This window comes from Kurthia senegalensis (genome assembly GCF_000285595.1).
Taxonomy (GTDB): domain Bacteria; phylum Bacillota; class Bacilli; order Bacillales_A; family Planococcaceae; genus Kurthia; species Kurthia senegalensis.
In genome coordinates, this window is the sequence record NZ_HE611064.1 from 847,601 (window position 1) to 1,016,226 (window position 168,626).

159 protein-coding genes, 2 tRNA genes, 1 other RNA gene, 6 pseudogenes and 4 riboswitches are annotated in these 168,626 nt (G+C 38.6%); of the genes and pseudogenes, 47 read left to right on the top strand and 121 right to left on the bottom strand.

Annotation, left to right across the window (positions count from 1 at the left end):
- Window positions 1–32 precede the first annotated feature (32 nt).
- From KSHG_RS04445 to KSHG_RS04695, 51 genes and pseudogenes are all read right to left on the bottom strand, one after another.
- Window positions 33–440, bottom strand: a complete 408-nt coding sequence (locus KSHG_RS04445) for a F0F1 ATP synthase subunit epsilon (RefSeq protein ID WP_010302417.1) — start codon at window positions 438–440, stop codon at window positions 33–35.
- 25 nt (window positions 441–465) lie between these two features.
- Window positions 466–1,890 carry a F0F1 ATP synthase subunit beta gene (gene atpD, locus KSHG_RS04450; protein WP_010302420.1) on the bottom strand — a complete coding sequence of 475 codons (1,425 nt, stop codon included), beginning with the start codon at window positions 1,888–1,890 and terminating at the stop codon, window positions 466–468.
- A gap of 54 nt (window positions 1,891–1,944) precedes the next feature.
- Window positions 1,945–2,799 carry an ATP synthase F1 subunit gamma gene (gene atpG / locus KSHG_RS04455; protein ID WP_010302422.1) on the bottom strand — a complete coding sequence of 285 codons (855 nt, stop codon included), beginning with the start codon at window positions 2,797–2,799 and terminating at the stop codon, window positions 1,945–1,947.
- A gap of 44 nt (window positions 2,800–2,843) precedes the next feature.
- Entirely contained in the window at window positions 2,844–4,367 is a 1,524-nt protein-coding gene (gene atpA, locus KSHG_RS04460; RefSeq protein WP_010302425.1) for a F0F1 ATP synthase subunit alpha, read from the bottom strand.
- 31 nt (window positions 4,368–4,398) lie between these two features.
- The gene (locus tag KSHG_RS04465; RefSeq protein ID WP_010302428.1) at window positions 4,399–4,935 is read right to left on the bottom strand and encodes a F0F1 ATP synthase subunit delta; all 537 of its coding nucleotides are present in this window, start codon (window positions 4,933–4,935) and stop codon (window positions 4,399–4,401) included.
- On the bottom strand, window positions 4,932–5,456 hold the full coding sequence (gene atpF / locus KSHG_RS04470; RefSeq protein ID WP_010302431.1) for a F0F1 ATP synthase subunit B: 525 nt from the start codon (window positions 5,454–5,456) through the stop codon (window positions 4,932–4,934). Before atpF ends, KSHG_RS04465 begins: the two co-directional genes overlap by 4 nt.
- 138 nt (window positions 5,457–5,594) lie before the next feature.
- Window positions 5,595–5,816 (bottom strand): F0F1 ATP synthase subunit C, encoded by a 222-nt coding sequence (atpE, locus tag KSHG_RS04475; protein ID WP_010302434.1) that lies wholly within the window; start codon window positions 5,814–5,816, stop codon window positions 5,595–5,597.
- Window positions 5,817–5,891: 75 nt separating this feature from the next.
- Window positions 5,892–6,605: a F0F1 ATP synthase subunit A gene (atpB, locus tag KSHG_RS04480; RefSeq protein ID WP_010302437.1), complete on the bottom strand. Its 714-nt coding sequence runs from the start codon at window positions 6,603–6,605 to the stop codon at window positions 5,892–5,894.
- Between the two features lie 36 nt (window positions 6,606–6,641).
- Entirely contained in the window at window positions 6,642–7,013 is a 372-nt protein-coding gene (locus KSHG_RS04485) for an ATP synthase subunit I (RefSeq protein WP_010302440.1), read from the bottom strand.
- 496 nt (window positions 7,014–7,509) lie between these two features.
- Window positions 7,510–8,615 (bottom strand): annotated as a pseudogene (wecB, locus tag KSHG_RS16140) (non-hydrolyzing UDP-N-acetylglucosamine 2-epimerase).
- A gap of 23 nt (window positions 8,616–8,638) precedes the next feature.
- Window positions 8,639–9,268 carry a uracil phosphoribosyltransferase gene (upp, locus tag KSHG_RS04495; protein WP_010302448.1) on the bottom strand — a complete coding sequence of 210 codons (630 nt, stop codon included), beginning with the start codon at window positions 9,266–9,268 and terminating at the stop codon, window positions 8,639–8,641.
- Window positions 9,269–9,639: 371 nt separating this feature from the next.
- Window positions 9,640–10,893 carry a serine hydroxymethyltransferase gene (gene glyA / locus KSHG_RS04500; RefSeq protein ID WP_010302450.1) on the bottom strand — a complete coding sequence of 418 codons (1,254 nt, stop codon included), beginning with the start codon at window positions 10,891–10,893 and terminating at the stop codon, window positions 9,640–9,642.
- A gap of 45 nt (window positions 10,894–10,938) precedes the next feature.
- On the bottom strand, window positions 10,939–11,496 hold the full coding sequence (locus tag KSHG_RS04505) for a TIGR01440 family protein (RefSeq protein WP_010302453.1): 558 nt from the start codon (window positions 11,494–11,496) through the stop codon (window positions 10,939–10,941).
- Window positions 11,497–11,508: 12 nt separating this feature from the next.
- Window positions 11,509–11,952: a ribose 5-phosphate isomerase B gene (gene rpiB / locus KSHG_RS04510; RefSeq protein WP_010302455.1), complete on the bottom strand. Its 444-nt coding sequence runs from the start codon at window positions 11,950–11,952 to the stop codon at window positions 11,509–11,511.
- Between the two features lie 308 nt (window positions 11,953–12,260).
- Complete coding sequence (locus KSHG_RS16145; RefSeq protein ID WP_010302456.1) at window positions 12,261–13,394, bottom strand: methyl-accepting chemotaxis protein; 1,134 nt, start codon at window positions 13,392–13,394, stop codon at window positions 12,261–12,263.
- On the bottom strand, window positions 13,391–13,540 hold the full coding sequence (locus KSHG_RS19080) for a hypothetical protein (protein ID WP_010302458.1): 150 nt from the start codon (window positions 13,538–13,540) through the stop codon (window positions 13,391–13,393). The genes KSHG_RS16145 and KSHG_RS19080 overlap by 4 nt, the downstream gene beginning before the upstream one ends.
- Window positions 13,541–13,550: 10 nt before the next feature.
- Window positions 13,551–13,982 carry a low molecular weight protein arginine phosphatase gene (locus tag KSHG_RS04520; RefSeq protein ID WP_010302461.1) on the bottom strand — a complete coding sequence of 144 codons (432 nt, stop codon included), beginning with the start codon at window positions 13,980–13,982 and terminating at the stop codon, window positions 13,551–13,553.
- 169 nt (window positions 13,983–14,151) lie between these two features.
- The gene (locus tag KSHG_RS19085) at window positions 14,152–14,265 is read right to left on the bottom strand and encodes a winged helix-turn-helix transcriptional regulator (protein ID WP_315970506.1); all 114 of its coding nucleotides are present in this window, start codon (window positions 14,263–14,265) and stop codon (window positions 14,152–14,154) included.
- A gap of 1,017 nt (window positions 14,266–15,282) precedes the next feature.
- Window positions 15,283–16,305 (bottom strand): L-threonylcarbamoyladenylate synthase, encoded by a 1,023-nt coding sequence (locus tag KSHG_RS04530; protein ID WP_010302463.1) that lies wholly within the window; start codon window positions 16,303–16,305, stop codon window positions 15,283–15,285.
- 57 nt (window positions 16,306–16,362) lie between these two features.
- Window positions 16,363–17,226 carry a peptide chain release factor N(5)-glutamine methyltransferase gene (prmC, locus tag KSHG_RS04535; protein ID WP_010302469.1) on the bottom strand — a complete coding sequence of 288 codons (864 nt, stop codon included), beginning with the start codon at window positions 17,224–17,226 and terminating at the stop codon, window positions 16,363–16,365.
- A complete protein-coding gene (gene prfA / locus KSHG_RS04540) occupies window positions 17,210–18,289 on the bottom strand; it encodes a peptide chain release factor 1 (RefSeq protein WP_010302470.1) in 1,080 nt (359 codons plus the stop codon). The genes prmC and prfA overlap by 17 nt, the downstream gene beginning before the upstream one ends.
- A gap of 174 nt (window positions 18,290–18,463) precedes the next feature.
- Complete coding sequence (locus tag KSHG_RS04545) at window positions 18,464–19,066, bottom strand: thymidine kinase (protein WP_010302473.1); 603 nt, start codon at window positions 19,064–19,066, stop codon at window positions 18,464–18,466.
- Window positions 19,067–19,266: 200 nt separating this feature from the next.
- A complete protein-coding gene (gene rpmE, locus KSHG_RS04550) occupies window positions 19,267–19,467 on the bottom strand; it encodes a 50S ribosomal protein L31 (protein WP_010302476.1) in 201 nt (66 codons plus the stop codon).
- 176 nt (window positions 19,468–19,643) lie between these two features.
- Window positions 19,644–20,933: a transcription termination factor Rho gene (rho, locus tag KSHG_RS04555; RefSeq protein WP_010302479.1), complete on the bottom strand. Its 1,290-nt coding sequence runs from the start codon at window positions 20,931–20,933 to the stop codon at window positions 19,644–19,646.
- A gap of 218 nt (window positions 20,934–21,151) precedes the next feature.
- Window positions 21,152–22,120 carry a class II fructose-bisphosphatase gene (glpX, locus tag KSHG_RS04560; protein ID WP_010302482.1) on the bottom strand — a complete coding sequence of 323 codons (969 nt, stop codon included), beginning with the start codon at window positions 22,118–22,120 and terminating at the stop codon, window positions 21,152–21,154.
- Between the two features lie 135 nt (window positions 22,121–22,255).
- Window positions 22,256–23,515 (bottom strand): UDP-N-acetylglucosamine 1-carboxyvinyltransferase, encoded by a 1,260-nt coding sequence (locus KSHG_RS04565; RefSeq protein ID WP_010302485.1) that lies wholly within the window; start codon window positions 23,513–23,515, stop codon window positions 22,256–22,258.
- A 94-nt stretch (window positions 23,516–23,609) separates the two neighbouring features.
- Entirely contained in the window at window positions 23,610–24,257 is a 648-nt protein-coding gene (fsa, locus tag KSHG_RS04570; protein ID WP_010302488.1) for a fructose-6-phosphate aldolase, read from the bottom strand.
- Between the two features lie 87 nt (window positions 24,258–24,344).
- Window positions 24,345–25,199, bottom strand: coding sequence for a class II fructose-1,6-bisphosphate aldolase (fba, locus tag KSHG_RS04575; RefSeq protein WP_010302492.1), 855 nt, complete (start codon window positions 25,197–25,199; stop codon window positions 24,345–24,347).
- A 103-nt stretch (window positions 25,200–25,302) separates the two neighbouring features.
- Entirely contained in the window at window positions 25,303–25,662 is a 360-nt protein-coding gene (locus KSHG_RS04580) for a response regulator (protein WP_235728344.1), read from the bottom strand.
- 98 nt (window positions 25,663–25,760) lie between these two features.
- On the bottom strand, window positions 25,761–26,336 hold the full coding sequence (locus KSHG_RS04585; RefSeq protein ID WP_010302499.1) for an ATP-binding cassette domain-containing protein: 576 nt from the start codon (window positions 26,334–26,336) through the stop codon (window positions 25,761–25,763).
- Window positions 26,337–26,421: 85 nt separating this feature from the next.
- The gene (locus tag KSHG_RS04595; protein WP_010302502.1) at window positions 26,422–27,348 is read right to left on the bottom strand and encodes a hypothetical protein; all 927 of its coding nucleotides are present in this window, start codon (window positions 27,346–27,348) and stop codon (window positions 26,422–26,424) included.
- Window positions 27,345–28,499: an ABC transporter permease gene (locus KSHG_RS04600; RefSeq protein ID WP_010302504.1), complete on the bottom strand. Its 1,155-nt coding sequence runs from the start codon at window positions 28,497–28,499 to the stop codon at window positions 27,345–27,347. Before KSHG_RS04600 ends, KSHG_RS04595 begins: the two co-directional genes overlap by 4 nt.
- Window positions 28,500–28,518: 19 nt before the next feature.
- On the bottom strand, window positions 28,519–30,003 hold the full coding sequence (locus KSHG_RS04605) for a DUF6583 family protein (protein ID WP_010302507.1): 1,485 nt from the start codon (window positions 30,001–30,003) through the stop codon (window positions 28,519–28,521).
- 136 nt (window positions 30,004–30,139) lie between these two features.
- Entirely contained in the window at window positions 30,140–31,729 is a 1,590-nt protein-coding gene (locus KSHG_RS04610) for a CTP synthase (RefSeq protein WP_010302509.1), read from the bottom strand.
- Window positions 31,730–31,943: 214 nt separating this feature from the next.
- On the bottom strand, window positions 31,944–32,456 hold the full coding sequence (gene rpoE / locus KSHG_RS04615; RefSeq protein WP_010302513.1) for a DNA-directed RNA polymerase subunit delta: 513 nt from the start codon (window positions 32,454–32,456) through the stop codon (window positions 31,944–31,946).
- Window positions 32,457–32,770: 314 nt separating this feature from the next.
- A complete protein-coding gene (gene icmF / locus KSHG_RS04620; RefSeq protein ID WP_010302519.1) occupies window positions 32,771–35,998 on the bottom strand; it encodes a fused isobutyryl-CoA mutase/GTPase IcmF in 3,228 nt (1,075 codons plus the stop codon).
- 76 nt (window positions 35,999–36,074) lie between these two features.
- Window positions 36,075–37,235 carry an acyl-CoA dehydrogenase gene (locus KSHG_RS04625; protein WP_010302522.1) on the bottom strand — a complete coding sequence of 387 codons (1,161 nt, stop codon included), beginning with the start codon at window positions 37,233–37,235 and terminating at the stop codon, window positions 36,075–36,077.
- A gap of 84 nt (window positions 37,236–37,319) precedes the next feature.
- Window positions 37,320–38,501: an acetyl-CoA C-acetyltransferase gene (locus tag KSHG_RS04630; RefSeq protein ID WP_010302526.1), complete on the bottom strand. Its 1,182-nt coding sequence runs from the start codon at window positions 38,499–38,501 to the stop codon at window positions 37,320–37,322.
- Window positions 38,502–38,530: 29 nt separating this feature from the next.
- On the bottom strand, window positions 38,531–40,705 hold the full coding sequence (locus tag KSHG_RS04635) for a heterodisulfide reductase-related iron-sulfur binding cluster (RefSeq protein WP_010302528.1): 2,175 nt from the start codon (window positions 40,703–40,705) through the stop codon (window positions 38,531–38,533).
- A gap of 278 nt (window positions 40,706–40,983) precedes the next feature.
- Complete coding sequence (locus tag KSHG_RS04640; protein ID WP_010302530.1) at window positions 40,984–41,568, bottom strand: cob(I)yrinic acid a,c-diamide adenosyltransferase; 585 nt, start codon at window positions 41,566–41,568, stop codon at window positions 40,984–40,986.
- The gene (locus KSHG_RS04645; protein ID WP_010302532.1) at window positions 41,565–41,966 is read right to left on the bottom strand and encodes a bifunctional adenosylcobinamide kinase/adenosylcobinamide-phosphate guanylyltransferase; all 402 of its coding nucleotides are present in this window, start codon (window positions 41,964–41,966) and stop codon (window positions 41,565–41,567) included. Before KSHG_RS04645 ends, KSHG_RS04640 begins: the two co-directional genes overlap by 4 nt.
- Window positions 41,918–42,511, bottom strand: coding sequence for a histidine phosphatase family protein (locus KSHG_RS04650; RefSeq protein WP_010302537.1), 594 nt, complete (start codon window positions 42,509–42,511; stop codon window positions 41,918–41,920). The genes KSHG_RS04645 and KSHG_RS04650 overlap by 49 nt, the downstream gene beginning before the upstream one ends.
- Window positions 42,484–43,254 (bottom strand): adenosylcobinamide-GDP ribazoletransferase, encoded by a 771-nt coding sequence (gene cobS, locus KSHG_RS04655; RefSeq protein ID WP_010302541.1) that lies wholly within the window; start codon window positions 43,252–43,254, stop codon window positions 42,484–42,486. The genes KSHG_RS04650 and cobS overlap by 28 nt, the downstream gene beginning before the upstream one ends.
- Window positions 43,190–43,831 (bottom strand): bifunctional adenosylcobinamide kinase/adenosylcobinamide-phosphate guanylyltransferase, encoded by a 642-nt coding sequence (locus KSHG_RS16150; RefSeq protein ID WP_010302544.1) that lies wholly within the window; start codon window positions 43,829–43,831, stop codon window positions 43,190–43,192. The genes cobS and KSHG_RS16150 overlap by 65 nt, the downstream gene beginning before the upstream one ends.
- A complete protein-coding gene (locus tag KSHG_RS04665; RefSeq protein WP_010302547.1) occupies window positions 43,804–44,883 on the bottom strand; it encodes a pyridoxal phosphate-dependent aminotransferase in 1,080 nt (359 codons plus the stop codon). Before KSHG_RS04665 ends, KSHG_RS16150 begins: the two co-directional genes overlap by 28 nt.
- A complete protein-coding gene (cbiB, locus tag KSHG_RS04670; protein ID WP_026022506.1) occupies window positions 44,873–45,826 on the bottom strand; it encodes an adenosylcobinamide-phosphate synthase CbiB in 954 nt (317 codons plus the stop codon). Before cbiB ends, KSHG_RS04665 begins: the two co-directional genes overlap by 11 nt.
- Window positions 45,823–47,292 carry an adenosylcobinamide amidohydrolase gene (locus KSHG_RS04675; RefSeq protein ID WP_010302556.1) on the bottom strand — a complete coding sequence of 490 codons (1,470 nt, stop codon included), beginning with the start codon at window positions 47,290–47,292 and terminating at the stop codon, window positions 45,823–45,825. Before KSHG_RS04675 ends, cbiB begins: the two co-directional genes overlap by 4 nt.
- Window positions 47,293–47,294: 2 nt before the next feature.
- On the bottom strand, window positions 47,295–48,275 hold the full coding sequence (locus KSHG_RS04680; RefSeq protein WP_042231348.1) for a FecCD family ABC transporter permease: 981 nt from the start codon (window positions 48,273–48,275) through the stop codon (window positions 47,295–47,297).
- Window positions 48,276–48,290: 15 nt separating this feature from the next.
- Entirely contained in the window at window positions 48,291–49,247 is a 957-nt protein-coding gene (locus KSHG_RS04685; RefSeq protein WP_010302566.1) for an ABC transporter substrate-binding protein, read from the bottom strand.
- Window positions 49,248–49,336: 89 nt separating this feature from the next.
- A riboswitch (adenosylcobalamin (AdoCbl) riboswitch) is annotated at window positions 49,337–49,465 on the bottom strand.
- Window positions 49,466–50,128: 663 nt separating this feature from the next.
- Window positions 50,129–51,796: an arginine--tRNA ligase gene (gene argS / locus KSHG_RS04690; protein WP_010302569.1), complete on the bottom strand. Its 1,668-nt coding sequence runs from the start codon at window positions 51,794–51,796 to the stop codon at window positions 50,129–50,131.
- Window positions 51,796–52,239, bottom strand: coding sequence for a DUF1934 domain-containing protein (locus KSHG_RS04695; RefSeq protein ID WP_010302572.1), 444 nt, complete (start codon window positions 52,237–52,239; stop codon window positions 51,796–51,798). The genes argS and KSHG_RS04695 overlap by 1 nt, the downstream gene beginning before the upstream one ends.
- Before the next feature lie 193 nt (window positions 52,240–52,432).
- Here KSHG_RS04695 and KSHG_RS04700 point away from each other — a divergent pair, with 193 nt between their 5' ends.
- Window positions 52,433–53,368, top strand: a complete 936-nt coding sequence (locus tag KSHG_RS04700) for a GGDEF domain-containing protein (RefSeq protein ID WP_010302575.1) — start codon at window positions 52,433–52,435, stop codon at window positions 53,366–53,368.
- Window positions 53,365–53,526, top strand: a complete 162-nt coding sequence (locus KSHG_RS18255) for a hypothetical protein (RefSeq protein WP_010302577.1) — start codon at window positions 53,365–53,367, stop codon at window positions 53,524–53,526. Before KSHG_RS04700 ends, KSHG_RS18255 begins: the two co-directional genes overlap by 4 nt.
- Window positions 53,527–53,766: 240 nt before the next feature.
- Here KSHG_RS18255 and KSHG_RS04710 read toward each other — a convergent pair whose 3' ends face one another.
- Entirely contained in the window at window positions 53,767–54,267 is a 501-nt protein-coding gene (locus KSHG_RS04710) for a YwhD family protein (protein ID WP_010302580.1), read from the bottom strand.
- 70 nt (window positions 54,268–54,337) lie between these two features.
- Between KSHG_RS04710 and KSHG_RS04715 the strand changes: the two genes are divergently transcribed.
- The gene (locus tag KSHG_RS04715) at window positions 54,338–54,523 is read left to right on the top strand and encodes a 2-hydroxymuconate tautomerase (RefSeq protein ID WP_010302583.1); all 186 of its coding nucleotides are present in this window, start codon (window positions 54,338–54,340) and stop codon (window positions 54,521–54,523) included.
- A gap of 178 nt (window positions 54,524–54,701) precedes the next feature.
- Here KSHG_RS04715 and KSHG_RS04720 read toward each other — a convergent pair whose 3' ends face one another.
- From KSHG_RS04720 to KSHG_RS04735, 4 genes and pseudogenes are all read right to left on the bottom strand, one after another.
- On the bottom strand, window positions 54,702–55,208 hold the full coding sequence (locus KSHG_RS04720) for a YwgA family protein (RefSeq protein WP_010302588.1): 507 nt from the start codon (window positions 55,206–55,208) through the stop codon (window positions 54,702–54,704).
- A gap of 17 nt (window positions 55,209–55,225) precedes the next feature.
- Window positions 55,226–56,524, bottom strand: coding sequence for an HD domain-containing protein (locus tag KSHG_RS04725; protein ID WP_010302593.1), 1,299 nt, complete (start codon window positions 56,522–56,524; stop codon window positions 55,226–55,228).
- A 172-nt stretch (window positions 56,525–56,696) separates the two neighbouring features.
- Window positions 56,697–56,915: pseudogene (locus KSHG_RS16155) on the bottom strand (DUF1450 domain-containing protein); the annotation flags it as partial.
- Between the two features lie 86 nt (window positions 56,916–57,001).
- Complete coding sequence (locus tag KSHG_RS04735) at window positions 57,002–57,832, bottom strand: lipoate--protein ligase family protein (protein WP_010302600.1); 831 nt, start codon at window positions 57,830–57,832, stop codon at window positions 57,002–57,004.
- 163 nt (window positions 57,833–57,995) lie between these two features.
- Here KSHG_RS04735 and hemQ point away from each other — a divergent pair, with 163 nt between their 5' ends.
- Both hemQ and KSHG_RS04745 read left to right on the top strand, forming a co-directional pair.
- Window positions 57,996–58,760: a hydrogen peroxide-dependent heme synthase gene (hemQ, locus tag KSHG_RS04740; protein ID WP_010302604.1), complete on the top strand. Its 765-nt coding sequence runs from the start codon at window positions 57,996–57,998 to the stop codon at window positions 58,758–58,760.
- Between the two features lie 113 nt (window positions 58,761–58,873).
- Complete coding sequence (locus KSHG_RS04745; RefSeq protein ID WP_010302605.1) at window positions 58,874–59,179, top strand: DUF3243 domain-containing protein; 306 nt, start codon at window positions 58,874–58,876, stop codon at window positions 59,177–59,179.
- A 45-nt stretch (window positions 59,180–59,224) separates the two neighbouring features.
- On the opposite strand, the gene KSHG_RS04750 is transcribed toward KSHG_RS04745, so the two are convergent.
- From KSHG_RS04750 to KSHG_RS18715, 9 genes and pseudogenes are all read right to left on the bottom strand, one after another.
- The gene (locus tag KSHG_RS04750) at window positions 59,225–59,932 is read right to left on the bottom strand and encodes an HAD hydrolase family protein (protein WP_010302609.1); all 708 of its coding nucleotides are present in this window, start codon (window positions 59,930–59,932) and stop codon (window positions 59,225–59,227) included.
- Window positions 59,933–60,247: 315 nt separating this feature from the next.
- Window positions 60,248–60,634, bottom strand: a complete 387-nt coding sequence (locus KSHG_RS04755; RefSeq protein ID WP_010302612.1) for a DUF423 domain-containing protein — start codon at window positions 60,632–60,634, stop codon at window positions 60,248–60,250.
- 17 nt (window positions 60,635–60,651) lie between these two features.
- On the bottom strand, window positions 60,652–60,936 hold the full coding sequence (locus KSHG_RS04760) for a YwdI family protein (RefSeq protein WP_010302614.1): 285 nt from the start codon (window positions 60,934–60,936) through the stop codon (window positions 60,652–60,654).
- A gap of 4 nt (window positions 60,937–60,940) precedes the next feature.
- Window positions 60,941–61,108, bottom strand: a complete 168-nt coding sequence (locus KSHG_RS04765) for a hypothetical protein (RefSeq protein ID WP_010302616.1) — start codon at window positions 61,106–61,108, stop codon at window positions 60,941–60,943.
- Entirely contained in the window at window positions 61,105–61,800 is a 696-nt protein-coding gene (locus KSHG_RS04770) for a uracil-DNA glycosylase (protein ID WP_010302618.1), read from the bottom strand. The genes KSHG_RS04765 and KSHG_RS04770 overlap by 4 nt, the downstream gene beginning before the upstream one ends.
- A gap of 30 nt (window positions 61,801–61,830) precedes the next feature.
- Entirely contained in the window at window positions 61,831–62,061 is a 231-nt protein-coding gene (locus KSHG_RS18930; protein ID WP_010302620.1) for a DUF4230 domain-containing protein, read from the bottom strand.
- Window positions 62,062–62,069: 8 nt separating this feature from the next.
- Entirely contained in the window at window positions 62,070–62,414 is a 345-nt protein-coding gene (locus KSHG_RS18935; protein ID WP_010302622.1) for a DUF4230 domain-containing protein, read from the bottom strand.
- Between the two features lie 149 nt (window positions 62,415–62,563).
- A pseudogene (locus tag KSHG_RS16165) lies at window positions 62,564–63,730 on the bottom strand (RNA-guided endonuclease InsQ/TnpB family protein).
- Between the two features lie 64 nt (window positions 63,731–63,794).
- Window positions 63,795–64,117: pseudogene (locus KSHG_RS18715) on the bottom strand (MerR family DNA-binding transcriptional regulator); the annotation flags it as partial.
- A 246-nt stretch (window positions 64,118–64,363) separates the two neighbouring features.
- Between KSHG_RS18715 and thiD the strand changes: the two are divergent.
- A complete protein-coding gene (gene thiD, locus KSHG_RS04790; RefSeq protein WP_010302627.1) occupies window positions 64,364–65,197 on the top strand; it encodes a bifunctional hydroxymethylpyrimidine kinase/phosphomethylpyrimidine kinase in 834 nt (277 codons plus the stop codon).
- A 147-nt stretch (window positions 65,198–65,344) separates the two neighbouring features.
- On the opposite strand, the gene KSHG_RS04795 is transcribed toward thiD, so the two are convergent.
- On the bottom strand, window positions 65,345–66,157 hold the full coding sequence (locus tag KSHG_RS04795; protein WP_052309319.1) for a hypothetical protein: 813 nt from the start codon (window positions 66,155–66,157) through the stop codon (window positions 65,345–65,347).
- A 321-nt stretch (window positions 66,158–66,478) separates the two neighbouring features.
- Window positions 66,479–66,787: a hypothetical protein gene (locus KSHG_RS04800; RefSeq protein WP_026022508.1), complete on the bottom strand. Its 309-nt coding sequence runs from the start codon at window positions 66,785–66,787 to the stop codon at window positions 66,479–66,481.
- Window positions 66,788–66,884: 97 nt separating this feature from the next.
- On the opposite strand from KSHG_RS04800, the gene KSHG_RS04805 reads away from it, so the two are divergent.
- Together KSHG_RS04805 and bshB2 are read left to right on the top strand one after the other, a co-directional pair.
- Window positions 66,885–67,238 (top strand): YojF family protein, encoded by a 354-nt coding sequence (locus tag KSHG_RS04805; RefSeq protein ID WP_010302630.1) that lies wholly within the window; start codon window positions 66,885–66,887, stop codon window positions 67,236–67,238.
- Window positions 67,239–67,250: 12 nt separating this feature from the next.
- Window positions 67,251–67,946, top strand: coding sequence for a bacillithiol biosynthesis deacetylase BshB2 (gene bshB2 / locus KSHG_RS04810; RefSeq protein ID WP_010302634.1), 696 nt, complete (start codon window positions 67,251–67,253; stop codon window positions 67,944–67,946).
- Window positions 67,947–68,292: 346 nt separating this feature from the next.
- On the opposite strand, the gene KSHG_RS04815 is transcribed toward bshB2, so the two are convergent.
- Genes KSHG_RS04815 through KSHG_RS04830 form a run of 4 tightly spaced genes read right to left on the bottom strand, consistent with a single transcriptional unit; the run spans window position 68,293 to window position 72,192 of the window.
- Window positions 68,293–69,087, bottom strand: coding sequence for an ABC transporter ATP-binding protein (locus tag KSHG_RS04815; protein ID WP_010302636.1), 795 nt, complete (start codon window positions 69,085–69,087; stop codon window positions 68,293–68,295).
- The gene (locus KSHG_RS04820; protein WP_010302638.1) at window positions 69,087–70,118 is read right to left on the bottom strand and encodes a FecCD family ABC transporter permease; all 1,032 of its coding nucleotides are present in this window, start codon (window positions 70,116–70,118) and stop codon (window positions 69,087–69,089) included. Before KSHG_RS04820 ends, KSHG_RS04815 begins: the two co-directional genes overlap by 1 nt.
- The gene (locus KSHG_RS04825; protein WP_026022509.1) at window positions 70,115–71,149 is read right to left on the bottom strand and encodes a FecCD family ABC transporter permease; all 1,035 of its coding nucleotides are present in this window, start codon (window positions 71,147–71,149) and stop codon (window positions 70,115–70,117) included. The genes KSHG_RS04820 and KSHG_RS04825 overlap by 4 nt, the downstream gene beginning before the upstream one ends.
- Entirely contained in the window at window positions 71,149–72,192 is a 1,044-nt protein-coding gene (locus tag KSHG_RS04830) for an iron-siderophore ABC transporter substrate-binding protein (RefSeq protein ID WP_010302641.1), read from the bottom strand. The genes KSHG_RS04825 and KSHG_RS04830 overlap by 1 nt, the downstream gene beginning before the upstream one ends.
- Before the next feature lie 220 nt (window positions 72,193–72,412).
- On the opposite strand from KSHG_RS04830, the gene KSHG_RS04835 reads away from it, so the two are divergent.
- Window positions 72,413–73,444, top strand: coding sequence for an NAD(P)/FAD-dependent oxidoreductase (locus KSHG_RS04835; RefSeq protein WP_010302642.1), 1,032 nt, complete (start codon window positions 72,413–72,415; stop codon window positions 73,442–73,444).
- Between the two features lie 66 nt (window positions 73,445–73,510).
- Here KSHG_RS04835 and KSHG_RS04840 read toward each other — a convergent pair whose 3' ends face one another.
- Window positions 73,511–73,813: a hypothetical protein gene (locus tag KSHG_RS04840; protein ID WP_010302644.1), complete on the bottom strand. Its 303-nt coding sequence runs from the start codon at window positions 73,811–73,813 to the stop codon at window positions 73,511–73,513.
- A 9-nt stretch (window positions 73,814–73,822) separates the two neighbouring features.
- Window positions 73,823–76,027, bottom strand: coding sequence for an ATP-dependent helicase (locus KSHG_RS04845; RefSeq protein WP_010302646.1), 2,205 nt, complete (start codon window positions 76,025–76,027; stop codon window positions 73,823–73,825).
- Between the two features lie 177 nt (window positions 76,028–76,204).
- Here KSHG_RS04845 and ilvA point away from each other — a divergent pair.
- Window positions 76,205–77,466, top strand: a pseudogene (gene ilvA / locus KSHG_RS16175) (threonine ammonia-lyase IlvA).
- 648 nt (window positions 77,467–78,114) lie between these two features.
- Here the strand turns inward: ilvA and KSHG_RS04860 are convergent.
- From KSHG_RS04860 to KSHG_RS04870, 3 genes are read right to left on the bottom strand one after another with little or no spacing between them, the layout of a single operon-like run.
- Window positions 78,115–78,915, bottom strand: coding sequence for an ABC transporter ATP-binding protein (locus tag KSHG_RS04860; RefSeq protein WP_010302653.1), 801 nt, complete (start codon window positions 78,913–78,915; stop codon window positions 78,115–78,117).
- Window positions 78,908–79,939, bottom strand: coding sequence for an ABC transporter permease (locus KSHG_RS04865; RefSeq protein ID WP_010302655.1), 1,032 nt, complete (start codon window positions 79,937–79,939; stop codon window positions 78,908–78,910). The genes KSHG_RS04860 and KSHG_RS04865 overlap by 8 nt, the downstream gene beginning before the upstream one ends.
- 13 nt (window positions 79,940–79,952) lie before the next feature.
- Window positions 79,953–80,939: an ABC transporter substrate-binding protein gene (locus KSHG_RS04870; protein ID WP_010302658.1), complete on the bottom strand. Its 987-nt coding sequence runs from the start codon at window positions 80,937–80,939 to the stop codon at window positions 79,953–79,955.
- Between the two features lie 213 nt (window positions 80,940–81,152).
- Window positions 81,153–81,197: riboswitch (PreQ1 riboswitch) on the top strand.
- 6 nt (window positions 81,198–81,203) lie between these two features.
- Here KSHG_RS04870 and KSHG_RS04875 point away from each other — a divergent pair.
- Window positions 81,204–81,713 (top strand): QueT transporter family protein, encoded by a 510-nt coding sequence (locus KSHG_RS04875; protein ID WP_010302660.1) that lies wholly within the window; start codon window positions 81,204–81,206, stop codon window positions 81,711–81,713.
- 359 nt (window positions 81,714–82,072) lie between these two features.
- Here the strand turns inward: KSHG_RS04875 and KSHG_RS04880 are convergent, their stop codons facing one another.
- Complete coding sequence (locus KSHG_RS04880) at window positions 82,073–83,689, bottom strand: long-chain fatty acid--CoA ligase (protein ID WP_010302663.1); 1,617 nt, start codon at window positions 83,687–83,689, stop codon at window positions 82,073–82,075.
- Between the two features lie 202 nt (window positions 83,690–83,891).
- Between KSHG_RS04880 and KSHG_RS04885 the strand changes: the two genes are divergently transcribed.
- Complete coding sequence (locus tag KSHG_RS04885; protein WP_010302665.1) at window positions 83,892–84,140, top strand: general stress protein; 249 nt, start codon at window positions 83,892–83,894, stop codon at window positions 84,138–84,140.
- 124 nt (window positions 84,141–84,264) lie between these two features.
- Here KSHG_RS04885 and KSHG_RS04890 read toward each other — a convergent pair whose 3' ends face one another.
- From KSHG_RS04890 to KSHG_RS04910, 5 genes are all read right to left on the bottom strand, one after another.
- On the bottom strand, window positions 84,265–85,215 hold the full coding sequence (locus tag KSHG_RS04890) for an L-threonine 3-dehydrogenase (protein ID WP_010302667.1): 951 nt from the start codon (window positions 85,213–85,215) through the stop codon (window positions 84,265–84,267).
- Between the two features lie 332 nt (window positions 85,216–85,547).
- A complete protein-coding gene (locus tag KSHG_RS04895) occupies window positions 85,548–86,381 on the bottom strand; it encodes a MetQ/NlpA family ABC transporter substrate-binding protein (RefSeq protein ID WP_010302669.1) in 834 nt (277 codons plus the stop codon).
- Window positions 86,382–86,395: 14 nt separating this feature from the next.
- Complete coding sequence (locus tag KSHG_RS04900) at window positions 86,396–87,085, bottom strand: methionine ABC transporter permease (protein ID WP_010302671.1); 690 nt, start codon at window positions 87,083–87,085, stop codon at window positions 86,396–86,398.
- 1 nt (window position 87,086) lies between these two features.
- Window positions 87,087–88,088, bottom strand: a complete 1,002-nt coding sequence (locus KSHG_RS04905) for a methionine ABC transporter ATP-binding protein (RefSeq protein ID WP_010302675.1) — start codon at window positions 88,086–88,088, stop codon at window positions 87,087–87,089.
- Window positions 88,089–88,173: 85 nt separating this feature from the next.
- Window positions 88,174–88,273, bottom strand: a riboswitch (SAM riboswitch).
- Between the two features lie 97 nt (window positions 88,274–88,370).
- On the bottom strand, window positions 88,371–89,165 hold the full coding sequence (locus KSHG_RS04910; protein ID WP_010302677.1) for a carbon-nitrogen family hydrolase: 795 nt from the start codon (window positions 89,163–89,165) through the stop codon (window positions 88,371–88,373).
- Window positions 89,166–89,272: 107 nt separating this feature from the next.
- Between KSHG_RS04910 and KSHG_RS04915 the strand changes: the two genes are divergently transcribed.
- A complete protein-coding gene (locus tag KSHG_RS04915; protein WP_010302680.1) occupies window positions 89,273–90,439 on the top strand; it encodes a pyridoxal phosphate-dependent aminotransferase in 1,167 nt (388 codons plus the stop codon).
- A gap of 11 nt (window positions 90,440–90,450) precedes the next feature.
- Window positions 90,451–90,777 carry a hypothetical protein gene (locus KSHG_RS04920; RefSeq protein ID WP_010302682.1) on the top strand — a complete coding sequence of 109 codons (327 nt, stop codon included), beginning with the start codon at window positions 90,451–90,453 and terminating at the stop codon, window positions 90,775–90,777.
- Between the two features lie 116 nt (window positions 90,778–90,893).
- Here KSHG_RS04920 and KSHG_RS04925 read toward each other — a convergent pair whose 3' ends face one another.
- The 5 genes from KSHG_RS04925 to KSHG_RS04945 all read right to left on the bottom strand — a co-directional run bounded on the left by KSHG_RS04925 (window position 90,894) and on the right by KSHG_RS04945 (window position 96,344).
- Entirely contained in the window at window positions 90,894–92,084 is a 1,191-nt protein-coding gene (locus KSHG_RS04925; protein WP_010302684.1) for a glycine C-acetyltransferase, read from the bottom strand.
- Window positions 92,085–92,275: 191 nt separating this feature from the next.
- Entirely contained in the window at window positions 92,276–94,393 is a 2,118-nt protein-coding gene (locus KSHG_RS04930; RefSeq protein WP_010302687.1) for a M6 family metallopeptidase, read from the bottom strand.
- Between the two features lie 214 nt (window positions 94,394–94,607).
- Window positions 94,608–95,237 (bottom strand): YczE/YyaS/YitT family protein, encoded by a 630-nt coding sequence (locus tag KSHG_RS04935; RefSeq protein ID WP_010302688.1) that lies wholly within the window; start codon window positions 95,235–95,237, stop codon window positions 94,608–94,610.
- 122 nt (window positions 95,238–95,359) lie between these two features.
- Window positions 95,360–95,851 (bottom strand): Cys-tRNA(Pro) deacylase, encoded by a 492-nt coding sequence (gene ybaK, locus KSHG_RS04940; protein WP_010302690.1) that lies wholly within the window; start codon window positions 95,849–95,851, stop codon window positions 95,360–95,362.
- Window positions 95,852–95,864: 13 nt separating this feature from the next.
- Window positions 95,865–96,344, bottom strand: coding sequence for a hypothetical protein (locus KSHG_RS04945; protein ID WP_010302692.1), 480 nt, complete (start codon window positions 96,342–96,344; stop codon window positions 95,865–95,867).
- Between the two features lie 438 nt (window positions 96,345–96,782).
- On the opposite strand from KSHG_RS04945, the gene KSHG_RS04950 reads away from it, so the two are divergent.
- Window positions 96,783–98,969, top strand: coding sequence for a DNA topoisomerase III (locus tag KSHG_RS04950; protein WP_010302694.1), 2,187 nt, complete (start codon window positions 96,783–96,785; stop codon window positions 98,967–98,969).
- Between the two features lie 46 nt (window positions 98,970–99,015).
- Here KSHG_RS04950 and abc-f read toward each other — a convergent pair whose 3' ends face one another.
- The 5 genes from abc-f to KSHG_RS04975 all read right to left on the bottom strand — a co-directional run bounded on the left by abc-f (window position 99,016) and on the right by KSHG_RS04975 (window position 102,821).
- Complete coding sequence (gene abc-f, locus KSHG_RS04955) at window positions 99,016–100,719, bottom strand: ribosomal protection-like ABC-F family protein (protein ID WP_010302695.1); 1,704 nt, start codon at window positions 100,717–100,719, stop codon at window positions 99,016–99,018.
- Window positions 100,720–100,813: 94 nt separating this feature from the next.
- Window positions 100,814–100,951 (bottom strand): RAxF-45 family protein, encoded by a 138-nt coding sequence (locus tag KSHG_RS18535; protein WP_162829251.1) that lies wholly within the window; start codon window positions 100,949–100,951, stop codon window positions 100,814–100,816.
- A gap of 66 nt (window positions 100,952–101,017) precedes the next feature.
- Window positions 101,018–101,272: a hypothetical protein gene (locus tag KSHG_RS04965; protein WP_010302697.1), complete on the bottom strand. Its 255-nt coding sequence runs from the start codon at window positions 101,270–101,272 to the stop codon at window positions 101,018–101,020.
- 69 nt (window positions 101,273–101,341) lie between these two features.
- On the bottom strand, window positions 101,342–101,905 hold the full coding sequence (locus KSHG_RS04970) for an NADPH-dependent FMN reductase (RefSeq protein ID WP_010302700.1): 564 nt from the start codon (window positions 101,903–101,905) through the stop codon (window positions 101,342–101,344).
- Between the two features lie 97 nt (window positions 101,906–102,002).
- Window positions 102,003–102,821 (bottom strand): purine-nucleoside phosphorylase, encoded by an 819-nt coding sequence (locus tag KSHG_RS04975; RefSeq protein ID WP_010302703.1) that lies wholly within the window; start codon window positions 102,819–102,821, stop codon window positions 102,003–102,005.
- A gap of 316 nt (window positions 102,822–103,137) precedes the next feature.
- Here KSHG_RS04975 and KSHG_RS04980 point away from each other — a divergent pair, with 316 nt between their 5' ends.
- The 5 genes from KSHG_RS04980 to KSHG_RS05005 all read left to right on the top strand — a co-directional run bounded on the left by KSHG_RS04980 (window position 103,138) and on the right by KSHG_RS05005 (window position 107,387).
- Window positions 103,138–103,326 (top strand): SE1832 family protein, encoded by a 189-nt coding sequence (locus KSHG_RS04980; protein ID WP_010302706.1) that lies wholly within the window; start codon window positions 103,138–103,140, stop codon window positions 103,324–103,326.
- A gap of 121 nt (window positions 103,327–103,447) precedes the next feature.
- Window positions 103,448–105,004 (top strand): ABC-F family ATP-binding cassette domain-containing protein, encoded by a 1,557-nt coding sequence (locus KSHG_RS04985; RefSeq protein ID WP_010302709.1) that lies wholly within the window; start codon window positions 103,448–103,450, stop codon window positions 105,002–105,004.
- A 300-nt stretch (window positions 105,005–105,304) separates the two neighbouring features.
- Window positions 105,305–106,198, top strand: a complete 894-nt coding sequence (locus KSHG_RS04995; protein ID WP_052309320.1) for a YitT family protein — start codon at window positions 105,305–105,307, stop codon at window positions 106,196–106,198.
- Between the two features lie 331 nt (window positions 106,199–106,529).
- Entirely contained in the window at window positions 106,530–106,934 is a 405-nt protein-coding gene (gene spx / locus KSHG_RS05000) for a transcriptional regulator Spx (protein ID WP_010302716.1), read from the top strand.
- Window positions 106,935–106,964: 30 nt separating this feature from the next.
- Window positions 106,965–107,387: a MarR family winged helix-turn-helix transcriptional regulator gene (locus KSHG_RS05005; RefSeq protein ID WP_026022510.1), complete on the top strand. Its 423-nt coding sequence runs from the start codon at window positions 106,965–106,967 to the stop codon at window positions 107,385–107,387.
- A 235-nt stretch (window positions 107,388–107,622) separates the two neighbouring features.
- Here KSHG_RS05005 and KSHG_RS05010 read toward each other — a convergent pair whose 3' ends face one another.
- Both KSHG_RS05010 and KSHG_RS05020 read right to left on the bottom strand, forming a co-directional pair.
- On the bottom strand, window positions 107,623–108,183 hold the full coding sequence (locus KSHG_RS05010) for an RNA polymerase sigma factor (RefSeq protein ID WP_010302723.1): 561 nt from the start codon (window positions 108,181–108,183) through the stop codon (window positions 107,623–107,625).
- Between the two features lie 254 nt (window positions 108,184–108,437).
- Window positions 108,438–109,682, bottom strand: a complete 1,245-nt coding sequence (locus tag KSHG_RS05020; RefSeq protein ID WP_010302730.1) for a hemolysin family protein — start codon at window positions 109,680–109,682, stop codon at window positions 108,438–108,440.
- Between the two features lie 132 nt (window positions 109,683–109,814).
- Between KSHG_RS05020 and KSHG_RS05025 the strand changes: the two genes are divergently transcribed.
- Window positions 109,815–111,200, top strand: coding sequence for a dipeptidase (locus KSHG_RS05025; RefSeq protein ID WP_010302733.1), 1,386 nt, complete (start codon window positions 109,815–109,817; stop codon window positions 111,198–111,200).
- A gap of 48 nt (window positions 111,201–111,248) precedes the next feature.
- Here KSHG_RS05025 and KSHG_RS18515 read toward each other — a convergent pair whose 3' ends face one another.
- From KSHG_RS18515 to KSHG_RS05040, 3 genes are all read right to left on the bottom strand, one after another.
- Window positions 111,249–113,747, bottom strand: coding sequence for a hypothetical protein (locus tag KSHG_RS18515; RefSeq protein WP_010302736.1), 2,499 nt, complete (start codon window positions 113,745–113,747; stop codon window positions 111,249–111,251).
- Window positions 113,748–114,136: 389 nt separating this feature from the next.
- A complete protein-coding gene (locus KSHG_RS05035; protein ID WP_010302739.1) occupies window positions 114,137–114,709 on the bottom strand; it encodes a nitroreductase family protein in 573 nt (190 codons plus the stop codon).
- A 63-nt stretch (window positions 114,710–114,772) separates the two neighbouring features.
- Window positions 114,773–116,983, bottom strand: a complete 2,211-nt coding sequence (locus KSHG_RS05040) for an MMPL family transporter (protein WP_010302743.1) — start codon at window positions 116,981–116,983, stop codon at window positions 114,773–114,775.
- A 144-nt stretch (window positions 116,984–117,127) separates the two neighbouring features.
- Here KSHG_RS05040 and KSHG_RS05045 point away from each other — a divergent pair, with 144 nt between their 5' ends.
- From KSHG_RS05045 to helD, 3 genes are all read left to right on the top strand, one after another.
- Entirely contained in the window at window positions 117,128–117,754 is a 627-nt protein-coding gene (locus KSHG_RS05045) for a TetR/AcrR family transcriptional regulator (RefSeq protein ID WP_010302747.1), read from the top strand.
- A gap of 91 nt (window positions 117,755–117,845) precedes the next feature.
- On the top strand, window positions 117,846–118,874 hold the full coding sequence (locus KSHG_RS05050) for a DUF2804 domain-containing protein (RefSeq protein ID WP_010302751.1): 1,029 nt from the start codon (window positions 117,846–117,848) through the stop codon (window positions 118,872–118,874).
- Window positions 118,875–118,982: 108 nt separating this feature from the next.
- Window positions 118,983–121,193, top strand: coding sequence for an RNA polymerase recycling motor HelD (gene helD, locus KSHG_RS05055; RefSeq protein WP_010302755.1), 2,211 nt, complete (start codon window positions 118,983–118,985; stop codon window positions 121,191–121,193).
- A gap of 52 nt (window positions 121,194–121,245) precedes the next feature.
- On the opposite strand, the gene KSHG_RS05060 is transcribed toward helD, so the two are convergent.
- The 4 genes from KSHG_RS05060 to KSHG_RS05075 form a co-directional block, all read right to left on the bottom strand.
- Window positions 121,246–122,115, bottom strand: coding sequence for a GNAT family N-acetyltransferase (locus KSHG_RS05060; RefSeq protein ID WP_010302758.1), 870 nt, complete (start codon window positions 122,113–122,115; stop codon window positions 121,246–121,248).
- Between the two features lie 177 nt (window positions 122,116–122,292).
- The gene (locus tag KSHG_RS05065) at window positions 122,293–122,922 is read right to left on the bottom strand and encodes a FusB/FusC family EF-G-binding protein (protein WP_010302760.1); all 630 of its coding nucleotides are present in this window, start codon (window positions 122,920–122,922) and stop codon (window positions 122,293–122,295) included.
- A gap of 14 nt (window positions 122,923–122,936) precedes the next feature.
- Complete coding sequence (locus tag KSHG_RS05070; RefSeq protein ID WP_010302763.1) at window positions 122,937–124,751, bottom strand: ABC transporter ATP-binding protein; 1,815 nt, start codon at window positions 124,749–124,751, stop codon at window positions 122,937–122,939.
- Window positions 124,744–126,462, bottom strand: coding sequence for an ABC transporter ATP-binding protein (locus KSHG_RS05075; protein WP_010302765.1), 1,719 nt, complete (start codon window positions 126,460–126,462; stop codon window positions 124,744–124,746). Before KSHG_RS05075 ends, KSHG_RS05070 begins: the two co-directional genes overlap by 8 nt.
- A 499-nt stretch (window positions 126,463–126,961) precedes the next feature.
- Between KSHG_RS05075 and KSHG_RS18720 the strand changes: the two genes are divergently transcribed.
- From KSHG_RS18720 to KSHG_RS18730, 5 genes and pseudogenes are all read left to right on the top strand, one after another.
- Entirely contained in the window at window positions 126,962–127,747 is a 786-nt protein-coding gene (locus KSHG_RS18720; protein WP_010302768.1) for a PAS domain-containing protein, read from the top strand.
- Window positions 127,747–128,964, top strand: a complete 1,218-nt coding sequence (locus KSHG_RS18725) for a putative bifunctional diguanylate cyclase/phosphodiesterase (protein WP_010302772.1) — start codon at window positions 127,747–127,749, stop codon at window positions 128,962–128,964. Before KSHG_RS18720 ends, KSHG_RS18725 begins: the two co-directional genes overlap by 1 nt.
- 111 nt (window positions 128,965–129,075) lie before the next feature.
- Window positions 129,076–129,702 (top strand): hypothetical protein, encoded by a 627-nt coding sequence (locus KSHG_RS05085; RefSeq protein ID WP_010302775.1) that lies wholly within the window; start codon window positions 129,076–129,078, stop codon window positions 129,700–129,702.
- Between the two features lie 145 nt (window positions 129,703–129,847).
- Window positions 129,848–130,426: a polysaccharide deacetylase family protein gene (locus tag KSHG_RS16185; protein ID WP_235728345.1), complete on the top strand. Its 579-nt coding sequence runs from the start codon at window positions 129,848–129,850 to the stop codon at window positions 130,424–130,426.
- A 433-nt stretch (window positions 130,427–130,859) separates the two neighbouring features.
- A pseudogene (locus KSHG_RS18730) lies at window positions 130,860–131,150 on the top strand (transposase); the annotation flags it as partial.
- On the opposite strand, the gene KSHG_RS05095 reads toward KSHG_RS18730, so the two are convergent.
- Window positions 131,113–132,588, bottom strand: a complete 1,476-nt coding sequence (locus KSHG_RS05095; protein WP_010302779.1) for an aldehyde dehydrogenase family protein — start codon at window positions 132,586–132,588, stop codon at window positions 131,113–131,115. The pseudogene KSHG_RS18730 and the gene KSHG_RS05095 sit on opposite strands and share 38 nt — an antisense overlap.
- 147 nt (window positions 132,589–132,735) lie before the next feature.
- Here KSHG_RS05095 and KSHG_RS05100 point away from each other — a divergent pair, with 147 nt between their 5' ends.
- A complete protein-coding gene (locus KSHG_RS05100; protein ID WP_010302782.1) occupies window positions 132,736–133,539 on the top strand; it encodes a TIGR00266 family protein in 804 nt (267 codons plus the stop codon).
- A 64-nt stretch (window positions 133,540–133,603) separates the two neighbouring features.
- Here the strand turns inward: KSHG_RS05100 and KSHG_RS05105 are convergent, their stop codons facing one another.
- The 5 genes from KSHG_RS05105 to KSHG_RS05125 all read right to left on the bottom strand — a co-directional run bounded on the left by KSHG_RS05105 (window position 133,604) and on the right by KSHG_RS05125 (window position 140,250).
- Entirely contained in the window at window positions 133,604–134,047 is a 444-nt protein-coding gene (locus KSHG_RS05105) for a hypothetical protein (RefSeq protein WP_010302785.1), read from the bottom strand.
- A gap of 13 nt (window positions 134,048–134,060) precedes the next feature.
- On the bottom strand, window positions 134,061–135,023 hold the full coding sequence (locus KSHG_RS05110; protein WP_010302787.1) for a 2-hydroxyacid dehydrogenase: 963 nt from the start codon (window positions 135,021–135,023) through the stop codon (window positions 134,061–134,063).
- A 131-nt stretch (window positions 135,024–135,154) separates the two neighbouring features.
- Window positions 135,155–136,195, bottom strand: a complete 1,041-nt coding sequence (locus KSHG_RS05115) for a ribonucleotide-diphosphate reductase subunit beta (protein ID WP_010302791.1) — start codon at window positions 136,193–136,195, stop codon at window positions 135,155–135,157.
- A gap of 189 nt (window positions 136,196–136,384) precedes the next feature.
- Window positions 136,385–138,616, bottom strand: a complete 2,232-nt coding sequence (locus tag KSHG_RS05120) for a ribonucleoside-diphosphate reductase subunit alpha (protein WP_010302794.1) — start codon at window positions 138,614–138,616, stop codon at window positions 136,385–136,387.
- Between the two features lie 806 nt (window positions 138,617–139,422).
- Entirely contained in the window at window positions 139,423–140,250 is an 828-nt protein-coding gene (locus KSHG_RS05125; protein WP_010302796.1) for an undecaprenyl-diphosphate phosphatase, read from the bottom strand.
- A gap of 186 nt (window positions 140,251–140,436) precedes the next feature.
- On the opposite strand from KSHG_RS05125, the gene KSHG_RS05130 reads away from it, so the two are divergent.
- The 7 genes from KSHG_RS05130 (at window position 140,437) to KSHG_RS05165 (ending at window position 145,934) form a co-directional block, all read left to right on the top strand.
- Window positions 140,437–140,787 (top strand): lmo0954 family membrane protein, encoded by a 351-nt coding sequence (locus tag KSHG_RS05130; RefSeq protein ID WP_010302798.1) that lies wholly within the window; start codon window positions 140,437–140,439, stop codon window positions 140,785–140,787.
- Between the two features lie 16 nt (window positions 140,788–140,803).
- Window positions 140,804–141,424, top strand: coding sequence for a PspA/IM30 family protein (locus KSHG_RS05135; protein WP_010302801.1), 621 nt, complete (start codon window positions 140,804–140,806; stop codon window positions 141,422–141,424).
- 96 nt (window positions 141,425–141,520) lie between these two features.
- The gene (gene liaF / locus KSHG_RS05140; protein WP_010302805.1) at window positions 141,521–142,195 is read left to right on the top strand and encodes a cell wall-active antibiotics response protein LiaF; all 675 of its coding nucleotides are present in this window, start codon (window positions 141,521–141,523) and stop codon (window positions 142,193–142,195) included.
- Window positions 142,192–143,211 carry a sensor histidine kinase gene (locus tag KSHG_RS05145; protein ID WP_010302807.1) on the top strand — a complete coding sequence of 340 codons (1,020 nt, stop codon included), beginning with the start codon at window positions 142,192–142,194 and terminating at the stop codon, window positions 143,209–143,211. The genes liaF and KSHG_RS05145 overlap by 4 nt, the downstream gene beginning before the upstream one ends.
- Window positions 143,208–143,843 (top strand): response regulator, encoded by a 636-nt coding sequence (locus KSHG_RS05150; RefSeq protein WP_010302809.1) that lies wholly within the window; start codon window positions 143,208–143,210, stop codon window positions 143,841–143,843. Before KSHG_RS05145 ends, KSHG_RS05150 begins: the two co-directional genes overlap by 4 nt.
- Before the next feature lie 197 nt (window positions 143,844–144,040).
- Window positions 144,041–145,330 (top strand): helix-turn-helix domain-containing protein, encoded by a 1,290-nt coding sequence (locus tag KSHG_RS05155; protein WP_010302813.1) that lies wholly within the window; start codon window positions 144,041–144,043, stop codon window positions 145,328–145,330.
- Between the two features lie 373 nt (window positions 145,331–145,703).
- Window positions 145,704–145,934, top strand: a complete 231-nt coding sequence (locus KSHG_RS05165; protein WP_010302817.1) for a MerR family transcriptional regulator — start codon at window positions 145,704–145,706, stop codon at window positions 145,932–145,934.
- A gap of 53 nt (window positions 145,935–145,987) precedes the next feature.
- On the opposite strand, the gene KSHG_RS05170 is transcribed toward KSHG_RS05165, so the two are convergent.
- The gene (locus KSHG_RS05170; protein WP_010302819.1) at window positions 145,988–146,977 is read right to left on the bottom strand and encodes a homoserine dehydrogenase; all 990 of its coding nucleotides are present in this window, start codon (window positions 146,975–146,977) and stop codon (window positions 145,988–145,990) included.
- Window positions 146,978–147,169: 192 nt separating this feature from the next.
- On the opposite strand from KSHG_RS05170, the gene KSHG_RS05175 reads away from it, so the two are divergent.
- Complete coding sequence (locus tag KSHG_RS05175) at window positions 147,170–147,460, top strand: hypothetical protein (protein ID WP_010302822.1); 291 nt, start codon at window positions 147,170–147,172, stop codon at window positions 147,458–147,460.
- Here KSHG_RS05175 and KSHG_RS05180 read toward each other — a convergent pair.
- The 3 genes from KSHG_RS05180 to KSHG_RS05190 form a co-directional block, all read right to left on the bottom strand.
- Complete coding sequence (locus KSHG_RS05180; protein ID WP_010302825.1) at window positions 147,444–148,733, bottom strand: O-acetylhomoserine aminocarboxypropyltransferase/cysteine synthase family protein; 1,290 nt, start codon at window positions 148,731–148,733, stop codon at window positions 147,444–147,446. The two genes, KSHG_RS05175 and KSHG_RS05180, sit on opposite strands and share 17 nt — an antisense overlap.
- A gap of 107 nt (window positions 148,734–148,840) precedes the next feature.
- Window positions 148,841–148,947: riboswitch (SAM riboswitch) on the bottom strand.
- 177 nt (window positions 148,948–149,124) lie between these two features.
- Window positions 149,125–149,862: an oxygen-insensitive NADPH nitroreductase gene (gene nfsA, locus KSHG_RS05185; protein WP_010302827.1), complete on the bottom strand. Its 738-nt coding sequence runs from the start codon at window positions 149,860–149,862 to the stop codon at window positions 149,125–149,127.
- 147 nt (window positions 149,863–150,009) lie between these two features.
- Window positions 150,010–151,698 carry a tripartite tricarboxylate transporter TctB family protein gene (locus KSHG_RS05190; protein WP_010302841.1) on the bottom strand — a complete coding sequence of 563 codons (1,689 nt, stop codon included), beginning with the start codon at window positions 151,696–151,698 and terminating at the stop codon, window positions 150,010–150,012.
- Between the two features lie 119 nt (window positions 151,699–151,817).
- Here KSHG_RS05190 and KSHG_RS05195 point away from each other — a divergent pair, with 119 nt between their 5' ends.
- The 5 genes from KSHG_RS05195 (at window position 151,818) to KSHG_RS05215 (ending at window position 156,694) form a co-directional block, all read left to right on the top strand.
- The gene (locus KSHG_RS05195; RefSeq protein ID WP_010302850.1) at window positions 151,818–152,465 is read left to right on the top strand and encodes a lysoplasmalogenase family protein; all 648 of its coding nucleotides are present in this window, start codon (window positions 151,818–151,820) and stop codon (window positions 152,463–152,465) included.
- A gap of 74 nt (window positions 152,466–152,539) precedes the next feature.
- Window positions 152,540–153,766, top strand: coding sequence for a peptidase T (pepT, locus tag KSHG_RS05200; protein ID WP_010302852.1), 1,227 nt, complete (start codon window positions 152,540–152,542; stop codon window positions 153,764–153,766).
- A gap of 121 nt (window positions 153,767–153,887) precedes the next feature.
- Window positions 153,888–154,277, top strand: a complete 390-nt coding sequence (locus KSHG_RS05205; protein WP_010302857.1) for a multidrug resistance efflux transporter family protein — start codon at window positions 153,888–153,890, stop codon at window positions 154,275–154,277.
- Window positions 154,278–154,597: 320 nt separating this feature from the next.
- Complete coding sequence (gene fhuF / locus KSHG_RS05210; RefSeq protein WP_010302859.1) at window positions 154,598–155,305, top strand: siderophore-iron reductase FhuF; 708 nt, start codon at window positions 154,598–154,600, stop codon at window positions 155,303–155,305.
- A gap of 102 nt (window positions 155,306–155,407) precedes the next feature.
- On the top strand, window positions 155,408–156,694 hold the full coding sequence (locus KSHG_RS05215; RefSeq protein WP_010302862.1) for an Nramp family divalent metal transporter: 1,287 nt from the start codon (window positions 155,408–155,410) through the stop codon (window positions 156,692–156,694).
- 42 nt (window positions 156,695–156,736) lie between these two features.
- Here KSHG_RS05215 and KSHG_RS05220 read toward each other — a convergent pair whose 3' ends face one another.
- The 5 genes from KSHG_RS05220 to KSHG_RS05240 all read right to left on the bottom strand — a co-directional run bounded on the left by KSHG_RS05220 (window position 156,737) and on the right by KSHG_RS05240 (window position 161,601).
- Window positions 156,737–157,639 (bottom strand): DMT family transporter, encoded by a 903-nt coding sequence (locus tag KSHG_RS05220; RefSeq protein ID WP_010302866.1) that lies wholly within the window; start codon window positions 157,637–157,639, stop codon window positions 156,737–156,739.
- Window positions 157,640–157,762: 123 nt separating this feature from the next.
- Window positions 157,763–158,674, bottom strand: coding sequence for a ribokinase (gene rbsK / locus KSHG_RS05225; protein ID WP_010302868.1), 912 nt, complete (start codon window positions 158,672–158,674; stop codon window positions 157,763–157,765).
- Window positions 158,675–158,693: 19 nt separating this feature from the next.
- Window positions 158,694–159,659, bottom strand: coding sequence for a nucleoside hydrolase (locus KSHG_RS05230; RefSeq protein WP_261797754.1), 966 nt, complete (start codon window positions 159,657–159,659; stop codon window positions 158,694–158,696).
- A gap of 144 nt (window positions 159,660–159,803) precedes the next feature.
- Window positions 159,804–160,481: a benzoate transporter gene (locus KSHG_RS05235; RefSeq protein ID WP_010302874.1), complete on the bottom strand. Its 678-nt coding sequence runs from the start codon at window positions 160,479–160,481 to the stop codon at window positions 159,804–159,806.
- Window positions 160,482–160,488: 7 nt separating this feature from the next.
- Window positions 160,489–161,601 carry a mandelate racemase/muconate lactonizing enzyme family protein gene (locus tag KSHG_RS05240; protein ID WP_010302877.1) on the bottom strand — a complete coding sequence of 371 codons (1,113 nt, stop codon included), beginning with the start codon at window positions 161,599–161,601 and terminating at the stop codon, window positions 160,489–160,491.
- An 89-nt stretch (window positions 161,602–161,690) separates the two neighbouring features.
- Here KSHG_RS05240 and KSHG_RS05245 point away from each other — a divergent pair, with 89 nt between their 5' ends.
- Window positions 161,691–162,932, top strand: coding sequence for a helix-turn-helix domain-containing protein (locus KSHG_RS05245; protein WP_010302880.1), 1,242 nt, complete (start codon window positions 161,691–161,693; stop codon window positions 162,930–162,932).
- A 53-nt stretch (window positions 162,933–162,985) separates the two neighbouring features.
- Here the strand turns inward: KSHG_RS05245 and KSHG_RS05250 are convergent, their stop codons facing one another.
- Both KSHG_RS05250 and KSHG_RS05255 read right to left on the bottom strand, forming a co-directional pair.
- Window positions 162,986–164,092, bottom strand: a complete 1,107-nt coding sequence (locus KSHG_RS05250) for an amidohydrolase (RefSeq protein WP_010302891.1) — start codon at window positions 164,090–164,092, stop codon at window positions 162,986–162,988.
- Window positions 164,093–164,194: 102 nt separating this feature from the next.
- The gene (locus KSHG_RS05255; protein ID WP_010302894.1) at window positions 164,195–164,581 is read right to left on the bottom strand and encodes a helix-turn-helix domain-containing protein; all 387 of its coding nucleotides are present in this window, start codon (window positions 164,579–164,581) and stop codon (window positions 164,195–164,197) included.
- A 214-nt stretch (window positions 164,582–164,795) separates the two neighbouring features.
- Between KSHG_RS05255 and pbp4 the strand changes: the two genes are divergently transcribed.
- Window positions 164,796–166,799 carry a penicillin-binding protein PBP4(5) gene (gene pbp4, locus KSHG_RS05260; RefSeq protein WP_010302898.1) on the top strand — a complete coding sequence of 668 codons (2,004 nt, stop codon included), beginning with the start codon at window positions 164,796–164,798 and terminating at the stop codon, window positions 166,797–166,799.
- Window positions 166,800–166,940: 141 nt separating this feature from the next.
- Here pbp4 and KSHG_RS05265 read toward each other — a convergent pair whose 3' ends face one another.
- Entirely contained in the window at window positions 166,941–167,375 is a 435-nt protein-coding gene (locus KSHG_RS05265) for a hypothetical protein (RefSeq protein WP_010302901.1), read from the bottom strand.
- A gap of 77 nt (window positions 167,376–167,452) precedes the next feature.
- Between KSHG_RS05265 and KSHG_RS05270 the strand changes: the two genes are divergently transcribed.
- The gene (locus tag KSHG_RS05270; protein WP_010302909.1) at window positions 167,453–168,097 is read left to right on the top strand and encodes a YfbR-like 5'-deoxynucleotidase; all 645 of its coding nucleotides are present in this window, start codon (window positions 167,453–167,455) and stop codon (window positions 168,095–168,097) included.
- Window positions 168,098–168,154: 57 nt separating this feature from the next.
- Window positions 168,155–168,346, top strand: a non-coding RNA gene (gene ssrS / locus KSHG_RS17720) — 6S RNA.
- A 113-nt stretch (window positions 168,347–168,459) separates the two neighbouring features.
- Here ssrS and KSHG_RS05275 read toward each other — a convergent pair.
- Together KSHG_RS05275 and KSHG_RS05280 are read right to left on the bottom strand one after the other, a co-directional pair.
- Window positions 168,460–168,532 (bottom strand) — tRNA-Lys (locus KSHG_RS05275).
- A gap of 7 nt (window positions 168,533–168,539) precedes the next feature.
- Window positions 168,540–168,615, bottom strand: a tRNA-Thr gene (locus tag KSHG_RS05280).
- Between the last annotated feature and the right edge of the window lie 11 nt (window positions 168,616–168,626).

Genomic DNA, 168,626 nt, shown 5'->3' on the forward strand with positions numbered 1-168,626 from the left:
CTACTCGCTTTTTTATGATCAATAAGCAAAGCTTAAAGATTACCCTCTTTAACGTTGATACGATTGATTGCGCGGTTAAGTGATAACTCAGCACGTTTCACATCGATGCCTTCTTGTTTCGCTTGAACGCGTTGTTCAGCACGTTTAAGTGCTTCTTTTGCACGAGCAAGGTCAATAGAATCGGCAACTTCTGCAGAAGGAGTTAAAATAGTAACTTGTTCAGCACGGATCTCTACGAAACCGCCGCTAACTGCTACTAATTCAGTTTTGTTGTCCGGTGTTTTCACACGTACAACACCAATAGCAAGTGGTGCAACTGTTGGAATGTGACCTGGTAAGATCCCCATTTCACCAGAAGTAGCACGAACACTTACCATTGAAGCTTCTGAATCGTATACTGGACCGTCAGGAGTGACAATGTTGACTACAGTGGTCTTCATATTTTCTTCCTCCTAGTCCCTATTATTAAAGTGTTACGCCTAAGCTTTTAGCTTTTTCGATAACATCATCCATATTACCAACTAAGTGGAATGCTTCTTCAGGGAATTTATCGTATTTACCTTCAAGGATTTCTTTGAAACCTTGTACAGTATCTTTCACGGCAACAAGAGAACCTTTTTGACCAGTGAATTGTTCTGCTACGTGGAAGTTTTGAGATAAGAAGAATTGTACACGACGAGCGCGGTGTACAGTTAATTTATCTTCATCAGATAATTCATCCATACCTAAGATAGCGATGATATCTTGTAATTCATGGTAGCGTTGTAATGTTGATTGAACTTTACGAGCTACGTCGTAGTGTTCTTGACCAACGATTTCAGGTGCTAATGCACGAGAAGTTGAAGCTAATGGGTCAACCGCAGGGTAGATACCCATTTCAGATAATTTACGTTCAAGGTTAGTTGTTGAGTCTAAGTGAGCGAAAGTCGTAGCTGGAGCCGGGTCAGTGTAGTCATCGGCTGGTACGTATACCGCTTGAATAGAAGTAACAGAACCTTTGTTAGTAGATGTAATACGTTCTTGTAATTTACCCATTTCAGTAGCAAGAGTTGGTTGGTAACCTACAGCAGAAGGCATACGACCTAATAATGCAGAAACCTCAGAACCTGCTTGAGTGAAACGGAAAATGTTATCTATGAATAATAGAACGTCTTGTCCCATTTCATCACGGAAGTATTCAGCCATTGTAAGACCAGAAAGTGCTACACGCATACGAGCACCTGGTGGCTCATTCATTTGACCGAATACCATGGCAGTTTTAGTAATTACACCTGCGTCAGTCATTTCGTAGTAAAGGTCATTACCTTCACGAGTACGTTCACCAACACCGGCGAATACAGAGATACCACCGTGGCCTTTAGCGATGTTGTTGATTAATTCTTGGATTAATACAGTTTTACCAACACCGGCACCACCGAATAGTCCGACTTTACCACCTTTGATGTAAGGAGCTAATAAATCGACTACTTTGATACCTGTTTCAAGAATTTCTACTGAAGTAGATAATTCATCGAATTTTGGAGCTTCACGGTGAATTGGATCGCGACGTTCAGAAGCAGCGATTGGTTCTTTACCTGCTTCTAAATCGATTGGATCGCCTAGTACGTTAAATACACGACCTAGAGTAATTTCACCTACTGGTACTGAGATTGCAGCACCTGTATCTGTTACAACTGCACCACGACGTAAGCCATCAGTTGATGACATTGCAATTGTGCGGACAGCGTTATCACCTAAATGAAGAGCTACTTCTAAAGTTAGAATAGTTGGTTCTTCGTTAGGTTTGTTAATTTCTACAGTTAGCGCGTTATAAATTTCTGGTAATTGGCCTTCGCCGAATTGTACATCGACTACAGCACCCATAATTTGAAGAACGTGTCCTGTGTTCATTATGCGTTTCCCTCCTATCAAAATATACAGATCCGCTTATAATGCAGGGCGTGCCTATTCTAAGGCTGCAGCGCCGGCTACGATTTCTGTAATTTCTTGTGTAATCGCCGCTTGACGCGCACGGTTATACAATACTGTTAAATCATTAATTAATTCTTTAGCGTTGTCTGTTGCGTTTTTCATTGCTGTCATACGCGCAGCATGTTCACTAGCTTTAGCATCTAATAATGCACCGTATACTAGGCTTTCCGCATATTGTGGAAGTAATACTTCTAAGATTTCTTCACCTGATGGTTCGAATTCGTAAGAAGCATTTGTAGTAGCTGGTGCGATATCAGTGATTGGTAATAATTTGCGTTCCATGAACACTTGTGAAACGGCATTTTCGAAATGCGCGTAACACATTACTACTTCATCAACTTGACCATCTGTGAACATACCAACAGCAGTACGAGCAATACGTTTAATGTCAGAGAAAGCAGGTTGGTCTGGTAAACCGATTTCAGAATCAGCTACTGTATAACCTTGTTTCATAAAGAAGTCTGATGCTATACGACCTGCAGCGAAAATTACAACTTGATCTTTCGATTGGTTGCGGTTTTCCATTGCAGTAGTCGCTTTACGAATTGCATTCGTATTGTAAGCACCAGCAAGACCACGGTCAGAAGTGATTATGATGTAAGCAGTCTTCTTAACTGGACGTTCTACTAACATTGGGTGAGATGCAGCTGTACCGTTAGCGATTGCAGCTACAACATCTTGAATTTTATTCATGTATGGAACGTATTTTTTCGCGTTACGCTCTGCACGTGACATCTTAGAAGATGACACTAAGTGCATTGCTGACGTGATCTTCGAAGTAGACTTCGTAGAGTTAATACGTTGTTTGACCTCACGTAATGTTGCCATTGATATATTTCACCACCTTATAATTTTAGTTAAAATCCCACGAATTATTCAGCTGTACGAGCGAAGACTTTTTTGAATGCTTCGATAGTAGCTTTCATATCATCATCGTTTTTAGGAAGAGCTTTCGTGTCTTTAATTTGACCTAAAATGTTTTTGTGGCCTGCATCATTAGCGTCTAACCATAGGTAGAATTCGTTTTCGAAACGAACGATATCTTGTACTGGAATATCATCTAAATAACCTTTAGTTAAAGCGTAAATGATTGCAACTTGTTTTTGAACTGGAATTGGTTTGTTTAAGTCTTGTTTTAAAACTTCAACCGTACGTTTACCACGTTCTAAACTACGAGTTGTAGCTTCATCTAAATCTGAACCGAATTGTGCGAATGACTCTAATTCACGGAAACGTGCTAAGTCAAGACGTAATGTACCGGCAACTTTTTTCATAGCTTTGATTTGCGCAGAACCACCAACACGAGATACAGAAAGACCTGGGTTGATTGCTGGACGTACACCAGAGTTGAATAAGTTAGATTGTAAGAAGATTTGTCCATCAGTGATAGAGATTACGTTAGTTGGGATGTATGCACCGATATCACCAGCTTGAGTTTCAACGAATGGTAAAGCAGTGATTGAACCACCACCGTAGTTTTCGTTAAGACGAGCTGCACGTTCTAATAAACGAGAGTGTAAGTAGAATACATCACCAGGGTAAGCTTCACGACCTGGAGGACGACGTAATAGTAATGACAGTTCACGATAAGCTGCTGCTTGTTTTGAAAGATCATCATATACGATTAATACGTCTTTACCTTGTAGCATTAATTCTTCCGCCATTGATACACCAGCGTAAGGAGCTAAGTATAACATTGGAGATGGAGAAGATGCTGACGCAGTAAGAACGATAGTGTAATCTAGAGCACCGTGTGCACGTAGAGTTTCTACTAAGTTACGAACTGTAGATTCTTTTTGGCCAATAGCCACGTAGATACATACAACGTCTTGGTCAGCTTGGTTGATGATTGCATCAACAGCTACAGATGTTTTACCTACTTGACGGTCACCGATGATTAATTCACGTTGACCACGACCGATTGGAACTAAAGCATCGATTGCTTTAATACCTGTTTGTAAAGGTTGGTCTACTGATTTACGAGCCATTACACCGAAAGCTGGGCTTTCGATTGGACGAGTTTTAGTAGTGTTGATTGGACCTAATCCATCAACTGGTAAACCTAAAGTATTTACTACACGACCAATTAGTTCTTCACCAACTGGAACTTCCATAATACGGCCAGTACGTTTTACTTCGTCGCCTTCTTTAATACCTGCACTAGAGCCAAGAATAACAATACCTACATTGTTTTCTTCTAAGTTTTGTGCCATACCAAGAACGCCAGTAGAGAATTCTAATAATTCTCCAGACATAACGTTATCTAGACCGTGAACACGAGCGATACCGTCACCAATAGTGATGATTGTACCTACTTCGCTTACTTGCATTTCAGATTGGTAATTTTCCATCTGCTGTTTAATAAGTACACTGATTTCTTCAGCTTTGATGCCCACGTTTGTCACCTCTCAAAATTGTTTTCGGTTATTAGCCGATTAATGTACGTTTTAAGCTTTCTAATTTAGTAGCAACAGTGCTGTCATAAATTAAATTGCCGACTTGTACTTTAATTCCACCAAGTAATGATGGATCGATTTTATTTGTAATATGAAGTTTCTCTTTACCTACTTTTTTAGCAAAAGTAGAAGAGATACGAGTTAATTCGTCTTCAGTTAAAGTAGTTGTTGAATAAACAACTGCTTCAGCAGCGCCAGAAGCATCATATGATAATGTCATAAATGCATCAACGATTGCTGGTAATTCATGAATACGACCTTTGTCTAAAATGACTTTAAGTGCATTTAAGACGATTGTTTGAGCGCCAGCGAAAAGTGTATCAAACATTTGACGTTTTTGCTCAGCTGTAATTTTAGGAGAATCTAAAAGAACCATAAGTTCTTTGTTCTCTTCTAAAACTTTTTTAATTTCTGCCATGTCTGTAGAAACAGCATCAACAGCATTATTTTTTTGTGCTAGTTGAAAAAGGGCCTCAGCATAACGTTTAGCCGCCGGTGATTGACTCATCGAGCTTCCCCTGCCTTCGCAATCGTTTCTTCAATTAGAGAACGATTATCTTCTTCAGATACTTCTTTCGCAAGAACTTTAGAAGCAGCAAGTACAGAAAGTGATACGACTTCTCCGCGTACTGCAGCGATAGCTTTTTCTTTTTCAGCTTCAATGTCACGTTTAGCAGATTCTTGTAAACGAGCAGCCTCATTTTTAGCTGCTGAAACAATTTCTTCTTTTTGCATTTCAGCTTGTTTTTTAGCATTTTCAACGATGCCTTGAGCTTCGCCTTGTGCTTTAGATAAAAGACTACGTTGTTGTTCTAATAGTTGTTGAGATTCTTGACGATTTTTTGCAGCCTCGTCTAAATCGTTCGCAACTTGTTCTTCACGTTTTTGCATGATTCCCATTAAAGGACCCCATGCTACTTTTTTCAGGATTGCCATTAACACGATAAACACTACTAACATGTAGATGATATCTCCCCAGTTTACGCCAGGGTGTTCTGCAGCTCCTAATACTAGATGATCTAGAAACACGATTGTTTCACTCCCTTCAAGAGCTTATAAAATTGGTTCTAAAAACGTAAATGTTATTCGAAAGTTAAATAATTTAACTTGTGATTAAAACATAAATGAATGGCGAAGAATTTCTTCGCCATTAAAAATCGTAAGAAATTATTTATTCATTACGATGAATGCGATTACTACTGCGATGATTGGTAATGCTTCGACTAAAGCGACACCGATGAACATAGTAGTTTGTAAAAGACCTTTTAATTCTGGTTGACGAGCGATACCTTCTACTGTACGACCTACGATAAGACCGTTACCAATACCTGCACCAAGTGCACCTAAACCAACTGCTAATGCTGCTGCGATTAAACCTAAACCTGTCATTGTAATTGTTTCCTCCTTGGAAATAATAAAATTTTTTTGTGTGTCAGCTGCCTAGTTTCCTAGGCAATTTTTATACTAATGGTCTTTGCTCACTTTGTGAGACATATAAACCATTGTTAACATAACGAAAATGTACGATTGGATTGTACCAATGAAAATAGAGAAAGCTTGCCAAGCTAATGTTGGAATGATTGCTGCTAAAATACCAGCACCATGCCACATACCTGCAAGACCAGCAAGTAAACCTAAAAGTACTTCACCTGCGAAGATGTTACCATAAAGTCGAAGACCTAATGTTAACGTGTTAGCGAATTCTTCAATCAATTTGATTGGGAATAACCACCACATAGGTGTAAAGAACGTTTTAGTATAGCCTTTCAACCCTTGTTCTTTCACACCATAGTAGTTAGTAAGAACAATAATCATTACAGCTAGAGTTAATGTAATTGCTGGATCAGCTGTTGGTGATTTCCACCATAAGTAACCGTCGACTTGGATTGAGAAAGGTAAACCTAACATATTTGCTACGAAAATAAACATGATAAGCGTAATACCTAACACGTGGAATTTACCACCTGTTTTCCAGTCCATATTGCTGCCGATAATACCTTTTACGAAGTCCATAAGCCACTCCATAAAGTTTTGCATTCCAGTTGGTTTCATTTGCAACTTACGTGTTGCCGCGATAGCAATGATTAAAACGATTACTGCTGTGATCGTAATCATCATTAAGTTTGCTGGGTTGAAACCTAAATTAAGAAACTCAAAATACGGATTTAAGTGATTCATTTCTGTGTATTCACCTCTCTTTCGAATGCGCTGAGCTTATTGGTTTTTTAAATGAAATACGATCCTGTCCACTAATAGCAGAACGTACGGAATCATTAATCCAATGATCGTGCTACCAACACTAATATACTGTGGATAAGTGAGCGCAAGCGCAACACTTAAAACAGCAGAAGCGAAGCGAATTAGAGTTCCTAGAGAACGAACCTTTTGTCCCTTCTCTACTCTACGACCAAAGTTTTCCATCTTTCGGACGAGACTCCAAAAGTTAAATAGACCGCAAAGCGCACCTATTGCGAGGCCTGCGAATACAGTTTGGTATGACGTAAAACTCCAGCCTAACGCGCATACGAGAAGGAACACAAGTATATACTTTTGAAGCCTTCTATAAATACGATGCATTTCTACCATTGGTCTTTAATCTCCTGAATCTTATTTTCGAATGATGGAAGTACTAGCTGACCACCGGCCATAAACCGGATAAGTAGCGTTAAACTACAAATGCGGGTGGGAAATACGAAATTATTCCCTATATGTGAGAGATAAGTTATATATAATAAGGAACTAACTACATCTTTGAAACGTCTAAAAAAGCCACTAACATATGAGAACAGTCTATTTGAAACAAAAGTTGAAACAAAAGCGTTCTTCTACTGGCCTATTCGGAAACGAAAGATATAGTAGAGCCATCATAGCCTTATCATTTTACCCTTTGTTAGCATACAATAGTGAATATTTCATGTCAATTGCTTATGCCCAAAAACTTGAGAAGTGTATAACATTTGTCGATTTGTTGACAAATATGTGTATTTTTTAAAAACGTTGTTATATCAACGTTTTTAAAATACGTCACCTAGTTTTTTTATGACATGAAGCAAGAAAAACTGTCTTTTCATTCACTTAATTATTATTTTAGAAAACTAATTAGCGCTTTCACGATTTTTTCAGATGCGTGTCCGTCGCCATAAGGGTTCGATGCGTGAGCCATTTGTAAATACGCTTCTTCATTATTTAATAATTCTGAAGCCATTTCATAAATCGTCTCTTCATCTGTACCCGTTAGTTTCAATGTACCAGCTTCAATCCCTTCTGGACGTTCTGTCGTATCTCGTAAAACGAGAACTGGCTTTCCGAGAGAAGGTGCCTCTTCTTGTACACCACCAGAATCCGTCATAATCATATATGACTTCGCCGCAAAGTTATGGAAATCGAATACATCTAATGGTTCAATCAAATGTACACGACTCTCCTCCCCTAGCACGTCTTTTGCGATTTCTCGTACGGCTGGGTTTAGATGAATCGGATAAACGACTTCCAAATCTTCATGTTCATGAAGCAAACGTCGAATCGCCTTAAAGATATGGCGCATCGGTTCACCGAGGTTTTCACGTCGATGTGCCGTTAATAAAATGACGCGCTGTCCTTCAAGCTTTTCAAGTACTGGATTAGAATAAGAAGGTGTGATTGTTGTTTTTAACGCATCAATCGCGGTATTCCCCGTAACGAAAATCGTTTCTTCTTTCTTATTTTCCTTCAGTAAGTTTGCCTTTGCTTGCATCGTAGGCGCAAAATGAATATCCGCTAACACACCTGTTAGTTGACGATTCATTTCTTCTGGGAATGGAGAATACTTATTCCCTGTACGAAGACCCGCTTCTACGTGCCCTACTGGAATTTTGTTATAAAAAGCGGCGAGGCTTGCGACAAATGTCGTTGACGTATCACCATGAACTAAAACAATATCCGGTTGTGCCTCTTTCATGATTGAATCTAAACCTTCTAATCCACGCGTCGTTACATCAATTAATGTTTGACGGTTTTTCATAATGTTTAAATCGTAATCCGGCACGATTTGAAACGTTTCCAATACTTGGTCAAGCATTTGGCGATGTTGTGCCGTAACGGTCACAATCGTTTCAATGTTAGAATTTTTTTTAGTTCAAGTACGAGCGGAGCCATTTTAATCGCTTCTGGTCTCGTACCAAAAACGGTCATCACTTTCCATTTCGACATTTCCTTCACCACCCCGAAAAAAATTATTTAGTACCGAATAGACGGTCCCCTGCATCACCTAAACCTGGCACGATGTAACCGTGGTCGTTTAGTTTTTCATCTTTAGCTGCGATATAAATATCAACGTCTGGGTGTGCTGCAAGTAATGCATCAACGCCTTCTGGAGCAGCGATTAAGCACATGAATTTAATGCTTGTTGCGCCACGTTTTTTAAGTGAGTTGATTGCTTCGATTGCAGAACCACCTGTTGCTAACATTGGATCGACAACGTAAAAGTCACGTTCTTCGATGTCAGCTGGGAATTTTGCGTAGTATTCCACTGGTTTTAAAGTTTCTGGATCACGGTATAACCCAATGTGAGCGACTTTAGCAGCTGGAATTAATTTTAAGATACCGTCAACCATACCTAAGCCTGCACGTAAAATTGGAACAACGGCCATTTTTTTACCAGCTAAAACTTTTGTTTTTGCTTTAACGACTGGTGTTTCAGTTTCTACTTCTTCTAAAGGCATATCACGAGTAATTTCGAATGCCATAAGTGTAGCGACTTCATCTACAAGTTCGCGGAATTCTTTCGTACCTGTATTTTTGTCACGAATAAAAGTTAATTTGTGTTGAATTAATGGATGGTCAAAGACGTATACTTTACCCAAAGTTAAACACTCCCTATAAATAATTATCTTACCTATTATAGCAGAAAAAACGCTTTCATACGTGTAATTATTTATGTTCTTCTATTTTATGAATATTATCCTATTTTTTTACTAGTTGTTGTCTTCCCATCATCTCGATTAATCATTTTTATCTGAAGAAGAAAAAACACATAAAGACGTAAATATTCATTTTATAGAGTAATCTATTACTTTTTCTTCATCATACATTTCATTATTTAATAGTAAAAATTTACGAATGGTTCACTCATTTTCATACAGTCCCATCCGACCGATCTCTTTCAATTTATACGAAGAAAATGCCGACATCGTCAATCGACGTCGGCATTTTTCATATACATAACTACTGAAGATTATGCGTAAATTGGGTATTTGTCAGTTAGTGCTTTTACGCGTGCTTTCGCATCTTCTTTAACCGCTTCGTCTTCTGGATTTTTAAGAACCGCTGCAATTAATGCACCGACTTCTTTCATATCTTCTTCTACGAAACCGCGAGATGTGATAGCAGGTGTACCGATACGAACGCCTGAAGTAACGAATGGTTTTTCTGGATCGTATGGGATACCATTTTTGTTTGCTGTAATGTTCACTTCATCTAAAAGCGCTTCTGCTACTTTACCTGTTAAACCTAAAGAACGAACGTCTAATAATAGTAAGTGATTATCTGTACCGCCTGAAACTAAATCAATACCTTCTGAAACAAGTGTTTCGCCTAATGCTTTTGCATTGTTGATAACTTGTTGTGCATATTGTTTGAATTCAGGTTGTAATGCTTCACCGAAAGCAACTGCTTTACCTGCTATTACGTGCATTAATGGGCCACCTTGAATACCAGGGAAGATTGATTTATCAATTTTCTTCGCCCATTCTTCAGAAGTTAAAATCATACCACCACGAGGACCGCGTAATGTTTTATGTGTTGTTGTCGTTACGAAATCAGCATATGGTACTGGATTTGGATGTAAACCAGCCGCTACTAAACCTGCAATATGTGCCATGTCGACCATAAATAATGCGCCAACTTCATCGGCGATTTCACGGAATTTCGCAAAGTCGATTTCACGAGGGTACGCACTTGCACCTGCCACGATTAATTTCGGTTTGTGTTCGATTGCTTTTGCACGAACATCATCGTAGTCGATTACGTTTGTATCTTTCGTTACACCGTATTCAACAAAATTGTATTGAACGCCAGAGAAGTTTACTGGGCTACCGTGTGTTAAGTGTCCACCGTGAGCTAAGTTCATACCTAAAACGGTATCGCCTTGTTGTAACACTGTGAAATATACAGCCATATTCGCTTGTGCGCCTGAGTGAGGTTGAACATTGACATGTTCTGCACCGAATAATTGTTTTGCACGATCGCGCGCAATATCTTCAACGACGTCTACGAATTCACAGCCACCGTAGTAACGTTTCCCCGGATAACCTTCTGCGTATTTATTCGTAAGAACAGAACCTTGTGCTTCGATAACGGCCGCTGAAACGATGTTTTCGGATGCGATTAATTCGATGTTTGCTTGTTGACGTGCAAATTCTTTTTCCATCGCTTCAAATACTGCTGAATCTTGTGCTTTTAAATTTTCTTGTGCTGCAAGTTTTGCCATTACTCTTTTCCCCCTAAAATCTAATGATCTATTTATTTGAACATCTTAATTAGATGTTTCTAACGTATAAACGGCACGTTCGCCACCGATTAATTTCGGGCGTGTTTTTGCTGCCGTCACGACCGCATCCCCTATTTGTTTTACGGACGTTCGGATTGGTACAGCAACACGTTTCAAATGCATACCGATTAACGTTTGACCGATATCGATTCCCGCATGCGCTTGAATTTCTTCTACGACAACAGCGTCCTTCAAATGACGATAAGCATAAGTAGACATAGAGCCCCCCGCTTTTCGTACAGGTACGACTGCCACTTCTTCGTAGCCGAATTTTTCTGCTGCTTCTCTTTCGAGTGTAAGGGCACGGTTTAAATGTTCGCATCCTTGGAACGCTAAATAAATACCATGTTTGTCAGCAAATGCTTGAAGTGGTTTGAAAAGTGCTTCCGCAATTTCCATACCGCCTGCAGTGCCGATTTTTTCGCCTTTTACTTCTGAAGTAGAACACCCGATGACGAACAGTTGGCCTTTTTTAAGAGGTGCTTGTTCTACAAATTCATCGAGCAAAGTCGTTAGTTGTGTTTCGATTTGTTGTAGAGTCATATTTTTCACCTCTTAGTTTTTCGCTTCGATTTCAGCGATTTTGCTGACGCGACGTTCGTGACGACCGCCTTCAAAATCTGTAGATAACCATGTTTCAACGATTTCTAATGCTAAACCAGCACCAATAACGCGTTCACCCATTGCGATGACATTTGAATCATTGTGACAACGTGTTGCTTTTGCAGAGAATGTATCGTGTACTAATGCACAACGAATACCTTTTACTTTATTCGCTGCGATCGACATACCAATGCCTGTACCACAAATTAAAATCCCTTTATCAAATTCGCCACTCGCTACACCTTCAGCAACAGGAGTTGCGTAGTCAGGATAGTCTACAGAGTTGTCGTCTTTTGGTCCGAAATCTGTGTATTCATAGCCTTTTTGTTCAAGTAAACCTTTAATTTCTTTACGTAAGTTGTTACCACCGTGATCAGATGCGATTGCAATTTTCACAGTTATCCCTCATTTCTTTAATCTAGTCAAAATCAGTGTACCACTTATTTTAAAAGAATGACATGAATTTAAATAGAAAGATAAGTTGGAAGTTATCTTTAAAAACGAACATTTAAAGTATTTTACTTTAAAATGTATGTATTTAAAATAAAATAACACTTATAAATGATTTGAAAATCATTATAATTCGTATTTTAACAAATTTACGATTCGCTGTATAGGTGGAAAATGTACGAATACGGTAATTAAAACATTAAAAAACTCGAAGCTACTATGATGCTGTAGCTTCGAGTCTGTTCATACGTTATTTAATTAAATTTTTTAATGACGTCGTACAACTCATTCGCTTGTTGTTTCAAATGCGTCGTTAGTTGATTCATCTCTTCAATTACATTGACCTGCTCTTCTGTCGCCGCTCGAACTTCTTCGGCACCTGCAGATGTTTCTTCTGCAATCGCTGCGACTTCTTGAGACTGATTCACCGTTTGTTCAATCGTCGTCATTTGTTGTTCAACTAGACTTGAAATTTCAGAAACAGACTTCGCCATTTCATGAATCATCACCGTCATTCCGTCTACAGCTTCCGTCGTCGTCGATACGCGAGCAACTTCTTCTTCTGTCGCTGTTACTTGTTCATGCATCGTTTCAACGACCGCTTTTACACCGCTTTGCATTTGTTGAATTAAGTCTGTAACGTTTTTCGCCGCTTCTGAACTTTCATCTGCTAACTTACGGACTTCTTCGGCAACGACGGCAAAACCTTTCCCATGCTCACCGGCACGTGCTGCTTCAATCGATGCATTCAATGCTAATAGATTCGTTTGATCTGCAATGGCACTTACCAATTGAATAATGTTTTCAATTTCAGATGCATTTTTTTCTAATTGCAAAATGCCACCAAGCGATTGTCGGTTGCTATCAACCATCCGTTGCACGCCGCTTACTAATAAATTAATTTGTTCTGTCGCACTCGATAATTCGTTCACCATTTGTTTCGAAGTCGTGTTTGATAATTCAACGTGCCCGTTAACAGAACTTGCCATATCTTTCACATCATCTAAAGAAATCGCTGTTCGTTGGACGGCATCAGAAGAATGTTCTGCCCCATCAGAAATTTGTGCAATCGTATACGAAATGGCCGACGTTTGGCGTGAAGCATCTTCCGCTTCTTTTGATAATAACTCTACAGAGCGATTCGTCATTTCAAAATTTTCTTCAATATGCGTTACCATTTGACGTAAGTTCCCGAGCATCATTTGAAATGCAACCGCAAGGGAATGCATCTCATCTCTCGTTTTCGGCAATTCTACTTCTTGTGAAATATTCCCCTTCGCCGCTTCATTCGCTACTTTTTCAAGTTGCTGTAACGGTTTAACTAAAATGATACCGAAAATAGCCGCTAGTATGCCCGACCAAATGATCCCAAGTGTATACGTAATCATTTCAAAAACTTGTCGGCTCGTATTCGCAAAAAAGCCGGTTGAATATACTCAATAAAAATAAAACTTGCACTGTACGTTGCAATTGCTAACGCTACTACAAAAACGATTAATTTCTTTCGCAAACCAAATTTCACACGCTTCTCCATCTGGATCCCCCTATCGAATCTTTCTCTCTAATTGATCAATTAATTGTTTCATTACTCGAAACGTTTCACGATAATCCTCAATCGAGCCACCGTACGGATCTGGAATATCTCCTACTTCGTTTCGAACGTATTCTCTTAGCGTGAATGTCTTATCTGCCGCAAATGGATAGACGTCCATAAATGCACGTTTATGCGAAGTCGTCATCGTTAAAATCAAATCCGCCCAACGAACGTTTTCTTCTGTGACAGATGAGCTTTCGTGAGGCATCGACATTTGTTCCTCTTCCAAAACCGTCGATGAACCGATGGACATTTGATTGCCATTCGTTGCGTAAATCCCGGCTGATTTCACATCAACACCTACTAACTTCTTCGCTCTCAAAATTGCTTCCGCCATCGGGCTTCTGCACGTATTTCCCGTACAAACGAAATAAATGTTCATTTTATTCACCTCATTCACATTCTCACTCTTTGTGATTATTATAAGTCATATTAGGTCAAAAAACATAGAAAAGCGTGAATTTCTTTCCAAATTCTATGACAAAATATGCACATATTGTGTAAAGTTAATCATTTTTCCAATTGGAATGGCATTGGCTTTGCCGCTTGCATCAAATGTTGAACATGCTTCGTATCCACTGTTGCATTTGAATTAATACCGGGCCCATCTTCTTATCATAAGTCGTAATCGAGTACTCTACTTTCGGGGGAACTTGCAGGTACATTATCCGATACACGATGTCATGATCTGCTAATTTTCTCAGTTGGCTCGTTACTATTTTTTGTAATGAATGGAGTCACTCGCCACAATTTACTAAATCGTAGTTGTTCACTCAAAATTAAATGAAATAAAATAATCAGCTTCCGTTTTCCTACAATGGTGTCTAGCGCTGCTTTTATTCCACTATTGCACTTTTTCGAGTGTCATTCATTTGGCTTTGTCGTCATGCCATTCACTCATTTCAACAAAGTAAGTATCTTTTAGAATACTACGGCACATTTACGTACCTACTTCCTCAATTGACACTACTATTTTAAAATAAAGTGAATTCAAAAAGCAAAAGAGTTTATTTCATATGTCTATCTTTTTATGAGTTTTACAAATCATTTTAGTACTACTATTCGCTTTGTCAGGACTAAATAAAATAGCAAAAGGAAGTGATGGAATCAGTCGTCATGATTGGAACTGACCTACGAAAGTGAGACAGTGAAAAAGATGCTTCTTTTAAGCCAAATTTGACGGACGCTTTCCTGGGGCATGACATGGAACGTTTCAATTAATTTTTCTTCAAACGTTCCTTTTCCATACGATCTTGTTTACCGATTAGTTGTTATAAACAATGCAACTCCCTGTTTTCATACCACTTCACCATTGATAAAGTTGACTATCATTTTTAATTCCACATACGTTCATCATTTCATCTTCATCACTTTCCTTTTTATTTCGTATGAATATTTTTTCCATCAAAAAACACTTCCAAAGATTTGATCCCTTTGAAAGTGTCTTTTTCTTTTTATGTTGTCTCAGATTTTTAGGTCCGTTCCATTGGAATAAAATCGTGAATGTCTTTTTTCGTCTGCTAGACAGCCGTTATTCTCCATTTCGGACGACGCTTTTCGCGAGAGTGCAAAAGTATCACGTATAAAAATAGAGGGGGTGACGCCGAACTTGGCATCCCCTCCTCTACTAAAAACTGAATTATTTACTTATGTCTCAGTTTAATATTTTTAAACGAGCTTTATTATTTTTGATACCAATGTCCACCCGCAGATTTTTCAAGTCGGTTCATAATGGCAGAACCAACACCTGAGCGATCTGTCACTGTTGCAAGTACGATGTCTGCATTCGTACTATTACAAGAGCGAAGGGCATCATAAAGGTGAGCGGCCATTTGCTCATGGCTTCCGTCTCCAAATGTAAAGAACCAATCGGCTCCTAGTTGTTGAAACGCATCGGGTGCAAGAAGAGCAATTTTATTTCCTTTTGCACGCAGGTCTGTGATGGCTTCTTGTACTAGTTGTTCATCACATTGGATTTGATAGACCGGCGCATTCGGTGCATAGTGTGTATATTTCATACCGGGTGCTTTTGGCGCTCCGGCTTTTTGTTCGATATGTGTTGGTTCATTTACGGGACCGATTAATTGTTCGAACATTTCTTTCGTAATACCACCTGGACGAAGAATGGTCGGTGTCTCAAGTGTTAAATCGATGACTGTTGATTCAACACCGATGCCTGTAGCACCACCATCTAAAATAAGAGGAATTCGACTTTTCAAATCTTCTTCAACATGGATGCCTTCTGTCGGACTCGGTTTACCGCTCGTATTCGCACTCGGCGCAGCAACAGGTTCGTCTAGTTGGCGAAGTAATCGAAGTGCAACAGGATGGTTCGGCATACGAATACCGACCGTATCAAGCCCAGCGGTTACTTTCGTCGAAAGCGTTCCTGGTTTTACTTTGCAAATGACCGTTAGTGGACCCGGCCAAAAAGCTTTCATACAAGCTTTTGCTTTTTCTGAAAGATCCTCGACATAGCGGTCCAATTGTTCAAAAGAGCCGATATGCACGATAAGTGGATTATCAGATGGGCGACCTTTTGCGCCATAAATTTTTGATACAGCATCGTCATCCGTAGCAATGCCACCTAAGCCGTATACGGTTTCCGTTGGGAAAGCAACGACTTCTCCTGCTTTTAATAAAGCGACCGCTTCATCGAATGCAAGGTTTTCTGTTCCATCTACGATTACTCGTTTTGTTTCCATTTTGATCATTTCCTCCTTCCAAAAAAGGTTTGTCCTCCTTTTTTGGACAATTGCTAGTTAATTGTTTAATTCACAAAATACGATACGGTCTTGCCCGAACATATCTTTGACGATGTCGACGGTTGCTTTCGGGAAGTGCTGACGGAAAAATGTTGCCACGGCTTCTCCTTGTAAATAACCGATTTCGACGCCAATTAATGCACGTTCATTCATCATCGCCGGTAGTTGTTCCGCTAATTTGCGATAAAGTTGTAAACCTTGTTCTTCTGCAAATAAGGCTGTATGCGGTTCATGTTTAATGACCGTTTCATCCATCACATCCACTTCATCGAAAGCGATGTATGGTGGATTCGATAAAATTACGTCCCATTTTTTATGTTGTAATGGTGCTGTCAAATCCCCTTGTAAAAACTGAATTTGTGCATCTAATGCTATAGCATTTCGTTTTGCTACTTCTAATGCAGCTTCTGAAAGATCCGTCGCTGTCACATTTGTTACAGGACGTTCGCATTTCATTGAAATCGCTATAGCGCCACTGCCGGTGCCGATATCTGCCAATTCAATTGGCTGTTCCCCGAATAATCGATCGATCCGTTGTAGCGTATAGTGTACAAGTTCTTCCGTTTCGGGTCTTGGAATTAGCACCGCTTCATCTACGTAAAAATCACGTCCATAAAACTGTTCTGTTTTTGTAATATATTGTACAGGCATACCATCAATATGCATTTGAATAACATGTTCGAATTCTGCCAACACATCTTGTGACAGTTCATCACGCATACTCATAACTAAATTCGTATAGTCGATATGCAGTACGTATTGCATTAAAATTTTGGCGGCATTTGCTTCACGATCATGAGCTTCTAAAATAGAAGAAGCCCAATCAAGGGCTTCAAAAACTCGCTTAGAATCGTTGTTCATTTAAGGCATCCAATTTTTGAGCTTGTTCTTCCATAATTAACGCATCGATGACGTCTTCTAATTTACCGTCAATGATTTGGTCTAATTTTTGGATTGTTAAACCGATACGGTGATCTGTTACGCGGTTTTGAGGATAGTTGTACGTACGAATACGTTCAGAGCGGTCACCTGTCCCAACAGCTGATTTACGTTCTGCATCGTATTTAGATTGTTCTTCTTGTTGTAACTTATCGTAAACACGTGCACGAAGGATTTTCATCGCTTTTTCACGGTTTTTAAGTTGAGAACGTTCATCTTGCATCGCAACGACAACGCCTGTTGGAATATGCGTCATACGAACAGCTGATGCTGTTTTATTGACGTGCTGACCACCGGCACCTGATGCGTGATAAATATCGACACGGATATCTTTATCTTGTAAATCAAGTTCTACTTCTGCTGCTTCAGGCATAACGACTACTGTCGCTGTAGATGTATGAACACGGCCTTGTGATTCCGTTTCAGGAACACGTTGTACACGGTGTGCACCGTTTTCATATTTCAATTTAGAATAAACATCGCTACCAGAAATCATAATAACGATCTCTTTATAGCCACCTAATTCTGTTGGGTTTGCAGAAACGATTTCTGTTTTCCAACCTTGTGTTTCTGCATATTTACTATACATACGGAATAGTGAGTTTGCGAATAATGCTGCTTCGTCGCCACCAGCTGCACCACGAATTTCCATGATAATATTTTTACCATCGTTCGGGTCTTTTGGAATTAATAATACTTTCATTTTTTCTTCTAACGCAGGGATTTGAGCATCAAGTTCTTTTAACTCTTCTTGCTCCATTTCCTTCATTTCAGCATCTTCTTCAATCTCGATTAATTCTTTTGTTTCTTCGATTTGCTCTTTGATTGATTTGTATTCACGGTAAACAGTAACTGTTTCTTGAATATCAGATTGCTCTTTTGAAAACTGCGCTAATTTTTTTGAATCAGATACGATATCTGGGTCACTTAGAAGTTCGTTCAAACGTTCATAACGATCCTCGACTGCTTGTAGGCGATCAAACATTTATTTTCACCTAGTCCTTTCTTTATCTATATTTTATTACTTCTTTACATAATCATGATGTTGCTTCCTTCAATAGTATAAAGAAAAAGAGTAACATGTGCTACTCTTTTCGAAACACGCTATTCTCTATTGTACTATGAAAAGCGCATTTTAGGTCATGTAAAAACGTATTGTTTACTTTACTTCATCTAATTGCGTCACACCTGTAGGTACGTAATGGTGATGACGGCAACGTGGTTCGTATGCTTCTGATGCACCAACTAAAATAATCGGATCGTCCGCTTTCGCAGGTTCTCCATTAATTAAACGTTGTGTGCGACTTGCAGGTGAACCACATTCGCTACATACTGCTTGAAGTTTCGTCACTTGTTCTGCGATTGCCATTAAATAGGGCATCGGTCCAAATGGAACTCCTTTAAAATCTTGGTCAAGGCCTGCTAAAATTACACGATACCCGTGGTCCGCTAATTTTTGTACTGCTTCAATGATATCTTGCCCAAAGAATTGTGCTTCATCAATGGCGATTACATCGTACTCATCATCAATATATGACCACATTTCTTCCGCTTTCTCGATTGGATGTGCAATAACAGTTGTCCCGTTATGGCTTACAACGGCTTCTTCACTGTATCGATTATCGATTTTTGGCTTAAATACAGCAATTTTTTGTTTAGCAAATTGTGCGCGACGTACTCGACGGATTAACTCTTCCGACTTTCCAGAAAACATACTCCCGCAAATTACTTCAATCCAGCCATTCTGTGTCATAACGTACATGTATGATTAGGCCCCTTTCTCTTAAATGTCTACAGTCTATCATAACAAAAAAGAGACCTTTACTGGCTCTTTTTTTATGCTAATTATTAAAAATATATGAAATCATAACGTGTTTATGCTACACGATTTTTAATTTTGTGGCAAGAAAAATACCTGCCATGCACGGATGCAAGACAGGTACTCTTCTACTTAAATAAAAATTATTTAAGGTTGTATTTTTTGTTGAAGCGATCAACACGACCGTCAGCTGATGCGAATTTTTGGCGACCAGTGTAGAATGGGTGACATTCGTTACAGAATTCGACAACGATGTTTTCTTTTACTGAGCCTACTTTGAAAGTGTTACCGCATGAGCAAGTTACTGTTGCTTCTTTAAAATCTGGGTGGATACCTTGTTTCATAGTTAGATGTTCTCCTCTCGCCCTGAACCATCTGGAACAGAGTTATTTATACGGTTGCCTTACGCGGACCATTTACACCGCATATGCAACACATAACATTTGCATTATGAACACAATAATATCAAATCTTATTGTGAATTGCAATGAATTTTTCTTAATTTACGTCGTACGGCATACTATTTAGAAAGAATCCCCTTACCGTTTCGTTGTTCCTTCGATTTCTCATCTAACGCTTCAAAAAATTCATCATTCGTTTTCGTTACGCGTAATTTACGTAAAAACTTCTCCGTAAAATCAGGCGAATCTGAAAATGTTTTGCGAATTGCCCATAGTTTATTCAAACGGCTCTTCTCAATTAACAATTCTTCCTTGCGCGTTCCTGAGCGACGAATATTAATCGCGGGGAAAATACGGCGTTCCGCTAAAGCGCGGTCTAAATGTAATTCCATATTTCCTGTTCCTTTGAACTCTTCATAAATCACTTCATCCATTCGTGAACCAGTTTCAACGAGCGCAGTCGCTAAAATCGTTAAGCTACCGCCTTCTTCGATATTTCGTGCTGCACCGAAGAAACGTTTTGGACGGTGAAACGCTGCAGGATCAATCCCACCCGATAACGTACGGCCACTCGGTGGAATGACTAAATTATAAGCGCGTGCTAAACGTGTAATTGAGTCCATTAAAATGATGACGTCACGTTTGTGTTCAACGAGGCGCATCGCACGTTCAAGTACAAGTTCTGCAACTTTCACGTGATTTTCTGGACGTTCATCAAACGTAGAAGAAACGACATCTGCTTTTACAGAACGTTCAATGTCCGTCACTTCTTCTGGACGCTCATCAATTAGTAGAACGATTAATTCTGCTTCTGGATGTTGTTCAGTAATCGCATTTGCCACTTCTTTTAATAAGGATGTTTTCCCTGCTTTCGGTGGTGCAACGATTAACCCACGTTGCCCAAACCCAACAGGTGATACTAAATCTATAATTCTTGTAGAAATACGACCTTTTGACGTTTCTAATTTAATTTGGCGATCCGGGTAAAGTGGTGTAAGTCCTGGGAAGTGGACACGCTCTTTTGCAGTTTCTGGATTTTCTCCATTTACGGCTTCTACGTGTAACAGTCCATAATAACGCTCATTTTCTTTTGGTGGACGTACTTTCCCTGTCACCTTATCACCATTTCGTAGGCTAAAACGACGAATTTGAGATGCAGAAATATAAATATCTTCTGAACTTGGGGAATAGTTGATCGGACGTAAATATCCGTAACCATCTTGATCCATAATTTCTAGGACACCTTCCATGAAGAAATATCCTTCTAATTCAGCACGAGATTTTAAAATCGAAAAAATAAGTTCTTTTTTCGTCAACTTACTATAGTAAGAAATCTTGTAATCACGCGCTAAAGCATATAACTCTTTTAAAGTCATATTTTCCAACTGTGAAATCGTTAAATTTGCCATAAGCTTAACACCACTCTTTTTTAAAATATTGTCTATTGTCTTCTCTATTATAATATAAGGGAAAGTCTGGAAACAGTAAATTTATCATAAAGAAATAATATGGGATATTCAAAAGTTTTACTTTGCCATCATTTTGTCAAAAAGCAAAATGTACTTAGTAGAAACTTCTGAATATCCCATTGTAATAATGAATTACTTATTTATATTTTTCTTTAAAATTAATCTTTAATGTATAAGTTTGGTTTTTTATCTAAACGGTGACGTCCTTCTACGAAACGAACAGTACCTGATTTAGCACGCATAACAACTGATTCTGTTGTACAGTGACCACCTTTGAATTGAACACCTTTTAATAGTTCACCGTCTGTTACACCAGTTGCTGCGAAGATAGCGTCATCGCCTTTTACAAGATCATTCATTTGTAAAATCGTATTAACAGCAATGCCCATCTTTTCGCAGCGAGCGATTTCTTCATCGTTAGATGGTACTAAACGGCCTTGGAAATCTCCGCCTAAACATTTAAGAGCGACTGCAGCGATTACGCCTTCTGGAGCTCCGCCAGTACCGAACATAATATCGACACCTGTTTCGTCAAATGCAGTGTTAATAGCGGCTGCTACATCACCGTCGTTGATAAATTTAATGCGAGCTCCTGCTGCACGAATTTCGTCTACGATTGGTTGATGACGTTCACGTTTTAATAATGTAGCGACAACGTCTTCTACATTTTTATTTTTTGCGGCTGCTACCGCTTTTAAGTTTTCTGTTACAGAAGCATCAAGATGTACTTTACCTGCTGCTTCTGGACCTACTGCGATTTTTTCCATATACATGTCTGGAGCATGAAGTAAGTTACCACGGTCAGCAATTGCTAATACTGTTAAAGCATTTCCGCTTCCTGCTGCTACAATATTTGTACCTTCAAGTGGGTCTACTGCGATATCCACTTGAGGACCGCTTTTATCTGAACCTAATTTTTCACCGATATAAAGCATTGGCGCTTCGTCCATTTCACCTTCACCGATTACTACTGTTGCGTCCATTGGAATAGAATCAAAAACTTGGCGCATTGCAGTTGTTGCTGCATCGTCCGCTTCCATTTTAAGTCCACGGCCCATCCATCGTGCTGATGCGATTGCTGCTGCTTCTGTTACACGTACTACTTCCATTGATAAACTACGTTTCATGTTTTACTGTTCCTCCCGTTTACCCTTTATACTTGATTATGCGGGTATGGTTTAAAAACCAAATCTATTGTAGCACAGTTCTTATACAATTTATGGCTTTTTTCTAAAACTTCAAAAATGATATATTTTAGACGTTTATTCATCAATCGATATTTTCTCTATATTTGCTCCAATAAATTTCAATTTTTCTATTATATGTCCATATCCTCTTTCGATATGATGAATATCGTGAATAATTGTTTCGCCTTCCGCAATAAGTCCAGCGATAATCAGTGCTGCTCCGGCTCGTAAATCTGTAGCAGTGACTGTAGCACCAGAAAGTTTAGTTGGCCCATGAATAATTGAAGTCCGCCCTTCCACTTTCCCATTCGCACCCATACGATTTAATTCTGCGATATGTTTAAATCGTGCTGGATAAATGGTGTCTGTCACGACTGACGTTCCTTCTGCTTGCGTTAGCAACGTCGTAAGTGGCTGTTGTAAATCCGTCGGAAAGCCTGGGTAGACGAGTGTTTTTATGTCGACCGCTTTCATAGAGGTTACTTTCGGCACAATAATTTGTTCTTCTTTTTCAATGACTTCAATGCCCATTTCGCGCATTTTAGCTGTCAAAGGCTCCACATGCATCGGAATCACATTATCAATTGTAACGCCATCCCCTACTGCCGCAGCCATCACCATAAATGTTCCAGCCTCAATTCGGTCAGGAATAATCGTATGCGACGTTCCGTGAAGAGATTCCACACCGTCGATTCGTATTACGTTCGTACCCGCACCTTTTATGTTAGCACCCATGCTAGAAAGCAATGTCGCGACATCAATAATTTCTGGTTCTTTCGCCGCATTTTCAATGACCGTTTGACCTTCTGCTAAAACAGCGGCGAGCATAATGTTGATCGTTGCCCCTACGCTCGATACGTCTAAATATATTTTTGCACCGCGCAGTTTTTCTGCACGTAAATAAATTGCACCTTGCTCATTCGTTACCGTGGCACCGAGCGCTTCAAACCCTTTAATGTGCTGATCAATGGGACGAGGACCTAAATAACACCCTCCTGGTAAGCCGATTACTGCCTTTTTGAAGCGACCGAGCATTGCGCCCATCAAATAATACGAAGCACGTAGTTTTTTAACGTTACCATTCGGTAATGGCATATCAATCATTTTCGTTGGGTCAACGCACATCTCCCCATTTTCAAATGTCACGTCGCCACCGATTTCTTCTAACAATTCCTTTAAAGTCCATACGTCTAAAATTTCTGGTAATCCTTCAATCGTTACAGTCGAATCTGCTAAAATCGTCGCTGGGATCAATGCCACAGCACTATTTTTCGCACCACTTACTTTAATCGTCCCTTTTAAACGATTTCCGCCTTCCACTTTGAATACGTCCATGAAAAACTCTCCTTAATACAAATTTGTCCTGAAGCCGCACTCAATTCGTAAGTACTGCTTCAGGACTAATAAACGTTGTTTTAATTAAAATTGATTATTTATCTTTGTTAGCCCAGTCTTTCATGAAGCCTTCAATCCCTTTATCTGTAAGAGGGTGTTTAAATAATTGTTTTAATACTTTGTAAGGTGTTGTTGCAATATGTGCACCTGCAAGAGCTGCTTGTGTCACGTGTTGAGGGTGACGGATTGATGCAGCAATGATTTGTGAATCGATTTCATGAATCGCGAAAATTTCAGCGATTTCACGAATTAATTCTACGCCGTCGATTCCGATATCATCAAGACGACCGATGAATGGTGATACGTATGTAGCACCTGCACGAGCAGCCATTAATGCTTGGTTCGCAGAGAAGATTAATGTAACGTTTGTTTTGATTCCTTTTTTAGTTAAAGCTGAACAAGCTGTAAGACCTGCTTCAGTCATTGGAAGTTTCACTGTAATGTTTGGGTGGATTTTAGAAAGTTCTAAACCTTCTTCAATCATACCGTCTGCTTCTAATGAAATCACTTCACCAGAAACTGAACCGTCTACTAATTCAGCGATTTCTTTTAAACGATCGTGGAAAGAGATGTTTTTCTCTTTCGCTACTAAAGATGGGTTTGTTGTGACACCTGAAAGAATACCCCAAGCGTATGCTTCTTTGATTTCTTCAAAGTTAGCTGTATCGATGAAAAATTTCATTATTAAATTTCCTCCTAGAAAATATACGTTGTATTTACGAAAAATAGGAAGCTACGCATAACTGCCTAGCTTCCTTTTATTTTATAATTATGCTTTTTGGTTACTACCAAATTCACGAATTTTACCAATTACTGTTGCTTTAATTGCTTCACGTCCAGGACCTAAGTATTTACGAGGATCGTAAACTTTCGTATCATTCGCTAATATTTCACGAATTGCTGCTGTTTGAGCAATTTGGTTTTCTGTATTTACGTTGATTTTAGCTGTACCTAAAGAAATTGCTTTTTGAATGTCTGAAGTTGGGATACCTGAACCACCGTGTAATACTAATGGTAAATCCGCTAACTCAGAAATTTCTTTCATTTCTTTGAAGCCTAAGTTTGGTTCGCCGTGGTAAGGACCATGTACAGAACCTAATGCTGGAGCTAAACAATCAATTGCCGTTGCTTCAACCATTTTGCGACATTCTTCTGGATCTGCATACATAATACCGCCGATGACGCCATCTTCGTCGCCACCAACAGTACCTAATTCTGCTTCTACAGAAACACCATGTGCATGTGCGTATTCTACCACTTTAGAAGTAATTTCAATATTTTCTTCAAATGGGTGATGAGACGCATCAATCATAACAGATGTGAAACCAGCATCAATTGCCGCTTTACAGTTTTCGAAACTTGATCCGTGGTCAAGGTGAATCGCTACTGGAACTGAAATATTGTAGCTTTCGATTAAACCTTTCACCATATATACTACGGCTACGTAACCGCCCATATATTTCCCTGCACCTTCTGATACCCCTAGAATAACAGGTGATTTTTCTTCCTCAGCAGCTAATAAAATTGCTTGCACATATTCAAGATTGTTAATGTTGAATTGTCCAACTGCATATTTACCTTCTTTTGCTGTTTTTAGCATTTCTTTCATAGAAACTAAAGCCATAATAAAAATCCTCCTTCATGAATTCAAGCATAATATATTCATTACTCTTAAACAGTTCCATCATAACAAAAAGTCTGTTATTTTACTACTTATAGTAGACATCCTACATCAAATTATTGACTGTCGTACGGAGCTCTATAATATTGAATGGTTTCGTAAAGAAATGAAGAACGCCTAAAGCTTTCGCACGTTCAACTAACGATTGTTCTCCGTACGCTGTCATCATCATAATTTTCGTATTTTGCAAGCTCTGTTTCGTCTCTTCTAAAATTTCTACACCGGTCATACCAGGTAATTGCATATCAAGTAATAATGTATCGAAATGTTCCGTACTAATTAGTTTGATTGCTTCAAGTCCTGTACCCGCCGTTTTAATTTCATGTCCTTCATTTTTCAAAACTTCTTGGATAAGTACACGGATTCCCTCTTGATCATCTACGACTAAAATTTTCCCCAAATCCACCGCTCCCTTATATTTGTCCACTTCATACTACCATAAGATTACCGCAACCATTTAACTATATCCGTATAACGGAAAAATAGTTCATCATTCTTTCATTATTATTGCCATTGTACGAACGATTTCCCTTTTTCTAACAATAAATTCTCATAAAAAGGTTCTTTGCCGATAACGACTAATTGTTGATCGAAACGATCAATTTCATCCATTAAATGCGTCGTCATGACAATCGTACACGTTTGTTGTAGCTGCTCAAGCATTTGTTGAATGTTGATTCGTGACGCAAGGTCGATTCCGACAGTCGGCTCGTCCAACAATAAAATATTCGGATCTGACAATAATCCGATTAATAAATTTCCTTTTCTTTGCGTCCCACCCGATAGCTTCTTCACTTTCATCCGCATCATATTATCTAGCTGAAAGGCATGAATATACGCATCGATGCGCTCCTTCGAAATCGGGGTGTCTATTAACCCTAAAAAAAATTGAATATTTTCTTCTAGCGTTAAATGTTCCCATAAAGCAATTTCTTGTGGCACGTAACTCATCGACTTCTGACGTTGCTTCATCGTCATTTGTACGCCATCAAATAAAATGTCGCCACCTGACGTTTTTTCAATGCCTGCAATCATTTTTAATAACGTCGTCTTCCCGATGCCATTCGCTCCGATTAACAAAGTAATGCCATTTGTCGGAATATCCCCGTTAATATTTTCGTATATCGTTTTTTACGATACATTTTCTTTACATTTTTCAACGTAATCATATAATTCCTCCTAGTTGCACCATCCAAATTGTTGCAGTTACAACGGCTGCCCACAAAAATCCAATAAATAGTTGATGACTAACCATCGGAATACGTCGCATCACTTGAATCAGCCCGAACTCATACACGACACCGACAATCAAAGTAGTTGCAATCGCCGCACCCGATAGCGGAATGTGAATGAAGTAAGCTACGGCAATTACACTTACGGTAAATAAAATTCCATAGCTAAACGTATACAATACATCGAGTGACCAACTATTCGCTCGTAACGTTTTTATTTTTTGCCAGACAACACCTTGAAATAAATGACGATTCCATATAATTTGAAACACGAATACTAGTAAGATTGTCGTCATAAGACTACCGATTAAAACAGATGTTGGCGACCCCGCACGGCTGCTTTGAACGACGAGTTGCTCTTTCGGTTTCGTGCGCTCATATTGCTGAATAATCGGTTCAATTGATTGCTCAGAAAACGCTTTTGCTAAGTGCTTTTGAATTAAATAAGGTACTTGTTGTTCAAATAAAAGAAAGCTCACTCCTTCTTTTGCAATCGTACCCGATACGTTTTCTTGTACGTACAAAGGGAGCGTTCTTTTCAATTTATTCGCTTGAATTTTCTCTCCGTAATCTTTCGGAATGACGAGCAAAGCGACAACTTGTTGGCTTTCCACGAGCTTCGTCGGGAAAGATTCTGTCTCGTCAATTTCTGTTACGCGATATTCCGACTGCTTTAGCGCACGAACGACTGCCTCTGCTTGCGTGCTATGAGATAAATCTTGAATACCGATTGGTAAAGCCACTTGTTTTTGCTTTTCGAGCACCCATTGAAAGAGAACTGCCAATACGATAACGCTTAAAATTGTATACACGTAACCCCATTTATTTTTAATGAACAGCAGCGACGCAAAACTTCTCATCTTCGTTTCCTCCTTTTCACTAGAACAACGCTTAGGATGACCGCACCTACACAGCCCAACGCGAGTAACCACGTTGTGTTCCCTACATAGTTGTAGCTCGCAAGGTTTACGAGTTGGCGGAAATGCTCAACGAGTGGGTTTTCGGAGAACGTTTGCCACGGCCAATAAACTGGCGGAACAATGCTTCCCGATAATAAAAGAACGAGTGACAATGCCAAACATTTTAACAATAAAGTGACTCGATCATGTGCGAATAAATCAATTAAAAAGAGGAAAGTAATTGATATGACAAGAATGCTGAGCGCACTGCTAATCAAATAAAAACTATTGTACAGTTCAAAAGGAGAGCGTAAAAGTTTCAAAAGGAGGAATAACATCCCCATACTCAAAGTGACCGTATACAATGCCGATAAGCCGTGGCGAAAACATGTCATTCTTAATTTCGCTTGTGGATACATTTGCAAACGCGTATGCATCGCCTTCGTTTCATTCATTTTAAAAATCGTTTGGAATGTTAATAAAATAATGAGAGAGGCGACGAGCCATAGCGTCACACTATAATAGACGACCGTATTCGCTGCACGTACTTCTTCTACTTGAAAAACGAGTTCTCGGTCTAATGCGTTCGAAAATAAATCGAGCATAAAACCGATAATTTCATCGTCGGTCGCATTCTTATGAAAATGTCCATACGTTAAAATCGCTTTTTCCGATACGATAACACGGTCGTAAATTGACGTCGAAATATTTTTAAGCAACCATCCTTTCAACGATTGTTCATCGTATAAAACGACCTTTAATGGTAAACTCCCCGTCTTATAAAATGCTGACGTCGTTCCTTCCGGAATAAACATATAGCCGTCAATCGTTTCATCTTTCACTGCCTTTTTTGCTTGTTCCTCCGTTAATGTATGGACTTCTACTCGGTCCATCACCTCTTTTTTCTGTTCGACTGCCTTCATCAACAATTGCGTTTCTGTCGTTTGATCTTCGTCCACGATGCCAATTTGTAAAGACGTGACGCTTTTTTGTTGGGAGACGAATAAAAAAAGTGTCATAACGGCAAAAATAGCTACTACTACATAAAGTAGTAAGTAGCTATTTCTGCGTAAGAAAGAGTGATAGGCCTTCCATAATTGTTTGTTCCTCACAACCGCCACTCTCCCCTAATTAATATGTGCCGAACATGTCTTGCAAGTTTAATTGATTAACAATCGTAAATACGTTCGTTAATAGATTTCCTTGAACTTCTTCTAATTCAGCATCTGATAATGCATTTAAATCTTTTGCATTTTTCGTATCAAAATCAAGTTTAGCTTTTAACGTCGTATCCATATTGTAATGTACGACGATGTTATCGTCACCCATTGGGATCGTAATGTCGGCATTTGATTTTTGTTTGTTATTTTTCTTATCTGTATCCATCGTATAATCTGCCGTAACTGTAAATGGTTCAGTAGCTTCTTCGTCTTTCACTGCTACATCAATCGTCCCTTTACGTTCTGAGTCTTTTAATGTCGCTTTATTTTTAACAGTCACTTCAAATGGTGAAATACCCTCTTCATCAGATGAGGTTGTTAACGTGTAATCATCTTTCGCATCGTCTGTGCCAGTTGATGTCCCTTTTACATTAATCGCAAATCCCGTTTCATCAACAAATGTTGCGTCCATTTTCACGCCGTTATCAAATTGTTGTGTCGTATTGATTTTAGCTAATTCTTTACCGTCTTGTTTGATCACGATGTCACGTTTTAAAACGTCTTTACCGTCGATATAATTCGTTACAACGACTTCATCAACATTTACATTGTCCACTTCTTTTTGTAAATCGTCTAATAAAGAATCATACGATTGTTCACCGTAAACAGCTGAAGATGAATCATACATTTCTTTCAATTGTTTATCGTTGCGTAATTCTTTAATAATATTCGTTCCGACACGTTGTACGTCCGCTTTTTTCATCGTCATTGTAACCGCAGTTAATTTTTGTTCTTTATCGAAAATTTTCGTTGTCGCATCTTTTTTCTCAAATTGATCATCTTCTAATGAATCAACGATCACTTTAATATAACGTTGTTGAATGTCATTTAAATCTTCTACCGTTACATTTGAATCCATTAATTTGTTTAAATTAAGTGCATTCAAGTCCATTTCTTTCGGAGCAGATTCGCCTACTAATTTTTCATAAGCTTGTTCCATCTCGTCATTTTTGACCATTAATGTATCGTTGAAAAGTGGTGCTTTTACGTACTGTGCTTTATCATCTGAGAACCAAATGAAAGGATCTGTTGAACCACCACCAATTGTTGGTGTGAATGATACTTCAGATTTATTCGCTTTTGGATCGTGTGCTTGTACGAATTCAACATTCGTTGAGTCTAATAAACTCGTCGGAATACCAAATTCATTTAAAATACTTTCTGGCACATCGGCAGCTAATTTAATCACATTGCTATATGCCTCTTTAGCTGTTTTTTCTTGGAATTCTGTTTCTTGTTCAAATCGGCTATTCGCGTAATCACTATAGTCCTCTAACGATTTTTTCTCACTTAGTAAGAAAAGATTTTTAGGTGTATTCGTAAAGTAATAATAAGCTCCACCACCAGCGGCAGCTAACACAGCTAATATCGCTACGATAATTCCTACTTTTTTCATAATTCCACTCCTATTCTTCCTAAATAACGGCTTCATTTTCACCATTCCCTAGTCATTTTACCAATAAACAAAAAAGGCAATCAATCCACCATTAGTCATGATAGATTAATTGCCTGCTAATTATTTCTAATTATATTTATTTAAGAGAAGCACCAATGAAATCACGGAACAACGGTTGTGGACGTTGTGGACGTGATACGAATTCTGGGTGGAATTGTGCAGCCACGAAGAAGTCTTTTTCTGGTAGTTCGATAATTTCAGCTAAGCGACCATCTGGAGAAAGACCTGAGAATACAAGACCTTTTGCTTCCATTGCTTCGCGGAATTCATTGTTGAATTCATAACGGTGACGATGACGTTCGTATACTAAGTCTTCGCCGTAAATTTCACGTGCGCGTGAACCTTCTTTTAGTTTACATGGATATAAACCTAAACGAAGTGTACCGCCAAGATCTTCTACGTCTTCTTGATCTGGTAAAAGGTCAATAATTGGGAATTGTGTTTCAGCAAGTTCAGTTGAGTGCGCGCCTTCTAAACCTAGAACATTACGGGCAAATTCAACTGCCGCCATTTGCATACCCAAGCAAATACCTAAGAACGGTTTATTGTTTTCACGTGCGAATTTAATTGCTTCAATTTTACCTTCAACACCACGATCACCGAAGCCACCCGGCACTAAAATACCGTCAGCCTCTTGTAGTAATTGTGTCACATTTTCAGCATTCACATCTTCAGAATTAATCCAGTCGATTTGAATATCTGTATCATGTGCGTATCCAGCATGTTTTAAAGCTTCTGCAACGGAAATGTAGGCATCTTGTAGTTCAACATATTTCCCAACAAGCGCAATTTTCGTTGTTTTAGAAAGGTTTTTCACACGTTCTACTAATGCTTTCCATTCTGACATATCTGCGGCCGGTGCTTGAATGCCGAAGTGCGCAAGTACGATTGAATCTAAATCTTGTGCTTGAAGTGCTAATGGAATATCATATAGGCTTTCTGCATCGACACATTCGACAACTTCATGTGCTTCTACATCGCAAAATAACGCAATTTTTTCTTTCATACTTTGTGGAACTGGACGATCCGAACGTAACACTAACACATTTGGTTGGATACCTAAAGAACGTAACTCTTTTACTGAGTGTTGTGTTGGTTTTGTTTTCAATTCGCCTGAAGCTGCAATGTAAGGTACTAATGTACAGTGTAAATAAAGTACGTTATCACTACCTAAATCGCGTTTTAATTGACGAATTGCTTCTAAGAATGGAAGTGATTCAATATCGCCTACTGTACCGCCAATTTCCGTAATAACGATGTCTGCGCTTGTTTCGCGACCAGCACGTTGAATACGCTCTTTAATTTCATTTGTGATATGTGGAATAACTTGTACTGTCGCACCATTATAATCGCCACGACGTTCTTTTTTAAGAACAGATGAGTACACACGACCAGAAGTGACAGTTGAGTGTTTACCTAAATTGATGTCGATGAAACGTTCATAGTGTCCTAAATCTAAATCTGTTTCTGCTCCATCATCTGTTACGAACACTTCACCATGTTGGTACGGACTCATTGTCCCTGGGTCAAGGTTGATATATGGATCAAATTTTTGTGTAGTGACTTGTAAGCCACGATTTTTTAATAAACGACCGAGTGATGCAGCAGTAATTCCTTTACCTAGTGAAGATACAACGCCACCTGTTACGAAAATATATTTAGTCAATTTAGTTCCTCCTAATATGTTATTAAGTTATCCCAAAAGCTACTGTTATCAACAAATTTAACTTTTTGAAAAAACAAAAAAACGCCCCACCCGCAATAAAAATTGCAGGGGGAGCGTGAATTTACACGGTCATTCTCCTTTTTTAAGGAGCCCATATAGAAGGTTAAACGTTTTAAGTTTTAATGTCAAGAGTGGCAACTCAAAATATGAAAGACTATTTTAAATCGTCTTCCTCATCTTCATCGTCTTCTTCGTCTAATTCTAAATCGATATCGCCTTCTTCAACAACGTCAAGACCAGCTAACTCGTCTTCTTCTTCGTCGTCATCTAAATCAGCAGAATCATCGAAGTCATTTTCATCATCGTCTAATTCTAATTCTTCAGATTCGTCTTCATCGATTTCTAATTCTAGATCTTCGACTTCTTCGTGTTTGTGCGCTTTAACAGTCGGAGCAGTTTCTTCTTCAACTTGGTCAATTGCGTACCATTCACGTAGACCCCAACGATTTTCACCTAATACGATGAAACGTCCATCTATGTTCATATCTGTATAAAATTGAACGATTTCTGCTTTGATTTGGGCTTCAGTACGAGCGCCTAAATCTTTAATAACAGAGACGATTTCTTGGAAAGTAATCGGTTGTCCTTGTTCTACTAAAATACTATTTGCTAATTCGATTAATGATTCTTCAGCTAATTGGTCTTTTGATAATTCACGAAAATTCAATTCGTGCACGTCCTTTCTCTACTTAAACATAATAATTATTATATACATATTGTGCTACATTATGCCACATTCAATTACCTTTTTTAAACCGTCTTAAATTACGGAAAACGTAATAAAACAAATAGAACGCTAAAATTAAGATAGGTATAGCGCCCAATTGTTTATTATACAACATATACGTCCCGATGCAGCAAACGATTATAATTAAATAATGAATAATCTTCTCCATCTGTCAGGGAACTCCTCATAATATGCTTTTATTCGTACTATTATACAGAAAAATAGAGAAAAGCGTGAATCGTTCACTCATTTTTTTACATATTTCTTCGATATTTGCCCCCAACTTCATATAAAGCGTTCGTAATTTGGCCGAGTGATGCGTATCGAACCGTCTCCATCAATTGCTCAAAAATATTTCCACCACTGAGCGCAACACGTTGTAATTCTTTCAATTGTTGCTCGCCAACTTGTACGTGATCTCGTTTAAATTGTTCAACACTTTCAATTTGTTGCAGTTTTTCTTCTGTTGTCGCACGCGCCACTTCCATCGTGTCATATAACTCATCTGTCGCTTCATGTGGATTTAAATACGTATTCACCCCGATAATTGGCAGTTCTCCACTATGTTTCAAATGTTCATAGTACATCGATTCTTCTTGTATTTTTGAACGCTGATACTGCGTCTCCATCGCACCGAGTACGCCCCCACGGTCATTCATGCGTTCAAATTCTTCCAAAACTGCTTCCTCTACTAAATCCGTCAGTTGCTCTATAATATATGCACCTTGCAGCGGATTTTCATTTTTAGATAAACCGAGTTCTTTCGTAATAATTAATTGAATCGCCATCGCGCGACGAACGGATTGTTCTGTTGGCGTCGTAATCGCCTCATCAAAAGCATTCGTATGCAATGAATTACATTGATCTTGCAATGCCATTAGCGCTTGTAATGTCGTACGAATATCATTGAAATCAATTTCTTGCGCATGCAAGCTACGTCCAGACGTCTGAATGTGATATTTCAACTTTTGACTGCGCTCATTCGCACCGTATTTTTCACGCATAACGATTGCCCAAATGCGACGTGCAACACGCCCAATGACCGCATATTCTGCATCGAGTCCATTCGAGAAGAAGAACGATAAATTCGGTGCGAAATCATCAATTTTCATTCCACGACTTAAATAATATTCAACGAACGTAAAACCATTTGATAATGTGAAGGCGAGTTGTGAAATCGGGTTAGCACCTGCTTCTGCAATATGGTATCCCGAAATCGACACCGAATAATAATTTCGCACTTCATTATCAATGAAATATTGTTGAATATCCCCCATCATACGTAGCGCAAATTCCGTTGAAAAAATGCACGTATTTTGCCCTTGGTCTTCTTTCAAAATATCTGCTTGAACCGTTCCGCGTACGACGCGAAGCGTTTGCGCACGAATTGCTACCTTTTCCTCGTCTGTTAACGCACGTCCGAGTTTCTCGGTTTCTTGTTCGTATTGTTGATCGATTGCTGTATTTAAAAACATCGCTAAAATAATCGGTGCGGGTCCGTTAATCGTCATCGACACAGACGTAGAAGCGTCACATAAATCAAAGCCTTCATACAATTTTTTCATTTGTTCTAGCGTACAAACACTTACACCTGACTCGCCTACTTTACCGTAAATATCCGGACGCGTTGTCGGGTCTTCACCGTACAACGTAACCGAGTCAAAAGCTGTCGATAAGCGCTTCGCACGATCGTCTTTAGATAAGTAATGGAAGCGTCGATTCGTTCTTTCTGGTGTACCTTCTCCCGCAAACTGACGTTTCGGATCCTCTTCCTGTCTCTTGAACGGGAAAACCCCTGCTGTGAACGGGAAAGACCCTGGTACATTTTCACGATAAACGAATTGTAAAATCTCTCCGTAATCTTTCATTTGAGGCAAAGCAATTTTAGGTATTTTCGTTCCAGATAACGTCGTCGTTGTCAGCAATGTTCGAATTTCTTTTTCCCGAACGACGGATATGAATTCATCTCCCGCATACGAAGCTTTAAGCGTTTCCCAGTTTTCTAAAATCCGCGTTGATTCACGCGTTAGCTCTTCGTAAAGCGCTTTCATTTTTTCCCGTAAAATTGTTTGAACAGCCTCGTCTTCTAGTTGTTCAATAGCTCCTTCAAGTTGATATATTTTCCGTGCAATGTCTACTTGTGCAGCTGTCGATTGTTTATATTTACGTACCGTATCAACAATTTCTCGTAAATAAAATCGACGATCATTCGGGATGACAACTGTATTTTGCTGTACTTTTAATAATTCTAAATGTGCATCATCGAGATGACGATCGAATCCTTTTTGTTGCAAAGCACTTAACAACGATTCAAACAGACGATTCGTCCCTGCATCGTTAAATTGACTCGCAATCGTACCGTATACAGGTAATTGGTCTAGCGGTGTTGAAAAGAGTTCATGGTTTCGTTGATATTGTTTACGCACGTGATGCAAAGCATCCTCGGAACCTTTACGCTCAAATTTATTAATGACGACAAAATCCGCATAATCAATCATGTCGATTTTTTCAAGTTGTGTCGGCGCACCAAATTCACTCGTCATCACATACATTGAAATATCGGCAATTTTTGCGATAGCTGCATCGCCTTGTCCGATACCACTCGTCTCTACGATAATCAAATCAAAATCAGCCACTTTCACGACGTCCAACACTTCATTCAAATTCGCGGTCACTTCTGAATGAGAAGCTCTCGTTGCGAGAGAACGCATAAAAATACGCTCATCAAAAATCGCATTCATCCGAATACGGTCTCCTAATAATGCCCCGCCGGTTTTTTGCTTCGTCGGATCAATCGATAAAATGGCGATGCGCATTTGATTGTCTGTCATTAAAAATCGGCGAATTAATTCATCCGTCAAAGAACTTTTCCCTGCTCCACCCGTTCCTGTAATTCCTAATACAGGCGTATGTTTAGAACGTTGTCGCAGCGCTTCAACCAACTCAGTCGTTACGTGATTTTCGACGAGCGTAATCGCCTTCGCAATCACTTCTGGATGCGCAGTCGTCACATCGTCCATCGAAAATTCTTTTTCCGATACGACGGTTTCAAAGTCGCATTGTTCTAGCATCAAATTAATCATACCTTGCAATCCGAGTGTGCGACCGTCTTCCGGAGAAAATAAATGAGCGATGCCATACGCATGTAATTCCTTACGTTCCGCCGGCAAAATAACACCCCCGCCGCCGCCAAATATTTTAATGTGCCCCGCATTTTTTTCTTGTAATAAATCATACATATATTTAAAGAAGTCCACATGTCCACCTTGATAAGACGAAACCGCAATGCCTTGCACATCTTCTTGAATAGCTGCATCTACAATTTCTTCAACTGCTCGATTATGTCCGAGGTGAATGACTTCTGCACCACTTGATTGTAAAATACGACGCATAATGTTAATCGTCGCATCATGTCCATCGAATAAACTAGAAGCTGTCACGAATCGAACAGGATTTTTCAATTGATATACCGCTGTTTCCATCTGTATTTCCCCCTATATAAAAAGAGCGGTGACAATATTGTCATCGCTCTCCATTAGTTTAAACAAGTTGCAACGCTTACGCTTTTTGGAATGAGCGAATATTATTCTCTAAACCACGAGCAATAACCATACGTTGAATTTCTTGTGTACCTTCATAAATTTGAGTAATTTTCGCATCACGCATGAAGCGTTCTACTGGATATTCTTTCGTATACCCGTAACCACCGAATACTTGTACTGCATCCGTCGTTACTTTCATCGCTGTATCACCAGCCATTAATTTAGCCATCGCAGAAGCTTGACCGTACGGAAGTCCTTCCGATTCTAACCACGCTGCTTGATACGTTAAAAGACGAGAAGCTTCTGTTGAAGTGGCCATGTCTGCTAATTTAAAGCCAATTCCTTGGTTCGCTGAAATTGGTTTACCAAATTGAACACGTTGTGCTGCATATTCAACAGCTGCATCGACTGCACCTTGTGCGATACCGACTGCTTGTGCAGCAATACCGTTACGTCCACCGTCCAATGTTTTCATTGCGATTTTAAATCCTTCGCCTTCAGCACCTAAAACATTTTCTTTCGGTACGCGGCAATTATCGAAAATAATTTCCGTCGTCGCAGATGAACGAATACCCATCTTATGCTCTTCTTTACCTACGCCAAATCCTTCAAAACCTGATTCAACGATAAATGCTGTTGAGCTACGACGATCTTTCGGATCTAATAAAGCGAATACGACATAAATGTCTGCAACGCCACCGTTTGTAATGAAAATTTTCGAACCGTTTAAAATGTAGTCGTCTCCGTCGCGTGTCGCAACTGTTTTCATACCACCTGCATCACTACCAGAACTTGATTCTGTTAAGCAATAAGCACCGATTTTTTTACCTTCTGCGAGTGGGCGCAGATATTGTTGCTTTTGCTCTTCAGAACCAAATTTGTAAATAGGCCAACCTGCTAATGATGTGTGGGCTGATAACGTAACTGAAGTCGATGCACAAACACGTGCTAATTCTTCAATTGCGATACAGTATGCAAGGAAGTCCATTCCTGCACCACCGTATTCTTCAGGCCATGGAATGCCTGTCAAACCTAGCTCAGCCATCTTATCAAAAATCTCGCGATCAAAACGCGCTTCTTCATCGCGTACTGCTGCTGTTGGAGCGACTTCGTTTTCGGCGAAATCACGGACCATTTTTCGTAACATTTCGTGTTCATCTGATAATTTAAATTGCATGTTGTTTTCCCCCTATATCTGTATATCTGTTTTTTTGCAGCGTGCCCGTACTTTATTATTCAATTCAAGCGCGAACACTGAATTTTAAACTTCAATCATAATGGCATCTCCTTGACCGCCGCCTGAACAAATAGCCGCAATACCGATTCCGCCACCTTGCCTTTTCAATTGATGCGCGAGCGTTAAAATGATGCGGGTGCCGCTCGCCCCAATTGGATGTCCGAGTGCAACTGCTCCACCGTTGACATTCATTTTTTCTGTATTTAGTTTCGCAAAATCTTTCGCGATTAATGCGACGACTGCGAACGCTTCATTAATTTCAAATAAATCGATATCTTCTAATGATTTATTCGTTTTCTTCAACAATTTTTGAATCGCGATTCCCGGTGTTTCGGGGAATCTACTCGCTTCTACCGCAACTGTCGTATGCCCAATAATCGTCGCAAGCGGCTCTATTTGACGTCGCTCTGCTTCTTCGTCCGACATTAAGACGAGTGCTGCTGCACCGTCATTAATACCGGGCGCATTCCCAGCTGTAACTGTCCCATCATCGTTAAAAGCTGGCTTTAATCGTTGGAGCACTTCTACAGTCGTTCCGTTGCGTGGCGCTTCATCTTGTACGAGCGTCGTCACATTCCCTTTGCGATCTTGTTTTTCGATTGAAATGAGTTCGTCCGTAAAGCGACGATTTTCAATCGCATCGACCGCCAATTGTTGACTTCGTGTCGCCCATAAATCTTGATCCAGACGCGTAATAGAAAAACTTCTCGCTGAAGCGTCTCCATATGCCCCCATATGAATATGTTCTGGATGGAAGGCACATGTTAGACCGTCTGTTAATACGTCGTCTAAAAGAACCGCATTGCCCATTCTCGAACCGAAACGATTCGTCGGTGCTAAATATGGCGCATTTGACATCGACTCCATACCACCCGCTACGATTACATTCGCATCGCCGCTTCGGATAATTTGATCTGCTAACGTGACGCTTCGCATGCCAGAAGCACATACTTTATTAATTGTCTCCGTCGGTACGTTCATCGGAATGCCCGCTTTATGCGCTGCTTGTCGAGAAGGAATTTGTCCCTGTCCCGCTTGTAAAACAGACCCCATAATGACTTCTTCAATTTCCTGTGGTGCAATACGAGCTGCTTCAAGAGCACCTTGAATCGCAAAACCACCTAAATCACTCGCGGTAAAACTTGATAACATGCCGCCAAATTTCCCAAAAGGCGTTCGCTTCCCTGCTACAATTACTGTTTTCAACGTCTGCAACCCCTTTTGACTTTCATCAATTAGTTTTGTGCTGTTACTTCTTCTGTTTCTGTTACCTCTTCTTCAATGACAACCGGCTCATCACCAAAAATTGAGCGCTCTAGTAATTCTGCTACGTCATACGTACCAACTGAATCTTCTACTTCCTTCGCTTTCGTACCGTCTGATAACATCGTTAAGCAGTACGGACATCCTGCCGAAATAACGGTCGGATTCGTCGCAAGCGCTTGTTCTGTACGCGCTACGTTAATACGGTTGCCGACATGTTCTTCCATCCACATTAAACCGCCACCTGCGCCACAGCACATCGCTTCTTCGCGATTACGTTCCATTTCAACGAGTTCCACACCTGGAATCGATTTTAAAATTTCACGTGGTGCATCGTACACATCGTTGTAGCGACCTAAGTAACAAGAATCGTGGAATACGATTTTCTCTTGTACCGCATGTGTCGGTTTCAACTTGCCGTCTCTTACTAATTCGTATAAGAATTCTGTATGATGGTAAACTTCCCCACTCCAACCGAAATCTGAGTATTCATTTTTGAAAATATTAAATGCGTGTGGATCAATCGTAATAATTTTCTTCACTTCTGCTTTATCGAACTCTTTAATGTTCGCTTCCGCAAGTTCTTGGAATAAGAATTCATTACCGAGACGACGTGGCGTATCACCCGAGTTTTTCTCTTTGTTGCCTAGAATCGCAAATTTCACACCTGCTTCATTTAATAAATGAGCAAATGATAGAGCGATTTTTTGTGAACGATTATCGAATGAACCCATTGAGCCAACCCATAATAAGTATTCAAATTCTTCGCCTGCTTTTTGTGCTTCTTTCACCGTTGGAATGTGAAGTTCTGGACGTGCATCACGCCAGTTTTCTTTTTCTTTACGGTTAATCCCCCAAGGATTGCCTTGACGTTCAATGTTATTCATCGCACGTTGTGCATCCGAATTCACTTTTCCTTCTGTCATCGTTAAATAACGACGAAGGTCGATAATTTTTTCAACGTGTTCGTTCATTACTGGACATTGGTCTTCACAGTTACGACAAGTCGTACAAGCCCAAATCTCTTCCTCCGTAATAACGTCCCCGATTAATGACGGGCTATAAATATCGTCAATTACTGCACCTTCTGCTCCAGCAGCAAATGCTAATTGGTTTCCTTTAGATTTGTTGAATAAGAATCCTGGAACCCATGGTTGTTGCTGTGTTTGTACAGCACCTGTAAATGTTAAATGGTCACGTAATTTTACCATTAAGTCCATCGGTGACAGCATTTTCCCTGTCCCTGTTGCTGGACACATATTCGTACAACGACCACATTCTACACAAGCGTATAAGTCGAGTAGCTGTAGATCCGTAAAGTCGGTAATTTTCCCGACGCCGAATGTCGCTTCTTCCTCTTCCGCTCCTTCTTCTTCGCTTTCTTCTTCGAAAGCTGTGAAGTCGATTGGTTTTAATTTCCCGACAGGCGTTACACGGTTAAAGTAAACGTTTAACGGTCCTGCGATTAAATGCGCGTGTTTCGATTGTGGAATGTACACTAAGAACGTTAATAATACGATTAAGTGAATCCACCACATAATGTAGAACAGTGTAATAGCTGCTGCTTCGGGTAAAAAACTGAATATTACAGCAATTCCGGACGCAATTGGTTCTGACCATGTCGCCTCATGACCGTGCCAAATCATGCCCATACCGTTGCCGACTAATACAGAAATCATTAATGACCCGATAAAAATTAGTACGAGACCATTTTTGATACCGCGTTTTAGACGGACAAGTTTTTCAATATAACGTCGGTAGAATGCCCCGATTACTGATACTAAAATGACTAATGTGACGATTTCTTGGAAAAATGTGAAGAATGGATAAAATGATCCAAATGGTAAATGTGACCCTGGTTTTAACCCTTTCCAAATAAAATCAATTGCCCCGAATTGAACTAAAAGGAATCCGTAGAACATCATGACATGAAGAATACCACTTTTTTTGTCTTTCATTAGTTTCTTCTGACCGAAAACCATTACCCAAATTTTGTTTAGGCGTGCTTTCACATCTTTATCAAACTCTTCTTTTTTCCCCATTTTTACAAACTCATAGCGCGTTTTTACTAAATAGCCGAATAAGTATAAACCGTACCCCACGACGACGATCGCTAAGATCCAGTTTGCGATTAATAATGGATTCATGCCCTTCCCCCCTCAAAGACTGCATTTTCCTATTTGTATAGTATTTGGTTACTTTTGGAATTAACCATATTTTACGTTATGAATAATCATTCAGTCAATATTTTTCCGCAATATGTTTTATTTTTTCGTAAAAATGCACATTTTTCTTTAAAAGTAATTCACAAAAAAAGATATAAGAATCACTTTTAAAGAAGCGTTCTTATATCTTTTGTATGTTTTTTATTCAATTTCGCGACGAAAGTCTGAGCATCTCCTTCTTCCTTTCGTCTTCGTTTTTGTTATGATTTTTTCTTCGACGTCGTAAACACATTTGCGCTACGAACATACTCATTATTATTAATATTTAAGCGTGCATTCACGACGAGTGATGCCGCGAATAAGTAATCTGATAAACGGTTTAAATAACGTTGTACGACTGGTGAAACGTCTCCTTCTTGCGCTTGCTTCATCAACGTAACCGTTTGGCGTTCAGCACGACGCGCGACCGTTCTCGCAATGTGTAATGTTGCTGCTGCAGGAGAACCACCTGGTAATACGAATTTTTGAAGTTCTGGTGCTTCAGTCATTAAAACATCGATACGCTCTTCCATTTCAGCAATCGGCTCATCCGCTAATTTGTAATGACGTTCTTTCATTACATTTGCTAAATCGCCACCACCATCGAATAATTCATTTTGAATTTTTTCAAGGTCCGCACAAATATCACCGAATGTCGCTTCCTCTAATTCCGTCAACGCTTTACCGATGATTGCATTCAATTCATCAATCGTTCCGTATGCTTCTACACGTGCATCATCTTTATCCACACGTCCTCCGATAATGCTCGTTTGCCCTTTGTCCCCTGTTTTCGTATAAATGTTCATTGCCATCCATCTCCTTTTTTGATCGTTTCAGCGATGCCATACCATACGCGCGTAATCGTCGCTGCTTCTTTAAATAATACTTGATACAGTCTTCCACACGTATCCCTTAATTGCCGTTCTAAAGGGTCTACGGGTACGATGCCTCTACTAATATCCGTCACAATCAAAATTAGTTGTGCGCATTGCTTATCAAGCACCATTAACTGTTCAGCTATTTCTAATGCTACTTGTTGCTCTTCCCGTTGTAAATTTTTCGCAACTATTTTTTCGAGATTCGTGATGACGACATTACCTGTTTGAGGAGCAGTAGGAAGCTCTCCGTCAAACCACGTACTTTTTATACGTTGTTTCACGTATGTTTTTTTGCCGTTAAAAGCTCCACCGATAACGATGTGCATCGCTGTCCCTCCTTAAACTGTTGCCAACTGTCCCACGTTAATACGTATCGTTCGTTATGCCCGATTGTATAAGCCCAAAAATCTTGCTTCTTCGGTGCATAATTAACGAGAATAGCACGGATCGTTCCGCCGTGTAATACACCAAATAGCTTGTCATACTTCGGCAATTGTTGAATACCTTTTTCTACGCGTTTAAATAATGCGTGAAGTGTTTCTCCGTTCGGTGGTGACACGTTATACGGATCATCAATCCATGCTCTGTAACGAGGATTGTCTTTTAACTGCTCATACGTCTGCATTTCAAAATCACCAAAATGACTTTCTCTAAAGTCACTAAATCGTTGCACGTTGGCATTCGGAAAATAGTGCTTTGCGGTAATCACCGTTCGTTGTAAATCACTGCAAAAAGCATACGTTGCTTTCGCATCGACGACCGGAAGATTTTCCGTCAGCAACACATCATCTGTCCAACCGACGTAGCGCTTTTCATCATTGCCTACCGTCTTCCCGTGGCGCATTAACTCAAGCACAAAAGGATGATCCATACGACTGCCTCCATTCCTTCAATCCAAGCTCCATATAAATCACCTGATGCTCCACCGAAATTTTTCAGCGTCCATTTTTTATAAATGAGCACGAAAAGCATGACGATACACGTCACCGCAAGTGCATGCCAATTGTTCGTCACATACATCACGACCGCTGTCCCGATAAGTAGTGACAAAATCGTCATCACTTTATAACGTAGCAGCAAAATATGTGTACGGAAAAAATAGCCGAGTCCTTTTTCTTTCGATGGCGGCGTTGCAACAATATAAAAACCGAGTGCTGCGCGCACGACGAATGGCACGAATAGGAGCATCGCATACTCTATTTTTTGTTGCGAAACGAGTTCGACCATAACTACTATTTTCGATAATACTAAAAAAAGTAATGCCATCGCACCAAAAGCGCCGACACGTGGGTCATCTAAAATTTCTTGTCTTTTTTTCAAATCACGATATGAAAAATACGCATCGCCCATATCGACAAAACCGTCTAAATGAAGCCCACCGGTCATTATAATAAACGCCATAACGAGAATAAATCCGGTGAGTAGTGGTGATGCACTCGTTTGTTGTAAGCCGTAATAAAGAAGTGCAGCAACCACTCCGAACAATGCGCCGAGCCACGGTAAAAATTGAAACATATGCGTCACTGTTTTTTTCGTTAAATCAAACTGCTTAGGAATCGGTACGATCGTGAAAAATTGAAAAGCGAGTCCAATCCCGGTCCATATATTTTTCAAAAATTGTTGCTCCTTTCCAAAACGTCGTTGCTTTATACGTCATCTCAATCGCCACGTCTGCTCGTTTTACCATTTCACAATGGATTCTCCCCAAATTCTTCATGTATACGTATGTTTCCTCGTTGTTCGGAATGCCTGCATCGAGTACTTCATTCGAAACGACGATGAGTGTATGTCCGGCATCGTGCAACATTTGTAGTTCTATAAACATTTGGTTAATACGGTTTTGTAGTAAGTCCTCATTTTGCCACGCAGGCATACCGTCTGTAGAGACTTCATAACATTCATTGCCGAGCCATGTCGTCACACAATCCCATAAAATAACGCTCCGCTCCGGAATGTGTTCACGTAATAAATAAAAATCGGTCGGTCGCTCAATCGTCAACCAACCTTCTCCTTCACGCAAACGTTTATGGTGTGCAATGCGACGCGTCATCTCTTCATCGAATGCGACACCTGTCGCAACGTATACGAGCGACTCATATTGTTTTTTTAAAGCTTTTGCACACCGTTCAGCAAATTGACTTTTCCCACTTCGTACACCGCCTGTTATGAAGATCCATGGATTGTTTGCCATGCGATCATCTCCGTTTCTAAACGTGCCATTTGCGGCGCTGCTTTCATACCAATTCGAAACCATTTCCCATCTAATCCACGAAAATTTTTCGTATGACGTAGCACGATACCTTTTCTCAGCATATGTTCAAAAAAAGCATCGCTCTGCTCAGGTCGAGGCAACTGAAATGTAATAAAATTCGTTTCACTTTTCGTATAACGATAGCCCATTTTATGTAGTTTTCTGAATATTGTTTCACGTGAAACCCGCGCCACTTCAATAGATTGTGCTCGGTACGCCCGTTGTCGTAATAACTTCGTACCGAGTGCGATGGCGATGCCATTAATATGCCAATGCGATGCAAATTTTTCTAATTGCTGAATACGACTTTCGTGGGCAATCGCATAACCTAAACGAATGCCTGGGATTTTGTACATTTTCGTCATCGAACGTACAACAATCACGAATGGATTTTGAATCGCCTCGTCTACGAATGAATGCTCTTCTCCGATCCAATCGATAAAAGCTTCATCTAGAATTAATAACGTTTCGTATGCCGTAGCCCATTTCACGAGTTGTGTCAGCTGTTCTTTAGACGGTAAAACACCCGTCGGATTGTTCGGCGTACAAATATAACAAGCATCCATGTTCGGAAGCTGTTCTCGAATAGCTGTCATCGGCAATTCATAATCGACTACGTTCGTCACGTTTACGTGATGAATCGTCGCATTTTGAGCACGTAACGTCGCTTCGTATTCTGAAAAGGTCGGTTGTATTAATAACACGTTCTTGTCGCGTAAAATCGATGCTAAAAAAGTGAAAATTTCTGCCGCCCCATTGCCGAGTAATACGTTTTCTTTTGGCATCTTATGAAACGCTGCGACTTCGCTTAAAAAAGGCTCACCTTTCGGATGCGGATAAACGCTAATCGCTTGCTCTAATTCCTCTTGCGTTAACGTAACAGGCATAGGCAATGGATTCACATTTTCACTAAAATCAATTGTATCTTTTGGCATTACTAAACCGAGTTGTGCATAAAGTTGTGCAGGGTTTGCGCCGTGACTAGGTAACAATGAACATCCCTCCTATGAGTAAACCGATTATTAAAAACAATGTCGATGCACGGTACATTTGATGTACTGTCGCATGAATATGGCTCGCTTGTAACGTATGAAGCGGCTCACCCATCTCTTTACGATGAGAAATAATTCCGCCGTAAGCGTTCAACCCACCGAGTTGAATACCGAGCTGGTAAGCAGTCGCCGCTTCCAAATAACCACTATTCGGACTCGGATGCTTTTTCGCATCGATACGCCATTTTTGAAAACGTTCTTTCCAGGAAAGACCGCTCACATTTTTCGTTCCGATTAAAATTAAAAAACCCGTTACGCGGCTCGGCACGACATTCGCAGCGTCATCCATCTTCGCTGCGACGTAGCCAAACTCACCGTACGTCGTATTTTTATACGCAATCATCGAATCCAACGTATTGATTGCTTTGTACACCCAAGCGCCTGTCGCTCCGAATAAAAAGGCATAGAAAAGCGGTGCTGTAATGCCGTCACTCGTATTTTCTGAAACGGTTTCGACGACACCTCTCGTAATATTCGCCTCATCTAGCATTTCCGTATCTCGTCCGACAATCCAACTTAGTTTTTGGCGTGCGGTCGAAAAGTCGCCTTCAACTAACGGTCGCTCAACATCGTACGCAGCTTGCGCTAAACTTTTTTGAGCGAGTGCCATACTAATTAAAATGGCTTCTACGATACAACCGACAACCGGATGAATACGGTAGCTCACGAAAACGATGAAAAGTGTTACGACGAACGTCAGAAATACCGTGCTGATTGCGACGAATGCCCCTTTCATTTTACGGTGATGTCCTTTGTTCCAAACCGTCGTACAACGCTTAATATAACTACCAATCCAAATGACAGGATGCTTCAATACTTTCGGTTCTCCGTAAAAACGGTCGATTATAAATCCAGCTAAACAAGCGATTAAATGGAGCATCATGAGCGCTTCCAACCGTTCGCTCGTTTATAATCGTCGAGTGCGACGAGCATCGTTTCATAAACACCTCGTCCAATTAATTTACCGAGTGCTGTAATCGTTCCTGCGTATTCGTAGCTTTTCCCACTTTGTGTCGCACCGACTAACACACTATCGGTCGACGTACCCGTTGCAAGCGTATGCGTTACGCGATCGTAAATTTCTTCATCTTGCATGGCTTTCACCTTCGACTCAATTGTCGTCATTAGCGCTTGCATCATCGATTCGTCGGTTACGTGCCCATTAATAAGCACCCAAATATTAATCGTACCGACCGTTTGTCTTTCAGGATGCAAATGCCCTCTCGCCGCATCAACCGCATTGCCAACTCCAGCCGTAATCATCACGAAAATGTCATCATCATCGTTTTTAAAATGACGAATAATCGCATGTTTCACATCAACTGCAGTCATCATCGCAACCGTTTGTTCGACAGGTAGCTGTTCGTTCCGAATGAATGATTTCATCTCCTCATGTGCATCTTCACACATGTAATTCGCATCGACCGTGCGATTTAAAAAGTGCGTAAACCAACCGAAACCAGGGTTATGAAGCGCCGCAGATAACGTCCGAAGCGGTGTCTGCGTTTGTAAATGAACGTACTGTTCTGTAATCGTAAATTGTTCTTCTTGAATGCGGTATGGTGCTTGCTGAACTTCAGGTAATAATACGACTTGTGGCGTCGGCAATTCGGGATGCGCAAATTTAGATACCGACGTGTTATACACTTCTGCAACTGCTTCAGCCGTCAGCACTTCAGAAGGCTTTCCGAAAGAGCGAATGCGCCCTTTTTCAAGTAGTAGTAACTCATCACAGTACAGTGCAGCTAAATTCATATCATGAAAAATAGATACGACTGTCAACTGCTGTTCTACCACTTCTTTTTTTAAGACGTCCATAATTTGCCGTTGATGTTCTAAATCTAAATGATTCGTCGGCTCATCTAATAATAAGAGCTCCGCCTTTTGCGCTAACGCTTGCGCGATGAACGTTCGTTGTTGCTCTCCACCAGATAAATCTTCTAAATCATGCGTTCGATACGCATACACCCCTGTTTGTTGCATCGCACGTTCTGTCGCAAGCCGGTCTTCTTCCGACCAATGTGAAAACAATCCACTCTGATGTGGATAACGTCCAAGTGCGACAGTTTCTTCTACTGTATGGGCAAAGGAATGTGCATGTAATTGCGGAAGCACTGCCATTTTTTGTGCCAACTGCTTTTGCTTAAAACTTTGGCGTAACTGTCCGTCAATCCAAATGTTGCCTGATTGAAGTGGCAGCGTACCGCTAATCATTTTTAATAGCGTCGATTTCCCACTACCATTCGGACCTAAAATACCGAGCATATGCCCTTTTTTCACTTCAAAATCAACGTTCTGAACGACAGGCCTTTGCCCGTAACCCCCTACAACTGCTTCCACTCGTAGCATATTTACCGTACCTTCCTTCTTTGTTTAAAGAAAATAAATGCAAATACAGGCGCGCCTATAAATGACGTAATGACACCAATCGGCAATTCTGTTGGTGCAATAATCGTACGTGCAATTAAGTCACAGAAAATGAGCAATGTCGCACCATTTATAAACGACAACGGTAACACGTGACGATGATCGGAGCCGAATAAAAGTCGCGTCATATGTGGTACGACTAAACCAACGAAGCCGATCGTTCCAGATACAGCTACCGCAGAGCCTGTTAAAATAGATCCTCCAATTAAAATCATCCACTTACTTCTCTTCACATTCACCCCTAAATAATGCGCACGTTCTTCCCCGAAAAGTAATGCATTCAATTCTTTTCTGTTGAGCCATAAAAGCAATGCGCCGATGAATAAAAATGGCCAAATCATTCGTACGTAAACCCAGCCACGCATCGAAACGCTACCCATTAACCAATTCAAAATTTGGCGTAGTTCTTCTCCCGTTAGTGCAATCATTAGCGAAATGACGGCACTTAAAAAGGAACTCATAATAATCCCCGTTAAAATGAGCGTCTCCATTTTCATCGAACGGTCTACGAGTTTAGCGAAACTTAAAACGATTACCATCGCCATTAACGCACCGAGCATACTGAAAACAGGTAGCGTAAGTAGCCCGAATGCGGACGTTGAAATACCGAAAAATAGCGTGATGACAGCACCGACCGATGCCCCCGAAGAAATACCGAGCGTATACGGGTCTGCTAACGGATTTTTTAATAACCCTTGAAACGCAGCGCCTGCCATTGCGAGTGCCGCACCGACAAGTCCGGCTAAAATAACGCGTGGCATGCGAATTTTCCATAAAATATTAAGCGATGCCTCATCCGCTGTAGATGGATGCCACAAAATAGAAAATGGAATTTTTACAGATCCAATACTCACTGCGAACCACGTCACAACGAAAAGTAATGCGATGGATATGCTATAACCCATTACGTGCTTTTTCATTTATTTGAACGCCTCTGGGTAAACAGCTTTCGCAATTTCTTCTAAACCGTCAGCTAAACGTGGACCGGTACGACTTGTCGTATCTTCATCTACTTGTACGACACGATTATTTTTCACCGCTTCAATCGAGTCGAAACCATCTCGTTTTTTAATTTTCTCGATAATATTCGGCACGTAGTCATACGTTGCGATGATGACGTCTGGATTATTTTTCACGATTGATTCTGCATCTATTTTGAACCAGCCTTCACCGCCATCTTGTGCGATATTTTTCGCATCAATCAAATCAACCATTTCTTGCATGTACGTTCCTTTTCCAGCCGTATAAATGTCTGGTGCGTCAGATGCTTCTACGAATACCGAGCGCGTTTCGATATTTGCCTTTTTAATTTTCTCTTGCACGGTCGCAATTTTTTCTTTCATATTTGTTACGATTTCTTTCGCTTCTTTTTCTTTATTCGTCACTTTACCGATTAACGTAATATTGTCGTACGTTTCTTTAAATGAATTAGCAGTCGGCACGACAAACACAGTAATGTTTGCGTCTCGTAATTGTTGAAGTCCCGCTTCAATCGTTCCGAGTGAAGAAGCATCTGCTAAGACGAAATCAGGATTCAATGAAATGATTTTTTCGATATTCGGATTTATATCCCCAACTTGCTCTTTATCCGACACTTCTTCCGGATAATTATCATTCGATGTGACACCTTCTATTCGATCGGCTAACCCTAATGCAAAAAGCGTTTCCGTAATGTTCGGTGATAGCGTAATGATTTTAGCAGGTTGCTGTTGTATCTTTACTTCCTTATTCGTTGCATCTTTGACTGTTAGTGGATACGTTGCTTGCTGCGCCGTTTGTGTTGCATTATTATCTTTCACAGAATCGGTCGTACCACACCCTGTTAGTAGTAAAGCTGACAGCGTTAGCGTCGTTCCAATTAAAGACCATTTTTTCATATTTATTTCCCCTTTCAACTTGTTGCCGTTCCGTTGTCATTCGGCAAATTCTACATAAAAAAGAGGCACTCATGTATACAAGTGCCCCCCTAAAAAAGTTGACTATCCTCGTAGCACGTTTCTATCAATGTCAGGCAATCTGGCTTCGGAAGAATCCGTTACAGTGGCGGGACCGCATGAGAATTGCACTCATTTCCCCTGAACATGTAGCTATGTAATTGTTGTTTATTATACCGAACTTTTCACTATTCGGAAACCGAATTCGGAATAGTGCGTCATTTATACCTACTAACGAGAAAATTGTACTTTATATAGCATTTCAAAAATGTCGCGAACAATTTTTCCCAACTAAGCTCACTGCTGGGGTCTTCTGCTCATGCTTTTCCCCTAGGAGTCGCCGCCAAATTTTATTGAACCATCTTTTTCCGATATTGTACTGGAGAAAGATGGTTTAACTTTGCCAAAATTCAAGTATTATTATAATGACGCTTTTCACAAACTCCACTTCGAGCACCTCTTATCTATTTCTATCAAAATTTCTTATGTTTAAAAATTATAAAATGAATCGATTCATATGACCGTTAGATTTAGAAGTGAAATGACAAAAAATAATCGCGCCTTCCATATCCAGCCTCTCGTCGAAAATATTTCGAAAACTAATTTAAGTTTCATACAATTCTCCATCCGAGGAAAATCGAAAGTGAAAAACGAAATAGTCCTCGTTCTCATAGCAACAAACTTAAGAAAATACGTAATACGGTAATGGTCATCCCGAATTTACGCATAAAAATAAAGAAGGAGATGTCAAATTCGACATCTCCTTCTTTATTAAAAGCTGGAATTTTTACTTATGTCCCAACCTCTTTTTATTTGAAATTCAATTACATTTTTTCTGGAGCTGCTACGCCAACAAGTTTAAGCGCATTTTTAATCGTTTGAGCAACTGCAGTAATCATTGCAAGACGTGCTGCTGAACGTTCTTTATTGTCCGCATCTAATACTTTTTCAGCGTTATAGAAGCTATGGAAAGTAGCTGCTAATTCTTGAACGTAGTTTGTAATACGGTGCGGTGCGCGAACGCGTGCTGCGTCTGCTACGACTTTAGGGAAATCACCCATTTTTTTCAATACGTCGATGTCTTTTTCAGTCGTTAACGTTTCAAGAGAAGTTGTTGAAGCTGCGAAGCCTTTTTCTTCTGCTTGACGTAAGATTGAACAAATACGAGCGTGTGCGTATTGAGCGTAGTATACAGGGTTTTCATTTGATTGTTTCACAGCTAAATCTAAGTCGAAGTCTAAGTGTGAGTCACCAGCACGCATTGCGAAGTTGTAACGTACTGCATCTAGACCTACTTCTTCTACTAATTCACGTAATGTTACAGCGTTACCTGTACGTTTAGACATTTTCACTTTTTCGCCGTCACGTAATAAGTTAACCATTTGAATAACTTCTACTTCTAACATGTCGCGATCGTAGCCTAATGCTTCGATTGCCGCTTTCATACGTGGGATATAACCGTGGTGGTCAGCACCCCAGATGTTGATGATTTTGTCGAAGCCACGTTTTAATTTATCTTCGTGGTACGCGATATCTGGTGTTAAGTAAGTGAATGAACCATCTGTTTTACGTAATACGCGGTCCTTATCATCACCGAATGTTGTAGAACGGAACCATACAGCACCATCTTTTTCAAATACGTGACCATTTTCTTTTAATGTGTTAATTGCTTTTTCAACTTTACCGTCTTTATATAAAGAAGTTTCAGAGAACCATACGTCGAAATCAACGCGGAAGTCTTTTAAATCTTTTTGAAGTTTACCGAATTCGTGTTTTAAGCCGTGTGTACGGAAAAATTCGAAACGTTCTTCTTCTGATTCATTTAAAATTGCTTCGCCGAATTCTTCTGCAAGTTTGCCAGCGATAATAACGATATCTTTACCGTGGTAACCGTCTTCAGGCATATCTGCTTCTTGACCTAAAGCTTGGCGGTAACGAGCTTCTAAAGATTTAGCAAGTTTCGTAATTTGGTTACCAGCATCATTGATGTAGTATTCACGTGATACGTCATAACCTGATGCATCTAAAATATTACATAAAGAATCCCCAATTGAAGCACCACGAGCATGACCTAAGTGAAGATCGCCTGTTGGGTTAGCAGATACGAATTCTACTTGTACTTTTTGGTTGTTACCAGCGTTTGAACGACCGTAAGCATCCCCTTGGTCTAAAACAGTCGTTACGACTTCTGTTAAATAATCTTTCGCTAATGTGATGTTCATGAAACCAGGACCAGCAATTTCGATTTTCTCGATGTTTGTACCTTCTGTTTCTAAGTTATCTAAAATAGCTTGTGCGATATCGCGAGGTGCTTTTTTTGCTAATTTCGTCATTTGCATCGCAATGTTCGTAGCGTAGTCCCCATTCTCTTTGTTACGTGGTGTTTCTAAATGGATATTTAAAACGGTTGGATCTTCCACTAATTCAGCTTTCGTAATCGCTTTTAAAAGCGCTTCTTTTACTGATTGTTGCACTTGTTCTACTGCGTTCATTATTTTCCCTCCGTATAACTATATTCTAATGTATATTCGCCTACTGAAGCTCCGGCTACAATTAATTCGTATCGGACTGTAAGCGTCCCTGTTGGCTGCTGTTCATTTAACGGTTTATTGTCAATATGGTGCGTGCGCACGATGATTGGCATTTGACCGAAGTCTGCCTCATAATGTCCACGTTGATCATAATCTTTTACGAATGGTAGGCGCATTTTTACGCTACCGTTACGCATAATAATACCATCATTTTCATCAAAGCGAAGTGTCGTACGTGATTGCTTCTCGTTAATTACTTCATCATATTGAATGTAGACTTTTTTGCCATCTTTCAACATATATGAACCTTCGACGAAAATCTCCATCATTTCTGGAAGCTCACCTGGATGTTTAATGGTCGTCTTAAACTTCAGACGAATCGGTGTTTTTGCATTATTACTCAAAAAAGCTCCTCCGCTCTTTGTTAATATAACCTTCTTATTATATGGTAAGTAGTACTTTTTTTCAAGGCTAGGAACTAAATTGTTAGCTCAATCGAGCAGTTTTTTCTAAATGCACATTTTTAATCTGTCTTGCAACTAATACGATATACATTTTAGTGTATACTAAATGTATTCAATTGCTAGGAGAATGCCTATGTTAATTAGTTTAATTATCAACTTTTGTATTCTATTCACATTCATCATATTAGCTTACTTTTTATGTGAGTTTTTCGATATTTCAAATCGCTTTTCAAAAACATATTATGCTGCGTTCGTCGGATTTGTCGGTGGCATTATTGCCATTTTGCTTATTTCTACATCCGTATCAATCGTCGACGGTGTATTCGGCGATGCACGACCTGCGCTCATTTTATTATCGACGATTATTGGTGGTCCTATAGCCGGCATTATTACGACGGTCATTTCTGCTATTTTCCGCATGTTTTGTGTTGATTTCGGGATGAGTCACTTCATGATTGGCAGCAATACGTTAGTAATCGGATTACTTATTTCTTTCTTCGCTTGGCGCTTCCCAATTACACCGAAAAATGTGCATGGCTTTTTAGCTTTCATCATGATCGAATGTACACTATTTCTTCTTATCGCAACACCCGTACAGCTGAATAATCCGATTATTTGGGGAGGCGTTTGCTTAAACCTTGTCGCGTTTTATGCGACGTATGCTATATTGCATATTTTTAAACGCCAATTTACGTACGCACGCCGAATGAAAGAAATCGCAGATACTGATTATTTAACAGGCATCGCCAACAATCGCAAGTTCCGAGAAAAACTAGAGCAATCGATTGAAGAAAAGCATCCTTTCGCATTAATGCTCATCGACATCGATCATTTCAAAACGATTAATCGTTATTCTGGTCATCTTTACGGTGATGAAATTTTAAGACAGCTTGCCTTAGAACTTTTAGACTTTGCAAAAGGACATAATAGCTTTGTATTTCGAACGAGTGGTGAAGAATTTTTCTTCATTTGCTATGACGCACCACCCGCAATGGCACTGTCATATGCCGCTAAACTTCGCTCTCACATACAAAAAAGAAATTCCTCTTATCGACAGGTGAGACGATGAATATTTCTTTATCATCGAGTATCGTCAACTATCCTGATAACGGAAAATCTGGTGAGTTGCTCGTGAATTATGCGGATCTCTTGCTGCATGAATACGTCGGACCGAAAGATACAAACGTTATTATTCACGCAAATCAAACAGAAAAAACACTCGATTAAATAAAAAAGCTTTCAATGCGTAGCCTTTGTCCGTTGGCTGCATTGAAAGCTTTTTCTGCTTGTTGTACGTTCGTATATACCGTATTAAAAATGGCTTGGGTTACACTTTTAATACAAATAAAACAAAACATTCATCAAGTTATGCTGTCCAAAGTCTATACTAGACTTTATTCTCAAGTGTACTTCCTTTTCTTATGAGTTTCAACCTTACTTGTAGAACGTCCATATTTTAGTCACGAATTATTGTAAACTTGCACGTAATGTTTCATCACTACGGTTCCACATGTCTTCATCGAATCCTTTTAAGAAATTGGCTAAAATCGTTTTTGATTTTGCATCCATATGGTCTACGATGATTTTACGTTTCATTGATTTATCCATTTTGTTTACGTGGTCAGGTAATAGTTTATACCCGCGACGTTTTTCACGATTTACGACCATATCACACGCTGTCACACCTGCGTAGTAACCGCCTTCTGGTTTTTGTTCAATCGTTACCCATACGAGCCAATAATCTTTACCGCCTTCTGAGTCTTCACGATTTGTCGTAAATTTAATGCCGCGTTCTATCGCACTACGCGCATGCATCGCACCAATATCAACCGTTGCTGTTCCTTCTTCTACATCAATAATGACAGGTGATACATTTTCAAGAGATAGCGAACCAATGCCGTATCCTTTATGTCCATCAGTAGGTGCATTTTTTATAATGTTAAATTCCATTTTTTTCTTTTCAGTCATTCCAAAAAGCCTCCGTTCTGTTATCATTATGTTAGATTTACTATATCATTATAAACGAGGAGTGTCGGAAATGCCTGTAGTAACGATTAAAATGATTGAAGGTCGTAGCGACGACCAAAAACGTGCATTAGTAACGGAAGTAACAGATGCTGTTTCACGTACTGTCAATGCACCAAAAGAAAACATCACAATTATTATCGAAGAAATGCAAAAAGCACATTATGCAAATGGTGGCGTACGCGCATCTGATAAATAATCTCACTATTCTTTCTTTTTGATGAAACGAAAAAAAACCTCGCAAACGTGACATACGTTTGCGAGGTTTTTTTAGAGCATTGTTTCAAGAAAGAAAGTCGCTGCTCCAGGCGACTTGTATAAGAAAGCCATGCTGATGACTATTCTCGCAATAAGTACTCTTTGCTTGTATTCCTTCTTTAACAATTTTTAAACGTTGCAAGTTTTTCAATTAATTCAAATGCTTGTGCCATTTCTTCTTCTGTAAACTTTAACTTTGCTTTTACGGTTTGTACTTTCAATATTTGCTGCGCACGTTCTAATTCATCAAAATAAAGAAGTGTCGAAACGAGCTCTAAAAATCGTGAACTTTCGTTATTCAATGCTTCAATAATTTTCGGCAACTGCTCTGTCTGTTCGCTAAAGCCCTTAATAAATAAGTTCCCTTTGTCTGTCACCGTATATAAATATTGTTCATATGCACCTTTATGTTCTTTACGTTCGGCCAAAAAGCCCATCGTACAAAGTTCTTCGACACGTAACGTTAATTCTTCTGAATACGGTCCATACATATGAAATTGATATTTTTCTTGGAATGGATAATCAAACTTCTTTGCAATATAAATCATCTTCTGTAATTTTTTGCGCCCTTTTACTTCACCGGCTAATGAGATCAACTTCACAACATTTGCATGTTCTTCCAACATATTGTTCACTTTCCTCCTTAACGATTCAACACTTCTAGTATTTGTTTACGTAACGTTCTTTTCTTACCATTTTCTAAAAGGACATCTTCAGGGAAATAAATTTTATGGTCGTAACGACGTTTCCCTGAAATCGCTTCTACAATTGCTGAACTGCGCGATAGTTCCGACAACTCACCCGATGATTTTAATAAATGAATTGGTATACGACCTTCTTCTTCACCTGGACGATAAAAATCATACGGCAAATCCGATGTCGAGTCGTGCACTAAATAATATTTAGAATCGAGCCCTGCTTGTTCATACAACTTCTCCAGTTCTAAAATTTTCGTAAAGTCTTTCCCTGGATCATATTCGATATATTGGAAAAGGCGTCGATTTAAAAAGCGACTACTTAAATCTTTTAAAATCGCATCGTCTTCTTCTGTCCAAAAATGGAAATACGCTAAAACGATATTTTCATCTAATTCAATGTATTGTTCCAAATCCACTTTCCCTTCAAAAAATGAGACGAATGGGTTTGGCGGATATTTAAACGTATATTTTTCATGATAAAGTTGCTGTGCACGCTCTAATGTTTTACGCAAAATGACTTCCGCGCTACGTGAAACAGGATGGAAATACACTTGCCAATACATTTGGTAACGACTCATAATATAGTCTTCAATCGCATGCATGCCTGTCTCTTTAATGACAATTTGGTCTTCATGTGGACGCATAACACGTAAAATACGCTCCATATCAAACTGCCCGTAACTCACACCTGTAAAATACGCATCGCGTTGTAAATAATCCATGCGGTCGGCATCAATTTGACTAGAAATCAAGCTCACAACTTGTTGATTTTCATACGTCTTTTCAATTACGTCCGACACTTTTTGTGGAAAATCTTCCGACACTTTACGCAATACAGCGTTTACTTCCGTATCCCCTAAAATAATAAAGCGCGTGTATGCCTCGTGGTCCAAGTGAAAAACATGTTCAAAAGAATGACTAAATGGACCATGCCCTAAATCGTGTAACAATGCGGCACATAACGCAACGAGGCGCTCTTGTTTATCCCATTGGTCATCTGAAACGAACACATCGTCAATCACTCGACGTGTAATTTCATACACACCTAATGAATGGCTAAATCGGCTATGCTCTGCCCCGTGAAAAACTAAATAGGTAGTTCCTAACTGTTTAATACGACGCAAACGTTGAAACTCTCTCGTCGCAATTAAATCCCAAATCACTTGGTCTCTCACATGGACGTAACGATGAACTGGATCTTTAAACACTTTCTCTTCTGCTAATTTTTTCGTGGCATAACTCAAATGCCCACCCCCTTATCATTCATTATAAAAACAAATACTTCTTTCGCAAAGCGAGACCATCCCTTTTCAAAAAAAAGAGCAGGTTGACGAATCAACCTGCTACGTATTAGTTCTCTTCTGCTTCGACCGGTGTCCACTTATCAACAAAACCTTCGGGCAGTTTTTTTTGCGATTTTAATTTTTTGATGATTTTCGGCATTAATTCGTCTTCGTTATGTGCCGCACAAGGACGGTTGTTGACGATTGTAAACGTCTTACGAAGACCAGGTCCGCAGTATGACTGACATTTAATATCAATTTCTGCATCGGGATCGATTTCTTTTAACTTCGGAATCAATGTTTTTAAATTAACGGCCTGACATTCATCGCAAACTCTAAATTCGTTTGCCATCTTTAAATGCAACCCTTTCTATTTCTTAATCTCATACGTTTCAGTGTAGCCGAAAGTACACATATTATTCAAGTGCATAGATGTGATCATTCTCGTAACAATTTTTGATTTCTTTCAAAAATACGTTTCAAATAAAAAGTGTACTGTTCCATCTCATCTTGCTCGAATGGACCCATACGTAACGTTTCACAATGTTTATATAAAAACTGTTGAATTCGTGTATTCACTTCATTTACCGTCATCGGTTGCCCCATAATTTCAGAAATCGAAACCATCACTTCTGGGCGCACGTTCGGATAATCAAACTTCGTTTCTTCATTCTGACGCGCTATATTATAAAAATCACGAATCAATTCTGCACGTTCTCCACCTGTTCGATCGACAGATAAATAAATTTGAACGGCGATTCCTCCGCGGATACGTCGTTGCGCAATTCCCGCAAATTTTTTACCGTTTACGCTTAAATCATATGAACCAGGACAATAAGAACCGACAATTTCATACGCTTCAATTGCGTCTGCGAATTCCGGAAAAATCCCTTTAATAAAGGCGACCATAATGTCATATCCTTCATTAATATCGATGCGTCCAACCGCTTCGTTCAAGACGATGGAAACGTTCATAACGCCTTCGTCTAATACGACTGCAAGCCCACCTGAATTACGAACGATCGGTGTGTATCCACGCTGTTCAAGTAAATCCATTCCTGCTTGCACATACGGTAAACGATGATCTTGAATACCGAGTACAACAGCTGAACGGTGTACCCACGTACGAACTGTAAGTGGGGATTGTTGTTGTCCGACTAAGTGGCAAAGTGTGTCATCTGCCGCAAATGATTCGAGTGGTGAACGGTCTAAACCGCTAATCGATTGATCCATGAAACGCCATGTTTTTTGTGTTAAAAAATCTGTCATTTTTTAATCTCCCGTACTAAGTAATCTTTTCGTTCTTTAGTGTACACGAATTAGTCACTTTTTGAAAATCCTCCCCCATTTCAAGCAATCTGACACGGACGAATGAAATAACTTGTGCTAAAATTATGGTAGAACGATTATTTATATAAGGAGTGTTTTAACAATGATCGAAGCAGCACAAACTTTAGATGGTTGGTACGTTCTACACGATTTCCGTGCAATAAACTGGCCAATGTGGAAACAAATGGACGAAGACTTCCGTCAAGCAGCGACTGATGAATTCATCGCTTTTCTTGCGGAGTTAAATAAAGCAGACGAAGAAAAAACAGGCTCACACGCTTTTTATTCAATCGTCGGTCAAAAAGCAGACTTCGTTTTAATGACTTTACGCGAAACGATGGCTGAATTAAATGAAATCGAAACGAAATTTGCGAAATTAGCAATCGCTGACTTCACAATTCCAACGTACTCATACGTTTCTGTCGTGGAACTTTCAAACTACCTTGCGAAAGCAAAAGCAGGTGACGAACCTGCTCAAGATCCATACGAAAACGTACACGTACGCGCTCGTCTATATCCTGAACTACCTCGTTGGGAACATATTTGTTTCTACCCAATGGATAAACGCCGTGAAAAAGGGGCCAACTGGTACATGTTAGAAATGGATGCTCGTCAAGCAATGATGCGTTCTCACGGTATGATTGGTCGTAGTTACGCTGGTAAAGTAAAACAAATCATCTCGGGCTCAATCGGTTTCGATGACCACGAATGGGGCGTTACTTTATTCGCAAACGACGTACTACAATTCAAAAAACTAATTTATGAAATGCGTTTTGATGAAGTTTCTGCACGTTATGCAGACTTCGGTGAATTTTTCGTTGGGAACATTTTAAACGAAGAAAAATTACGTCAATTATTAGCACTTTAATTTTGAATACCTGTTCTTCTTTGTTGAAGAACAGGTATTTTTTGTTCTAAATGTTTATTCTATTTATGTCAGGGAACTAGAGAATCGTAAGACAAATTTCTAGGAGGTTTATTATGAGTGAAGAATTGAACAAAATCACTGAAAAAATTTCCGAGCTGACTCCTGAACAAAAAGAAGACATTTTAAACAATTTTGCTAAATTCAAAGGATATTTGCAAGAACAATTAGCCAAAGGTGAAAAATTAGGATTAAGTGATGCTTTCTTAGCTAAAGGTGCTAAATTTGTTGCCGATCATTTAGCCAAAAATGAAGAACCTAAAAATCGTGAGCAAAAAATCTTACAAGAATTGTGGAAAGTTGCAGATGAAGATGAGAAAAAATCATTGGCCCATGTTCTCGTGAAAATGGTACAAAGCTAATTATATTGCATATAAAAAAAGACACGTCATGTAAACGTGTCTTTTTTATGCTTTCGGAAAATGTTGTTGAATTTTTTCGTCTAATTCTTTTGAGAAAGCTTTCAAAGAATTATAATTCGTATGCTGTAAAATATGTTGATTCGTGTTATTAAAACCGATTGCTACGTATTCATTTTTTTTGATATTTAACGACTGCAATGCATCCCACACAGTATAATTTGTCGGTTTCAATGTAATCGTACTATCTTTTTCAAAATGCATTGAAATGTGTGGGAACTCTGTCGTCATACGCTCAACGAACTGCCCTGCTCGATCAATATTTAAAATAGAAATTTTCGACACGTTTCCTACTTGTTCAATCTGCTTATTTTCTGCTAATTTCGAGACGTCTATTTTCTCGTAATGCTTTGAATGAACGCCACCTGTATACGTGTAATCCCATAAGCCTTCTGCCAAAATCGTCCCGTGATGTGCATCTACTACTGTCATCATCTGAATCAAATCTTCTGTTGTAAACGCAACTGCTTGCTGCAAATGCCCATTTTTACAAATAACCGTTCCGTCTAAACCTACTAACGTTTCATTATGGAAACGTCGATCAATATGAGGGAGCATGTTTCGAATACCTTCTGATGCGACAAAAATTAAATCATGCCCTTTATCTTTTAAATAATCATACATATATTGAGAGTTAATTGACATCACGTGGTTGTTATAAGAAATGGTTTCATTTAGATTAAATACAAAGTACACATTAATCCACTTCTTTCTTCTAGTAGTTGTTGTTACTTTCTAAATACCCTATACGTGGAAAAACTATACTATTTTTTCTGTATTCATACGTTTCGACTTATATATTTGAAGAATAAAGAAATAAAATATTATTTTTTGACACGAAATATGTTTTTGAATAAAAAATGATATTTCGAATGAATACTATTAGCTTTTATTCTTTTAATTGGCCGGACGCTTTCTGAGGGTTATGGCATTCGTACAGTCACTGTGAAAGATTTTGCAGCAACAAAAAACACTTCCGACGGTTTCTCCTCGGAAGTGTTTTTCATGAAATTATGCTTCTTTTATATGTTTTGCTGATGCAATTAATGCAATCCAGCCGATTAGAAAAGCAACGCCACCGATTGGCGTAATCGCTCCAATTACTGTAATTTTCGTCAATGCTAATACGTATAAACTACCTGAGAATAAAATAATACCGATCGTCATCGCAATCGACGCAACGCGAAGTGACTTAACATTTCCGATAATATTTTTATGCATTAAAATACCGATAATTAAAATAACGACTGCATGAAACATTTCATAATGTACGCCGGTTTCCCAAACGTCTGCATAGTTATTTTCCTCTAAAATAGCCTCTAATGCGTGTGCCCCAAATGCACCTAACGCTACGGCTAAGAAGCCAAAAATTGCTCCGATTACTAAATTCTTTTTCACTTAACTCGTCCTTCCACTTAAAAATCGAATAACGAATCACCATTGGCATCCGCTTCGACCATTTTTTTCGATTCAAATACAGGTGTTGCTTGTTGGATAATCGGTTGATTGACCATCGTTTGCATCGGTGCATTTTGCGAAACATATGACGGTGCAGTTTCGATTGTTTCTCCCATTAAAGCAACTTCACAAAGCGCTTGAATCGCTGCCAATTGCTCGCGCTTTTGGCTATCATTCGATGCTTCTTTTGCACGTAATGCCTGTTTTTGTATTTGTTGAATAACGTCATCATAAGAAATCATTTCATTACCCCTTTTTCTTCGGTGAAAATTTTAAACAATCCATGCCAGAAGAACGCTTCACGATGACAGAAGGAATTGCTTTCGTTTTGAAGTTGTATGCACGGCATGCGCGCGGTGCGTGTTGTTCCCATGTTACTTGGAAGTACTGACAATCAAAACAATTTATTTTCATACGTGTCCTCCTAGTGGTGTCGTCAAATCAAAATCAATCGGTGGCATATCCCACGCGCGTAACTGCGCGTTAATTTTTGAAAATGGGCGGCTGCCGAAAAAACCTCGATACGCACTAAGCGGACTCGGATGTGGCGCTTCAATAATAACGTGGCGCGACGTATCAATTAATTTTTGTTTTTGTTGTGCAGGTTTACCCCATAATACGAAAATGATCGGTTGTTTTCGGTCAGATAACGAACGAATGACCGCATCGGTGAATTGCTCCCACCCTTTATTTTTATGAGAATGCGCTGCATGTGCGCGAACCGTTAATACCGTATTCAACATCATAACGCCTTGCGCTGCCCACTTCGTTAACGTGCCATCTACTGGTATAGGTACGTTTAAGTCCGTTTGCAATTCTTGAAAAATGTTGCGTAAGCTCGGTGGGTGCTTCACGCCTGGCTGTACAGAAAAGCTTAACCCATGCGCTTGATTGGGCCCATGATACGGGTCCTGTCCTAAAATAACGACACGCACGTCTTCATAATCTGTATAATGAAAAGCGTTCCACATATCATTCATCGGCGGATAAATCGTTTGTGTCGCATATTCTTCTTTTAAAAAATCATGTAGCTGTTCATAATAAGGTTCATCAAATTGAGCCCCTACTACTTGCTGCCACGTATTCGTGAAAATTTGTTTTGGCATCGTCTCTACTCCTCAAACATAACCTCTACTTCATAGTCTACTAAACCAAACATATTTTTCAAAGACTGTTCCGCATTTGTTTGTGCTTTTTTGCAAAATTCCTTCGCTAATTGCTTCTTCAGTCATTTGTTGTTGTGCTTCATTTGCTAGTTCATACCCTTCTTTTACCGTAGCGTCTGAACGGAAAATCCCTTCATTCGAAAACACTTTCACTTTTTCTAAATCTAATGAAGGTTTGCCTAAAATTGCAACTTTCGGCAAATGCAGCGTTATTTTTTCTTTTCATTGTTCACTGTGACATTTTTTTTCGTAAGCTGGTCTAACTTTACACCAGCTTGAACCGTTCCCGGAACGATTACTAGCACTTTTTGTCCTGTTCCCGGAATATCTAAATTAATTTCTTGACCGAAAATTTTATTATTCTCTTTTTGAATAGCGACTTTCGTAATCGCTTCCGCTGTTACGAGTTCATTTAAATCATTCATTTTTTCGACGAGCACACCCGTCGTTATTTCATCTTGTGGCTTCATCGCGTTCCAAATGATGAAAGGTGTCGCAATAATTGCTGCAATGATTACAGCAATAATTAACGCTACAATTGATTTTTTATTCATTCTTTTTCCTGCTACTAAAAACATATACAAAAATATACATCTAGCTTTTTCCTGCTTCTTAGAATGCGTCTTCAGCACGTACTCCCTACCAACGTTTTGTATCATTCTCCACAGGCTTTAATTCCGATGTAGCCCACCGTACTATTCATTTAAACTGACACTAACAATTCATATTCTGTAGCTTGTTTTAAATTCATGGCAGCATTTAAATCTCGGTCTAACACTTGATGACAATTTACACATTCGTAAATTCTATCTTTCAGTGTTAAATCTACTTTTTTATACCCACAACAGCTACATAACTTAGTACTAGGATAAAAACGATTCACAAGGCGTAATTCAATTCCATACTCTTCACATTTCATTTGTAACTTCGTTCTAAAATGGAAGAAACTTTGTTGCGCAATCACTTTTGACAAGTGTCTGTTTTTCATCATACCCCGAACATTTAAATCTTCTAGTGTAATGAATGCTGGCTTGGTTTTCACCAATTCACTCACAATGTTCTTATGGTAGTTTTCTCGAATGTTTGCTAGACGCTGATGTAACTTTTGTACACGACAAATTTGTTTTTGTCGATTGTTAAAGTAGCAGTTTTCACCTACCTTTTTATATTTATTTTGTTCATAACTTCTGCTCAATTTCCGTTGAGCTTGTTTTAATCGTTTTTCAAGTTTTCTTACTTTATCTGTTTTATTAATATTTTCGTAAACGTCTCCGTTGCTCATCATCGCAAAATCTTTGATACCTAAATCAATGCCAATACCTTCTGATTCAGGCGATTGTTTAGGAAGTTCAGGAACTTCACATAAGACCGAGATATAAAAACGATCAGCTTTTTGTGATACTGTACCACTTTTGATAATTACATTTTACGGTAAGTAACCAAACTCCTTGAGCGTTACCCAACCAATTGTAGGAATCTTAATTTGGTGGCGCTTTACTTTAAAATCGGTCTGATTATTCTTAGGAAAGTAAGCCTTCACATCTTGTCTAGCTTTCTTTTTGAAGCGAGGATGTTTGCTTAACCCTTTGAAAAAGTTTTTGTAAGCACGCTCTGCATTCATAATGAATTGCTTAACTGCCTTGCTTGATACCGTTTTAATCCATAAGTCTTGTTGATTTTGTTTCGTATGAACGTTGTTTAACCATTTAGAAAAATCGTAACCACTCATGAATTTTCTACCTTCTTCGTAATTCACACGATTCGTTGCAATATACATGTTATAGACGTAGCGACATACACCAAAAGTTCTGATGAGTTTTTCACGTTGTTCTTTAGTTGGTTTGATTTCTAGTTTATATGCACGTTTCACAACTCATCATCCTTTTGTATTTTCGCAAACCATAAATTCTACAGCTAAATACATGAATAATTTAAATTAAGTCTTGTGTTAATTCTTCGGAAGGGGATAATTTCTCATTTTTTACAACAATGATTTTCTGTTCCTTGCTTCTTCAATAGTCGCTCAAACCAATCATATCCAAAACGAATAAATCTATCTTTATGAGCAATAACAATTGTCTGGATACTACCTTCTAAACACTCGTCAATTAGCTTGTTCCATTTCTTTCGTGTAATATCTTCTTCCACTAGGGTTTCGATAAGCAGCTAATTTACCTTCTTGATCCCATCTTTGCAATGTCTTAACAGAAATACCTAATAATTCAGACATCTCTTTCGGTTTTAGAATATTTTTCATGTATATGATTTAACACATTTGTATACATTTGTATACATTTGTATACATTTGTATACATTTGTCAATATTTTTGATTGCTGTTATCATTCTCCTCAGAAAATCACTCTCCATTATAAGCAACTGTCCATTTTTTTGCACTTCTTACAATCTGACCTTATAAAATAGTATGAAATTGACTATTTTAATCCATTCAGATGTGTTTCATAATGAATGTAACAATTACGCTATACGAAGGAGTTTTTTACGATGGGATTACCTAAAACATTAACAATTGCTGGTTCAGATGCTTCAGGAGGTGCGGGTTTAGAAGCTGATTTAAAAGCATTCCAAGAACATGACACATACGGTATGGCTGCAGTTTCTGTGATCGCAACAATGGATCCTGACAACAACTGGGCACACGGCGTGTACACATTACCAATCGACGTCTTAAAAGCACAACTAAAAACAGCTTTTTCTACGAAAATCGACGCTGTTAAAACAGGCATGCTCTCAACAGAAGAAGTCATCGAAACAGCTGGTAAAGCAATCGCCGACGCACAAGTGAAAAATGTCGTCATCGACCCTGTTATGGTATGTAAAGGCGAAGATGAAGTGTTGAATCCGGGTAACGTGACGGCAATGGTCCGCTACTTACTACCGAACGCACTCATAACGACGCCGAATCTTTTTGAAGCAGGACAACTTGCACAAGTAAAAACACCAAAATCGATTGAAGAAATGAAATTAGCAGCTGAAAAGATCACACAACTCGGCGCGAAAAATGTCGTCATCAAAGGTGGTCGCGGCATTGCAGATGATGCAGCATTGGACTTATTCTTCGATGGTACGACCCATTATTTATTAAAAACGGCGAAAGTTGATACGACATACAATCACGGTGCTGGCTGTACGTTTGCCGCTTCGATTACAGCAAACTTAGCACGTGGTCTTTCTGTTAAAGAAGCTGTATTCGAAGCGAAAGAATTCGTTGCAGCCGGCATTGAACATGGTTGGAAATTGAACGAATTCGTCGGTCCTGTACACCACGGCGCTAAATCTCGCTTCGGTGCTCCGGAAGTAACGATTGAAGCCCTTTAAAAAGACGACCAACATACGTTTATTCAAGTGTACCTTTATAATGATTAACTAAATATATAAAAAATAAACTATCTAGCAGTAAATTTTACTACTAGATAGTTTATTTTCGTTAATCATAACAACTAAAAATATACTAATTCCTAGATTTTATTCATAATATTTTCTCTTTTGTTTTCGTACGAAAACGTTAAGTTTACGATAGCCAGAAATAAACACAATGAAAATACTAATTCCGATACCTAAAACTGCTGTGAGGAAAGAAATCCATTCGAAAAAATTGTACTCTCGTATGTTTGATAAGTTTAATGGTTTTTTCCATTCATCAATAATTAAATTCATCCCATATATGCCAGAAACTACTGTAAAAATTGTTAGTAAAAACAATAAACTATTTTGCTTTCTAGCTGAAATCCCTTCTTGATTTCTATATAAACCCTCAAGTGTCTTTTTTACTTCACTGTATTGATTAGATAAGTTAAAAGCTTTTCTCAAGTGTAGGGACATTTCAATTCCATTAGAGCGCGAACTAACTTCTTCAAAATAATATGTTGCGGAAAATCGACTAATTTGTTCAATTAGTTCTTCCGTATGTTCTTGATCGTTTAATACTTCTATATCACTATGCTCATTTGAAAGCTTTAATAAAGTTAACCTATAAAAGCAATGCAAAATTATTTCATAATAATGGATACTCATAAAATGAGATTGTACAGTATTCATCACTTTTTTATCACTTGAATCTATTACGATACAAGCAAATAAATTTCCTGTCACCGTATAATAAGCTTTCGGCTCCAATCTTTTAATAGCATATTTTTCTAAAACAGATTCCATATATTCCTTATTTTCTGCAGTTTTTATGACGTTACCTTCTCGATCTAGCGCATCGATTTGACTAAAATGATAATGTTCCTCTAACTTCATCTTTTCTGGTATTTCTGTATAGACCGAGACCATCATATGTTCATCTTCAAAAAAGGTAAACTACCAAAATATCCACCTCTTACAACATCGTGATTTAAATAAGGTTTTAAAAAAGGATGTAGTCCATCAAATATAAAATCACTCATACTTTTGAAAGTGTGTTTTTCCGACTCAATCTTTACATTTTTTCTCCTGAAAACTTAGGCTCTAATATTCGAAGATGATGTAAAAACTCCATTACTTCATACGTTTCATACGAACCATTTAATTTCAATCTCATTGTGATAAATCCTAATTGAAAAGGACATAATATAACGTCCGTACTCAGAATTTCAAAATGATACGATCGATTGTATATCATAAGGGTCGTTTGAACTCGTCTTTTTTTGAGTAACGTAATATATTTTCTTCGCTTTCTTTATTTGGAAAAATACGACGTTCTATATAAGGTAAAAAATGTTGATCTAACTCTTCATGTGAAACTTCAACATCTCCATAATACTTTTTTTGTAAAACAAGCTCTCTTAAATTAAAAAAATCAAATTCTTCTTTTTTTAATTGTCGATATAATTTAAATTTTGATCTTTCAAAATAAGAGAATGGCAAAATACAAGTTACATACGTATTGGACATAGCTACGATTTTTTTCACCGCCCTATTATTCATTACTTCACTAACTTCCTTTTCCCAAGCGTACAAATCGCCAAACGTGAAAAAGTTCTCTATAATTGGAATAGATTGAACGTTGGAAGGAGATTTTCAAGTGGAACAAGTTAAAATAGACGAGCTTCAAACGCTCATTAATTCATTTGCGAATGAAGATGTATATATCCATTTAGAAACGACAAACGGTGCTTATGCGAGCCACTTTGATGAAAAAGTATTCAATGCAGGCTGCTTCATCCGTAACATTGTCGTACAATATGAGCTTGGTAAAGTAACAGCGGAGGCTCCACATCGTGTTGGCTTAAAATTAGCGAATGGCGGTTGGATTTACGCACAAGGTATTACACATTTTGAATTAGACGAACAAGGTCGCTTATTAATGGCTGGTCACGACTATGAAGGTAAATTAGCCGTCGCTTTAGAAATTAGTAAAACACCTTTTTCTTATTAAGGAGGTTCGCACATGCTCGAACAACAAGAAAGTCAAATTTTAGTCGTATTCCCTCACCCCGATGATGAAGCTTTTGGTGTGTCTGGCACACTTGCGCAATATGCCAACGCTGGTGTTCCGATTACATACGCTTGCTTAACGCTAGGTGAAATGGGTCGTAACTTAGGCAACCCACCTTTCGCAACTCGTGAAAGCTTACCTGAGATTCGTAAAAAAGAATTGCAAGCTTCTTGTGAGGCAATCGGCATTAACGATTTACGCATGATGGGCTTACGCGACAAAACAGTTGAATTTGAAGACGATGAAAAAATGGTTCAAATGATGACGAAATTAATCGATGAATTAAATCCTTCACTCGTTCTAACATTTTATCCAAACTATGCCGTACACCCTGACCACGAAGCGACGTGTAAAGCAGTCGTACGTGCTATTCGTCGTATGAAAGAAGAAGATCGTCCACGCTTGTACTGCGTCGCTTTCGCAAACGATACAGTCGAAAACTTGGGCGAACCTCATCTAATCAATGACATTCGTGACGTAAAAGAACAAAAAATAGGTTCTATGCGCGCGCACGCCTCTCAAACTGGTTGGATGATGCAAGAGGAAGAAAAACGTAAAGAAGATGGCGATACCGAAAGCCACAACTGGTTTACAGAAGAAGCTATTTACATTTATGATTGGAACCGTGATTTCGAAGAAAGTTTCTAATCTAGCATAAAAAGATACTGGAATATAAATGGAAATTTCAGCTTTTAATAAAGAAGGGGATGTCAAATTTGACATCCCCTTCTTTATTTTTATGCACAAATGAGGAATGACCATTCCCGTATAGTGTATTTTCTTAAATTTGTTGCCTGAGTACGAAGCCCATTTCGTTTGAAATTTAGGAATGGATACGTACATTCCAACGAGAGTCATCCTTTTTCTATAACAGATTTTGATAGAATCGTTGTTCGAAATGGAATAGCACGAGCGGACAACAAAAGACATGCATGATTTTATTCAAATCATGCATGTCTTTTCTTATGGACGCGGGTTTTATCCCAACTTCTTTTTAAATGTGATGACGTCCGATTGGTACAATGAGTGGCGTATTAGAAACAGGGTCCTGAATCACTTGGCAATCGAGCGCAAACGTTTCTTTAATTAACGCAGCTGTCACGATATCTTTCGGTGCTCCTTCAGCAATTAACTTCCCGTTTTTCACCGTAAATAAATAGTCTGCATAACGTGCAGATAAATTAATATCATGTAATACCATGACGATTGTCGTACCGTATTTTTGATTTAAATCTGTGAGTAAATCTAGAATTTCAACTTGATACGTAATGTCTAAATACGTCGTCGGTTCGTCTAAAAATAAAATGTCTGTTTGCTGAGCTAATGCCATCGCAATCCAAACACGTTGGCGTTGTCCACCAGATAATTCATCGATTGCACGATCAGCAAACTCCGTAATGTTCATCATTTCGAGTGCTTCTGCTACCGCTTCATAATCTTTTTTAGACCAACCTTTCATTACGCTTTGATGTGGAAAACGTCCACGTCCTACTAAATCTGCTACCGTAATTCCTTCTGGAACGATTGGTGATTGTGGAAGTAACCCTAAAATTTTAGCGAGCTGCTTAGGAGCCATTTTATGAATCGACTTCCCATCTAATAACACGTCGCCACTTTCTGGCTTAATTAAACGTGCCATCGTTTTAAGCAATGTCGATTTTCCACAGCCATTCGCGCCAATAATAATACTAATTTTATTGCTAGGAATACGAACGTTCACATCATCTAAAATGATTTTACGATCGTATCCGGCTTGTAAATGTTTCGTTTCAAATGTATGCGTTGGCATTAAATATCTCCTTTACGGTTAATTCGAATGAGTAAGTAAATTAAATACGGTGCCCCAATAATACCTGTGATCACCCCGACTGGATAACGTGTTTCAAAAGCGAATTGTCCAATCAAATCGCCACCTAATACTAAAATAATACCGATTAATCCAGCTGGTACTATATTTGAAAAACCTACTCCGACTAAACGCTGTGCAATCGGACCTGCTAAAAAGGCAACGAAGGCAATCGGACCTGTTGTAGCTGTCGCTAATGCAATCACAATCACGGCACAAATCATTAAAATCGCACGTGTTTGATTCGTATTAACGCCTAAAGAGGTCGCTGCTTGTTCGCCAAGTTCTAACATTTCCAAATGCTTCGCAAAATAAATCAAAATGGGTGTCGCAATGATGACCGCCACGATTAGCGGAAACGTCATTTCAAGTTCTGCACCGTTTAAACTACCGCTTAACCAACGAAGTGCTGTCGGTAAATCACTCGTTTTTCCGATGAGCATTAAATAAGAAATAAAGGCGTTTAACATCGCTTGAATACCGATCCCGATTAAAATGAGTCGACCGATTGAAAAAGAACTTCCTTTTGATAATCCGTAAATAATTGCAACGGTCACAAGTCCGCCAATAACAGCGGCAAGTGATACGACCGTGCTACTCGTATGCAAAATAATAATACAAAATACAGCGGCTGCACTCGAACCTGTCGTAATCCCGATTACATTCGGATTTGCAAGCGGATTTCGTAACATCGTTTGGAAAATATAACCGCCAGCTCCGAATGCAAAGCCAGCAAAAAGACCTGCAACCGTACGTGGCAAGCGAATTTCATTAATCGCAAATGAAGCACCTGGAACCGTTTCACCGAACAGTACGCGCACGACGTCGCGAACTGGGTAAATCGTATTTCCGAGCATCATCATTGCACAGGCTAATGCAATCGTAATCACAGCCAGTAACACCGTCACAAAAATGTAACGACGTTGCCGACTTTTTCTTGCTTTTATTATGGCATTCATCGTTTCATTTATCATATTGATTTCATTTTCGCTTTCATTGTAATTAAGATTAAAATCGGTGCCCCGATAAAGGCAGTTAAAATCCCTACCTCTAGCTCCCCAGGACTACCGAGGAAACGTCCAACAACGTCCGAGATGACTAAAATAATCGCACCGCATAACGCGGCAAGCGGCATTAAAAATCGAACGTCTGGTCCAATAACTAATCGAATGACGTGTGTTGCGAGTAACCCGATAAAGCCAATTGGACCTGCAAGAGCGGTCGCCGCACCACATAATAACACGCCCGCAAAAGCCGCAAATATACGCACAACACCTGTTCGAACACCTAATCCAGTCGCTACTTCATCGCCAAGCGCTAACGCATTTAAAGCGGGTGCAACGAATAGTGCGATGACTAAACCGACGACGAGAAAAGGAATGAAAATTTGAACGGACTCCCAACTAGCAGAGCCGACACTACCGACTTGCCAAAAACGAAATTGGTCCATCACATTCATACGTGGAATTTGAATGGCTGTTACGAGTGACGATAAAATCGCCGTCGTTGCTGCACCTGCTAATACGAGTTTTAACGGTGTCGCACCACTCGCGCCCATCGAGCCAATTCCGAATACGAAAATGGCCGTTAACATGGCGCCAATAATGGCTAACCAAATGTACTCACTCGGTGAACTAATGCTGAAAAAAGCAATCCCACATACGACAAATAAAGACGCGCCCGTGTTGACGCCTAAAATACTTGGGTCGGCAATTGGATTTCGTGTAACAGATTGCATCAGTGCCCCAGAAACACCGAGCGCTGCACCACAAATCAAGCCGAAAACAGTTCGTGCAATTCGTTGACGTACGACACTTGCTTCATGACTTTCTACAGAAGGATGGAATAATCCATCCATTAAGCCACCTAACCCAATCGTTCTTGAGCCGAATGCAAGTGACATCAACACACTAATGAGAAGCAAAATAAGCAAAAGGGCTACTACCGCCACAAAATGTTTTGGTAGTAACCTTTGCTTTTCGCCTGTTGAGGGCAAACTTTTCATTATTTAATATTTTTTGCTACGTCTGAGATTTTTGTTACGTAATCATCAATTGTGTATTGAATTGATAATGGGCTTGGTGTACCTGAAGCGGCAAGCGGTGTGTTGTCTTCAACAACGACAACGTTGCCATTTTTAATCGCTGGTACTTTGCCTAAAATCGGATCTTTTTGAAGCGTTGCTAACGTTTTGTCATCACCGTATACGACTAACATTTCGGTATCATTTAAAACGTCTGCATTTTCAGCGCTTAATTCTAAGTAGAAGCTGCTGTTATCTTTTACTTGTTCTTTAATTTTTTCTGGATATTCCATACCAAGATCCGTTAGCATTTCGCCACGAGGATCTGCTGGTGTGTAAATATAGAATTTTGATAAGTCTGTTGTGTTAAACATACCGAAAGCTGCTTTTTTCCCTTTAATTTCAGGATGTTTCGCTGCTGCATCCGCAATTGTTTTTTCTGTATCTTTAATTAATTGTTCGCCTTCTTTTTCCATGCCCATACCCATTGAATCATATTTCACTTGCTCTCTCCAAGAAGTGACCCATGGTTGGTTTTGGTAAGCTACGACTGGCGCAATTTCACTTAATTTATTGTACTCTTCTTCTGTAATACCTGAGTAAGCTGCTAAAATAACGTCTGGTTGAGAATCCGCAATCGCTTCAAAATCTAAACCGTCTGTGTCTTGATATACGTTTGGATTTTTCTCACCAAGTTCATCTAATTTTTCTTGTGTCCAAGGTAAAATCCCTGTTTTAATATCTTTAATACCGTAATTTGCTGCTGAGAAACCAACAGGAACAACCCCCAATGCTAATGCAACATCGTGATTTGCCCAAGCGATCGTCGCAACGCGTTCTGGTTTTTTATCGATTGTTGTCGTACCGAATGCATGTTTAATTTTAATTGGATATTGCGCATCCGTCGTTTCTGTTTTCTTCGTATTATCAGATGACTCTTTTGAAGAATCGTCTGAACAAGCCGCTAATGCAAGAACTAAAATGGATAGTACTGCGAATAACAACATTTTCGTCATTTTTTTCATTTCTTCAACACTCCCTAATCGTTAATGAGAATCTTTATCACTTGATGAATATATATCTACTGTCATTCCTTGTCAATGTAAAAATTTACAATTTTTTAATGCATTCTAGCTTTTTTCGAACGAAATTGACAAAATTCACGATGTAACGTAGTCTATACGTATATCAATTGATAATTATTATCAATTAAATCGACTTAAAACATATACAGGAGTGTGTGATATGGAGCTATATGACGTAACGATTATCGGTGGTGGCCCATCTGGACTTTATAGTGCTTTTTATAGTGGGATGCGCGATCTTAAAACGAAAATAATTGAATTTCATCCGCAACTAGGTGGTAAAGTAAATATCTTTTTAGAAAAAATGCTTTGGGATGTCGGTGGGCAACAACCGATTCAAGGTGAAAATTTTTTAAAAAACCTGATTAAACAAGCGATGACATTTGAACCAACTGTTTGCTTAAATACGAAAGTAACGAATGTTGAACGTGCAGACGATCATTTCATTATCACGACACAAGCTGGCGAAACACATTACTCCAAAACGATTATTATCGCAATTGGCGGTGGTATTTACGAACCGATTAAACTCGAAATCGAAGGCGCAGAAAAATATGAAATGGCGAACCTTCACTATACAATTAACGGAAAAGAACGTTTCCGAAATAAAGAACTACTCATTTCTGGTGGTGGAAACGCAGCGATTGATTGGGCTGTAGAGCTACTCCCTATCACGAGAAAAATGACGGTCATTTACCGTAGTGAAGAACTAAAAGCACATGAATCACAAATTAATAAATTACGTGATGCGGGTGTTGAAATTTTATTAAATACGGAAATTCAAACGTTAAATTCAAATGCAAATAAAACGAAAATTGAGAACGTAGACGTATGTCACAACGGTGAAACTCGTACGCTCTCGATGGACGAAGTACTCATTTGTCACGGCTACAATCGTGAAGTTTCTTTGCACTTCGATGAAGCAATTGCACCGAAACAAAATGAAAAAGAATTGTTCGAAAGCATCGGACAATGCCAAACGACAACGCCAGGAATTTTTGCTGTCGGTGACACCGTTGCCTATGCAGACAAAGTGTATTTATTAGTTGGTACGTTTAACGATGCTGTACTTGCTGTAAACAGTGCGAAGAAATACATCGAACCCGATGCAAATAGCTATGCGATGGTTTCTTCTCATAACGAAAGATTCCATGAAAAAAACCAAAAATTATATGCAGAAATCCATTCATAACATTCCGCATCAATAAAAATACGCCGATTCACAAACAAAGTGAATCGGCGTATTCTTTTTATTTTTTTACCAATATGTGACAACGTTATTCAATCTCAACCATTGACGCATAATTTTAGAATGCGTCATCAACTTTTTCCGCCAATTATTCGCTTGTGCCTGTTCAATCGCACGTAAAAAAAGTTTCATTTGGCCTTCATTCATATCGTCGACACAGATAAGAACCTTCATTTGATAATCGACGTATTGGCATTTCACAGCGTACACAATTAATTTCCTTACTTCCTCTTGCATTGCAATGACATCTTCTTTTTGTGACAACTTTAACAAGCGTTCAAATGCTTGTGCTGCCACTTCATTATCTGTCATGTTTTACGGTCACTCCTCGTTACGTAACAAACCATTTTGTAAACAATGATCAAGCATGAAACGTTTCGTACCATATTGTTCAAAAACAATTTCAATTTCTTCTTGATCGATTTTTTTCACATAACCTTTATTATACAAGCGATGTGTTAATTTTGTCCCTCTTTGTAACTCGCTGCGCTGCGTAATCGCATTTTCAGGTATATCTTTCGCAACTTTACGTTGTTGATATGCTTTATTTGTCACGACATTTTTCCGTTCAACTTTCGGTTCTTCGAATACGAGTGGTTTCACATCTTCTCCGTTTAAAATCGAGCGAATATCGTCTAAAAAAGCAGATGGTTTCACTTTTTCTTCGTAATTTTGGTCATACGTTAGCAACTCTAACTTATGACGTGCTCGTGTCATCCCAACGTAGAAAAGGCGCACCGCCTCTTCCATCTTACTTTCGTCTCCATCTTTATACGCTTTCACATCATCTTTCGTCGGCACAATCCCGTCAATTAAATCAATCATATACACCGTATCGTACTCAAGACCTTTAGCACTATGGAACGTAGACAGCGTTACTCCTTGCCCACTTTTCTCTCGAGATGCGCGCATAATTTGCTCTAATTGTTTAATACGCTTCGCAAATGCCGTCACGTCGTCTAACCCTTCTGCGATGTATTCTAACTGCGTGACGATTCCGAGTAGACGCTCTTCATTTAATTTCAAATGCTCTGCCGTACGCTGCAAACTTTTTTCGTATCCAAGGTCATGTCGAATGCATTGAATGGCATCTTTCGGTGACAAATCCTTTAGCTGTGCTAATTTCTTTTTCGCCTTCCGTAGTGCTTGTTCTTGATAAGGCGCATGGACGTTCATTGCCAATTGGTCGAATACAGAAGTCGTCCGGTCATCTTTCGCAAGCAATTGCATCATTTGTGCCTTTTTAATGTACGCATTCATCTTCGGATAAATACGCTCTAATAAATCCGCACGCTGGTCGTTGTAAGACATACGCAAGAAATTCAAAATATCTTCTACGACGAAATGACGGAAAAACTTCACATCCACTTCTTTCATGTAGAATGGAATGCCTTGCTTATCGAGTGCATCGACTAAACGAATCGCTGACGTATTGTTACGATATAAAATAGCAACTTCTCCGGGATTAGGTGCTTTCGCAATTTCCTCCACAACATAATTTAGCTGCAACGTATAACGACGCATATTATGAATTGTCATCGCACGCCCTTGTTCATTTTCTGTAAACATTTTTTTCGGGTAGCGCTTTTTATTACGCATAATAAACGTATTCGCTACGTTCGTAATCGCCTTCGTCGAACGATAGTTTTGCGTCATCATTAAAACGGTCGCATCATTATAAACTTTCGGAAACTCTAGTAATTTTTCAACGTCCGATCCGCGCCAAGAAAAGATCGATTGATCATCGTCCGCCACGATGCATAAATTATTATGTGGTGCTGCAAGCAGTCGAATAATTTCATGTTGAATGACAGAGTTATCTTGCCCTTCATCCGTTAAGACATATTCATAACGTTGTTGATACGCTGTACGAATGTCTTCATCTTCGACTAAAATCTGGTAACAATACGTCAACATATCATCGAAATCCACAAAAACATTCAAGCCGTCTCTTTTTTTGAATGCCTCGTACGCTTCATATAAAGCAATAGCATCTGGTAATGTACACGTCGCTGACTTCAATGCTTCGCCTTCCAACATACGGTTTTTAACGAAGCTAATAAATGTCATCAACTCGTCCATTTCATCTTCTGTCGGTTGTGTCTTTCTTTTTTCGACGAATAAATTACGCAAAATCGTTTTCTTTTGCCATTTCGGGTCTGTGTTCCCTTCAATTAAATAAAATTGACGTCCCGTTTTCGCAAAATATTGGCGAACGATTTGATAAGCCAAACTATGAATCGTTGAAAAATGAACACGCTCTGAAAGAACGGTACTAAAAAAATGTTCAAAACGCTGACTCATATCTCTCGCTGCCGCTTTACTAAACGTCATCGCTAAAATACGATGTGCTGGTACATTTTTTTCAAGTAATAAATAGCCGATTTTCATATTTAATGTCGTCGTCTTCCCTGAACCAGGTGAGGCGAGTAGCAACAATGGACCTTCTGTATGCAAGACCGCCTGTCGCTGTACATCATTCAGTTTTACACTCGTCACCTGTGCCATTCGTTCAAAAAAATCCATGCGTTATTGCCCCCGTTCATATTGTCATTCTCTATTATACCGAAAAACTCTAAAGCCGATTTGTGCAACGTTCCGCTGCTTTGATAACGAAATATTTTGAATTAACTAAAAATTCGGTACTTTCATTGAATTTGTATGTTAAAATGGACAAATATCATTTTGACTTAGGAGGCAACAATTATGGAAGTAACCGAAAAGACAGTTCAAGTTGAGAACGTTTTGATTGCTCATCAACTATTAAAAGATGTCGTCAAACATACCCCACTTGAAAAAGATGATTTTTTATCAAAAAAATATGGATGTACCGTCTATTTGAAACGCGAGGATTTACAACATGTGCGCTCTTTCAAATTACGTGGGGCATTTTATAAAATTAAAACGATTGAGGAGTCTGCCCGTGAAAGCGGCGTCGTATGTGCATCTGCAGGAAACCATGCACAAGGCGTTGCTTTCGCGTGTGCCCATCTAGGCATTCATGGGCATATTTTTATGCCAACGACGACTCCTAATCAAAAAATCGATCAAGTTCGCATGTTCGGACGTGAATTCGTAGAAATTATTTTAGCGGGTGATACGTTTGACGAATCTGCCAAAGCAGCTCAAGAATTTTGTGAAGCAGAACACCATATTTTCATTCATCCTTTTGACGACTTAGACGTAATCGCTGGTCAAGGAACGGTCGCAGTTGAAATTATGAATGACATCGAAGAGCCAATTGACTACGTATTCGGTAGTATCGGCGGTGGCGGACTTATTTCTGGTGTGGCTACTTACATTAAAAATTTGTCTCCTAAAACAAACATAATCGGTGTAGAGCCTGATGGGGCAGCTTGTATGAAAGCTGCTTTAGATGAAAATGGACCCGTATATTTACCGAAAATTGATAAGTTCGTAGACGGTGCAGCTGTACAATGCGCAGGTGACTTAACGTATAAAACGGTCGAGCGTCTCGTCGATCAAATCGTGACGGTTCCTGAAGGAAAAGTGTGTACGTCTATTTTAGAGCTATACAATAAACAAGCGATTGTAGCAGAGCCTGCCGGTGCACTACCGGTCGCAGCGCTCGATTTATTCAAAGAAGACATTAAAGGAAAAGCAGTCGTATGTATTATAAGTGGTGGTAATAATGACATCGGACGAATGCAAGAAATCAAAGAAAAATCGCTCATCCACGAAGGGTTACTTTATTATTTCATCGTCAACTTCCCACAACGTGCAGGTGCGCTACGTCAGTTTTTAACAGGTGTTCTCGGTCCGAACGACGACATTACGACATTCGAATATACGAAAAAAATAATAAAGAAAGTGGTCCCGCACTCGTCGGTATTGAGTTAAAACATCCGAAAGATTACGAGGCTCTTCTTTCCCGCTTCCAGTCTAACGGGTTCGAATATATGGAAGTAAACAACGATAGTACGCTTTTCACTTTACTCGTTTAACAAACTCAAACAAACTTATGAACTGTCCTACGAAAGTGAGACAGTGAAAAAGACGCTTCTTTTAAGCCGAATTTGACGAACGCTTTCCTTGGGCATGGCTGAAGCCTCCTCGCTCGCAAGCTCGCTGTGGGGGCTTCTGCTCACTAGGAGTCGCCGTCAAATTTTTATTAAACCATCTTTTTCCGGTATTGTACTGGAGAAAGATGGTTTTACTTTGCCAAAATCCGAGTATTCGTACAGTAGTTGATGTATGTTTGAACGCTTTGAACGACCACATCATTTATTGTTCTCAAAAGCTATTCAAAATCAAATGTTTCGCACGTTAAACTGACATGGAACGTTTCAATTAATTTTTCTTCAAACGGTCCTTTTCCAATACGATATTGTTTACCGATTAGTTGTTATAAACAATGCAACTCCCTATTTTCATACGACTTCACCCATTGATAAAGTTGACTATCATTTTTACTTCCACATACGTTCATCATTTCATCTTCATCACTTTTATTTTTATTTCGTATGAATATTTTTTCCATCAAAAAACACTTCCAAAGATTTGATCCCTTTGAAAGTGTCTTTTTCTTTTTATGTTGTCTCAGAACTTTAGGTCAGTTCCTGATTTCAAAAATCATAACGACTCTTTTCGTACTATGTCGCAGACAGTAACGCGCGGTCTGATACCATTTTTTCTCCACGAATGCGTTGGAATTCATTCATTAAATCTTCAATCGTCAAATTTTTCTTTTCTTCTTTACCGACTTCTAAAATAATTTGTCCTTTATCCATCATAATCAGACGATTCCCTAAATCAATCGCTTGTTGCATATCATGAGTAATCATTAATGTCGTCAACTCGTCTTTCTCTACTAACTCTTTCGTTAAAGACGTAATGAGCGCCGCACGAGAAGGGTCTAACGCTGCTGTATGCTCATCTAACAATAAAATATTCGGATTCGTAAACGTCGCCATTAAAAGGGACAACGCTTGGCGTTCGCCACCCGATAATAAGCCGACTTTTGCATGCAATCGATTTTCTAAATTTAAGTGGAGCGATTCTAATGCTGCTTGAAACAATTGTTTACGCTCTTTCGAAACGCCACGACGCACACCGCGCTTTTTATTACGTGAGTAGGCAATCGCTAAATTTTCTTCGATTGTCATCGTCGGTGCTGTACCTGCCATCGGATCTTGGAATACGCGTCCTATGTATTGTGAACGCTTGTATTCAGGCAGTTTCGTGACATCTTTATTCGCAATTTGAATCGTTCCTACATCGGGTGTCAGTGCGCCAGAAATCATGTTCATCATCGTCGATTTCCCTGCACCATTACTACCGATAATCGTAACGAAATCCCCTTTTTCTAACGATAAGTTAATGTGATTTAACGCGATTTTTTCATCGGGTGTCCCCTCGTTGAAAATTTTATGAATCTGTTGTAAATTAAGCAACTGGTTCCTCCCCTTTCACTTCTTTCTCCACGCGTTCTAACAACTGTTCACGACGTTTCATACGACGCTTTTTATCTTTGTATTTATTGACCATATACGGCACGATTAAAGCGATAATAACAATGACAGCCGTAATCAGCTTCATATCGCCCGTATCTAAAAATTCAATTTTAAGCGCTAACGCTAAAACAATTCGGTAAACAATCGCACCGAACACGACCGCTAATGTCGTACGAACGACCGTCTTCGTACCAAAAATCGCCTCACCGATAATAACAGACGCGAGACCGATCACAATCATCCCAATCCCCATACCGACGTCTGCAAATTTTGAGTACTGTGCAATCAATGCACCAGAAGTCGCTACGAGCGCATTTGATAAACCGAGACCGAAAATTTTCACAGCATCTGTATTCGCTGAAAAACTACGAATCATTTTCGCATTATCACCTGTAGCACGTAAGGCTAAACCAATTTCTGTTTTTAAAAACCAATCTACGAGGAATTTAATCGCAAACGTTACGATGAACATTACGACTAAAATCCCCCACGTACGCGGTACGCTCTCGACACCGATCGCACTCAACATATTGTTCAGCGCTGCATCAATGCTTAAGTTTGACCAGAAATCATTTAATTTTGTAAAAACCGTATCCGCATTTGATAAAGGAATCGTCGGTCGACCGACAGACGTCTCGGTCGTCAAGCCCATAATGCGCAAATTAATCGAATAAAGGGCAATCATCATTAAAATCCCTGCAAGCAGTTCATTAATCCGTGCTTTCGTATGCAAAATCCCTGTAATGCTCCCTGCTACAAACCCTGCAAGTAATGCACAAAAAGTAGCTAAAAATGGATTGTATCCAAATGTAATCATCGTTGCAGCTGTCGCTGCACCCGTAACGAAACTACCATCTACTGTTAAGTCTGGAAAATCTAACACTCGGAATGTAATATACACGCCGAGTGCCATAATTGCGTAGATAATCCCTTGCTCAACAGATCCAAAGATTGCTGTAAACATCGTGAACCATCTCCTATTTAACTACTTCTGCATTCCAATCATCTTTAATGTCGATTCCTAATTGGTCTGCCGTTTCTTGATTAATTTCAAATTTTAAATTTGCTGGGTATGCAGCAGGAATATCAGCAGGCTTTTTGCCATCTTCTAAAATTTCTGCAGCCATTTCACCCGCTTCTTTTCCGATGTCGTAATAGCTAAAGCCATATGCACCTAAACCGCCACGCTCTACTGAATCAAGTTCTCCAACCATCACTGGTTTTTTCTTCGCTTCTGCTACGTCCAGTACAGATTCTAAAGCAGAAACGACTGTATTATCCGTAATAATATAAAACGCATCCACATCATCTACTAACGATTCCGTCGCTTGTTTTACTTCTGAAGAAGTAGCTGCAGACGCTTCTTTAATCGTTATGCCGTATTTTTTCGCTGCTTCTTTCGCTGCATCGACTTGTACACGTGAATTTTGTTCTCCTGAGTTAAATACCATACCGACTGTTTTTGCATTTAATTGTTCTGCTAAAAACTTCACCGTATTCGTAATCGCATCTGGATGCGTATCAACTGTACCTGTAACGTTACCACCCGGTTTTTCCATCGATGTAATTAACTGTGCTCCAACCGCATCTGTAACTGATGTGAAAATTTCAGGAATATCTGTCGTCGCAGCAGCTACTGCTTGTGCAGAAGGTGTCGCATTCGCAAAAATTAAATCCGGATTCGAGCCAACTAAGTTATTCGCTGCTGTCGTATTCGTAGCCGAATCTCCTTGTGCATTTTCTTCTTGATATTTCACATTCAAGCCCGCTTCATCAAGCGCTGCTTTGAATCCTTTTGTCGCTTCATTTAACGATGGATGCTCCACGTATTGTAAAATTCCGACATTGTACGTTTTGCCGTCCGCTTTTGAAGAATCATCGCTTGCTTTGTCCCCACCACAAGCCGCTAATGCAAGTGCTGCTGTCGCCGTTAATGCTACTAAACGAAAACGTTTTTTATTCATTCCATATTCCCCCACTTGTCTATGTATTTATTCTTATTTTGCTATTATTGCAGACGAAGCTTTGAATAGTCAATAATATTTTGAATTTTAAGACAATTTTATGCATTAAACAGTTACGCTTTAAAGTAATAAAGTAAAAGAAGTTGTTTCACACATTATTTTATGTCTTTTAATGTTTTGACTTCTTAAGGGCAACAGTGCTAGAATATGTCTTTGACCGTGGTTCGAAACCATCCCACGTAAAAAAACTAAGGAGAGATTTCTATGCAAAAAACGGTTCAACAAGCACATTCAAATGTGCGCTTTTACGCAGTTAGTGGCATCATTGCAGCACTATACGTCGCTGTTTCGATGCTCATTGCACCATTCGGATTTACACAAATTCAATTTCGTGTAGCCGAGATGTTTAATCACTTAATCGTGTTTAACAAAAAATATTTCGTACCGATTGTTTTAGGCGTATTTGTGACAAATTTATTTTCCCCACTCGGTTGGTATGATCTTGTGTTTGGTGTCGGTCAAACGGTACTTTCACTAGCCGCTATTTTAGCTATTAAACGGTTTATTAAAGGCGAAACAGCTCGTATGATTGCGACAACAATCGTCTTCACATTGTCGATGAGTTTAATCGCTTTCGAATTGCAACTCGCATTCGGCCTACCATTTTTCTTAACATGGTTCACGTGTGCAGTCGGTGAACTTGTCGTTCTCGTAGCGGGCATTCCAATCATGAAAGCGTTGAATAAACGCCTTCACTTTAATAAGCTTATTTAGAAAAATACAACTGGAAAAAAGGCTAGGACAAAACTATAGCCAAATAGAAAAGGTCGTCATGATTTCACTATCATGACGACCTTTTTTTCATATACGTACTCGTATTGTTCTTTGTTTTGGGTGACGGTTCCCGTAGAAGTCGCGCCCTTCACTTCGACCAGACTAATTTTAAATAAATAAAAAGAGCTCCTTTTGATAAGATTAAGTTACTACACAAAACTAATCAAAGGAGACACTCTATGTTTAATGAATCAACTGATTTTACGATGAGATATGGATAATAAAAAGACATTCCCTATCGACAGCGTCATTTTTATTTAAGTTATGAGACATTATGTCCCAAACTCTTTTTATATACGCTACGTTTTGAGTTCATACGCTTTCATATCATCACGTAATTTTGCTTTTAAAAACTTCCCGACAGACGTTTTCGGAATTTCTTTCACGATGACATAATCGTCTGGCAACCACCACTTCGCAAAGTCTTTCGCTAAAAATTCGGCTAACTGTGGTTTCACCTCTGCACCGTACCCTTCTTTTAATACGACACAAGCGAGCGGTCTTTCTTGCCATCTTTCGTGCGGAATCGCGATTACAGCCGCTTCTAATATGGCTTCATGTGCCATCAAAGCATTTTCTAAATCGACAGAAGAAATCCATTCTCCCCCAGATTTAATCAAATCTTTCGTTCGATCTGTAATTTTAATGTATCCTTGAGCTGTTCGTACAGCGATATCACCCGTATAGAGCCATCCATCTTTATACGCGTCAGCCGTTCGCTCATCCTCATAATATTCACTTGAAATCCATGGACCACGAATACGGAGTTCCCCCATCGTTTCTCCATCTGCTGGTACTTCGCCATTTTCATTCACAATTTCAGTTTCAATGAGTGAAGTCGTTAGCCCTTGTGTTGACAAAGCCTTTAATTTCTCGTCCTCCGACCATTGATCCATTTCTGTCGTCAACGTCGCGACCGATACGACGGGTGTCGTTTCCGTCATACCATATACCGTTTGATATGGCACACCGAATTTCTCTTTGAATTGGCGAATCAACGACTGAGGTGAAGCAGAGCCCCCCGCTCCTATCATTTCTAAGGAAGAAATATCTCTCGGATTCTTCTCAAGCTCTTGCATTACACCCATCCAAATAGTCGGTACACCTGCTGTCATCGTCACACGTTCTTGCTCGATTAAATCGATTAATACGTCCGATGTAAAGTTCGGTCCTGGCAAAACAATTTTCGCTCCAAAATTAACCGATGCAAATGGAATCCCCCATGCATTCACATGGAACATCGGTACGACTGGTAACGTGACGGATCTTTCTGAAATGCCGAATGAATCAATTAATCCTAAGCTAATCGCATGCAATACGAGTCCTCGATGCGTATAAACGACACCTTTTGGAAACCCAGTCGTCGCACTCGTATAGCACATCGCAGCAGGCAAATTCTCGTCCAAATCTGTTGGAAATTCATAATCATCTGGTGCTTCTGCAAGTAGTTTTTCATAACTATATACATGTTCAAAATGACTAGAAGGAATTTCCTTATCATCGCTCATCACGACGATATGACGTACCGTTTTTAATTTCGGTAACAAACGTTCAATCGTTTCAAATAAATCAAGATCGACTAACAAAATTTCATCTTTCGCATGATTGACAATGTATTCAATATGTTCATCTGATAAGCGAATGTTAACCATGTGTAAAATCGCTCCCGCACATGGCACTGCAAAATAAGCTTCTAAATGACGATGTTGATTCCAAGCGAAGCTCCCCACCTTCGTTCCTCTCGTCATTCCTAAACTTTCTAATGCTGAAGCTAACTTTCGAGTACGTTTTGCAAAATCACTGTATGTGAGTCTATGAATCGTATTTGGAGCCGTTCTTGAAATAATTTCTTTATGCCCAAAATACGTTTCTGCTCGCTTCACAAAGCCATTCAATACAAGTTGTGTATCCATCATCGTTAACCATCCCCTTTTGCATCTTTTACAGGATTCAATATCCCTCTACGTTGTATTTTATAAAAATCAGTAAATAATTTCCACCTATTTCAACAATATTTTTTATTTATTTAGAATATTCTGTTATTAAAACAGAAAATCGTTTGAAGTTTTTTGAAAAGGGAATAAAAGTTTACGTTGATTTATAAAGGAGGAACGTACGATGACATACTATTTTTCAGTTAAAAATGGGCTTGCATTAAAAGAAAAAATTGATGAACTTACAGCACAAGGTGTTTCAAGGGAATCGATTATTTTAATTTCACATCAAAAAGAACGTGCAAAAGAATTGGCGGAGGCATTGAACATATCAAAGATGGGTCCGACTGAACATGGTTACATAAAAAGCTTTCGTAACATTTTTTTATCTCGAGAAGAAGAAATAAAAAACATCTTCATACATTTGATTTAGAAGACTCCGTTATCGACCATTTATATTATGAACTTATGCACGATGCACTCGTTATTATCGTGAAAGAAAAAGAATAATAGAAAAAGGCACTGTCAGCTGACAGTGCCTTTTTAGAGTGTGCTTTTTATGAAGCGTGTTTTATATTTTTTTGACGCAATTTCTCAAGCATATCAGCAGTCATCGCATCTAAATCATATTGTGCTTGGAACTGCCATTCGTCTTTCGCTGCTTGATCGTCAATTTTGTTTGGCCAGCTTTCCGCAATCGTTTGACGTGCTACATCTACGTCATAATCGATTGTAAATGTCGGCATCACACGTTTAATAGACGCTGCAATATGTTCCGGTGCGAAACTCATCGCGGTAATATTAAACGCATTGCGGTGAATTAATTTCTCTCCATCTGCCTCCATTAAATCTACGATTGCTTGCAAAGCATCTGGCATATACATCATATCCATGTACGTACCTTCTGCAATATAAGATGTGTAGTGCCCTTCTTCAACAGCTTTGTAATAAATATCTACTGCATAATCAGTCGTACCGCCACCTGGTGGTGTTACATTTGAAATTAATCCTGGGAAACGAACACCGCGCGTATCAACACCGAAGTGCGTGTAATAATAATCGCATAGTAGCTCACCTGCTACTTTATTGACGCCGTACATCGTTGTCGGTCTTTGAAGCGTATCTTGCGGCGTATTATCTTTCGGAGTCGTCGGACCGAATGCGCCAATTGAACTCGGTGTGAAAAATTGTAAATCTAACTTACGTGCCGTTTCAAGCGCATTCATTAAACCACCCATATTTAAATTCCAAGCGAATACAGGATTCTTTTCCGCAGTGGCAGAAAGAAGAGCCGCCATGTGCATTAATGTATCTGCACCAAATTGTTTGGCTAGTTCATACATGCGCTCAGCATCCATAACATCAAGTACTTCAAACGGACCTGAAGAACTTGTTGGTTTGCGAATATCTGTCGCTAGAACATTGTCTGTCCCATATTCTTTACGCAATTTTTCAACTAGTTCCGAACCGATTTGACCACAAGCACCTGTTATCATGATTTTCTTCATTTCTTTTCCTCCTCGCACAGCCTACAAATGTGTTTCAGAAAAATACATTTCACGAAATAAAAACAAATGTATTTTTAGAGTGTACAAATATACACTTATAAAAGCTGTTTTATCAATGTTTTTGTTATTTATATTATATAGTGTATATCTTGGTAAAACAATCATTCTATTCTGAATAAATATTTTTTTAATAAATCACAAATAAGTTCATTTAAAAAATCGCATCTGAAACCGTCTTAAATATCGTCTATACAAATACTATTTTTCTCATTTTAGTCGTTTAAACAAAAAATGATGTGAGAATACATTCTCACATCATCTCTTTTTACTATTTAACGATTTTTCATCCAGTCCGGTTTACCGAACCCTTTAAATTGTTCATCAATCGTATTTTCAAAATCCTTCGATTCAACAATTTCTTTTAAATCTTTCGCAAGTTGTGATTTTTCATCTGCTTCACGTACTGCTACAACATTACGGTATTGATCTGGCATGTTTTCTAAAAACAGCGCATCTTGTAAATCAAGTCCTGCAGCTAAAGCAAAGTTCCCCGGTACACCTGCTAAATCAGACGTTTCAATTGCACGAGGTAAGCCACCTGCTTCAATTTCTCTGAATTCAAAGTTTTTCGGATTTTTCGTAATATCTTTCGTTGAAGCGACAAGTGGATCAACGTCTGGGTCCACTTCAATTAAGCCTTCATCATTTAATGTTTTTAACGTACGTGCTAAGTTAACTGGGTCATTAGCGATTGAAATTTTTGCACCTTCTGGTAAATCGGCAATCGTTTTATATTTACTTGAGAAAAAGCCCATTGGAGCTGTCGGAACGATAATTAACGCTTTTAATTTCGTACCATTTTCTTTATTAAAGTTTTTTAAATAAATAGAGTGTTGGAATAAGTTCGCATCGATATCACCATTGTCTAATGCATTGTTCGGTTGGATGTAATCACTGAATTCTTTCAACGTCACTTTGTATCCTTTTTCTTCCAGTCCCGGGATAATCGCTTTTTTCAGCATGTCACTGTAAGGACCTGCTGTTGCGCCTACTGTAATTGTTTTAGATGTCGTTTCTTTCGTCGTATCTTTAGAATCTCCATTGCCACAAGCTGCAAGTGCTGCCGCTACAATAACGAGTACGAATGCTACAAACCATTTTTTCATTTGAATAATCCCCTTTATTTTTTATTTACTTTTTTAGCGATTAAATCGCCACCAATTTGAATAATTTGAACGAGTATAACTAAAATAACAATCGTCGCAATCATAATCGTATCGTCATAGCGGTAATAACCGAATCGGATTGCTAAGTCACCGACACCGCCGCCGCCAATTGTGCCCGCCATCGCTGAGTAAGCAATTAAACTAATAATCGTCATCGTCACGCCTTGAATAATGCCCGACTTCGCCTCAGGTAATAGCACTTCTTTAATGATTAACCAAGGAGAGGCACCGGCAGCAATCGCAGCTTCGATTACACCTTTACTTACTTCTTTTAAAGACGTTTCTACTAATCGTGAGAAAAATGGAATCGCGACGATTGAAAGAGAGACGCTTACAGCAAGTGGTCCTGTCGTATCCCCAACGAGTACTTTCGTAAGTGGAATCAGTGCAACGAGTAAAATAATGTACGGAATAGAACGGATAAAATTGACGACAAAACTGAAGATGTTATTGACGATTCGATTCGCTTTTTTCCCAGAAGGTTTCACTGCGAAAAATCCGTGACCGGTAATGAATAGTAGTAAGCCGAGTGGCAACCCGATCACGAGTGCGACGACTAATGAAATACCGACCATTAATAGCGTTTGACCGAATGCTGTCCAAATGTCTGGAAGCATCGATGTGAAATGAGCAAAATCAAACATATTACTGCACCTCCACTGATACGCCGCGTGATTCTATGTAAGAAATTGCACGATGAATATGTGCTTCTTCACCGATTAGTTCCATAATGAAAATTCCGAGCGGTCGTTCTTGTATGTATTCAATCGTGCCATGAAGGAAGTTCCCTCGCACTTCAAATTGTTGTAGCATGTCCGAAATGATTCCTTGTCCTGCCACATCTCCTTTAAACAGCACTTTTACGATTGTACCTTTAAACGTTTGCATAATTTCATCTGGAATATCGAATGATACGACACTACCGATGAATTCTTGTGTTAGCGGGTTATGCGGATTCGCGAATATGTCATACACCGAACCATCTTCTACGACACGTCCCTCTTGCATGATTGCCATACGGTCACAAATTTCTTTTACGACTTCCATTTCGTGTGTAATTAAAACGATTGTAATACCTAATTCACGATTGATTTTTTTCAACAATTTTAAAATAGCGGTCGTCGTCGTTGGATCAAGTGCCGATGTCGCTTCATCACATAGCAACACTTTCGGGTCATTTGCTAAAGCACGTGCAATGCCGACACGTTGCTTTTGTCCTCCTGATAATTGCCCGGGAAATACGTCTCGTTTATTTTCTAAACCGACCATTTTCAAAAGCGCTTCAATTCGGTCATTGCGTTGCTCTTTTGAAACATTTGCCGCCTTTAATGCGAATTCAATATTTTCACCGACTGTTTTTTGTTCAATTAAGTAGAAATGTTGAAAAATCATACCGATTTTCAAACGAGCTTGGCGTAAATTTTTGCCTGTCAGTTGCATCAAATTTTGACCGTCGACTAAAATTTCACCACTTGTCGGTTGTTCGAGTAAATTAATACAACGCAACAAGGAACTTTTTCCTGCGCCAGAATAGCCGACAATACCGAAAATCTCGCCATCGTTAATCGTTAAGTTAACACGATCAACGCCTGTAACTTCCTTTCGCTTCGTGCGATATACTTTTGAAACATCTTTAATTTCGATCATTTGCATACCCCTTATTCTTTTAAAATAGTTTCTTCACAAATAAAAAAGCATCTTTCAACTGAAAGACGCTTTGATTATTAAACGTTATTTATCTTTCAGAATACATTCTGTAGGAATTAGCACCTTCCCAAAATGGGGGTTGCTGGACATCATAGGGCCTCTCCCTCCGTCACTCTCGATAAATCCTAGTTATTTAGTTGTTTTTAATATGTTAATTATATTATTTCTTTTTTGCGTAAAAGTCAACATTATTTTCAGAAAACATTAATTTTTCTAACTATTTTATTTATCTTTCAAAAGATCCGCATACAATGCTGGACGACGATCATCATATACTGGAATTCGCGTACGAACTTCATCTACTTTATTAAAATCAACGTCTACAATTGCGAGTTCTTCCGTTTCATTTCCCGTCCATAAAATTTCGCCCCACGGTTCAATGACCATTGATTGACCGTTAAAGTTTTCTCGTTTATGACTCGTTCGATTGACCGCAACGATGAAACATTGATTTTCAATTGCGCGCGCTTGGAGCAATGTTTTCCAATGATCGATACGTGGAGTTGGCCACTGTGCCGAGACGAAAATCACTTTTGCGCCGTTCAATGCATGCAGACGAAGCCATTCAGGAAAACGAATGTCATAGCAAATAACACCTGCTGCATCTAGGTCGCCTAATTTAAAATTATTTTGCCCTTCACCTGCAGATAAATATAAATGCTCGTCCATTAAACGGAATAAATGTGCCTTATCATATTCGCCGACTTGCTCGCCTTCATTGTTAAACGTCAACATCGTATTGTAAAAGCGGTCACCTTTTTTCGTTGAAACCGAACCACCGACAATATGAATATGTAACTCTTTCGCTAAGTTACTTAAAAATGCAATCGTGCGCTCCCCGTTTACATCTGCTAATTCCTCTAGTTTTTTCAAAGCATAGCTTGAATTCCACATTTCTGGTAATACGACGAGTTCTGCCCCTTTTTCATGCGCTTCACGTATAAGTTGTTCAACACGTGTATAGTTTGCTTCGACATCTCCATTTGCCACTTTGAATTGAATACATGCTAATTTCATTACAGCACCACCTCTAGACTTTTTTCTGAAAAAGGTCTACTATTGAGATTAATTTTCAGAATATTACTTCTTATTATACAATAGTCCAATTTAGGAGGCATAACATATTGAAATTAGCTAAAAAAATGGCACAACTTCCAGAACAATTTTTTGCCAAACTATCGACGAACGTAGCGAATGCAATTGCAGAAGGTCGCGACGTCATTAATCTCGGACAAGGAAATCCAGACCGCCCTACACCTGTACATATTGTTCAAGCGATGCAACAAGCAACTGCCGATGCGGCAACACATAAATATTCACCGTTTAGAGGTACGACCGAAATTCGTGAAGCCATTGCTACGTTTTACAAACGTGAATACGACGTAGAAATTGATCCGAATAAAGAAGTTGCCGTACTATTCGGTTCGAAAGCAGGCTTAGTTGAGCTGCCGATGGTATTATTAGATGAAGGAGATACGATGCTTCTTCCAGATCCCGGATACCCTGACTATTTATCAGGCGTAACGCTCGCAAATATCCAATTTGAAAAAATGCCCTTGCTCGCAAACAATGCTTTTCTCCCTGACTATACGGCACTGACTAATGCACAAAAAGACGCCGCAAAATTAATGTATATTAACTATCCGAACAATCCAACAGGCGCTGTTGCGACAGCGGATTTCTTTGAAGAAACCGTCCAATTTGCAAAGGAAAATGATATCGCAGTCATGCATGATTTTGCGTATAGTTCACTCGGCTTCGACGGCGTTAAACCATTAAGTTTTTTACAAACAGAAGGTGCTAAAGACGTCGGTGTAGAATTTTATACGCTCTCTAAAACGTATAATATGGCGGGTTGGCGCGTCGGTTTTGCCGTCGGGAATGCTGACATTGTTGAAGGGCTAAACTTGCTACAAGATCATTTATTTTGTAGTTTATTTCCTGCAATCCAACATGCTGCAGCTGTTGCCCTCACATCTTCTCAAGACTGCGTTGTCGAGCAACTACAAGTTTATGAAAATCGTCGGAATGCATTAAAAGATGCTGCGGAACGAATCGGTTGGAAAATCGACGTACCGAAAGGCTCTTTCTTCGCTTGGTTGCCTGTACCTGAAAAGCTTACGAGCGCTGAATTTGCGAAAATTCTTTTAGACGAGGCAAATGTTGCTGTCGCAGATGGTAAAGGATTTGGAGAACATGGAGAAGGCTACGTACGCGTCGGTTTACTCGTGGAAGAAGCTCGAATTTACGAAGCGATGGAGCGTATCGCTTCCTTACATTTATTCGATTAAGAGGTGACCTTTTGTTTACAGTAATTGCGTTAATCATTAGTTTATTCGTCGGTATATTATCAATCGCCACACAACGTTATATTTTGAACCAATTGTCTAAAAAAGATCAGAAAAAAGTCATATTCATATACGGATTCGGTACGATGCTTGGCGTTTATATCGCCATCGTCGTTATGATGCGTTTGAAACTTCCTATGAACGGATTTTTCGAATTCATTTTGCAAATTGTCATCGTACTCGTGCTCGCTGTCGTACTCGGAAAAGTGATGTACAAACTTGCGCCGAAAGCGTATAAAGACATTAAACAAAAAGAAATAAAAACAAATGCGCGAAAGTAAGTTCGTGATGTTGCGTTCGAAATACTGCTAAAAATAAAAACCTCTTTCTCCGATTACGAATCGGAAAAAGAGGTTTTTTTCTATAAAGTCGCATGTTCACAAAACGAAAAAATCGATTATGAAATGACGCCGAGTTCTTTCCCTACTTTTTCATAAATAACGAGCGCATCGTCTAACATTTGTTTCGTATGCGCAGCTGTAGGCATGTTTCGTACACGTCCTGTTCCTGCTGGAACGGTCGGGAAGACGATTGCTTTTGCATAAACGCCTTCTTCAATTAATCGTTTTGAAAATTGTTGTGTTAACGTTTCATCACCGATAATACACGGTGTAATTGGCGTCTCCGAATGGCCAATGTTAAAGCCTAGTTTTTGAAGTCCTGCTTTTAAATAATCGCCATTTTCCCATAGACGGTCGTGTAATTCTGTTGAATCGATAATTTTTTGAACAGCTGCTGTAATCGCTACGACGTCTGCTGGTGGAAGTGCCGTCGAAAATAAAAATGGACGTGAGCGTACTTTCAGCCAATCGATGACATTTTGTTTCCCAGCCACGTAACCGCCAACAACACCGATTGCTTTCGACAATGTCCCGATTTGGAAATCAATATCGTTTTGCAAACCGAAATGTTTCACAGTCCCTTTCCCTTTACCTGTCACACCTGAACCGTGTGCATCGTCTACGTACGTAATTAAATCAAATTCTTTTGCGATTTCTACAATTTCAGGGAGGTTCGCAATATCACCATCCATTGAAAATACACCGTCTGTAATGACCATGACTTTGTTGTATTGACCAGAAGATGTCGCTTCCTTCGCTTTTTGACGAAGGTCTGTCATGTCAGAATGATTGAATGGAATAATTTTCGCTTTTGATAAACGGCAACCGTCAATAATCGACGCGTGATTTAATTGATCCGATAAAATCGCATCATGTTTATCCATTACTGCCGAAATCGCTGCCATATTACAATTGAATCCAGATTGATAGCTAATCGCTGCTTCTGTTCCTTTGAACTCCGCTAATTTTTCTTCTAATTTCACGTGGACGTCCAACGTACCGTTAATCGTACGTACAGCTCCTGCACCGACACCGTATGTATCAATTGCTTTTTTCGCTATTTCTTTTAAGTTTTCATCTGTCGCTAAACCTAAATAGTTATTAGAAGATAAATTGATTAATGACTTCCCTCTAATTTGAATAATCGGACCATTGGCACCTTCTACGGGATCAATCTCATTGTATAAACCTTGGCTTTTTAATGCTTTTAAATTATCGTCTACGAATGTATTTAAAATGTTTGACACATCATTTCACCCTTCCTGACTCATTTGAATTTCATTTTAACATACTTTTCTGAAAATGTTCTCCTTCAAAAAACAGTGTTTTTAAAATATGTTTATTTGTTGTTTTATAAGGTACAAATGTCTTTCTCAGAAAAACAAAAAAGCATAACCGTACGTAATTACATACGGTCATGCTCGTTGTTATAGATACTTTATCTTGCCCATTTCGGTCCTTTATGTTTCTTTTTATTCGGTTTTTTATGTGACTCTTTCAAGAGTACTTCATACGTAAATTGAACAGGTTTCACATTGCCAGGTTTCGCCGCATATGTCGTAATCATTTTCACATTGCCCTCTTTCAACATTTTTTGCACTTGCAATGCTTTCGTTTCTGTCACATCATATGGGTTAATTTGTGCAACTTTCGTTCGACCATTTTTCTTCGTTTGAATGAATGTCGATAAATATTTCACGTAATCTTTATTTAATGCAGACTGTGTCGTTAAACCATTCGTCGTATCCCCTTTTATCGCTACACCGGCCTCTTCAATTTGAATATTTTTGACGAACCAACCTTCTTGCTCAGAGCCCCAATCGGTTAAATAACGGAACGATACGAGCACTTTTTGTCCTTTATAAGCAGACAAATCAAACGCTTCGTTTTGCCAATTGTCTACTGTTCCCGTGAAACCTGGTACGTTGTCTTTAATTTTCGGATATCCTTGTGCATCTACGTCTGAACGTGTATTAATGTTGGATAAACTTTCCCACGTTTGTCCATTATTTGTCGATACTTGTACGACACCGTAATCCCAAGCTTCTTCAATATCATATAGATTTTGGAATGTTAATGTTGGATTTTCAGCAGTTGTTAAATCTGCTTCAAAAATCATTTCATGATCGGCTTGATCTCCCGTTCCACCCCATAGTACTTGTCCATCTCCTGTTACAGGATCTTTCACCGTTGACCACTCAAGTGGTAAAAAGTCCGTGCCATTAAAGCGAATACCCGTTACTTCTTTCGTGAAGTCGAGTGATTTAAAATCTCCACCCCATGCTGGTACGCCTTCTTTTTCATACGTTTTTGCTGATTCATAATCGATTGTTTTTCCACGTTTCGTTCCTTTACTATCTATAGGAATGCTTCGTAAATCGACACTATCAATATTATATTTCGAACTCACTGACGAATCATCGAGGGCAACGGCTGTTTGGAAATCTTGATACACTTTCGTAAAGTTCGTTCCACGTTCCCTCAGCGCCGCATCCACACTTTCAATCCCTTGTTTCTCTCCATCTAACGCAATTTCTTTAATAAAGTCATGTCCGAACTTATCGTATAAATATTGAACGAATAAATACACTTGACCATAGTCAGCAATCGTTTCAGGACCTGTCGTTGCGGCCGCATGTTCATCCCAGTTCACGAGCGAATTTTCAGGATGGTCTAAAAAGAAATTAATCGAGCTATCTGGTCCACCGTAACCTCCTAAAAATTCAGAGAATGTCGAGAAGCCTTCATTCAACCAAGATTCTTCTGCTGCATCATGATCTGCCTGAATTAAATGTTGTAATTCATGAATTGTCGTACCGTAAAATGTGCTTTCTAAACGTGTATCCCAACTGTTCGTATCGATTGTTACGATGTTTCGATTAATATAATTTTCAATCGTTTGCCAATAAAAACCGGCTACGAAAAATGGATAATCTGGATTGTTCCAACCTTCATCTTGTACGTTGTCCACGAGTAAAATAACTTTATCCGAGCCTTCGTAATAATTAGCAGGTAATCCTACTAAAGAAGGCAGTTTTGCATTCGAGCCGTCTAATGCATCTGGTGTACCGAAAAAGTCTGTCACTTTCGGATAAATATTTGATTCAAATTCATTTTTTAACTGATCCACTTGTTTTTGCGTCACAACATCTGCTGGTCGAGGGTTGTCAGGACCGTATGCTAAGTCGTGCGCGACCCAAATTTCCACATTATCCCCAACACTCCGAAGCGTAAAGTCTTTTAAAGATAAATCGTTCGTCAAAAATTTCTTCGTCCCTCCATCATATGTGAAGTGCGCTTCGTCTTCTGTTACAGCTGTAGCTGCTTCTTTAGATTGTGCTTTTAATTTAGCTTTCAACGTCGCATTGAAATCAGCATCTTTCGATAATTTATCCAAATATGGATCAATTGAAATCGTATCTCCATAACGCTCCGTATCAAAGTTTGCTAAAGCAGAATCATTCGTTTTTGCCGTACTTACGAAGTTGGAAGTCGTAAGCGTTGCCAGTAATGTACTTGCGACTAAAAGATATTGCCATTTTTTTCGTTTCTTCACATAAAACCCACCTTTCGAATTTTTTAACTACTCTATCGTATCATTTCTGAATTTTCAGAAAAATATGTCAAAAATCGTATTTTTTTACGACAACCTGTGTCCTTTGTATGAAGTGTCTTACTATTCTATTCGCAAAAAAAGTTATCCACATGTGGATAACTTAAAAAATGTATAAGCTTATGTTGTGGATAAAAGCTTATACATCGGTTATTCATTATTTATATGTGACCGCTTGTCCGTTCAAAATACGGTTCAATACTTTTTTACTTATTGGTAAAATGATTTCAATAATTGGACCGAGTGCAAATACCATCACAATCGTACCGATTCCAACAGGTCCTCCCATTAAATAGCCGACACCCGCAGCAAAAACTTCCATCGCTGTACGTGCAACTGTAATGCTCCATCGAAGTTTTTCAACGAATAATAGCATTAAGCTATCTCGCGGGCCTGCGCCTAAATTTGCAGCAATGTAAATACCGCAACCGATGCCAATAAAAATAATTCCTAAAATAAAGCATCCTAATTCAGAAAGTATCCCTTCTACTTGAGGCAAAATACTATTAAATAGATCTAAAAAGACCCCTGTGAAAATCATATTCATAAACGTACCGATTTGAGGCGCTCTCTTTAACAATATAGCTGTTAACAAAACGATGAGAAGACCAATAATCACAGACCATGCTCCTACTGATAAACCGAAATGATAAAACAACCCCATATGAAGAACGTCCCATGAACCAACGCCAAAACGTTGTCCACGAATCGTAAACGCAATACCTAATCCGATAAACATAATACCAATGAAGAAAAATAACCAGCGAATTAAAAACTCTTTACGCATGCTCGTTCTCCTAACATTTTTTCAGTTCTAAACGTAATAAAAACCACGCCGAGGCGCGGTTTTTTACGTTCTCGATTAGTAGTCTATTCGACTACGACTGACTAAGTGTAACAAAGCATGACTTAAATTTCAACGGTAATATCGACAATTTCAGCTCTAGCGGCTTTCTTTAAATTGTCTGGCGTCATACAAAGTTGTAATCCTCGTTTCCCTGCACTTACATACACTTCCGTTTGTGCAGAAACATCGGCATCAATATACGTCGGATATTGTTTTTTCATACCGATTGGTGAGCAACCCCCACGTATATAACCTGTATTTGCTAAAAGGTCTTTTACGTGAAGCATCTCGATTTTTTTCTCTTGTGCCACTTTCGCTGCCTTTTTCAAATCGAGCTCTTTTGCTACCGGGATCACAAATACGTACAATTGATTTTTCATTGATTTTGCGACGAGCGTTTTAAACACTTTTTGTACCGGCTCACCGATTTCTTGTGCAGCCGTCACGCCGTCTAAATGTTCTTCATTAATGTCATACTCTCGTAAAGAGTAGGCAATTTTTTGTTGATCGAGTAAGCGAACAGCATTCGTTTTTTGAATTTTTGATTTCGCCAACAGTTACACTTCCTTAAGCTGATTGATAATAAACAGATTCATACGGATGAAGACCTGTTTTTGCCATTTGAATTTGAAATTGATAGTTTGATGTTGCTTTTTCAAATAGACGATTACGCATTAATTTTTCGAATGAAATCGGTTGTTCTACCACCTGTTCATCCTCTTGTCCAAGCAATTGCGTAGATGTCTTTTCTAAGTTAGTAGGTGCTTGTACTTCAGTATTTTTAGCGATAAAGTCGGCGGCAGATGCTGCAATTTTCAAATCTTGTGCAGTCGGCTTATCATTTGAAAGTGCCGAGCTTTGTACACGTTTAAAAATATCGACCGCTTCATCATTCGATAATGAAGCGACGACATCTTCCACGTCTTGTGTACTCGCAACTTGCTGCGATTTGATACCTTGAATAGCTTGTTGCAGTGCCGGTTGTTCGTCCTTCTCTTTTTTCCCTGTTAATAAATCGACTAGTTCATCGAGTGCTGGATTCGACATCGGTTGGAAAAACTCCGCATTTTTTTATATGCCTCATCCGCCGTTTTTTGTTTCAACATTCTTTTACGGTTTTCAATCTCTGAATATCGATTATTTAATAGAGCCGCTAATCTCATACTTGTCACCTCTTTCCGTAGCCATTTTTTTCTAATTACCTTCATAATAGCATCTTTTATCGTTATTTCGTATCGATTTTCTTACTTTTTAGCTTATGTGAATGAAACGGAACTTTTAGCGTATACACCAAAACGTCGTTCCTTAGTTCTTCTTACATATTTAATAGAATGGTTTCCTTACACACTCTCCATTAAACTACTTTAGGCCTATATTTCTATCTCCTATAAATCGATGGTATGCCGATTTGATAAATGCGTACACTGTTCCTCATTCTTATCCCCTTTCTATGTTATATTTACATCATAAGAAAGGGTGTTTTTTATGTCTAAAATTGCAGTACTTGCCGAAAAACCTTCTGTTGCAAGAGATATTGCAAGAGTATTAAAGTGCAATAAAAAAGGAAACGGTTATCTGGAAGGAGATCGTTATATCGTAACGTGGGCTTTAGGTCATTTAGTCACATTAGCGGATCCAGAAAGCTATGATAAGAAGTACAAAACATGGGATTTAGAATCGTTACCTATGATGCCTGAAAAGCTTAAATTAACGGTCATTAAACAAACAGGTAAACAATTCAACGCGGTGAAACATGTCCTTGAGAGAGCAGATGTTTCAAGCTGTATTATCGGTACAGATAGTGGTCGAGAAGGTGAATTGGTCGCTCGATGGATTTTAGAAAAGATAAAATTCAAGAAACCAATCCAACGCTTATGGATTTCTTCTGTTACAGATAAAGCGATTAAAGAAGGCTTTGAAAACTTGAAGCCCGGCAACCAATATATGAATTTATACTATGCTGCTGTTGCACGTAGTGAAGCTGACTGGTATATCGGCTTAAATGCGACGCGTGCTTTAACGACACGCTTCAATGCGCAACTAAACTGTGGTCGTGTTCAAACACCTGTCGTCGCAATGGTCGCAGCTCGTGAAGATGAAATCAAACAGTTTAAAGCGAAAACATACTACGGGATCGAAGCAAAAACGAAAAATAATTTAAAATTAACGTGGCAAGACGCAAAAGGCAATCGTCGTAGCTTTAATAAAGAAGCAATCGACCGTATCGTCAACCAAATTAGTAACGAACAGGCGAAAATTATCAACGTTGAACGCAAAGCGAAAAAATCATTTGCGCCTGGCTTGTATGACTTAACTGAATTACAACGTGATGCGAATAAAATTTTCGGCTTTTCTGCGAAAGAAACGTTAAATATTATGCAAAAATTGTACGAGCAACATAAAGTGTTAACGTATCCTCGTACAGATTCACGTTACATTTCAAGCGATATTATCTCAACGATTCCTGAACGCCTTAAAGCGTGCGGTATTGGCGAATATCGTACACTTGCGAATAAAGTGTTAGCGAAACCGATTAAAACGTCTAAAGCGTTCGTAGACGATACGAAAGTGTCCGACCACCACGCAATCATTCCGACAGAAGAATACGTTAACTTTGCGAGTCTGAATGCGAAAGAACGTAAAATTTATGATTTAGTCGTGAAACGTTTCTTAGCTGTATTATTCCCTGCACATGAATATGAGCAATTAACATTGCATGCCAAAATCGGTGACGAACAATTCGTCGCAAAAGGTAAAACAATTCTTTCTCAAGGTTGGAAGGAAGTGTATGAAAACCATTTCGATGAAGATTCGAAAGATGACTTAAAAGAACAAGTCTTCCCGACAATCGAAAAAGGCTCAACACTCGCTGTACAATTTATCGCACAAACGTCAGGTCAAACGAAGCCACCAGCTCGTTTCAATGAAGCAACATTATTATCGGCGATGGAAAATCCAACGAAATATTTAGAAACGAATGACCAACAACTTGCGACAACGTTGAAATCAACAGGTGGTCTCGGCACAGTAGCAACGCGTGCGGATATCATCGATAAACTATTCAACTCATTCACACTCGAAAAACGTGGTGGACAAGATATCTACATTACGTCTAAAGGTCGCCAGTTGTTAGACTTAGTTCCAGAAGAGTTACGCTCTCCTGCAACGACAGCAGAATGGGAACAAAAACTAGAATTAATCGCAAAAGGCAAACTGAAAAAAGAAGTATTCATTAATGAAATGAAAGAACATACGAAAAAAATCGTCGCCGAAATTAAAGCGAGCGATAAAAAATACAAACACGATAACATTTCAACAAAATCTTGCCCAGACTGCGGAAAGCCCATGCTTGAAGTGAACGGTAAACGTGGTAAAATGCTCGTTTGCCAAGACCGTGAATGTGGTCATAAAAAAAACGTTTCACGCGTTACGAATGCACGATGCCCGAACTGCCATAAGAAATTAGAATTACGTGGTGATGGAGACGGTCAAATTTTCGTCTGTAAATGTGGTCACCGCGAAAAATTATCTGTCTTTAAAGCACGTCGTGAAAAACAAGGTAACAGTAAAGTTGATAAACGTAGCGTTCAAAAATATTTAAAACAACAAGCAAAAGAAGAACCTTTAAACAATCCATTCGCTGATTTATTAAAAGGATTTAAATCTGAATAACCGATTAAAAAAGCGTCCAAAATTTTTATTTTGGACGCTTTTTTTATTATAATTGTTCATACAATTTTTCAAGTTTCGCTTCTATCGCAACATTTCGTTGCACACCGAGCTGTCGTTCCAACTGTGCAATTTCTCTCTCAACAGCTCCATTTTGTTGCTGTACTTGTGCCCATTCATACGATCCTTCATGTACCGTAACGATTTGATGGTCAACCCATGCAATGCGTGAAAAGAGCTTTTGTAAAAAGTAACGATCGTGGCTCACCGCAATAATCGTTCCTTCAAACTGCTCAAGCGTTTCTTCAAGCACTTCTCTCGATTCGATGTCCAAATGATTCGTTGGCTCGTCTAACAACAATACATTCAGCTTTTGTTGCATTAACTGTGCAAGACGCAAACGCATTTTTTCTCCGCCACTTAAATTTTTCACTTTTTTAAATACGTCGTATCCGTAAAATAAAAATTGTGCGAGTAAATGACGTGCTTCTCCTTCTGTTACAGCCACTTCTTCACGAAAAATGTCTATAACACGCGCTTCTAAATGAAACGTATCTAATTGCTGTGCTAAATAACCGATTTTCACGTTACTTCCCCGTTTAATGACACCTGTTGTTGGAGAAATTTTCCCTGCTATCATTTTTAAAATCGTTGATTTACCCGTCCCGTTATTACCGATTATCGCCAAATGATCTTGCCAATATACAGATACATTCGCACGCTCAAATAAAGTTCGTTCATCGAGGTGAACCGCGACATCATCAAGTACAAAAACTTCTTTCCCGCTTCTCTCATCTACTTGCAAAGCAAAGTTCATCTTCTTCGCCGCAATAGGTTTCTTCACGATATCAATGCGCGCCAATGCCTTTTCCATCATTTTCGCTTTACGGAATAAGTCTGGGTTCGGCGGCGACGCTTCATTCGCCCACTGACGTAATCGACGAATTGCTTCTTTCATCTTTTTAATTTTCTTCTGTTGTTCTGTATAATGAGCAAACTGTGACGCAATTTGAGCTTGTTTCGCCACTACGTAATCATCGTAATTACCGTGACTAACAAACGGAATACCTTCTTCAATTTCTACTACTAATTCTGCTGTTTCATTCATAAAACGGCGATCGTGACTCACGATTATAACTGTTTGTTTTAATTGTTTCACATACGTTTCTAACCATTCAATCGCACGCAAATCGAGATGATTCGTTGGCTCGTCTAAAAGTAATAATGTAGGCTCTGTTAATAATACTTGTGCCAACATAACTTTCGTTTTTTCACCGCCACTCAGTGTATGAAATGCTTTGTGTAAAAAAGGTGTGACACCTAATCCATTCGCAACCGTCAACAACTTCGAGGACATCTCATAGCCCCCTTGTTGTAAAAACTGCTCTTGCAATAAACCGTATTTTTCAAGTAAAGCTTCACTCGAATCGTGCACCATTTGTTCCTCGTAGTAACGCATTGACTGCTGCATCGTTTGTAACGCTTGAAAGGCATGAAGTAGTACGTCTTCTACCGTTTCATGCTCGTACGGTGGTATTTGATGCAAGTAGCCAACCTTACAATCTTTTGGCGTAATCACGCGTCCTTGGTCTACTTCTTCTACACGTGCAATCAGGCGAAGAAGCGACGTCTTCCCTGAACCATTTCTCCCGACAATTGCGACGTGTTTCCCTGTTGGAATCGTTAAATTAAATTGTTCAAAAAGAGGCGTTCCTCCAACGGTTTTCGTTATATTTTCTATTTTTACTGTCATTGTATTTTCCTCCATACAACGCAGCTTTTGCATACAAAAAAGGACTGCTCATCAACGAGCAGCCCTTTCATTTTTGTGAAAAGAATGCAGTTCATCAGCTACGTTTCATTTGATATTGTTTGTTAAAAAAGGGCATACGTATCCCGTTTACATCAAATTTAAACGTAATGACACGCGTCAAATAAAGCGCGGCGTCCATTTTTTCACATGTCATATAAGCTGATTTTCCCATTCTTTTCACCTCCGTTTCATTCGTTATATCGTTAGTCTACCACGAATTATCAGAAAAGTGTATTTTTTAGAATCCGAATGCTTTTTGTTCATCATTGTCGTATTTACGACCGAGATTTTCAGAATCTCTCGTAATTTCAAGCGTTACGATGTATTTCACACGCTCTTCATCTAAAGTTTCCTTACGTTGTTCTACAATTTCCACTTGATCGAGTTCATACGTCTTCGCAAATACTTTCATATCTTCGAGCGATTCACCCATATCTTCTTCATCTTCAGTGAAAATAATTAATTCTACTTCTTGCTTCTCTTTTACTATCATTTCGTCACCTCTTGCCTAGAGTATAGCGAAAGCCCGCTCTGTTCGCTAGTAAACAGAGCGGGCTTCCTCTTAATGTTGATCGATTGTTTCTTTCGGTAACGTCTTACTCATTTCACAATATTTCACGAAAACGCGCGCAAGTTCTTTCAAACGCTCTTGAACATTTTCATCTGTAATATTGTTGTCTTCATCAAAATGACTTGAATGAGTATAAACGTAATTCGGTGTTACGAGACAACGGAAGTAATCTAAAATCGGTTTCAGTTGATTTTCGACGACTAAATGATGTTGATACGTTCCACCATTCGCTACGATTGAAACAGGTTTATAGCGTAATGCTTTCGGATTTAAAAAGTCGAATGCATTTTTTAATACGCCTGGGATTGACCCTTGGAAAATTGGCGTCGCAAAAATGTAACCGTCTGCCTGTTCTAATTTATGAATCATTTGTTGTAAACCTTCGTTGTACTGGTCAAAAGGACGACCATCTACAATTTCGTGCTTGTAGTCTGCAAATGTTAAAAGTTCTAATTGTAAATTTGGATCGTACTGTTCAATATATGTTTGGACTTGCTTTAAAATCGCACCTGTTTTTCGACCTAATACAGTGCCATCTACAAGTAAAATTTTCATGAAATTGCCCTCCAAAAATTGATGATTTATTCACATTGTAACAAGCTTCATCATTTTCAAAAAGCCCATTTACGAAAGTTCAGCCTTTTGAATGAACTTACATTGCGGATACGACACCTTTAATTAAACCCGTAAATTTCTTGTTCACTTGTGCAGCAACATCAATCACTTCTTGGTGATTTAGAGGTTGATTTAAAATACCTGCCGCCATATTCGTTAAGCAAGAAATACCGAGTACACGCATACTTGAGTGGCGTGCAACGATTGCTTCTGGAACGGTAGACATACCGACTGCATCTGCACCTAATGTACGAATCATACGAATTTCTGCTGGTGTTTCATACGTTGGACCGCTCCACCATGCATAAACGCCTGATTGTAAACCGAATCCTTGTTTCTCAGCTACTTCTGAAGCTAATTGACGTAATTCGTCATTGTATAAGTTCGACATATCTGGGAAACGTGTACCTAGTGCATCGTTATTCGGTCCGATTAGTGGATTTTGACCTGTTAAATTAATATGATCTTCAATCAACATTAAATCACCTGGTTTGAAATCTTTGTTCACAGCGCCACAAGCATTTGTAACGATTAGTTGTTGGATTCCTAACGCCTTCATAACGCGTACTGGGAATGTCACTTCATCCATCGTAAATCCTTCGTAGTAATGGAAACGTCCTTTCATCGCAACGACAACTTTCCCTTCTAATTTACCGATTACTAATTCATTTGCGTGACCGATTGCACCAGATTTTGCGAAATTTGGAATGTCCGTGTACGGAATAACAACGGCTTCTTCAATTTCATCTGCAAGCGTTCCTAAACCCGAACCTAAAATCAACCCTACTGCTGGTTGTACATCAATTTTTGTTAAAATATAATCTTTCGTTTCATTAATTTGTTCAAGTGATTGCATTCTTTCCTCTCCGTTCTATTGATTTACTCATTAGTGTACTAAATGCCTATTCTTTTCGCCAATATTAATTTGAGACAACGTTGTCTTTCTATGAAGAATATTTTTTTCATTTGATACTACTTAAAATTCGGTTTACAAATAAACGTAGGTTTTATGTAATTTTTCTTCATTTCAAATAAAAGACGATGAATAATAAACAATGTAATGAAATAAGCAAAACAAGCGATTCATGTTCCCGAAATATTTGAACAGCTTTTTTGTGCCTTCCTATGGTACAATGACAACATTGATATTTTACGTAAAAGGAGCGTTTCACATGGCTACTAAATCTGAAATCGAATACCAAATTTTAGAACTAAAAAGCGATTATATTCGTCAACAAGGTGACATCGAAAAAATCGAATCTACAGGTCATCATGAGCAATTAGAAAAAGCTGAACAACGTTTAACAGACATGGAAAATGAACTGGCTGAACTAAACAAACAATTAGCAGCATTACAATAAAATGAATCAATAACGAATAAAAAGGGACTATCTTTCATGCAAACGACGCTGTAAAAGCGGAGAAGTCTAAAGATAGCCTCTTTTATTTTGCACATACACATCAGGAGGTTTTATAAGCAATATGGCTATTTTAACTGTCGAAAATTTAGGTCACTCATTCGGTGACCGCACTTTATTCAAAGACGTCACATTCCGTATCGTTGAAGGTGAACACGTAGGTCTTGTCGGCGCAAACGGTGTCGGTAAATCTACTTTAATGAGTATCATTACTGGAAAAACTGTACACGATACAGGTCGCGTAGAATGGTTGCCTAAGACACATTATGGCTACTTAGATCAACATACAGTATTAACACCAGGGAAAACGATTCGTGAAACATTAAACGAAGCGTTCGCTACCCTGTTTGAAAAAGAACAAGAACTAAACGACATCGCTGCAAAAATGGGTGATGCAACACCAGAAGAATTAGAACAATTACTAGAAGACATGGCAGAAGTACAAGATGCATTAGAAGCTGGTGACTTTTATACGTTAGACATGAAAGTTGATGAAGTAGCTCGTGGTCTTGGTTTAACAGCCATCGGTTTAGACCGTGACGTCGCTGCCCTTTCAGGTGGTCAACGTACGAAATTACTTTTAGCAAAATTACTTTTAGAAAAACCAAAAGTTTTACTATTAGATGAACCGACCAACTATTTAGATGAAGAGCATATCGATTGGTTACGTACGTATTTAAAAGACTATCCACATGCATTCTTACTAATCTCACATGATGTAGAATTCATGAACGATGTTGTCGGCGTTATTTTCCACTTAGAATTTTCAAAATTAACTCGTTACACAGCGTCATACGAAAAATTCATCGAGCTTGCTGAAATTAACAAGCGCCAACATATCGATGCTTATGAAAAACAACAAGAATTCATTAAACAACAAGAAACGTTTATCCAAAAAAACAAAGCCCGTTTCTCTACAACGGGTCGTGCGAAATCACGCCAAAAACAATTGGATCGTATGGAAATTATCGAACGTCCAGAAACAGCTTCAAAACCAACTTTCCGTTTCGAAGAATCTCGTAGTTCAAGCCGTTACGTAGTAGAAGCAAAAGATCTTGTCATCGGTTATGACAAACCACTTCTTCCTCCACTCACATTTGAAATCGAACGTGGTGAAAAAATCGCACTTGTCGGCATGAATGGTGTCGGTAAATCGACTTTACTTAAAACGATGCTCGGTAAAATCCCTGCATTAGACGGAAAAGTAGAACGTGGAGACTTCTTATTCCCTTCTTACTTCGAACAAGAAGTAAAAGCAGGTAAAGAAACACCAATTGACGTTATTTGGGAAGCGTATCCAAGCCTTACTCAAGGAAATGTTCGTTCATTACTTGCTAAAACAGGTCTAAAAAGTGAACATATTAGCCGTCCAATGAGCCAATTATCAGGTGGCGAACAAGCCAAAGTTCGTATTTGTAAACTGATGATGGACGAATCAAACTGGATGTTATTCGATGAACCGACAAACCACTTAGACATCGATGCAAAAGAAGAATTAAAACGCGCGATGAAAGAATATAAAGGGACAATCGTACTCGTATCACATGAACCTGAATTTTATGAAGGGTTAGTAACGAAAGTATGGAACGTCGCTGAATGGTTCTCACAAGGTCACCAATAATATTTCTTTCTATACAAGACGTACAGCATATCATCATGCTGTACGTTTTTTTATTTTATGTACTATTTTTCAGATTCTATACGATTGGTTTCGGTTTACGCATCATACTCTCTCCATTCTTTATAAAGACTAAAATACGTGTCTAAAACGTATGATATTCATTATATTCATATAAAATCTATCCATGAATATCCAAAGAAAGCCACCTATTTAACTGTATAAAACATAGTTTTTAAAGGCTATCGCTTGCATCAAACGGTTTATGAGCGCAAACTATATACTATAGGATGGTGTTCAATATTGAGTAACGCAAATGATTACGCAGACAGTAGTACGACGAATAAGTCTTCTGCCTTCCAGCGGATTTTCATTCGATTTTTTGGAATAACAGCTGGGGCACTCATCATGGCAATTGCCCTTGAGAAAGTCATGATTCCTAACCAACTCATTGATGGTGGCGTCACAGGGATTGCGATGATGGTGTCTCATTTAACAGGATTATCTTTAGGTCTATTTTTATTTATACTCAACTTGCCATTTTTATATTTTGGCTATAAACAGATCGGCAAAAGCTTTGCGATTTCTGTTTCTTACGGCATTATCGTTCTTTCGATTGCCACTTCATTAATTCCTCACACAGGTGCTTTTACGAACGATACGCTGCTCGCTACCGTACTTGGTGGCATTATGCTCGGCATCGGTGTCGGCATCGCGATTCGTTCAGGTGGTTGTCTGGATGGTAGTGAAACACTTGCCATCATGTTCAACAAAAAAACACCTTTTTCCGTCGGACAAATTATTTTATTCATGAACTTATTTATTTTAGGTAGTGCAAGTTTCATCTTCGGTCTCGACCGTGCGATGTATTCATTAATCGCGTACTTTATTGCCTTTAAAACGATCGACCTCGTATCAGAAGGTTTCAATCAAACAAAATCTATTTGGATTATTAGTGATAAACCTAGCATTATTGGGGAAAAAATCATGTTCCGTCTCGGTCGTGGTGTCACATATTTAAACGGTCGTGGTGGCTATACGAATGATGAAAAACAAGTAATTTTTTGTGTCATCAGCCGTTTAGAAGAAGCAAAATTAAAAACAATCGTACATGAAGTCGATCCAACCGCTTTCTTAGCCTTTAGTAACATGACTGAAATTAAAGGTGGTAACTTTAAGAAAAAGGATATTCATTAGTTTTTTACCTTTTCCGAAAGAATTTTATTCTTTCGGAAATTTTTTTATTAAAATTTGACGTTTTTGTGAATGTAAGCGGTATCAATGTTGTCCCACTGCGGAAAACCGCGTCACATCAGCATTTATGAGAGTTTTCAGACAAAAAAGGTATTGGAACCTGTACTAAAAAAATACGTCCTATAAGTAAATACAGCATGAATAATATTCATTTTGATGAAAAATTCTCTTTTCAAACATAATATTCATCGTAAATTCAAAAATATCAATTTGACTTATATATATCTTATTGGTAAGATATATATATATTAACCGAATGAAAGTAGGAATCCACATGACTGTTACAATCTATACACAAACGAGCTGCACTTCATCTAAAAAAGCACTTCAATGGTTACGCGAAAATGGAATTGACTACAATGAAAAACGTATCACTTCTAACCCTCTTACTTTATCAGAATTCAAAAAAGTATTAAGCATGACTGAAGATGGTACAGATGAAATCATCTCTACAAACTCAAAAGACTACAAAAATTTAAACTGTGATATTAATACGTTATCTATTCAAGAATTGTATGATATCGTAAAAGAACATCCAAAAATGTTACGTAGCCCTATTCTTCTTGATTCAAAACGTCTACAAGTCGGCTACAACGAAATGGATATTCGTCGTTTCGTACCTCGCAAAGTGCGTGCATACGAATTATTCGAAATGCAACGTTTAGCTAACGATTACTAAAAGTTCATAAGCTTGGAGTTGATTCACGTGATAGATCGCCGTAAAAATGGCATAACGACAATATTTGAAGTAGCTACTGCGATTGAGCGAAAATGGGCAAATGAATGGAACAGCCATAATAATTTAGGCTTGTCGAAAACGCATATTTTGCTATTAGATTTGTTAGAATCTAAAGGCCCTCTTCGCCCATCAGACTTAGCAGAAACGCTGCATGTCACAACTGGTGGCGTTACGGTATTAACGAGCAAGTTAGTGAAGTGTAACTATATTAAAAAAACTCAAAATCCGTCTGACCGTCGTGCCTCTCAGCTAGAGATTACCGACGAAGGGCGGCATTTACTTGCGGATGCATATGAACATATCGAAGCAATCGTGCATCGAATGTTCGGGATGCTTTCCGCAGAAGAACTTAAAACACTTCAAATTATTTTCAGAAAATGTTTACAAGCTTAACAGTCTATTTCTTGTGTGGAGAAATACTATAATAACGAAGACAGTAATCTTTTGATTGCTGTCTTTTTTTACATTCATTTACGTACTCTATATAACTCTATTCCCTCTTTTAATTATTTATAACAACGAAAAAGCGAACCGCACCGTCGCAGTTCACTTTTTTATAATTGATGAGTTTCGTTTTATATAAACCTCGGGGGGACGAGGAGAAAAAATAAGTTAAATATTTTTAAAATTATGCAGGAATAATAGCTGAAGCAGATACTTCGTCAGATAACATCATTTCTTTTAAACGCGCTTTCCCACGGAAAAGACGTGATTTAACTGTACCGATTGATACTTTCATAATATCCGCAATTTCAATTAATGAATATTGGTGTACGTAGAAATAAAGTAATGTGTTGCGATAAATGCCATCTAACTGGCTAATTTTCGTACGAACGATTTTAGCAACATCATCTTTTTCGATTAATTCTTCTGTAGATGGTGCATCATTGGGAACTAAATCGAGTACAGGTACGTCTAAGTTATCAGGTTGGTTCATCATATATTTACTACGACGTACATTTTTGCGATAGCGGTCGCGGAATGTATTCATACAAATTGTTGTTAACCAAGCTTTTAAGTGATCGACTTGTGCAACGTAATCTTCGTAGCGCACAACTTTTACCCAAACTTCTTGCATTAAATCTTCTGCTTCTGTTTTGTTACGTGTTAGTTTTAAGCATAAGTGATAAATGTAGCGATTGTATTCTTCATATACGTTATTTAAATTGTCGTTTTGTAATTTTTCCATGTTCATAACCTCCTAATAGGTTAAGTATTTTATATGTAGCTGTTTTGGCGAACAGCACGATGTCTAAGTTATTTTGTATCTTTCTTACACTCTTATTATCTCGAATAATTACCTTACGCTCTATCGCTTTAACTTTCATTTTCCTTACAATCGTGTAAGGTTCGGAACTTTTTCGTGTAATGTATGTAGCAGACTTTAACACATAAATAAAAAAACAGGAATGACCGGCGAATTTGTCGATCATTCCTGTTTTTTTATTCGTTTTCTGCACCAATTTTCGTTAACGTCACTTTCATAATGTGCGTACCTTCCATTTCGTTAATAACAAAATGAATGCCATACATGTTGATGATATCTCCTTGTTTCGGCAATCGTTGAATTTTTTCTAACAATAATCCGCTAATAATATCGTGATCGTCTGGTATTTCTGTTTTTAATAGATGATTCACTTGCTCTACTTCTATGCGACCGCTACAAATTAATTTATTCACTGTACTTTCATATATAAGCGGTACATCTTTATCGGTCTCATCTTCAATTTCCTGTCCAATCATATCTTCAATAATATCTTCTGTCGTAATGACCCCTAACGTACCACCATATTCATCTAATACGATTGCTAAATGTTTTTTACTAGACGTCATACGTTTGAACACTTTTTCCACTTGTACATTCGCTACGACAAACAACGGATTATGATCTAAGAAATCGGTCATAGGACGATTTTGATTTAAAGACCATTCGACGAGTTTTTTCGATAAAAATAGTCCGACGATATGGTCGATGTCTTCATCATAAACCGGATATCTTGTGAAGCCATTTTTTAAGATTACGTCTCGCACTTCATCGAATGTTGCATTGAGTGGCAAAGCGACCATTTCTGTACGGTGCGCACCTAATACGTCCAATACGTCTTTCTCAGGAAAATCGAGCACTTCTTTTAAACGATTCCCTTCTACTGCATCAAATGCTCCCGCCGTCTCCGCAATGTCCACGACTGCGCGCACTTCGGCTTTCGTCATTTTCGCCTCTGTCACTTTCCCTCTCGTTAAAATACGAATGAAAATATTCGTAAAGCTTTGTACAATGACTGCAAGCGGCGTACAAATTTTTACTAAATAATAAATTGGCATTAGGACAAATTTAGAATAGGACATCGGTTCTGCATACGTCACCGCCATCGTCTTTGGTAATACTTCCGCAAACAAAATTAATACAATCGTTAAAATAGCCGTCGCTAAAGATACTTTCCATCCGTGACTTAACGCAATGACCGTCACAATTGTCGGTAGTAAAATATTGACGACATTATTTAAAATAAGCACCGTCGTAATCATACGATCTGGTTTCTCAATAATTTTCAACATTTGAATCGAACGAGGATCTCCATTAGAAGCTCTCAGTCGTACTTTCATCTTATTAATAGCGGTAAGTGCGGTTTCCGCTGCCGCAAAATAACTCGACAACATGAGCAACACGGCTAGTAGTATAAATTCCATACTGTTCCTCCTAAAAATAGTGTTACTTCTGTTATACCACTATTTCTAAACGATAGACGCATTAACACTTCATTTTCTTGCTATGCTATAATTTGTAGTGCAAATAAATAAAATTAAAGTGAGGGATTTTCAGTGAGTAACTTAGAAAATTTAAATCAATATTTTACAGAAAATCGTGAGCGTCATATTGAAGAAATGAAAGCATTTCTAGCAATTCCTAGCATTAGCTCTCTTTCAGAACATAAAGACGATATGTACAAAGCAGCAAACCATCTTTCAAACCTTTTAACAACTGCAGGTATGGAAAATGCAACAATCCATGATACCGCAGGCCATCCTGTCGTAACAGCTGATTGGTTACACGTAGAAGGCGCACCAACTGTACTCGTTTACGGACATTATGACGTGCAACCTGTTGACCCAATCGAACTTTGGGATAGCATGCCTTTCGAGCCAGAAGTACGTGACAATATTTTATATGCTCGTGGTTCTTCAGACGATAAAGGGCAAGTATTCATGCACGTTAAAGTGTTAGAAGCGATGCTTGCTTCGGATGAAAAACTTCCTGTAAACGTGAAAGTCATTTTTGAAGGTGAAGAAGAAATCGGTTCTGTTCATTTAGACCAATTCATCGCCGATCATAAAGATTACTTAGCAGCAGATGTCGTATTAATCTCAGACACATCTTTATACGCACCAGGTAAACCTGCTGTCGTTTATTCATTACGTGGGCTAACAGGTATTCAAATCGATGTACGTACAGCAACAGGTGATTTACACTCTGGTATGTACGGTGGCGGTGTGCATAACTCAATCCACGTCCTTTCTTCTATTTTAGCTTCATTCCATGATGAAAATGGACATATCGCTGTTGAAGGTTTTTACGACAAAGTACTACCAATTTCTGATGACGAACGTGCTGCTTATGCCGAATTAGGTTTCGATGCGGAGCAAATGAAAAAAGAAGCTGGCGTTAAAGCATTGTACGGCGAAAAAGGTTTCTCTTATCTTGAACAAACTTGGGCACGTCCAACATTAGAAATTAACGGCGTATTCGGTGGCTTCGCTGGTGAAGGTGTTAAGACCGTTTTACCAGCTCAAGCAGGTGCTAAAATTACGTGTCGTCTCGTTCCAAATCAAGATCCACACGAAATTGTAGCACTTCTTCGCGCACACGTTGCGAAACATCAACCAGAAGGTGTCGATATCGAAATTACAGAATTCGATAAAGGAAAACCTTTCATCGCACCATTCGATCACCCTTACGTACAAGCTGCTGGTCATTCTTACGAAACGCAATATGACCAAAAAACAGCATTCATTCGTTCTGGTGGTTCAATTCCAATCGTTTCAACATTCGATGAAATTTTAAGCGCACCTGTTATTATGATGGGCTTTGCTTTATCAACAGAAAATTTCCATGCACCGAATGAACATTTCCATTTAGAAAACTTTGATAAAGGGCTTCGCGTCGTATCTCATTACTTCGATGAAATCGCTTCATTGAAAAAAATCTAAAAGTGCACATAAAAAAGGGCATCCAATCGGATGCCCTTTTTGTCATTCTTATTTCATAAATTGTTTTGATTCTTGATAAACGAATGTTGATTCGTAGTTGTATTTTTGAATATTCTCATAATTTGCTTGATCAAGATTCGTTACGACATATGAGCTACCTGAAAGCATTACTAATGGAATCACAAGTGTGTCTTTCAAATCAAATGCCTTCCCAGCATTATTTGAAATCGCTGTACTTAATTGCGTATTAAACTCTTCGCGCAATGGTTCATACGACTTCGCATAAATACTTAACATGTACACGAGCTCTTGGCGTGTCGTTACATTAGAAATTTCTTTCGTTAAATTGTATTTTCCAACATTTACTGAGTAAACGCTACCGAAGTACGCATTGTAATATTCAACAAAATCCCACGTTGCTACGTATGATTTTAATGAATCCATCGGTGCTTTCACCAATGCTTTTACTGCTGCATTTGATTTTTCATAATCTGCAATGACTAGCTTCGCCGCTGTGACTTTCGGTTTTTGTGCTACATAATTTGTCGCTAATTCTTTATAACCCATTTTATCTGTTAACGATAACGTACCAAACGCTTGTGCTTTCTTCATCAGTGTATCTGCATCTAATGTGTCTGTCGCTGTTTGAAGTTTTAATTTGAAGTCTGCGTCTGTTTGTAAATAATTACGTACAAGCTCTGATAATGCGCCATACTCGATTGTCAGCGTTTGTGCATTGCTAACTTTCGTTACGTCTAGCGTCGCATGTTTAACAGTGAAGTTATATCCTGTAAGCATCGCTTTTAGTCCTGCCATATCGTATTTCACTGATTTTTTAGCTGCTGACGATAACTCATCGTATGCATCAATCAGTTTTTGCACATCCGCTAAATTGTTCACAGTAATCGACGTAAATTTTGGTGCATCTTTTTCGAATTCATAACCATCAATAACAGCTTGTAAGTTAGCTAGTGAAATTAAACCAACTCGGTCTGCATCCGTTAGCGTACCATACAATTCTAATAATTTTTTAGCTGACTCATAATTAGCTGCTGTTAACGTCGTGTAATCAGTATTAAGTGCTTTTTTGAATGATTCATAGGCTGCTTGAAGCTTCGCAATATCAAACGTCACTTTATTTTTGTTCGCCTGTGACAGTGCCGCATATTGCTCTAACAACGCTTTTACTTCTTTTACATTACTCCCAGATACAGTTGTAGCTGTGAACCCATTAATCGTATACAATGTCACGAGATCACGTAATGCTGTAATTGGATATGTCACTTTCGCTTTGTCTGCATCTGATAACAATTCATAGGCTGCTAAAAGAGCTTTCGCATTAGTAATTGTCGTCGTATCTAACGTCGTATACGTTGGTGCATTATTAATTTGACCGAAAGATTGTTTCATATCTGCTTCAAATTTCGCAAGTAATGCTTTTAATTGTTCGATATTCGCAGTTACTTTCGCTCGATCTGCTGCCGATAATTTATCGTAAGCTGTAAGTAACGCACGAACTTGGTCCGCATTATCAACTGTGATATTCGTAATAGTCGTTGTGTTTAATTCGGTAATTGTTTTCGTTGCTTCCGTTGTAGAACCGCCGTCGTTATTACCGCCTCCATTGTCAGTACCACCGTTGTTGTTACCGCCTCCATTGTCAGTACCGCCGTTGTTGTTGCCTCCTCCATTGTCAGTACCACCGTTGTTGTTACCGCCTCCATTGTCAGTACCACCGTTGTTATTACCGCCTCCTGTGTTACTATCTACCGTTCGAATAAATACACCTTTTTCGTAGTAACCTAATACGCCATTGACAAACCCTGTACCTGTTAGCAATTTACCGTCTACATACACTTTCGAATTGTAAACAGCCGTTCCTACCGATTGCTTCGCTTTTGAATAAAGAATGCCACCATATACATAATTTGCTTTCGTATTCGGAATACCGTTTACATACAATTGATTACTGTAAATACCCGTTAATTTTTTACCAGCATTGTAACGAACTTTTACGCCACTAATTGTGCGTACACCTTTAAACGCTTTCCCTTTGCTATAGTATTTTCCGTTATATTCACCGGTAAAGCTCGTTCCTTTATAGTAAAGAACGCTACCTGATGTTTTATAACCTGTATATTTTTTCCCTTTATAATAAAGTGTGCCTTTATTTACTTTATATCCTGTAGCAAGCTTACCTTTTACGTATAACTTACCAGCATAAGTTGTTGTAACTGTCGATTTTTTCCCTTTGCTATACAATGTGCCTTTGTATAGTTTATTCCCCGTTGCTTTTTTCCCTTTGTAATACAGTGTACCTTTGTATAATGTATAGGCCGTTTTCTTCTTACCGTTGTAGTATAAAGTGCCTTTGTATACTTTGTATCCCTTAATTACTTTTTTCGTTTTAGCATTTACTAATTTACCTGATTTCACTTTATATGTTGTCGCCGCATTTGCTGCCAATGATGGTGTAATTGCTGTCGTTACAAGTAATGCTGATGTAAATGCTACTGTTGAATTTTTAACAATTTTCGAGTTCTTCATAATTTGAGAACCTCCTTCAAGTAATGGTCATTCTAAAACTTTCTAGTATTTTTTATCACCTTATGCTCATTAATAAACATTATTTTATAACTATTAATTTTCTCTTTTTTATAATTATTTTAAGTAAAAATGATGATTAATTGCATTAAATCAACGTTTTTAACCTTTATAAACGAAACAAAATGAAAAATAATTGATTCCTTAGAATTATTAAATTATTTTTAAATTATTTATTGAAAAGCCTTGTTTTTTTACATTAAATGTAAAATTATGTATAGAAAAATTTTTTTAGGGCTAAAGACCTTATACGATAGAAAGCAAAAAAACGACAAAAAAAGGTTCGTAATCGAGTAGATTACGAACCTTTTTATAAAGCGTAAATTTATTATTTATTCACCGAAGAACGTGACGATTTCTTCTGCTGATTTACGAGGTTTTTTTGCAGGTACTTTATCGAAATAACCTAATTGAACCATCGCAATAACACGTTCAGCAGGTTTAGCACCGATTGCTTCAATAAATTCTGGACTATCTAGCCAAGTTGGATTTTTCCAAATAGAACCGATACCACGGTCCCAAGCAAGAAGCATCATATTTTGAATAAAGCAGCTCGCTGCCGCGAAATCTTCCGTACGTTCATGCTGACGTAAATCTTCTGGTACAACGACGAATGCATATGCACCCGGCGTTAAAAATTTCGTCATTTTATGTTCGATTTCTTCTGCTGATAAGCGTTCATGATTCGGTATCGTGACGTTACGAATGACTTCTAACACTTTCGGTAAGCCTTCCCCAACGCCTAAAATAACGCGCCAAGGTTGGCGATTTTTATGATTCGGTGCCCATACAGCATCGTCAATAATATCTAGTAGATCTTGTGCATCTACAGGTTGTTTGTTAAATACACCGACAGATCGACGTTCTAAAATTGCTTCTCTAATCGTTAAAGCTTGTTCATTCACCTTAATCACTCCTAAAGACTCTTTTCGTTTCCACGATACCACACTCAATACAAAAGATAAAACTTATTCGTCAACTTTCTTTTTCCAAAGTTTACCTGGCCAAAATGCGAAACGTCCGAATAATGTCATTAATGCTGGTACGAGTAGAGGACGAACAATAAACGTATCTAAAAGCACACCAAGTGCTGTAATAATACCGAATTGTACGAGTGCTTGAATTGGTAATGTACCAAGTACAGCAAATGTCCCTGCTAAAATTAAACCAGCAGATGTAATGACACTCCCTGTATATTTCACACCTTCTGCGACCGCTTGTTTCAACGGTTTCTCTTTACGACGTTGCCAAATTTCAGAAACCATGAAGATGTTGTAATCGACTCCGAGTGCAACGGAGAATACGAACGTATACAGTGGAATCGAACCTTGAATCGCTTCGACACCCATACCGTAATGTAAAATTAACCATCCGAGTCCAAGTGCAGAGAAGTACGATAATAGAACGGTTGCCATTAAGAAAATCGTCGCTGTAATCGAACGTAAGTAAACGAGTAATAATATCGCAATCAATGCAATGATTACGGGCATGATCACTTTCTCATCTGCAGAAATCACTTGCATTTCATCGTATTGTGAAGCTGTTTCTCCACCAATCCATACGTTGGATTTAGCATCGCTCACCCCAGCTTCTTTTAACAAAGAAACTGTTTCTGCTTTAATTTTTGGAATTTGATCTAGTGATTCTGAAGAGTAAGGATTTTCTTTCAAATCAAGTTCATACAATTGAATGTTTGAATCTTTCTCCCCAACTCTTTTCTCTGTAACAGAAGCTGCAAAACTTAATGCTTCTAAATCTTTTTGTAAATCTACATCTTTGCCATCTGTATCAACGACAACTTGAACGGGCGCTAATTCACCTGCAGAGAAGTTTTTCTCTACTAATGAGTAGCCTTCACGTGATGTCATATCTTCCGGGAAAGAAGATAAAATATCGAATGTAAATTTAATCTTCGGTGCAAAAGCAGCTAATGAACCGAGTAAAATAACTGTCACAAGTGCTACGACAATTGGTTTTTTCGTCGTAAATTTACCGACCGCATGACTAAATTTATGTTTCGGACGATGTTGTTTAAAAGGTTTATTTTTCGCTGTTGCACGTTGTTGTTCCATTTTTTCTGTACGTGGAATAAATGGCCAAAACGCTGCTCGACCGATTAGTACAAGAATAGCTGGTAATACGATTAAAGCAGTAATCCCCATAATTAACACGCCGAAGCTAAATGGAATGGCAAAACGTTCAAACGTACCGTAATCTGCTAAACCAAGTGTCGCTAAACCGATTACAACTGTTAATGCGCTCATTAAGATCGCACCGCCTGATTCTTTAATAGCTTGTGCCATCGCTTTGCCTTTATCTTCGAACAGTAATAATGTTTCACGATATTTAGAAATTAAGAATAAACAATAATCTGTCCCTGCCCCGAAGAGCAATACGGTCATAATCGAGACGGCTTGTGCATCTTTGTCCACGATGCCATGTTCCGCCATAAAACCAAGTGCTGGGCTAATAACGCCATATGCTAAAACGACCGCAATAATTGGAATAATTGCTAATAATGGTGAACGGTAAATTAAAATTAATAATACGAGTACGAGTAATACCGTCGCAATCATTAATTTCACGTCTGCACTAGCGAATAATCCTGTCGCATCTACTGAAATTGCAACCGGACCTGTGTAACGTAAGTTTAATTCATCATTCTTTTCATAATTGCCTTCTAATGAAACGTCACCTTTCACACGCTTCGTAATTTCTTCTAATCCTTGTTTGTAAGCATCTGTATTGGCATCTTTATCGAAAAATACAGGTGTTACGAGTGTTTTCCCATTTTCAGACACGCTGCTCATTAATGCTTGTGCAGGTGCTTTATATAGAGGAGGTACGAGCGATTGAGACTTCACTGGATTGTCATCTAAGTCTTTATATAAGTCTAAAACTTTTTGAAGGTCCTCTTGTTTCAATCCTTCTTCTCTATGCCATACGAGTAAAAGTGGCACTCCCGAGTCGTTCGGGAATTGTTCTTCTACAATTTTAGCCGCTTGTTTAGACATCTCTGTGTCTTTTAAGTTTTCAGTTGCTACGTTGTCCACACTATTAATTTGTGGCCAACTGAATGTAAACACAGCAACGAGAACAACCCAAAATAAAAGCGATAACCAACGACCCTTTTTACTTGAAACTAATTCTCCCCATAATTCTATTGGGCTCTTCTTCATCGAATTCCTCCTAACATATAGTTAAATATCATTGCCTATTCATTATATATACCGAGTGGTTAATTTTACAATCATTATGTTCCTAACAGATTCAGAGTGATGTTATAATAAGAGTATGAATCTACACAGAAACGAGGGAATTTTATGGCTACAGAACATAGTCGTCCACTCGGCCGTCCGAAAAAAGAATCTCAAAAAACCCCACTGCGTCAACAAATTTTATATACAGCTACACAACAATTTATGCTACAAGGCTTTAAGGAAGTCTCAATGAACTTAATCGCCGAAAAAAGTAATGTAACGAAAGCAACAATTTATTATTATTTCGATTCAAAAGCGACTCTATTTACCGAAATGATCGTACAGCTTATGGAACGTATTCGAAAAATGACAGAAAAAATTTTAAATGACATACAACTTTCATTTAAAGATCGTCTCGTGATACTAGTCGAAAATCATATGAAAGCAACAGCTGATTTAGAAATCCAAAAATTCATCCGCGATGCAGAACCTTCTTTAGGCGACCATAATTTACGCCAAGTTCATCAATCTGAACAACAAATGAATGACGTGATACGTCTAGCCTTTGAAAGAGAAATGAAGCTCGGAACGATTCCTCCTCAAAATAGCCTATTCGTTTTGCAAACCTTTTTATCTCTTTTAAACGTCGGTCGCTACAAAGACTTTAACAATAAACCACTTTTCCCAGACCATCACCTCGGTGCTCAAAAAGTGATCGACTTTTTCTGGGCAGGTTTGTTCGCAAAATAATTTTATGTTTCCTACGTTAATGAGCGAATATTACACATGTTTTTTGCTACAATATAGGTAATTATTTTTAATGGGAAAGGATGTTTCGAAATTGACACAGCACGCTGAAAAAGAATTGCTAGAAGCTACACTCCTTTGTGACCACAAAGGGAACTTAAATCCTCAAGCAATTGGTTACGCCCGTAAACCTCTGATTACAAGTAATTTAAAAGGGCATTTTATGCGTAAGAAGAAATGGAATTATTGGTGTGTTTTTGGAGATGAAATTTTATTTTCTGCAACGATTAGCCATCTCGATTATGCTGCTGTTTGTTTCGTTTATTTTTTAGAATACGAAACGCAACGCTTTTTCGAAAAAACGATTACATTACCACCCATTTCAAAACGTGTAAAAATGTCACAGGATGTATTAGAAACCGTCATTTGCAAAGATTCCGACATCTCAATTTCCATTACCTATAATGGCATAAATGAAACGTATTTAACCGTTCATATTGAAGATTTCGACGATGACGTACTCGATGCAAAATTAACAATCCAACATCTTGATGAAGATGATTCTTTAAATGTCGTCATTCCTTGGAATCGCCAAACATTCCAATTTACAGCGAAACACCATACGCTCCCAACTTCCGGTACAGTAACACTCGGTGAAAAAATGTACACGTTTGAACCGAGAGAATCTTTCGCTGTACTCGACTACGGACGTGGTGTTTGGCCAAGAGAATCGACTTGGAACTGGGGAATGGCTTCTCAAAGACTTGGTTTCCACCGCGTCGGCTTAAATCTCGGTGGGCAGTGGACGGATGGTACGGGCATGACTGAAAATGCCATCTTCATCGATGGGCATATGTCGAAAATCCACGAAGACGTATTGTTTATTTACGATGAGAAAGATTTAATGAAGCCGTGGAAAATTCATACACGTTTCTCTGACGACGTAAATCTAACATTCACTCCTTTCTTCGAACGCGTTGCTGAAACCGATGCAAAAGTGATTAAGTCATCCGTCCATCAAATGGTCGGCTACTACAACGGTAAAGTGAAATTAGATAACGGAGCGTACTTCCACATACAGCAACTACTCGGAACGTGTGAAGACCATGCTGCTAAGTGGTAAACTAATACAATAACGGAACGGAAAGAGAGGTATACATTTACCCTCTCTTTTTTTATCTGTAAAAAAGCGTATAGTAAAAAGTATGATTTTGAAACGGAGGAACATACGATGCAACATCCCGAATTTGAACAAGAACAGCAACATTTAGCTTACGTAAAACATTTCATGGCGAATGTTCTAAAAGAATCTGCACAAGATCTCGTTAACGCACAAGATAATATTCGCAAATCTATGGCAGACCTTGAATATTTAGATTCTAGTTCTAGCTATTTAAATATTTTAACGAATTCCCGTTTCTTCGATATGGCACGAGAACAAAAAGAAGGCTTAGAAGCAATTATTCAAAAGCCTTATTTCGCACGAATTCACTTTCAAAAAGACGGGGAATTCGCTGAAAAATTGTATATTGGCAAAACGTCTTTATTTGACCGTGAAACGCAAGACCCGGTCATCGTCGATTGGCGCTCCCCTGTCGCTAACGTTTATTATGACGGACGACTCGGCGATTTAACGTACGATGTAAACGGCGAAGAAATGAACGGTCATCTTTTTGCGAAACGTCAGTATAAAATTGAAAAAGGCAAATTATTAAGCGTGCGTGATGTCGATTTAACGACGAATGACGAGCTGCTACAAGATGCGCTTTCAGGAAAAGCCGACGTCCGTTTAACGGAAATCGTCTCAACGATTCAAGCAGAGCAAAACGAAATTATTCGTGCCCATTTAAAACAACCCATCATCGTACAAGGAGCCGCTGGTTCAGGTAAAACGACTATTGCGTTGCACCGTATTTCTTACTTTTTATATACGATGGGCGAACATTTCAACGCAGATCAGCTAATGATTTTAGCACCAAACCATTTATTTATCGATTATATCGGAGACGTACTTCCCGAACTTGGTGTCGGTAAAATACGACAAGAAACATTCGCTTCTTACGTCATGCAAGCGACAAAATTGAAGCTAAAAATCCAAGACCCAAATGTGTATTTGGAACAACTTGTTCAAGCACAAGCGTCGGAAAAAGACCTTGTAACGACACGTTTGAAAGGCTCAATGGAATACCGTGACATCATGCAAAATTACGTAGATCAAATTGCACGTGACATCGCTGTACAATTCGAAGATGTTTATATCGACAAATATCGTATTATGCGTGCGAGTCATCTACAAGAGCTATTTTTAGAAGACTACGTATACTTACCAATTGAAGAGCGCATTCAAAAATTAAAATCAGTTATTCAAAGTCACGTACGTCAAAAACGAAAACAAATTGTGTATACATTGAACAAAAAATACGATGACATTATCGGAAAAGCGCTGAATATTTTCAACGATGAACGCCGTAAAAAAGAAGTAACGCGCTGGATTGATGAACGAGACGAACGCATTCCCGCAATCGAAAAAGAAGCGAAATCAACAGCGTCTAACTATATGAAACGTTTCTCAAAATACAACATTAAAAAACTGTATCGTGCCTTCTTAACAGAAGATGCTGTGCAACAGCAAATCGCACCGCAGTGGACGAAAAAACAACGCATATCATTCCAAAAAGAACATGCGAAAGAACAATGGACGAACGAAGATTTAGCTGCGCTATTTTTTTTACATGCGAAAATTAAAGGTATTAAGCCTGAGCATAAAATACGCGTCGTCTTTATCGATGAAGTGCAAGATTATAGTTTATTCCAACTTGCTGCCTTAAAAGAAGGACTCGATACGGATATGTTTACGATTGTCGGAGATTTAGCACAAGGGATTCATAGTTATCGTTCCTTAACAAATTGGGAAGATGTCCAAGCACTGTTCCCACGTGCCAGTTATAAAACACTCCAAAAAAGTTATCGTACGACGATCGAAATTATGGCTGTAGCGAATGAAATTTTAAGTCAAATGGATGAAGATTTACCACTCGTTGAGCCCGTCGTTCGACACGGTTTACAACCCGCTTTCCATGAAGAAACGACATGGAATACGGAAACGATTGTGACGTTATTTAACGATATTAAACAACGGCATCAATCGATTGCGCTCATTTGTAAGACGAGTGCTGAAGCAAAAAAAATCGCCGCTTCTCTCACGAACGTACTCGACGTTCAATTATTAGACGGTGCACAAGGAATTGATCAAGAAAAACTGTTGATCGTTCCGAGCCACTTAGCGAAAGGTCTTGAATTCGATGCCGTCATGATCGTTAGTAGTGAAGAAGGTTATAGAGACGTACCTTTAGAACGTAAATTATTATACGTTGCGATGACTCGTTCTATGCATGAATTACATTTAATCGGTCCATCTAAACAGCATTTCTTATTACAGTAAATCAAAAAGGCAAGGATGATTAGTTCATCCTTGCCTTTTTTCGTTCATTAATTTATTTCACGACGTAGTAATCAACTTGTCCTTTAACGACAAAACCAGCTTGTTGATATAAGCGAAGTGCGTCTACGTTATCTAATTCAACGTCTAACAGCACCCATTTCAACCCTTTTTGAACGGCTTCTGTTTGTGCCCAGTTCAATAAAGTCGTACCGATTCCAGAACGACGGTATCCAGGTTCTACTGTGAAAGCCGTAACCCAAAGTTCGTCTTCTCGAACAGTCGTTGAAATCGTACCAACCGGCACGTTATCTTCTACGTACATCATCAACTGCATATGTTTATTTTTTTCTGTTTGCGCAATTAGTTGTTCCGTTTCTTCTGCTAAGTCACTGAAACCTAATTCCATCATATGTTGCAACGCTAAATAATCGGCTTGTTCGTATGGACGAATTTCATCATCCTCAGGTAATTGAACTGTTTTTTCTTCTGCTACCGCTTGTAACGTCGCTTCTGAAGAACTGTATTCGTAACCAAGTGCTGTTAAAAAGCCCTTCGCCGCGTCACTCGGATAGCTCGTTGCCATTTCTCCAGAAGATTGACGTTCTGTTAAGCTACTTTTAAACGTCTCAACGAGTTTACGACCGATGCCTTGACGACGATGTTTCGCGTCGACAACAGCCGCCCATTCATACGTATTTAAACCGAATAAATCAAGGGCACTTAAAGCACCGACTAATAAATCTTCATCGTTATACACAAGACTCATGAAGCCACGTTGTTCCGTTGCTTGCCAAAAGTTTTCGTGTAGTAATGTATTGTATTCAACCGCGTCATTTAATTGAACGCGTTTTAGAAGTTGTTCTACTTCTCGTTTCGTTTCTTCATCTAGAGGATAGGATGCTTTCATTGCGAAAAGCTGCATGTACAATTCCACCTTTAATCATTTTTTCATAGCTCTCTCTAATGCTCGATGTTCTTTATTTTAACGTATTTACTATCAACTTACACATGATTAAGCCGAAAACATTCGAAAAGTACGTATCCACATAAGAAAAGACAGCGTCGATTGAAACCTCTTCGCTGTCTTTTACTAACCCCGTTATATTAAATTACGTTGTACGAACGTTTCTAATTTTTCATAATCTGACAAACGTTGATTACACGTCTGCACATTATCACAAATGTAATTGCTATACGCTGTAAATTGGTCTTCTTTCCCTTTTACTTTCGCAGTAAAAAGATGCACATCCGTTTGTTCATGACAAATCGCGCAAATTCCTTTCGTACGATACTGCGGTTCTGCTACACCTCTTAATGCCGTATAATTCCCCTCACGTTCCGTCACGATATATTGACGATGCGTGCGAGAATCGTACCAACTTAAATAACTAATCGCCGTCCAATCTTGAGATGCGAGATTCGGTATGTGTAACTTTTTTTCTTTTTTAAATAGTGATTGCAATTGTTTCGGCGAAATCGGCTGGAATGGAATCGTATACCGTTTCAAACTTTCTATAAACAATTCTGCTCCTACACGATCTTCTATTTGTTCAAATGCTTTCAGTAGTTCCATTTGTGGCATAGTCAGTTGTTGCTCGATTTCACTTACAGCAATTCCTTTTACCGCATCTAAAACAGCTGCATCTTGTGAACTCGCTTTCGCCTTTAACACTTTCCACATTTGCTTTTCAATAAAGCGTACATTCGCTACCGTTAAAAACTGTTCCACGTCTATCCCTCCTTTTAATCTAACGCTGCACCTTGCGTCACCATGTCATAATAACGACCTTTCGCTTCAAGTAACTGCTGTCGTTCGCCACCTTCGATTAAGCGACCTTTTTCCATAACGAAAATGTAATCTGCATTTTTCACCGTATTTAAACGATGGGCAATGACGATGCTTGTTCGGTCGACCATCAAACGGTCAAGCGCTTCTTGAATCGCCATTTCTGTCACCGTATCGATGCTTGAAGTCGCTTCATCTAACAGTAAAATAGCAGGGTCGGCAACGAGAGCACGCGCAATTGATAACAATTGTTTTTGCCCTTGGCTAATATCGCCTCCGTCTTCCGTTAACAAATGATCGTATCCGCCAGCTAACGTTTCAATAAACGTATGGGCATTCGCCTGTTTCGCTGCTCGTTCAATTTCTTCATCTGTCGCGTCTAACCGACCGTATCGAATATTTTCACGTACCGAGCCTTCGAATAAAAATGGTTCTTGTAAAACGAATGCCATTTGTTTACGCAAGTCACTACGCGTTATTTGTTGAATCGGTCGTTCATCAATTCGAACTTCCCCTTCTTGCACGTCATAAAATCGTGCAATTAATTGCATAATCGTCGTTTTCCCTGCACCCGTCGCCCCAATTAAAGCCGCGGTTTTCCCTGCCGGAATCGAAAATGATAATTGAGAGAGCGTCGGTTCAGCAGTCGTCTTGTCGTAACGGAATGTCACGTGATCAAATTCAATATGACCGTCTAATCGACGTGTAACAGGTAATGTATGCCCTTCTTTTTCAATCGGTTCGTCGATAATTTCAAATACGCGTTCTGCCCCAGCAATCGCAGACAAAACATTGTTAAATTGGTTAGCTAAATCATTTAATGGACGCGTAAATTGTCGTGCATATTCTGTGAAAATAACGATTGTCCCGACCGATAAATGACCGTTTACAGCGAGGATACCACCAACTAGTGCTACGACTGCGAAACTAGCGTTATTTAAAAAGTTCATGACTTTCGGGATACCGCCCGAATAAATATTCGCCCAATACCCCGCCTTTTTTAATTCGTCCGATTGTCGTGTGAAATCGTCAATTAAACGTTGTTCTTGTGAATAAGCTTTTACCGTCAATTGACCTGAAATCGCTTCTTCCACCATACCGTTTAATTTCCCTAAACGTTGTTGTTGTAATTTAAATAGTGGTCCTGTACGTCGCGTAATCCATCGCGTCGCAAAAAACATCACTGGAATAATAAGCATCGTAATAACCGTTAGTAATGGACTCAGCGTTAGCATAACAATGACGGTTCCTGTAATGACAAGAATGCTTGAGAACACTTGGATAAATGTCGTATTCAGCGTTGCACTCACATTGTCCATATCGTTCGTCATCCTACTCATTAATTCCCCGTGTTGCTTGCGATCAAAAAATGAGATTGGGAGCTTTTGAAACTGCTCGAATAAATCCGTTCTCATACGATAAACTGTTTGTTGTGCAATATCGATCATCCAATAGTTTTGTAAAAATAAAGCGCCCGATAACAAAATATAACTAATGGCGAGTACGACTAAAATCGTTAAAATACCTTTCAACTCTTTTGGCACGATGTAATCATCAATCAAGCGTCCAATTAAGTACGGACCTAGCAATTGAAGTATCGAACTTAAAACAACCATCGCAAGTACGACTAAAAGTAAAAAGCGTTGCTCGTCTACGTACTGCCAAATACGTTTTAACGTAGCACCCATATTCGTTGCTTTGTCTCGTTTTTTCTTTTGTCGTTGCAACATATCTTTCGTTAAAATCGGTTCATAGCCAAAAGGTTTAAACATCGGAATCCACCTCCTGTTGAGATGCGACAATCGATTGGTACAGCGACGATTGTTGCATTAATTGTTCATGTGAACCGATGGCAACGATTTCACCTTGTTCCATTAACATAATACGGTCTGTCGCGCGTGCCGTATGAATTTTTTGTGTTACGACGAGCAATGTTGCTCGTTCATTTTGTAAGTTATCCCACAATTTCTTCTCCGTTCGAACGTCTAAAGCACTCATACTATCATCAAACAAGAGAATCGTTGGTTTTCGAATGAGCGCGCGTGCAATCGCCATACGTTGCTTTTGCCCACCTGATAAGTTCACACCTTTTTGACCAATTTTCGTCTCATAACCATCATCAAATTGCATAATACTTTCATGAATTTGAGCTTTTTGACAAGCGTCGATTACTTCTTCAAGCGTCGCATCTTGCTTGCCCCATACGATGTTATCAAAAATGGTTCCTGTGAAAAGTAGGGAACGCTGCGGTACGAAACCGATACGTTCTCGCAATGCCGGAAGTTGCCATTGTTTCAACGGTAGGTTTTCGACAGAAACTTCTCCAGCCGTTGCGTCATATAAACGTGGTATTAATTGTAACAATGAACTTTTACCCGAACCTGTTGCGCCCATAATCGCAATCTTTTCTCCTTTTTGAATATCAAAAGAGATGTTTCGTAACACGTCCTTCCCTCCATTTTCATATTGAAAATGAACGTCATGGAATGAGATCGCTCGTTGCGTTTTTTGAACTAGGGGCATTTCGCCTTCTAGCGACGTTTCATTTATATCTAACACTTCTTCCATTCGATTTGCGGAAGATTTTGCTCGTGCGAATAGTACGATAATAAATGCAAACATGCTGAAGTTTCCTGTAATGCGCAGCGCATAGTTAATCATCGCGACTAAGTCACCTACTTGTACTTCATTCGCTCGAATTTGTTCTGCACCGAGCCAAATAATAACTAATAAAGCACCGTTCATTACGACGAGTAAAATTGGTTGGATTAACTCCATTAATTGAAATGCTTTTGCAGAATTTTGCTTCAAAGCATCTGCGATTTTAGCAAATCTCGAAGCTTCATACGTCCCTCTCATATACGCTTTAATTAAGCGCATCGCCTGTAAATTTTCTTGAATCACGCGATTCACTCGATCGATTGAGCGTTGGACGATTCCAAAATTACGCCATCCGATTTTCACCATAAAGAACAAGAATAATAGTAAAAAAGGAAATGGAATAACGAGATAAAAAGCGAGTTTCACATTGACAAAGAACGCTAAGATGAAACTACCGATGACGACAAGTGGTGCTCGAAGCATGAAACGCATACTCATGAAAAATACTTGCTGGACTTGCGTCACGTCATTCGTCAAACGTGTAATCAATGCCGATGTTGGAAATTTCAAAAAATTAATCATAGAAAGTGATTGTACTTTTTTAAACAATGCTACACGTAAATCATACGCGAAGCTTTGCGCAGCATGTGCAGAAAAAAAGGAATTCGATAATCCGGCTAAAAATGCTAAAACACTCAACCCAACCATGACACTTCCCCAAACGACAACATAGCGTAAATCATTTTTTAAAATACCTTCATCAACGATTTTTCCGATGATTAACGGCTGGATTAATTCTACCGCTAATTCAACGAGCATAAATGCGAGTGCAATGATAGCAGGCCATTTGTATGGACCCATAAACGACATGATTTTTTTCATCGCTCTCGTCCCTTCTATGTTTTTTTATTCATTCTATTTCTTATTATGCCATATTATTTTCGCTAGATACGACTAAAATTCCACAAAAATGGGAATAGAATAATAGCGATAAAAATTTCTAGCATTTTTATCCTTTTATTTTTTATTTTTATACTATGCCAAAAGTTTAAAAAACTAAATTAATATGTCGTTAATTATTATTTTTCTTCTATATTTAAAGTTTTTTAATTTCTTATAATAAAGTATAAATACTTATTATCTATTTAAAATAAATTATTTTATTACTTATCTTTTTTTAAAAAAATAGTTCTTTATAATCTTTTTTGTTTTATTTTTAAACAAACTTTTATATCAGTTATTATATTTTTAATCGAATTAATACTATTAGTTTCCCGACAATAGAAAGAATTTGCCAATCGTCTCATTGTAATTGGTGACTTATCGACCATTTTTCTTTATAATAGATTTTATTACTGACATTCAAGGAGTCGTTGTATACATGGATGAACTCAAAAGTATTTTTCAACATGCCAATCCTATTTTGAATTATACTTCTAACGCAATGGTTATTTTAGACCATGAAGGTGAAATTATTTCATGGAATCACCAAAGCGAGGAGCTATTCGGCTATAGTGCAGAACAGATGGTAGGTCTTAATATTCACATACCTCCTCATCATTCGGAGCAATTAACTGAATTATTTAATGCGAGTTTACGCTCACACAAAGAACAAATTTCAGAAAACCTTACACTTGAAACACAAAACAATAAATTAATTCAGCTGACAGCTTTTGCGAAAGCCGTCACGATCAAAGACGAGCGTTTCGTTATGATTCGATTCACCGCAACACATAAATCAGAGAAAAATGCTGCCTCTGAATTAAATTGTTTACGCAATGGATTAGAAGAATCATTTATGGTACTAGAATTAGATCATGAAGGTCTTATTAACTTTGCGAATCCCCTTTATTTAAAATATAGCAAATGGACACCTAAGCGTATTTTAGGGAAAACATTATGGCAAATGTTCCCGCAAACAGAACAGGGCATTAACAAAGTGAATGAAATTTGGAATATCGTTCACGGCGGACATATTTGGCAAGGTGAAGTTGAAAAAGCCGCGAAAGATGGCACTTCTTATTGGGTAGAACTCATCGCTATTCCCGTTTCATCGAACAATAGCTCACCGGACTATTTCTTAATTTTAGCGACGGACATTACGGAAAAAAATTATTACAACAACGTCTTGAAAAAATCGCCTACATTGACCAAGAAACAGGTTTAATGAACCGCTATCGTTTAGAACAAATCGTCAACGAAATGATCGATACGAAGCAACATTTCACATTTGTTTATTTAAGCATCGATAAATTTTATTCATTAAAAGAACTGTATAGCGAGCAAATGGAGTCTATTTTATTACAAGAATTTACGAATCGTTTAAAAATGTATTTCCAAGATAGTGTTATGGCACGTATTACGATTAACGACTTCGCTATTTTGACGCCACTCGGTGAATGGTTCATTCAAGGTTTCTTGGCATATTTAGAACAACATCCTATTTACATCGAGGGAATCGCACTACCATTAACAGTATGTGGTGGTATTTCAAAATATCCTGAAGATCAACAAACATTTAATCATTTATTAAAAGCTTCACATGAAATCATTAATAAAATGCATTCTGATGGTGGTAGCACGATTTCAAGCCTTTCTACAGCAGACCATAAAGCACTAAGTCGCCGTGCAATGATAGAGAAACGCTTATTAATCGCGTTGGACCAAAAAGATTTAAAAGTACTGTACCAACCACAATTAAATTTAAAAACGAAGAAAATTGAAGGTGTCGAAGCACTCGTTCGTTGGGAAGATTCTGAGCTAGGTATTATCCCACCAGACGTGTTAATTCCAATTGCTGAAGAAACTGGTTTAATTAATGAAATTGGTACATTTATGCTTGAAAAAGCGTGCGAACAAGCCGTCATTTGGAAGAAAAAAGGACATACTATTTTCGTTAGTGTGAACTCATCTGTTCGTGAATTCCGCGACAAAAATATGGTTAAAATTATTCGTGGCGTACTCGATAAAACTGGTTGTCCTGCTAGTCTCTTACAAATCGAAATTACCGAAAAATTCGCTCTAGAAGCAGAAGCAGAAGGGTCGATCATTAAGCAAATGAAACAATTGCAAACAGATGGTGTTCGTTTTGTCCTTGATGACTTCGGTACAGGCTACGCATCATTCCGTTACATGCAGCTTCTTCCACTTGAAGAATTTAAAATCGATAAAATGTTTATCGCAACACTCGCTTACCAACAAAAAACACAAAAACTAATTCACGGTATGATTCAATTTGGCCATTCGTTAAACATGCGTGTTTTAGCAGAAGGCGTCGAAACAGAAGAACAACTCGATTTATTGACACAGTACAATTGTAATGCTGCGCAAGGATATCATATTAGTCGTCCTATCGATGCAAATGAAATTAGCAAACTTCTATAACAAGTAATTACTAAAAATTGGAACACGAATTGCTTATAATGGCACTTCGTGTTTTTTTCATTTCATGTAACAATAAAGAGAGTATGTAAAAAATTACAAGGAGGGTCTATCATGTCCTCACCGAAAACAAAATTAAGTACACTCAACCTTTTGCTAGCGCTCCTATTTATTTCGTTTTTGAGCTTATTTTTCGTACTATTCCACAATTACCAAAAAACGCAACTTGTTGAAGCGAATGAACCGGTATCAAATGGAGAAATGAACAAAAAAGTAAATGATGAAACGAATGAAGAAGTAAATAAAAACACGGACACCGTAACGATTCAGAAAAAATATAGCCCTTATAAAGGGATCCAAATTGTGACTGAGCGCTCCAAAGCCGATCATTACACACTCACCTATCCAGAAACGACAAATACATCCGTCAATCGAGCAATTAAAAAGAAACTATATGCTTATAGAGATGCGTATTTAGCTTCTGGAAATCAAAATTTCAACGGCACTTTGGCAATAACAAAATCGGCTAAATACGTAACATTTTCATTTAAAAATAAAGAACAACTCGCGACAAATCAAAAAGAAAAAATTACGACTTCGTTTATTACATATGATACGAAAAACGCGAAAATTGTAACATTAGACCATATTTTAACGAAACAAGAATTGTTGCGCCTTTCAAAACTATCGAGCTATGCTTTACAACAAAAAAGGTCCCCTTACAAAAAGCGAATAAACTAACGGCACCAATGTGGAAAAATTATTCAAAATTCGTCCTCGACGGCACGAACATTAAAATCCATTACGCTCCTAGTATCGTTCAGAAAAAAGCTCCTCTATTTCAATTCCGTTAAAAGAAGTCTACTCAAAAACGCCTAAAAAACCGATTGCTTCTTTAAAATCAAACGGTCAAAGAGTCGTAGCACTTACTTTTGACGATGGACCTCATCCGAAAAATACGCCTAAAATTTTAGCGACACTTAAAAAACACGAAGCGACGGCTACTTTTTATATGCTCGGCAGCTTAGTGAACGAACATCCTTCTATTACTAAAGACGTTTTCAATGCGGGACATGAAATCGGAAATCATTCGTACAGTCACGAAAATTTATCGACACTTTCTGCTAAGAATGCCTTGAAAAATATTAATAAAACGAATGCCATCATTAAAGCAACAACCGGTTTTGAGCCATTAACTGTTCGTCCTCCTTATGGGGCACGAAATGTCAAAATGGAAAAATCGATGCATCAACCAATCGCTATTTGGGACATCGATACACTTGATTGGAAAACCCGAAACGGGGCAACGACATTCCAACGTATTAAAGATAGCGTTCATTCAGGATGCATTATTTTAATGCATGACATTCAACCTTCTTCTGCAGAAGAATTGGATGAAATTTTAACGTATCTTGATCGTAAAGGCTATTCATACGTCACGATTTCTCAACTGCAAGCAAATTAAAAAGAGGCTGGGACAAAACCCTAGCCAATAAGAAAAGACATTCACGATTTGAATAAAATCGTGAATGTCTTTTCTTATTGGCTTGTCAGCCGTTGTTCATCGTTTCGGCCGACGCTTTTCGCGGGCATGGCTCCATCTAATTTTTTTCGCGAGGGCGCGAAAAAAATGGATATTTCGCTCGTGCTGTTCCCGCAGAAGTCGCGTCCTCCACTCCGAACAACTTTTATATACTTCTATCAAAAATTCCTTATAGAAAAAAGGACAATTCCTGTTAAAATTTAAGTATCCTACTACCAAATCTCAAACGAAAGAAGTGTCCTTATGTTTAAAAATTATAACATGAATCAACTCATATTGCCGCTAGATTTAGAAGTAAAATTACAAAAAAATGATATTGCCTTTCATATTCACCATCTCGTAGAAAGTATTCCAAGAGAAGCTTTCAGAACCAAAAACAGCTTGAGATCTATCGTCAACGTAAAATCGACGTAGAACCAATTTTTGGATTTCTGAAAGCTAATTTAGGTTCACTCGATTTTCCGTTCGAGGAAAATCGAAAGTAAAAAACGAAATTGGCCTCGCATTAATGGCAACAAACTTAAGAAAATGCACAATAGGTGATGTCAAATTCGACATCACCTTCTCTATTAGAGGCTGGAATTTCCACTTATGTCCCAGCCTCTTTTTTAATTATCAATTTGAGCACGTTGTAATTTTCCACTAAAATCGATATAAATGCTTTTCACTTCCGTATACAAATCAAGCGCACTCACACCAGAGTCACGATGCCCATTCCCCGTTCCTTTCGTACCACCGAAAGGTAAATGAACTTCCGCTCCTGTCGTCCCTGCATTCACGTATACGATCCCCGTATCTAGATCTCGTTGAGCACGGAAAACGGTATTTACATCTTTCGTATAAATGGAGCTAGATAACCCGTAAGAAACGTTGTTATTCACTTCAATCGCTTCTTCTAAACTACCGACGCGAATTAAACCAACAACGGGACCAAAAATTTCTTCTTGTGCGAGACGTGCATCTGGACGTACGTCTTTGAATAACGTCGGCGCATAGTAACAACCTAAATCATAGTCGCCACCTTCTAAAATATGTCCACCTGTCAACAATGTCGCGCCGTCCAATTGCGCGAGTTCTACGTAACTATGAATTTTATAAAGAGCTTCCATATTAATAACCGGACCGACTTTATTTCGCTCGTCCAATCCATCACCAATCGTCAGCTTTTCCATTTCACTCAATAGCTTTTGTTGTAATGCTTCTTCAATATCTTTATGTACGATAACACGACTGCACGCTGTACAGCGCTGCCCTGCCGTTCCAAAAGCACTCCAAATAATTCCTTCTACTGCTAAATCAAGATCGGCATCGTCCATTACAATGACTGCATTTTTACCACCTAATTCTAAGGACACCTTCTTCAAATGATAGCCACCTAATTCCGCAACTTTGCGTCCTGTCGATGTAGATCCCGTAAACGAAATAACACCAATATGTGGGTTTTGAACAATTTCTGTACCGATATCTGTGCCCGAACCAAATACGACATTTACAACACCTTGAGGTAAGCCCACTTCGTCAAAAATTTTCGCCATTTCATACGCAATGATTGGCGTTTCAGATGCTGGCTTCCAAACGATTGCATTACCACTTACAATCGCAGGTAACGCCTTGAGTAATGGCACACCAATTGGAAAATTCCACGGTGTAATTAATCCGATAATGCCAACAGGCGTACGAACGCTCATCGCAAATTTATCATTCAACTCCGATGGCGTCGTCTCACCAAGTAATCGACGACCTTCACCCGCCATATAAAATGCCATGTCGATTCCTTCTTGAATTTCACCACGCGCTTCCTCAATTACTTTGCCCATTTCCTTCGTCAGCACTTCGGCTAAAAATTCTTTTTTCTCTTTTAATTTCACACCAATTTCTAATAAATAATCTGAGCGTTTCGGTGCTGGAATGTTGGCCCATTCTTTTTGCCCTTTTTCTGCTGCACTAATGGCTACATCAAGTGTATGAATTGTTGCCATTGGTACTTGTGCAATCGTATCACTCGTTGCAGGATTGATGACGTCCAAATACTTTTCTGTTTCATCAGCATAAAACGCACCAGCTATGTAGTGTGCTAATTTCATCGTGAATCCCCCTCATGATGTTCTTGTTATAAAATTAACAGAAAATACAGAAATTTAAAAGAGGTATTTTGTGTTGTCATACAATTGAAACTTTTTTTCACATAAGACGTATAGTAGTTGTATATAAAAAACAAGGAGGCATTCTCTATGATGAATGACGAAATTGATTTTAAAATCCACGGAGATGATATGCAATTTGTGGAAGTAGAGTTAGACCCCGGTGAGACGGCAATCGCGGAAGCCGGATCAATGATGATGATGGACGATGGGATCGTCATGGAAACGATTTTTGGAGATGGTTCTGCTGGACAACATGGTTCGGGATTTTTCGATAAATTGAAAGGTGCTAGTAAACGTTTATTAACAGGTGAAAGTTTATTCGTCACGACGTTCACAAACAACGGTTCAGGCAAGAAACACGTATCATTTGCCGCTCCTTATCCAGGTCGCATCATTCCGATGGATTTAAGTCGCTACAATGGCAAAATCATTTGCCAAAAAGACGCCTTTTTAGCTGCGGCTCGTGGTGTATCTGTCGGCGTTGAATTCCAACGTAAACTAGGGACAGGTTTTTTCGGTGGAGAAGGCTTTATTATGCAAAAGCTAGAAGGTGATGGACTTGCCTTCGTTCATGCAGGCGGTACGATTATTCGCAAAGATTTGCAAGTAGGTGAACGTTTACGTTTAGATACAGGTTGTTTAGTCGCTATGACAGAAAACGTCGACTACAATATCGAAGCTGCTGGTGGTATTAAAACATCATTATTCGGCGGCGAAGGCTTATTTTTAGCTACATTAACAGGACCAGGTTCCGTTTGGGTTCAATCAATGCCATTCAGTCGCCTAGCGAGTCGTGTTTTCGCCTCTGCCCCTGTTTCTAAAGGTGGCGGCGGTAGTTCTTCTGATGAAGGTGGCATCGGGAACATTTTCAACTTATTCAGCGATCGCTAACCTCTCATTTTCTTAACAAAAAAACACGGCAAACAGACATTCTGATTGCCGTGTTTTTTACTTTTTAATCCCAATGATTAAAAATGATGTCTCCTAAATTTCTCGGCTTCCAATAAGTTATTTGCTGAAGTTCTTCTGCATCAAGTTTCTCTAACTCTTCAGAAGATGGATACGTCAATAATTCATCTTCTGTCAAAAGCGTATAATGTGTACCGAATGTTGATAATGCTGCCGGAATATCGCAAAACCGAACCGGGTCGTCACTCGTCACAAATGCTCCAATACCGTAGTAGACGTTAACGAGTAGTTGAATACGCTCTCCGTCCACATCAAAAATCGCTTTATGATACGTAAATGGATAATCACATTCCACAATATTTACGAGCGTCACGCCTCTTTCAAGTGCAACGTCATAACAAACCGAACGAAATGCTTTCGCCTCGATTTCTTCTACTGTGTGTAAATCTCCCTCATTACAAAAACCCGTAATCCCTTTTGCTAATACCATTATGGTTTCCCCCTTAGATGACTCGATATGGAATCGATTGGTTCGTAAAATATGCTTCCCATGCGTCTAAATTTCTTTGTACCATTGCCTGTCTCGTTTCGACAGTTGCACTCCCGATATGTGGCATTGGCGTGAAATTCGGTAATGAAAGTAGCGGATGATTCGTCGATACCGGTTCTTCCACAAATACGTCTGATGCAGCGCCTGCGATTTCCCCGTTCACGAGTGCATCATATAGTGCCTCTTCATCGACAACACCGCCTCTTGCAACGTTAATGATATGTGCTGTTCGCTTCATCATTGCCAACGCTTCTCGGTCGATTAAATGATGCGTCTCTTTCGTAAGTGGCGTCAATACAATAATAAAATCAGCTTCTGCTAACAAATCGTTTTTCGAACGATACGTCACACCGTATCGTTCCTCCGCCTCTTCTTTTCGACTTCGATTGTGATACAACACATTCATATCGAAACCACTGGCCCGCTTCGCAACGAGTTCCCCAATTGCGCCCATACCTATAATTCCGAGCGTCTTATGATGCACGTCTGTCCCTGTCATCCCAAACACTTGCCACCCTAACCATTTCCCTTGGTACAACTGTTTGGCATTATCGAGCATCCTTCTCGCAGAAGTCATCAATAACGCAAAAGCTAAATCAGCTGTCGTTTCAGATAAAACATCTGGTGTATTCGTTACGATAATTCCTTTTTCTTTCGCTGCTTCTACGTCGATATTGTTGAAACCGACGGCTAAATTCGTAATCATTTTCAGCTTTGTCGTTCGATTCAAAACCGCAGCCGTTATTTGATTCGGAACGATTGTCCACAAATAATCAGCTTCTAAAACAGCCGCTTCAATCTCTTCTTGTGGCATATCATGTATATCATCTTGCCACATTTTTATCGTCACATACGGCTTTAAACGCTCAGCTAAGTCGTTCGGCAAATAAAACGTAATCCATAAAATTGGTTTCATACAGTACCTCCGTAATTTTCCCAAATTATACCACGTAACCGATTGTGAAAGACACTCTCACTCGTTTTACACAAAAAAAATCTACTCACAACAATTGCTGCGAGTAGATTTTTAAAGCGTATCAAAGAGTTTTATAATTCGTCGAATCCGTTATCTTTTACGTTTACTTTCGTATATTGACGAGATTTTTGTTCGAAGAAATCAGTTTTACCTAAATCTACATCTTCGTAAGCTTTAATCCATTTAAGTGGATTTTTACGGTAACCTTCAAATGGACGTTCGTAGCCTAATTGGTTACAGCGTGTATTCGCATAGAAGTAAATATAATCTTCTACATCTTCAATGTCTAAACCGTCAATTTTTTCACCGATAATTTCATTTGCCCATTCAATTTCAAGTGCAGCTGCTTCTTTGAATACACTTTGTACGTATTCTGCGCGTTCTGGTGTATCAAATTCAGGATACTCTTCTAATAATTCTTTGTAAATTTTCACGAATAAATCAACGTGTAGTTGTTCATCACGATTAATGTAGTTAATCATCGTTGATGTCGCAACCATTTTTTGATTACGTGCTAAATGGTAGAAGAATGAGAAACCTGAATAGAAGAACAAGCCTTCTAAAATAACATCATGCACGATTGAATCTAGCATGTTTTCAACAGTCGGTTCGTTTGAGAATTTTTCATATCCTTTAATAACGAAATCATTTCGTTTTTCAAGAACTGGTTCTGTACGCCAGTAATCAAAAATACGATCTTGCTCGTCTTTTGATACTAAACTTGAAAGAATGTATGAATAAGAATGGTTATGGATTACTTCTTGTTGCGCTAAAATAATCATCAACGCATTTAAGCTTGAATCCGTTAAAAAATCCGCTACACGACCTGCGTAATCTGTTTGGATACTATCTAAAAGTGCTAATAAGCCAATTGTTTTTTTGAATGTTTCTTTTTCTGCATCCGTTAACATAGGGAAATGTTTCACATCTGAAGACATATTGATTTCAAAAGGTGTCCAGAAGTTACCAAGCATTTTTTTATATTTAGGATAAGCCCAGCTGAAACGTACGTCATCCCAGTTTAAAACGTTTGATGAACGACCATTAACAATCGCTGTCGAACGGTTCGGAGCCTCTTTATCCATTAATTTACGTGGTTCAATTTTTGCCATAGTTGTTCTCCCCTAATTATCATTTAAATTTATATGCATTAATTTTATCACAACAAAATGATAATATGAAGTATTTTATCCTTTAAAAGAACTATCCTATTCTTTTTTTTGACACATTTATAGTTTTATGTACCTAAATTAAGGGATGCACATAATATGCATCCCTTAAGAAGTTTTTATCGTTTTTTATTAGCTAGCGCAAGATTCACATTCTAATAACTCAACAGATGTTGAACGAACGTAGTATGTTGTTTTCACATTCGATGCCCAAGCATTTAAGTGAAGTGCTAATAAATCTTTTGCTTTTACTGTATTTTGAACGTACAGATTTAATGAAATCCCTTGGTCGATATGACGTGCGCGTGCAGCATTTTGTTTAATCGTCCAGTTTTGGTCGATGAAGTATGCTGATTTATAATACCAAGTTGTTTTTTCATTTAAATCAGGAACTGTTACTGGAATTTTATAATCTTTTTTCTCTTCAGAGTATGATTTTTGGAAAATCGGATCAATACTTGCTGTTGAACCCGCGATGATTGAAGTTGAAGAGTTCGGAGCAACAGCCATTAAATAACCGTTACGCATTCCTTGTTCTGCAACTTTTGCTTTAAGCGCATCCCATTTTTCACTGCCATCATAGCCGTGTTTCGTGAAATAAGCACCTGTATCCCAATCTGAACCTTCATAATATGGGTAGCTACCTTTTTCTACTGCAAGAGCAGAAGATGCTTGGATTGTTAAGTAAGCAATTTTTTCGTATAAGCCGTCTGCATAATTAACAGCTTCGTCTGTTTCCCAACCGATACCCTCAAGAGCAAGTAAGTGGTGCCAGCCGAATGTACCAAGTCCGATACCACGGTAGCGAGAGTTTGTAAGCTCTGCTTGTGCAACTGGAATTGTGTTTAATTCGATTACGTTATCAAGCATACGTACTTGAATTGGGATTAAACGTTCTAAAACGTCCGCTGGAACAGCGCGTCCTAAGTTAATTGAAGATAAGTTACATACGACGAAATCGCCCGCTTTACGACGCGTTACGATTACACCATCTTCTAAAGTTGTTGATTCATATTGCGTCGCACTCATGTTTTGTGTGATTTCTGTACATAAGTTTGAAGAATAAATCATTCCTTTATGATTGTTAGCGTTTTGACGGTTTACTTCATCACGATAAAACATGAATGGAACGCCTGTTTCAAGTTGAGAACGCATAATACGTTTCATAATATCGATTGCATTAATCGTTTCACGGCTTAATTCTGGATTTGCGACACATTCCATATATTTCTCACGGAATGAACCGTCACCACGTTTTTCGTCATAATAATCTTCTAAATTGAAGCCCATTACCGTACGTACTTCGTGTGGATCGAATAAATGCCACTCTTTACGTTCTTGTACAGCTTCCATGAAAATATCTGGTAAACATACGCCTGTGAAAATATCGTGTGCACGCATACGTTCGTCACCGTTGTTTAATTTTAAATCTAAAAATGGGAAAATATCTTTGTGCCATACGTCTAAGTAAACAGCGATTGCACCTTGACGTTGACCTAATTGATCTACTGATACGGCTGTGTTGTTCAATTGTTTAATCCAAGGAATAACGCCTGAAGACGCTCCTTTAAATCCACGAATTGAAGATCCACGGCTACGTACTTTACCCATGTAGACGCCGATACCGCCACCGAATTTAGAAAGTGTCGCAACGTCTGTATTTGAATCGTAAATCCCTTGTAAGCTATCATCTACTGTGTCGATGAAGCAAGAAGATAATTGACCATGTGTTTTGCCGGCATTTGATAATGTCGGTGTAGCTGTCGTCATGTATAGATTAGACATTGCCCAATAAGCTTCTACGACTTTGTTTAAGCGGTCTTCTTTCTCATCTTGCATCAATGTCATAGCGATAATCATAAAACGCTCTTGAGGCAATTCTAAAGGTGTTTTATCGAAGTCACATGTTACGTAACGATCTAACAATGTTTTCAAACCGATATATGTGAAAATTTGATCGCGTGTCGCGTCAATTTGTTCTGCTAATTGTTGGCGTTCAGCTACTGTATATTTCTCAACTAAAAATTCTTCGTATAAACCTTTTTTAACGAGTTTTTCAATTTGCTCTGAAAATCCTTTATATACATCTTCAGGATTTGCAATGCCACGTTTTTCAGCTGCTTCTTTATATGTTTCCATAATAAGAAGACGGGCTGCTACAAATGTCCAATATGGTTCTTGCTCGTCCAAGAAACCAAGTGCATCTAAGCTAAGAGCTTTTGTCCACTCTGCATCATCTGCATCAGGATGTCTGTTTTCGAATCGTTCGTGTTTACGGAATAGAGGGCTCATCTCTTCTCTTCCGTATTTCTCCTCTAGCTGTGCTAAGATTGATTGTCTATTGTATGTCATCATTTGAACCATTCTCACCGTCTCCTTTACTTATAATCCAAAAATAAAAAAACGAACAAAATTACAGCAAAATAATGTCTGACATCATTCTTCTTTTTCATCGTTTTTACAATTGAATTATTCGATTTACTCTATATGTTGTGTATCCAAGTTGTTTAATGGAATATTTCCGGACCGATTAATACTACTTCATACAGTCTATGTTCTATAAAAAGCCATAATATATTCGGCCGATCTTGGGAAATAATCAGGATATGTATTTTCGGGGTAGACACAACATGTTGTGTTACCGATTGAAAACCATACAAATATATTGTGGTTTTTTCATAGTATTTAATCTATCATATTTTTAACCTTTTCAACAAGGTATAAAACTAAATTCGTAAAAAAGCACACTAAAGCCCTATTATTTTTTCAAACCAAATATAAAAATTATTCTTTCGATGTATTTACATCTAATTTCGTAGTGTTTTTTTGACAGCAATTGAAAGACGAACGAATGCTCGCGTTTTGAGGAAGGCGATTGATATTCAAATATACCGTTTCAAATGCACAATCTACGGCTTAATTATACAATTTTACGGCGTATAAACTGCCGTCTGCTGATTTTATTAAAAGGATTATTTTTAATACATCTGACTATCATTTCTATTTTTCACTTTAGTTATGTTAGCCCATTTTCATTATTTAGAGTTTTAATACTTGCATTTCAACTAACAGTACACGAAGTGACTATCATACATCTATTTCTATAGAAAAGGAAGAAAAAAACCTCGAACTAATTCGTAAGCTCGAGGTTTGCACACGCTTTAATGTACTTATAAAAATACGACGATTGCTAAAATAGTAGCAAGTACGATGCGATAAATCGCAAAAGGTACGAGTTTAATACGATCGATTAGTTTTAAGAAGAAGCGAATGGAAATTAAAGCAAACACGAAAGCACTAATAAATCCAACTACATAAAAGCCCATATCCCCTACATTAATTTCATCCCAGTGCTTCACTAAAGATAAACCACTCGCCCCTACCATAATAGGTACTGCCATAATAAATGTGAAATCTGCCGCCGTTTTATGGGTAAGCCCGAAAAGAACACCCCCAGAAATCGTTGAACCTGACCTAGAAAATCCTGGCCATAAAGATAAGCATTGTACGAGCCCTATAAGGAAGGCATTTTTGTAACTTATTTTATCTAACGATGTAATGCGTGGTGTCCTCGGTCCAAATCGATCTGCTGCAATCATTAAAAAAGCACCGACGAGCAATCCGATAATAACCGTTTCGATGCTGAATAAATGAGCATCAATGTAATTTTCTAATAAGACACCTAAAATACCTGCAGGTAAAATACCGATTAATACGTGAAGTACATTGAAGTGGCTCGATTTCGTTTGCCCTTCAAAATGGTATAAACCAATCAAGCTTAAAATACGTTTCCACATGACGACAACGACAGCTAAAATGGACCCAAGTTGAATAACGATTTTAAACGTATTCGCTGATGCATCTCCTAAAAACTCGCTCGTCTTCAACCACATATCGTCCACGATAATCATATGACCTGTAGAAGAAACCGGTGCAAATTCCGTCATCCCTTCGACAAATCCTAAAATTAAAGCTTTTAAAAATTCAATAAAATCCATAGACATCCCCTTTGCTCACCTTTTTGTTAATCGTATCACGCACGCAAGCGTCTATTTGTTCGTGTTATGTAAATTTTCTGAGACACTCTCAGCCTCTAGACCTAGTTAAAAATCCATTTCGAGACCGTTATGCAAAATGTAAATTCCCTATAGGATAGAGATACAAACAACAAAGGAGGCATTTACATGAAGAAATTTATGTTAGCTTGTATCGGCATCATTGCCGCAATTATCATTTTAGCGACACTCGGACCATTAGGTGGTTTATTGTTTTCAGGAGCAATTGCCTACGCCGGGATCCACTTCTATATTAAAGCGAATTCTACTTTTGCAAAAATCGTCTGGGGACTTGTCATTGTAGCTGCTGGATTAAGCGTTATTGCCAACTTCCCTGGTTTACTAGCAGCTGCCGCACTCGTTGGTCTTTACTATCTTTATAAAAAAGGCAGCTTCGGTAAAAAAATGACTCGTACGAAATCAACGAAAAATGATCCATTCCAAAACTTCGAAAAAGAATGGTCAAACTTAACGAAATAACGAAGGAGACTTTTATATGAACTTACTAGAACGTTTAAAATACACTTTCACGACTGATTTAGGAATCGAAACACGTGAAGAAAACCCTGTCGCTCGACTGAATCAATACGTACGTGACGCTGAAGTACAAACGAATGAAGCGAAAGCTTTGTTAACACGTCACCGTCAGCTAAAACAAACGATTGAAGAACAACTTGCACAAGCAACAGCATTACTTGAAAAAAGACAACAACAATGTCTTCTAGCAGAGCAAACAGGCGAAGAAGATTTAATTACGTTCGCTCATGCTGAAATGACCGTGTATACGAATCGTGTCAATATGTTGCAACAGTCTGTTGAAGAAGCAACTGCAACCATTATTCGTCTCGAACAAAAATATGAAGCGATGAAACATAAAATTGAAGATATGAAAATTCGCCAACTGCAATTAATGGGCTACGAAAATAACATCCGTGCAGAACGTCAAATGGAGGCAATGCTTCATCCAGAAAGTAAGCAACAGCTTTCAACAAAAGAAGAAATGGAACGTTATTTAGACTTACTTCAAACACCTCAAGCTTCGACAATTGAAGTGAGTTCATCATTAGAAGAGCGTTTAGCGGCATTAGAAGGAACAAAACTAGCTAAAAAAGCGTAAATTTTATACACTAATAAGATAGAAAAAGTAGCACAAAGTGATATCACTTTGTGTCTATTTTTATGTATACATACCGTTATGAAAGGAGGCATTCTAATGAAACATTCGACGAACACGATGACCATTTTTTTCTTCATTGCTATACTACTCATTTTTGTAGAAGGCTTTTTATTTGAAAATGGGTCGATCTTCTTCGTACTTTTTCCTTTATTTCTCGTTTACATTGCGTGGAAACGACAGAAGAAAAAATTATTTTGGATCAGCAGCATTTTCTCCATCTTATTTTTACTTTCGATGTGGAGCATGCGGCTCATTATTTTCCTCTTCCTTATTTATACGTTGTACCGTCTCATGAAAAAAGAACCGATTGAAGTGGATTTGTCCTTTTTCAAAAAAGCAGACCGCAAAGCCAATCGACTCGTCACGGAAGAGGAAGACATGACAACTGCCTACGCTTGGGAAGACGTACACGTTCAAAGTTTCGCAGGTCATTTAGTCATCGATACGACGAAAACGATTTTACCTCAATCCCTCGCCATTATTAACGTCCGCCAAGGATTTGGTAAAACGACGATCATCGTCCCTTACGAAGTGCCTGTTCATATTCATTACAATGCACTTTACGGCGAACTGTACCCGTTCCAACAAGCTCCTTATCGCTTAATGAACGAATCGGTCTCTTTTGAAGATGCAGCCTCTACGAATACGAAGCAACAACTTATTATTTACGTTTCAACATTTATTGGCGATCTGGAGGTGATTCGAAAATGACCAAATTCATTATTCGTTTCTTTAATTTTTTCATTTTATTTAGCGGTCTTTTCGTTATCGTAGGCTACGCGATTTACGACAGCTTTAAACCGTTCGAAACGCTATGGACGACTTCTATTTGGCAAGTGCCGTATGTCGGTTGGCTTGCGATTTTATTCGGGGCACTTAGCTTTTGCATTAGCGTTTGGTCTATCATCATTACGAAGCAACGTCAACAAACATATACGGTTGCGCTTGAGCACGTATTACAAAATACAGACTTAACATGGAAACGTCCCCTTCCTAAAAAACAAAAACTTCAATTTTTAGAATTACAGGAACTAATTCGCACACAAAAGAAAAGTTTACAGAGATTAATTAATGATGATGCGAAAGCGAAAGAAGCACTCGTACAAGAACAAGTCGTGCAAGAACGACAACGACTGGCGAGAGAACTTCATGATTCTGTGTCGCAGCAACTGTTTGCAGCCTCTATGATTTTATCTGCTTTAAACGAAACAGCTACTTTGCAACAACCCGCTGCACGCCAATTAAAACAAACAGAACAAATCGTTCAACAAGCACAATTAGAAATGCGTGCCTTACTTTTACATTTGCGTCCTGCCGCTTTGAAAAATAAAACACTTGCAGAAGGTTTACGAGATTTATTAACGGAGCTACGTCAAAAAGTAACATTCGACATTCATGAACGCTTAGAAGAAGTAACACTCCCAAAAGGTGCGGAAGATCATTTATTCCGAATTGCACAAGAAACGTTATCGAATACGCTACGTCACTCGAAAGCGACAGAAGTACAACTTCTCCTCGTCGAGCGCGACCAACGCGTTATATTACGCGTACAAGATAACGGTGTCGGCTTCTCTGTAGATGACGAATCGCACGGAGGTTCTTACGGGCTAAGAAATATTGAAGAACGTGCCATTGAAATTGGCGGCACGTGTAAAATTGTTGCCATTCCACAGCAAGGTACGATTGTAGAAGTTCAAATCCCAACTGAACAGGAGGAAACGAAATGATTCGAGTATTGTTAGCAGACGACCATGAAATGGTGCGTATTGGCGTATCGGCCTATTTGCAAGCACAAGCTGACATGGATGTCGTGGCAGAGGCAGAGAATGGTCAAGAAGCGTACGAAAAAGCACTGCACTATCGCCCTGACATTATTTTAATGGATATGGTCATGCCGATTTTAAACGGTGCAGAAGCGACGAAGAAAATTATTGCGGAGTGGCCTGATGCGAAAATTATGGTCGTGACGAGTTTTTTAGATGATGATAAAGTGTATCCTGCACTAGAAGCGGGCGCTATGAGTTATTTATTAAAAACGACAAATGCAAAACAAATTGCCGATGCGATTCGCAAAACAGTAAGTGGTAATACGATCTTAGAACCGGAAGTCACAACGAAAATGATGCAACGCATACGGACGAAAGAACATGCATTACACGAAGATTTAACCGAGCGTGAAATGGAAGTACTTTTATTAATTTCTCGCGGCATGACGAATCAAGAAATTGCTGATGAATTAATTATTGCAATTAAAACAGTGAAAACACACGTTAGCAACCTTTTATCTAAATTAGAAGTGCAAGATCGTACGCAAGCGGTTGTATACGCTTTTTCACACGGTCTCGTTCATACGAACTAATAAAATCCTCTATGGTTAAAATAAAAGGGATTTTATTAAAAAAGTTTTCAAATTTTAAACATGTAATGTAAATTTTATTTCATATGGCAAATAAATAATAACTTTCCATTTTTCAGTAGTATCTTCTTTGTAATTTCGATATAATTTAGAACATATTTACGCAAGAGAGGATTTATGATTAAAGTGAGGATTTACCATTGAAATTTGGGCAACTAATTAAATTGCATCGTCTCAAAAGCCATATGACACAACAGCAACTCGCAGATTCTATTTGCTCAACTTCTTACTTAAGCAAAATAGAAAAAGACCACGCCGTTCCAAAATTACACATAAAAAATGCATTGCTCGAGCGACTTAACTTGTCAAAAGACGTCATTCATCAAATCAATGAACAATCTTTTTTCAAAGACATCGAACATGCTTATATGACCGTGTTAAGTTTGCACGAAGCGCATCACGCACGAATCGTCTACAATAGCTTCTCCCCTTTTTCTATTAAGTTTAGAAATACCGATTATTTTTATAAAACGAATTTATATTTATTACATATCGCCATTATAGCGGAAGAACCCATTGAAACAGTTCAACATTTAATAGAAGGAATTCATAGTATACAAACACATTTAAATGCCGAACAACAATTTTTATATACGTATAATTCTGCATTGTATTACTTTAAGCTACAGCGTTATAAAGACGCGCTTAAAGCGATTCAACGCACGCAAAATTTATTAGCGGATTTAACGATTCATCCACTTGAAAAAGGGGCAATCTACTATTTACAAAGTCGTATTTATTTTTATTTATATGAATATGGAAGTGCTTACACAGCTGCAAAAAAAGCATTAACGATTTATAGAAATGTCGATTGTCATGACTACGTACTGAAATGCTACAATTTACTCGGCATTATTAATTTACGCTATAACAATTTTGACTATGCACTCAAATACTTAATTGACGGGTATGAATACGCTGTCCAACTTGGAAAAACTGCTTATTACGGACGTTTCCTTCAAAATTTAGGACTGACGAATAGTCGTATGCAAAAATCAAAAGTAGCGATTGATTATTACATGCGCAGTTTAGAAAAGAAAAGCGATCCGAAACGCCAACTTATTTCTATTCACTCGATTATTAAAGAGTATTCAAAATTAGAAAAAGATGAACAAGTCGTTCATTGGTCAAATAAGGGACTCTCTATTATTGAACAAAATGATTTGCAGACGTCCAACTTGCATCACTATTATCACTTCAAAGCTTTTTTAATGATTCATCATACGAAAGAAATCGACTTCGATTTCTTCCATACGCTCATCGCTTATTTTAAAAACATTAACGATCAACGAAGCATTCAAAAATATGCTTGTGTTGCCGCAGAAAAAGCACAAGATAAAGGGTTAGCTACTGAGGCACTTACGTTTTACAAAATTGCGAACAGCGCATCTCTTGCTTCTCATAACATCACGTATTGGCAAGATTTATAATGCACAAAATGAAAAAGCCTCCCTGGTTTTCGATAGATTATCGAAAACCAGGGAGGCTTCTTCTATACTTTCAGTCCTTTTAATTTTGCCTATGTCACATACGCATCTGCTGTCAGTTGATTCATTTAAAGTGCTGCAGACATCAACTGTTGCACACAAAAAGTAATACTACCAAAAGCGAGTGCTAAAGAAAACAGTGAGCCTAACACAGCTCCTTTTGTATGTTGTTTCGTAGACATTTATAAAGGACCTCCTTAACGTTTATGTGTAACGAGTATACAAACTCGCTATGTCAGTTTCATTACTAAACGTTTACGTTCTCGTTAAATTGCTATTTCTTCGTTATAATACAACTAGCGAAGGAGGTCATTTCTTGTATAAAACAATCGCTGAAACAGCCAAACATATTCATATGCCCGAAGAACAAGTAATGCGCTACGTACTTGAAGGGCGCATTCATGCTGTAGATGATGGCGAACAGTTTTTAATTAATAGCCAACAATTCGATACGTATTTTGAACAGCTAACACAACTTAAACATGAAATTGACCTGTGGAAATCTACGCCGATTCCAGAGGACATTGATATTAAAGATGAAGACTAAAAAAGAACATCGCTAAGAGGGAATTCGACAAACCTCTCACGCGATGTTCTTTTTTATACTTGTGCAACTGTGCGCTCAGGTTTCGCTAGCATATCTGCATAATCTTCCATCATGACACTCGCTGTCGGATACATACCTGCACCTGCACCGACCATCGTTAACGTGCCAATGTAGTTCGTATTTAATGTAACGGCATTGTTGACGTCATCAATCGCATACAACGGATGATCTGCGCCGACAAGTTGTGGACCAACTTGTGCGACGATTTCATTCGTTGCACTATCACGATACGCATCTGCGACGTGACGATAACGTAATCCTTTCGCCTTCGCTTCTTCCACTTGTTGAGACGTAATACAATCAATTCCGACGACCTCTACTTTGGACCAATCAGGTTGTTCTCCAAAAGCTAATGCACATAAAATCATTAATTTTCGGAACGCATCTTCGCCTGAAATATCATTGTAAGGATCTGCTTCCGCATACCCTAATTGTTGCGCTGCTTTGAGCGCGACATCAAAAGGTAATCCTTCTGTACGCATTTGCGTCAAAATATAGTTGGACGTCCCATTTAAAATTCCTTGAACGTGTTGCACTTCATTTACACGCAATAAATTTTGCATCGTTTTAATGACCGGTACACCACCTGCTGTCGTCGCTTCATATCCGACTTGTACGCCGTATTTTTTCGCTTTTTGTTGCAGTTGTTGACCGTAACGAGCAAACATCACTTTGTTCGCCGTAATAACATGACATCCTTTTTCAATGGCACGATCTAAATACGAGTAAGCAGGTTGTTCTCCTACAATCCCTTCAAAAACAACTTCTAAATCCGGAATAGCTAACACGTCGTCAAATGACTCTGTGAATAAAGAAGAATCGATTCCTTCACGTACTTTTGAAGCGTCGCGTACTAAAATTTTTACAATCTCAATTTCTACACCTAATGTTTCTTTAAAATGTGTACGACGTTCATGCACGATATTATAAATCCCCTGCCCTACTGTACCGAAACCTAAAATTGCCGCCTTGACTGATGCCATATATATTCGCCTCCAAATAATTGTTGATTCACATCTCGATGTATTCCTTAAACGTACAAATGTTTCTTCTATAAAAACAATTATACTTATTTTAGATGATAATTGAGAGAATATCAAGAATATTCTTTCTCCAAAGGACAGTTGTCTATTGTAAGTGGATAAATATAGCAACATAACAAGGAAATGCTTTTTGTGGCGAATGAGCCAATTTTCTATGTGGCATCGAATGAGATGCTTATTCCAGCAAATGGGCTAGTATTCTATGTCGCATCAAATGGGATGCTTACTTCAGCAAATGAGCTAGTGTTCCATGCTTCATCAAATGGGATGCTTGCTTCAGCGAATGAGCTAGTATTCTATGTCGCATCAAATGAGATGCTTACTTCAGCGAATGAGCTCGTGTTCTGCGCTTCATCGAATGGGATGCTTGCTTCAGCGAATGAGCTAGTGTTCATTAAAATAATTTCTATTGGGGCACACTAACTAATTTACTGAATGCATTTTGTAATGCAGCAATTAAATCATCTGGATTTTCTAATCCAATCGATAAACGAACGAGTTCTTCTGGTACACCTGAAGCGATTAACTCTTCTTCATTCAATTGTTGATGAGTTGTAGATGCTGGATGAATAATTAATGAGCGTGCATCCCCAACGTTTGCAACGTGTGAAAATAATTCAATCGTATCGATCAATTTTCTTCCTGCATCACGCCCGCCTTTAATACCGAACGTTAAAACCGAACCTGCACCATTTTTTAAATATTTTTGTACAAGTGGTGCATTTTCACTCGTTTCAAGTCCGTTATAATGTACCCATTCAACGAGTTCATGGTCATTTAAAAAATTTGCGACTTTCGCAGCGTTCTCGTTATGTCGTGGTACACGTAAATGAATCGTTTCAAGACCTTGAATGAAGTTAAATGCGGCATCTGGGCTTAATGTCGGGCCGAAATCACGTAATAAAATAACTCGTAATCTCGTCGCAAATGCGGCACTTGAAGCATCGATGCCATATCGAATGCCGTGATACGATGCATCCGGTTCTGTATAATCTGGGAATTTGCCGCGTGTCCAATCAAATTTCCCTGCATCAACGACGATGCCACCGATTGTCGTACCGTGTCCGCCAATCCATTTCGTCGCTGAATGAATAACGATATCTGCTCCAAATTCGATTGGATTCGCACCGATTGGAGAAGCAAATGTATTATCAATAATTAATGGAATTTCATGCTTATGTGCGATGTTCGCTAACGCTTCAATATCCGCAATCGATAAGCTCGGATTACCGATAGTTTCAGCGTAAATCGCTTTCGTATTTTCTTGAATTGCTGCTTCAAATTGCTCTGGGTGACGTTCATCTACAAATGTTGCTGTAATGCCGTATCGTGGTAACGTATTCGAAAATAAATTGTACGTGCCACCGTAAAGGCTATTTGCCGCAACAATATGGTCACCGGCTCTCGCTATATTTAAAATTGAAAATGAAATGGCTGCCATGCCAGACGATAAAGCAACTGCTGCTGTACCGCCTTCTAATAAGGCAACTCGCTTCTCAAAAATGTCTGTCGTTGGATTCATAATGCGTGAATAAATATTGCCCGCTTCTTCTAGACCGAATAATTTGCGTGCATGTTCTGCATCGTTGAATTGATACGCTGTCGTGCGATAAATCGGAACAGCAATCGCTCCTGTCACTGGATCCGGAGTTTGTCCTCCGTGAATAGCTACCGTTTCTTTTTGTAAATTTGTCATATGATATCTTCCTCCTCAGAAATAGTATTGATGGAACTTCGGAGGTGAAGAAGGAAACAAAAAAACCCTTCTTCATAAGAAGAGGGTTTACGTCTGCGGTAGTCCTCCCCTTATCTTTCAGATCCGAAAAAATCTGTAGGAATTAGCACCGTAGTATCGCTACTTGGTTGCCGGGCATCGCAGGGCCTAGTCCCTCCGCCACTCTTGATAAAGGTTTATATGATTGTTGTTCCATCAATTGCTACTTAGTATAACGAATCCTTTTTCAGTCGTCAACCTTATTATCAGAATTTTTACAAATTTCTTTAATTTACGCACATACAAAAATGCACGTTTGAAAAGGCGAACCATTTTCAAACGTGCATTCCATTTTTTTAAATAATTACTATGTTTATTTCCAAGTGAAGCCTTTTGACGCTAAGAAATCTTTCATATGCGGACGTTGTTGTTGCACGAGATAATCCGCCATTTGACGTGTCCAATTTTCATTCTTTTGATTCGCATTTCGATTTAAATAATACGTATTTAATTCCTCATCATATTGCGTTAATAACGCATCGTATTTTTCAACGTCATAGCCATTTTCATGCACGATTGCATCGATTGGTAAACGTGGTTTCGAGTCATTCGTTTTCGTCGGCGTACCTAATGTCATCGCAAACATTGGGAAGACGTAATCCGGTAAGTTAAACAGTTCGCTAATTTCTGCAGCACCGCTACGAGCGCCTCCGATATAACAAATACCGTAGCCTTCTGATTCGGCTGCAACGACGAAGTTTTGTGCGAATAAACCGACGTCATTCACACCTACTAAAATATTTTCAGCTGAATCTGCTGTAATGTCGATACCGTATTTTTGCCCCGCTATTTGCAAACGTTTAAAGTCGACGCAAAATAGTAATGACGCACCTGCTGTTTTAAATTGGAATTCATTTTTTGAAAATTGACCGAGTTTTTGTTTTTTCTCCTCGTCTGTCACGTAAATAACACTGTATGCTTGAACGAAATGAGACGTTGCTGCCATCTGTGCAGTTTGTAGCATTTCGTACACTTTTTCTTTCGGAATTTCCTCACCTGTATATTTACGAACTGACGTATGCTTACGTAACAATTGTTGTGTTTCCTTCATCAAAAACCAGCTCCTTATATGTAGTCTATTCAATCCATTTAACTATAACGGATTTAGTAAAAAAATGGCTACTGAAAGCGTTTTTTTATTCGTAAAATTAAAAACACTTCGGCATCGATTGAATACCGAAGTGTTTCGAACAAATGATTATTTTTCTAATCCTTTAACGACTAACTCTTTTACTGGTAAAAAGACGTCCGCTGAATTAATGTATGTTACCGTCACGTCATCTTTTTCTTCCAAGTAAATAGCAAGAGGTGCCACTTCAGTCGATACGATGTAATTATCGCCGTTGTCTAATAAGAAAGAAACGTTCGTAAAGTCACCATTTTTTTCTTTGTACACACGTACGACTTTTCCTTTAACTGTTTTCTCTTCTGCTGTTGAAGAACCATTGACCGTACTTGAAGCGTTGCTTCTACTCAATACCGTTTTGTATTGACGCAATGCTTCGTTCGCTGTCGCTCCTTGTACGGCAATTTCCGGATTTGCTGCAGAAACGACGTAGTAATTTTGTAAAAATCCGTTCGAATCTAATACAGGTACGAGCCAGCTCGCTTCTCCGTAGAAGTTATAAAGAAGTGGCATTGAGCCTTCCCATTTCTTCTCAACGAATTTTTTCTCTACGACTTGTAATGCCCCTTCAGAATCCATATACGACTCATCTTTATTACCTGTATAATACGTACCTTCACCCGTACGTGCATTCGTTAATGAATAGCCTAGCATCGAGTCGACGCCTTCTTTCGGACTCGTAAAGTCTGTAAAGTAATACATATCGCCTTTTTCATCGAATACAGGACTTACATTTGCTTCTGTCCCTTCATCGGAAGGTAATTTAATATCACGTTTACCGAAAATCGTATTAAAGAAGCCGTGTACGTATTTACCGAAGTAACTATTTTGAAGACTAACCGCTTCTGGTGAAACTGCACCATCGATAAATGATGGAACGTCTTTCAATTTATAGTTTTCAATCTTCCCTGTTTTCGCTTGTACCATCACAATTCCGTTTGGTTCAAAACCATTACGTGCCGAAATAAATTCTCCGTACGTACGAATATAGTACGGTGTCCCATCATCATCTATTTCTAATTGCACATCGCCACTAAAAATAGCTGTCGGATTGTGCAAACGCATATAACGTTCTACATTATTGTTTAAATAAGCAGACTCTGTATATTTCATCTCTTGTTTCACAAATTTAGCGTTCGCCGAAGAATCCGTCGCACTTAACATAAAGTAACCTGGAGATGTGCCACCTTTCACCCATTTCCAGAAATCTGAAAACTCAACAGGTGCAATGTAGACGTACTCTCCATTCACTTTTTGAATTTGTAAATTACCAAGTTCATAGTAACTCGTATTCGGTACTTGGCTAAATGCTTTTTTCATTTTGTTACGTGCATATTTTGGTGGTACACTTGCTGGCGTTTTCGTTTCGTCAAACGCCTTCAACTCTGTTTTTGTTTCCATTTTTGCAGATTCAAATTTATCATTCGCATTAAATAACGGTGCAACGACTAAATAAATCGCAAATAGCACGCTAAGTCCGGCAATTACCGCTTTTACTTTTCTTTCTACACCATTAGAGAATGTCACACCTACGATCGCCATAAGTAAAAATGCTGGCCACATAGCTGTCCAATTTAAATCCATTTTTGTTACGTATAAAATAACCGCCAATACGATAAAGACGAAGATCCAAATGCCGATGAAAAAGAATACTTTAAACTTCCCTTTAAAATCGCCTTCTTTTGTTTTGCCACTTAGCGGAACGACTAAAATACCCGCTATAACAGCAAAAATCGCACAAATCATTAATGTGGTGCCCATTTATATCCCTCCTACTTCCCTTACTATGTTACTATACGTGACCTTACATAAAAAGTTTCAACCTTTCCTTGTACTGGGAATAAAGATATAAAATTGTTCGTTCATTGGAGGCAAAAAATATGATTTTATCCCTTATTGGATCCTGTCTATTCGCTGTCTACTCTATTTATTTTTTACCTGATGATTTAGCACCTGTTGCTCAACAACTTTTCAAAACGATTCCGATTCTCTTACTCATTTTGTTCGTACAAAAAACGTACGAACAAACAAAACAGCAAAAAATGTATTTCATTTTATGTGCGCTCATTTTTCTAGCCATTGCCACAGCGACTTTTTCACATTTTATTTTAAGCATGGCACTATTCATCATTGCCCAATATTTTTTTATTCGTGCCTTTTTAACTTTCCAATTAAAAAAGCCGAACACTGTCTTTCTCATCATCATCGTCATCGGTGCAGCTATTAGTATCGGCTGGATTGTGGGCAATATTTTAAAAGCTCAATTGTATACGCTCGGCTTTTTAATTAGTAGCTATTTCGTTTTAACATTAACGCTTCTTTGGCTCTCTCTTTTCACTCGAAACTTCCTCATTATTAGCGCAACGATTTGTTTTATTTGTGCCAACCTATTTTTTGCAATCGATCACTTTATTACAGAAGTTCCCACACTATCTTTATGGATGCTTCCACCGTACTACGTATCGTGCATTTTATTTAGTTTAGTCGGCACAAAATATTTCGGATTACCAAATAAAGTGATAGAATAGCGTAAGAATAGTCTTTATATTTACAAAATTATGTCATAAAGGCATATTCATCATTTATAGGAGGTTTTTTCACAATGAAAGAAACAGTAATCGAACGCTTAGTACGCTATGCAAAAGTAGATACACAATCAAACGAAGCAAGCGAAACAACACCATCTACAGACAAACAATGGGATTTACTTCGCATGCTAGAACAAGAATTAAAAGAAATCGGCATGAGCGATGTAGCCGTAGATGAAAATGGTTATTTATTCGCAACATTACCTGCAACATCTGATAAAAACATTCCGACGATTGGTTTCTTAGCACACGTAGATACTGCTACAGACTTCACAGGTACTGGCGTCAATCCTCAACGCGTAGACGCATACGATGGTGGCGACCTTCAATTAAATGATGATGTCGTACTTTCTCCAACTATGTCACCTGAGCTGAAAAATTACGTTGGTCAAACGTTGATTACGACAGACGGTACGACATTGCTTGGTGCAGACGATAAAGCCGGCATCGTTGAAATTATGACAGCGATGGAATATTTACTAAACCATCCAGAAATTAAACACGGCGAATTACGTATCGGTTTCACACCAGATGAAGAAATCGGTCGTGGCCCTCATAAATTTGACGTTGCTCGTTTCAATGCAGATTACGCGTACACAATGGATGGCGGTCCACTTGGAGAACTTGAATATGAAAGCTTCAATGCAGCTTATGCAAAAGTAACGATAGTCGGCACGAACGTACATCCAGGTTCAGCTAAAAACAAAATGGTGAACTCTATTACAGCTGCAATTAAATTCCAAGAAATGATGCCGAAAGATGCTGTACCTGAATTAACAGACGGTCGTGATGGCTTCATTCATTTAATGGAATTTGAAGGTTCTATCGAAAAAACATCATTAACATACATTATTCGTGACCACGATCGCGATCAATTTGAAGCGAAAAAAGCACTCGTACAACAAGCAGCTGACGCGATTAAAGCCGAATACGGTGACCACGCTTTAACACTCGATATGGGCGACCAATATTACAATATGGGCGATAAAATCGAACCGGTTAAACATATTGTAGATATCGCACATAAAGCGATGACCAATTTAGGTATTACACCAATCGTAAAACCAATCCGTGGTGGTACAGACGGTTCTCAACTTTCTTACATGGGTCTTCCAACACCGAATATTTTTGCTGGTGGCGAAAATATGCACGGTAAATATGAATACGTTTCAGCTGAAACGATGGTAAAAGCGACTGAAGTTATTTTAGAAATGGTCAAACTGTACGAACAACAAGCTTAAGATTTTACGCAAAAAAGAGCCGTGAGCAATTCACGACTCTTTTTTTATTTCCGAAAAAAATGTACTAACCTATCTTTTTGTGTACAATAAAAATGTGATAATTCAGAAAAGGGAATATCCTATGATAGAAATTGTACTCGGTATTTTAGCTGCACTCTTTTTTGCAGTCACTTTTATTTTAAATCACGAAATGGAAGTAGACGGTGGAAGTTGGTTATGGAGTGCTTCTCTACGTTATTTCTGTATGCTTTCTTTTTTTCTTGGCATCGTGTTACTACAAGGTCAATTGAAACTATTATATAACGAAATGAAAAAAGTCCCTGTCGCTTGGATCCGATGGAACTTCATTAGATTCGTATTATTTTATGCACCGCTTACGTTTGCGGCAGCTTACGGTGCAGGTTGGCTCGCCTCTGGGACGTGGCAGTTCACAATTGTTGTGTGCTTTTTATTCGCACTACTTTTTTCATCCGTACGGCAACCGAAAAATGATGGAAATGTTCCTTCATAAGTTACTATACGATATTAGTAAAAAAGAAAGTTTCTTCTTATACAGAAACTTTCTTACGTTTTTTGCATAAAAAAAGAACGCTTGGCTGGCGAAAACCTTGCGTCCTGGTGTCACGTTCTATTCGAAACTTTTGAGGGGGGTTAAGAATAGTTCGCTGATTAACTAAGTTTTGGAGAAAAGTAGCTAACCATTTTACTTCTCAAGTTGTACTGAAGAGAAGGAGTGTTTTTTCTTTATGTGATAATGATAATCGTTATCAATTGAATAGTCAATACATTTAATTAAATATTTTTTATTTTTTCAAAAAGGTGGTTTTCTCGATGGCTTCTATGTCACCCAATCAGTTGATACAACTGCATTCATACAGTATTTACCCGAATGATTCATCCCATAAAATTTTCTCACTTAAAGATGTATTAAATGAGAATTTTAGTGATGACTTTATAAAAATAACGAAATTATTCAGTGAGAATGAACAAGATGTAATCACTCTTTCTTATTTCACAAAACGTTACGGTATGTTTATTGCGATGCAATTTTACATGCTTATCGTCTACGAAGAATGGTGGGACGGTACGCCCGACCAAATTCACTTCATTGCGAAAGATGAATTCGGTCGTCGTGCGCTAAGTATGACATTTGAAAATACTGAATGGGCGTATATGGACGATGCTCCGAAAGATGCCGTTCAAAAAATTTTACATGAACAATGTATGCCTGTCATTCAAGCACTTCGAAACATTACATCCATTTCTCCACTACTCATTTGGGAAAATATATTCGGCTATATGTTATGGCATTTTCATACGCTCTCAATGGACCCGGTGACACATGATCTCGCTACTACGTATTTGAACTTGTTAGAAGATGATGCAACATGGGTAGGAATTAGTGAAACGTCTATTTGGCATCGTTATACAAATGGTATGGCGCCGTCTCAATTAGTTCACGTTCCCGTCCGAAAAACATGTTGTTATTCAAAAGATATTCCAGGTTCAATGGCTTGCGGATTTTGCCCTTTAAAATAATGCCTGTTTACTTTTTTCCACTTTAGGAGTACACTAACAGTACATTTTTCCTTAAGGAAACTTTTTATCACTAGAGAAATTAAAAAGGAGGGACGAAAATTTATGTCACTTATGAAAATTCCCCTTTTTCGCCGTCACAGAACGACTTCTGCTGAAGCTGTACTGAATGGAGACGTAAAAGGATTTCGAAAAATACTCCCTTTCCTCGGACCTGCTTTTATTGCAGCTGTTGCGTACATTGACCCGGGGAACTTTGCAACGAATATTACAGCTGGTTCTGAATATGGTTATCTCCTCCTTTGGGTTATTGTCGCATCCAATTTAATGGCTGTACTCATTCAATCCTTGTCTGCTAAACTCGGCATCGCAACGGGTAAAAACTTACCAGAAGTAGCGAGAGAAAACTTTTCTAAACCGACGACAATTATGCTTTGGATTCAAGCTGAACTCGTCATTATGGCGACCGACTTAGCTGAATTTATCGGTGCATCACTCGGCTTATATTTACTATTCAACATACCGATGATTTGGGCTGCACTCATTACAGCTGTTGGTTCTTTCGCTATTCTCGAACTACAAAGACGAGGTGTTAGAGCTTTTGAGGCGGGAATTTCTGCAATGGTCGTCATGGTCGTACTCGCTTTCGCTGTACAACTTTTCTTAGCATCCCCAAATGGTGTGGACGTACTAAGCGGTTTTGTCCCTAACTTTGACGGAGTAGATTCTATTTTATTAGCGACTGGTATTCTCGGTGCAACTGTAATGCCACATGCGATTTATTTACATTCATCTTTAACACAAAACCGTGTTAAAGCGTCGACACCTGCTATCAAAAAACGCGTATTCCGCTTTGAATTTGTCGATATTTTAATTGCGATGTTCGTTGCAGGTGCTATTAATATGGCGATGCTCATTATCGCTGCCGCTGTCTTTCATACACGTGGCCTCAATATCGAAGATTTAGACGTAGCGTACCAATCATTCCATGAGTTACTCGGTCCAGTTGCGGCTATTTCATTCGGACTCGGTTTATTAATTGCCGGTTTAGCAAGCTCTTCGGTCGGTACGTTGTCTGGCGATGTCGTTATGCAAGGTTTCATTAATAAACATATTCGTATTTACATTCGCCGTACGATTACGATGTTACCCCCACTTGCAATTATTTTCTTCGGCATTAACGCAACGAAAGCACTCGTTTGGAGCCAAGTCATCTTATCGTTCGGTATCGCCTTCGCCCTCATTCCACTCGTTCTCTTTACGAGCAATAAAAAAATTATGGGCGAACTCGTTAATCATAAACTAACGACGATTTTAGGCTGGTTAATTTCTGCCTTGATCGTATTCCTTAACTTATATTTAATTTTCGAAACATTTTTCGCAAATAATTAAACAAAAAAGGAGCGATTCCTATCGCTCCTTTTTTATATACGCTTATTTTTCAGTCGTCTTTTTTCCGCCGACAGATAAGTACACGACGAAAACAATCATTAAAATCATGCCGACAATTTGCCACGTAAATAAAGTCGCATTTAACCAAACAATCGAAATAACCATCGCTGCAAGCGGCTCAAAACTAGAAAGTACACTCGTTTCTACCGGTGTAATATACGTCATGCTTCCTAAAAATAAAACGTATGCTGCAGAACCTAAAATAATTAAGCCAACCATCATGAATACAATTTTCGGCTCAAGTAGTAAATGCCACTCATCCGATTGCCAAACGCGGCTACCGAGGGCTGCATATATACCGCTTAAAAGCGTTGCCCATGCGACAATTGTTAATACGCCAAATTCTTTCATTAAACGTGTCGGATAAAGCGTATAAAAAGCATATGTAAACCCTAATACGACACCCCAAACGAGTGCTTCGCTGCTTACGACGAGTGACTGCAATGAACCGTTCGTTAATAATAAAAACAAACCGAGTAGCGTGCCGATTATTCCAATCACTTGTGCAATAGGTGGCCACTTTTTATGTGCCAAACTAATAAAAATAATGACGAAAATCGGTGCTAAAAATTGCAGTAACGTAGCAACAATCGCATTACTCACTTCAATCGTTTTCACGAAAGAATATTGTAAACCAAATAAACCGATTAAACTAAATACGATTAATTGTGCGGACCAATTTTTTGATTTCCACGGTCTCATAATCGATTGATGGCTCATTTTTTGCATAATGAGCATTAAAATACCTGCAATAATTAATCGTACGGAAAGCATGAACGATGCAGACATGTGTGCTTCGCTTCCTAACCATTCCATCATCGGACCGGTAGCTCCCCAAAGTGTTGCACCACCGATAATCATGCTAATCCCTTTTAAACGATTCACTTGAATTCCTTCCTTCTTTCCAAATTGAGACTTATTATAGCATGAATAGCATATTAAAAAAGATATAAAAAAAGTCGAACGTCTCAATCACATGCTCGTTCAACTTTTTCATTCATTTCATTTTTAATATGCAAATTTATATTGATTCGTACGATACTTTTCAGGAATTTCAGGTTGTGCTCCTTTTTGTGTAACGACAAAACCCGCAACGTCCGATGCATATACAATCGCATCTTCTAATGCGAATCCTTCTAATAAAGCGACAGCAAGCGTACCACTAAACGCATCCCCTGCACCTGTCGTATCTACAGGAATCATTTTATTCGATGGCAATAAACCGTATTTATTTCCCGAGAAATAATAAGACCCTTGCTTCCCTAATGTGACGATGACACAACCGACACCTTTTTCAATTAATTTTTGACAAGCAATATGTAATTCGTCTTCGTTAAATGGTATGCCAGATAAACTTTCAAGTTCAGTACGATTCGGTGTTAAGTAATCTACTTTTGAAAGCAATTGATCTGACAAGGCATGTGACGGTGCTGGATTGACGATAATTTTCGTTTGACTACCGTGTGCAATTTCAATCGCTTTTTCGATTGCTGGCATCGGTATTTCTAATTGTAATAAAAGAAAATCACTTTCTTCTATAACGGTGCGTGATGCTTCAACTTGCTCGGCTGTCACGTTGTGATTAGCGCCCGCAAATAATAAAATAGCATTTTCCGCATCACTTGATAATTGAATAATAGCTTGTCCTGTCAAACCATCTTTTCTAATAGATGATGTGTCGATGCCATTACGTTGTAAATTCAAAAGCGCTTGTTCTCCGTACCCATCCGTTCCAACGCTACCGATAAATGTGACATCTGCTCCTAATTGCGCAGCTGTCATCGCTTGATTCGCTCCTTTTCCTCCGAAAAAAAGATGATGATCTCGCGTTGAAATCGTTTGCCCCTCTTGTACAATTTCATCTACTTCATATACTAAATCTATATTAATACTACCTACTACCGCAATCTTACTAGACATCCTAATCCCCCTCAGTTTTTTATAACGTATTGCCAATTTTCATGACCGCATCAAAAAACAATGCAATGAATTTTTCTCTTTCTACATCGTGTAATACGTGTACATTCGGCGTTTTCCCTGAACGTTTCGCATAATCAACAATCGTTGCACCTTGTGTAAGACGCCCTTCAAGTTCAACTTCTACGAAATAATCGTCCCCTCGATACATTTCTGGATGAACTAAGCAGGCGATGGCACTCACATCATGAACGCGAATTTGCTCTTCAAAATATGGTGGATTAAATGGCGTTTGTTTTTGTGTAAACGTATAGAAATTCATCATGTTCGCTACCTTTTGTGCAAAAGGCGTTTCTAACTGACTAAGCTGCGTCATTTCTTCACGTGTAATATACGCTTTATGCGTTACATCTAAGCCACTCATAATAATTGGAACACCTGAACGCATGACGAGTTCTACAGCATGCGGATCTACATACGCATTAAATTCAGCCGTCGTTGACATATTCCCACCGACAGCTGCTCCTCCCATCCATGAAATACGCGCAATTTTAGCTTTCACTTCTGGATGTGCAAGCAACAATGCGCCAACATTCGTTAAAGGTCCTGTTGCCACTATCGTAATAGGCATTTCAGCTTGCATTAACGTCTCATACATCGCTTGAATTGCTGGACGTTCACTCGCTTCAAATGTAGGAACGGCCCATTCAACATTCCCTAAACCGCCTTCACCGTGTATATCTTCTGCTACTTCTTGCTGACGAAAAATCGGTTGGCTTAAACCTTTCGCTACTTCTACTCGTTTGTTTATGTACGATAAAAAACTCAACGCATTGTACGTCGTCTTATCAATCGTTAAATTTCCCGCTTCCGTCGTAATCAGACGAATGTCCAATTCTTCTCTCGAAAATGCGAGCATTAACATCATCGTGTCGTCAATTCCTGGATCGCAATCAATAATAATCGGTATGCGTTTCAAATGAATCACCTCTATGTTATATTTTAGCTTTTTTCCATTTTAAATGATTTTAATCGTATTCCTTTCACGAAATTGTCAAAACATCTTTTTTCATATAAAAAAGCGGATGACTAAATAGAAGCCATCCGCTTTCATATAACGATGTCGTGACAATTATTTTTCGTATAATACGATAAAATCATCGTCTTTCTTTTGTAATGTTGTACCGACGAAACCGTCTTTCAACAATTGTTGTTGTCCACTCGTATCCCCCATTGAAATCCAAATAGATTCCGTATAAGTTGGAGACGGATTTTTTAAATCTTTAAAGAAAATATAGCGCAATTTACCACCGTATTTTAATTTAAGACCTTTCACGACTAATTGCTGTGCAAATTTATCTTTTAAGCTTGGAATATTGTATGGCTTCACCGTCGCACATACGTAATCAAAACGTTCTACGTCCATTGCGTCCATAATAATCGTTGCCATTAAACGTTGTAAGCCATGACCACGATAATCTGGTGAAACGTTTGAAATTTCTTGATACATAACGCGCGATAATTGGGCATCGTCTAAACCACAATCTTTCCCTAGATGTTCCGGATCCTCTTTCGGATCAAGGAGCGCACGGAAAGCAATCAATAAATCTTCCGCATAAATCCCAATCATTAATCCATTACCGTTTAAAATGTTTTGAAATTCTTCTGTAGAAAGCGGTTGCAACGTGTTTTTATCTGGAAGTGCCGCATACACTTGTGCTTGCAACGCTTCTAGTTCTGGAAGCTCTGCCATCGTTAAGACGCTTGCTGTAATCGGTGTATCGCCTAATAAGCCTTCGTAAATGTCCATGTTGATCTTACCCCTTTACAACATCTTTAAATTTGCAAAGTTCTTCTAAAATTGACTCGTCTACATTTACCCCTAAACCTGGTTGTTCATTCAATTCGATAAATGGCACATCGTAGTGTAAGTCTCCGATATCTTTAGAGAATTTTAGCGGTCCTGTTAATTCTACACTCGTCATAATTTTTTTAGAAAAAGCAACGTGGAAACCAGCTGCAGAGCCGACCGATGATTCAACCATTGAACCAACTTGGCATTCAATCCCTGCCATCTCGGCCATATTAGCTAATTTCATCGCTGGGTAAATCCCACCGCATTTCATTAATTTAATATTTACTTTATCCGCTGCACGTTTTGCGATAATTTCACGCATTTCTTTCACGCCGTGTAGCCCTTCATCGATCATTAATGGAATCCACGTTTTAGATTTCACTTCCACCATTCCATCGATATCATCTGCTTTGACAGGTTGTTCTAACCAATCAATATCAAGAGATTCTAATGCGCGTACACCGCGTAACGTCGTCGCTGCATTCACCCATCCTTGGTTTACGTCAACACGAATCGCGATGTCAGCACCGACGCGTTCACGAACTGCTTGAATACGTGCAACGTCTTTCATGACTTCCGTTCCGACTTTCATTTTGAATGAGCGATAACCCATTGCGACACGTTCTGCCGCTTCATTCGCCATTTTTTCAGGTGAGCCGATACTTAATACGTGCGTAATCGGGAATTTTTGATGGAAACGTCCACCAATCAATTGGTAAACAGGAACTTGTAACGCTTTACCTGCAATGTCGAAGCAAGCAATATCGATTGCCGCTTTCGCTGCTGGTACGTCACGAATAATACGGTTCATACGATCATGAATTTTTTCGAATTCTAGTGGATTTTCTCCAATCATTGCGGGTGCTAATTGATGTTTCAATACCGCATACGTACTTTCCCATGATTCGCCCGTTACGTGATCATCTGGTACCGATTCACCGTATCCTACGATTCCTGTATCAGTCGTCATTTTAATAATAATAGACGGCATCGTGTCATATGAGTCATAAGAAATAACAAATGGTTCTACTAAAGGTAAGTGAATTGCATAAATATCGATTTGTTTAATTTTCATTGTCAAAAACTCCTGTTATACTTAATATATTAGATGTCGTTATTTAGTCGTTAAATAACGACAAGTCATTCAAAGAAAGGAACATTGCCATGTCTACAAAAGTTGCTGTCATTAGTTCTAAAGCATTTCAACAACGCTTACTAAAAATCGCAGAACAAGTGCGGGACATCGAACTAGACTTTTATATTTACGGACATCCGTCTGAAGCCCCTGAACTTTTGAAAGAAGTAAAGTCTTGTGATGTGTTGTTCATCACCGGTACTTTACCGTATTTATATAGTAAACCAATATTAGATAAATGGCCAATACCTTGGACATATTTAAAACAAGATGAATTTGCGATTGCTAATACGTTGCTCGCTTTTTCTACGCGTCATCACATACCGCTCGATCGCATTTCGATTGATGTGATGAACAAACATTTCGTAGAAAATGTGCTGACGGACATTGAGTATATCGGTCCTTCACCTTATGTCATTGAAATAGATGACCAAACACGCGAACAACAACTTATCGAATTTCATACGACACTTTGGACGCAGCAAAAAATTAATCACGTTATTACGAGTAGTCATAACGTATTTGAACATTTACAAAAAATCGGTGTTCCAGTCTTTCGCGTAACCGATTCGTCTACTTCGATTGTGCGTCGTTTAGAAGAAACGAAGTCTCTCGTACGTATTACGAAATCAGAGTCAGCTAAAGTTGTCGTCGGACTATTAGAAATGAATACTTTGCACGAAGAAACTGTCGACCAAATCGCGCAAGTACTTCATGCAATCAAACAACCGATTTCCAAAACACAAATAGAATTTTATACGACGATGGGGCATTTACAACATGCGATTAACCGTAAAAAACTGGCAACAATTATCGAATCGAATGCCAACGATTTAAAATTAGCGTTCGGATACGGTCTATCGGTCAACGATGCTGAACAAAATGCTATGTACGCTATGCAATACACACCGCCGAACAATATTTGTATCGTCGATGAACAAAAGCATTTAATCAATCCGCTCCATCATGAAGAAACGACACTTTCTCTACAAATAGATGATCCGTATATTATGAAACTCGCTAAAAATACGAAATTAAGTCCGCTCAACATTTCAAAAATTATCGCCTTTGCTGAAGCGCGACAGTCGCCGAAATTTACAGCGCATGATTTAGCAGAATATTTACAAGTAACACGCCGTACGACCGAACGAATTATTAAAAGACTTGTCACGCATGAATACGTTCAAATTGTCGGAGAAGAAATGGGCTATACGCAAGGTCGCCCACGTACGATTTACGAATTAAAATTTTCACTTTATAATGAAGTGTAAAAAAACGAGCTTGATTATGATAATCAAGCTCGTTTTTTACGTTTTATATATGATTATTTTTTAGCAGGATGTGCTGTTTTTAACGTTTCTGTTAAGACGTCTGCTCCGACTTTTAACGCGCGATGATCAAATGTCATATACGGATGATGCAGTCCAGGTGATAAATCGGAACCGATTCCAATCATCGTTGCTTGTAGCTCTGGTTGTTTCACCGTGTAAAAATGAAAATCATCGCTACCTGGCGTATAAATATGTGGTGCTAACGTATCTTGCCCGTACAAATCGACAATCGCTTGTGCGGCATGATCCGCTGCTTCTTGGCTAACGACAGCTCCCGGCGTATAGTCAATCCACTCCCAGTTCAATTCAATATCGTATTGTTGGCGAATACTTGCCAACCCGTGATCGATTTTATCGTGTAATTGTTCGAGTGTTTCATTATTTTGTGCACGTACGTCCATAGAAAAACTTGCTGCACCAGGAATAATATTGACGCTACCACCGTCTGCAACAATTTTCGTTAACTTCGCAGAATGTGGAATAAACGGTGATACGTGAACAGCCGTCAACATTTGTTGAATCGCCATAATGACATCAATCGCATTTTTCCCTTGGTGTGGACGAGCGCCGTGCGCATCAACACCTTGAATCGTTCCTGTTAAAAAATAAGCTGCTCCGTGATGCATCGCAGCCGTTACTTTACCGAATGGGATTTCATCAATTGGGCGTAAGTGAATGCCATACAATTGTTGAATATTTTCGACCGCGCCGTGTTCGTACGCAACAACAGCCCCGTTCCCCATCTCTTCAGCAGGTTGGAAAATAAAACGAATACGGTGATTTAATGGCATATCTTTTAATTGATACAATGCCCCAAGCACCATCGTCATGTTTGCATCGTGCCCACATGAATGATTCGCCTGCCATACGCCATCTAATTCTTGCCAAAGAGCATCGATGTCTGCACGTACAGCAACACCGAATTCACCCGTACCGATTTCTGCAACGAGTCCAGGGACATCGTCAAATAAGCGATATGAAACACCCCATTCTGTTAACATTTCAGCAATTTTCTTCGTCGTTTCAATTTCTTTCCAGCTAATTTCAGCATGTGTATGAAAATGGTTAAACCATTGTAATAGTTGTTGTTCAAAATTCATTTTACGCACTCCTCTTGTCTTGCTTTTCACTCACCTACTATACCGCAATGAACAAAAAGAAAACAACCTCCTCATTTTGAACAGGTTGTTTACGTAAATCTGTTATGCATGTAATGGCTCCAATTCTTTATTTAAGAGCCCTTTTTGTTTCATTTCGGCTAACACATACAACTCCATTAAATCTTGCTTCGGTAATGCTTGAAGTGTTTCATGTAAGTCTTTTAATAACGCTGTACGACTTCGCGTCAAATCTTTCGGCAATAATGTTTTTTCTTCTTCTAGACATTTCAACAATAATTCGTCAGTTGAAATCGACAATGAATTGCTCAAACGAACGATCCATTTAGCAGATGGAACACTTTCCCCCATCTCCCAACTTTTAATACGGCTTGCGGAAGTTCCGATTAACTTTGCTAACGATAACATAGAATGATTGCTCGTTTCTCGAAATGATTTTAACTGCTGACCAAACTCTTTTGCATCGAACATGATCCATCCTCCCTTCTTATAATCAAACCAAAAAATACTTTCTACTAGTAATAGTGCTTCTTTTATTTTAAAACAAAATAGAAGTTTAAAATAGCATTTTTATATTTTATTAGCATTTTTATTCATTTTATTTAAAAAATCATCGTTTTTTCAGAAAATCATGACGCTTTTTAAAGTAAAATAAAACATAATGAAAAAAATAAGGAGGTTTATTATGAAAAAGAAAATTATTTTGATTAGTTCGATTGTTCTAATCCTACTCATTGCGGTTGCTAGTATTTTCATCTTTCTACATACGAAAGAAACGAAAGCACGCCAGCAAGTTGTCGATCAATGGGTTGAAACAATCGAAAAACAACAATTTGACCAAATTCCAACGCTCGTAACAGAAAACTCGATTTTAAAACACGACTTCACGACAAAAACAGTCGTCGATAAATACGAAACGGTATTTTCAGGCTTACATGCCAATAAAATAACGATTTCTTCTATGAAAGAAGAAAAAGTAGCCAATCAGCGGTATAAACTAACGTATACGATGAACGTTGAAACAGCACTTGGTGAAATAACGGACTTACATTATACGGCGTTTTTAACGAAACAACAGAAAGATTATAAGCTTGATTGGCATCCAGGTCTCATCTTCCCTCATATGGAAAAAACAGACCGTGTTCGTTATACGATCAAAAAGCCAACGCGTGGTAGCATCATCGACCGGAACGGCCAACCGCTCGCAACAAATGCTCCATTTTATAGTCTTGGTGTTATTCCGAAAGAACTCGGAGCAGGCGACGAGCGCACTAAAAATATGAAAGCAATTTCTGATGAATTTTCCATTTCAACCGAAACAATCGAAAAGAAATTACAACAAAAATGGGTAAAAGACGATTTATTCGTCCCACTAAAAATCGTCAATCGAAAAGAAGTAAAAGTATTACAAGGTGCGCAATATAAGGCGACCGAAATTCGATACTATCCGCTCGGACAAGCAGCTGCGCAACTAATCGGTTACACAGGAACCGTCACGGCTGAAGACTTAGAAAAAAATCCGACATTAAGCGATGGGGACACGATTGGAAAAACTGGTTTAGAAGCAACATTTGACCAACGACTTCGCGGACAAACAGGTGGCGATATTGCGGTTGTGACCTCCAGTGGACGTGTACGTGACGTACTGCTTCATGCAGACGAAACGGACGGTGAAATGATTACGTTAACCATTGATACACAACTGCAAAAAGCAGCTTTCGATGCACTTGAGAAAAGTGTCGGAGCCTCTGTCGTAATGGATCCTAAAAACGGGGATTTAAAAGCGCTTGTGAGCAAACCATCTTATGATCCAAACAAAATGGTACGCGGCATTTCACAAGAAGACTATGATGCGTATGCAAACGATGAAAACTTACCGTTTTTAAATCGCTTTACGAATCGCTATGCACCTGGTTCTACATTAAAAACACTTACAGCTGCAATTGGCTTAGACAATGGGACGACGACACCAACGAAAACACATGAAATTAAAGGTCTACAATGGCAAAAAGATCCATCATGGGGTTCTTATTACATCACACGTTTACATGATGACGTATCGACTGTAAATTATGTAGATGCGCTCATTTATTCGGATAATATTTTCTTCGCAAAAGAAGCACTCGATATGGGCGAGAAAAAATTACGAGATGGCTTAAATCATTTTGCCTTCAATAAACAATTTGATTTACCGTTCGCTATGAAAGCTGCGCAAATTTCTAAAGACGACTCGTTTAACTCCGACATTTTGTTAGCAGATACCGCTTATGGACAAGGTGAAGTACTCATGTCTCCTATTCAACAAGCTGTATCGTATGCGACATTCGCAAATGATGGAAAAATGGTGGAACCAAAACTTTTACTCGATGCAAATGTAAAAACGACTCAAGTAATGAAAGAAGATACGGCGCATAAAGTGCGCGACGCAATGATTCAAGTTGTCGAACATAAAGGTGGAACGGGTAATACACTTCAATCACTTAAGTTACCAATCGCAGCGAAAACAGGAACCGCTGAGATGAAACAAAAACAAGGTGTTTATGACGGAACAGAAAACAGTCTCGTCGTCGCCTTCAATCCTAAAAAAGAAAACTATTTACTGCTCACAATCGTAGAAAATCATAAAAAAACACATCGTACAGCAATCGAATTATCAAAATCACTCATTCCTGTACTAGACCGTAAATAAAAAAGAGGCTGGGACATACGTGTAGAAATCACCTCTCATATGAGCATAAGAAAAACCGGAATCGCGCTGTGGCGCGGTTCCGGTTTTTCGTTGCGAACGCTAAAAAAGAAAAATGACGTGTTTTGTCCCAGTCTCTTTTGATTACCAGAACATCGGTTTTGCTACCATAAGCCATAGCATAATTAAAAGCAAAATAACGTATATATAAACGGCTCTACGCAATTTCTTAACAAAGGTTTGTTGATTAAACTGTGGCGTGTTAAACGTCCTCATAGTCGGTTTAAACGCGTTCGCTAAATAGACGACCGAACTAATTAATAAAATGAATGTGCAAGCAATCCACGGTGTATGCCACGGATAATGTCCGAACCACATTGCTAATAATCCAAAAACGATTAAAAAGTGCCCTGCATGTTTAACGACTTGAATAGCTAAGTGAAAACTATCCACATACCCTTTTAACGTATGTATATTTTTTTCATTTGCCATTCTTTTTAACAATGGAAATAAAACGAAAAATGGCCCAATCGATAAAATAGCACCGAGTATATGTAAGTAAACAACGAGATGATACATCGTTTCCTCCCTACTTTCATGTTTAATCTATCCCTATTAGGGTACTCTACAACAATAACAGAGAAGGGAGTATTTTTATGGGTATTCATAAATTTTTCACAAGTCTTAACGATTTAGAGCGTATTATACGTTGCCCAGGACGTTTTAAGTTTGAGGAGCATAATGTTGCTGCTCACTCTTGGAAAGTGTCTCAGTACGCCCTTGTATTTGCGACAATCGAAGAAGAACATGGTGCCAACATCAATTGGAAAGCACTTTATGAAAAAACAATCAATCATGATTACGGAGAAGTTTTCATCGGTGATATTAAAACACCGGTTAAACACTCCTCCCCTGAACTTAAAGAAATGATTGCACATGTTGAAACGCGTATGGTAGAAGATTTCATTGAGCGTGAAATCCCACCAAGTTTCCAATCTATTTTTAAGGAGCGCTTAAAAGAAGGGAAAGATTATACGACGGAAGGGAAACTGCTCGAATTTGCAGATAAACTCGATCAAGTGTATGAATCCTTTTCCGAACTCAAACGCGGCAATATGGATCCTGAATTTTTAACGATTTATCATCATGCACTCGGACGTCTACTACAAATTGATTTACCACATAGCGTGTCTTATTTTAAAACAGTTATATTGGAAGATCTATTAAAAGAAGAGTCTGTGACAGATATGCAGCATTTGACGAATGACGTGCTACAATCGATTGAATCGGCATTGATTTAATGTTTTGAATACGGTTCAATTCCTTGCATGCGTAGGTTCGATGCAGTATAGTATAACTACAGGCTGCATTGCTCGTAATAATATTAAGTTTTAACCTTTGATCTGTAATAGGGAGTTTTAGATAGAGAGTGGACTGGCATGCCTTACGGAATCGTAAGGACAAACACGAAGCTCTTTGCGAACACCCACTTTGAGGAGTGGTGGTTTAAAACTTTCAATGTAATGACTTACGGCAAAAGCGGCTTTTATATTGAATGAACAGATTCATCCAATAACACAGCATCTCATATGAGATGCTGTGTTTTTATATATTTCTAAATTTAAATACAAAAAAAGAGAGTACATAATGTACTCTCTTAATATGAGTCATGCAGGATTCGAACCAGCGACCCTCTGATTAAAAGTCAGATGCTCTACCAACTGAGCTAATGACTCAAGTTAATGGTGCCGGCGAAAGGAGTCGAACCCTCGACCTACTGATTACAAGTCAGTTGCTCTACCAACTGAGCTACACCGGCATATTAAATTG

Coding starts and splice junctions, on each gene's coding strand:
- KSHG_RS04845 (WP_010302646.1), bottom strand. CDS start 76,027: ATGGATTTTTTTGAACGAATGGCACAGGTGACGAGTGTAAAACTGAAT.
- KSHG_RS05270 (WP_010302909.1), top strand. CDS start 167,453: ATGGGTATTCATAAATTTTTCACAAGTCTTAACGATTTAGAGCGTATT.
- KSHG_RS04895 (WP_010302669.1), bottom strand. CDS start 86,381: ATGAAAAAATGGTTTGTAGCATTCGTACTCGTTATTGTAGCGGCAGCA.
- KSHG_RS05045 (WP_010302747.1), top strand. CDS start 117,128: ATGGCTACAGAACATAGTCGTCCACTCGGCCGTCCGAAAAAAGAATCT.
- KSHG_RS05255 (WP_010302894.1), bottom strand. CDS start 164,581: ATGTTCGATGCAAAAGAGTTTGGTCAGCAGTTAAAATCATTTCGAGAA.
- KSHG_RS04835 (WP_010302642.1), top strand. CDS start 72,413: ATGGAGCTATATGACGTAACGATTATCGGTGGTGGCCCATCTGGACTT.
- KSHG_RS04685 (WP_010302566.1), bottom strand. CDS start 49,247: ATGAAAAAATGGTCTTTAATTGGAACGACGCTAACGCTGTCAGCTTTA.
- KSHG_RS18255 (WP_010302577.1), top strand. CDS start 53,365: ATGAATATTTCTTTATCATCGAGTATCGTCAACTATCCTGATAACGGA.
- KSHG_RS04545 (WP_010302473.1), bottom strand. CDS start 19,066: ATGTACGTTATGACACAGAATGGCTGGATTGAAGTAATTTGCGGGAGT.
- KSHG_RS04520 (WP_010302461.1), bottom strand. CDS start 13,982: ATGAACATTTATTTCGTTTGTACGGGAAATACGTGCAGAAGCCCGATG.
- KSHG_RS04605 (WP_010302507.1), bottom strand. CDS start 30,003: ATGAAAAAAGTAGGAATTATCGTAGCGATATTAGCTGTGTTAGCTGCC.
- KSHG_RS05020 (WP_010302730.1), bottom strand. CDS start 109,682: ATGGAATTTATACTACTAGCCGTGTTGCTCATGTTGTCGAGTTATTTT.
- KSHG_RS05190 (WP_010302841.1), bottom strand. CDS start 151,698: ATGGGCACCACATTAATGATTTGTGCGATTTTTGCTGTTATAGCGGGT.
- KSHG_RS05180 (WP_010302825.1), bottom strand. CDS start 148,733: ATGACAAATTTACAAAAAGAAACGGTAGCTATTCACGGAGGACAAACT.
- KSHG_RS05135 (WP_010302801.1), top strand. CDS start 140,804: ATGAACTTACTAGAACGTTTAAAATACACTTTCACGACTGATTTAGGA.
- KSHG_RS18935 (WP_010302622.1), bottom strand. CDS start 62,414: ATGAATAAAAAATCAATTGTAGCGTTAATTATTGCTGTAATCATTGCA.
- KSHG_RS05245 (WP_010302880.1), top strand. CDS start 161,691: ATGTCTACAAAAGTTGCTGTCATTAGTTCTAAAGCATTTCAACAACGC.
- icmF (WP_010302519.1), bottom strand. CDS start 35,998: ATGGAAACAGCGGTATATCAATTGAAAAATCCTGTTCGATTCGTGACA.
- KSHG_RS04650 (WP_010302537.1), bottom strand. CDS start 42,511: ATGGATCATCCTTTTGTGCTTGAGTTAATGCGCCACGGGAAGACGGTA.
- KSHG_RS04465 (WP_010302428.1), bottom strand. CDS start 4,935: ATGAGTCAATCACCGGCGGCTAAACGTTATGCTGAGGCCCTTTTTCAA.
- KSHG_RS05110 (WP_010302787.1), bottom strand. CDS start 135,023: ATGAAACCAATTTTATGGATTACGTTTTATTTGCCGAACGACTTAGCT.
- KSHG_RS05170 (WP_010302819.1), bottom strand. CDS start 146,977: ATGGCATCAGTCAAGGCGGCAATTTTAGGTTTCGGTACAGTAGGGCAG.
- KSHG_RS04900 (WP_010302671.1), bottom strand. CDS start 87,085: ATGTTTGATTTTGCTCATTTCACATCGATGCTTCCAGACATTTGGACA.
- KSHG_RS04485 (WP_010302440.1), bottom strand. CDS start 7,013: ATGGTAGAAATGCATCGTATTTATAGAAGGCTTCAAAAGTATATACTT.
- liaF (WP_010302805.1), top strand. CDS start 141,521: ATGAAACATTCGACGAACACGATGACCATTTTTTTCTTCATTGCTATA.
- KSHG_RS05105 (WP_010302785.1), bottom strand. CDS start 134,047: ATGGTATTAGCAAAAGGGATTACGGGTTTTTGTAATGAGGGAGATTTA.
- KSHG_RS04635 (WP_010302528.1), bottom strand. CDS start 40,705: ATGAATCCATTATTAATCGCAAACTGGATCTTAGCGATCGTCGTCGTG.
- KSHG_RS04565 (WP_010302485.1), bottom strand. CDS start 23,515: ATGGACGTATTCAAAGTGGAAGGCGGAAATCGTTTAAAAGGGACGATT.
- KSHG_RS04640 (WP_010302530.1), bottom strand. CDS start 41,568: ATGAACATTTATACGAAAACAGGGGACAAAGGGCAAACGAGCATTATC.
- KSHG_RS05195 (WP_010302850.1), top strand. CDS start 151,818: ATGATTTTATCCCTTATTGGATCCTGTCTATTCGCTGTCTACTCTATT.
- pbp4 (WP_010302898.1), top strand. CDS start 164,796: ATGAAAAAGAAAATTATTTTGATTAGTTCGATTGTTCTAATCCTACTC.
- KSHG_RS04445 (WP_010302417.1), bottom strand. CDS start 440: ATGAAGACCACTGTAGTCAACATTGTCACTCCTGACGGTCCAGTATAC.
- KSHG_RS19080 (WP_010302458.1), bottom strand. CDS start 13,540: ATGGAGAAGCGTGTGAAATTTGGTTTGCGAAAGAAATTAATCGTTTTT.
- KSHG_RS04720 (WP_010302588.1), bottom strand. CDS start 55,208: ATGTTGGAAGAACATGCAAATGTTGTGAAGTTGATCTCATTAGCCGGT.
- KSHG_RS05085 (WP_010302775.1), top strand. CDS start 129,076: ATGTCCTCACCGAAAACAAAATTAAGTACACTCAACCTTTTGCTAGCG.
- pepT (WP_010302852.1), top strand. CDS start 152,540: ATGAAAGAAACAGTAATCGAACGCTTAGTACGCTATGCAAAAGTAGAT.
- rho (WP_010302479.1), bottom strand. CDS start 20,933: ATGGCAAATTTAACGATTTCACAGTTGGAAAATATGACTTTAAAAGAG.
- bshB2 (WP_010302634.1), top strand. CDS start 67,251: ATGCTCGAACAACAAGAAAGTCAAATTTTAGTCGTATTCCCTCACCCC.
- KSHG_RS05100 (WP_010302782.1), top strand. CDS start 132,736: ATGATGAATGACGAAATTGATTTTAAAATCCACGGAGATGATATGCAA.
- KSHG_RS04880 (WP_010302663.1), bottom strand. CDS start 83,689: ATGATGGATACACAACTTGTATTGAATGGCTTTGTGAAGCGAGCAGAA.
- spx (WP_010302716.1), top strand. CDS start 106,530: ATGACTGTTACAATCTATACACAAACGAGCTGCACTTCATCTAAAAAA.
- KSHG_RS05060 (WP_010302758.1), bottom strand. CDS start 122,115: ATGCAGCTTTTCGCAATGAAAGCATCCTATCCTCTAGATGAAGAAACG.
- KSHG_RS04715 (WP_010302583.1), top strand. CDS start 54,338: ATGCCTGTAGTAACGATTAAAATGATTGAAGGTCGTAGCGACGACCAA.
- KSHG_RS04820 (WP_010302638.1), bottom strand. CDS start 70,118: ATGATAAATGAAACGATGAATGCCATAATAAAAGCAAGAAAAAGTCGG.
- atpG (WP_010302422.1), bottom strand. CDS start 2,799: ATGGCAACATTACGTGAGGTCAAACAACGTATTAACTCTACGAAGTCT.
- KSHG_RS04830 (WP_010302641.1), bottom strand. CDS start 72,192: ATGAAAAAAATGACGAAAATGTTGTTATTCGCAGTACTATCCATTTTA.
- KSHG_RS04950 (WP_010302694.1), top strand. CDS start 96,783: ATGTCTAAAATTGCAGTACTTGCCGAAAAACCTTCTGTTGCAAGAGAT.
- KSHG_RS04595 (WP_010302502.1), bottom strand. CDS start 27,348: ATGAGAAGTTTTGCGTCGCTGCTGTTCATTAAAAATAAATGGGGTTAC.
- KSHG_RS04985 (WP_010302709.1), top strand. CDS start 103,448: ATGGCTATTTTAACTGTCGAAAATTTAGGTCACTCATTCGGTGACCGC.
- KSHG_RS18720 (WP_010302768.1), top strand. CDS start 126,962: ATGGATGAACTCAAAAGTATTTTTCAACATGCCAATCCTATTTTGAAT.
- KSHG_RS05040 (WP_010302743.1), bottom strand. CDS start 116,983: ATGAAGAAGAGCCCAATAGAATTATGGGGAGAATTAGTTTCAAGTAAA.
- KSHG_RS18725 (WP_010302772.1), top strand. CDS start 127,747: ATGAACCGCTATCGTTTAGAACAAATCGTCAACGAAATGATCGATACG.
- atpB (WP_010302437.1), bottom strand. CDS start 6,605: ATGAATCACTTAAATCCGTATTTTGAGTTTCTTAATTTAGGTTTCAAC.
- argS (WP_010302569.1), bottom strand. CDS start 51,796: ATGAACGCAGTAGAACAAGTGCAACAATCAGTAAAAGAAGCGCTTTTA.
- KSHG_RS18515 (WP_010302736.1), bottom strand. CDS start 113,747: ATGAAGAACTCGAAAATTGTTAAAAATTCAACAGTAGCATTTACATCA.
- KSHG_RS05095 (WP_010302779.1), bottom strand. CDS start 132,588: ATGAAATTAGCACACTACATAGCTGGTGCGTTTTATGCTGATGAAACA.
- KSHG_RS04530 (WP_010302463.1), bottom strand. CDS start 16,305: ATGGAAACAAAACGAGTAATCGTAGATGGAACAGAAAACCTTGCATTC.
- KSHG_RS04770 (WP_010302618.1), bottom strand. CDS start 61,800: ATGCCAAAACAAATTTTCACGAATACGTGGCAGCAAGTAGTAGGGGCT.
- prfA (WP_010302470.1), bottom strand. CDS start 18,289: ATGTTTGATCGCCTACAAGCAGTCGAGGATCGTTATGAACGTTTGAAC.
- KSHG_RS04815 (WP_010302636.1), bottom strand. CDS start 69,087: ATGCCAACGCATACATTTGAAACGAAACATTTACAAGCCGGATACGAT.
- KSHG_RS04800 (WP_026022508.1), bottom strand. CDS start 66,787: ATGAATAATAGGGCGGTGAAAAAAATCGTAGCTATGTCCAATACGTAT.
- KSHG_RS04710 (WP_010302580.1), bottom strand. CDS start 54,267: ATGACTGAAAAGAAAAAAATGGAATTTAACATTATAAAAAATGCACCT.
- glyA (WP_010302450.1), bottom strand. CDS start 10,893: ATGGCAAAACTTGCAGCACAAGAAAATTTAAAAGCACAAGATTCAGCA.
- KSHG_RS04825 (WP_026022509.1), bottom strand. CDS start 71,149: ATGAAAAGTTTGCCCTCAACAGGCGAAAAGCAAAGGTTACTACCAAAA.
- hemQ (WP_010302604.1), top strand. CDS start 57,996: ATGATCGAAGCAGCACAAACTTTAGATGGTTGGTACGTTCTACACGAT.
- KSHG_RS16145 (WP_010302456.1), bottom strand. CDS start 13,394: ATGATTACGTATACACTTGGGATCATTTGGTCGGGCATACTAGCGGCT.
- KSHG_RS04700 (WP_010302575.1), top strand. CDS start 52,433: ATGTTAATTAGTTTAATTATCAACTTTTGTATTCTATTCACATTCATC.
- atpE (WP_010302434.1), bottom strand. CDS start 5,816: ATGACAGGTTTAGGTTTAATCGCAGCAGCATTAGCAGTTGGTTTAGGT.
- KSHG_RS04965 (WP_010302697.1), bottom strand. CDS start 101,272: ATGATAGTAAAAGAGAAGCAAGAAGTAGAATTAATTATTTTCACTGAA.
- KSHG_RS18535 (WP_162829251.1), bottom strand. CDS start 100,951: ATGGGAAAATCAGCTTATATGACATGTGAAAAAATGGACGCCGCGCTT.
- KSHG_RS04795 (WP_052309319.1), bottom strand. CDS start 66,157: ATGATGGTCTCGGTCTATACAGAAATACCAGAAAAGATGAAGTTAGAG.
- KSHG_RS04875 (WP_010302660.1), top strand. CDS start 81,204: ATGCAAAAAACGGTTCAACAAGCACATTCAAATGTGCGCTTTTACGCA.
- atpD (WP_010302420.1), bottom strand. CDS start 1,890: ATGAACACAGGACACGTTCTTCAAATTATGGGTGCTGTAGTCGATGTA.
- rpmE (WP_010302476.1), bottom strand. CDS start 19,467: ATGAAACAAGGTATCCACCCAGATTTTAAAGAAGCAACAGTAACTTGC.
- KSHG_RS04505 (WP_010302453.1), bottom strand. CDS start 11,496: ATGACTCTACAACAAATCGAAACACAACTAACGACTTTGCTCGATGAA.
- glpX (WP_010302482.1), bottom strand. CDS start 22,120: ATGAAACGTAGTTTATCAATGGAAGTAGTACGTGTAACAGAAGCAGCA.
- KSHG_RS19085 (WP_315970506.1), bottom strand. CDS start 14,265: ATGTACCTGCAAGTTCCCCCGAAAGTAGAGTACTCGATTACGACTTAT.
- prmC (WP_010302469.1), bottom strand. CDS start 17,226: ATGAACAACGATTCTAAGCGAGTTTTTGAAGCCCTTGATTGGGCTTCT.
- KSHG_RS05120 (WP_010302794.1), bottom strand. CDS start 138,616: ATGGTTCAAATGATGACATACAATAGACAATCAATCTTAGCACAGCTA.
- KSHG_RS04890 (WP_010302667.1), bottom strand. CDS start 85,215: ATGAAGAAAATCATGATAACAGGTGCTTGTGGTCAAATCGGTTCGGAA.
- KSHG_RS05075 (WP_010302765.1), bottom strand. CDS start 126,462: ATGAAAAAAATCATGTCGTTTATGGGTCCATACAAATGGCCTGCTATC.
- KSHG_RS05265 (WP_010302901.1), bottom strand. CDS start 167,375: ATGTATCATCTCGTTGTTTACTTACATATACTCGGTGCTATTTTATCG.
- KSHG_RS05115 (WP_010302791.1), bottom strand. CDS start 136,195: ATGGCAAAAATTGAACCACGTAAATTAATGGATAAAGAGGCTCCGAAC.
- KSHG_RS16150 (WP_010302544.1), bottom strand. CDS start 43,831: ATGGCAAACAATCCATGGATCTTCATAACAGGCGGTGTACGAAGTGGG.
- KSHG_RS04765 (WP_010302616.1), bottom strand. CDS start 61,108: ATGAAAATAAATTGTTTTGATTGTCAGTACTTCCAAGTAACATGGGAA.
- KSHG_RS04910 (WP_010302677.1), bottom strand. CDS start 89,165: ATGAAATTAGCATGTATTCAATTCAAAGTGGCAAATGGAGATGTCGAA.
- KSHG_RS04935 (WP_010302688.1), bottom strand. CDS start 95,237: ATGCGTAAAGAGTTTTTAATTCGCTGGTTATTTTTCTTCATTGGTATT.
- KSHG_RS04905 (WP_010302675.1), bottom strand. CDS start 88,088: ATGATCGAAATTAAAGATGTTTCAAAAGTATATCGCACGAAGCGAAAG.
- fsa (WP_010302488.1), bottom strand. CDS start 24,257: ATGAAATTTTTCATCGATACAGCTAACTTTGAAGAAATCAAAGAAGCA.
- KSHG_RS04735 (WP_010302600.1), bottom strand. CDS start 57,832: ATGACAGATTTTTTAACACAAAAAACATGGCGTTTCATGGATCAATCG.
- KSHG_RS04840 (WP_010302644.1), bottom strand. CDS start 73,813: ATGACAGATAATGAAGTGGCAGCACAAGCATTTGAACGCTTGTTAAAG.
- KSHG_RS05070 (WP_010302763.1), bottom strand. CDS start 124,751: ATGTTTAAACCTTTTGGCTATGAACCGATTTTAACGAAAGATATGTTG.
- cbiB (WP_026022506.1), bottom strand. CDS start 45,826: ATGATGCTCCATTTAATCGCTTGTTTAGCTGGATTTATAATCGACCGT.
- KSHG_RS04675 (WP_010302556.1), bottom strand. CDS start 47,292: ATGCTACGAGTGGAAGCAGTTGTAGGGGGTTACGGGCAAAGGCCTGTC.
- KSHG_RS04975 (WP_010302703.1), bottom strand. CDS start 102,821: ATGCAATCACTTGAACAAATTAATGAAACGAAAGATTATATTTTAACA.
- KSHG_RS04970 (WP_010302700.1), bottom strand. CDS start 101,905: ATGAAAATTTTACTTGTAGATGGCACTGTATTAGGTCGAAAAACAGGT.
- nfsA (WP_010302827.1), bottom strand. CDS start 149,862: ATGAAGGAAACACAACAATTGTTACGTAAGCATACGTCAGTTCGTAAA.
- KSHG_RS05205 (WP_010302857.1), top strand. CDS start 153,888: ATGATAGAAATTGTACTCGGTATTTTAGCTGCACTCTTTTTTGCAGTC.
- KSHG_RS05150 (WP_010302809.1), top strand. CDS start 143,208: ATGATTCGAGTATTGTTAGCAGACGACCATGAAATGGTGCGTATTGGC.
- KSHG_RS04680 (WP_042231348.1), bottom strand. CDS start 48,275: ATGGGTTATAGCATATCCATCGCATTACTTTTCGTTGTGACGTGGTTC.
- KSHG_RS05240 (WP_010302877.1), bottom strand. CDS start 161,601: ATGAAAATTAAACAAATCGATATTTATGCAATTCACTTACCTTTAGTA.
- KSHG_RS04945 (WP_010302692.1), bottom strand. CDS start 96,344: ATGTCGAATCCAGCACTCGATGAACTAGTCGATTTATTAACAGGGAAA.
- KSHG_RS05235 (WP_010302874.1), bottom strand. CDS start 160,481: ATGGACATTTACGAAGGCTTATTAGGCGATACACCGATTACAGCAAGC.
- thiD (WP_010302627.1), top strand. CDS start 64,364: ATGGGATTACCTAAAACATTAACAATTGCTGGTTCAGATGCTTCAGGA.
- KSHG_RS04760 (WP_010302614.1), bottom strand. CDS start 60,936: ATGATTTCTTATGATGACGTTATTCAACAAATACAAAAACAGGCATTA.
- fba (WP_010302492.1), bottom strand. CDS start 25,199: ATGGCTTTAGTTTCTATGAAAGAAATGCTAAAAACAGCAAAAGAAGGT.
- KSHG_RS05145 (WP_010302807.1), top strand. CDS start 142,192: ATGACCAAATTCATTATTCGTTTCTTTAATTTTTTCATTTTATTTAGC.
- KSHG_RS04885 (WP_010302665.1), top strand. CDS start 83,892: ATGACATACTATTTTTCAGTTAAAAATGGGCTTGCATTAAAAGAAAAA.
- KSHG_RS04865 (WP_010302655.1), bottom strand. CDS start 79,939: ATGTTTACAGCAATCTTTGGATCTGTTGAGCAAGGGATTATCTACGCA.
- KSHG_RS05010 (WP_010302723.1), bottom strand. CDS start 108,183: ATGGAAAAATTACAAAACGACAATTTAAATAACGTATATGAAGAATAC.
- KSHG_RS04980 (WP_010302706.1), top strand. CDS start 103,138: ATGGCTACTAAATCTGAAATCGAATACCAAATTTTAGAACTAAAAAGC.
- KSHG_RS04625 (WP_010302522.1), bottom strand. CDS start 37,235: ATGCAATTTAAATTATCAGATGAACACGAAATGTTACGAAAAATGGTC.
- helD (WP_010302755.1), top strand. CDS start 118,983: ATGCAACATCCCGAATTTGAACAAGAACAGCAACATTTAGCTTACGTA.
- KSHG_RS04870 (WP_010302658.1), bottom strand. CDS start 80,939: ATGAATAAAAAACGTTTTCGTTTAGTAGCATTAACGGCGACAGCAGCA.
- KSHG_RS05130 (WP_010302798.1), top strand. CDS start 140,437: ATGAAGAAATTTATGTTAGCTTGTATCGGCATCATTGCCGCAATTATC.
- fhuF (WP_010302859.1), top strand. CDS start 154,598: ATGGCTTCTATGTCACCCAATCAGTTGATACAACTGCATTCATACAGT.
- KSHG_RS04645 (WP_010302532.1), bottom strand. CDS start 41,966: ATGCACATCGTTATCGGTGGAGCTTTTAACGGCAAAAAAACATACGTG.
- KSHG_RS04745 (WP_010302605.1), top strand. CDS start 58,874: ATGAGTGAAGAATTGAACAAAATCACTGAAAAAATTTCCGAGCTGACT.
- rbsK (WP_010302868.1), bottom strand. CDS start 158,674: ATGTCTAGTAAGATTGCGGTAGTAGGTAGTATTAATATAGATTTAGTA.
- abc-f (WP_010302695.1), bottom strand. CDS start 100,719: ATGACAGTAAAAATAGAAAATATAACGAAAACCGTTGGAGGAACGCCT.
- KSHG_RS05250 (WP_010302891.1), bottom strand. CDS start 164,092: ATGAATTTTGAACAACAACTATTACAATGGTTTAACCATTTTCATACA.
- KSHG_RS05125 (WP_010302796.1), bottom strand. CDS start 140,250: ATGGATTTTATTGAATTTTTAAAAGCTTTAATTTTAGGATTTGTCGAA.
- KSHG_RS05215 (WP_010302862.1), top strand. CDS start 155,408: ATGTCACTTATGAAAATTCCCCTTTTTCGCCGTCACAGAACGACTTCT.